Annotated in this window: 203 protein-coding genes, 2 tRNA genes and 1 pseudogene; 77 read left to right on the top strand and 129 right to left on the bottom strand. The window is 71.5% G+C overall.

Features of this window, described 5'->3' with window-relative positions; translation table 11 throughout:
* Positions 1-195 precede the first annotated feature (195 nt).
* The 10 genes from AC1DE0_RS03140 to AC1DE0_RS03095 form a co-directional block, all read right to left on the bottom strand.
* A complete protein-coding gene (locus AC1DE0_RS03140) occupies positions 196-2,349 on the bottom strand; it encodes an ATP-binding protein (protein ID WP_478097013.1) in 2,154 nt (717 codons plus the stop codon).
* Complete coding sequence (locus tag AC1DE0_RS03135; protein WP_478097011.1) at positions 2,346-3,794, bottom strand: glycosyltransferase family 2 protein; 1,449 nt, start codon at positions 3,792-3,794, stop codon at positions 2,346-2,348. Before AC1DE0_RS03135 ends, AC1DE0_RS03140 begins: the two co-directional genes overlap by 4 nt.
* Entirely contained in the window at positions 3,791-4,849 is a 1,059-nt protein-coding gene (locus tag AC1DE0_RS03130) for a HEAT repeat domain-containing protein (protein ID WP_478097009.1), read from the bottom strand. The genes AC1DE0_RS03135 and AC1DE0_RS03130 overlap by 4 nt, the downstream gene beginning before the upstream one ends.
* A gap of 73 nt (positions 4,850-4,922) precedes the next feature.
* Entirely contained in the window at positions 4,923-5,324 is a 402-nt protein-coding gene (locus AC1DE0_RS03125) for a response regulator transcription factor (protein WP_478097007.1), read from the bottom strand.
* Positions 5,325-5,447: 123 nt separating this feature from the next.
* Positions 5,448-7,595, bottom strand: a complete 2,148-nt coding sequence (rho, locus tag AC1DE0_RS03120) for a transcription termination factor Rho (protein WP_478097750.1) — start codon at positions 7,593-7,595, stop codon at positions 5,448-5,450.
* Positions 7,596-7,865: 270 nt separating this feature from the next.
* The gene (locus AC1DE0_RS03115) at positions 7,866-8,852 is read right to left on the bottom strand and encodes a homoserine kinase (RefSeq protein ID WP_478097005.1); all 987 of its coding nucleotides are present in this window, start codon (positions 8,850-8,852) and stop codon (positions 7,866-7,868) included.
* Between the two features lie 4 nt (positions 8,853-8,856).
* A complete protein-coding gene (gene thrC / locus AC1DE0_RS03110) occupies positions 8,857-9,951 on the bottom strand; it encodes a threonine synthase (protein WP_478097003.1) in 1,095 nt (364 codons plus the stop codon).
* Positions 9,951-11,267, bottom strand: coding sequence for a homoserine dehydrogenase (locus AC1DE0_RS03105; protein WP_478097001.1), 1,317 nt, complete (start codon positions 11,265-11,267; stop codon positions 9,951-9,953). The genes thrC and AC1DE0_RS03105 overlap by 1 nt, the downstream gene beginning before the upstream one ends.
* Before the next feature lie 84 nt (positions 11,268-11,351).
* Complete coding sequence (gene lysA, locus AC1DE0_RS03100; RefSeq protein WP_478096999.1) at positions 11,352-12,770, bottom strand: diaminopimelate decarboxylase; 1,419 nt, start codon at positions 12,768-12,770, stop codon at positions 11,352-11,354.
* 2 nt (positions 12,771-12,772) lie between these two features.
* A complete protein-coding gene (locus AC1DE0_RS03095; protein WP_478096996.1) occupies positions 12,773-13,567 on the bottom strand; it encodes a DALR anticodon-binding domain-containing protein in 795 nt (264 codons plus the stop codon).
* 192 nt (positions 13,568-13,759) lie between these two features.
* Between AC1DE0_RS03095 and AC1DE0_RS03090 the strand changes: the two genes are divergently transcribed.
* Together AC1DE0_RS03090 and AC1DE0_RS03085 are read left to right on the top strand one after the other, a co-directional pair.
* Positions 13,760-13,831 (top strand) — tRNA-Arg (locus AC1DE0_RS03090).
* A gap of 109 nt (positions 13,832-13,940) precedes the next feature.
* On the top strand, positions 13,941-14,603 hold the full coding sequence (locus tag AC1DE0_RS03085) for an ASCH domain-containing protein (protein WP_478096994.1): 663 nt from the start codon (positions 13,941-13,943) through the stop codon (positions 14,601-14,603).
* Between the two features lie 46 nt (positions 14,604-14,649).
* Here the strand turns inward: AC1DE0_RS03085 and AC1DE0_RS03080 are convergent.
* The 4 genes and pseudogenes from AC1DE0_RS03080 to AC1DE0_RS03065 form a co-directional block, all read right to left on the bottom strand.
* Positions 14,650-15,288: pseudogene (locus AC1DE0_RS03080) on the bottom strand (sensor histidine kinase); the annotation flags it as partial.
* A 691-nt stretch (positions 15,289-15,979) separates the two neighbouring features.
* On the bottom strand, positions 15,980-16,699 hold the full coding sequence (locus AC1DE0_RS03075; RefSeq protein ID WP_478096992.1) for a response regulator: 720 nt from the start codon (positions 16,697-16,699) through the stop codon (positions 15,980-15,982).
* Between the two features lie 308 nt (positions 16,700-17,007).
* Positions 17,008-18,045 carry a hemolysin family protein gene (locus AC1DE0_RS03070; protein ID WP_478096990.1) on the bottom strand — a complete coding sequence of 346 codons (1,038 nt, stop codon included), beginning with the start codon at positions 18,043-18,045 and terminating at the stop codon, positions 17,008-17,010.
* Positions 18,042-19,463 carry a hemolysin family protein gene (locus AC1DE0_RS03065; protein ID WP_478096988.1) on the bottom strand — a complete coding sequence of 474 codons (1,422 nt, stop codon included), beginning with the start codon at positions 19,461-19,463 and terminating at the stop codon, positions 18,042-18,044. Before AC1DE0_RS03065 ends, AC1DE0_RS03070 begins: the two co-directional genes overlap by 4 nt.
* A gap of 227 nt (positions 19,464-19,690) precedes the next feature.
* Between AC1DE0_RS03065 and AC1DE0_RS03060 the strand changes: the two genes are divergently transcribed.
* The 5 genes from AC1DE0_RS03060 (at position 19,691) to AC1DE0_RS03040 (ending at position 26,938) form a co-directional block, all read left to right on the top strand.
* Positions 19,691-20,791, top strand: coding sequence for an ABC transporter ATP-binding protein (locus AC1DE0_RS03060; protein ID WP_478096986.1), 1,101 nt, complete (start codon positions 19,691-19,693; stop codon positions 20,789-20,791).
* Entirely contained in the window at positions 20,788-21,588 is an 801-nt protein-coding gene (locus AC1DE0_RS03055) for an ABC transporter permease (RefSeq protein WP_478096982.1), read from the top strand. Before AC1DE0_RS03060 ends, AC1DE0_RS03055 begins: the two co-directional genes overlap by 4 nt.
* 180 nt (positions 21,589-21,768) lie before the next feature.
* Positions 21,769-25,719 (top strand): multifunctional oxoglutarate decarboxylase/oxoglutarate dehydrogenase thiamine pyrophosphate-binding subunit/dihydrolipoyllysine-residue succinyltransferase subunit, encoded by a 3,951-nt coding sequence (locus AC1DE0_RS03050; RefSeq protein ID WP_478096980.1) that lies wholly within the window; start codon positions 21,769-21,771, stop codon positions 25,717-25,719.
* A 166-nt stretch (positions 25,720-25,885) separates the two neighbouring features.
* Positions 25,886-26,062: a DUF6104 family protein gene (locus tag AC1DE0_RS03045; protein ID WP_478096978.1), complete on the top strand. Its 177-nt coding sequence runs from the start codon at positions 25,886-25,888 to the stop codon at positions 26,060-26,062.
* Between the two features lie 3 nt (positions 26,063-26,065).
* Positions 26,066-26,938 (top strand): GDSL-type esterase/lipase family protein, encoded by an 873-nt coding sequence (locus AC1DE0_RS03040; RefSeq protein WP_478096976.1) that lies wholly within the window; start codon positions 26,066-26,068, stop codon positions 26,936-26,938.
* Here the strand turns inward: AC1DE0_RS03040 and AC1DE0_RS03035 are convergent.
* On the bottom strand, positions 26,931-27,353 hold the full coding sequence (locus tag AC1DE0_RS03035; RefSeq protein ID WP_478096974.1) for a hypothetical protein: 423 nt from the start codon (positions 27,351-27,353) through the stop codon (positions 26,931-26,933). The genes AC1DE0_RS03040 and AC1DE0_RS03035 overlap by 8 nt on opposite strands.
* Positions 27,354-27,706: 353 nt before the next feature.
* Between AC1DE0_RS03035 and AC1DE0_RS03030 the strand changes: the two genes are divergently transcribed.
* Positions 27,707-27,955 (top strand): WhiB family transcriptional regulator, encoded by a 249-nt coding sequence (locus AC1DE0_RS03030; RefSeq protein ID WP_045188353.1) that lies wholly within the window; start codon positions 27,707-27,709, stop codon positions 27,953-27,955.
* Positions 27,956-28,041: 86 nt separating this feature from the next.
* Here AC1DE0_RS03030 and AC1DE0_RS03025 read toward each other — a convergent pair whose 3' ends face one another.
* Together AC1DE0_RS03025 and AC1DE0_RS03020 are read right to left on the bottom strand one after the other, a co-directional pair.
* A complete protein-coding gene (locus AC1DE0_RS03025; RefSeq protein WP_478096971.1) occupies positions 28,042-29,529 on the bottom strand; it encodes a sensor histidine kinase in 1,488 nt (495 codons plus the stop codon).
* A 96-nt stretch (positions 29,530-29,625) separates the two neighbouring features.
* Positions 29,626-34,785, bottom strand: a complete 5,160-nt coding sequence (locus AC1DE0_RS03020) for an NAD-glutamate dehydrogenase (protein ID WP_478096969.1) — start codon at positions 34,783-34,785, stop codon at positions 29,626-29,628.
* A 190-nt stretch (positions 34,786-34,975) separates the two neighbouring features.
* Here AC1DE0_RS03020 and AC1DE0_RS03015 point away from each other — a divergent pair, with 190 nt between their 5' ends.
* The 3 genes from AC1DE0_RS03015 to AC1DE0_RS03005 all read left to right on the top strand — a co-directional run bounded on the left by AC1DE0_RS03015 (position 34,976) and on the right by AC1DE0_RS03005 (position 36,307).
* Positions 34,976-35,254, top strand: coding sequence for a hypothetical protein (locus AC1DE0_RS03015; RefSeq protein ID WP_478096967.1), 279 nt, complete (start codon positions 34,976-34,978; stop codon positions 35,252-35,254).
* The gene (locus AC1DE0_RS03010) at positions 35,251-35,742 is read left to right on the top strand and encodes a hypothetical protein (protein ID WP_478096965.1); all 492 of its coding nucleotides are present in this window, start codon (positions 35,251-35,253) and stop codon (positions 35,740-35,742) included. Before AC1DE0_RS03015 ends, AC1DE0_RS03010 begins: the two co-directional genes overlap by 4 nt.
* Before the next feature lie 67 nt (positions 35,743-35,809).
* A complete protein-coding gene (locus AC1DE0_RS03005) occupies positions 35,810-36,307 on the top strand; it encodes a DUF2505 domain-containing protein (RefSeq protein WP_478096963.1) in 498 nt (165 codons plus the stop codon).
* A gap of 133 nt (positions 36,308-36,440) precedes the next feature.
* Here AC1DE0_RS03005 and pruA read toward each other — a convergent pair whose 3' ends face one another.
* From pruA to AC1DE0_RS02965, 8 genes are all read right to left on the bottom strand, one after another.
* Positions 36,441-38,069 carry an L-glutamate gamma-semialdehyde dehydrogenase gene (pruA, locus tag AC1DE0_RS03000; protein ID WP_478096961.1) on the bottom strand — a complete coding sequence of 543 codons (1,629 nt, stop codon included), beginning with the start codon at positions 38,067-38,069 and terminating at the stop codon, positions 36,441-36,443.
* Positions 38,070-38,176: 107 nt separating this feature from the next.
* Complete coding sequence (locus AC1DE0_RS02995; RefSeq protein WP_478096959.1) at positions 38,177-38,578, bottom strand: DUF4870 domain-containing protein; 402 nt, start codon at positions 38,576-38,578, stop codon at positions 38,177-38,179.
* A gap of 95 nt (positions 38,579-38,673) precedes the next feature.
* Positions 38,674-39,387, bottom strand: coding sequence for an SGNH/GDSL hydrolase family protein (locus tag AC1DE0_RS02990; protein WP_478096957.1), 714 nt, complete (start codon positions 39,385-39,387; stop codon positions 38,674-38,676).
* Between the two features lie 59 nt (positions 39,388-39,446).
* Complete coding sequence (locus tag AC1DE0_RS02985) at positions 39,447-40,430, bottom strand: alpha/beta hydrolase (protein WP_478096955.1); 984 nt, start codon at positions 40,428-40,430, stop codon at positions 39,447-39,449.
* 52 nt (positions 40,431-40,482) lie between these two features.
* Positions 40,483-41,091, bottom strand: a complete 609-nt coding sequence (locus tag AC1DE0_RS02980; protein WP_478096953.1) for a TetR/AcrR family transcriptional regulator — start codon at positions 41,089-41,091, stop codon at positions 40,483-40,485.
* Between the two features lie 51 nt (positions 41,092-41,142).
* Positions 41,143-41,655 (bottom strand): NUDIX hydrolase, encoded by a 513-nt coding sequence (locus AC1DE0_RS02975; RefSeq protein WP_478096951.1) that lies wholly within the window; start codon positions 41,653-41,655, stop codon positions 41,143-41,145.
* A gap of 9 nt (positions 41,656-41,664) precedes the next feature.
* Positions 41,665-42,105 (bottom strand): DUF6912 family protein, encoded by a 441-nt coding sequence (locus AC1DE0_RS02970; RefSeq protein ID WP_478096948.1) that lies wholly within the window; start codon positions 42,103-42,105, stop codon positions 41,665-41,667.
* Positions 42,105-43,526, bottom strand: coding sequence for a WS/DGAT/MGAT family O-acyltransferase (locus AC1DE0_RS02965; RefSeq protein ID WP_478096946.1), 1,422 nt, complete (start codon positions 43,524-43,526; stop codon positions 42,105-42,107). The genes AC1DE0_RS02970 and AC1DE0_RS02965 overlap by 1 nt, the downstream gene beginning before the upstream one ends.
* 40 nt (positions 43,527-43,566) lie before the next feature.
* Here AC1DE0_RS02965 and AC1DE0_RS02960 point away from each other — a divergent pair, with 40 nt between their 5' ends.
* A complete protein-coding gene (locus AC1DE0_RS02960) occupies positions 43,567-43,953 on the top strand; it encodes a cupredoxin domain-containing protein (RefSeq protein WP_478096944.1) in 387 nt (128 codons plus the stop codon).
* Positions 43,954-43,981: 28 nt separating this feature from the next.
* Positions 43,982-45,316: a hypothetical protein gene (locus tag AC1DE0_RS02955; RefSeq protein WP_478096942.1), complete on the top strand. Its 1,335-nt coding sequence runs from the start codon at positions 43,982-43,984 to the stop codon at positions 45,314-45,316.
* A gap of 6 nt (positions 45,317-45,322) precedes the next feature.
* Here the strand turns inward: AC1DE0_RS02955 and AC1DE0_RS02950 are convergent, their stop codons facing one another.
* Both AC1DE0_RS02950 and AC1DE0_RS02945 read right to left on the bottom strand, forming a co-directional pair.
* Positions 45,323-46,810 carry a CpaE/TadZ family protein gene (locus AC1DE0_RS02950; protein ID WP_478096940.1) on the bottom strand — a complete coding sequence of 496 codons (1,488 nt, stop codon included), beginning with the start codon at positions 46,808-46,810 and terminating at the stop codon, positions 45,323-45,325.
* A complete protein-coding gene (locus AC1DE0_RS02945) occupies positions 46,807-47,469 on the bottom strand; it encodes a CpaB family protein (protein WP_478096938.1) in 663 nt (220 codons plus the stop codon). Before AC1DE0_RS02945 ends, AC1DE0_RS02950 begins: the two co-directional genes overlap by 4 nt.
* A gap of 195 nt (positions 47,470-47,664) precedes the next feature.
* Here AC1DE0_RS02945 and AC1DE0_RS02940 point away from each other — a divergent pair, with 195 nt between their 5' ends.
* Complete coding sequence (locus AC1DE0_RS02940; protein WP_478096936.1) at positions 47,665-47,892, top strand: helix-turn-helix domain-containing protein; 228 nt, start codon at positions 47,665-47,667, stop codon at positions 47,890-47,892.
* Positions 47,893-47,957: 65 nt separating this feature from the next.
* On the opposite strand, the gene AC1DE0_RS02935 is transcribed toward AC1DE0_RS02940, so the two are convergent.
* A complete protein-coding gene (locus tag AC1DE0_RS02935; protein ID WP_478096934.1) occupies positions 47,958-48,506 on the bottom strand; it encodes a hypothetical protein in 549 nt (182 codons plus the stop codon).
* Positions 48,507-48,606: 100 nt separating this feature from the next.
* On the opposite strand from AC1DE0_RS02935, the gene AC1DE0_RS02930 reads away from it, so the two are divergent.
* Together AC1DE0_RS02930 and AC1DE0_RS02925 are read left to right on the top strand one after the other, a co-directional pair.
* Positions 48,607-49,749, top strand: coding sequence for a LysM peptidoglycan-binding domain-containing protein (locus AC1DE0_RS02930; protein ID WP_478096932.1), 1,143 nt, complete (start codon positions 48,607-48,609; stop codon positions 49,747-49,749).
* Complete coding sequence (locus AC1DE0_RS02925) at positions 49,746-50,345, top strand: Rv3235 family protein (protein WP_478096930.1); 600 nt, start codon at positions 49,746-49,748, stop codon at positions 50,343-50,345. The genes AC1DE0_RS02930 and AC1DE0_RS02925 overlap by 4 nt, the downstream gene beginning before the upstream one ends.
* A gap of 153 nt (positions 50,346-50,498) precedes the next feature.
* On the opposite strand, the gene secA is transcribed toward AC1DE0_RS02925, so the two are convergent.
* From secA to AC1DE0_RS02880, 9 genes are all read right to left on the bottom strand, one after another.
* A complete protein-coding gene (gene secA, locus AC1DE0_RS02920; protein WP_478096928.1) occupies positions 50,499-53,330 on the bottom strand; it encodes a preprotein translocase subunit SecA in 2,832 nt (943 codons plus the stop codon).
* A 166-nt stretch (positions 53,331-53,496) separates the two neighbouring features.
* Positions 53,497-54,699, bottom strand: a complete 1,203-nt coding sequence (locus tag AC1DE0_RS02915; protein ID WP_478096926.1) for a winged helix-turn-helix domain-containing protein — start codon at positions 54,697-54,699, stop codon at positions 53,497-53,499.
* 15 nt (positions 54,700-54,714) lie between these two features.
* Positions 54,715-55,401, bottom strand: a complete 687-nt coding sequence (locus AC1DE0_RS02910; RefSeq protein WP_478096924.1) for a response regulator — start codon at positions 55,399-55,401, stop codon at positions 54,715-54,717.
* A gap of 138 nt (positions 55,402-55,539) precedes the next feature.
* Positions 55,540-56,181, bottom strand: a complete 642-nt coding sequence (gene hpf / locus AC1DE0_RS02905) for a ribosome hibernation-promoting factor, HPF/YfiA family (protein ID WP_478096922.1) — start codon at positions 56,179-56,181, stop codon at positions 55,540-55,542.
* A 282-nt stretch (positions 56,182-56,463) separates the two neighbouring features.
* Complete coding sequence (locus tag AC1DE0_RS02900; RefSeq protein WP_478096920.1) at positions 56,464-57,453, bottom strand: ComF family protein; 990 nt, start codon at positions 57,451-57,453, stop codon at positions 56,464-56,466.
* Positions 57,454-57,595: 142 nt separating this feature from the next.
* Positions 57,596-59,389: an LpqB family beta-propeller domain-containing protein gene (locus AC1DE0_RS02895; RefSeq protein ID WP_478096918.1), complete on the bottom strand. Its 1,794-nt coding sequence runs from the start codon at positions 59,387-59,389 to the stop codon at positions 57,596-57,598.
* Positions 59,386-61,095: an MtrAB system histidine kinase MtrB gene (gene mtrB / locus AC1DE0_RS02890; RefSeq protein WP_478096916.1), complete on the bottom strand. Its 1,710-nt coding sequence runs from the start codon at positions 61,093-61,095 to the stop codon at positions 59,386-59,388. Before mtrB ends, AC1DE0_RS02895 begins: the two co-directional genes overlap by 4 nt.
* A 1-nt stretch (position 61,096) precedes the next feature.
* Positions 61,097-61,774 (bottom strand): MtrAB system response regulator MtrA, encoded by a 678-nt coding sequence (gene mtrA, locus AC1DE0_RS02885; RefSeq protein WP_478096914.1) that lies wholly within the window; start codon positions 61,772-61,774, stop codon positions 61,097-61,099.
* Positions 61,775-61,903: 129 nt separating this feature from the next.
* Entirely contained in the window at positions 61,904-62,452 is a 549-nt protein-coding gene (locus AC1DE0_RS02880; protein WP_478096912.1) for a hypothetical protein, read from the bottom strand.
* A gap of 158 nt (positions 62,453-62,610) precedes the next feature.
* Between AC1DE0_RS02880 and AC1DE0_RS02875 the strand changes: the two genes are divergently transcribed.
* Entirely contained in the window at positions 62,611-64,149 is a 1,539-nt protein-coding gene (locus tag AC1DE0_RS02875) for a hypothetical protein (protein WP_478096910.1), read from the top strand.
* A gap of 88 nt (positions 64,150-64,237) precedes the next feature.
* Here AC1DE0_RS02875 and ahcY read toward each other — a convergent pair whose 3' ends face one another.
* The 7 genes from ahcY to AC1DE0_RS02840 form a co-directional block, all read right to left on the bottom strand.
* Entirely contained in the window at positions 64,238-65,674 is a 1,437-nt protein-coding gene (gene ahcY, locus AC1DE0_RS02870; protein WP_478096908.1) for an adenosylhomocysteinase, read from the bottom strand.
* Positions 65,675-65,822: 148 nt separating this feature from the next.
* Entirely contained in the window at positions 65,823-66,764 is a 942-nt protein-coding gene (locus AC1DE0_RS02865; protein ID WP_478096906.1) for a DUF808 domain-containing protein, read from the bottom strand.
* A 42-nt stretch (positions 66,765-66,806) separates the two neighbouring features.
* Positions 66,807-68,210, bottom strand: a complete 1,404-nt coding sequence (locus AC1DE0_RS02860) for a mycothione reductase (protein ID WP_478096904.1) — start codon at positions 68,208-68,210, stop codon at positions 66,807-66,809.
* Between the two features lie 34 nt (positions 68,211-68,244).
* Positions 68,245-69,384, bottom strand: coding sequence for an SIS domain-containing protein (locus AC1DE0_RS02855; protein ID WP_478096902.1), 1,140 nt, complete (start codon positions 69,382-69,384; stop codon positions 68,245-68,247).
* A 14-nt stretch (positions 69,385-69,398) separates the two neighbouring features.
* The gene (locus tag AC1DE0_RS02850; protein ID WP_478096900.1) at positions 69,399-69,605 is read right to left on the bottom strand and encodes a Trm112 family protein; all 207 of its coding nucleotides are present in this window, start codon (positions 69,603-69,605) and stop codon (positions 69,399-69,401) included.
* Positions 69,602-71,137: a phosphomannomutase/phosphoglucomutase gene (locus AC1DE0_RS02845; RefSeq protein ID WP_478096897.1), complete on the bottom strand. Its 1,536-nt coding sequence runs from the start codon at positions 71,135-71,137 to the stop codon at positions 69,602-69,604. Before AC1DE0_RS02845 ends, AC1DE0_RS02850 begins: the two co-directional genes overlap by 4 nt.
* Before the next feature lie 8 nt (positions 71,138-71,145).
* Complete coding sequence (locus AC1DE0_RS02840; protein WP_478096894.1) at positions 71,146-71,538, bottom strand: DUF3499 domain-containing protein; 393 nt, start codon at positions 71,536-71,538, stop codon at positions 71,146-71,148.
* A gap of 100 nt (positions 71,539-71,638) precedes the next feature.
* Between AC1DE0_RS02840 and AC1DE0_RS02835 the strand changes: the two genes are divergently transcribed.
* Positions 71,639-72,073 (top strand): metallopeptidase family protein, encoded by a 435-nt coding sequence (locus AC1DE0_RS02835; protein ID WP_478096892.1) that lies wholly within the window; start codon positions 71,639-71,641, stop codon positions 72,071-72,073.
* An 88-nt stretch (positions 72,074-72,161) separates the two neighbouring features.
* Here AC1DE0_RS02835 and AC1DE0_RS02830 read toward each other — a convergent pair whose 3' ends face one another.
* The 3 genes from AC1DE0_RS02830 to AC1DE0_RS02820 form a co-directional block, all read right to left on the bottom strand.
* Positions 72,162-73,625, bottom strand: a complete 1,464-nt coding sequence (locus AC1DE0_RS02830) for a DUF5719 family protein (protein ID WP_478096890.1) — start codon at positions 73,623-73,625, stop codon at positions 72,162-72,164.
* Positions 73,622-76,816, bottom strand: coding sequence for a glycosyltransferase family 2 protein (locus AC1DE0_RS02825; protein ID WP_478096888.1), 3,195 nt, complete (start codon positions 76,814-76,816; stop codon positions 73,622-73,624). Before AC1DE0_RS02825 ends, AC1DE0_RS02830 begins: the two co-directional genes overlap by 4 nt.
* A 121-nt stretch (positions 76,817-76,937) precedes the next feature.
* Complete coding sequence (locus AC1DE0_RS02820; RefSeq protein ID WP_442291882.1) at positions 76,938-77,204, bottom strand: WhiB family transcriptional regulator; 267 nt, start codon at positions 77,202-77,204, stop codon at positions 76,938-76,940.
* Between the two features lie 244 nt (positions 77,205-77,448).
* On the opposite strand from AC1DE0_RS02820, the gene cofD reads away from it, so the two are divergent.
* Both cofD and AC1DE0_RS02810 read left to right on the top strand, forming a co-directional pair.
* Entirely contained in the window at positions 77,449-78,495 is a 1,047-nt protein-coding gene (gene cofD, locus AC1DE0_RS02815; protein WP_478096885.1) for a 2-phospho-L-lactate transferase, read from the top strand.
* Complete coding sequence (locus AC1DE0_RS02810) at positions 78,492-79,550, top strand: coenzyme F420-0:L-glutamate ligase (RefSeq protein ID WP_478096883.1); 1,059 nt, start codon at positions 78,492-78,494, stop codon at positions 79,548-79,550. The genes cofD and AC1DE0_RS02810 overlap by 4 nt, the downstream gene beginning before the upstream one ends.
* Before the next feature lie 36 nt (positions 79,551-79,586).
* On the opposite strand, the gene AC1DE0_RS02805 is transcribed toward AC1DE0_RS02810, so the two are convergent.
* Positions 79,587-80,558: a zinc-binding dehydrogenase gene (locus AC1DE0_RS02805; RefSeq protein ID WP_478096881.1), complete on the bottom strand. Its 972-nt coding sequence runs from the start codon at positions 80,556-80,558 to the stop codon at positions 79,587-79,589.
* Between the two features lie 51 nt (positions 80,559-80,609).
* Between AC1DE0_RS02805 and AC1DE0_RS02800 the strand changes: the two genes are divergently transcribed.
* The 3 genes from AC1DE0_RS02800 to AC1DE0_RS02790 are packed head-to-tail and all read left to right on the top strand — an operon-like array spanning position 80,610 to position 82,719.
* Positions 80,610-81,284, top strand: a complete 675-nt coding sequence (locus AC1DE0_RS02800; protein WP_478096879.1) for a biotin transporter BioY — start codon at positions 80,610-80,612, stop codon at positions 81,282-81,284.
* 44 nt (positions 81,285-81,328) lie between these two features.
* The gene (locus AC1DE0_RS02795; protein WP_478096877.1) at positions 81,329-82,039 is read left to right on the top strand and encodes an energy-coupling factor ABC transporter ATP-binding protein; all 711 of its coding nucleotides are present in this window, start codon (positions 81,329-81,331) and stop codon (positions 82,037-82,039) included.
* The gene (locus AC1DE0_RS02790; protein WP_478096875.1) at positions 82,036-82,719 is read left to right on the top strand and encodes a CbiQ family ECF transporter T component; all 684 of its coding nucleotides are present in this window, start codon (positions 82,036-82,038) and stop codon (positions 82,717-82,719) included. Before AC1DE0_RS02795 ends, AC1DE0_RS02790 begins: the two co-directional genes overlap by 4 nt.
* Before the next feature lie 33 nt (positions 82,720-82,752).
* Here the strand turns inward: AC1DE0_RS02790 and AC1DE0_RS02785 are convergent, their stop codons facing one another.
* The 3 genes from AC1DE0_RS02785 to AC1DE0_RS02775 all read right to left on the bottom strand — a co-directional run bounded on the left by AC1DE0_RS02785 (position 82,753) and on the right by AC1DE0_RS02775 (position 86,714).
* Positions 82,753-83,937 carry an NAD(P)-dependent malic enzyme gene (locus tag AC1DE0_RS02785; protein WP_478096873.1) on the bottom strand — a complete coding sequence of 395 codons (1,185 nt, stop codon included), beginning with the start codon at positions 83,935-83,937 and terminating at the stop codon, positions 82,753-82,755.
* 174 nt (positions 83,938-84,111) lie between these two features.
* The gene (locus AC1DE0_RS02780; RefSeq protein WP_478096871.1) at positions 84,112-85,407 is read right to left on the bottom strand and encodes an HD-GYP domain-containing protein; all 1,296 of its coding nucleotides are present in this window, start codon (positions 85,405-85,407) and stop codon (positions 84,112-84,114) included.
* Positions 85,404-86,714 carry an HD-GYP domain-containing protein gene (locus tag AC1DE0_RS02775; RefSeq protein ID WP_478096868.1) on the bottom strand — a complete coding sequence of 437 codons (1,311 nt, stop codon included), beginning with the start codon at positions 86,712-86,714 and terminating at the stop codon, positions 85,404-85,406. The genes AC1DE0_RS02780 and AC1DE0_RS02775 overlap by 4 nt, the downstream gene beginning before the upstream one ends.
* Before the next feature lie 458 nt (positions 86,715-87,172).
* Between AC1DE0_RS02775 and AC1DE0_RS02770 the strand changes: the two genes are divergently transcribed.
* Entirely contained in the window at positions 87,173-87,247 is a 75-nt protein-coding gene (locus AC1DE0_RS02770) for a 50S ribosomal protein bL37 (protein ID WP_369791897.1), read from the top strand.
* A 135-nt stretch (positions 87,248-87,382) separates the two neighbouring features.
* On the opposite strand, the gene rsrA is transcribed toward AC1DE0_RS02770, so the two are convergent.
* Genes rsrA through AC1DE0_RS02750 form a run of 4 tightly spaced genes read right to left on the bottom strand, consistent with a single transcriptional unit; the run spans position 87,383 to position 90,022 of the window.
* Positions 87,383-87,670, bottom strand: coding sequence for a mycothiol system anti-sigma-R factor (gene rsrA, locus AC1DE0_RS02765; RefSeq protein WP_478096866.1), 288 nt, complete (start codon positions 87,668-87,670; stop codon positions 87,383-87,385).
* Positions 87,667-88,521 carry a sigma-70 family RNA polymerase sigma factor gene (locus AC1DE0_RS02760; RefSeq protein ID WP_478096864.1) on the bottom strand — a complete coding sequence of 285 codons (855 nt, stop codon included), beginning with the start codon at positions 88,519-88,521 and terminating at the stop codon, positions 87,667-87,669. Before AC1DE0_RS02760 ends, rsrA begins: the two co-directional genes overlap by 4 nt.
* A gap of 17 nt (positions 88,522-88,538) precedes the next feature.
* Complete coding sequence (locus AC1DE0_RS02755; RefSeq protein WP_478096862.1) at positions 88,539-89,180, bottom strand: alpha/beta hydrolase family protein; 642 nt, start codon at positions 89,178-89,180, stop codon at positions 88,539-88,541.
* On the bottom strand, positions 89,177-90,022 hold the full coding sequence (locus AC1DE0_RS02750) for an SOS response-associated peptidase (protein ID WP_478096860.1): 846 nt from the start codon (positions 90,020-90,022) through the stop codon (positions 89,177-89,179). Before AC1DE0_RS02750 ends, AC1DE0_RS02755 begins: the two co-directional genes overlap by 4 nt.
* Before the next feature lie 142 nt (positions 90,023-90,164).
* On the opposite strand from AC1DE0_RS02750, the gene AC1DE0_RS02745 reads away from it, so the two are divergent.
* The 5 genes from AC1DE0_RS02745 to AC1DE0_RS02725 all read left to right on the top strand — a co-directional run bounded on the left by AC1DE0_RS02745 (position 90,165) and on the right by AC1DE0_RS02725 (position 94,653).
* Entirely contained in the window at positions 90,165-90,695 is a 531-nt protein-coding gene (locus AC1DE0_RS02745) for a DoxX family protein (RefSeq protein WP_478096858.1), read from the top strand.
* Position 90,696: 1 nt separating this feature from the next.
* Entirely contained in the window at positions 90,697-92,097 is a 1,401-nt protein-coding gene (gene aroA / locus AC1DE0_RS02740; RefSeq protein WP_478096856.1) for a 3-phosphoshikimate 1-carboxyvinyltransferase, read from the top strand.
* Positions 92,094-93,137 (top strand): ribosome small subunit-dependent GTPase A, encoded by a 1,044-nt coding sequence (gene rsgA / locus AC1DE0_RS02735; protein WP_478096853.1) that lies wholly within the window; start codon positions 92,094-92,096, stop codon positions 93,135-93,137. Before aroA ends, rsgA begins: the two co-directional genes overlap by 4 nt.
* A 114-nt stretch (positions 93,138-93,251) precedes the next feature.
* Positions 93,252-94,043 (top strand): histidinol-phosphatase, encoded by a 792-nt coding sequence (gene hisN / locus AC1DE0_RS02730; protein WP_478096851.1) that lies wholly within the window; start codon positions 93,252-93,254, stop codon positions 94,041-94,043.
* Positions 94,044-94,086: 43 nt separating this feature from the next.
* Positions 94,087-94,653, top strand: a complete 567-nt coding sequence (locus tag AC1DE0_RS02725) for an N-acetyltransferase family protein (RefSeq protein ID WP_478096849.1) — start codon at positions 94,087-94,089, stop codon at positions 94,651-94,653.
* Between the two features lie 85 nt (positions 94,654-94,738).
* Here AC1DE0_RS02725 and AC1DE0_RS02720 read toward each other — a convergent pair whose 3' ends face one another.
* Both AC1DE0_RS02720 and AC1DE0_RS02715 read right to left on the bottom strand, forming a co-directional pair.
* Positions 94,739-96,127 (bottom strand): M16 family metallopeptidase, encoded by a 1,389-nt coding sequence (locus AC1DE0_RS02720; RefSeq protein ID WP_478096847.1) that lies wholly within the window; start codon positions 96,125-96,127, stop codon positions 94,739-94,741.
* Entirely contained in the window at positions 96,124-97,455 is a 1,332-nt protein-coding gene (locus AC1DE0_RS02715) for a M16 family metallopeptidase (RefSeq protein WP_478096845.1), read from the bottom strand. Before AC1DE0_RS02715 ends, AC1DE0_RS02720 begins: the two co-directional genes overlap by 4 nt.
* Positions 97,456-97,625: 170 nt before the next feature.
* Between AC1DE0_RS02715 and AC1DE0_RS02710 the strand changes: the two genes are divergently transcribed.
* Together AC1DE0_RS02710 and AC1DE0_RS02705 are read left to right on the top strand one after the other, a co-directional pair.
* A complete protein-coding gene (locus tag AC1DE0_RS02710) occupies positions 97,626-98,141 on the top strand; it encodes an LppU/SCO3897 family protein (protein WP_478096843.1) in 516 nt (171 codons plus the stop codon).
* 143 nt (positions 98,142-98,284) lie between these two features.
* Complete coding sequence (locus AC1DE0_RS02705; RefSeq protein ID WP_478096841.1) at positions 98,285-99,988, top strand: aminotransferase class V-fold PLP-dependent enzyme; 1,704 nt, start codon at positions 98,285-98,287, stop codon at positions 99,986-99,988.
* Positions 99,989-100,000: 12 nt separating this feature from the next.
* On the opposite strand, the gene AC1DE0_RS02700 is transcribed toward AC1DE0_RS02705, so the two are convergent.
* From AC1DE0_RS02700 to AC1DE0_RS02670, 7 genes are all read right to left on the bottom strand, one after another.
* The gene (locus tag AC1DE0_RS02700) at positions 100,001-100,720 is read right to left on the bottom strand and encodes a Crp/Fnr family transcriptional regulator (RefSeq protein ID WP_478096839.1); all 720 of its coding nucleotides are present in this window, start codon (positions 100,718-100,720) and stop codon (positions 100,001-100,003) included.
* Positions 100,721-101,072: 352 nt separating this feature from the next.
* Positions 101,073-102,707, bottom strand: a complete 1,635-nt coding sequence (locus tag AC1DE0_RS02695; RefSeq protein ID WP_478096837.1) for a peptide ligase PGM1-related protein — start codon at positions 102,705-102,707, stop codon at positions 101,073-101,075.
* Positions 102,704-103,867, bottom strand: coding sequence for a response regulator (locus tag AC1DE0_RS02690; protein ID WP_478096835.1), 1,164 nt, complete (start codon positions 103,865-103,867; stop codon positions 102,704-102,706). The genes AC1DE0_RS02695 and AC1DE0_RS02690 overlap by 4 nt, the downstream gene beginning before the upstream one ends.
* 2 nt (positions 103,868-103,869) lie before the next feature.
* Positions 103,870-104,265 (bottom strand): response regulator, encoded by a 396-nt coding sequence (locus AC1DE0_RS02685; RefSeq protein ID WP_478096832.1) that lies wholly within the window; start codon positions 104,263-104,265, stop codon positions 103,870-103,872.
* Positions 104,262-106,967, bottom strand: a complete 2,706-nt coding sequence (locus tag AC1DE0_RS02680; protein ID WP_478096831.1) for a GAF domain-containing protein — start codon at positions 106,965-106,967, stop codon at positions 104,262-104,264. The genes AC1DE0_RS02685 and AC1DE0_RS02680 overlap by 4 nt, the downstream gene beginning before the upstream one ends.
* Positions 106,968-107,203: 236 nt before the next feature.
* A tRNA-Met gene (locus tag AC1DE0_RS02675) sits at positions 107,204-107,277 on the bottom strand.
* A 144-nt stretch (positions 107,278-107,421) separates the two neighbouring features.
* Entirely contained in the window at positions 107,422-110,436 is a 3,015-nt protein-coding gene (locus AC1DE0_RS02670) for a UPF0182 family membrane protein (protein ID WP_478096830.1), read from the bottom strand.
* Positions 110,437-110,724: 288 nt separating this feature from the next.
* Between AC1DE0_RS02670 and AC1DE0_RS02665 the strand changes: the two genes are divergently transcribed.
* Positions 110,725-111,255, top strand: coding sequence for a PPA1309 family protein (locus AC1DE0_RS02665; protein WP_478096829.1), 531 nt, complete (start codon positions 110,725-110,727; stop codon positions 111,253-111,255).
* Between the two features lie 33 nt (positions 111,256-111,288).
* Here the strand turns inward: AC1DE0_RS02665 and AC1DE0_RS02660 are convergent, their stop codons facing one another.
* Positions 111,289-112,428: a YlbL family protein gene (locus tag AC1DE0_RS02660; RefSeq protein ID WP_478096827.1), complete on the bottom strand. Its 1,140-nt coding sequence runs from the start codon at positions 112,426-112,428 to the stop codon at positions 111,289-111,291.
* Complete coding sequence (locus AC1DE0_RS02655; protein WP_478096825.1) at positions 112,425-112,871, bottom strand: molybdenum cofactor biosynthesis protein MoaE; 447 nt, start codon at positions 112,869-112,871, stop codon at positions 112,425-112,427. Before AC1DE0_RS02655 ends, AC1DE0_RS02660 begins: the two co-directional genes overlap by 4 nt.
* A gap of 152 nt (positions 112,872-113,023) precedes the next feature.
* Between AC1DE0_RS02655 and AC1DE0_RS02650 the strand changes: the two genes are divergently transcribed.
* Together AC1DE0_RS02650 and AC1DE0_RS02645 are read left to right on the top strand one after the other, a co-directional pair.
* Positions 113,024-114,790 carry a zinc-dependent metalloprotease gene (locus AC1DE0_RS02650; RefSeq protein ID WP_478096823.1) on the top strand — a complete coding sequence of 589 codons (1,767 nt, stop codon included), beginning with the start codon at positions 113,024-113,026 and terminating at the stop codon, positions 114,788-114,790.
* Entirely contained in the window at positions 114,787-115,425 is a 639-nt protein-coding gene (locus tag AC1DE0_RS02645) for an NUDIX hydrolase (RefSeq protein ID WP_478096821.1), read from the top strand. Before AC1DE0_RS02650 ends, AC1DE0_RS02645 begins: the two co-directional genes overlap by 4 nt.
* Before the next feature lie 374 nt (positions 115,426-115,799).
* Here the strand turns inward: AC1DE0_RS02645 and AC1DE0_RS02640 are convergent, their stop codons facing one another.
* On the bottom strand, positions 115,800-116,351 hold the full coding sequence (locus tag AC1DE0_RS02640; protein ID WP_478096819.1) for a M48 metallopeptidase family protein: 552 nt from the start codon (positions 116,349-116,351) through the stop codon (positions 115,800-115,802).
* A gap of 189 nt (positions 116,352-116,540) precedes the next feature.
* Between AC1DE0_RS02640 and AC1DE0_RS02635 the strand changes: the two genes are divergently transcribed.
* From AC1DE0_RS02635 to AC1DE0_RS02625, 3 genes are all read left to right on the top strand, one after another.
* Positions 116,541-116,702, top strand: a complete 162-nt coding sequence (locus AC1DE0_RS02635; RefSeq protein WP_020143053.1) for a DUF5679 domain-containing protein — start codon at positions 116,541-116,543, stop codon at positions 116,700-116,702.
* Between the two features lie 262 nt (positions 116,703-116,964).
* Positions 116,965-117,936 (top strand): hypothetical protein, encoded by a 972-nt coding sequence (locus tag AC1DE0_RS02630; RefSeq protein ID WP_478096817.1) that lies wholly within the window; start codon positions 116,965-116,967, stop codon positions 117,934-117,936.
* 177 nt (positions 117,937-118,113) lie between these two features.
* Positions 118,114-119,445 (top strand): ABC1 kinase family protein, encoded by a 1,332-nt coding sequence (locus tag AC1DE0_RS02625; RefSeq protein ID WP_478096815.1) that lies wholly within the window; start codon positions 118,114-118,116, stop codon positions 119,443-119,445.
* Positions 119,446-119,466: 21 nt separating this feature from the next.
* Here AC1DE0_RS02625 and AC1DE0_RS02620 read toward each other — a convergent pair whose 3' ends face one another.
* From AC1DE0_RS02620 to ppk2, 6 genes are all read right to left on the bottom strand, one after another.
* Positions 119,467-119,661 (bottom strand): hypothetical protein, encoded by a 195-nt coding sequence (locus tag AC1DE0_RS02620; protein ID WP_478096813.1) that lies wholly within the window; start codon positions 119,659-119,661, stop codon positions 119,467-119,469.
* Between the two features lie 214 nt (positions 119,662-119,875).
* Positions 119,876-120,010 carry a hypothetical protein gene (locus AC1DE0_RS02615; protein ID WP_442291919.1) on the bottom strand — a complete coding sequence of 45 codons (135 nt, stop codon included), beginning with the start codon at positions 120,008-120,010 and terminating at the stop codon, positions 119,876-119,878.
* 74 nt (positions 120,011-120,084) lie between these two features.
* Positions 120,085-120,372, bottom strand: coding sequence for a WhiB family transcriptional regulator (locus AC1DE0_RS02610; RefSeq protein ID WP_386050389.1), 288 nt, complete (start codon positions 120,370-120,372; stop codon positions 120,085-120,087).
* Between the two features lie 300 nt (positions 120,373-120,672).
* A complete protein-coding gene (locus AC1DE0_RS02605; protein WP_478096810.1) occupies positions 120,673-120,930 on the bottom strand; it encodes a hypothetical protein in 258 nt (85 codons plus the stop codon).
* Positions 120,931-121,073: 143 nt separating this feature from the next.
* A complete protein-coding gene (locus tag AC1DE0_RS02600) occupies positions 121,074-123,188 on the bottom strand; it encodes an ATP-dependent DNA helicase UvrD2 (RefSeq protein ID WP_478097748.1) in 2,115 nt (704 codons plus the stop codon).
* Between the two features lie 20 nt (positions 123,189-123,208).
* Positions 123,209-124,048, bottom strand: a complete 840-nt coding sequence (ppk2, locus tag AC1DE0_RS02595; RefSeq protein ID WP_478096808.1) for a polyphosphate kinase 2 — start codon at positions 124,046-124,048, stop codon at positions 123,209-123,211.
* A 94-nt stretch (positions 124,049-124,142) separates the two neighbouring features.
* Here ppk2 and AC1DE0_RS02590 point away from each other — a divergent pair, with 94 nt between their 5' ends.
* Positions 124,143-124,412 carry a mycoredoxin gene (locus AC1DE0_RS02590; RefSeq protein ID WP_478096806.1) on the top strand — a complete coding sequence of 90 codons (270 nt, stop codon included), beginning with the start codon at positions 124,143-124,145 and terminating at the stop codon, positions 124,410-124,412.
* Positions 124,413-124,428: 16 nt separating this feature from the next.
* Here the strand turns inward: AC1DE0_RS02590 and nudC are convergent, their stop codons facing one another.
* Positions 124,429-125,466 carry an NAD(+) diphosphatase gene (nudC, locus tag AC1DE0_RS02585; RefSeq protein WP_478096804.1) on the bottom strand — a complete coding sequence of 346 codons (1,038 nt, stop codon included), beginning with the start codon at positions 125,464-125,466 and terminating at the stop codon, positions 124,429-124,431.
* Positions 125,467-125,563: 97 nt separating this feature from the next.
* On the opposite strand from nudC, the gene AC1DE0_RS02580 reads away from it, so the two are divergent.
* On the top strand, positions 125,564-127,174 hold the full coding sequence (locus AC1DE0_RS02580) for a phosphotransferase (RefSeq protein WP_478096802.1): 1,611 nt from the start codon (positions 125,564-125,566) through the stop codon (positions 127,172-127,174).
* A gap of 55 nt (positions 127,175-127,229) precedes the next feature.
* Here AC1DE0_RS02580 and AC1DE0_RS02575 read toward each other — a convergent pair whose 3' ends face one another.
* The 4 genes from AC1DE0_RS02575 to AC1DE0_RS02560 form a co-directional block, all read right to left on the bottom strand.
* On the bottom strand, positions 127,230-130,670 hold the full coding sequence (locus tag AC1DE0_RS02575) for an ATP-dependent helicase (protein ID WP_478096800.1): 3,441 nt from the start codon (positions 130,668-130,670) through the stop codon (positions 127,230-127,232).
* Positions 130,667-133,924 (bottom strand): ATP-dependent helicase, encoded by a 3,258-nt coding sequence (locus AC1DE0_RS02570; protein ID WP_478096798.1) that lies wholly within the window; start codon positions 133,922-133,924, stop codon positions 130,667-130,669. The genes AC1DE0_RS02575 and AC1DE0_RS02570 overlap by 4 nt, the downstream gene beginning before the upstream one ends.
* A gap of 106 nt (positions 133,925-134,030) precedes the next feature.
* On the bottom strand, positions 134,031-136,307 hold the full coding sequence (gene katG / locus AC1DE0_RS02565) for a catalase/peroxidase HPI (protein ID WP_478096796.1): 2,277 nt from the start codon (positions 136,305-136,307) through the stop codon (positions 134,031-134,033).
* Positions 136,308-136,337: 30 nt separating this feature from the next.
* Positions 136,338-136,766, bottom strand: coding sequence for a Fur family transcriptional regulator (locus tag AC1DE0_RS02560; protein WP_478096794.1), 429 nt, complete (start codon positions 136,764-136,766; stop codon positions 136,338-136,340).
* Between the two features lie 166 nt (positions 136,767-136,932).
* Here AC1DE0_RS02560 and AC1DE0_RS02555 point away from each other — a divergent pair, with 166 nt between their 5' ends.
* Positions 136,933-138,246, top strand: coding sequence for an FUSC family protein (locus AC1DE0_RS02555; RefSeq protein WP_478096792.1), 1,314 nt, complete (start codon positions 136,933-136,935; stop codon positions 138,244-138,246).
* A 28-nt stretch (positions 138,247-138,274) separates the two neighbouring features.
* Here AC1DE0_RS02555 and AC1DE0_RS02550 read toward each other — a convergent pair whose 3' ends face one another.
* Positions 138,275-138,997 carry an MGMT family protein gene (locus tag AC1DE0_RS02550; RefSeq protein ID WP_478096790.1) on the bottom strand — a complete coding sequence of 241 codons (723 nt, stop codon included), beginning with the start codon at positions 138,995-138,997 and terminating at the stop codon, positions 138,275-138,277.
* A 43-nt stretch (positions 138,998-139,040) separates the two neighbouring features.
* The gene (gene moeB, locus AC1DE0_RS02545) at positions 139,041-140,219 is read right to left on the bottom strand and encodes a molybdopterin-synthase adenylyltransferase MoeB (protein WP_478096788.1); all 1,179 of its coding nucleotides are present in this window, start codon (positions 140,217-140,219) and stop codon (positions 139,041-139,043) included.
* Positions 140,220-140,321: 102 nt separating this feature from the next.
* Here moeB and AC1DE0_RS02540 point away from each other — a divergent pair, with 102 nt between their 5' ends.
* The 4 genes from AC1DE0_RS02540 (at position 140,322) to AC1DE0_RS02525 (ending at position 142,216) form a co-directional block, all read left to right on the top strand.
* Positions 140,322-141,035, top strand: coding sequence for a TetR/AcrR family transcriptional regulator (locus AC1DE0_RS02540; protein WP_478096786.1), 714 nt, complete (start codon positions 140,322-140,324; stop codon positions 141,033-141,035).
* 56 nt (positions 141,036-141,091) lie between these two features.
* Positions 141,092-141,313, top strand: a complete 222-nt coding sequence (locus AC1DE0_RS02535; protein ID WP_478096784.1) for a DUF3107 domain-containing protein — start codon at positions 141,092-141,094, stop codon at positions 141,311-141,313.
* Positions 141,314-141,551: 238 nt separating this feature from the next.
* The gene (locus AC1DE0_RS02530) at positions 141,552-141,824 is read left to right on the top strand and encodes a GlsB/YeaQ/YmgE family stress response membrane protein (protein WP_386050416.1); all 273 of its coding nucleotides are present in this window, start codon (positions 141,552-141,554) and stop codon (positions 141,822-141,824) included.
* 128 nt (positions 141,825-141,952) lie between these two features.
* Complete coding sequence (locus AC1DE0_RS02525; protein ID WP_478096782.1) at positions 141,953-142,216, top strand: GlsB/YeaQ/YmgE family stress response membrane protein; 264 nt, start codon at positions 141,953-141,955, stop codon at positions 142,214-142,216.
* 92 nt (positions 142,217-142,308) lie between these two features.
* Here the strand turns inward: AC1DE0_RS02525 and AC1DE0_RS02520 are convergent, their stop codons facing one another.
* On the bottom strand, positions 142,309-143,001 hold the full coding sequence (locus AC1DE0_RS02520; RefSeq protein ID WP_478096780.1) for a ferritin-like fold-containing protein: 693 nt from the start codon (positions 142,999-143,001) through the stop codon (positions 142,309-142,311).
* 240 nt (positions 143,002-143,241) lie between these two features.
* Here AC1DE0_RS02520 and AC1DE0_RS02515 point away from each other — a divergent pair, with 240 nt between their 5' ends.
* The 4 genes from AC1DE0_RS02515 (at position 143,242) to AC1DE0_RS02500 (ending at position 148,168) form a co-directional block, all read left to right on the top strand.
* On the top strand, positions 143,242-145,065 hold the full coding sequence (locus AC1DE0_RS02515; protein ID WP_478096778.1) for a DEAD/DEAH box helicase: 1,824 nt from the start codon (positions 143,242-143,244) through the stop codon (positions 145,063-145,065).
* Positions 145,066-145,388: 323 nt separating this feature from the next.
* The gene (locus AC1DE0_RS02510) at positions 145,389-145,649 is read left to right on the top strand and encodes a hypothetical protein (protein WP_478096776.1); all 261 of its coding nucleotides are present in this window, start codon (positions 145,389-145,391) and stop codon (positions 145,647-145,649) included.
* Positions 145,650-145,728: 79 nt separating this feature from the next.
* Complete coding sequence (gene glmS, locus AC1DE0_RS02505; protein WP_478096774.1) at positions 145,729-147,549, top strand: glutamine--fructose-6-phosphate transaminase (isomerizing); 1,821 nt, start codon at positions 145,729-145,731, stop codon at positions 147,547-147,549.
* 67 nt (positions 147,550-147,616) lie between these two features.
* The gene (locus AC1DE0_RS02500) at positions 147,617-148,168 is read left to right on the top strand and encodes a pyridoxamine 5'-phosphate oxidase family protein (RefSeq protein WP_478096771.1); all 552 of its coding nucleotides are present in this window, start codon (positions 147,617-147,619) and stop codon (positions 148,166-148,168) included.
* Positions 148,169-148,263: 95 nt separating this feature from the next.
* Here AC1DE0_RS02500 and AC1DE0_RS02495 read toward each other — a convergent pair whose 3' ends face one another.
* The 8 genes from AC1DE0_RS02495 to AC1DE0_RS02460 form a co-directional block, all read right to left on the bottom strand.
* Entirely contained in the window at positions 148,264-149,316 is a 1,053-nt protein-coding gene (locus AC1DE0_RS02495; protein WP_478096769.1) for an NAD(P)-dependent alcohol dehydrogenase, read from the bottom strand.
* A gap of 97 nt (positions 149,317-149,413) precedes the next feature.
* Positions 149,414-150,286 (bottom strand): ParA family protein, encoded by an 873-nt coding sequence (locus AC1DE0_RS02490; protein WP_478096767.1) that lies wholly within the window; start codon positions 150,284-150,286, stop codon positions 149,414-149,416.
* A 26-nt stretch (positions 150,287-150,312) separates the two neighbouring features.
* Positions 150,313-150,984: a maleylpyruvate isomerase N-terminal domain-containing protein gene (locus tag AC1DE0_RS02485; protein ID WP_478096765.1), complete on the bottom strand. Its 672-nt coding sequence runs from the start codon at positions 150,982-150,984 to the stop codon at positions 150,313-150,315.
* Positions 150,977-151,891, bottom strand: a complete 915-nt coding sequence (locus AC1DE0_RS02480; RefSeq protein WP_478096763.1) for a RecB family exonuclease — start codon at positions 151,889-151,891, stop codon at positions 150,977-150,979. The genes AC1DE0_RS02485 and AC1DE0_RS02480 overlap by 8 nt, the downstream gene beginning before the upstream one ends.
* A gap of 100 nt (positions 151,892-151,991) precedes the next feature.
* Positions 151,992-152,606 (bottom strand): MarC family protein, encoded by a 615-nt coding sequence (locus AC1DE0_RS02475; RefSeq protein ID WP_478096761.1) that lies wholly within the window; start codon positions 152,604-152,606, stop codon positions 151,992-151,994.
* On the bottom strand, positions 152,603-153,481 hold the full coding sequence (locus AC1DE0_RS02470) for a PHP domain-containing protein (RefSeq protein WP_478096759.1): 879 nt from the start codon (positions 153,479-153,481) through the stop codon (positions 152,603-152,605). The genes AC1DE0_RS02475 and AC1DE0_RS02470 overlap by 4 nt, the downstream gene beginning before the upstream one ends.
* A 106-nt stretch (positions 153,482-153,587) precedes the next feature.
* Positions 153,588-154,130 (bottom strand): MaoC family dehydratase, encoded by a 543-nt coding sequence (locus AC1DE0_RS02465; protein WP_478096757.1) that lies wholly within the window; start codon positions 154,128-154,130, stop codon positions 153,588-153,590.
* Positions 154,131-154,225: 95 nt separating this feature from the next.
* The gene (locus AC1DE0_RS02460) at positions 154,226-155,851 is read right to left on the bottom strand and encodes a threonine/serine exporter family protein (protein WP_478096755.1); all 1,626 of its coding nucleotides are present in this window, start codon (positions 155,849-155,851) and stop codon (positions 154,226-154,228) included.
* 188 nt (positions 155,852-156,039) lie between these two features.
* Between AC1DE0_RS02460 and AC1DE0_RS02455 the strand changes: the two genes are divergently transcribed.
* The gene (locus tag AC1DE0_RS02455; RefSeq protein ID WP_478096753.1) at positions 156,040-157,584 is read left to right on the top strand and encodes an aminopeptidase P family protein; all 1,545 of its coding nucleotides are present in this window, start codon (positions 156,040-156,042) and stop codon (positions 157,582-157,584) included.
* A gap of 93 nt (positions 157,585-157,677) precedes the next feature.
* Here AC1DE0_RS02455 and AC1DE0_RS02450 read toward each other — a convergent pair whose 3' ends face one another.
* The 5 genes from AC1DE0_RS02450 to AC1DE0_RS02430 all read right to left on the bottom strand — a co-directional run bounded on the left by AC1DE0_RS02450 (position 157,678) and on the right by AC1DE0_RS02430 (position 165,307).
* A complete protein-coding gene (locus tag AC1DE0_RS02450) occupies positions 157,678-158,943 on the bottom strand; it encodes a hypothetical protein (protein WP_478096751.1) in 1,266 nt (421 codons plus the stop codon).
* Between the two features lie 90 nt (positions 158,944-159,033).
* Positions 159,034-159,657 (bottom strand): YflT domain-containing protein, encoded by a 624-nt coding sequence (locus AC1DE0_RS02445; RefSeq protein ID WP_478096749.1) that lies wholly within the window; start codon positions 159,655-159,657, stop codon positions 159,034-159,036.
* A 40-nt stretch (positions 159,658-159,697) separates the two neighbouring features.
* Entirely contained in the window at positions 159,698-160,897 is a 1,200-nt protein-coding gene (locus tag AC1DE0_RS02440; protein WP_478096747.1) for an acyl-CoA dehydrogenase family protein, read from the bottom strand.
* A 132-nt stretch (positions 160,898-161,029) separates the two neighbouring features.
* On the bottom strand, positions 161,030-161,905 hold the full coding sequence (locus AC1DE0_RS02435; protein ID WP_478096745.1) for a caspase family protein: 876 nt from the start codon (positions 161,903-161,905) through the stop codon (positions 161,030-161,032).
* 60 nt (positions 161,906-161,965) lie between these two features.
* On the bottom strand, positions 161,966-165,307 hold the full coding sequence (locus AC1DE0_RS02430; RefSeq protein ID WP_478096743.1) for a CHAT domain-containing protein: 3,342 nt from the start codon (positions 165,305-165,307) through the stop codon (positions 161,966-161,968).
* A gap of 296 nt (positions 165,308-165,603) precedes the next feature.
* On the opposite strand from AC1DE0_RS02430, the gene AC1DE0_RS02425 reads away from it, so the two are divergent.
* Complete coding sequence (locus AC1DE0_RS02425) at positions 165,604-166,512, top strand: serine protein kinase RIO (RefSeq protein WP_478096741.1); 909 nt, start codon at positions 165,604-165,606, stop codon at positions 166,510-166,512.
* 88 nt (positions 166,513-166,600) lie between these two features.
* On the opposite strand, the gene AC1DE0_RS02420 is transcribed toward AC1DE0_RS02425, so the two are convergent.
* The 3 genes from AC1DE0_RS02420 to AC1DE0_RS02410 form a co-directional block, all read right to left on the bottom strand.
* Positions 166,601-167,281 (bottom strand): nitroreductase family protein, encoded by a 681-nt coding sequence (locus AC1DE0_RS02420; protein WP_478096739.1) that lies wholly within the window; start codon positions 167,279-167,281, stop codon positions 166,601-166,603.
* Between the two features lie 226 nt (positions 167,282-167,507).
* The gene (gene proS / locus AC1DE0_RS02415; protein ID WP_478096737.1) at positions 167,508-168,917 is read right to left on the bottom strand and encodes a proline--tRNA ligase; all 1,410 of its coding nucleotides are present in this window, start codon (positions 168,915-168,917) and stop codon (positions 167,508-167,510) included.
* 27 nt (positions 168,918-168,944) lie between these two features.
* Positions 168,945-169,841 carry an extensin family protein gene (locus AC1DE0_RS02410; protein WP_478096735.1) on the bottom strand — a complete coding sequence of 299 codons (897 nt, stop codon included), beginning with the start codon at positions 169,839-169,841 and terminating at the stop codon, positions 168,945-168,947.
* 182 nt (positions 169,842-170,023) lie between these two features.
* Between AC1DE0_RS02410 and AC1DE0_RS02405 the strand changes: the two genes are divergently transcribed.
* The 3 genes from AC1DE0_RS02405 (at position 170,024) to AC1DE0_RS02395 (ending at position 170,700) form a co-directional block, all read left to right on the top strand.
* A complete protein-coding gene (locus AC1DE0_RS02405; RefSeq protein WP_478096733.1) occupies positions 170,024-170,206 on the top strand; it encodes a hypothetical protein in 183 nt (60 codons plus the stop codon).
* A gap of 44 nt (positions 170,207-170,250) precedes the next feature.
* A complete protein-coding gene (locus AC1DE0_RS02400; RefSeq protein WP_478096731.1) occupies positions 170,251-170,487 on the top strand; it encodes a hypothetical protein in 237 nt (78 codons plus the stop codon).
* 69 nt (positions 170,488-170,556) lie between these two features.
* Positions 170,557-170,700 carry a hypothetical protein gene (locus tag AC1DE0_RS02395; protein WP_478096729.1) on the top strand — a complete coding sequence of 48 codons (144 nt, stop codon included), beginning with the start codon at positions 170,557-170,559 and terminating at the stop codon, positions 170,698-170,700.
* Positions 170,701-170,720: 20 nt separating this feature from the next.
* Here AC1DE0_RS02395 and AC1DE0_RS02390 read toward each other — a convergent pair whose 3' ends face one another.
* Together AC1DE0_RS02390 and AC1DE0_RS02385 are read right to left on the bottom strand one after the other, a co-directional pair.
* Entirely contained in the window at positions 170,721-171,635 is a 915-nt protein-coding gene (locus tag AC1DE0_RS02390; RefSeq protein WP_478096727.1) for an HpcH/HpaI aldolase/citrate lyase family protein, read from the bottom strand.
* Complete coding sequence (locus AC1DE0_RS02385; protein ID WP_478096725.1) at positions 171,604-172,677, bottom strand: HpcH/HpaI aldolase/citrate lyase family protein; 1,074 nt, start codon at positions 172,675-172,677, stop codon at positions 171,604-171,606. The genes AC1DE0_RS02390 and AC1DE0_RS02385 overlap by 32 nt, the downstream gene beginning before the upstream one ends.
* Before the next feature lie 89 nt (positions 172,678-172,766).
* On the opposite strand from AC1DE0_RS02385, the gene AC1DE0_RS02380 reads away from it, so the two are divergent.
* The 4 genes from AC1DE0_RS02380 to AC1DE0_RS02365 all read left to right on the top strand — a co-directional run bounded on the left by AC1DE0_RS02380 (position 172,767) and on the right by AC1DE0_RS02365 (position 176,581).
* Positions 172,767-173,441, top strand: a complete 675-nt coding sequence (locus tag AC1DE0_RS02380; RefSeq protein WP_478096723.1) for a hypothetical protein — start codon at positions 172,767-172,769, stop codon at positions 173,439-173,441.
* Between the two features lie 17 nt (positions 173,442-173,458).
* Positions 173,459-174,766: a magnesium transporter MgtE N-terminal domain-containing protein gene (locus AC1DE0_RS02375; protein ID WP_478096721.1), complete on the top strand. Its 1,308-nt coding sequence runs from the start codon at positions 173,459-173,461 to the stop codon at positions 174,764-174,766.
* Complete coding sequence (locus AC1DE0_RS02370) at positions 174,763-175,320, top strand: DUF1003 domain-containing protein (protein ID WP_478096719.1); 558 nt, start codon at positions 174,763-174,765, stop codon at positions 175,318-175,320. Before AC1DE0_RS02375 ends, AC1DE0_RS02370 begins: the two co-directional genes overlap by 4 nt.
* Positions 175,321-175,438: 118 nt before the next feature.
* The gene (locus tag AC1DE0_RS02365) at positions 175,439-176,581 is read left to right on the top strand and encodes an Mrp/NBP35 family ATP-binding protein (RefSeq protein WP_478096717.1); all 1,143 of its coding nucleotides are present in this window, start codon (positions 175,439-175,441) and stop codon (positions 176,579-176,581) included.
* A gap of 307 nt (positions 176,582-176,888) precedes the next feature.
* On the opposite strand, the gene AC1DE0_RS02360 is transcribed toward AC1DE0_RS02365, so the two are convergent.
* The 7 genes from AC1DE0_RS02360 to AC1DE0_RS02330 form a co-directional block, all read right to left on the bottom strand.
* Complete coding sequence (locus AC1DE0_RS02360; RefSeq protein ID WP_478096715.1) at positions 176,889-178,736, bottom strand: ABC transporter ATP-binding protein; 1,848 nt, start codon at positions 178,734-178,736, stop codon at positions 176,889-176,891.
* Positions 178,733-180,541: an ABC transporter ATP-binding protein gene (locus AC1DE0_RS02355; RefSeq protein WP_478096713.1), complete on the bottom strand. Its 1,809-nt coding sequence runs from the start codon at positions 180,539-180,541 to the stop codon at positions 178,733-178,735. The genes AC1DE0_RS02360 and AC1DE0_RS02355 overlap by 4 nt, the downstream gene beginning before the upstream one ends.
* A gap of 102 nt (positions 180,542-180,643) precedes the next feature.
* The gene (tatB, locus tag AC1DE0_RS02350; protein WP_478096711.1) at positions 180,644-180,997 is read right to left on the bottom strand and encodes a Sec-independent protein translocase protein TatB; all 354 of its coding nucleotides are present in this window, start codon (positions 180,995-180,997) and stop codon (positions 180,644-180,646) included.
* A 56-nt stretch (positions 180,998-181,053) separates the two neighbouring features.
* Complete coding sequence (locus tag AC1DE0_RS02345; RefSeq protein WP_478096707.1) at positions 181,054-182,793, bottom strand: S1C family serine protease; 1,740 nt, start codon at positions 182,791-182,793, stop codon at positions 181,054-181,056.
* A complete protein-coding gene (locus AC1DE0_RS02340) occupies positions 182,790-183,467 on the bottom strand; it encodes a hypothetical protein (protein ID WP_478096704.1) in 678 nt (225 codons plus the stop codon). Before AC1DE0_RS02340 ends, AC1DE0_RS02345 begins: the two co-directional genes overlap by 4 nt.
* Before the next feature lie 19 nt (positions 183,468-183,486).
* The gene (gene sigE, locus AC1DE0_RS02335) at positions 183,487-184,146 is read right to left on the bottom strand and encodes an RNA polymerase sigma factor SigE (RefSeq protein WP_478096702.1); all 660 of its coding nucleotides are present in this window, start codon (positions 184,144-184,146) and stop codon (positions 183,487-183,489) included.
* 143 nt (positions 184,147-184,289) lie between these two features.
* Positions 184,290-184,748, bottom strand: a complete 459-nt coding sequence (locus tag AC1DE0_RS02330; protein WP_478096700.1) for a hypothetical protein — start codon at positions 184,746-184,748, stop codon at positions 184,290-184,292.
* A 72-nt stretch (positions 184,749-184,820) separates the two neighbouring features.
* On the opposite strand from AC1DE0_RS02330, the gene AC1DE0_RS02325 reads away from it, so the two are divergent.
* Positions 184,821-185,444 carry an O-methyltransferase gene (locus AC1DE0_RS02325; protein ID WP_478096698.1) on the top strand — a complete coding sequence of 208 codons (624 nt, stop codon included), beginning with the start codon at positions 184,821-184,823 and terminating at the stop codon, positions 185,442-185,444.
* Positions 185,445-185,561: 117 nt separating this feature from the next.
* Here AC1DE0_RS02325 and AC1DE0_RS02320 read toward each other — a convergent pair whose 3' ends face one another.
* The gene (locus AC1DE0_RS02320; protein ID WP_013493416.1) at positions 185,562-185,735 is read right to left on the bottom strand and encodes a DUF3117 domain-containing protein; all 174 of its coding nucleotides are present in this window, start codon (positions 185,733-185,735) and stop codon (positions 185,562-185,564) included.
* Between the two features lie 152 nt (positions 185,736-185,887).
* On the opposite strand from AC1DE0_RS02320, the gene AC1DE0_RS02315 reads away from it, so the two are divergent.
* Positions 185,888-186,721 carry an enoyl-CoA hydratase/isomerase family protein gene (locus AC1DE0_RS02315; protein ID WP_478096696.1) on the top strand — a complete coding sequence of 278 codons (834 nt, stop codon included), beginning with the start codon at positions 185,888-185,890 and terminating at the stop codon, positions 186,719-186,721.
* Positions 186,722-186,743: 22 nt separating this feature from the next.
* Here AC1DE0_RS02315 and AC1DE0_RS02310 read toward each other — a convergent pair whose 3' ends face one another.
* Genes AC1DE0_RS02310 through dapE form a run of 4 tightly spaced genes read right to left on the bottom strand, consistent with a single transcriptional unit; the run spans position 186,744 to position 190,349 of the window.
* Positions 186,744-187,961, bottom strand: a complete 1,218-nt coding sequence (locus AC1DE0_RS02310) for a hypothetical protein (protein ID WP_478096694.1) — start codon at positions 187,959-187,961, stop codon at positions 186,744-186,746.
* Positions 187,958-188,449 (bottom strand): cell division protein DivIVA, encoded by a 492-nt coding sequence (locus AC1DE0_RS02305; protein WP_478096692.1) that lies wholly within the window; start codon positions 188,447-188,449, stop codon positions 187,958-187,960. The genes AC1DE0_RS02310 and AC1DE0_RS02305 overlap by 4 nt, the downstream gene beginning before the upstream one ends.
* Positions 188,446-189,219, bottom strand: a complete 774-nt coding sequence (locus tag AC1DE0_RS02300; protein WP_478096690.1) for an LOG family protein — start codon at positions 189,217-189,219, stop codon at positions 188,446-188,448. The genes AC1DE0_RS02305 and AC1DE0_RS02300 overlap by 4 nt, the downstream gene beginning before the upstream one ends.
* Positions 189,220-189,242: 23 nt before the next feature.
* Positions 189,243-190,349 carry a succinyl-diaminopimelate desuccinylase gene (gene dapE / locus AC1DE0_RS02295; protein ID WP_478096688.1) on the bottom strand — a complete coding sequence of 369 codons (1,107 nt, stop codon included), beginning with the start codon at positions 190,347-190,349 and terminating at the stop codon, positions 189,243-189,245.
* 97 nt (positions 190,350-190,446) lie between these two features.
* Here dapE and dapD point away from each other — a divergent pair, with 97 nt between their 5' ends.
* Both dapD and AC1DE0_RS02285 read left to right on the top strand, forming a co-directional pair.
* Positions 190,447-191,379 carry a 2,3,4,5-tetrahydropyridine-2,6-dicarboxylate N-succinyltransferase gene (gene dapD / locus AC1DE0_RS02290; RefSeq protein WP_478096686.1) on the top strand — a complete coding sequence of 311 codons (933 nt, stop codon included), beginning with the start codon at positions 190,447-190,449 and terminating at the stop codon, positions 191,377-191,379.
* Between the two features lie 62 nt (positions 191,380-191,441).
* Positions 191,442-192,332, top strand: coding sequence for a hypothetical protein (locus AC1DE0_RS02285; protein WP_478096684.1), 891 nt, complete (start codon positions 191,442-191,444; stop codon positions 192,330-192,332).
* Between the two features lie 61 nt (positions 192,333-192,393).
* Here AC1DE0_RS02285 and AC1DE0_RS02280 read toward each other — a convergent pair whose 3' ends face one another.
* From AC1DE0_RS02280 to fdxA, 4 genes are all read right to left on the bottom strand, one after another.
* Positions 192,394-192,744 (bottom strand): hypothetical protein, encoded by a 351-nt coding sequence (locus AC1DE0_RS02280; RefSeq protein WP_478096682.1) that lies wholly within the window; start codon positions 192,742-192,744, stop codon positions 192,394-192,396.
* Between the two features lie 91 nt (positions 192,745-192,835).
* Complete coding sequence (locus AC1DE0_RS02275; protein WP_478096680.1) at positions 192,836-194,116, bottom strand: citrate synthase; 1,281 nt, start codon at positions 194,114-194,116, stop codon at positions 192,836-192,838.
* 144 nt (positions 194,117-194,260) lie between these two features.
* Positions 194,261-195,394 carry a succinyldiaminopimelate transaminase gene (gene dapC / locus AC1DE0_RS02270; protein ID WP_478096678.1) on the bottom strand — a complete coding sequence of 378 codons (1,134 nt, stop codon included), beginning with the start codon at positions 195,392-195,394 and terminating at the stop codon, positions 194,261-194,263.
* Positions 195,391-195,717, bottom strand: coding sequence for a ferredoxin (gene fdxA, locus AC1DE0_RS02265; protein WP_020143133.1), 327 nt, complete (start codon positions 195,715-195,717; stop codon positions 195,391-195,393). Before fdxA ends, dapC begins: the two co-directional genes overlap by 4 nt.
* A 62-nt stretch (positions 195,718-195,779) precedes the next feature.
* Between fdxA and AC1DE0_RS02260 the strand changes: the two genes are divergently transcribed.
* Positions 195,780-196,889, top strand: a complete 1,110-nt coding sequence (locus tag AC1DE0_RS02260; protein ID WP_478096676.1) for a GNAT family N-acetyltransferase — start codon at positions 195,780-195,782, stop codon at positions 196,887-196,889.
* 7 nt (positions 196,890-196,896) lie between these two features.
* On the opposite strand, the gene AC1DE0_RS02255 is transcribed toward AC1DE0_RS02260, so the two are convergent.
* The 5 genes from AC1DE0_RS02255 to AC1DE0_RS02235 form a co-directional block, all read right to left on the bottom strand.
* Positions 196,897-198,633 (bottom strand): VanW family protein, encoded by a 1,737-nt coding sequence (locus tag AC1DE0_RS02255; RefSeq protein WP_478096674.1) that lies wholly within the window; start codon positions 198,631-198,633, stop codon positions 196,897-196,899.
* Between the two features lie 198 nt (positions 198,634-198,831).
* Positions 198,832-199,764, bottom strand: coding sequence for an N-acetyl-1-D-myo-inositol-2-amino-2-deoxy-alpha-D-glucopyranoside deacetylase (gene mshB, locus AC1DE0_RS02250; protein ID WP_478096672.1), 933 nt, complete (start codon positions 199,762-199,764; stop codon positions 198,832-198,834).
* A gap of 38 nt (positions 199,765-199,802) precedes the next feature.
* On the bottom strand, positions 199,803-201,560 hold the full coding sequence (locus AC1DE0_RS02245) for an ABC transporter substrate-binding protein (RefSeq protein ID WP_478096670.1): 1,758 nt from the start codon (positions 201,558-201,560) through the stop codon (positions 199,803-199,805).
* A 25-nt stretch (positions 201,561-201,585) separates the two neighbouring features.
* On the bottom strand, positions 201,586-203,484 hold the full coding sequence (gene typA / locus AC1DE0_RS02240) for a translational GTPase TypA (protein WP_478096668.1): 1,899 nt from the start codon (positions 203,482-203,484) through the stop codon (positions 201,586-201,588).
* Positions 203,485-203,572: 88 nt separating this feature from the next.
* Complete coding sequence (locus AC1DE0_RS02235; protein ID WP_478096666.1) at positions 203,573-204,022, bottom strand: (deoxy)nucleoside triphosphate pyrophosphohydrolase; 450 nt, start codon at positions 204,020-204,022, stop codon at positions 203,573-203,575.
* Between the two features lie 97 nt (positions 204,023-204,119).
* Between AC1DE0_RS02235 and AC1DE0_RS02230 the strand changes: the two genes are divergently transcribed.
* The 9 genes from AC1DE0_RS02230 to AC1DE0_RS02190 all read left to right on the top strand — a co-directional run bounded on the left by AC1DE0_RS02230 (position 204,120) and on the right by AC1DE0_RS02190 (position 214,540).
* Positions 204,120-204,428 carry a 4a-hydroxytetrahydrobiopterin dehydratase gene (locus tag AC1DE0_RS02230; RefSeq protein ID WP_478096664.1) on the top strand — a complete coding sequence of 103 codons (309 nt, stop codon included), beginning with the start codon at positions 204,120-204,122 and terminating at the stop codon, positions 204,426-204,428.
* Positions 204,429-204,596: 168 nt separating this feature from the next.
* Complete coding sequence (locus AC1DE0_RS02225) at positions 204,597-206,129, top strand: hemolysin family protein (protein ID WP_478096661.1); 1,533 nt, start codon at positions 204,597-204,599, stop codon at positions 206,127-206,129.
* Complete coding sequence (locus AC1DE0_RS02220) at positions 206,126-207,151, top strand: hemolysin family protein (protein WP_478096658.1); 1,026 nt, start codon at positions 206,126-206,128, stop codon at positions 207,149-207,151. Before AC1DE0_RS02225 ends, AC1DE0_RS02220 begins: the two co-directional genes overlap by 4 nt.
* 284 nt (positions 207,152-207,435) lie before the next feature.
* Positions 207,436-208,428: an ABC transporter permease gene (locus AC1DE0_RS02215; protein ID WP_478096656.1), complete on the top strand. Its 993-nt coding sequence runs from the start codon at positions 207,436-207,438 to the stop codon at positions 208,426-208,428.
* A 51-nt stretch (positions 208,429-208,479) separates the two neighbouring features.
* Positions 208,480-210,261: an ABC transporter substrate-binding protein gene (locus tag AC1DE0_RS02210; protein ID WP_478096654.1), complete on the top strand. Its 1,782-nt coding sequence runs from the start codon at positions 208,480-208,482 to the stop codon at positions 210,259-210,261.
* Between the two features lie 128 nt (positions 210,262-210,389).
* Positions 210,390-211,391 (top strand): ABC transporter permease, encoded by a 1,002-nt coding sequence (locus tag AC1DE0_RS02205; protein ID WP_478096652.1) that lies wholly within the window; start codon positions 210,390-210,392, stop codon positions 211,389-211,391.
* Positions 211,388-212,566 carry an ABC transporter ATP-binding protein gene (locus tag AC1DE0_RS02200; protein WP_478096649.1) on the top strand — a complete coding sequence of 393 codons (1,179 nt, stop codon included), beginning with the start codon at positions 211,388-211,390 and terminating at the stop codon, positions 212,564-212,566. The genes AC1DE0_RS02205 and AC1DE0_RS02200 overlap by 4 nt, the downstream gene beginning before the upstream one ends.
* Before the next feature lie 28 nt (positions 212,567-212,594).
* Positions 212,595-213,755 carry an ABC transporter ATP-binding protein gene (locus AC1DE0_RS02195; protein ID WP_478096647.1) on the top strand — a complete coding sequence of 387 codons (1,161 nt, stop codon included), beginning with the start codon at positions 212,595-212,597 and terminating at the stop codon, positions 213,753-213,755.
* Between the two features lie 65 nt (positions 213,756-213,820).
* On the top strand, positions 213,821-214,540 hold the full coding sequence (locus tag AC1DE0_RS02190) for a DsbA family oxidoreductase (RefSeq protein ID WP_478096645.1): 720 nt from the start codon (positions 213,821-213,823) through the stop codon (positions 214,538-214,540).
* Positions 214,541-214,552: 12 nt separating this feature from the next.
* Here AC1DE0_RS02190 and AC1DE0_RS02185 read toward each other — a convergent pair whose 3' ends face one another.
* Positions 214,553-215,227 (bottom strand): winged helix-turn-helix transcriptional regulator, encoded by a 675-nt coding sequence (locus AC1DE0_RS02185; RefSeq protein ID WP_478096643.1) that lies wholly within the window; start codon positions 215,225-215,227, stop codon positions 214,553-214,555.
* A gap of 207 nt (positions 215,228-215,434) precedes the next feature.
* Here AC1DE0_RS02185 and AC1DE0_RS02180 point away from each other — a divergent pair, with 207 nt between their 5' ends.
* Positions 215,435-216,274 carry a class I SAM-dependent methyltransferase gene (locus AC1DE0_RS02180; protein WP_478096641.1) on the top strand — a complete coding sequence of 280 codons (840 nt, stop codon included), beginning with the start codon at positions 215,435-215,437 and terminating at the stop codon, positions 216,272-216,274.
* 33 nt (positions 216,275-216,307) lie between these two features.
* Here AC1DE0_RS02180 and AC1DE0_RS02175 read toward each other — a convergent pair whose 3' ends face one another.
* From AC1DE0_RS02175 to AC1DE0_RS02160, 4 genes are read right to left on the bottom strand one after another with little or no spacing between them, the layout of a single operon-like run.
* Positions 216,308-217,126 (bottom strand): ABC transporter permease, encoded by an 819-nt coding sequence (locus tag AC1DE0_RS02175; RefSeq protein WP_478096639.1) that lies wholly within the window; start codon positions 217,124-217,126, stop codon positions 216,308-216,310.
* 40 nt (positions 217,127-217,166) lie between these two features.
* On the bottom strand, positions 217,167-217,979 hold the full coding sequence (locus AC1DE0_RS02170; protein ID WP_478096637.1) for an ABC transporter permease: 813 nt from the start codon (positions 217,977-217,979) through the stop codon (positions 217,167-217,169).
* 28 nt (positions 217,980-218,007) lie between these two features.
* The gene (locus tag AC1DE0_RS02165) at positions 218,008-219,240 is read right to left on the bottom strand and encodes an ABC transporter substrate-binding protein (protein WP_478096635.1); all 1,233 of its coding nucleotides are present in this window, start codon (positions 219,238-219,240) and stop codon (positions 218,008-218,010) included.
* A complete protein-coding gene (locus AC1DE0_RS02160) occupies positions 219,237-220,352 on the bottom strand; it encodes an ABC transporter ATP-binding protein (protein ID WP_478096633.1) in 1,116 nt (371 codons plus the stop codon). The genes AC1DE0_RS02165 and AC1DE0_RS02160 overlap by 4 nt, the downstream gene beginning before the upstream one ends.
* Before the next feature lie 119 nt (positions 220,353-220,471).
* Between AC1DE0_RS02160 and AC1DE0_RS02155 the strand changes: the two genes are divergently transcribed.
* Positions 220,472-221,224, top strand: coding sequence for a FadR/GntR family transcriptional regulator (locus AC1DE0_RS02155; RefSeq protein ID WP_478096631.1), 753 nt, complete (start codon positions 220,472-220,474; stop codon positions 221,222-221,224).
* A 5-nt stretch (positions 221,225-221,229) separates the two neighbouring features.
* Positions 221,230-221,961, top strand: coding sequence for a cache domain-containing protein (locus tag AC1DE0_RS02150; RefSeq protein WP_478096629.1), 732 nt, complete (start codon positions 221,230-221,232; stop codon positions 221,959-221,961).
* A gap of 34 nt (positions 221,962-221,995) precedes the next feature.
* Here the strand turns inward: AC1DE0_RS02150 and AC1DE0_RS02145 are convergent, their stop codons facing one another.
* Both AC1DE0_RS02145 and AC1DE0_RS02140 read right to left on the bottom strand, forming a co-directional pair.
* Positions 221,996-222,847, bottom strand: a complete 852-nt coding sequence (locus AC1DE0_RS02145) for a hypothetical protein (RefSeq protein ID WP_478096627.1) — start codon at positions 222,845-222,847, stop codon at positions 221,996-221,998.
* Positions 222,848-222,853: 6 nt separating this feature from the next.
* Positions 222,854-223,450, bottom strand: coding sequence for a hypothetical protein (locus AC1DE0_RS02140; RefSeq protein ID WP_478096625.1), 597 nt, complete (start codon positions 223,448-223,450; stop codon positions 222,854-222,856).
* 124 nt (positions 223,451-223,574) lie between these two features.
* Here AC1DE0_RS02140 and AC1DE0_RS02135 point away from each other — a divergent pair, with 124 nt between their 5' ends.
* Entirely contained in the window at positions 223,575-224,330 is a 756-nt protein-coding gene (locus tag AC1DE0_RS02135; protein ID WP_478096623.1) for a DUF5995 family protein, read from the top strand.
* Between the two features lie 89 nt (positions 224,331-224,419).
* Complete coding sequence (locus AC1DE0_RS02130; protein ID WP_478096621.1) at positions 224,420-225,298, top strand: alpha/beta fold hydrolase; 879 nt, start codon at positions 224,420-224,422, stop codon at positions 225,296-225,298.
* Positions 225,299-225,319: 21 nt separating this feature from the next.
* Here the strand turns inward: AC1DE0_RS02130 and AC1DE0_RS02125 are convergent, their stop codons facing one another.
* A complete protein-coding gene (locus AC1DE0_RS02125; RefSeq protein WP_478096619.1) occupies positions 225,320-226,453 on the bottom strand; it encodes an ROK family transcriptional regulator in 1,134 nt (377 codons plus the stop codon).
* A gap of 87 nt (positions 226,454-226,540) precedes the next feature.
* Between AC1DE0_RS02125 and AC1DE0_RS02120 the strand changes: the two genes are divergently transcribed.
* Positions 226,541-227,842, top strand: a complete 1,302-nt coding sequence (locus AC1DE0_RS02120; RefSeq protein ID WP_478096617.1) for a DUF1479 domain-containing protein — start codon at positions 226,541-226,543, stop codon at positions 227,840-227,842.
* Between the two features lie 48 nt (positions 227,843-227,890).
* Here the strand turns inward: AC1DE0_RS02120 and AC1DE0_RS02115 are convergent, their stop codons facing one another.
* A complete protein-coding gene (locus AC1DE0_RS02115) occupies positions 227,891-228,250 on the bottom strand; it encodes an ArsC/Spx/MgsR family protein (protein ID WP_478096615.1) in 360 nt (119 codons plus the stop codon).
* Positions 228,251-228,367 lie beyond the last annotated feature (117 nt).

The raw sequence follows: 228,367 nt of genomic DNA, 5'->3' as shown, positions 1-228,367 counted from the left end.
CGTCGCTCGCCACCCTGGTGGGTCGCTCGACCGTGAACCGGTCCAAAGGAAGAGTGTGCCAGAGAGGCGCACCTCCTCCCAAACGCGCCGGAGGGGCCCGGCATTCCCGAGGACCCGGGCCGGCGCAGGGGGCGCGCGAGCCCGGCGCAGGGGGCGCGCGAGCCGGGCGCTCCTACCCCGGGCCTACACCGTGCCTTACACCGGGACGCTGGCCGGCTGGGCCACCGGGAGCACGACCTGCATCGTCGAACCCTCGCCCTCGACGGACGCGATGACGAGCTCGCCACCGTGCCCCTCGACGATGGCCCGGACGATCGCGAGGCCCAGCCCGGTGCCCGGGATCGCGGCGGCCGTGGCGTTGCCCGCGCGGAAGAACCGTTCGGACAGGCGGGCCAGGTCGGCGGCCGGGATGCCGATGCCGGTGTCGTGGACGGAGATGATGGTCGAGCCGCCGGAGCGCTCTGCGGTGAGCACGACCTCGCCGCCCTCGGGCGTGAACTTCACGGCGTTGGAGCCGAGGTTGATGAGGGCGCGCTCGACCTGGCCCCGATCGACCTTCACGATGAGGTCGTCGGGGACCGCTGGGCAGATCAACTGCACTCCGGAGGCGGCCGCGACCGGCTCCATCGTCTCGGTGACGGTGCGCAGCAGGTCACGGACGGCGACCTCCTCGGCGATCGCCTGGAGGCCGCTGATCTCGATCTTGTTGAGCACGAGGAGGTCCTCGATGAGGCCGCGCAGCCGGGTGGCGTTGCGTCCGATGATGTCGAGGGCGACGTGCTGGCCGTCGGACACCTCGCCGAAGTCGCCGTCCACGAGCAGCTCGAGGTAGCCGCTGATGGAGGTGAGCGGGGTGCGCAGCTCGTGGCTGACCGTGGCCATGAAGTCGGTCTTCTGACGGTCGAGTTCGGTGAGCCGCTGGACCTGCTCGTCCTGCATCTGCGACAGGCGCAGCGAGACGATCGACTGGGCGGCGATGGCCGCGCACTGCTGCGCGGCCTGGATCTCGTGCCGGTGCCACCGCCTCGGCGCGTTGACCATGAGCACCGCCATGATGCCGAGGCCGCGGCCGCCGGTGCCGACGGGAAGCATGAGCAGCGAGAGGGCCCCCGTGGCCCGGTGGAAGGCGCGGACGCGCTCGTCGGAGTACGCCTTGTGCGCGAGCAGGTCGCCCAGGTCGAAGAAGCCGGCGTCGCGTCGCAGCTCGTCGTTGACGGCCCCCACCTGCTGCGCGAGCGAGCGCGGCAGCGGCGGCAGGTCGGGCAGGTCGTCGGTGTGCCACTGGAGGCGGTCGCCGATGGACTGTCCGGTATCGGCGAGCGTGTAGAGCAGCACGCGGTCGGCACCGAGGCCGGCGCCGAGCCTGGAGGTGACGCGCTGCAGCGCGTCGCGCACGTCGGCCGCCCCGCGAGCCCCTCGGCCGACGTCGAGCACGAGCTCCTGCATCTCGAGCACTGCCGCCTGCTGGTCGACGAGGCGGGCGTTGGCACGGGTGAGGTCGTTGAAGTCGCGGGCCAGCATGCGCACCTCGAGGGCCCCCTCCTCCTGGTTGGCCATCGCGATGACGTCCTCCTCGGCCTGCCGCCGCACGACCTCGCGCAGCCGGGCCAGGGGGCGGCCGACGGCGCGGTCCATCCCGAAGCCGGCCGCGACGAGCACGATGAGCACGAGGGAGGCTGCGGCGATGATGACGCCCGACGTGATGCCGGTGGCCTCGCGGGAGTCGACCCTGGCGGCGTTGCGGTGGTCTCGGATCGTGTCGCCGAGCGTTGCGCTGGCCTTGGTGAAGCGTGCGTATGCCGCCTCGACGCGGGCGCGCGCGGCCGTGTCGACCGCGGGTGCCGGGGCTGAAGGCGGTGCGGGAGGTGACGTGGCACCGGGCGAGCCGGTGGGGGGCGGACCGGACGGCGCACGCGCCGGGACCCCGGCGAGCGAGGCACGCGCGGACGCGAACCACTCGGCCACGGTCGCCCGCTGGTCGGCGACGAGCGTGGCGAAGGCCGCCCGGTCGGTGGCCGAGAGCTCAGTGCTCTGCGTGCCTTGCTCGACCCGGGCGAGGTGCTGCTCGATGACCGGCTGGAGCGACAGGGGGTCGATGGGCGCTGGAGCACCGACGACGGCCTCGCGCCACGCGCCTTCCGCGCGGGTCATGTCGAGCAGCACGCTGTTGTTGGCCTCGGACGCGGGCCCGAGCGCCAGCGTGAGCGCGCGCACGGCGGCGCTCTGGGAGTGGATCGTCGCGAGGGCCACGACGGCGCCGACGGGGACGAGGACGACCAGGATCCCGATGAGCACGCGGATCTGGCTGCCCACCGACCGCCTCGAGACGGCCGGCAGGCCGCCGCTCATGCGGCGTCCTCGTCGAAGCCGGTGCGGGTCATGACGCCCCAGACGTGCTTCTTGCCGCGCAGGCTCGACCACCAACCCTCGAGACGCCACCAGACGGTCAGCTGCCGATAGCCGATGTTCTCGAGCACCGAGGCGGCGACGGTTTGCCAGATCGCCCGCCACCGGTCGTGCTTGTGGAAGGCCCATTCGTCGACGACCATCGCCGAGAGGGTCACGAGGACGGCATACCCGTAGGCGAGGACGAGGAAGAGGATCGCGAAGGGCACGTTGACGACGCCGAGCAGCAGGGCCAACGGCACGATGAGGATGCCGAAGAGCTCGAGCAGCGGGGCGATGAGCTCGAAGAGCCAGTAATAGGGCAGGGCGAGCGCGCCGATGCGGCCGTACTTCGGCCGGAAGAGCATGCTCCGGTAGACCCACAACGTCTCCCAAAGGCCCCGGTGCCAGCGGCGTCGCTGGTTGCGCAGCACCGTGGCCGTGACCGGGACCTCGGTCCACGACACCGGCTCGGGCACGAACTCGACCCTGTAGTCGCGACCCTGGTCGCGCATGCGCTTGTGGATGCGCATGACGAGCTCGAAGTCCTCGCCGATGCTGTGGGGGTCGAGGCCGCCGACCTCGACGACGACGTCGCGACGGAAGAGCCCGAAGGCGCCGCTGATGAGGATCAGGCCTCCGAGACGCGACCAGCCGGTGCGGCCGAGCAGGAAGGCCCGGAGGTACTCGACGAGCTGGATGCGCGGGATCCAGGTCTGCGGCATCTCGACGCGCACGATGCGCCCCGAGACCACGCGACTGCCGTTGACCGGACGGATCGCGCCGCCCGTGGCGACCATGCGGGTCGGGTCGTCGGCAAAGGGACGCGTGACGTGCAGCAGGCCGTCGGGCTCGAGGATCGAGTCGCCGTCGATCATGGCGACGAGTGGCTCGCTCGCGGCGTTGATCGCGACGTTGATCGCCTCGGACCGGCCGGAGTTCTCCTTGCGCACGACAACGAGCCGGGTGCGGCCGTCGCGCGGCACCCAGATGCCGAGGACCTTCGCGCGGATCGGCACCTCGGTGGGCAGCTCGCGCGGCACCTGGACGAGGTCGAACGCCTCCTCGAGACGCGCGAAGGTCTGGTCGGCACTGCCGTCGTCGACGACGACGACCTCGTGCCGGGGGTAGCGCAACGTGAGGAACGACTTGACGGCCGTGACGATGCCAGCCTCCTCGTTGTAGGCCGGCACGAGCAGCGAGACGCCCGGTGCCATCCCGGCGCCCTGCCAGGTGAGCGCCGTGGCCCGCCGCCGCTGCTGCGCACGGAACTCGAGGTAGGCGAGCCCGATGAGCAGGAGCAACGAGGAGTTGATGAGGACGAAGTAGATGATGATCGGGACGCTCGAGACGTCCATGACCCACACGACGAAGCAGCGCAGCCCCTCCACGAAGCCCTGCCAGCTCATGCGGCCGCCTTCTGCAGGCTCACCATGAGTCGCGCCGTGCGCACGGCAGGGTCGTCCTCGTGGCCCGCGAGGGCGTCGCTGCCGTCGGGTCCGAGCGCGAGGAGCGCCATCGCGGCGAGCTCGGCCAGGCGCGGGTCGGGGTCGTCGAGCAGGGTCGACAGGGTCGGGATCGCGGCGTCCTCGCCCAGCTCGCCGAGAGCCTGCACACAAGCCCGGCGCAGCGACAGCGGGTCGTCCGCGGCCGTGTGGCGGGCCAGGACGGCGGCGTCCTCGCCGCGGCCGAGTCGGCCGATGGCGACGGCTGCGGTCTCGCGGACCGTGAGGTCGGCGTCGTGGTCGAGCAGGTTGCGCAGCTCGGGGAGACCACGCGTGAAGCTGCGCTCGCCGCTGAGGTGGGCCGCGACCATCCGCGTGCGGGCGTTGTCGTCGCCCATGCCCTCGCGCAGCACCTCGGAGATGCCGACACCCATCGACTGGAGGGCCTCGGCAGCGGTGGCGGCCGGCAGCCCACGGTCGGGGATGCCGATGGCGGCCAGCACGGCGCCGGCCGCGCTCGGGTCGCCGATGAGGCCCAAGGCGTACGCCGCACTGTTGCGGACCTCGACCGACTCGTCGCGCAGGGCCTCGACCAGCTGCGGGACGGTGTGGTCGGCTCGCGCCAGGCCCAGCAGCTGGGCGGCCCGGGCCCGTCGGACAGAGGACCGGTGGCCCAGGTCGTCGACGGCCGCCTCGACGGCCCCGTGGACCTCGAGCACGTGCACGAGCTGGTCGCCGGGGCCCCCACGGATCTTCGTCAGGAGCTCGACGATGTTGCGGTCGAGGACCGTGCGGGTGACCCCGGTGGCCCAGGTCAGCTGCTCTGCCGCGGACCCGTCGTCGTCCTCGCCCGAGGCCACGGTGATCAGCGGCCCGCGAAGCGGTGACAGCAGCATCTGGTCACGCTGGTTGCGACTGTGACGCTTCGCCCGCACTGCGACCACTGCGAGGACGAGGAGCAGACAGCCGCCGAGCACGGCGCTCGTCGCGCCGAGGAGCAGGGCTCCGCCGATGATCACGACATGGTGCCCGTCGCCGCGCCGGTCACCGCACGAGCCTTCACGCCGGTCGTCACAGGAGCCCTTCCGGTCGTCATCTGGCCCGGGCGAGCATGCCGTTGACCCGGTGCAGGAGCTCGCGCGGGCTGAACGGCTTGATGACGTAGTCGTCGGCCCCGACGGCGAAGCCGGTGTCGACGTCGGAGTCACGGGACTTGGCGCTGAGCAGCAGGACGGGCACCGACGCGTTGTCGCTCTCACGGATCTTGCGCAGCACGTCGATGCCCGACAGGCCAGGCATCATGACGTCGAGCACGGCCAGCTGCGGCGGGTTGGCAGCGAACGCCTCCCACGCGCTGATGCCGTCGGGAACCGCCTCGACGGCATACCCGGCCTGGGTCAGCTTGAACTCGACGAGGTCGCGGATGTCGGCGTCATCGTCGGCCACGAGGACACGGACGGGGCTGGCATCGAGGTCGCCGGCAGGCGCAGACATGTCACTCCATGGAGAGATTCGAGTGTGAAGCACCATTTTAGGAACAAATCACCCGAATGGGCCACGAAACGCCGAAGGGGAGCGGTGCCGTGAGGCACCACTCCCCTTCGTGCGGGAGCTTCGTCAGGACTCGTCGAGCTTCGAGCCGCTCGTCTGCTGCACCTGCGTGAGGAACTCGTAGTTCGTGCGCGTCTTCTTGAGGCGGTCGATGAGCAGCTCGATCGCCTGCTGCGCGTCGAGGCCCCCGAGGACCCGGCGCAGCTTCCACATGATCTTCAACTCCTCGCTCGCGAGCAGGATCTCCTCGCGGCGGGTGCCCGAGCTGTTGATGTCGACCGCCGGGAAGATCCGGCGGTTGGCCAGGTCGCGGCTCAGGCGCAGCTCCATGTTGCCGGTGCCCTTGAACTCCTCGAAGATCACCTCGTCCATCTTCGAGCCCGTCTCGACGAGAGCGGTCGCGAGGATGGTCAGGGAGCCGCCGTTCTCGATGTTGCGCGCGGCGCCGAAGAACTTCTTCGGCGGGTAGAGCGCAGCCGAGTCGACACCGCCGGACAGGATGCGTCCGCTCGCCGGCGCGGCGAGGTTGTAGGCACGACCGAGCTTGGTGATCGAGTCGAGCAGCACGACGACGTCGTGGCCGAGCTCGACGAGACGCTTGGCGCGCTCGATGGCGAGCTCGGCGACCGTCGTGTGGTCCTCGGCGGGCCGGTCGAAGGTCGAGGAGATGACCTCGCCCTTGACGGCGCGCTGCATGTCGGTGACCTCCTCGGGACGCTCGTCGACGAGGACGACCATGAGGTGGCACTCGGGGTTGTTCGTCGTGATCGCGTTAGCGAGGGTCTGCATGATCATCGTCTTGCCGGCCTTGGCCGGGGCGACGATGAGGCCACGCTGGCCCTTGCCGATCGGGGCGACGAGGTCGATGATGCGCGTCGTCAGGACGTTCGGCTCGGTCTCGAGGCGCAGGCGCTGCTGCGGGTAGAGCGGCGTCAGCTTGCCGAACTCGACCCGCTTGGCGGCCTCCTCGGGCGTCGTGCCGTTGACGGTGTCGAGGCGCACGAGGGCGTTGAACTTCTGGCGCCCGACGTTGCCCGACGGCTGCTCGCCGTCTCGCAGCGCCTTGACCGCACCGGTGACGGCGTCACCCTTGCGCAGGCCGTTCTTCTTGACCATGCCGAGCGGCACGTAGACGTCGTTCGGGCCGGCGAGGTAGCCGGACGTGCGCACGAAGGCGTAGTTGTCGAGCACGTCGAGAATGCCGCCGACCGGCACGAGGACGTCGTCGTCACCCACCTGGATGTCGGTGTCGTTCCAGTCCTGGCCGCCCTCACGACCACGGCCCCGCTTGCGGTCGCGGCTGCGCTGGCGGTTGCGGCTGCGCCGGCTGCCGCCGTCGTCGTCGAAGTGCGACTGCTGCTGGCCGCGGGTGTCGCCCTGGCGGCCGTCGTGCTGGCGGTCGCCCTGGTCCTGCTGACGGGTGTCCTGCTGACGGCTGTCCTGCTGACGGCTGTCCTGCTGACGGCCGTCCTGCTGACGGCCGTCCTGCTGACGGCCGTCCTGCTGGCGCGCCTGCTGACGGTCGCCGCGGTCGTTCTGGCGGTCCGACTGCTGGCCCCGGTCGTTCTGGCGGTCCGACTGCTGGCCCCGGTCGTTCTGGCGCTCCGAGCGGCCGCCCTGCTGACGGTCGGACTGCTGACGGTCGGACTGCTGACGGTCGGACTGCTGACGGTCGGACTGCTGGCGAGCCGAACGGTCGTCGCGGCGGTCGGACTGGCGCTCCTGCTGACCGCGACTGCGCTGACGGTTGCCGCCATCGGAGCCACCGTCGCCATCGCCGGTGGGCGCGGTGTGGGTCGTGTCCGCGGTCCCGGCGACGTCGTCACGCGAGTCGCGCGCGCCCCGCGAGGGCCGCTCGGCGCCCTTGGTGTCGGCCGTCTCGGACGAGGCGGCCGCAGCCCGCTCGCCCGTGGCGCCGGTCTGGTCGGAGGCTCCCTCGGAGGAGCCCGCCTTCTCGACGCTCTTCTCGGCCTGCTCGGTGCCTCCCGAGCCCGCCGGGCGGCTGGCGCGGCGCGACGTGCGGGCCGGAGCGGCACCGTCGGACGTCTCGCTCTTCGCCGGCGCCGACGCGGGAGCCGGGGTCGAGGCGGCGGGGGCGGACGAACCGCCCGCCTGCCGGGCCTTGATGGCCTCGACGAGGTCGCTCTTGCGCATCTTCGTCGTTCCGGTGATGCCCATCGACGACGCGACGCCCTTGAGCTCGTCCAGCTTCATGGCCGACAGGCCGGACACCGGACGGGTGGTTGTTTCTGACACGAAGGATCCTTCCCCCTCGTTTGCGGCCCGGGAGGTCCAGCGGGCCGGAGTTGGACCAGGTGACCTGGCCGTCTGAGATCCACTTCGGCGCAGAACGCGCCCAGAGGCAGGTGACTTCGCCTCAATGTGGGGGTGATGCACCGTCCTGCGAATGTCGCGGCTGTGGTGCGCGCCCAGAATACCACCCGGGTGCCTCCGCGCCGGGGCGGATCGCTCCTGTGTCGACGCTCAGCAGGCCCTGACCCGCGCACCACGGGGCGGCACGCCCGGGGTGAGCCGCTCCCAGTGCGCCGCCAGACGACCCGCCTGGACGGTCGAAGCCGCCTCGTGTGTGGTGAGGACGAGCACGCTGGGGCCCGCCCCCGAGACCACGGCCGCGTGACCCTGCGAGCGCAGCAGGTCCACGAGCTCCATCGTGTCGGGGTAGGAGGGTCGCCGGGCCTCCTGGTGCAGCCAGTCACGCGTCGCCGCGTGCAGGTGGGACGGGTCCGCCGTGAGCGCGTGCACGAGCAGGGCGGCCCGCCCGGCGCCGGCAGCGGCTGCCGCGAGCGGAACCGTCGCGGGCAGGACGGCGCGTGCCGTGCGGGTGGCCAGCTGCGTCTCGGGGACGAACACCACGACCTCGACGTGGGGGTGCGGTTCGATGCGGGCCGTCACGGTGCGTTCGCCGTGGTCGTGACCGCTGTCGTCGGGCATCCAGCTCACCGTGAGTCCGCCGAGGGCGCTGGCCGACGCGTTGTCGGGGTGCCCCTCGAGCTCGCTCGACAGGTGCGTCGCCAGCCCGAGGTCGACGGGCACGTCTTCGCCGCTGCCCGGCCAGGCGGCATACGGCTCGGGGGTCGAGGGTGCCATGCCGAGCGAGAGTGCTTGTGCGGCAACGACCCCGGCGACGATGGCGGTTGCCGATGATCCGAGACCGCGACTGTGGGGCACGCCGTTCGTGGCGACGATGCGCAATCCCCCTGGAGGACGCACCCCCAGGGACTCCCAGGTGTGCTGCATCGTCGCGTGCACCAGGTGCCGCTCGTCGGTGGGCACGTCGGCAGCGCCCTCGCCGGTGACCTCGATGACGAGACCGAACTCGTCGGAGGTCGTCACGACGTAGTCGTCCCAGAGACCGAGGGCCAGCCCGATGGAGTCGAAGCCGGGGCCGAGATTGGCGCTGCTCGCCGGCACGCGGACGTGCACGGACCGCCCGGCGGGCACTCGGCTCACGCGGTCAGCCCTCGAGACCGAGCGCCTGAGCGGCGCTGAAGGCGTCGACGCTGACGCGTGTGGGCACGACGTCGCTGCCGTCGGCGGTGCGCAGCGCCCACTGGGGGTCCTTGAGGCCGTGGCCGGTCACGGTGCAGACGATGCGTGCACCGGTCGGCACGAGGCCGGCTGCGTGGCTCGCGAGCAGACCCGCCACCGAGGCGGCCGAGCCGGGCTCGACGAAGACCCCCTCCTGCGAAGACAGGTAGCGGTGCGCGTCGAGGATCTGCGCGTCGGTGACGGCCTCGATGCGGCCACCCGACTCGTCGCGGGCGGCGACCGCCTGCTCCCACGACGCGGGGTTGCCGATGCGGATCGCGGTCGCGATGGTCTCGGGGTGGTCGACGGGGTGCCCGAGGACGATGGGCGCAGCCCCTGCAGCTTGGAAGCCCCACATCATCGGCAGGTGCGTCGCGGGCCCGGCAGGCGCGTCGGTGACCGGCGAGGCGAGGTACTCGCGGTAGCCACGCCAGTACGCGGTGATATTGCCGGCGTTGCCGACCGGCAGGCAGTGGATGTCGGGGGCGTCACCGAGGGCGTCGACGACCTCGAACGAGGCGGTCTTCTGGCCCTCGATGCGAGCTGGGTTGACCGAGTTGACCAGCTCGACCGGGTAGGCCTCGGCGAGCTTGCGCGCCAGCGTCAGGCAGTCGTCGAAGTTGCCGTCGACCTGCAGCAGGGTCGCGCCGTGCGCGATGGCCTGGCTCAGCTTGCCCATCGCGATCTTGCCGTCGGGCACGAGCACGCCGCACGTCATGCCGGCCTTCGTCGCGTACGCCGCCGCCGAAGCCGACGTGTTGCCCGTGCTGGCGCAGATGACCGCGCGCGCACCCTTGGCGGCGGCGACGCTGATGGCCGTCGTCATGCCGCGGTCCTTGAAGGAGCCGGTGGGGTTGAGGCCTTCGTACTTCAGGTGCACCTCGGCGCCGACACGCTCGGACAGCTTCTCGGCGTGGATGAGGGGCGTGCCGCCCTCGTGCAGCGTGACGACGGGCGCGCCTTCTAGCATCGGCAGGCGGTCGGCGTACTCGCGGATGACTCCGCGCCACTGGTGGGCCATCACGAACCTTCCACGCGCATGACGGAGTTGACGCCACGGACGACGTCGAGCGTGCGCAGGCGCTCGACCGTCGACGAGAGGGCCGCGTCGGTGGCGGTGTGGGTCACGATGATGAGGTTGGCCCGCGCGGACTCGCCGTCGGCGGCCGCGACGAGCTGCTGCCGCACGGTCTCGATGGAGACGTCGTGGTCGGCGAACGCCGCGGCGACCTGCGCGAGGACGCCGGAGCGGTCCTCGACGTCGAGGCTGATGTGGTACCTGGTCTCGGCGTCGCCCATGGCGAGGACAGGCAGGTCGGCATAGCTCGACTCCCCCGGACCGAGGCCACCCCCGACGCGGTGGCGCGCGACGGCGACGAGGTCACCGAGCACGGCGGAGGCGGTGGGGTCGCCACCGGCGCCCTTGCCGTAGAACATGAGCTCGCCGGCCGCGTCCGCCTCGACGAAGACGGCGTTGAACGCCTCGCGGACTCCGGCGAGCGGGTGCGAGCGCGGGATCATCGCCGGGTGCACGCGTACGCTCACGCCTCGCTCACTGCGCTCGCAGATCGCGAGCAGCTTGACGACAGCGTCCATCTCGCGCGCCGCGGCGACATCGGACGCCGACACCTCGGTGATGCCCTCACGGTAGACGTCGGTGCCCGAGACGCGCGTGTGGAAGGCGAGGGAGGCGAGGATCGCCGCCTTCGCGGCGGCGTCGAAGCCCTCGACGTCGGCGGTCGGGTCGGCCTCCGCGTAGCCCAGCGCCTGGGCCTGCTCGACGGCGTCGGAGAAGCCTGCGCCGGTCGTGTCCATCTTGTCGAGGACGTAGTTCGTCGTGCCGTTGACGATGCCGAGGACCTTGCGCACCTCGTCGCCCGCGAGCGACTCGCGCAGCGGCCGCAGCAGCGGGATCGCCCCGGCGACGGCGGCCTCGTAGTAGAGGTCGACGCCCTTCTCGGCGGCCGCGGTGTAGAGAGCAGGTCCGTCCTCCGCGAGCAGTGCCTTGTTGGCCGTGACGACGGACGCGCCGTGGTCCATGGCACGCAGGATGAGCGAGCGGGCCGGCTCGATGCCACCGATCACCTCGACCACGACGTCGGCGCGCGTGACGAGGTCGTCGGCGTCGGTCGTGAAGAGCGACGGGTCGACCCCGAGCTCCGAGCGGTCGCGCCCGGCGCGGCGCACCGCGATGCCGACGATCTCGAGCGGGGCACCGACCCGGGCCGCCATGTCGTCGGCGTGCTCGGTGAGCAGGCGGGCCACGGCTCCACCCACGACACCCGCTCCGAGCAGGGCGACGCGCAACGGCCGGGGGTCACTCACTGCACTGTCCACGGTGCGAATCCTGCCGTCTGTCCGGGATCTGGACGCCCATTGTTTCGCGATCCGGACATGCGCGACGCAGGATCTGCAGATCCATCAGACGTCGAGCGCGAGCAGGTCGTCGACGGTCTCGCGTCGCACGATGACGCGAGCCACCCCGTCGCGCACCGCGACGACGGGTGGCCGAGGGGTGTGGTTGTACTGGCTTGACAGCGACCTGCAGTAGGCCCCGGTGCCGGGCACCGCGACGAGGTCACCGGCCGTCACGTCGGCGGGAAGGAACTCGTCCTTGACGACGATGTCTCCACTCTCGCAGTGCTTTCCGACGACGCGGGCGAGCACCGGGTCGGCCGTGGAGGCGCGGTTCGCGAGCGTGCACGAGTAGTTGGCGTCGTAGAGGGCGGTGCGCACGTTGTCGCTCATGCCGCCGTCGACCGAGACGTAGACGCGCTGGGCCCCTCCGTCGAGGTCGACCGGCTTGACGGTGCCCACCTCGTACAGCGTGAACGTGCTGGGCCCGGCGATCGCGCGGCCCGGCTCGACCGAGATGCGCGGCACCGCGACTCCGTCGGCCCGGCACTCGCGCTCGATGATCTCGGCCATGCCGGCAGCGAGGTTCTTCGGCGGCAACGGGTCGTGTTCGGTCGTGTACGCGATGCCGAACCCGCCGCCGAGGTCGAGCTCGGGCAGCTCGGTGCCGAGCTCGCGGGCGATCTGCGTGTGCAGGCCGACGATGCGCCGCGCCGAGACCTCGAAGCCCGACGTGTCGAAGATCTGCGAGCCGATGTGGCTGTGCAGTCCGAGCAGCCGCAGCGACTCGGGCCGGGCCAGGATGCGGCGCGCGGCCTCGAACGCGTGGCCGCCCGAGAGCGACAGCCCGAACTTCTGGTCCTCGTGGGCCGTGGCGATGAACTCGTGCGTGTGGGCTTCGACCCCCACGGTGACGCGGATGAGGACAGGCGCGACGACTCCCAGCTCGGTGGCGACCGCGGCCACGCGGTCGATCTCGTCGAAGGAGTCGACGACGATGCGCCCGACGCCGTACTCGAGGGCCGCGCGGATCTCGGCGACGCTCTTGTTGTTGCCGTGCAAGCCGATCCGCTCACCGTGCACCCCGGCGCGGACCGCCACCGCCAGCTCGCCACCGGTGCACACGTCGAGGCTCAGGCCCTCGTCGCGGATCCATCGCGCGACCTCGGTGCAGAGGAAGGCCTTGCCGGCGTAGAACACGTCGGCTCCACCGGACAGGCTGTCGAAGACCTCGGCATACGTCTGCTTGAAATCCCTTGCGCGCGAACGGAAGTCGTCCTCGTCGATGATGTATGCCGGCGTGCCGAACTCACGTGCGAGCTCGGCCACGCTCACCCCGCCGACGGTGAGGGCTCCGTCGGCGCCACGTCCGACGGAGGTCGCCCAGAGTGAGGGGACGAGGGCGTTGACGTCGACGGGKGTCTGGAKCCACKCGGGGCCGCGATAGCCCTCGGCGTGCAGCGCTCCTGCTTCGTGTGCGCGCATGCCTACATCCTCTCGGGGGCCGACGCGCCCAGGCGCGCGAGTCCATTGCGCAAGACGACGCGGACGGCGTCGGCGAGCAGCAGCCGCGCGGCGTGGACGGCCCGCACCGGCTCGTCCACGACAGCCGGCCGCAGGGGGTGGTCCCAGCCGCCGACGAGGTCGGCCAGGTCGGAGAGGGCGCGCCGCTGCTGCGCCACGTCGCCCGAGTGGGTGTCCAGCCGTTGCGGGAGGTCGGCGAGCGCCACGAGGAGGTGCCGCTCGATCACGTGGGTGAGCCGTTCGACCCGTGCCGACTCGCGCCGCTCGACACCGGCGGCCTCGGCGTTGCGGATGAGACGACAGAGCCGCGCATGGGCCAGCTGCGCCGCGAGGAGGGGGTCGCCGGCCGCCCGGCTTCCGGGCACCTCCGCGGGGACGGGCGCGACGGCTCCCCCGCCGAGGGCGTACTCGTTCTGGTGCTCGAGCACGTGCGCGACGATCGCCGACCGCGCGGCCTCCTCGAGCGTCACTGCGATGAGGCCGCTCGGCGCGACCTCGACTGCGGCCACGGGCTTCTGGAGGGTGAGGCCCTGCGCGAGGACGCGCGCGAGGTCACGAGCGCCGATGCCGAGACTCGGCGCCCAGCGCTGAGCCACGGGAGTCACCCAGTCGGCCACCACCCCGGCCGCACGGGTGTCGGTGGGGCGGAAGATGGCGCCGCCGGGGGCCCCGGAGGCGGCCCCACCGGGCAGCTCGCCGCTGCGCGCGGCCTCCGCGGCGACCTGCTCGAGGAGGGCGCGCAGCTGCTCCGGCGTCATGGCGGCGAGTCTACGAGGAGCGCTCGGGGCGGCAGTCGGAGCACCGCCTCGGGCAGCGCCTCGCACCCACCGCGTATGCCGGCACGACCGTCTGCGTGGCCCCGCAGTACCGGGGCACCCCGGCGGATGGGGGTGCATTCCGCGATCGGCCGCCCCGGCTGCTAATCTCACCGGGCGCACGAAAGTGCGCACGCCCCCGTAGCTCAGGGGATAGAGCACCGCCCTCCGGAGGCGGGAGCGCAGGTTCGAATCCTGCCGGGGGCACGATACGACGAGAGGCTGACCTGAACGGCGCGGAGCGCCAGTTCAGGTCAGCCTCTCGTCGCTGTTGCCCCCGGCACCTTCCGAACCGGACCGGGTGCCACGATGGGGCGTGCTCATCTCCAAGCCTGTTGCAGAGGCCATTCGAGCGGGAGCCGTGACCCAGGCCTTCCGACGCTGGGACACCCCACGGGTGAAGGTCGGGGGCGTCCAGCTGACCCCCGCCGGCCTCGTCCGCTTCGACGCCGTGAGCCGGGTGCGCGACCCCGACAAGCTGACCGAGCGAGACGCACGCAAGGCCGGGGTGAAGGACCTCGCGACGCTGCAGAAGTTCCTGAGCCCCACGGCGCGCAAGCCCTCCGCGCGCGGCGGTCGCGGCGGCGACAAGGTCTATCGCATCCGCCTGAGCTGGGCCGGCGAGGACCCGCGAATCGCGTTGCGCGAGAACGTGCCCGACGACACGACTCTTCCGCAGATCGCGGCCCGGCTGGCTCGGCTGGATGCTCGACCGAGCGGTCCCTGGACCCGCGACATCCTCGAGTGGATCCGGGACAACCCCCGGGTGGTCTCCAAGGAGCTGGCTGCGCTCCGGGGGTGCGAGTTGCTCCCGATGAAGGTCGACATCCGCAAGCTCAAGGCGCTCGGGCTGACCATCAGCCACGAGGTCGGATACGAGATCTCGCCGCGCGGCGCGGCCTATCTCGACTGGGCCGACCGACCAGACCAGCCAGACCGGCCAGACCGGCCAGACCGGCCCGACCCGCTCGACCGCTGACCGCGCCCCGCCCGACCCAGGAGTCCGCGAACGCCCTGGGAACCGTGACGGTGAGCAGCGCTCCCCCGTCTGGCGGCCGTTCGAGGCCCAGGTCTCCCCCGAGGTCGCGCACCGTGTCTCTCAGCAGGTGCAGGCCGACGTGCCCCTGCCCGGAGCCCATGGGCGCACCTCGTGGTGCAAGACCCCTGGGGTCGCGCGGGCCGACGCCGTCGTCGCGGACGGTGACGACCACCTGGTGCCCGACGACCCTGGCGCGAAGGAGCACCGACGTGGCCTCGGCGTGCTTGACGACGTTGCGCAGCCCCTCGCGGATGGAGCGGTACACCACCTGGGCCATCGGCAGGCCGGACCGCGCTATGGCCGGGTCGAGGTCGACCTCGACGTCGAGGCCCGAGGACCGCGCCTGGTCCGCGAGCCACTCGACGGCGGGCACGAGGCCGCCCTCGGCGAGGTCGGCTGGGTAGATGTCGGTCATGAGCGATCGCAGGCCCTCGGCGTCGCGCTTGAGCCCCGTCGACAGCTCGCCGACGATCGTGCGGGCCCGGGTCGCGTCGGGCGGCAGGTCGTCGACGAGGGCGCCCATGAGGTAGCCGAAGCCGGCGAGGTTCTGCAGGACCCCGTCGTGCAGGTCGTCGGCGATGCGACGTCGTTCGAGGTCTGACGCGGACAGCGCGTGGCGCAGCATCCTGCTGCGGTCGGCCTCCCCGCGTTCGACGCGGCGCGCCAGGGACACGGCGAGCGGCAGCACCATCACGGCGAAGAGCAGCAGCGAGCCCAGGCCGACCACCGCCAGTCGTCCGAGCAGGGCCGACTCGTCCTCGTGCATCGGCTCGGCGGTCCAGTAGGACTCGAAGACGAGCGGGATGCCGTCGGCGTCGTGGAGTCCCGCATACACCTCGAGGAGCTCTCCGCTGGACCGCTCGTCGGCGTTCTCGGCCTTGGACAGGTCGGACACGTTGGAGGTCACGTTCTCGGAGCCGAAGAGCTCTGCAACGTCGGCGTCGAGCGCGAAGGTCTGCCCGATGAGCTGTTTCTCGTCGGACCACAGCACCTGGCCGTCCTCGGTCCAGATCTTGATGTGCACGATCGACCCGTCGCGCATCCGGCTCTGCAGCAGGTAGGCCAGGGTGGAGGTGGGGCCGGGGTCGCCGGCCCGTACGCGACGGTCGACCAGGGGCGCCACGACGTAGCGCGCCAGCCCCGAGCCACGCACGGTGGCGTCGCGAAGCGCGATCTGTGACGCGAGGGGCCGGGCCAGGAGCACGGTGCCGACCCCCACCAGCGCGAGCGCGGCGAACGTCCAGAGCAGGAAGCGGCGCAGCGCGGAGCGCGTCACCCCTCCCGCCGAGGGGTCGGCGGCGCGGAGCAGCGCCACGTCAACCAGTCCCTCGGAGGCTCACCATCCCCAGCCTGCTGGCCGTGACCACGGCCTCGAGCTGCGAGTGCGCCCCCAGCTTCGCGAGCACGCTCTTGATGTGCCCGCGGCTCGTGAGCACCGAGATGCCGAGGCTGCGCGCGATCTCGGTGGCGTCGCGCCCCTCGGCGAGCAGCCCGAGCACCTCCGCCTCGCGCGAGGTCAGGTCGACGGGGGGCAGCCCGCGGGCCGGCTGCGAGCCCACGAGCCCGCGCAGCAGCTTCGGGTGCACGTGGAAGCCGTCCCTGGCTGCGGTGTGGATCGCCGCGATGACGTCCTCCCACGAGCCGTCCTTGGGCAGCAGTGCACAGGCACCGGCATCCGCCGCGCGACTGAGCAGACCCTGGTCGAGGTGGGCGGTGAGGACGATGACGCGCAGGTCCGGTAGCCGCTTCGTCAGCTGGGCGGTGAGGTCGATGCCGTCGTCGTGGCCGAGCCGCACGTCCATCAGGACCGCGTCGGGCGCCTCGCGCTGCAGCAGCTCGAGGGCCGCCCCGGCCGTGTAGGCGACCCCGGCGCAGGTGAGGCCGGTCTCTCGGTCGACGGCGAAGGCCATCGCGTCAGCCACGGCGCGGTGGTCGTCGACGACCACCACCGTCAGCAGATGCTGCTGCGGCTCGACGTGCTCTTCGGCGTGCTCCAGGTGCCCCACGGGCAGGCCACGAACCATCTGATCCCCCATACGTTCGAGTGCGGGCCACCCCTCCCGTGCCGCAATTATCACAAGGCTCGGGCGGCGGGGCAGGGGTTTCCCCCCAAATCTTGGGGAGAGGTCCTGCCGACGATGGGTGTTGCCGGTGTCCGCGCCACGACGCACGCTTGGACATACCGGGTGCAGAGGGCCGCATCCGGCTGAGGACGTCCGTCACCCGGCGTCCCCTCCGACTCCCCGACGGTGACCCGGTCGTTTCCGCCCTCCCCGGACCGGCGTCATCACCACGGTGGCCGCGCGCCACCGGCTGACGCCCGCCGAGCCGCCCTCGGCGGGCGTCAGCGCTGCGTGGTGTCCGTGACCTCGCCGACGAGCTCCTCGAGGACGTCCTCGAGGAACAGGACTCCCGTCACCGCGGCGTCGGCGTCGATGACCCGCGCGAGGTGGGCGCCGGTCAGCTGCATGGTCGCGAGGACGTCCTCGATGTCGTCGCCGTCGCGCACCGTGGCCAGGCGGCGGATGCGCTTGGGCGGGATGGGCTGCTCGTGACGCTCGTCGTCGGCGTAGAGCACGTCCTTGAGGTGGATGTAGCCGGCGATCTCGCCGGCCGCGTCGCACACGGGGTAGCGCGAGAAACCCTGCTTGGCGACGAGCCGCTCGATGTCGGCCGGCGTCGCGCCGAGCTGGACCGTCGTCAGCGCGGTGATGCCCACGGCCACGTCGCGGGCCAGCTTGTCGGAGAACTCGAGGGTCTTGGCGACGAGCCCGTGGCGCTCCTCCTCGATGAGTCCCTCGCGGCGTGACTCACCGACGATGTGCGCGACCTCCTCGACGGTGAAGACCGACGTGATCTCGTCCTTCGGCTCGACCCTGAAGAGGCGGACGAGGGCCTTGGCGACGGTCTCCATCGCGTGCACGATCGGGCGCAGGGCGCGCGAGAGGAAGAAGAGCGGCGGCACGAGCACGAGCGCTGCGCGGTCGGGCCCGGCGATGGCGAGGTTCTTCGGGATCATCTCGCCGACGACGACGTGCAGGTAGCTGACGATGAGCAGGGCGATGGCCAGGGCGACCCCACCTGCCCAGGCCTCGGAGAGTCCCCAGGCGTGGAAGACGGGCTCGAACAGGTGGTGCAGCGCCGCCTCGGCGAGGGCACCGAGGCCCACGGAGCACACCGTGATGCCGAGCTGGGCCGTGGCGAGCATCGAGCCGAGGCGTTCGAGCGCGAGCAGGCACGCGACCGCCCGCTTGCTGCCGGCGTCAGCGAGCGGCTCGAGCGTCGACCGGCGTACGGCCATGGCGGCGAACTCGGCGCCGACGAAGAACGCGTTGCCGAGGAGGAGGAAGAGCGAGACGACGTAGACCCAGGGCCCGTTCACGACCGCTCCCCCTCGTCGCCCGAGGACGTATGCCGTTCACGCGGCCGGGCTCCGGCTGCTCGGTCGCGCTGCTCGTCGGCACCCCCGTGCCCGCCGTCGGCGTCGCCCGCGGCCGGCAGGGATTCGGGATCGGGAACGAAGCGGAGCCGGTCGACCCGGCGCCCCTCCATCCCGACGACGTTGATGCGCCACCCGGGCAGCCCGACGACGTCGCCGACGACGGGAACCCGGCCGAGCACGTGCATCACGTAGCCGCCCATCGTCTCGTAGGTGTGCCCGTCGGGCACGTCGGCGTCGAAGGCGTCGCGCACCTCGTCGGGGCGCCACAGCCCGGGAACCGTCCACGACCCGTCGATGAGCTCGCGGCCGCCCTGCCTGCTGCGGTCGTGCTCGTCGGAGACCTCGCCGACGATCTCCTCGACGACGTCCTCGAGGGTGACGATCCCGGACGTGCCGCCGTACTCGTCCACGACGACGGCCATCTGGAAGCCGCCCTCGCGCAGCTGCCGCAGCAGCGGGTCGAGCCGGATGGTCTCGGGCACGACGAGCCGCTCGGACATCAGGGCCGAGACCGGCACGTCCTTGCGGCGCTCGTGCGGCACAGCCATCGCCTTCTTGACGTGGACCACGCCGTCGACGTCGTCCCAGTCGTCGCCGAGCACGGGGAACCGCGAGTGGCCGGTGCGCCGCGACAGGCGCAGCACGTCGTCGGCGGACTCGTCTCGGTGGATGCCGGTGCAGCGCACCCGAGGCGTCATGACGTCGTCGGCGGTGCGCTCACCGAAGCCGAGCGAGCGGGTCAGCATGCGCGCGGTCGTGACGTCGAGGGTGCCGGCCTCGGCGGAGCGCTGCACGAGGCTCGCGAGCTCCTGCGGGGTGCGGGCGCCAGACAGCTCTTCCTGGGGCTCGATGCCGAGCGAGCGGAGGAAGCCGTTGGCCGACCCGTTGAGGACGACGATGAGCGGCTTGGCGACGGCAGCGAAGAACCGGACGGGCAGCGCCACCACCTTGGCGGTCGCGAGCGGCGCCGAGATGCCGAGGAACTGCGGCAGCAGCTCGCCGAAGACCATCGAGAAGACCGTGGCGAGCAGGAGGGCGAGCGCGCTCGAGACCGCCTCGACCGCCGCGTCCCCGAGGCCGAGGCCGGCGAGCGGGCCGGCGACGAGCACTCCGATCGAGGGCTGCGCGAGGTAGCCGACGACGAGGGTCGTGATGGTGATGCCGACCTGGGCGGCGGAGAGCTGGGTCGAGAGCTGCTTGAGCGACTGCAGCACGACGCGCGCGCGTGAGTCGCCCTCGTCGATGGCGCGCTGCACCGTCGGCCGGTCGAGCGCGACCAGCGAGAACTCGGCGGCCACGAAGACGGCCGTCCCGGCCGTCAGCAGCACGGCGCCGAGGACGAGCAGCCACTCGGTCACGGTCGCGCCACCAGCTGGGCCGGGACGGTGTGCACCTGGGCTCGGATGGACGTCATGGTGGGCCCACTATAGGGAGCCGGAGCGACGGCGCGACGACCCGAGCCCGCGGCCGTCAGGCACCGGACCGCCCCGGTCCGGGCGAGCCGGTCTGCCTGTGGCCGCTGTGCGCCGTGTGGTTGAGTTGGGCGCATCAGGGTGACTCGGCGGGGCGAGCGGAAGAGGGCACGGTGGCAGGCGCACGACCTGAGTTCGGCGGTCGCATCGAGGTGCGCGGCCTGACCAAGCGGTTCGGCTCGTTCACGGCGGTCGACCACCTCGACTTCGACGTGGAGCCGGGACGGGTCACCGGATTCCTCGGGCCCAACGGCAGCGGCAAGACGACGACGCTGCGCATGCTGCTCGGCCTCGTGCGGGCCAGCGCCGGCACCGCGACGATCGAAGGGCACCGCTACCGCGACATCCCCAACCCGCTCACCGTGGTCGGATCGGCCCTCGAGGCCACCAACTTCCATCCCGGCCGCACCGGGCGCAACCACCTGCGCGTGCAGGCCGCCGAAGCCGGCGTCCCCGACCGGCGCGTCGACGAGCTGCTCGAGCTCGTGGGCATCCCCGCGGCGGCCCGCAAGCGCGCCGGCGGCTACTCGATGGGGATGCGCCAGCGCCTCGGACTCGCGGCCGCGCTGCTCGGCGACCCCCGCGTCATCATCCTCGACGAGCCGGCCAACGGCCTCGACCCCGAGGGCATCCGCTGGCTGCGTGGCTTCCTGCGCCACCTCGCCGACGAGGGGCGCACCCTGCTCATCTCGAGCCACATGCTCTCGGAGGTCGAGCAGACGGTCGACGACGTCGTGATCATCGCCAACGGCAAGCGGGTCGCCCAGGGCACGGTCGCCGAGCTGCGGGGCAACCCCACGGCCTACGTCCGCACGTCCGACCCCGACCGGCTGGCCGAGGGGCTGCGCCGTCGCGGGCTCACGGTGACCGCCGCGGGCCCCGGACTCCGGGTCACCACCGAGGACCTCGCGACCGTCGGCGACGTCGCCCACGCGAGCGACGTCGCGATCCACGAGCTGCGGTCGGAGCAGACCCACCTCGAGGAGCTGTTCTTCAACCTCACCGAGAGCGAGGAGTTCCGCAACCGCAACCTGCTGACCGAGCCGGCAACGAGCACCGTGCCGGCCGCCGCGACGCCGGCCCGGATGCCGACCGACCTGCCTCCCCCGAGCGGGCCACCGATCGACCCGGCGCTGCTCGCCGAGCCCGGTCCGGCCGCCCGCACCGATCACGACTCCCGCCACGATGGCGGGCGAGACGGAGACGCACGATGACCGCCGTGCGCGCTGAGCTGCGCAAGTTCTTCACGACGCGCCTCTGGTGGGGCATGGCGATCGCCGTGCTGCTGAGCGGTGCCGCCTTCGCCGTGCTGTTCGCGTTCGTGTTCACCAGTGACGCGGTGCGGGGGCCCCAGGGTGCGGTCGCTCCCCGCACCGACGCCGCCATCGCCAAGACCGTCTTCACCGGCGGCCTGCAGGTCGGCTACCTGCTGACGCTCGCCATCGGGGTGCTGACCATCGGCTCCGAGTACCGCCACCAGACGGTCACCGCGACCTTCCTCGCCATCCCACGACGCGGACGGGTGATGGCCGCCAAGGTGGCCGCGCTCCTCGTGGTCGGCGCCTTCTACGGGGTGCTCTCGCTGGCCGGCGCGGTCGGCGCCGGGTCGCTGGTGCTCACCTCGAAGGGCATCGCACCCTTCGCCGACACGTCGATCTGGCGCACCCTCGCGCTGAGCCTGCTCGTGCTCGGCCTGTGGGCCCTCATCGGACTCGGCGCGGGCATCCTCATCCCCAACCAGATCGCGGCCCTGCTCATCTCGGTCGCCGTGGCCTGGATCGTCGAGCCGGTGCTGAGCCTGGTCCTCGCCCTCACCGACTGGGGCAAGAGCATCTCGCCGTACCTCCCGAGCCGGGCGACGAGCGCCATGGTCGAGGCGACGAGCGGCGGCTTCGACGGGCAGCCCATCCAGCAGCTCTCGTGGTGGGCGGGTGCGCTCGTACTCATCGCGTATGCCGTCGTCATGGCCGGTCTCGGCACGTGGCGCACGCTCCGCAGCGACATCACCTGAGCACCGTTCGAGCGCCGCGCCGGGTGTGCGGCGACGCCTCCAGTGTCAACGTGAGATTGCCCTCCCCGACGCCCAGGCTCGACATCCGAGCCCCCGTCGGGTATCAGGGCGTTCAGGGCTAGGCTTGACCCCTGTATACGCAACGTCGCTCCCAAGCCAAACGAAAGAGGCGCATTCGCCGTGTCCGATCAGTCCACGTCCGGTGACCCGATTGCAGCATTCGGGCCGAACGAATGGCTCGTCGACGAGCTCTACCAGCAGTTCCTGACCGACAAGTCGTCGGTCGACAAGGCCTGGTGGGGGTTCTTCGAGGACTACCGGCCGGGTGAGGCCGACACGAGCCCGACCACCGCCGCGGCACCGAGCCGCACGGCGACCGCGACGAAGCCCGAGCCCACGAGCGCCCCCGCGCCAGCAGCCCCGGCGGCCCCCGCGGCCCCCGCGGCCCCGGCAGCACCCTCGACGAACGGGTCGACGAACGGCAGCCCCGCCAAGGCGCCGGCGACCACCGAGGCCAAGGCCGCCGTCCAGCCCAAGGCCGCCGCTCAGCCCCCGGCCACCGCCGCGCCGAAGGCGGCCGCGGCCGCCCCTGCCGCCCGCACCGAGGTCAAGAGCGAGCCGAAGTCCGACCCCAAGAGCGAGCCCAAGGGCGAGCCGACCGCCGAGGCGCCGAAGCCGCGCGACATCCCGGCCGTCAAGGGCACCGGCCCGGTCAACGAGGACGTCGTGACGCCCCTGCGCGGCGCGCCCTCACGGGTCGTGTCCAACATGGAGGTCTCGCTGTCGGTGCCGACGGCGACGAGCGTGCGCGCCGTCCCGGCCAAGCTGCTCATCGACAACCGCGTCGTCATCAACAACCATTTGGCCCGCTCCCGCGGCGGCAAGGTCAGCTTCACCCACATCATCGGCTACGCCATGGTCAAGGCCCTGGCGATCATGCCCGAGATGAACAACGGCTTCACCGAGGTGAACGGCAAGCCCGCGCTCGTGCAGCCCGCGCACGTCAACTTCGGCCTGGCCATCGACCTGCAGAAGCCCGACGGCAGCCGCACCCTCGTGGTCCCGTCGGTCAAGTCGGCCGAGGAGATGGACTTCGTCCACTTCTGGACGGCCTACGAGGACATCGTGCGCAAGGCCCGCGCCAACAAGCTGACCGTCGAGGACTTCCAGGGCACGACGATCTCGCTGACCAACCCCGGCGGCATCGGCACCGTCCACTCGGTGCCGCGCCTCATGGCCGGGCAGGGCGCGATCATCGGCGTCGGCGCCCTCGACTACCCCGCCGAGTGGCAGGGTGCGAGCACCGAGACGCTCAACCGCAACGCCGTGAGCAAGATCCTGACGCTCACCTCGACCTACGACCACCGCATCATCCAGGGCGCCCAGAGCGGCGACTACCTGCGGATCATGCACGACCTGCTCCTCGGCAAGAACAACTTCTACGACGAGATCTTCGAGTCGCTGCGCCTGCCCTACGAGCCGGTGCGCTGGATCCAGGACATCGACAGCTCGCACGACGACGACATCAACAAGGTCGCCCGCGTCCAGGAGCTGATCCACGCCTACCGGGTGCGCGGTCACCTGATGGCCGACACCGACCCGCTCGAGTACAAGCAGCGCCGGCACCACGACCTCGACATCACCACGCACGGGCTGACGCTCTGGGACCTCGACCGCACGTTCGCCACCGGCGGCTTCGGCGGCTACCCATTCCTCAAGCTGCGCAAGATCCTCGGCATCCTGCGCGACTCGTACTGCCGCACCGTCGGCATCGAGTACATGCACATCCAGGACCCCGAGCAGCGCAAGTGGATCCAGGACAAGGTCGAGCGGCCCTACGAGAAGGCCAACCGCGACGAGCAGATGCGCATCATGCGCCGCCTCAACGCCGCCGAGGCCTTCGAGACGTTCCTGCAGACCAAGTTCGTCGGGCAGAAGCGCTTCTCGCTCGAGGGCGGCGAGTCGGTCATCGCCCTGCTCGACCGCGTCCTGTGCCGCGCCGCCAGCGAGAACCTCGACGAGGTGTGCATCGGCATGCCGCACCGCGGACGTCTCAACGTGCTCGCCAACATCGCGGGCAAGTCCTACGGCCAGATCTTCCGTGAGTTCGAGGGCACCCAGGACCCGAAGTCCGTCCAGGGCTCCGGCGACGTGAAGTACCACCTCGGCACCGAGGGCGAGTTCGTCTCCGAGGACGGCAGCAAGACGAAGGTCTACCTCGCCGCCAACCCCTCGCACCTCGAGGCGGTCAACCCGGTGCTCGAGGGCATCGTCCGGGCCAAGCAGGACCGCCTCAACCTCGCCGGCGAGTCGTTCACCGTGCTGCCCGTGCTGCTGCACGGTGACGCGGCGTTCGCCGGCCAGGGTGTCGTGGCCGAGACGCTCAACCTCTCGCAGCTGCGCGGCTACCGCACCGGCGGCACGATCCACGTCGTGATCAACAACCAGGTCGGCTTCACCACCTCGCCGAGCAGCTCGCGCTCGTCGGTCTACTCGACAGACGTGGCACGGATGATCCAGGCGCCGATCTTCCACGTGAACGGCGACGACCCCGAGGCGTGCGTGCGCGTGGCCGAGCTCGCCTACGAGTTCCGCCAGGAGTTCAACAAGGACGTCGTCGTCGACATGGTGTGCTACCGCCGCCGTGGTCACAACGAGGGCGACGACCCGTCGATGACGCAGCCGCTGATGTACAACCTCATCGAGGCCAAGCGTTCGGTGCGCAAGCTCTACACCGAGTCGCTCATCGGCCGCGGTGACATCAGCGTCGAGGACGCCGAGGCTGCGCTGCGCGACTACCAGCAGCAGCTCGAGCGCGTCTTCGTCGAGACCCGTGAGGCCAAGAAGGCCCAGGCGGCCGGCCCGGCCGCGAGCGACCACCGTGACTCCGACGCCCCCGACAACGCGGGCCTCGAGCGCCCGACGGCCCAGGTGCTCGACGACGAGGCCCCGGTCCGGTCGGCCACCGAGACCGGCGTCCCGGCCAGCGAGATCGTCCACATCGGCGAGACGTTCGCCAACCCGCCGCAGGGCTTCACGATCCACCCGAAGCTCAAGCAGCTGATGGACAAGCGCGCCCAGATGGTGCACGACGGCGGCATCGACTGGCCGATGGCCGAGCTGCTCGCCTTCGGCACGCTGCTCAAGGAGGGCACGCCGATCCGGCTCGCCGGCCAGGACAGCCGCCGAGGCACCTTCGTGCAGCGCCACGCGGTGCTCATCGACAAGGACACCGCGGAGGAGTGGACGCCGCTGCTCTACCTCGGCGAGGGGCAGGCCCGGTTCTGGGTCTACGACTCGCTGCTGTCCGAGTACGCCGCGATGGGCTTCGAGTACGGCTACTCCGTCGAGCGGCCCGATGCCCTCGTGCTGTGGGAGGCGCAGTTCGGCGACTTCGGCAACGGCGCGCAGACCATCGTCGACGAGTTCATCTCCAGCTCCGAGCAGAAGTGGGGCCAGCGCAGCTCGGTCGTGCTGCTGCTCCCGCACGGCTACGAGGGCCAGGGTCCCGACCACAGCTCGGCACGCATCGAGCGCTACCTGCAGCTCTGCGCCGAGAACAACATGACGGTGGCCTACCCGTCGACGGCCGCGAGCTACTTCCACCTGCTGCGCCGCCAGGCGTACGCCCGGCCCCGCACGCCGCTCGTCGTCTTCACGCCGAAGTCGATGCTCCGCAGCAAGGCGGCGGCCAGCGCGGTCGAGGCGTTCACCCAGGGCGGCTTCCAGCCGGTCCTGGCCGACCACGAGGGTGTCACCAAGGACGTCACCCGCGTCCTTCTCGCGAGCGGCAAGATCGTGCACGAGCTCGACGCCGAGCGTGAGAAGCGCGGCGACACCTCGACCGCGATCGTGCGCGTCGAGCAGCTCTACCCGATCCCCGAGCAGGAGATCGTCGACGCCGTCGCGAAGTACCCCGGCGCCGAGCTGGTCTGGGTCCAGGACGAGCCGCGCAACCAGGGTGCCTGGCCGCTCATGGCCCAGTGGCTGCACGAGGACCTCTGCGGCATGGGCGAGACCCGTCCGTGGCGCGTCGTCGCGCGCAAGGCCGCGGCGTCGCCGGCCACCGGCTCGTCGAAGAAGCATGCGCTCGAGCAGGCCGAGCTCATGGAGCGCGCGTTCGGTCGCTGACCGACGTCGCCCGAGCAGGCGACCTGACGGTGAGGGGCCCCGCCACCACGGCGGGGTCCCTCCGTCGTTCCCGGTCCACGCACCGCCCCGGTGGCCGCGCCACCCGTGGGCCCGCTCACCGGCCCGCCTCCGCCGGGGCACCGGCCACTCGCGATAACCTCCCAACGTGTACTTCACCGACAGGGGCATCGAGGAGCTGACGGCCCGTCGCGGCGAGGAGGAGGTCACCATCGAGTGGCTGGCCGAGCAGCTGCGCGCGTTCGTCGACCTCAACCCCGAGTTCGAAGTGCCCATCGAGCGACTCGCGACATGGCTCGCGCGGCTGGACGACGACGAGGACTGAGCAGTGAGAGACCGCAACACCGGGCCGCAGGCCACCCAGTCTCCCGAGGCCCCGCGGGAGCCCTACGGTGTGGGCCCCGCCTACCCCTCGTCCCACACCCGGTTCACCGACGACGCGCCGGGCAGGCATGCCGCCGCGCCCGCCACCGACGACACCGTGCGGTCCGAGCACCACGAGGTCACGTCCGCCTCCTCGACTCCGGCGCCTGCGTCACAGCCGGCCGCACCGCTCGTCGCCGACGACCCGTACTACACGCCGAGCGCCGAGTTCACCGTCGCCGAGGGGCTGCGCGACGTCGGCATGGTCTTCGTCGGCGCGTCGATGACGGCCGGCTACGGCGACCCCAAGGGCCTGGGCTGGGTCGGTCGTGTCGTGGCGCGCACCCAGCACCCGGAGCTCGACCTCACGGCATACAACCTCGGTGTCCGCGGCAACACCTCCGGCGACGTCGTGGCCCGCTGGGGCTCCGAGTGCCACCCGCGCTGGAAGGGCCGCAGCGAGCGGCGGCTCGTGCTGTCCGTGGGCACCAACGACGTGCTGTCCGGCATGACGATGGCCCGCTCCAGGCTCAACCTGGCCAACGTGCTCGACGAGGCCACCAACGCCGGCATCGGGGTGTTCGTGGTGGGGCTGACCCCGACCCTCGACGACGACCTCAACCGCCGCATCGAGTCCCTCGCGGAGGCCCAGGCCGACGTCTGCTCACGCCGCGGCATCACCTACGTCGACTGCTACCGGCCGCTCGCCACGCACGACCAGTGGATGGCCGACCTCGCGGCGAGCCCCGACCGGTCACACCCGGGCCAGGCCGGATACGGCCTCATCGCGTGGCTCGTGCTCCACAACGGCTGGAACGACTGGCTCTCGATCAGCTGACGACGTCCGAATCGTCCTCCGCGCCGTCCCCGTCGCGGCGGGCGGGGCTCGAGAGCGCGGCCACGATGCTCGCGACGGCGACGGCTGCGACGGCCACCGCGATGCCGTCGCGGTCTGACTCGTGCAGCGACCACGCGACGGGCAGCAGCAGGACGTTCCAGAGCACGGTGGGGGTCCGCGCCCACGGCGAGGCCCGGCCCCAGGCGCGGGCGAGGGCCAGCAGGGCCAGCCCGAAGACGAGGATGAGGGCACCGAACGTGGCCGCCCGGGTCAGGTCGTCTGTGGCGCCCGTCACCATCTCGTAGACGTAGAACCCCGCAAAGCCGAGCACGACCAGCGCCTCGACCAGGGTGAGCACGGCTGCGGCACGGTGGGATCGGCCCACCTGACGACTCGGCGTCATCGATTCGGTCACGGTGGCAGCCTAACGACAGGGGCCCGGCAGCCCGCCTCGGCTCCTCCCGGAGTCCGCTCGGGCCGCCCGAGGTCTGGAACTGGGAGCCGACTGCCGATAGACTCAATCCTTGGTGTGATCTGCGCCCACGGCGTTGAACACGGACACGGTTGCCGGTCACACTGGTTCATGGTCCACGACGCGTACGGAACAACTTCGTGCGCGTTTCCGTTGGTCAGGGGGTCATCCCCGATGACCACCCCCCGACACCATGACCAGGCTCCGACAACGACGCTGGCGCCCGAGGACATGCACCGCGACCGACAACCCGGGCGCAAGGTGCCGAACACGACACATGAAGGAGCACGATCCACATGGATTGGCGCGACCGCGCTGCCTGCTTGGATGCCGACCCCGAGCTGTTCTTCCCCATCGGGAACACCGGGCCAGCCATCCTGCAGATCGAGGAGGCGAAGGCCGTGTGCCGGACCTGTCCGGTCATCGACACGTGCCTCAAGTGGGCCCTTGAGTCCGGCCAGGACGCCGGCGTCTGGGGAGGCCTCTCCGAGGACGAGCGCCGCGCCCTGAAGCGTCGCAACGCACGGGCCCGCCGCGCTGGCTGAGCCCGCACGACCCCTCGTGCGCAAGCCCGGTGGCCGTCACGGTCGCCGGGCTTTTGGCTGCCCTGCGGGCACCACCTGACGCGGGCTCAGCTGATCGGGCGCAGGCTCGCCGTGAACCGAGCCCGCGTGCCGCGCGGTGTCACGGGCTCCCACGTGATGCGGCCCTGCAGGTCGCCGACGAGCGACTGCACGATCTGGGTGCCGAGCCCGGAGCCCGGACGCCGTTCGGGGTCGATGCCCTTGCCGTCGTCCTCGACCGACACCACGAGCATCGGCTGGCCCCGCTCGTCGGCGTGCCGCTCGATCGTGATGAGCACCTGTCCCCCGGCGTCGCCCAGACCGTGCTCGATGGAGTTCTGCACCAGCTCGCTCATGATCATGGCCAGTGACGTGGCGTCCTCGGCCCGCAGGCGACCGAACGACCCCTGCGTCACCGTGTGCACCGGAGCGCCGTTGGCCGAGACCTCGACGACGGCGTTGAGGCCGCGCTGCGCGATGCCGTCGAAGTCGACGGTCTCGTCGAAACCCTGGCTCAGCTGGTCATGGACCATGGCGATCGTGCCGACCCGCCGCTCCGCCTCGGCCAGGGCGGCCTTCGCCTCGCCGTCGGGAAGGCGCCGCGCCTGCAGGCGAAGCAGGGCGGCGACCGACTGCAGGTTGTTCTTCACCCGGTGGTGGATCTCGCGGATCGTCGCGTCCTTGGTCATCAGCTCGCGTTCGCGCCGGCGCAGCTCGCCGACGTCACGCATCAGCACGATCGCGCCGAAGCGCTGGCCCGCCTCGGTCAGCGGGATGGCCCGCATCGACACGGTGGTGCCCCCGGCCACGACCTCGGTGCGCCACGGCTGACGGCCCGTGACCACGAGCGGCAGCCCCTCGTCGACCGGGTAGGACTCGCGCACGTTGTCGGTGACGATCTGCGCCAGGCTCGCGCCCACGACCTCGCCGAGGTGCCCGAGCCGGTGCAGCGCCGAGACGGCGTTGGGGCTGGCGTAGGTGACGACGCCGTCGACGTCGAGACGGATGACCCCGTCGCCGACGCGTGGGGCACCACGTCGCAGGCCGGTCGGTGCGCCGCTGTGCGGGAACTCGCCTCCGGTCACCATGCGGCACAGGGCATCGGCCGTGGCCAGGTAGGTCAGCTCGAGGCGGCTGGGCGTGCGGGTGGTCCAGAGGTTCGTGTGGCGCGTCATCACGCCAACGACGTGCCCACCGCGGACGACGGGGATGTACTCCTCGCGCACGGACTGGTCGGGACCGGGGTCGTGCGGCACGACCACCTGGCGCACGCGCAGGATCCGCTGCTCGGCGGCCGCCTCGTCGAGCAGGTCGCGGGTGCGCCCCGGGTCGGCCACCCGACCCACCTGGTCCTCGACGAAGACGAGCTGGCCCGTGGTGGGTCGCACGTGCGCGACCGCCTCCCAGCGGTCACTCACCGAGCGGACCCAGAGCACGAGGTCGGCGAAGGAGAGATCGGCGACGAGTTGCCAGTCCCCCACGAGCAGCTGCAGCCACTCGACGTCGTGGTCGGGCAGGTCGGTCCGCCCGCGCAGGAGCTCGCTCAGGGTTGCCACGCCCCGAGCCTAGTGAGCCGGCCCTTCCCCCCGTCGAACGGGCGGCAAGGTCGGGAGCGGGGCAGGCGGCCGACCACGGGTCGGGCGGGGTGTGCGTCAGGAGCGGGCCGCGGCGACCACCTTCTTCGCCGCAGCCTTCTTGGTCGAGGAGGCCGCCTTCTTCGCAGCGGTCTTCGACGCCGGGGTCGCCGCTGCCTTCTTCGTGGCGGTGCTCTTCTTCGCCTGGGGCTTCTTCGCCTCGGCCTTCTTCGCGGGGGCCTTCTTCGCCTGAGCCTTCTTCGCCGGGGCCTTCTTGGCCGCCCCGTTGCTCGCGGGGCTCTTCTTCTCGGCGCGCGGCCGCGACGCGCTGACCTGCACCGGTGCAGGCTGGCCCGACGCGGCCGGCCTGGTCACCGTGCGAAGCGTGCGCAGGGCGACCGAGAGCGCGGCGATGCCGGCGTGGCTCATCCGCTCGATGCCACCGAGGGCAGCGCGCGCCCGCCCGAGAGCGTCGGCGTTGAGCTCGGACCACTCCGCGAGCCGGGCCTGGGCGTCACTGCGGGGGTTGCTCACCTCGAGCACCGAACGGGTCAGGCTCTCCAGCACCGCGTAGAGGTCGTCGCGCAGGGCCCCGCGGGCCATGGCGTCCCACCGGTCGTCGCGCGGGAGCATGGTGACCCGGGTCAGCATGGCGTCGATCGAGAACGTCTCGGACGTGAGGAAGTAGCACTGCACGACGTCCTCGAGCTTCTCGCCGGTGTCCTCGGCGATCTCGATGCAGTCGAGCAGGGAGTACGCGTCGAGCAGGCAGGCGGCCGAGAGCGCGAGCTCCTCCGGCACGCCCTTGCCCTCGAGCTCGCGGGCCCGGCGCTGCAGGCGGGTGCGCTCGCTGCCCTGGAGCAGCTCGCCGATGCGGCCGCTGAAGGCCCGGATGCCGGGGCGGAACCGGGCCACCTCCGCCGCGATGTCGAGCTCAGCGGGCCGCGACGAGAGGAACCAGCGCACGGAGCGGTCGACGAGCCGCCGGAACTCGAGGTAGAGCGCTGTCTGCGCAGCGGTGCTCACGACGTTGTCGGTGGCCTCGACACGGCGCACGAAGCCCGCCAGGTCGAAGATCTCGCGACAGACGACGTACGCGCGCGCCACCTGCTCGGGGGAGGCGCCGGTCTCCTCGCCCGCCCGGTAGGCGAACGTGATGCCACCACGGTTGACCATCGAGTTCGCGACGGCGTTCGTGATGATCTCGCGGCGCAGAGGGTGCTCGGCGATCTGCTCGGCGTACTTGGCGCGCAACGGCTTCGGGAAGTACTCGGCCAGCGTCGCCTCGAACCAGGGGTCGTCGGGCAGCGACGTCGCGATGAGCTGGTTCTTGAGGTAGAGCTTCGCGTAGGCGACGAGCACCGAGAACTCCGGCGAGGCGAGGCCCAGGCCGTCCTTCTGCCGGCGCGCGATCTCGGCGTCGCTCGGCAGGAACTCGAGGGAGCGGTCGAGGTCGCCCTTCTCCTCGAGGAACTGGATGAGTCGCTCGTGGACGCCGAGCATCGCGTGCTGCTGCGCCCGGGCGTTGCCGAGCAGCACGTTCTGCTCGTAGTTGTCGCGCAGCACGTGCTCGGCGACCTCGTCGGTCATCGAGGCCAGCAGCGTGTTGCGGCGCTTCATCGTCAGCTCGCCCGAGCGCGTCAGCTCGGTGAGCAGGATCTTGATGTTGACCTCGTGGTCGGAGGTGTCGACGCCGGCGCTGTTGTCGATGGCGTCGGTGTTGACGCGCACGCCGGCGAGCGCCGCCTCGATGCGGCCGAGCTGGCTCGCGCCGAGGTTGCCGCCCTCGCCGACGACCTTGCACCGAAGGTCGGCGCCGTTGACGCGGATCGCGTCGTTCGCGCGGTCGCCGATCTCGGAGTTGGTCTCGGCGGTCGCCTTCACGTAGGTGCCGATGCCGCCGTTCCACAGCAGGTCGACCGGGGCCAGCAGGATCGCCTTCATGAGGTCGGCCGGCGTCATCGACTTGGTGTTGGACCGCAGCCCGAGGGCGGCGACCATCTGCGGCGACACCGGGACCGACTTGGCCGAGCGGGGGAAGACCCCGCCGCCCTTGCTGATCAGCTTCTCGTCGTAGTCGGCCCACGACGAGCCCGGGAGGTCGAACATGCGGCGACGCTCGGCGTACGAGGTGGCGGCATCGGGGTCGGGGTCGACGAAGATGTGCCGGTGGTCGAAGGCCGCGACGAGGCGGATGTGCTCTGACAGCAGCATGCCGTTGCCGAAGACGTCGCCGCTCATGTCGCCGACGCCGACGACCGTGAACTCCTGGGACTGGGTGTCGAGTCCGAGCTCGCGGAAGTGTCGCTTGACCGACTCCCACGCGCCGCGGGCGGTGATGCCCATGCCCTTGTGGTCGTAGCCGGCCGAGCCGCCTGACGCGAACGCGTCGTCGAGCCAGTAGCCGTAGTCGGAGGAGAGCCCGTTGGCGATGTCGGAGAACTTCGCGGTGCCCTTGTCGGCGGCGACCACGAGGTAGGTGTCGTCCTCGTCGTGCCGGACGACGCGCTCGGGGGCGACCGCCCTGCCCGAGACGAGGTTGTCGGTGACGTCGAGCAGGCCCGAGATGAACAGCTTGTAGGAGGCGATGCCCTCGTCCATCCAGGCCGCGCGGTCGACGGTGGGGTCGGGCAGCTGCTTGGCGTAGAAGCCGCCCTTGCTGCCGGTCGGCACGATGACGGCGTTCTTCACCATCTGCGCCTTCACCAGCCCGAGGACCTCGGTGCGGAAGTCCTCGCGACGGTCGGACCAGCGCAGGCCGCCGCGGGCGACCTTGCCGAAGCGCAGGTGCACGCCCTCGACGCGGGGGCTGTAGACCCAGATCTCGAACATCGGTCGCGGCGCCGGCAGGTCGGGCACCTTCTTGGGGTTGAGCTTGAGCGACACGTAGGGCTTGTCGTGGCCGTGCTCGTCGGGCTGGTAGAAGTTCGTGCGCAGGCTCGCCTGGATCACGCCGAGCAGGGCCCGGACGATGCGGTCGTGGTCGAGGCTCGCGACGTCGTCGAGCGCCTCGCGCACCGCGGCCACGACGTGCCTCTCGCGGGCCGCGCGCTTGTCGTGGCCGGCCTCGGTGGCGGGGAAGGCGTCGGGGTGGAAGCGCGCCTCGAACAGCTCGACGAGACTGCGGGCGATGCCGGTGTTGGCCACGAGCGCCGACTCGACGTAGTCCTGCGAGAAGGTCGAGCCGGTCTGGCGGAGGTACTTCGCGACGGTGCGCAGGATGACGACCTGGCGCCAGGTCAGACCGGCCGCGAGCACGAGGGCGTTGAAGCCGTCGGACTCGGCGCGGCCGTCCCAGACGGCCCGGAAGGCCTCCTCGAACCGCACGCGGACGTCGTCGGCCAGGGCGGCGTCGCCGGCGCCCCACGTGCGGGCGTCGGCGCAGAGCCCGAAGTCGAAGATGTGCAGGGTGCGCCTGTCGGAACCGGGGATCTCGTACGGGCGCTCGTCGGTGACCTCGACCCCGAGGTGGGTGAAGAGGGGCAGCACCTGCGTCAGCGACAGGTCGGCGCGCCGGTAGAGCTTGAAGCGGCGCTCGCGCGGGTCGTCGGACGCCGGGTCGTCGTAGAGGTGCAACCCGGTGGTGCGGTCGCCGTCGCCGAGGGCGTCGATGCGGTCGAGGTCGGCGACCGCGGTCGCGACGTCGAAGTCCTCCTTGTACGCCTCGGGCAGCGCCTTGGCATAGGCCGCCATCGTGCGGGCGGCGCCGTCGAGCCCGCGCGCTTGGCCGAGAGCCTCGGAGAGGTCCTCGTCCCAGGTGCGGGTGGCGTCGATGACGCGCCGCTCCAGGGCCGCCTCGTCGATGTCGGGGATGTCGGCGCCGGCCGGCATACGCACGACGAAGTGCAGGCGCGCCAGGGTGGACTCGCTGACCCGGGTGGTGTTGTCGATGTTCTCGCCGTCGAAGGCCTCGAGCAGGAGCGACTCGATGCGAAGCCGGACCGTCGTGTTGTAGCGGTCACGCGGGAGGTAGACGAGGCACGACACGAAGCGGCCGAACTCGTCGCGCCGCAGGAAGAGCTTGGTCTTGCGGCGCTCCTGCAGGTGCAGGACGCTCGTCGCGATGTCGGCGAGCTGCGCCGGGCTGGTCTGGAACAGCTCGTCGCGCGGGTAGGTCTCGAGGATCTGGAGGATGTCCTTGCCCGAGTGGCTGTCAGCGCTGAGGCCCGTGAGGCGCAACACCTCCTGCGCGCGGACGTCGATCAGCGGGATGTCGTGGATCGTGTCGTTGTAGGCCGCCGACGCGTAGAGGCCGAGGAAGCGCTGCTCGCCGACACACTCGCCACGGGCGTCGAACTTCTTGATCGAGATGTAGTCGAGGTAGACGTCGCGGTGCACGGTGGCGCGCGAGTTGGCCTTGGTGATGATGAGGATGCTGGAGTCGCGCGCGGCCCGGCTGGCTGCGGGCGTCAACACGAGTCCCTGTGCGGCAGAGGGACGGTCGTAGCGGAGAAGACCGAGCCCGGTGCCGGGGACCTGGCGGGAGACGTCGTGGCCGTCCTCGTGCGAGAGGGAGTACTCGCGATAGCCGAGGAAGGTGAAGTTGTTGTGGGCGAGCCACTCGAGGAAGCGGCTCGCCTCGCGCGCGTGGTGGGGGTCAGTGCCGGGAGGCGTGGCCGAGCGCAGCTCGCTCGCGATGGTCAGGGCGTGCGCGCGCATCTTCGGCCAGTCCTCGACGGAGTCGCGGACGTTGTCGAGGACGTGGCGCAGCCGGGCCTCGACGTCGGGCAGCGCGTCGGCCGGGAGGCGGTCGATCTCGAGGTGCATCCACGACTCGCGGACGAGCCCGAGGGAGGAGGACTCCAGCGTGGTGGACCCGTCGGTGACGACCGACCTGAGCTCACCCGTGATGGTGCGCGACACGGTCATCTGGGGGTGCACGATGAGGTGCACGCCGCGGTCGAAACCGCCGAGGGCGGCCACGACGGAGTCGACGAGGAAGGGCATGTCGTCGACGACGACCTGCACGACCGTGTGGCCCGTCGACCAGCCCTCGTCGTCGGAGCTGGGGTTGAAGGCGCGCACGTTGAAGGTGCCCACCGGTCGGTCCTGCGCGAAGGCGCGGTGCTCGGAGGCGATCGTCGCGAGCTCGCGCGCGGGACGCGCCAGCAGGTCCTCCGTGGCCACGAGGCGGTAGTACGCGAGGAGGAACTCCTCGAACTCGGCGTGGGCGGTCCCACCGGACCTGCTCCGACCCCGTCGGCCGGGAGGCGCCACAGCCGCGGCAGCGGCCTTCATGACGTCGATTCGAGACTGTTCGAGTGACGCAGACATGCGGTTGTCGGATTCCTCACCGTGCGGCCGTGACGCGGCACGTCGCTGTGCCGCGCATCTCACGATGTGAGCCTATCCCCGTCGGGGGCCGGCCCGAACCACCCCCGGTGGAGAACTCGCGGGCTCCTCGGGGACCAGTCCCTAGAGTGGTGCCATGAGCGAGGGGAACCGCGGGCCGGGTGTCGCGGACCCGCCGACGCTGCGCGCCCTCACGACCTCCCGCGCCGCGGCGAGGTCGATGTCCGACGAGCTGCTCACCCACCTGCCCGACCTCGGCGACCTCCCCACCCAACGAGCGCTCGACGCGTGGGTCGAGCAGGCCGCCGACACGCTCCGAGCCCTGTCGGAGGCACTGGAGGAACGCCTGCTGGACCTCGGTTCCGTTGCGGCCCAAGACTCCTCGGACCGAGCACGGCACGGAGGCCACGGGTGAGCCCCTCACCCGGAGACCCCGGGTCGGCGTCTGCGCTGGGGGGCGCCCTGCGCACCCAGGCCGGCCGTCTCGCCGACCTCGTCGTCGAGCTCGACTCCGCCGCCACCCGGGTGGGTCGCACCGGTGCGGCCGACCCGACCGCGCGCGAGCGCGACCTCGTCACGCGGGCCGCCACCGAGCTCGACCGGGTCGGTGGGCTGCTCCAGTCGTGGACGACCACCGCGGTCGAGTCCGCTGCGGGGGTCCGGTCGCTCGAGCCCGCCCTCGCGCACAGCGACCTCGTCGTCGACGGGCAGCTCGTCGTCGAGCGCAGCGGCCCGAGCCGGGTGGAGCCGGCCCGGCGCCTCGCCGAGCGCGAGCGCCTCCAGGAGCTGCTCAACCGCGTCACGGCCGTCCGCTCACGCGAGCTGGCCCGGCTGCGTCGCGAGCTCGAGGTCTCGCAGGCGTCGCTCGCGGCGCTCTCCGACCGGGCGAGGTCCGGCAGCTGAGGGCCTCCCCGCCGCTCCCGTGAGCCGTGGCCGGGAGTGCGCGGCCCCGTGCAATAGCGTGTGCGCCATGAGGATCACCGAGACGATCACGTATGCCGCACCGCCCGAGACCGTCTACGCGATGGTGACCGACCAGGCCTTCCAGGAGCGCAAGTGCGTCGAGGCCGGAGCCCAGCGGCACGAGGCGGCCGTGAGCCCGGCGGGCGACGGCGCGCGCGTCGTCACCAAGCGCGACCTGCCCGCCGACGACCTCCCCGACTTCGCGAAGTCCATCGTCGGTCCGACCCTCTCCGTGACCGAGACCTACGAGTGGGCGGCCGCTGCCGGTGACGGCGCGCGCGCCGGCACCCTCACGGTCGAGGTCGCGGGGGCCCCCGTCGCGATGCGCTCGAAGATCCGCCTCGCGCCCACCGGGGGCGGCAGCCAGATCACCATCGACGGCGACCTCAAGGCGTCGATCCCGCTCTTCGGCGGCAAGGTCGAGAAGGCCGCCGCACCGGCCGTCATCGAGGCCATCCGCAGCGAGCAGCGCACGGGCACCGCCTGGCTCTCCGAGCGCGGCTGACCCGAGACCCCACCACGCGGCCCCACCCCGCCCACCACCCGACCGGGCCCACCACGACCGGGCCCGCCCCCGATGGGGACGGGCCCGACGGCATACCTGCTCGGACGCTCGTGACGTCGGCGGGCGGACCCGCTCAGCCCATGTGCGGGTAGGTGTGGTTGGTCGGCGGGACGAAGGTCTCCTTGATCGAGCGGACGCTGGTCCAGCGCAGCAGGTTCTGCGCGGCACCGGCCTTGTCGTTGGTGCCCGAGGCGCGGCCGCCACCGAACGGCTGCTGGCCGACGACGGCGCCGGTCGGCTTGTCGTTGACGTAGAAGTTGCCGGCGGCGAAGCGCAGGCGCTGCGTCGCGTCGGCGATGACACGGCGGTCCTGGGCGATGATCGAGCCAGTCAGTCCGTAGGGCGCGAACCGCTCCATCTGGTCGAGCACGGTGTCGTACTGCCCGTCGGGGAAGACGTGCACCGACAGGATCGGCCCGAAGTACTCGGTGCGGAACGACTCGTCGGCGGAGTCCTTGATCTCGAGGACGGTGGGACGCACGAAGTAGCCGACCGAGTCGTCGTAGGTGCCGCCGGCCACGACGTCGATGCCCTTGGTCGCGTGGGCGCGGTCGATGGCGTCCTTGTGCTTGGCGAACGCGCGGTCGTCGATGACGGCGCCCATGAAGTTCGACAGGTCGGTGACGTCGCCCTGGCTCAGGCCGTTCGTGATGTCGACGAGGTCGCCCTTGATCTGCTTCCACACCGATGCCGGCACGTAGGCGCGCGAGGCGGCCGAGCACTTCTGGCCCTGGAACTCGAAGGCGCCGCGGATCATCGCGGTGCGCAGCACGGCCGGGTCGGCGCTCGGGTGGGCGAGGATGAAGTCCTTGCCGCCGGTCTCGCCGACGAGGCGCGGGTAGGTGCGGTAGCGCTCGAGGTTGGTGCCCACCTCGTGCCACAGGTGCTTGAAGGTGGGCGTCGAGCCGGTGAAGTGGATGCCGGCGAGGTCCTCGTCGGCGAGAGCGGCCTTGCTGACGTTGATGCCGTCGCCCGTCACCAGGTTGATGACGCCCGGCGGCATGCCCGCCTCCTCGAGCAGCTCCATCGTCAGCTGCGCGGCCAGCTGCTGGGTGGGGCTCGGCTTCCAGACGACGGTGTTGCCCATGAGGGCCGGAGCGGTCGGCAGGTTGCCGGCGATCGCGGTGAAGTTGAACGGCGTGATCGCGTAGACGAAGCCCTCGAGCGAGCGGTAGTCGGAGCGGTTCCAGATGCCCTTGGCGTTGAGCGGCGGCTGCTGCTCGAGGATCTGCCGGGCGAAGTGGACGTTGATGCGCCAGAAGTCGATGAGCTCGCACGCGGCGTCGATCTCGGCCTGGTAGGCCGTCTTGCTCTGGCCGAGCATCGTCGCGGCGTTGAGGCGGGCACGCCACGGGCCCGAGAGCAGCTCGGCGGCCTTGAGCAGGATGGCGGCGCGGTCGTCGAACGACAGCTCGCGCCACATCGGGGCGGCGGCCTTGGCGGCATCGACCGCCGCCTGGCCCTCCTTGACCGTGGCGTTGCGCATCGTGCCGAGCACCTTGCGGTGTGCGTGCGGCTGGCGCACGGCGATCTTGCGGCCGGTCCCGGTGACGCGCTCCCCGTTGATCGTGTGGGGCAGGTCGCGCGGCGCTGACCCCAGCTCGGCGAGGGCGACCTCCAGCGCAGCTCGCTCGGGCGAGCCCGGGGCGTAGTCGAGCACCGGCTCGTTGGCCGGTGCGGGCACGTGGGTCACGGCGTCCATCAAGTTCTCCTGCGGGTTGGCGCGGTCGTCGCCCGGGCACGGGCGGTGGGGTGATCCCGCCTCGTGGGCGGAGCCACCCCATCGTTCCATGCTTGCGGGACGGCCCGTCAGCGCAGGATCGTGATCCCCCACGGGTAGTGGAAGACCTCACCGCGGTTCGCGGCCATCGCCGCGCGGATGTGGAACCACAGCGCGGCGACGACGGCGACGACCCAGACGATGATCGCGATGGGGATGAGGATCACGGTGAAGAACATGATCCAGCCGGCGATGATCGCCGCCCAGACCGCCAGGTTGAAGTTGAAGGAGCCCGCGGCGGCCTGCCGGACGAAAGCGCTGCGGTCCTTGTAGATGGCCCAGATGAGGAGCGGGCCGACGAAGCTGAGCCAGCCGACGGAGATGATGGCGGCGACGATGGCGGCGAGGTGCCCGAGGATCGCCCACGTGCGCTCGTCGCTGGTGGGCGTCGTCAGGTCCCGGCCGGATGGGTTGGGGATCGGTTGTGTCATGGGTCCATCGTGCCTGCGATGCGGCGTCGCGCGCTGCTGGGGACGGCCCTGATCCGACCCTGACCCGGCCCTGAGCGCGCCCTCATGGCGACCCCTCAGGCGCTGGCCCCCACCCCGTCCTCGACGACGAGCGAGCAGACGGCGCTGGCCGGGTCGTCGATGCCCAGTGTCGCGAGCAGGGTGAGCGTCATCTCGTGGTGCCCCCGCGCCCCCGGGTGGAAGGAGTCGTCGAGCCAGCCGGCCGGAGCGACGTCGTCGCCGACCGCCGTGGCCGCCTCGTGCCACGCGGAAGCGTGGTCGACCACGAGCACCCCGAGGTCGCGGGCGACCTCGCGCACGGCCTCCGCGTAGAGGGCGATGAGACGAGGGCTGCGGTCACCGTCCTGCAGCACGGGAGGCGGCGTCTGGAGCACGACGGTGGCGCCGACGTCGCGCGAGCGCTGCACGATCTGGTCGATGCGGAAGCGGAAGCCTCGCACGCCGTCCTCACCCGAGACGATGTCGTTGGTGCCGAACATGACGAAGACCACGTCGGGCGCGAAACGTCCTGCCCGCCAGTGGAACTCAGGCAGGAGGTCCTCAGCGGTGGCACCGGACACCCCGCTGTTGACGACGGTGTCGCCGCGCCGACCGAGCTCACCGCGTACGCGCTCGGCGAAGTGCTCGACGTAGGCGCGGTGCCCGTGCGTGTGCGTCACCCCCTGGGTGATGCTGTCGCCCAGGAAGACCCAGGTCACGGGCGGCCCGGAGAGGATCTCGCGAATTCGGTCGGCATCGCGGCGGGCGTACTCGTCGGCGGTGAAGTCCATTCGCGCAACGTAACAAGCGAGCCCGCCATCGCGACTCCCCCGGACCAGCACGTGGACGGTCAGGCGGCACCCGCGACCGTGTTGCCGGTCTCGGTGGTGAGCCCGCGAGGGAACGGGGTGGGCCTCTCGTCGCCGTGCAGCGAGGGCTCGACGGGCAGCCGGTCGACGAAGCGGGCCACCGCTCCCCCGACTGCGGCGTCGGCCAGGATGCGACGGTGGCCGAGTCCCGAGGTCGAGAGCAGCTCGGCGCCCGGCCACGACCGCACGAGGCGGGTCGACGGCTCGTGCGGCGTCTCCCGGTCGAGCAGGTCGTGGACGACGAGCAGCTCGGGGCGGTCCTGCCGGCCCAGGCTGTTCGCGATCCTCACGAGGTCGAGGTCGTCGACGGCGTAGCCGGTACGCCGTCGCGTGCGCTCCCCGAGCCGGCGCGCGGCGTGCGGCCCGAGCCCGAGCTCACGCCGGATCCTGTCGAGCAGGTCGGGTATGCCGCTCGGCGGAGCGACGAGCACGAGGCGCTCGGACGCCAGCCAGCCGTCGCGGATCGCCAGCAGGGCGGCGAGGGCGCCCATGGAGTGCGCGACCACGGCCCGGGCCGGACCGAAGCGAGCGGCAACGGCGTCGAGGGCCCTGCCGAGCTCGACGGCGTCGCTCGACCGGCGACCGTGGATCCCGGCATCGGACCTGCCGTGACTCGGGCCGTCGAACGCGACGACCTGCAGACCGCGGTCGAGCAAGGGGGCCACCAGCGGCACCATCTGCTCGAGGCTGCCGCCCCAGCCGTGCACGAGGTAGACGACCGGACCGGAGCCCCAGGACCATCCCCGGACCACGCGCCCCCGCAGCTCGACCTCGAAGGGTGCGCCGAGCAGCTCGCGCACCGTCTGCAGGGAGGTGTCGGCGGCGGGCGTCGAGGCCGGCAGCCGGAACCACACGGCCTCCGCGGCTCGCGCGGCGACGGCGGGCAGCGCCCTACTGACACCGCCGTAGCCGGCCCTGACGATAGACCGAACGATCGTGCTTTTGTCCGACGATGAAGCAGTCATGACGATGACCTGCCTTCTGGGTGGTGGGTGCGTGGGCCGCGGGTGCGGTCGATCAGACGTGGAGGGCGGCGCCGGCCGGCCGGGAGCTGTCGAGGAGGCGCTCGAACGCGCGCCGGGCCCGCGTCTCGGCCGAGGCGTCGCGCATGAGGCGACGGGCATGGTGGTGGGCGAGCACGATCCCCTCGAGCTCATAGGCGAACTGCTCGGGGTCGACGTCGTCGCGGAAGTGCCCCTCGCGCACGGCCGTGCCCACGATCAGGGTCACCGACTCGAGCTTGTCGCGTTCGGCCCGCACGAGCTCGTCTCGCACGGCACCGTCCTGGTCATCGAACTCGCTTGCGGCATCGACGAACACACAGCCACCTCCGAAGGCCGTGGACTGCCACGTGATCCATCGGTCGAAGAACTCGCGCAGCCGTGGTTCGCCGCGAGGCGTGGCCAGGGTCGGCCGCATCACGACGTCGACGAACTTCTCGCGCGCGTGCTGGAGCACCTCGACCTGCAGCGACTCCTTCGACGTGAAGTGGGCATAGAGCCCGCTCTTGCTCAGCTTCGTCGCCGCGGCGAGGGTGCCGATGGTGAGACCACCCAGGCCCACGAGCGAGGCGAGCTCAGTCGCCTCGTCGAGGACGGCGGCCTTGGTGCTCTCTCCCTTGCCCATGCACCAATAAAAGCACGATCGTTCGGTCCCGACAAGACCTCGAGCATCGCATCATGGCGCCGACAGCCAGCCCCGCAGGATCGAGGACCAGACCGCGACGCTGTCGGGCACGAGGCTGTCGGGCTCGTCGTCGATGCGCCCGACGAGCTCGGCGAGTGAGACCCACTCCCCCCACGAGACCTCCTCGGCCTGCCACCGGATGGGTCCGTGCCACGTCGTGACGTAGCGGAAGGCCCGGTAGCGGGATTTGGCATCGGCGTAGTCCACGGCCCCGAGGTCGACAAGTGGCACTCCTGCCACCCCGAGCTCCTCCTCCACCTCGCGGACCGCGCCCGCCGCGGGCTCCTCGCCAGCGAGCACGACCCCACCGGCCGCGAAGTCCAGCAGGCCGGGGTAGACGTCCTTCGTCACCGTGCGCCGGTGCAGGTAGACGCGCCCGAGCGCGTCGCGGACGACCACTGACGAGGCCGCGTGGCGAAGGTTGCGCGCCCGCATCAGCGATCGCGGCGCCGACCCGCTCACGCGACCCGAATCGTCGTAGAGGGCGACCTCCTCGTCGGCCACGTCGACCGCTCAGCCGAAGAAGGCGCGTACGTCGTCGAGCTCGGTGACGTCGTACCAGAGCAGCTCGTCTGCCTCCTCGTCGACACCGCCCGTCACCTCGTCGTCGACGTGGAACGACGCGACCCGCGACAGCTGCACCGGGGCGGTCAGCACCACCCTGGACACGGGCTCGCCGTCACGCGGGGCCACCGCGCCGGGGTCGACGTCGGCGGAGGCGACCACCCGCCGGTCCCGAGCCGATGACCGCAGCGCGGCGGCTGCCTCGACGGCGTCGCTGAAGGCGGCGTACTCGAGGTCCTCGACGTCGAGACCGGGCGCCGCGTGCTCGAGACCCGACGTGACGGCATACGCGACGCGGGGACTGCCCGGGCCGGCAGCCAACGAGCCGTCGGTCGACAGCTCCTCGAGGCCCTTGCGCCCCAGCGGCAGGTAGACACGGACGACGGGCATCAGCCTTCCCTCCCACTCGTGAGCTCGGCGAGCGACTCGACGATCGACTGCCCGAGCACGTCGACGTCGGGCATCGCGTCACGGTCTGCGTTCAGCCCGAAGTAGACCCCGCCGTTGTACGAGGTGATGCCGATCGACAGCGCCTGACCCTTCGCCAGAGGCGTCACCGGGTAGGTCGAGAGCATCTCGGCGTCGCCGGCATACAGCGGCTCCTGCGGACCGGGGACGTTGGTGATCATGACGTTGTAGAGGCGGCGCGACATCGCCGAGCCGAGTCGGGCACCGAGCGCGTGCAGGGTGGGCGGCGCGAAACCGGCGAGGTTGGCCAGCGACGTGGCCCCGACCGCCTGGCCGCCCTCCATCTGCTGGCGCATCGCGAACGCGATCTGGTGCAGGCGCATCGACGCGCCCGGCTCACCGACGGGCAGGTTCACGACGCACGCCATCACCTGGTTGGCGTACATGCCGGCCGGGTCGTCGCCGTAGATGCTGACCGGCACCATCGCGCGCACCACCGTGTGGGGGCTGACCGGCTCTCCGCGCCCGAGGAGCCACGCGCGGAAGCCGCCCGCGATCGTCGCGAGCACGACGTCGTTGATCGTCACGTCCTCCGCGTAGGCCCCGCGGGCGAGGCGCTTGCGCACCAGGCGGTAGTCGTCGAGGTCGGTGGCGACCATCACCCAGCGCCGCGCCGACCCGATCTCCGCGTTGAGCGGCGAGTACGGAGCAGGGCGGGCAGCGGTGCGCGCCACGGTCGAGAGCACCTGGCCGGCGGACTCGACGGCACGCAGGCCGACGTTGAGGGCGTCGTTGAGGCCGCCGCGCACGAGGTCGACCACCTGCGTGGGCCGCCGCACCGCGTCGACGACCGCCCCGGTGACGAGCTCGACAGAGGACGGGCCCCGCTCGGGCTCCCACGGCGGCGGGTCGTCGTCGAGGTCCTCCCCCTTGACGGCGTCGACGATGACGTGGGCGATGTCGAGGGCGTTGACGCCGTCGATGAGGGCGTGGTGCGTCTTCGTGACGATGGCGAACCGGCCGTCGTGCAGACCCTCGACGAGGTAGACCTCCCAGAGCGGCCGGGTGCGGTCGAGCTTGCGCGGCTGGACCCGGGCGACGAAGTCCTGCAGCTGCCGGTCGCTGCCCGGCCGCGGAAGCCCGGCTCGGCGCACGTGGTATCCCATGTCGAAGGCCTCGTCGTCGACCCACACCGGGTTGGCGATGCGCCCCGGCACGTCGCGGACCTTCTGCCGGAAGCGCGGGATCGCGCCGATTCGGCTCTCGATGATGCGCACGAGCTGGTCGTGGTCGAACCCGTCACGCGGGGGCTCGAAGACCATGACCGACCCGACGTGCATCGACGTGGTGGACTCCTCGAGGTAGAGGAACGACGCGTCGAGCGAGGTCAGGCGGTCAGACATGGTCACACTCTGCCAGAACGCCTTACGTAGGATCGTGGCCATGCCAGCGTTTCGTGCCCTCCCGTATGCCGTCTGCGTCCTCGCCCTCGCGGGCGTCGCCGCGTGCTCGTCGAGCAGCCCGTCCGACGGCTCCGGCGCACCGACCGGTGTGAGCGCGACCGGTTCGGTCAAGCGGCTCGAGGTGACGATCAAGGGCACCACCGTCACGCCGGCCCCGGCCCAGGTCGAGCTGCCCGTCGGGTCGAGGCTCGAGCTCGTCGTGACCTCCGACCACGACGACGAGCTGCACGCCCACGGCTTCGAGGTCGAGACCGAGATCAAGGCCGGGGTCCCGGCCACCCTGCGGCTCACCGCCAAGGAGCCCGGCTCCTACGCCGTCGAGACGCACGAGCCGGCCCTGACGCTGCTCACGGTCGCTGTCCGCTGACTTCGCGTTGGCTGCCACGCTGACCGCCATGGCTCCCTCCCTCTCCCTCCTCTCGCCGGCGCACGGCGTGGGCAGCCGCGGCGACCTTCCGCTCCCGTTCACCGCGCTCGTCGTCGCCGCGGTCGCCGCCCTGCTCATCTCGTTCGTCGCGATCAGCACCCTGTGGCGGGAGCCCCGCCTGCGGGCGAGCGACGGCATCCTCCTGCCACCCTCCGTCGCCGCGGTGCTCGACTCCCGGTGGCTGCGGGTCGCCGCGCGGGTGCTCGCCGCCCTCATCACGCTCTGGACGCTCGTGGCGCTCGCGTTCGGGCCGGACTCGGCGCGTAACCCCGTGCCCCAGGTGGTCTACGTGTGGCTGTGGGTCGGTCTCGCGTTCGCCTCGATGCTCCTGGGCCCGGTCTGGCGGGTCATCAACCCGATCCGGGCCCTGCACGCGGGCCTGCTCCGGCTCGCCCGGGTCTCGCCCGACCTCGCTGCGCTGCCCTACCGCTGGGGCCTGTGGCCGGCGGCCGTCGGGCTGGGCACCTTCACCTGGGTCGAGCTCGTCGCCGAGGGCAACACGTCGCTCGGCTTCCTCCGCGTGCTGGTCGGCGCCTTCTTCGCCCTGTCGCTGCTGGGCGCGGCCGTCTTCGGTCGCGCGTGGTTCGAGAAGGGCGACCCGTTCGAGGCCTGGTCACGGCTGCTCGGCCTGCTGTCCCCGCTCGGACGCCGTGACGACGGCCGGTGGGTGCTGCGCACCCCTCTGCACGGTGTGAACGGGCTTCGCGGCCAGCGAGGGCTCGTGCCCACGGTGGCCGTGATGCTCGGCGGGACGGCATACGACGGCTTCTCGGCCAACCTGTCGTGGGCCACGTTCGTGCAGACCTCCTCGCTGCCGTCCTCGCTCCTCAAGACGACGACACTGCTGGGGTTCTTCGCCCTCGTCGCCGTGACCCTCTGGCTCGCATCGGCGGTATCCGTACGGCTGGCCGGCGAGCCGCTGCGGCGCTCGTTCGCCTTCGCCAGCGACATCGCACCCTCGCTGATCCCCATCGCCGGGGGCTACCTCGTCGCCCACTACTGGTCGCTGTGGGTCTACCAGGGGCAGTACGCCTGGGTGCTGCTCACCGACCCCCTCGGCACGGGCGCCGACCTGCTCGGCACGGAAGGCCTCACGCCGAACGACGCGCTGATCCAGCCCACCCTGGTCGCCACGATCCAGGCGGTGAGCATCGTCGTCGGCCACCTGCTCGGCGTCCTCGCCGCCCACGAGCGGGCGATCACCGTGCTCGAGCGGCGGGCCGCCGTGATCGGGCAGGTGCCGCTCATGGTGGTGATGATCATCTACACGCTGGGCGGGCTCACGATCCTCTTCGCCCCCTGAGGAGCATCAGCCGACCGCGGCCGCGGCGCGCCGCCGGCCGCGGCTTCCTCGCCGCTCCCTGCGGTCCGAGCGACTGGCCTCGGGTGCCGTCCACGGCAGGATCGAGCTGAGGAGGTCCGCGACGGCGCGACGGACCGGCGACTCGGGCGCGTGCTCGACCAGCGAACGGCCGGCGAGGAGCGCTGCGTCGAGGGCGGCGGGGTCGTCGGGGACGAACCGCACCGACGAGAGTCCCGCGAACCGGAGCAGGGAGTCGGCGATGCGCGACTCGGGGCGTGACCCCACGGCCCCGGCCCGCACGCGGTTGACGACGGGCACCGGCGCGCCGGACGGCACGGTGCCGAGCTCCTGGAGGCCGCGGACGAAACGCTGCAGGCCCACCGGATCGGCCCCACCGACGGCCACGACGACGTCGGAGGCAGCCAGGGACGTCAGCGTCGCCTCGTTGCGGCGGGGCGCCGAGGTGTCGTAGCTCAGCTCTTCGTCGTCCTCGAGGCAGAAGCCGCAGTCGACGACGACCACCCCGACCAGCGACCTGGCGAGCTCGAGCACGCGCTCGAGCGCGGCGGAGCGCACCTCGGGCCAGCGCTCGGCCTTGGGCAGACCGGTGAGGACGCGCAGACCGGGCACGACCTCGGGAGCCACACGCGAGAGCATCGGCAGGTCGAGCAGACCCTGGTCGGCCGCGCGGCAGGCGGCCGCGATGCCCGGCGCCTCGTCGAGCAGACCGAGCGACTGCGCGACGCACCCGCCGTAGGTGTCGGCGTCGACGAGCAGCACGTCGACTCCGCGACTCGCGATCTCGGATGCGAGCGTCGTCGCGAGCACCGTGCGACCGGGCGCTCCCGTGGGGCCCCACACCGCCACCACGGGTGCCCGCTCGGGACCGCGGCGGCCGCCGCGGTCGGGGCCCTGGCTGGCGGTGCCCGGGGTGCCGTCGCCCGAGTGCTGCGAGGCCTCGCCCGTCGATGGGGCACCGGCCGGACGCCACCCGCCCGCGCCGTCGACGCCCGCCGTTCCGGCATCGGCGGTCACGGGTGTGCCCGCGGCGGTCGCCCCGATCGGGTCGCCACCACCGCCACCAGCGGCGTCGTCGGGTGCGGCGTCGAGCCCCGCGCCGCCGGTCAGGGCCGCCTCGAGGTCGTCGACGTCGTCGTTCTCGAGGCAGCGGGTCCAACGGTCGGGCCCCGCGTCGGCCGGGAGGGTGGTGCTGATGGCGAGCTGGCGCAGCCGGCGCTCGGCCTGCTCGTCGTCGGCGGGGTGCACGCCGATGACGCGGATCCGGTTGGCGCGCAGCCGGTCGACGACCGCGAGGTCCAGGCCGCGCAGGTCGGACGACACGACCGCGGTGTCGCCCAGGCCGGCCTCTGCGACCGAAAGGAGCTCGGACACGTCGGCGCAGCGCCGGCTCATCACGACGCCGCGGACGCCCTCGAGGGTCGTCGCGACCGCCGACTCCCAGTGGTGGCTGAGCGCCGTCAGGACCTCGGTCATGCCCCGCCGCCGGAGACCGCCCCGACCGATGGCACGAGGGTCAACTTGGACTCTGCATCGACTGCCTCGACGAGCGGTTGCACCTTGTCGGCGGGCACGTAGATCTGGACGGACGTCATCGACCCTGCGCCGAAGCCACCGCTGCTCGTCAGGACGTTGGCGACGGCCGCCGACTGCAGCACACGCTTGGTCGAGACCGACGCGTGGGCGCCGGACGACGTCGCCTTGGGTGTCACGAACACGTCGACGCGGCTTCCGCGGGTGAGTCCTGAGGTCGACATCGCGTCGGCACGCACCGTCACCCGCTGGACGTCCACCTCGTCGGCCGAGCCGACGGCGGAGACGGGCACCAGCTCGCCCGCCCGGACGTCACGGAGGATGAACGAGCCCGTCGGCGCCGGAGCATCGGCGCCGAGGTAGGCGTTCATGCCATCCGCCAGGCGGACGTCGGCCCGCACGAAGGACGCGGCCTCGACCGTGTCACCGGCCACGAGGTTGGTGGCCGCGACCCAGACCGGCACCCGGTCGTCGGCGCTCGCCACGGCCTTGGCGCCGAGCGTCGCGGCGAGGATGACGAGCAGCACGCCGACGACGAGGCGGCTGTCTCGCCACGACGGTCGTTGCAGTCGCTTGGCGCTCGGCCTGGCGAGCTCGGTCATGTGGGCCCCCTGTGGTCCGCTGTGGTCCGCTGTCGATGGCGACGCCGTGCGGGGATGGCCACCCCACGACACCGGGAACATCTTGCATCAGGTGGCGGCATACCGCTCGTCCGAGCCCACAGCTGTGGATGGCGGTCGGCGCCGCGGCCGTCACCCAACTACGATGAGGGCGTCCGACCCGGAGGAGGAGTCAACGTGGCCCAGCGGTTCCTGCAGCTCACCGAGGTGTCGGAGATCCTCAACATCTCCTCCGCCCAGGCCTACGCCCTGGTGCGTTCGGGCGAGCTGCCGGCCATCAAGATCGGTGGCCGGGGCCAGTGGCGCGTCGAGGCGACCGAGCTCGAGGGCTACATCCAGCGGATGTACGCCGAGACCAAGTCGTTCGTGCAGGCGCATCCGTTCGGCGGCAGCGGCGACGAGTGACCTCACGGCCCCGCAGGGCCGTGAGAGGCGCCCTCCTCCGCGGGTGGTGCGCGATCCCGTGCAGCTCAGTGGATCCGGCGCACCGACCCCAGTGACCAGAAGGGCACGAGCAGCCGGCCGGTGATGTTGGCGGCACGCCGCATCTCGTCGGGGGCGTGCTCGGCCAGCTCGAGGTGGTCGGCCCCCACGACATCGATCGTGCCGGTCACGGCACGACCGTCGACGTCAGCGAGCTCGACGACGGCACGGTCGCGACTCACGGCCCGGAGCGCCGCCCCCAACCCGAAGCGCTTGGCGACGACCGACGGCGTGCGGGCCCCGGGGGCCAGGCCGGTGATGCCGCGCACCGCGGCCAGGGCGACGAGGCAGGGGCGGTCGGGCGCGGTCTCCACCAGGGCCCAGTCCGGCCCCACGTCGGTCAGGCGACCGGTGATGACACGGCCCGGCAGACGCAGCCCCAGTGGGCTCGCCTCGACGTTGGCGAGCAGCCGGGTGTGCAGGTCGAGCAGGGCCCGCTCGCGGCGCGTGCGGTCGGCCACCTCCGCCTCGAGCTCGCGGCTCTCGTCGAGCGTCAGCTGGGCCGCGAGGTCGTCGAACAGTCGGTCCCAGCGCATGCCCTCACCCTCCCCTGTCGGACCGCTCTCGGCCACCGGACCGGTTTCTTGACCAACACCATACTTGACCAAACGCAAGCAAACTGCATTGAATGAGGTCATGCACAGGGGAAAGCACGCAGCAGCACAGGTCGACCGCGGTCTCGGGTCCGGGCGACGTGACATCTCCCTGCACCCGGCGCAGCGGCTCCCGCAGCCGCAGGTCGGCAGGGCCCACGGCCCGCTCTTCCGCGGTGTCGGTCTGGCCCTCATCGGCCTCGTCGTGTCCCTGATGGCCCTGCGGCTGCTGACGACCATTGCCACGCGTGGCACCGGGGCGCCGCCCGGGGCAGTTCGTCCCGACGACGTCCTGCTCGTCGTCCTGGCGTGGGTGGGTGCGGCCCTAGCGGCCTGGCTGACTCTCGGTTCGATCCTGGCTCTGGTCGCGACGCTTCCGGGCACCGCCGGCAGGCTCGCGGCCGCACTGGCCGAGCGCATCACACCGCTGGCGGCGCGCAAGGCGCTGACGCTGGTCCTCGGCGCCTCCGTCGGCTCGGTCGCCCTGCCGCCCGCACCGCTCTCCGTGGCCGGTTCGGGGCCGCTGCCCGTCAGTGCGGCCGAGGCCGTCACGACGACAGGCGGTCCCGCATTGGCCGATCTCGCACCCGGTTTCGTGCCCAGCCCCTCCCCCGGAGCTGCCGGCCCGCTCCTCGGTCCCGGCTTCACCCCGACGACCACGACCCCGACGACCACGACCTCGACGAGCACCACGCCGGCGAGCGCGACCCCGGCGGGCGTGCCCGACAGCGAGAGGAGGGCGCCCGCACCAGCCGGGCCGAACCGCCCGACCACGCCCCGGCGCGAGGCCCTCACGCCCGCCTTCGTCCCCACTCCCGCTGGGCCGAGCGGCGCTCACGACGACGAGGGCCCGGGCTACGTCCCGTCGGCACCTGTGCGCGTGCACGTCGCCGACCGCTCGCGCCTGCTGGCACCCCCGCCGAGGCCGACGGCCGGCACCCACGACGACGTCACCGTCCGTCGCGGCGACTCGCTGTGGACCGTCGCCGCCCGCCACCTCGGGCCGGGGGCCAGCGATGCACAGGTCGCTCGCGAGTGGCCGCGCTGGTATGCCGCCAACCGTGACGTGATCGGCGACGACCCCGACCTGATCGTGCCCGGCCAGCAGCTGCGGCCGCCCACTGCCCCGACACCGTCCGTCGACCGGACGGCGACCGTCTCGGCACAGCGAGGAGCCCACCGATGAGCAGCGCGTCCCGCACACCAGGCAGCACCCCTGACACCACCTCCGACAGCAGGTCCGAGAGCACCGCCGACGGCACCTCCCCCGACGCCGTCGCACCCGCCCCCGGAGGTTTCGTCGTGCGCCGCATCCCGCAGACCGCGCCCCGGGTCATCAGTGCCGACGAGGCCTGGCACGGCGAGCAGCCGTATGCCCAGGACGCCCTGGCCCTCGACTTCTTCGGCGCGCGAGACGACGAGGACTTCGGGCGCCAGCCGACCCACAGCAGCCTGCTTCCCGACCCGGCGCTCGTCGTGGGTCGCCTGGCGCAGGCCGTCATCGAGGTCGTGTCCGGCCAGCGGCCGGCACCCCAGCTGATCCGACACACGGCGCCCACCGTCTACTCGGTCATCGCGCGCCAGGCGATGGTGGCGGCCCGACGCCGGGCGCCGGGCCCACGGCGCGCGGCGGTGGTGCGACGCGTCCGGGTCTGCGAGCCCGCCGACGGCATCGTCGAGGCCTGCGCCGTCGTCGTGTCGCACGGGAGAGTCCGCGCCCTCGCGCTGCGGCTCGAAGGCCTCGACGGCCGCTGGCTCCTCACGGCGCTCACCATCGGGTGAACGCGCCAGGCCCGCGCCCGGTCAGGCCACCCGGCCCATCGAAAAAGCGATCCGTTCAGGTGGACGGATCGCTTTCTCGATGGGTTGTCGTCGTGGATGTGCCGGCCGAACGCTCGGTCGGAACGACGGAGCGGCCTCGGCCACGGCATACGGTCAGCGACGCTTGCGCTTGACCTTCTTGCCGCGACGGTCGGCCTGCCGCTCGACGGTCTGCTGGCCGCCCGACTCGACGGCGCGTCCGTCCTCGCCGGGGGCCGTGTAGCGGAGGGCACCTGAACGCTGCCCGTCGGTGTCGAGGTCGACGCCCGACACCCGGACGCCGGCGCCCGCACCGAAGGCGCGGCTGCCGTTCGTTCCGGCCGGCTCGTCGCCGTCGGACGCGGCACCGGTGGTGTCGTGGGGCACCGGGGAGGCTGCGAGGCCCCCGACGAGGTCGCCGACCGACATGGGAGCCGCGCCGACCGGGGCCGCGGGCGCCTCGGGCACCTGGACCTCCACCGAGAAGAGGTGCGAGACCGACTCCTCCTTGACCGCCTCCATCATCGCCTCGAAGAGCTGGAAGCCCTCGCGCTGGTACTCGATGAGCGGATCACGCTGGGCCATCGCGCGCAGGCCGATGCCCTCCTGCAGGTAGTCCATCTCGTAGAGGTGCTCGCGCCACTTGCGGTCGAGCACCGAAAGGACGACCCTGCGCTCGACCTCACGCATGGTCTCCGAGCCGAGGGTCTCCTCGCGCTCGTCGTACGCGTGGTGGGCGTCGGACATCAGCTGCTCGCGCAGCAGCTCGGCCGTGACGGCCTGGCGGCCACCCGCCATGTCCTCGACCTCCTCGATGGACAGCGACACCGGGAAGACCTGGCGCATGGCTTCCCACAGCTTCTCGAGGTCCCAGTCGGCGGCGAAGCCCTCGGCCGTGGCCGCGTCGACGTAGGAGTTGACGACGTCGTTGACGAAGAGCCGCAGCTGCTCGTGGAGGTCCTCTCCCTCGAGCACGGCGCGCCGCTCGTCGTAGATGACCTGGCGCTGACGGTTCATCACGTCGTCGTACTTGAGGACGTTCTTGCGGATCTCGTAGTTCTGGGCCTCGACCGCGCCCTGAGCCTTCTGGATCGAGTTCGTGACCATCTTCGACTCGATCGGCACGTCGTCCTCCATGCCGGCGGTCTGCATGAAGCGGTCGACGAGGCCGGCGTTGAACAGACGCATGAGGTCGTCGTTGAGCGAGAGGTAGAAGCGGGACTCGCCCGGGTCGCCCTGACGGCCGGAACGGCCACGCAGCTGGTTGTCGATGCGGCGCGACTCGTGACGCTCGGTGCCCAGGACGTAGAGACCACCGAGCTCGGTGACCTCCTCGTGCTCGGCGGCGACGTCGCTCTCGGCCTCGGCGAGGGCCTGGTCCCAGGCGGCTTCGTAGTCCTCCGGCGTCTCGTGAGGGTCGAGACCACGCTTCTTCAGCTCAGCCACGGCACGGAACTCCGAGTTGCCACCGAGCATGATGTCGGTGCCTCGACCGGCCATGTTCGTCGCGACGGTGACGGCGCCCTTGCGGCCGGCGTCGGCGACGATCGCCGCCTCGCGCTCGTGCTGCTTGGCGTTGAGCACCTCGTGCTTGATCCCGCGCTTCTTCAGCTGCTGGGAGAGGTACTCGCTCTTCTCGACCGACACGGTGCCGACGAGAACGGGCTGGCCGACCGCGTGCTTCTCCGCGATGTCGTCGACGACGGCGTCGTACTTGGCGACCTCGGTCCGGTAGACGAGGTCGGGCTGGTCCTTGCGGATCATCGGCCGGTTGGTCGGGATGGGGATGACGCCGAGCTTGTAGATGGAGTTGAGCTCGGCCGCCTCGGTCTGGGCCGTGCCCGTCATGCCGGAGAGCTTGTCGTACATGCGGAAGTAGTTCTGCAGGGTGATCGTGGCGAGCGTCTGGTTCTCGTTCTTGATCTCGACGCCCTCCTTCGCCTCGATGGCCTGGTGCATGCCCTCGTTGTAGCGACGGCCTGGCAGCATGCGGCCCGTGTGCTCGTCGACGATGAGGATCTCGCCGTTCATGACGACGTAGTCCTTGTCCTTCTTGAACAGCTCCTTGGCCTTGATGGAGTTGTTGAGGTAGCCGATGAGCGGCGTGTTGACGGTGTCGTAGAGGTTGTCGATGCCGAGCAGGTCCTCGACGCGGGCGATGCCCGACTCGAGCACGCCGACGGTGCGCTTCTTCTCGTCGACCTCGTAGTCGCCTCGGCCGTCCTCGCCGCGGTTGAGTCGCGCTGCGATGCGGGCGAACTCGACGTACCACTTCGTCGCCAGGTCGGCCGGGCCGGAGATGATGAGCGGCGTGCGGGCCTCGTCGATGAGGATGGAGTCGACCTCGTCGACGATGCAGAAGTTGTGGCCGCGCTGGACGAGCTCGGACGGGTCCCACGCCATGTTGTCGCGCAGGTAGTCGAAGCCGAACTCGTTGTTGGTGCCGTAGGTGATGTCCTTGGCGTACTCGGCGCGACGCTGCTCGGGCGTCATCTGGCTCAGGATGCAGCCGGTCTCCATGCCGAGGGCACGGTGCACACGGCCCATGAGCTCGGACTGGTACTCGGCCAGGAAGTCGTTGACGGTGATGACGTGCACGCCCTTGCCCGAGAGCGCGTTGAGGTAGCTGGGCAGGGTCGCGACGAGGGTCTTGCCCTCACCGGTCTTCATCTCGGCGACGTTGCCCTGGTGCAGCGCGGCGCCACCCATGAGCTGCACGTCGAAGTGGCGCTTGCCCAACGTGCGCTTGCTCGCCTCACGGACGGCGGCGAAGGCCTCCGGCAGGAGCATGTCGAGGGTCTCGCCCTTGTCGAGGCGCTCGCGGAAACCCTTGGTCTCGTCGCGCAGCTCTTCGTCGGTGAGCTTCTCGAAGTCGGCCTCGAGGGCGTTGACCTGCTTGGCGATGCCCTGGAGCTTCTTCAGGGTCCGGCCTTCGCCGGCGCGAAGCAGCTTCTCGATGACGGCCATCTGGTGATCTCACTCCCGACTGAACGTGTGGACTCGCCCGGTGGGCGGGCTCCATCGCCCGTGATGGGTCACGGGACCCGCCTAGGCTAGCCGCCTTCCCGACGGAACGACCAACGCACCGGCCCACGCTCGGGTTCCGCGTCTGCGGCGGAGGACCGGTGAACGCTCAGGCGGCCGCGAGATCGATGCGCGAGAGCCCCAGCCACGCGGCCATCGACTCGAGGTTGGCCACGAGCGCGGGCCGCGCCTCCGGAGGTGCACCGGGCTCCCAGGTGACCCGGTGGCAGCGCAGCACGCCGGCCGCACGGTCGGCCTTGAGGTCGCAGCGTGCCACCAACGCGTCTCCGAAGAGGAACGGCAGCACGTAGTAGCCGTGCACCCGCTTGTGGGCCGGCGTGTAGATCTCGATGCGGTAGTGGAAGTCCCACAGGGCGAGGATGCGTTCGCGCTGCCAGACCAGGGAGTCGAACGGGCTGAGCAGCGCCTCGGCGTGGACCCGCCGGGGCAGGCGGGCGTCGGCGTGCAACCAGGCCGGCTTCCACCCGGGCACCGTGACCGGCACCAGCTCGCCGTCGGAGACGAGCTTCTCGATCGCCGGGCGGGCCTCCTCGCGCCGGATGCGGAAGTAGTCGGCCAGGCACAGCTCGGTGCCGACGCCGTGCGCCCGCGCGGCGATGCGCACCAGCTCCACGAAGCGTTCGGGGTCGGCCGGCTGTCCGGGGCGTTCGGTCCACGCGGCGCGCAGGACCGGTGGGGCCGTGGCCTCGAGGGCGGCGTAGCGCCGCTCGAAGGCGGTGGTGCGCCCTGCGGAGCTGATGCGACCCGCCCAGAAGAGGTACTCGAGAGCCTGCTTGACCTCGGACCAGTTCCACCCCCAGTTGCCGCTGCTGCGGGGCTGGTCGTGCGCCAGCGCCACCTCGACCTCGCGCGCCGTCATCGGGCCGCGCGCCTCGACCTCGGCCTGCACGACGTCGACGAACCCGGGCCGCTCCTGCAGGATGCGGCGCATGCCACCCCACGCCTTCTCGGCGGCGGCGCGCATGCGGAAGTCGAGCAGCGGCCAGGTCGACGGGGGGACGAGACTCGCCTCGTGGGCCCAGTACTCGACGAGCCGGCGGGGTGCCCGGTCGCGCGCCCGGTCGAGCAGGGCCGTGTCGTAGGGGCCGAGCCGGGCGAACAGGGGGAGGTACTGGCTGCGCGCCACGACGTTGACGCTGTCGATCTGGATGACCCCGACGCGGTCGATGACCCGCTGGACGTGTCGCATCGTCGCCGTGAAGGGCGCCGGGCGTGGGTCGAGGAAGCCCTGGGCCGCGATGGCGACGCGGCGCGCCTGGGCCCGCGTCATCGCACGGGTGGCCACGGTCATGCGGTCACCCGCCGCTCACTCCCCGGGGTCGATGAGCCGCTGGCGGACGGCATACATGGCCGCCTCCATGCGCGAGTGCATCTGGAGCTTGTCGAGGATGTTGCGGATGTGGTTGCGCACGGTGTTCTCGGAGATGAACAGCTCGCCGGCGATCTCGCGGTTGAGCTTGCCGCGCGCGACGAGCTTGAGGATCTCGAGCTCGCGGTCGGTCAGCCGGGGCAGCTCGAGCCCGGGGGTGGGCGCGGGGACGGTCTCACGCTGGCTGATCTGCGCGAACTCGAGCAGCAGCTTGGAGGCCATCAGGGGTGACAGCAGGGACTGGCCGTGGAAGACGCCGCGTATGCCGGCCGCCACCTCCTCGGGAGGGACGTCCTTGAGCAGGTAGCCGTTGGCGCCGGCCCGGACCGCCTCGAAGAGGTTCGCCTCGTCGTCGGAGCTCGTCAGCATCAGGATGCGGGCGGACGGCACCCGCTGCTTGATGACGCGGCACGCGTCGATGCCGCCGCGCTTGGGCATGCCGACGTCCATGACGATGACGTCGGGAAGCTTCTCCTCTGCCTGGTCGACAGCCTCGACGCCGTCGGCCGCCTCTCCGACGATCTCGATGCCGTCCTCGGTCGCGAGCACGGTCTGCAGCCCACGTCGGTAGAGCGCGTGGTCGTCGACGATGAGGACGCGGATGACGTCAGGCGGCGGGTTCACGCGGCCAGTTTGTCAAAGACTGCCGACACCGCGCTCGGCGAGGTGCGAGCGCGACGACGGGTGCGCCCGCGAGGGCGGGAACGGACGGGTCGAGGCGCCCCGCGGGGACGCCTCGACCCGGTGCCGGCCAGCGGCTGCTCAGCCGGTGGCCGCGACGTCGACGTCGGTCTCGAGGTGCAGCACCCCGTAGCTCCACCCGCGTCGCCGGTAGACCACGCTCGGGCGGTCGGTGTCGGCGTCGTGGAAGAGGAAGAAGTCGTGGCCCACGAGCTCCATCTGGTTGACGGCGTCCTCGAGCGACATGGGGGCCGCGGTGTGGATCTTCTCGCGCACCTCGATGGGCGAGTTGCCGAGGGCGCCGAAGCGCTCCAAGTCGTCGACCCCGCCGCCGGCAGCACTGTCGGCCTCGGCGGGACGCGAGCCGTTGGCTGCTGCGTCGATGCGCGCGGTCGCCTGTGCGACCGACTCGGGGATCCGTCGTCCGCGGCTGACCCGCCGCTTGTCGTGCACCCGCCTGAGGCGTTCCATGAGCTTGTCCACGGCCGCGTCGAGGGCGGCGTACTTGTCGTCGAGACAAGCCTCCGCCCTGATCACGGGTCCCTTTGCGTGGCAGGTGATCTCGACCTTCTCGGACCCGCGGGCAACTCGCTCGTGGGTGACGACGACGTCGACACGGTGCACCTTGGGGGCGAGCGCCTGGACCTTGGCCAGTCGTTCGTCGAGCTGCTCACGGAATCGGTCGGGGATCTGGACGTGGCGTCCAGTGACGACGATCTCCACAGTTCCTCCTTGATCGCGCACGTCTTCTTCGTGCGCCGCAGTGAGAGTGGTCCGGGCCTCTGGTCACCTAGGACAGGCCCGCGGTCAACGCGGCACCACCTCTTCCGGTCGATCACGTCCCGAGGAGTCGACCGGAAGGCCGCTCCCATGGGGACGGGGGTCCATGCCCCGACACTACTTGGGCCTCGCGTCCACTGGGAAGGCATCCGGCGGAACCTGCTGGAACATCACATTCCGCCTTCTCGCACAGGCGCTCGGCACCTCGCCACGGGCACCCCGGAGTCACCCGCGAGTCCGCTGCGTGGCCGCCATGGCGGCCCCCACGACCGGTCCCGCGCCCGCCTCCCGCAGGGCTCTCGCAGCCTCGGCGAGAGTGGCTCCCGTCGTCACCACGTCGTCGACCAGCAGACACCTTCGATGGCGAACGACGTTGTGCCACAAGGGCTTCACGGTCAACGCCTCCTTCAGGTTGCCGCGACGTGCTGCCGTGCCGAGTCCCGACTGGTCCTCGACGCGGCGCACGTGCCGGAGGGCCGGGGCGACCCGGAGGACGAGCCCGGCGCCGGCACCGGAGCCACGTCGAGGGTCGGCCCCGTCGGGCCCGCCGACGACGGCGACCGCCGCTCGACAGAGGTCGACGATCGGCGTGTCGCCGCGCTGACGCTCGGCGCGCCGCGACGACGGGGCGGGCACCACGAGCACGGTCCCGTCGACCCACCCGACGCCCTCGAGAGCACCCGCGATCGACGCTGCCAACACCGGCTCGAGCACGCACACGAGGTCGCGCCGGCCACCGTCCTTCCAGGCCGAGATGACGGCGCGGAGGGGGTCGGCGTAGATGCCCCAGGCATGCACCGGCGGCATCGCGCCCGGCGCGCGGTGCGGCACCACCCACGGGGCACCACCGACCCGCGCCGGCCCCGTCTCGAACGACACCGGTGGTTCCACCGGGCCGGGCCCCCGGGCCGGGGTGCCCTCGACACCAGCAGGGGCCGTACGCGTACGTCCCCTCGGTGGGTCTGCGCGGACTGAGCGGGCTGAGGAGACCCCGGGCGCCGAGGGGGCGGCGAAGGCGAGCGCAGCCAGGGCACGGGCGCAGCGCACACACCACTCCTCGCCCGCGCGACGACACCCGCCGCACTCACGGGGCAGCACCAGGTCGAGCAGCTCGCTCCCCCGCACCACGGCGACCTGCTGCGCGAGCAGGTCACGAGCCCGCCGGGCCCACCCCTCTGCGCCGTGGCCGGTCACCTGCCCCACTCCCGTCGACACCGTTCGGTCATGGAGCCAGCCAAGCGGCTCCAGCCGGGTGTGGGCTCCCCCGTCGCCGCCCTGGGGACAAGAATTAGCCCCGCCAAGGGGGTGTGGAGGAGCCCGGCTCGTACGCGGTTCGGGCGGTGGTTCGGGACTCGGCTCAGCCGCCGGGAACGAGCACGTCGCTGCCCTGCTCGATCGGCGGCCAGTTGGACCCCGCTCGCGCGAGCACTCGGTTGTCGCTCGTGACGATGATGATGCCGCGAGGCCCCCCGACCGACGTGATGGTCACAGCGCCGGGGACGGCGTTGAGGCGCCCGACCTCCCGGCGAGTGCCGTCGACACCGGATCCGATCGTGGCGAGCCAGGGCCGCATCGGGTCGCCCGACTTGACCTGTCCGAGGAGCGCATAGCTGGTCGGGTCCAGCCAGGTCACGTCCTGGATGCGGGTGAGGGACTGGGCCTGCCGCAACGGCGCGATCAGTGACTGCGGCTCGCCGTTCGACGCCCGGACGACACCGCTGAGCCCGACCTGCTCGTCGATGCCGTTGCGGTCGGTCGTGACGAGCAGCAGGCGCGTGCCGTCGGCCGACATTGACAGCGAGGTGATCCGTCGGTCCTTGAGCCAGGGCGTGGCGATTGCCTTCGGCGTCGCCTTCGGGTCGCTCGACACCGCGTCGAGCACGTAGACACGGTCGGCGCCCGAGTCGTCCACTCCTGCGATCCAGAGGTAGCCCGGCTGGTCGTACACCGGGCGGATCAACGCCGTCGCGAAGGGTGGCACCGCCCGTGTCGGGTCGGTCGACCGCCAGATCGAGAGGTCGTTGCGGTCACCCGACACGGCGGCCACCTGTCGGCCGTCGGCGGACAGCGCGAGGTTGCGCCATGTGTCGGGGATGCGCCGGAGGTCGCCGTCCTTGGGCTTGAGGTCCGGACGCTTCGCCGCCTGGGTGTCAGGGACGTACCGCGGGTCGAAGCGCCGGATCGTGTCACCTCGTCGCAGCAGCGCCGTGTCGAGCGGGGCCTGCGACGCGACTTCGTAGCCGAGCTCGCTCGGCGAGCCCACCGAGGTGACCCCCCCGGGCAGCTCGAGCGGTGTGTTGTCGACCGACAGGGAGACCGAGCCCACCGTCGCGACCTGGCTCAGTGTCTTGGTCAGCTGCGCCCACATCGCAGCCCGTGCCGCGGGGTCGGCCGAGAGGGCTTGGCTGCTCAGGTTGACCTGCGCCCGCCCGTTGGACACGGGCACGGCGTTGACGGCGAGGCTCGTGCCGGCCGGGACCCCGGTGGTGACGGCGCCGGCCAGGTGCGGCGGCAGCGTGCTCAGCTGGGCCCGCGCCAGAGTGGTGGCGAGACGCGGCCCGTTCGGGAACCAGCGGGAGTCGGGGACCAGGGTGCGCCCGGTCGGGCTCACGTAGTAGATGAAGCGGTTGGCGAAGAGGCGGTTGAACTGGTCATTGTCGAGCCACAGCCCGAAGCCGCTGGTGGGCAGCTCGATCCGCCACTCGCCTCCGACCTTGGCCAGACCGAGCACGAGTCGCTCGCGCACCCCGGGCGGCTGCTCGACGTAGCGGCCGTCGGGGGTCAGCCGGGCCAGCACCTCGGCCGTGACCTCGACGGAGTCCTCGTCGACCTGCCGCAGGGCGAGGTCGCCGTCGTAGACGATCACGTCGGCGTTGGACCAGCGCCACAGGTCGACCGACTGGGGCGCCAGGAAGCTCTTGCCCGTGGCGTGGGTCTCGTCGGCGTCCTCTCCCGCCCGGAGGAAGCCGCGCACGACGGCTTCCTGGCTGGCGCCCGCGGCGGGGCCGACCGCGACCACGCGCACCGGCTCGTTGACGACGTCGCCGAGCACCCTTCCCTCGATCACCGGGCCCGTGGTCGGCAGACCGCCACACCCCGCGAGGAGGCTGGCGGCCGCCACGATCAGGGCGACCAGCAGGCGGCGTCTCACGGGGAGCGCTCCACGGTGATGCGTCTCAGGCGGAGCGTGTCGTCGTCGGCCCCGTCGGAGGCCGTCGCCCGGGCGGCACGGGCTGCCTCGGCCGCGAGCGGGCTCAGTGGCAGGGGCGAGCTCGTGATCGTCGCGTCGGCCATGCGCGGCAGGGTGAGCCGGAAGCAGGAGCCCTCGCCGCGTGCACCCCACGCCTCGAGCCGGCCGGCGTGCAGGCGGGCATCCTCCAGCGCGATGGCAAGGCCCAGGCCCGTGCCGCCGGTCGTGCGGGCCCGAGCCGGGTCGGCCCGCCAGAAGCGGGTGAAGACGAGTGCCGCCTCGCCGGGTCGCAGGCCCACCCCGTGGTCACGGACGGTCACGGCGACGGCAGTGTCGTTGAAGCCTATCGTCACCTCCACAGGCTTGGACTCACCGTGCTCGATGGCGTTGGAGACGAGGTTGCGCAGGATGCGCTCGATGCGGCGCGAGTCCATGTCAGCGATGACGGGTGCGGCCGGGGTGTTGACCACGAGCCGGGTGCCCTTGCGAGCGGCGAGGGTGCGGTGGGCGTCGACGGCCCGCTCGACACACGCTCGCAGGTCGCTCGCCTCGACCTCGAGCACCGCGGCACCGGCGTCGAAGCGGGAGATCTCGAGCAGGTCGCTCAGCAGGGACTCGAAGCGGTCGAGCTCGCCGCGCAGCAGCTCGGCCGAACGGGCCACGGTCGGCTCGAAGTCGCCGCGCGAGTCGTGGATGAGGTCGCCGGCCATGCGGATGGTCGTCAGCGGGGTGCGCAGCTCGTGGGAGACGTCGGAGACGAACCGCTGCTGGACGCGCGAGAGGTTCTCCAGCTGGGCGATCTGCTGCTGGATAGAGGCGGCCATGCCGTTGAACGAGGTGCCGAGGCGCGCGAGGTCGTCCTCGCCCTTGGCCCGCATGCGCTCGTTGAGGTTGCCCTCGGCGAACCGCTCGGCCACGGCGGCGGCGCGTCGGACCGGGTCGGCCACGAGGCGCGTGACGACGAACGCGATCGCCCCGATCAGCACGATGAGGGCGAATCCCCCGACGAGGAAGGTGTTGCCGATCGAGCTGATGATCTCGCGCTCGCGGTCCATCGGGTAGATGAAGTAGAGGCCGTAGTTGCCGGCGACGGGAAGCACGACCGTCTGGCCGACGATGACGGCCGAGATGCTGTCGTTGCCCTCGTTGATGGTCGCGACCTGCAGGTGCTGGCGGTCGGTGTGCGACGCGACCTGCCGGCGCAGCTCGTCGGGGATGAAGCGCAGGCCGACGCTGCCGCTCTCGATCGACCTGACGTTGAAGGGCGACGTGTTGTCGTCGGAGCGGGTCAACACGACGTAACGGGTCTCGTTGCCGGCGTCGCGCCGGTAGGAGTTGACCAGGGTCGTCGCGAACTGCGTCAGCTTCGCCTCGGTGTCGGTCTGGTCGGTCGAGTCGAACTTGTCCTGGGCGTCCTGCGCGTCACGCAGGCTGTCCTCCGCCGCGATGCGCTGGCGGCTGTCGACGAGGTTCTGCGCGATGGAGCCGTAGAGGTAGGTGCCGACCGCGGTGAGGACGAGGATGCCCAGCAGCATCGTCACGACGACGACGCGGAAGCCGAGGGACGCCCGCCAGAGGTGCAGGATTCGCTGCCACCAACCGCGCAGCGTCGAACCGGCCCGCGAGGCCAGGCCTGCGAGTCCGCTGGTGGCCTGCCCCTCACTCATCTCAGGAGGGACCGGCCTTGTATCCGACGCCGCGGACGGTCACGACGATCTCGGGGCGCTCGGGGTCGTGCTCGATCTTGGAGCGCAGCCTCTGGACGTGCACGTTGACCAGGCGTGTGTCGCCGGCATGGCGGTAGCCCCACACCTGCTCGAGCAGCACTTCACGGGTGAACACCTGCCAGGGCTTGCGCGCCAGTGCGACGAGCAGGTCGAACTCGAGCGGCGTCAGCGACAGCGCCTGGCCGTCACGCTTCACGGAGTGGCCGGCAACGTCGATGTCGAGGTCGCCGATCGACAGCTTCTCGGGAGCCGGCTCGTCACCGCGACGCAGGCGAGCGCGTACGCGTGCGATGAGCTCCTGCGGCTTGAAGGGCTTGACGACATAGTCGTCGGCCCCGGACTCGAGACCCACGACGACGTCGACGGTGTCGGTGCGGGCCGTGAGCATGACGATGGGTACGCCGCTCTCGGCGCGGATGCGCCGGCACACCTCCATGCCGTCGAGCCCCGGGAGCATGACGTCGAGGAGCACGAGGTCGGCCCGCGACTCGCGGAAGGCGCCCACGGCCTCGGAGCCGTCGGCCACGTGGGTGACCTCGAGCCCCTCGTTGCGCAGCACGATCCCGAGCATCTCGGCGAGCGCGAGGTCGTCGTCGACGACCAGAACGCGTCCCTTCACGACACACTCCTTCCCGGGTCCGTGGACCACGGCCCCGTATGTCCTGACCAAATCATCACACACGCACGGCGACGGCCCGGCGCAATCTGGTGCGCGCCCGGCTGCGTCACTGCTGGTTCACCCCACGGCTCAGCCCTGCGTGATGTACCACTTCCCGGCGATCTTGACCGCCTTGAAGGTCGAGACGACGTCGGCGGCGAGCGCAGGCTCGGTGGTGACGCTCTCGAAGCTGGCGCTGTTGCCGTTGATCGTGGCCCCGTTGATCTGCAGGCCCTGGAAGGCCGCGCCCAGCTCCTTGATCTGGTCGAGCATCGGCGTGATCGACGAGCCGCAGGCGGCCGCGGCACCCGGGATGCTCGTGATGGCCTTGCCGCCCGCTGCCATGAGCGAGCACACGGCGGTGCCGTCGCCGGCCACCATGGACCCGAGCCACGAGGTCATCGCCGCCTCCGGCGTGGACTGGTCGATGGGGGGCCGGGTCGCGGAGGCGGTCGCCGTGCTCGAGTCGTCTGCCGTGCCGGTCGACATCGAGTCGGTGGGCGTGGTCGCGGTCGACGAGGAACCGGTCGAGGAACCGATCGGGGAGGCGGGGGCAGCCCCCTGGTCGGGCGACTTCGAGCAGCCGGCGAGCGTGACGGACAGCGCCAGTGCGAGCGCACCGGGGAGGAGCTTGTTCATGGAGGGTCCCTGCGATCCAGGTGGTCGGTGAGTCTGGCAATCCTCCCACGCGGGCATCGGAACGGCCCGCCGTCGAGGTCGCCCCGACGCCGCACCAATCCACCCAAAACGCCCCGATCACGCGTGCGAGCGGGGATGATCGGGCGGTGACGAGCGACATGAGGGAACTCGCCCCGACGACCGCCGCGACCGACACGACCGAGGCGACGGACGCGACGGACGCGACGGACGCGGCCGCGAGGACCGAGCCGACCACCGTTCCGGCCGTTGTCGTCGGCGACTCCACTCCGGAGACCGGCCGTCGGTCCGTGCTCCCCCTGCTGCTGCGCCAGCTCCTCCCGGGTCTCGTCGTCTTCTTCACCGTGCTGCGCATGGTGAAGCCCGTCGACGACCCCGACACCTTCTGGCACATCGCGGCCGGAGACCGCCTGCGCGAGACGTGGACGTTCAGCGGTCCCGACCCGTGGAGCACGATGTCGACGCAGCCCTGGCGACTGCACGAGTGGCTCCCCGAGCTGGTCATGAGCTGGGCCCAGCAGACCTTCGGCCTCGCCGGGGTCTCGTGGCTGCTCCCCGCAGGCGCTGCGGCGGTCGTCCTGTGCTTCTGGGTGGTCGTCCGCCGGCAGGCGCCCTTGCTCGTCGCCACGATCGTTCTCGTCGTCGCGACCGTGGCCCTGAGCGGCAGCCTCTCGCTTCGCCCCCACCTCGTGTCGTTCGCCCTCGCCGCGGTCACCACGGGCGCGTGGCTGGCGACGCGTCGCGACCTCAGGCCGCGCTGGTGGCTCGTGCCGCTCACGTGGGTCTGGGCCTGCAGCCACGGCATGTGGTTCGTCGGTGTCGCGATCGGGCTCGTCGCCCTGGTCGGCTTCTTCCTCGACGGGACGGTGCGCGGCCGGGCTTGGCTGCGACTGGCCCTCGTGCCTCTCGCGTCGCTCGCCGTCGCCGCACTCACACCCGTCGGCCCTGAGCTGCTCGTGGCGCCGTTCACCGTGCGCGAGTACGCGAAGTTCGTGACCGAGTGGCGATCCCCCTCTCTGACAGATGCTGCCTTCATCGCCTTTCTCGTCGTGGCGGCGCTCACCCTGCTGATCTGGTCCCGGGAGAGGCGGCGCACTCCCTGGACCGAGATCCTGCTCGTGGGCCTCGCCATCGGCTTCGCCCTGCTCTACGTGCGCACGATCGCCGTCGGCGGCGCCATCATCGCGCCGATGGCCGCCATGGCGATCGCGCGCGTCGTCCGGCTCCCCCGCGAGCCGATCGCCCGACGCGAGGTCGCCCTGACGCTCGGGCTGTCGGCGGCGGCCCTCGCGGTCGCCGGCCTGCTGGCACCGTCGCGTGGCGCCCAGCCCGCGTGGGGTCCCAACGACCTGGACCGCCCGATCGCCGCTCTGCCCGCCGGCACCGTGCTGTGCAACGACTACGGCAGCGGCGGCTGGCTCATCTGGAAGCACCCGAACGTGCGTCCCGCCATCGACGGGCGGACCGAGATCTACGCCGTGAAGCACGTCGAGGCCTACATGACCTTCCAGAACGCGGCACCGGGCTGGGACGCCTACCTCCAGCGGACCGGTTGCCGCTGGGCCCTCGTCCCGTCGGACCTGCCCGTTGCCGAGGCCCTCGTCCGCCAGGCCCACTGGACGGTGGCCGCCCGCGGCTCGACCTACCTGCTGCTCCGGTCCTCTGCCGCGTCGGGCTGAGGTCACCCGAGACGGACGTATGCCGTCCCCCTCGCGAGGGGGACGGCATACGTTCTCGGGGGGGCGGGCTCAGCCCGTCCGGGTCGGCTCAGTAGCGGTAGTGCTCCGGCTTGTACGGGCCGGCGACGTCGACGCCGAGGTACTCGGCCTGGCCCTTGGTCAGCTCGGTGAGCCGGACGCCGAGGGCGTCGAGGTGCAGGCGCGCGACCTTCTCGTCGAGGTGCTTCGGCAGGGTGTAGACCTGCTTGGCGTACTCGCCGGGCTTGGTGAAGAGCTCGATCTGGGCGATCGTCTGGTTCGAGAACGAGTTGCTCATGACGAAGCTCGGGTGGCCGGTGGCGTTGCCGAGGTTCATCAGGCGGCCCTCGGAGAGGACGATGATCGAGCTGCCCGAGGTGAACGTCCACTCGTGGACCTGAGGTTTGATCTCGGTCTTCTGGATGCCGGGGACCCGGCCGAGGCCGGCCATGTCGATCTCGTTGTCGAAGTGGCCGATGTTGGCGACGATCGCCTTGTTCTTCATCTTCGTCATGTGGTCGGCCGTGATGACGTCGTAGCAGCCGGTCGTCGTGATGAAGATGTCGGCGCTGTCGACGACGTCGTCGAGTCGGGCGACCTGGAAGCCCTCCATCGCCGCCTGCAGTGCGCAGATGGGGTCGATCTCGGTGACGATGACGCGCGCGCCCTGGCCGCGGAGCGACTCGGCGCAGCCCTTGCCCACGTCGCCGTAGCCGGCCACGACGGCGACCTTGCCACCGATGAGGACATCGGTCGCGCGGTTCAGCCCGTCGATGAGCGAGTGACGGCAGCCGTAGGTGTTGTCGAACTTGCTCTTGGTCACGGCGTCGTTGACGTTGATGGCCGGGAAGAGCAGCTCGCCGGCCTCGGCCAGCTGGTAGAGGCGGTGGACGCCGGTCGTGGTCTCCTCGGTGACGCCCTTGATGCCGCCGGCGACCGTGGTCCACTTCTGCGGGTCGGTGGCCATCGTCTGGCGTACGAGCTCCTTGAAGACGCCGAACTCCTCGGAGTCGTCCTCGGTGGTAGCGGGCACCTGCCCGGCCTTCTCCCACTCGAGGCCCTTGTGGACGAGCATCGTGGCGTCGCCACCGTCGTCGAGGATCATGTTCGGGCCCTCACCGCCGGGCCAGGTGAGGATCTGGTCGGTGCACCACCAGTACTCGGGAAGCGTCTCGCCCTTCCAGGCGAAGACGGGGACGCCCTGCAGGTCGTCCGCCGAGCCCTTCGGCCCGACGACGACCGCGGCCGCGGCCTCGTCCTGCGTCGAGTAGATGTTGCACGAGGCCCAGCGGACCTCGGCGCCGAGCGCGGTGAGCGTCTCGATGAGGACGGCCGTCTGGACGGTCATGTGCAGCGAGCCGGCGATGCGCGCGCCCTTGAGGGGCTGGGCGGCGGCGTACTCCTCACGGATGGCCATGAGGCCGGGCATCTCGTGCTCGGCGAGGCGGAGCTGGTGTCGGCCGGCCTCGGCGAGGCCCAGGTCGGCAACCTTGTAGTCGAAGGACATGAGTGATCGTTTCCTTTGATGGTCGGTCTGCTGACCCGGCGCGCCCCTCTGGGCTCATCTGGCGGGTCATCACCCACGCCGGCAGTCCACGAGTCTAGCGGCGACGTCGCGTCGACTCGAATGCTGTCGAACCCTGCTGACGCTCGGGTCAGTGGGCCGAGGCCGTCTCGTCGGCCTTCTTGCGCCGGGGCGCCACGTGCAGCAACGCGACGACGACCGCACCCACGACGAGGCCGATGAAGGCCGAGGCGAGCGTGTTGACGAGCCAGGCCAGGACGCCGCCGATACCGGCGACCCCGGCGACGCCCTCCTCGAGGTGGTGCACGAAGTCGTGGAGCGGGTGCCAGCCGAGCTCGTCGACACCGACGAGCAGGATGTGCCCACCGACCCAGAGCATGGCCGCGATGCCGACCGTGGACAGCACCGACAGCAGCTTCGGCATGCCCTTGACGAGCCCGCGACCGATGCGCTGCGAGCCGCCCGAGTCGCGCTCGGCGAGGTGGAGGCCGACATCGTCCATCTTGACGATGAGCCCGACGACGCCGTAGACGAGCGCGGTGATCAGCAGCGCGACGATGACGAGGATGATCAGGCGCGACAGGAACGGCTCGGTGTCGACCTCGTTGAGCGCGATGACCATGATCTCGGCCGACAGGATGAAGTCGGTGCGGATGGCGCCCGCGACGACGGCCGACTCGTCGACCTCACCCGCCTCGGCCTCCTCCTCGTGGTGGCCCGAGACGAGCTCCCACACCTTCTCGGCGCCCTCGTAGGCGAGGTAGGCGCCACCGACCATGAGGATCGGCGTGAGCAGCCACGGCAGGAACTGGCTGAGCAGCATGATCACCGGGAGGATGATGAGCAGCTTGTTGCGCAGCGAGCCGAGCGCGATCTTCTTGATGATCGGCAGCTCGCGCTCGGGCGCCAGTCCCTGGACGTAGCGGGGCGTGACCGCGGTGTCGTCGACGACGACACCGGTGGCCTTGACGCTGGCCTTCGCCGCGGCCGCCCCCACGTCGTCGACCGACGCCGCTGCGAGCTTGACCAGTGCCGCGATGTCGTCGAGTAGGGCTACGAGTCCGCCTGCCATGGCGTCATCCTAGGGTGGTCTGGGAAACGGCTGGGAACGTGCTCAGGCCGTCCTGTCGAGCCGGAGGCCGAGCAGGGCGTTCTCCACGACCTCGGCGAGCGCCGGGTGGATCCAGTACTGGCCGCGGGCGAGGTCGTCGACGGGTGTTCCGAGTGCGAGCGCCTGGATGATGGGCTGGATCAGCGACGTCGCGTGCGGGCCCATCAGGTGTGCGCCGAGCAGGCAGCCGGTGGTCGGGTCGGCGACGAGCTTGCACACGCTCGAACGGTCCTCCATGGCCCAGCCGTATGCCGTGTCGCCGTACGCCTGCACGTAGGTGACGTGTGTGCGGCCCTGCTCGACGCACTCCTGCTCCGTGAGCCCGACCGTGGCGATCTGCGGGTGGCTGAAGATTCCGGACGGGACGTGGTCGTGCGGGAGCCGCTGGGGGTCGTCGGGGTGGACGAGGTTGTGGGCGATGACCCTCGCCTCGGCGTTGGCGACGTGCTTGAGCTGGAACGGCGAGCTGACGTCGCCGAGGGCCCACACGCCGGGCGCGCTCGTGCGGCCGTACGCGTCGACGTCGATGCGTCCGTCGTCGAGGACGGTGAGGCCGCCGGCTTCGGCGCCGAGCCCGGCGGTGTTGGGTTGGCGCCCGGTGGCGACGAGCAGCAGGTCGGCGTCGACGACCGCGGAGCTGTCGAGGTGCAACCGCACCCCCGCTCCACCGTCACCGCGTCCGACGGCCACGACGTTCGTCGTGGTGCGCACGTCCCACTGCTCTCGAGCGAGTTCGGTGAAGCGCTGGGAGATGTCGGTGTCGAGGTGGCGCAGCAGCTGGGAGCCGCGCGCCACGATCGTCACGTGCACCCCGAAGGAGGCGAAGACGTGCGCCATCTCGGCGGCGATGAAGCCACCACCGATGATGGCTAGTCGCCGCGGCAGCTCGTCGATGCGCATGATCGTGTCGGACGTGTGGACGAGGGTCCCGAGGTCGAGGCCAGACTCGGCGACGACGTCGGGCACGAGCGGGTGGGCGCCCGCCGCGACGACGACCTGGTCGGCAGTAATCGTCTCCCGGCGTCCGTCGGACAGCTCGACCGTGAGCGTGCGGTCGCCCGTGAAGGTCGCGTGACCGAGGAAGGCCGTGGTGTACGGCCCCTCCTGCCGGTAGCGGCGGCCGCCCTCGGAGATCGGGTCGATGCGTCCGAAGATCCGGTCACGCACGTCGGCCCAGCGCACTCCGTCGAGTGTCGCGTCGACGCCGTAGCGGGCGGCCTCGCGCACGGTCGTGGCCACCTCGGCCGCGTAGACGAACATCTTCGTGGGGATGCAGCCGACGTTGAGGCAGGTGCCGCCGAAGGTGCCGCCCTCGATGACGGCCACCCGCTTGTCGTCGAAGTCGGGCGTCACGAGGGAGTTGCCGGAGCCGCTGCCGATGATGGCCAGGTCGAAGTGCTGGGTCACCGGGGCAGGATACGTTCCGGGGTCGTGCTGCCCGTCAGGCGCCTCGGGCTCCCCGCAGCAGGCGTACGTGCGGTGACGTGGCCGGGTCGAAGCCGAAGCCGAGCGCGAGGTAGGTGGCGGCGAAGTCGGTGAGGGCGACGTGGTGCGCCAGGCGCAGGAGGGGGTCGGGGGCGTCGGCGTCGAGCAGCGACACGCGTACGCCGGCGTCCTCCGCCACCGAGACCACCGTGTCCGCGAGCCGCGGGCCGTCACCGCCCGACGTGTCGCGCAGCATGATCAGGCGCAGCGGGGGCCGGGTCGGTCCGTCGAGGAAGGGGTCGGCGAAGATGTCGTCGGTGCCACCTCCGCCGGACTGGCCGGGCGCGAGGGGGCCGTCGAAGCAGGCCACGATCTGGCTGGCCGCGTCGGGCAGGCAGCCGTGGGCGACCGGCACCCTGCCGGTGCGTCCGAACATCGAGGCGGCGCGCCGCGCCGTCACGTCGCCGAAGGGCCCTTCACCGAGCACGATCGGCGTCGACTCGGAGAGCTCGGTCGCCAGCACCTTGGCCGGGTTGACGAACGACTCGGACCCGGGCCGGGCGTCCGTGGCGACGCGGTCGAGCACGTCGGCGAGCTCGCTCAGCGTCTCGGCACTGCACGACGCGATCCCCATCGCGTCGGCTGCCAGAAGTGCCGGGGTGGCCTGCGCCCACATCGACGTGCGGGACGACGATCCGACGACCGGGATCGGGACGTGGACGCCGTGCGCCCTCGCGCTGACGTCGGCGAGCGGTGAGGCGTCAGCGCCGACGGTCACGAGGAAGGCTCCGCGCCGGGCGGCCTCGGCCGCGAGGGCCAGGGTGCCTGCGGCACTGCCGGACTGCGACACCGCGATGACGACGTCGAGCGCACCGACCCAGCCGGGCAGCGACCCGGACGAGCAGCTCTGGACGGGCAGGGCTGCGGCCCCGTGCGAGACGGCTTCGAAGAGGTCGGCGACGGCGACGGAACCCCCGGCGGCCGCGATGACGACTCCGCGCGGCTCGATGTCACGCAGCCGGTCGAGGCCGGCCTCGCCGGCGGCAGCCATGGTGCGCCTCACCTGTGCACCGGACCCGGCCAACGCGCGCAGCGTCTCGCTGCGGTCGAGCGCGGTCAGTGCGCCCTCGTCGTCGAGGCGGGCTTCGTCGAACACCGCGCCCACCGGACTCAGCCGTCGGTGCGGCGGGCGAGGTCGACGAGGAGGACGGGCACGCCGCCCTCGACGGGATAGGCGAGGTGGCAGGCATCGCAGCGAAGCTCGGCGACGTCGGTGCCACCGGAGGCGGCGGCCACGTCGGTCACCTCGCCCTTGCACTGCGGGCAGCGGATGATCCCGCGCAGCCACGGCTCGATGGTCTGGTGGCTCTGGCTCACGAAGCGTCTCCTGCGTCCTGGCTGGTGGAGCTGGTGGTGGAGCTGGTGGTGAAGCTGTTGGTCGTGGGGGTGGTGGACGCGGCCCGGTCGTTCCCGGTGGCGTCCGAACGGATCAGGGCGAGCAGCTCGTCACGCACGCCCTGCATCGTCTCACGGTCGGCAGCCTCGACGTTGAGACGCAGCAGCGGCTCGGTGTTGGAGGCACGCACGTTGAACCACCACGTCGGCGCCTCCCCCTCGGGGCTGGTCACCGTGAGGCCGTCGAGCTCGTCGGTGCCGGCGCCGCGCACGTGCGCCCACGCCCGCACCTGCTCGACGACGGCGGCCTGGTCGGTGACCGTGGAGTTGATCTCGCCCGACGCGACGTAGCGCTCGAACTCGGCACAGATGGCCGAGAGAGGGTCTTGCTGCTCGCCCAGGGCCGACAGCACGTGGAGGGCGGCCAGCATCCCGGTGTCGGCGAACCAGAAGTCGCGGAAGTAGTAGTGCGCGGAGTGCTCGCCACCGAACACCGCTCCGGCCCGGGCCATCTCGGCCTTGATGAAGGAGTGACCCACACGCGTTCGCACCGGAGTCGCGTCGGCCTCGAGCACCACCTCGCGCACCGCAGCGCTCGAGATGACGTTGTGCACGATCGCCACGTCGGTGTCGCCGGCGGCGCGGGCCCGAGCGATCTCGCGCACCGCCACGAGCCCCGTGACCGCGCTCGGCGAGACGGGCTCCCCGTCGGCGTCGACGACGAAGCAGCGGTCGGCGTCACCGTCGAAGGCCAGGCCGAGGTCGGCGCCGTGCTCACGCACAGCCGCCTGCAGGTCGACGAGATTGGCAGGGTCGAGCGGGTTGGCCTCGTGGTTCGGGAAGGTGCCGTCGAGCTCGAAGTAGAGGGGGACGACCTCGAGGGGCAGCTCGGGCAGTCCGGCGCTCGTGCCCAGCACGGCAGGCACGGTGTGACCGCCCATCCCGTTGCCGGCGTCGACGACGACCTTGAGGGGCCGCGAGCCGGAGAGGTCGACCAGGCCCCGGAGGAAGGCCGCGTAGTCGCCGAGCAGGTCTCGCGTGATCACCGCGCCGGGACCGCCCACCGGCTGCGCCAGTCCCGAGCCGCCGTCGAGCATCCACTGGGCGAGGTCGCGGATCTCGGCGAGGCCGGAGTCCTGACCGACAGGGCGCGCCGCCGAGCGACAGAGCTTGATGCCGTTGTACTGCGCCGGGTTGTGGCTCGCGGTGAACATCGCGCCGGGCAGGTCGAGGGCGCCGCTCGCGTAGTAGAGGCCGTCGGTCGAGCAGAGACCGATCATCGTCACGTCGACGCCGCGCGAGGTCACCCCGGCCGCGAAGGCTGCCGACAGCTCGGGCGAGCTCGGCCGCATGTCGTGGCCGATGACGATGCCGGCGGACCCGTCGGGCACGGCGACCACCTCAGCGAAAGCGGCTCCGAGCGCCTGTGCGACTGCCGGTGACAGCTGGTCGGGCACGGTTCCGCGTACGTCGTAGGCCTTGACGAAGTCTGCGAGGCGAGGCACGCCGAACACCCTAGTGGTCAGGAGTCCCTGAGGATGCGCAGGTGCCCTCGACGGCCGGACTCGACGGCGCCCGGGCCGGCCTCGGCGTCGGCCTGCCCCCGGGACGTGGTGCGGGCATCACTGCCGCGCGGGGTGCGCGGACGGCCGGCCTCGCGCACCGCGTCGGCGAGGGCGAGCAGGTCGTCGGCCGCGAGCACGGGCTCGGGGAACTCGCCGCCCACGCGGACGACCTCCCAGCCTCGGGGAGCGGTCATGCGCTCGGCGTGCTCGAGGCACAGGTCGTACGTGTGTGGCTCGGCGTAGGTCGCGAGCGGACCGACCACGACGGCCCGGTCGGCGTAGGCGTAGGTCAGGGTCGCGACGGCCGGGCGAGCGCATCCCGTCTTCGAGCAACCACGTGTCAGACCCACGATCCGGGACTCTAGCCCGCGCCCACGCCGAGGACGAATCACCACGCCGTCCGAGCTGCTCCGGACGTGCCGTCGGTCGCCCCCGATCTAGAGTGGAGGCGTGGACACCGTCTCGCCCCGTACGCCCGCGCGACGCCGCCGGCGCGACCGGCACGGACGCGGCCAGAGGGGGCCGCTGGCGTGGCCTCCGGTGCCGGCCATGACGTCGCGGCGCGACGAGTTCGACGACTTCGTGCTCGACGCGGCGGCGCGGCTGGAGGCGACCTGCGGTCGTGCCTTCCCGGCCGTGGAGTTCGCGGTGGAGGACGTCCCACGCGGTCCGGCGCCCTGGGACCACCGCGAGGTGCCGCTCGGGCGGCTCTACCCGGCGACCAGCGCCCGCCCTGCACGCATCGTCGTCTACCGCCGCCCCGTCGAGACCAGGGTGAGCGACCGGCGCGATGTCGCCGCGCTCGTCGCCGACATCGTCACCGAGCAGGTCGCCGGGCTCCTCGGGGTCTCCCCCGAAGAGCTCGACCCCGGTTTCGGCGAGTAACGCAGCCGACCGCACGAGCCCGGCGCTGCTGAAGTCGCACTCCCGGTGAGCGGCGCCCGTTGACCTCGGCGACCAGTTGATCGGTGGGTCAGTTGCGGACCTGGCGAACGGGCACCGACAACGCCCGCACCGGGGCGTCGACGAGCGGTGCCACCGAGTAGTACGGCACCCCGGCGTCCTGGCCGGCCACCGACACAGCCGCCCGCACGGTCCCGCTGACCGGCGCGACCCACACGGCAGTGACGTCGCCGGCGTCGACCACGGCAGTCGAGTCGGGCGCGACCATCACGGTCGACACCTTCGAGGCACCACTTCCACCCAGGCGCACCGAGACGGTGCTCGGGGCCGAACCTGCCGTGAGCAGAAGGCGTTTCGTGGCTCCGTCGAGTCCCGGCAAGAGCACTCCGGCGACACCTCGGACGGGGGGCGTCGCGGGTGTCCACGCGAAGTCGCCCATCTGGTCGCCGGTCTTGCCTCGGCGCTCGGCCCAGGCGGCGGCCACCAGTGGCTGGTCGGAGCGGATGCCCAGACCMGACGCCGACGACGCCACCACGGGCACGTCGACGGTCGACCCCGCCGGCACGCGGACCGCGCGGAGTCCAGCGGGCTGCTCGACCCCCTTCGCGCCGAGCAGACGCACCTGGGCGAGTGCCTCGGTGTCACCGGGGTTGGCCAGCCGCAGCCAGACGTGGTCGGCAGCGTCGATGCCCGGAACGACGAGGTCGGTGCCGGGGGCGGCCGCCCGGATGGAGTCGTCGATGCCGCGACCGGTGGCTCCGGAGATCCACTGGTCGTCGAGAACCGCTGACACGACTCCTCCGGTGGCGACGACGTGCACGACCGGGCTGACCTCGTCGGGCGCGACGGCGTCGATCGAGAGGACCTGCCTGGACAGGGGTGGGATGGCGACGCTGCGGTCGGCGGCTCCCTCGACGCGACCCGAACGGCCCAGCACGTCGATCGACACGGACACGGCATTCGCGCCAGGGTTGCTGACGATGACGCGCTCGGTGCGGGACGGACCCGCACCGCCACCCACCAGCCAGACGTCCGACGAGGGCAGCTGGCAGGGCGTCACCGTGAGGCCCCTGTCGTCATCGCCCGAGTGGCGCCAGACCTGGGTGGCGACGAGTCCGGGTGCGAGGGCGCCGCCCGCCGCGGCGATGACCACCTCGGGCGTCGAGACGTCAGCCGTGGCAAGGCTGCCCGCCGAAGAGGTCTGCGCGAGGCCCGTCGACGACGTGCCGCGCGACAGCCGGACGGAGCCGCTGCCTCCAGCGGGCGTCCCGGCCACCGCACCGGCCTCCGGCGCGGCAGCGGCCACCGAGACCGTGCCGGCGACGTCACGCAGCCCGACAGCCCCGAGACGCTGCTGGCCGGGGCACACGAGGGAGGCCTGGTCGACGAGCACGCTGGAGGACTCGGGCAGGCCGGCACGTTCGCCGGCGGTCGCGAGACCCACCGAGCCGCCGATGCGGGTGGCGCCGACCGCCAGCGCGGCGGCGACGACCGTGACCGAGGCGACCCGGACGATGCCGGCCGTGTTGCTCATGAGCGCCTCCTCGAACGGCGGTTGCCGAAGGGCAGGGCAAGGAAGACCACGAGACCGACGAGTAGGGCCTGACCCAGGCGCCACCAGGGCTGGGCCGCGGCGAGGTCGACGACCAGGTCACCGGAGGTCGGGGGGACGGCATACGTGGGCTGGACCGTTCCCGGCAGCGGGTCGAGGCGACGGCCGTCGAAGGTCACGACGGCCTGTGCCGACCACTCGGACGGCTCGGCCAGCACGAGCAGCCGTCGGCCCGAGCCCGCCGGAATCGTGGTCTCGACGGCGGCGTGCGGACCCGTGGTGGGCACGACCTGGAGCAGGGTGCCGTCGGCGTCGACGAGCCGCGCCCGGGACGGCGCTGTGGCCACCGAGGTTCCGTCGTTTCCGCGGAGCGGCTGGACCTTCCAGAGGATGCCCCGCTCGCTCGCTCCCAGCCGGCTGAGCCCCGCCGATGCGTCGAGACGTCGCGTCAGGGGCGAGTCGCTCGTCGCTCCGACCTGCACGAAGCCGATGCCCAGTCGGGCCAGGGTGGTGGAGTCGAGTGAGTTGGCCCCGCGGCCACCCACGATGTTCGCAACCGCGTCGACGAGTGGTGCGTCGTCGGCGTCGGGGGCCCGGTCGAGATCGCGAAGGACCTCACCCGGCTCCTGCCCGGCCAGCACGAAGTCGACGACCTCGTCGGACGGCCGGAGCACGAGCAGCCGGTTGCCGAGCGGGCCGCTGCCCTGGTCGACKGCCACGGCCGGCAGGGTCGCCTGGCCGACGGACAGCGTGCGCCCGAGGCCGTCGTAGGCCTGCAGGCCGGCGGCGGCGGCGACCGGAAGGACAGCGAGGGCAGCCGCCGCGACGGAGGCCGCGAAACCCCACCGGCGGCCGGGGCGCCGGAGGGAGGCGAGAACCGGGCGGCTCCCGGCCAGCAGGCCGACGAGCAGCCCGGCCAGCCACAGCTGGACCCCTAGGCCTGCCCACAGGTGGGCCGGACCCGACTCGCCCACCCCGGTCTCGGCCGAGCCGAGCACGACTCGCTGGGAGGCGAGGGCCCCGGCCAGGCCGAGCAGGCCCACGAGCGAACCGGCCCCCAGACCGACAGACTCGGCTCGGCTGCGACCGCGGACGCCGAAGCCGAGCAGGCCCAGGACCACGAGCGGCGCCCCGAGCCAGACGGCGGCGCCGGCACTGCCGGGCTCTCCGAGCACCAGGGCCAGGACCCCCCAGGGACCTTGGTCGCCGGTGGTCGAGACGAGGCCGGGCCCCGACAGCAGCAGTCGCCAGTCCTCGACGAAGCGAGCGGCCCAGGGGCCCAGCAGGGCGGCCGGGACAAGGAGGAGCACGAGCGCGCGGGCCCGTCGCAGGCCTGGCCCGAGGACCAGCAGCACCAGAGCGGCCACGGCGGACAGGCCGAGCAACGGGGGCGCGAAGGCGCCGAGCACCGCGGTAGCGAGCGCCGTGGCGAAGGTGGCCGTGAACGTGCCGTCGCGGCGGGCCGCCAGGGCGAAGCCGGCGAGCACGAAGGGCAGGAGCACGTGCACCACGGCGATGCTGACGCGGCCCTGCGAGATGCCGGCGGCCGCGACACCGGCCGTGCCCCAGGCGAGGGCGCCGAGCCCGCGGGCAGCCCGGGCTGGCGTGACGACGCGAGCGGCGAGGTAGGCGGACCACGCCGCGAGCACGGGAGCGAGGAAGAGGAGCCACGCGATGGTCACCCCGGCGCTCGACCTGCTCTCGGCGACACCGGGCACCCGCTCGGCGAGCCAGGTCAGCAGCGACAGGACGGCCAGGTGCGGGCCCGAGTCGGCCCCGGTGCCGAGGCCGGCACCGTGCCAGGCGTCGCGGAAGGCGTGCCACAGGCCCGCGGCACCGGTCGTGACCGGCCGGAGCTCACCACCGGCGACTCCCGTGTTGGTCGGCGAGAGGGCCCCGGTGCGGATCGCGTCGCGCCAGGCCACCACCGTGGTGACGAGCACGGCCGCGACGGCGAGGAACCCGGGATGGCTCACGATGCGGCGCGGAAGCGAGGCGGGAAGGTGGTCGAGCGACTCGGACTCGTCGGCCACGGGACCGGTCTCGGTGGTGGCGGCCGCCTCGCGGCGGGCCCGTGCGCGCTCGGGGGTGATGGCGTCCTGGATGTGGTCGACCGTCGTGCGGGCGGCCACGCCGGGCGGCACGAACAGTGTGCCGAGGTGGTCACGGCGCAGTCGCTTGGTGCGGCGCCCGCGCCAGCGCGCGGCCAGCGTGGCGAAGGGGTGGAGCAGGGCCGAGACGTCGGTCAGCTCACGCCAGGCCTGCCTCGGTTGCTTCGCCACCAGCAGGGTGAGCGAGGCGACGAGGGCCGACAGAGCCATCCAGAGCGCGAGGAAGGGTGCCGCGAACGGCGAGCAGCGGGCAAGCGTGACCTGGCGGGCCGCGCGGCGGCCGCGACGCTCGAGCTCCCTGGGCCGGGCCCCGCCCGGACGGTCGCCGTCGAGACCGGCGGAGGCGTCGCGCACGACGGCTGCGGGCACGACGACGACGCGGTGGCCGGCGAGCTGGGCGCGCCAGCCGAAGTCGAGGTCGGCGCCGTGCTCGACGAACGCGGGGTCGAACCCGCCGAGGTCGTCGAACGCGGAGCGCCGCACGAGCATGCCGCTCGTGCTCACCGCGAGCACGTCGGCGCGGTGGTCGTACTGGCCCTGGTCGGCCTCGCCGCGAGCGGGAGACGCGAGGCGCCGCCCGGTGCGGGTGATCTGGATGCCCATCTCGACGAGTCGCCGGGGGTCCTCCCAGCTGACGATCTTGGGGCCTGCCACTCCGACGGACTTCGAGCCGAGCCCGGCCTGGAGCAGCTGTGCGAGGGCATTCGCGCGGGGAACGGTGTCGTCGTGCAGCACCCAGACCCAGCTCGACGACGCGTCGTCGCCGACGGGCAGTCGGGCGATGCCGCGCTCGATGGCGCGGCCGATCGGCACTCGAGAGTCGAGCGGGAGCACCTCGACCGAGCGGATCCTCGCCCGCACGCCCTGGTGGGCCGTGGCGATGGCTCTCGAGGTGTCGGTGCTCGCGACGTCGACGATCACGAGCCGCGCTGGCGGCAGTGTCTGACCGGCAAGGCCGTCGAGACACTGCGCCAGCCACGCAGCCCCGTTGTGCACGACGACGATCGCATCAACCGTCGCGTTCGGTCGCTGCCCGGTGGAGGGAGGGGCAGACAGCGACACGGACGACACACTCCCCGCGCCTGCGGGGGTGCTTCGGTCGGTGGTGAGCTCGTCGGGCACAGCGGCTACCTTCACCCGGACACCAGCGCGAACGGCTCGGTGCCGGGCTCGTACCTCACGATCAGACCGCGCGCTTCTTCAGCTTGCGGCGCTCCCGCTCGGACAGCCCACCCCAGATGCCGAATCGCTCGTCATTGGACAGGGCGTACTCGAGGCACTCCGAACGCACCTCGCAACCCACGCAGACCTTCTTGGCCTCGCGCGTGGAGCCGCCCTTCTCCGGGAAGAACGCCTCCGGGTCGGTCTGGGCGCAGAGCGAGCGCTCCTGCCAGGAGAGCTCACCCTCCTGCTCGCCCGTCTCCGACCAAACCACCATCAGCTCGTGCATGACCCCTCCTCGACCCTGACTGCACTTTGTGTCAGCACATGCTGTACCCGCCACCAGCGGTTTTCGGCAGGAATGGGGGAACTGACCCTTTCCTCCCAGGAACTCCGGAGCCAACGAATACAACAATGAAATTACATGCGTGTCATACGCCCCACGTCAAGCCCGTTAGTGATATTTGCTGCCGGAAATGTCCGTGGTCACCCCGCACGACCTGACGGGGAGGGCCTGCTGAGAGGATCGATGCATGCGCATCACCGCCCTGGCCGGAGGAGTCGGCGGCGCCCGGTTCCTCCGGGGCCTGCTCCACCACGCCCGACGGTCCTACCCACTGGGCCCCGACTCCGATCAGGCCGGTCAGGCCGATCGGCTCGACCCGCTCGAGCTGACGGTCATCGGCAACACCGGCGACGACATCACCCTCTTCGGCCTGCGGGTGTGCCCCGACATCGACACGCTGCTCTACACGCTGGGCGGCGGCATCCACGAGGGGCAGGGCTGGGGCCGAGCCGACGAGACGCACAGCCTCGCGGGTGAGCTGGCCGCGCTGGGGGCCGAGCCCCAGTGGTTCACCCTGGGCGACAAGGACTTCGCCACCCACGTCTACCGCTCGCAGCTGCTGGGCCGAGGTATGCCGCTGAGCGCCGTCACCGAGCGGCTCTCGGCGCGCTGGGGCCTGGGCGAGCTCGGGGTCACGCTGCTGCCCATGACCGACACTCCCGTCGAGACCCACGTCGTCGTCCGCGCCGACGGTGCCGACGGCCCCGAGGGCGACGACGAGCAGCGCGCGATCCACTTCCAGGAGTGGTGGGTGCGGCACCGGGCCGAGCTGCCGGCCGAACGGTTCGTCGTCGCCGGTCTCGACCGTGCGACACCCGCACCCGGCGTGCTGGAGGCCATCCGCGAGGCCGACGTGGTGATCCTGCCGCCCAGCAACCCCGTCGTCTCCATCGGGATCATCCTCGGGGTTCCGGGGGTGCGCGACGCCCTGCGAGGCACCCGGGCCCCGGTCGTCGGCGTCTCTCCGCTCGTGGGCGGGCGCCCGGTGCGCGGGCACGCGGACGTGTGCCTGCGCGCCATCGGCGTCGACGAGACGAGCGCCGGGGTGGCCGGGCTCTACTCCGACTTCCTCGACGGCTGGCTCGTCGACGAGGACGACCCGATGCCCGAGAGGCGCGGGCTGCAGGTGCTGCGGCGCCCGCTGCTGATGAGCTCGGTCGACGCGGCCGCCGACATGGCGGGCGCGGCGCTCGACCTCGCGATGCGTCTGCGCGCGGAGCGGGCCGACGCGTGAGCGGTCCGATCACGATCACCCCGCTCACCGGCATACCCGAGGTGCGCGAGGGCGACGACCTCGTCGACGTGCTCCAGGTGGGCCTCGACCATGCGCGTGTCTCGCTCGCCGACGGCGACGTGCTCGTCGTGTCGAGCAAGATCGCGAGCAAAGCGCTCGGCCTCGTCACCCACGACCCCGACAAGGACCGCGTCGTGCACGGTGAGACCGAGTACGTCGTCGCGGAACGAGCCGTCGGCGACCGCGTCACCCGCATCGTGCGGGCCAAGGCGGGCCCGATCATGGCGGCGGCCGGCGTCGACGGGTCCAACACGGGCGCTCGGGGTGGCTGGCTGTTGCTCCCCCACGATCCCGACGCGGTCTGCGAGCGGCTGCACGAGGGCCTCCTCGAGAGGCATGGCGTACGCGTGGGCATCGTCCTCAGCGACACGGCCGGCCGCCCCTGGCGGGTCGGGCAGGTCGACTTCGCCCTGGGCGCCCACGGGCTGGTGGTGCTCGACGACCTCCGAGGTGGCACCGACGCCGACGGCAAGCCGCTCGAGGTGACGGCACGGGCCCTGGCCGACGAGATCGCGGCCGCGGCCGACCTCGCCAAGGGCAAGGTGTCGGCGGTGCCTGCGGCGCTGCTCCGGGGTCTGCCGGGGGTCCTGGTGCCGGAGCCGCTCGGGTCTCACCCGCGCGGGCGCGACCTCGTGCGCACGGGTCCCGGCGACTGGTTCGGCTACGGCCGGGTCGAGGCGGTGCGCGCGGCCCTCGGCGTCGAACCCGGCAGTGCCGACGCCACGGCGGTGGGCATCGCGCCGACGGGCACCGACACGCGGATCGACGCCGTGGGTCGGGCCGTGCGCGTGGCGCTGCACGGCGTGCCGTCTGCCACGGCCGACGTCGGCCCGCGCACGGTGACGCTGGGCGCCGACACGGCATACGAGCTCGGGCAGCTCGTGTCTCGCCTGAGCACCGCCCTGTGGTGCGAGTGGCTGGCAGGCACTCCCGGCCACCCCTCACCCGACGGGCTCTCGGTCGAGGTGCACGTGTCGGGGGCCCAGCCCGGCTGACCCCGTGACATGCCGCACCACTCGTCGGTGCGGGCATCAGCCGACGGTGAAGACGACCTTGCCGAAGACGTCGCCCTCGACCATCCGCGCGAACCCGTCGCGGGCGTCGGCGAGCGGCAGCACCGAGTCGACGGCGGGCTCGATGCCCCGCTGCTCGACGAGCCGGGCGAGCTGGCCCAGCTCCTCGCGCGTTCCCATCGTCGACCCGACGACACGGAGCTGCTTGAAGAAGATCTTCGTCAGCTCGGCCTTGGCCGGGGCGTCACCGGAGGTGGCGCCCGAGATCACGACGGTGCCACCCGGGCGCAGGCTGTTGATCGAGTGGCTCCACGTCGCCGCCCCCACGGTCTCCATGACGGCGTCGACGCGGTCGGGCAGGCGTTCACCCGAGGCGAAGACGCGGTCGGCGCCGATCGCGAGCGCCCGCTCGCCCCTGGCCTCGTCTCGCGACGTCACCCACATGCGGTAGCCGGCGGCCGCACCGAGCTGGACGAGCGCCGTGGCGACGCCGCCACCGGCTCCCTGCACCAGCACGGTGCCGCCCGGCTGCACCCCTGAGTTCGTGAAGAGCATCCGGTAGGCCGTGAGCCAGGCCGTCGAGAGGCAGGCCGCAGTCTGCCACGACATCGACCCGGGCTTGGGGACGACGTTGCCGGCCGGCACGAGCACCTTCTCGGCGAGGGTGCCGTCGTGTAGCTCCGACAGGAGCGTGCGCCGTGGGTCCAGCGTCTCGTCGCCTCGCCAGCCCTCGGAGGGGACGACGGCGTGAACGATGACCTCGTTGCCGTCGGGGTCGATGCCGGCACCGTCGCAGCCCAGCACCATCGGCAGCCGGTCCGGGGCCAGGCCGACGCCCTTGAGCGACCACACGTCGTGGTGGTTGAGGGCGGCAGCGCGGAGGTCGACGACGACCCAGCCCGGCCGCGCCTCGGGGTCGGGCCGTTCGCCGACGACGAGGCCGGAGAGGGGGTCTGACGTGGACTGACTGGCGGCGTAGGCAGCGAGCATTCCAGCACCTTAGTGACCGGGGCACCCGTCGGGCCCCGGTAGGGTCCTGCCGTGACCGACGACACCCGGGTGACCGCCTCCATCGCTGCGCCGGCCGACCCGACGGGCGACGCTGTAGCGAGCCCGCGGCGAGGCGTCGATGCCCAGTCCGTGGCCCTCGTGGCCGTGTTCACGGCGCTGCTGGTCGCCGCCGCCGTCGTGCCGGGCATCCCGCTCGGCGGTTTCGGTGTGCCGATCACCCTCCAGACCCTCGCCGTCGTGCTCACGGGTCTCGTCCTGGGCCCGGTCCGCGGCGCCCTGGCCGTGCTGCTCTACCTGCTGCTCGGCTTCGTGGGCCTGCCGGTCTTCAGCCGGGGCCAGTCGGGGCTGCAGGTGCTCAGCGGCCCCACGGCCGGCTACCTCGTCTCGTTCGTCGTCGCGGCGGCCGTCGTCGGGTTCGCCGCACAGGTCGTGGTCCGGCGCACCCGTCGCGCCCTCTGGATGCCACTGCTCGTCGCCGCGTCCTTCGCCACGAGCATCGTCGTCGTGCACGTGCTCGGCGTGCTCGGCCTGATGCTCAACCTCCGGCTGCCGCTCGCCGCAGCGATCTCCGCCGACCTGCCGTTCCTGCCGGGCGACCTCGTCAAGGACGTCGTCGCGGTGCTGGCCGCCGTGGCCGTGCATCGCGCCTTCCCCGACGTCCTCGTGCGGCCACGTCACCGGATGACCGGGGCGGCTCGTCGTTGAGCACGCCGTGACGCAGGGCACGACCCGTGGATGAGGCACCGCCGGTGGCCTCCGTCCGCCTCGACGCGGCCACCGTGCAGGTGCCGCTCGACGACGCCCCCGGCCACCGAACCCGCACGATCCTCGGCCCTGTCGACCTGGCTCTCGACCAGCGCCGGGTCAGCGTCATCGGCGCCAACGGCTCGGGCAAGTCCACCCTGCTGCGCCTCCTCAACGGGCTCGTGTCGCCGACGTCGGGAACCGTCACGGTCGACGGCCTCGACACCGTGCGTCAGGGAGCCCGGGTCCGCCGTCGCGTCGCCTTCGCCTTCACCGACCCGCTCTCGCAGCTCGTCATGCCGACCGGACGGGAGGACGTCGAGCTGTCCCTGCGACGCCGCCACCGGTCGCGCGGTGAGCGCCGGCAGGCGGCGCGCGAGGTGCTGGAACGGTTCGGCCTGTGCCATCTCGCCGACCAGAGCGTCTACGACCTGTCGGGCGGCGAGCGCCAGCTGATGGCCCTCGCCGTCGTGCTCGCCACGGACCCCACGCTGCTCGTGCTCGACGAGCCGACGACCCTGCTCGACCGACGCAACACGCGTCGTCTGCGCGAGCTGCTCGACACCCTGCCGCAGACGGTCGTGATCGCCACCCACGACCTGGATCTCGCGCTGGCTGCCGAACGCACCCTCGTGGTGGATGCGGGACGCGTGGTGTTCGACGGGGCGCCCGCCGCCGCCGTCGAGCTCTACCGGTCGCTGGTCGACGACCAGTGACCGCGCCCGGCCTGTTCACCGCCCACGTCCCCGGCACCTCGTTCGTGCACCGGATGCCGTTGTGGTCCAAGCTCGCCGGGGTCCTGCTCGTCGGGGCGTCACCGTGGCTGGCGCGGTCGACGTGGCCGCTCGCCGCCGTCTCGGTCGTGCTCGTGCTCGTGATCGCCTCCTCCCGCTTGCCGGCCCGTCGGCTGGCACGGTCGATGCGGGGGCTCGTGCCCCTGCTCGTCGTTCTGCTCGCGTTCCAGTGGTGGTCGACCGACCTGGCGTATGCCGTCCGCGTCGTCCTCGGGATCGCCAACGCCTTTGTGGCGGCGGGCATCCTCACGGCCACGACGCCGGTCACCGACCTGCTCGAGGGGACAGCGCGCGCCGCCCGCCCGTTCCGTCGCCTCGTCGACCCTGAGGTCGTCGCGCTGACGCTGGGCATCGTGGTCCGCTCGGTGCCATGGGTGGCCGGGTCGTTCTCGAGCGTGCGGCAGTCCGCCCGCGCCCGGGGCCTCGACCGCAACCCCCGGGCCGTGGTCGTGCCGACGGTGGTGCACGTGGTCGCGTTCGCCCGTTCCACTGGCGAGGCCCTGGCCGCACGAGGTCTCGTCGACCCGGACGAGGACGACCGCCCGCGCCGGGGCGCGGGCGGTGCCGGGCTGTCCGAGCACTACGGCTGCGCCGGCCACTGACGGGCAGTGGCCGGCCGGCATCGACGCCCGGCGTCAGGCCGTCGTGGGACGACCTCGGTCGGGCACGAGCGCCGACACTGCAGCCGCCACGGCTGGGGCGACGCGCTCGTCGAACACGCTCGGCACGACGCAGTCGGCCGTCGGGTTCTCGACCAGGCCCGCGATCGCACCTGCGGCGGCCAGCTTCATCTCCTCGGTGACACGGCGGGCCCCTGAGTCGAGCGCACCACGGAAGATGCCGGGAAACGCCAGCACGTTGTTGATCTGGTTCGGGAAGTCCGACCGCCCGGTGGCGACCACCTCGGCGAAGCGCGCCGCCACGACCGGGTGCACCTCGGGGTCGGGGTTGGCGAGCGCGAAGATGACGGCCCGGGGTGCCATCCGGAGGAGGTCGCGCTCGGCCACCGTGCCTCCCGAGACGCCGATGAGCACGTCTGCGCCGGACAGCGCGTCACCGATGCCTCCGGTGACACCGCGGGGGTTGGTCACCTGACGCAGCTCCTCCTTGTGCGGGGCGAGGTCGTCGCGGTCGGGACCCAGCACTCCCCGCGAGTCGACGACGACGACGTCGTGCACGCCCGCACCCAGGAGGATCTTGCTCACGGCGACTCCGGCCGCGCCGGCGCCCGACACGACGACGGTGAGGTCGGCGAGGTCCTTCTCGACGACCTGGACGGCGTTGAGCAGGGCCGCCAGGGCGACGATCGCCGTCCCGTGCTGGTCGTCGTGGAAGACGGGGATGTCGAGCTGCTCCTGCAGACGGCTCTCGATCTCGAAGCACCGGGGCGCGGAGATGTCCTCGAGGTTGATGCCGCCGTAGGTGGGTGCGATGCGGGCGACCGCGTCGACGATCTCGTCCACCGTGCCGGTCTGCATGCAGACCGGCACGGCGTCGACGTCGGCGAAGTGCTTGAAGAGCACCGCCTTGCCCTCCATGACGGGCATCGCCGCGAGCGGGCCGACGTCGCCCAGGCCGAGCACGGCCGTGCCGTCGCTGACGACCGCGACGGTGTTGCGCCGGGAGGTGTACACCGCGGCCAGAGCCGGCTCGGCCGCGATGGCCAGGGACACCTGGGCCACACCCGGCGTGTAGAGGAGGGAGAGGTCGGTTGCGTCGCGCAGCTGCGACGTGGCGTGTACCCCGAGCTTGCCGCCCTCGTGGACGCGGAAGACCGGGTCGCTCGGGTCGAAGAGCTGGCTGGTGGGCAACGCACTCATGCTGGAACACCTCGTTCGCATGGAGAAGAAGAGGGCAGGCGCCCTCACTGGTGGAACAGTGCCGGGGGTCTGGCCTGCAGGGGTTCGTTCTCGCGACGGGGGTTGCCCGAAGCCGTCAGTCTGGCACGGCGGGAGGCCTCGGCCCAGAGCGCGGCGCCCGGTGTGACCGCAGTCTCAGCCGGCCTGGACGCCGCTGTCGATCGACTTGAGCAGCGCGTCGACGACTCGCGGGTCGTACTCGTAGCCGAGCCCGAGGTAGATGCGCTCCACGGCCGCGTCGCGTGCCCGTGCGCTGCGGGCTCCGGCCGTGAGGTCCTCGTAGGCGTTGACCACCTTGACGATGCGGCTCGTCATTGGAATCTCCTCGCCGAGCTCGCGCACCTGGCGGTACGGGGTCGTCTGGTGCTCGAGGATCTTGGCCACGCCGTCGAAGACGCCCGTCTCGCGCACGATCGCCACGGTGTCGGCCTCGATGCGACGCTGGTCCGCCGGCGCGGCGAGCACCGTCGCACCACCCGGGATCGGCTCGACCAACGCCACCTGGCCGATGTCGTGCAGCAGTGCGGCGTACTCGAGGTCGAGCAGCTCACGCTCGGACAGGCCGAGCTCGCGGCCCACCCGCACCGAGAGGGCTGCGACGCGCTCCGAATGGCCTGCCGGGGTGTAGCCGGCCGCGTCGGTGAGACGGGACAGGGTGCGGATGCTCTGGAGGTAGGTGGCTCGGATGCTGACGTAGCGGCGGAACGCGAAGAGCGTGAGCACCAGCGGCATCAGGAAGAGGGGCAGGGCCACGACGCCGAGCGGTCGGGCGGAGAGGGCCACGAGGACGCCGGTCACCGCCACTGCCATCGACAGCGCGAACGACGACTGGAACTCCTCGACGAAGGTGCGCCTCAGGCTGACGGCGGCCGACAGGACCCGCATGACCGAGGTGAAGAGTGCGTCGGTGACGAGGGCGAGCATGCAGATGCCGAGCAGGAGGAGCGCGTGCTGCCACGGCACCGGGGTCTTGTCGGCGGCGGGCGTTGCGGGGTCCTGCCCGAGCACGGCGACGCGGTAGACCAGCGTGGCCACGAGGATCGCGACGAAGCGGCCCGTCGTCTCCACGATGCTCGTCTCTCGACCGGCGACGACGCGCACCGTCGCTCCGAGTGCCATCGACACGGCCGTCACCGACAGCACGAAGGCCGGGCCGTAGGGCAACTGCTCGCCGGCCGGCATCTCGGTGGTCAGGGCGAGCCCGAACGCAGCGGCCATGGCGATGGGCGCCCCGCCGCGGAAGCCGGGTGCGGAGAGGTGGAACCACTCCCCCAGCACGATCGCCAGCGCGAATGTGGCGACCGCGGCGAAGGTGGCCTGGTCTCGCAGCGGGGGCACGTCGCCGCTGCGGATCGTCACGACCAGTGAGACGACCAGACCGAGCAGGCCCAGGACTGCGGCGACCGGCTCACGCCTCAGCGTGCCCGTCATGGCGCCACCCCCGTGGGTGTCCTGGCCGGCACACCGTGCTTGTCCAGCGCGACGATGGCGGCCGCCACGACCTCGGGGTCGAAACGGCCGGGGTCGCCCTGGAGCTGCCGGGCGACGTCGGCGATGGCCGCCCGGCCGCTGGTCGCCGGGTCGAGGAACGCGCGCTCGACCGCTGCGACGACGGCGACGATGCGCGCGGCGACCGGGATCGCGTCGCCCGCAATGCCGTCGGGCCGCCCGCTGCCGTCGAAGCGCTCGTGCTGGTGGCGGATGCCAGACCGCGCGTCCTCGAGGAAGTCGATGCCCTCGATCATCCGGGCGCCCATGACGCAGTGCCGGTCCAGGACTCTTCGCTCGGCCGTCGTCAGCGAGTCCGCCGGGCGGCGCAGCAGCCGGGTGGCGACGCCGAGGTGGCCGATCTCGTGCAGGGTCGCGGCGTACCGCACCGTGCCGATCTGGCCCGGGGGCAGCCCGAGCTCTTCGGCCACCCACTCGGCGAGGGCGGCCACCCGCTGGCTCCGCTCGACTGCCGTCGGCTCCTTCGTGCCGAGGGCGGTCACCAGCGTGTCGATCGTCCGTTCGTGCGAGCGCATCTCCTCGCCGTACTGGACGAACGCCCATCTCGCAGCCAGGAGCGGCGCCATGATGAGCAGCGCGCTGAAGGCTCCCAGCTCTGCGGGGAACCACAGGATCACGAAGAGCAGCCCGATGATGCCGTAGCCGATGTAGGCGACACCGGACCCGGTGAGCACGCGCCGCAGCTGGACTCCGAACGGGACGCCTTGGTCGAGGTGAATCACGCCGGAGAGGAGCACGGCGTTCACGAGGCAGGCCACGACGTCTGCGGCGAGCAGCGGCCACCCGACCCTGGCGGCGAGGTCACTCGTGTGCATGCCCAGCATGCCGTCGCCCTCGACTCCGCCGAGCAGCGCATACGTCAGGGCACCGGCTGCCCCGAGCAGGCCGCTCATGGCCGCGTTGAACATCGTTGCCGACCACCGTCGCTGGTCGCGGTCGATGAGCATGGACACAGATCCCACGACCCAGGCACCGAAGACGCCCGAGATCGCGGCCGAGGCCACGAGGATGATCGACAGGAACGAGAAGCTGATCTTCAAACCCACGTCGAGCTCTCGGATCTGAAAGCTGACGATGCCCATCAGACAGAGCAGCAGGAGCGGCCACAGCTCGGGCCGAGGCAGCCTCATCCACGCCAGGATCCCGGTCGCCAGGGAGAGCGCCAGAACGCCCCCGAGGTATGCGGGTAACCACCGTGACCGGACGGTCACGACGGTCGTCTTGCTCACGTCGTCCACGGTAGCGCGACGGCACCGGGCCCCTCAGGCCCCGGTGCCGTCTCGAGAAGGGTGGTTGGACTCAGCCGCCCCAGCCCCAGACACTGGACAGTGAGAGGAGGGCGCGAGTGGCGTAGTCGTTTGAGGCGAGTGCTGACAGCAGGGCAGCGAACATGTTGGGGGGCTCCTTGACTTCAAAAGGTGTTCCGGATGCGTGCGCCATGGAGGGGCGTTGCTGCGGCAGCACAGAACAACTGAGGTTTCCCTCGGTAGGCAGCGTCCCAGAATCGGCAGGCGCACGTAAGGGATCCGATCGCCGTCGACCGGATCCATACCAAGATTTTACCGTTGAAGGGCCAACCAGGTGGGCGAATCGTCCCCCAATTGGGCCGCTCAGTCCGGTTGTGGAAGAATCGGGGCTTCGTGCCCGTACGGGGACGAGACCGCAGCAGCACCAAGGAGAGCCGACGATGAGCAAGCGCGCCCGCAAGCGCCGCTCCCGCAAGGGCAACGCCGCCAACCACGGCCGCAAGCCCAACGCCTGAGCCGCAGACGCCAAAGGCCCGCACCCGATCAGATCGGGGCGGGCCTTCGTCGTGTCTGCGCTGGCCGGTTCAGGCCGGGCAAAGCGTAGGGGTCACGTCGCGCCCGCGCGGCCGGACGAGACGCGAGCGCCTGGCTCAGCCGCGTTCGACCTGGATCACGGTCAGGGAGATGCGCGACATGATCGTCATGCGCAGCGCCTCCGGCGCCTGCTCGCACTCACAGGAGCGCTTGATGAGCGACTTGAGGGTGGTGTCGAGGTCGTACTCCTTGAGGCACGGGCCGCACTCGTCGAGGTGCGCCTGGATCTTGGCGCACTCCTCGGGACCCAGCTCGCCGTCGAGGTACTCGTAGACCCGCAGCAGCGCTTCGGAGCAGTCCGTGCGCGTCTCGTTGCCGGGCGCGCCCGCCGTGTGCTCGTTCATGACCGGCTTCCTTCCGTGCCGTCGCCCGGGGCACCGGCGGTGCCGGCTGCGACGAAACCGCGGTCGGCGGCATACGCCGAGAGGAGCTCGCGCAGCTGGCGCCTCCCCCGGTGCAGGCGGCTCATCACGGTGCCGATGGGCGTGTCCATGATCTCGGCGATCTCCTTGTAGGAGTAGCCCTCGACGTCGGCGAAGTAGACCGCGAGGCGGAACTCCTCCGGGATCGACTGGAGAGCGCGCTTGACGTCGCTGTCGGGCAGGTGGTCGAGCGCCTCCGCCTCTGCCGAGCGCAGTCCGGAGGACGTGTGCGACTCGGCGCGCGCGAGCTGGTAGTCCTCGATCTCGGCCGAGTCGGACTCGAGGGGCTGGCGCTGCTTCTTGCGGTAGCTGTTGATGTACGTGTTGGTGAGGATGCGGTACATCCACGCCTTGAGGTTGGTGCCCGGTCGGTACTGGTGGAACGCGGCGTACGCCTTCGCGAACGTCTCCTGGACGAGGTCCTCGGCGTCGCTGGGGTTGCGTGTCGTGCGCAGTGCGGCGCTGTAGAGCTGGTCGAGCAGGGGCATCGCCTCGCGCTCGAAGCGGGCGCGACGGTCGGGCTCGTTCTCGGCCGCGACGTCGACGCTCGCGTCGGCCGCCTGCTGGGCAGCCGCCTCGTCGACGGGCGCGCCGGCTGCGGCCACACCCGGGTCGGCCAGCCGCAGGGCGGCGCTGGGGTCGGTGTTCTTGTCCTTTGCCATCGCGGTCCAGCCTAGTCCGGCGGGCTGGACGTTCCGGCCGTGCTCCACGGGCTGGCCGTGCCAGGGCAGCACGGAGGCGTCGTCGGGTGCGCGGGTGCGGCTCGTGACCATGCCTGCTGCAACGACACCTAGCCGGGCAGCATTCCCGCGATCGAGGTGAGGGCCCGGGTCAGGGCACTGCGAGAGCCCTTCGGGTAGCTGTGGGCACCCGGGACCTCGAGCAGGCTCGTGCCCGCGGGCAGGTGGGGGCGCAGCTCGTCGGGGGTGCCGAAGGTGTCGTGTGTGCCTTGCACGACCCAGGACGGGTCGGGCGCCAGGGCGAGCTCGTGGGCCCGCAGCTTGTCGGGCTGGCCCGGCAGGTGCAGGGGAAAGCTCAGCAGCAGTCCTGCGTCGGCCTCGAGCGGACCCGCGGTGCGACAGGCGACGCGGGCCCCGGCGCTGCGGCCACCGACGACGAGCGGTCGGGGCAGCTTCCCGCGACCGCTGAGCAGCGCCTCGACGATCGGCACCCAGGCGGCGTCGAGCGTGGGCGGCCGTCCGGCGACCTTGCGGCCGGCGACGAGCCAGGGCTGCTCCACGAGCACGACGGCCCAGCCGGCGCCGAGGAGCACCTCGCGGGCGATGGCGAGGTCGATCGCGCCCAGGCCCCCTCCAGCGCCGTGGCCGAGCACCGCGGTTCCGCGTGGGCGCACGGGGCGCTGGACGTGCGCGCGGCCGGGACCGCCGGGGGTCTCGATCTCGCGCACCGTGGCCTTCGTCGGGCCGCTCACGCTCCGATCACCTCGCCCGTCATGGGGTCGACGACCCCCTCGAGCTCGGATGCCGCGACCGGCGAGGTGAGGGTGGGCCCGTTGTTGGCGGTGGCACCCACGGCCCGGCTCACGGGGTGGGCCTCGAAGCGGCCCGGGTCGGCGAACTCGAGCACGCCCTGGACGTAGCCGGGGTCCTTCTCGTCGGGGTCGAGCCACTGCTCCCACTGCCCGCGCTCGAGGACGAGAGGCTGCCGGTCGTGGATGCGGTCCATACCCGGGTCGGCTGCCGTCGTGATGATGGTGAACGTCGTGAGCCACGCACCGGGGTCGCCGTCGGGCAGCTCCTTGTCGCGCCAGAACTCGTAGAGGCCGGCGAACGCGACGGGCGCCCGGTCGGCGCGGTGGATGAAGAACGGCTGCTTGCGCGGCTTGCCCTTCGCGTCGACGGCCGTCGGCGAGACCTGCCACTCGTACCAGCCCTCGGCCGGGACGATGCACCGGCGAGAGAGGGCGGCCTTGGCGAAGGCACCCTTGCCGAGCACCGACTCAGCGCGCGCGTTGGTCATGCGCAGCCCCATCTTCACGTCCTTGGACCACGCCGGCACGAGGCCCCACGTGAGAAGGCGGAGCTGTCGGGTCGGCTCGGAGTCCTCGCCGGGACCTTCGCTGCCACGGGGTCGCCGGGTCAGCACGACGGGCGCCTGCTTCGAGGGCGCCATGTTCCAGTCGGGCTCGCCGGCAGGCGGGCTCTGGGGGTTCTTGAGCACGCTGCGAGCGGGCTCGGCCATGTGGTCCTCGTCGACGTCGAAGGCCTCGATGAGCTCGTCGGGCCGCGCGCTCGCGGCATACCTCCCGCACATGCGGGACAGCGTATGCCGGGTGACCGGCGCCCGCGGGTGGGCGCGGGCTCCGGGGCCGTGGGTATGTCGATACCGTAGGTGTCCACAGGTCCACCATGGCCACGGCGCGGGTTCGCGCCGCCGGCCGGAGGAGGAGTTCCGCATGATCGTCCGCCGTCTCGCCCGTCCGCTTCTCGCATCCGTCTTCGTCGCCGCCGGCGTCGAGGCGCTGCGCCATCCGGCCGCACGCACCGACCAAGCAGCACACCTGCTGCAGAAGGTGCCCGGGCAGGTGCCGGGGGCTGAGGTCGCGGCGAAGGACCCCGACCTCTTCGTGCGGGTCAACGGCGCGGCCCTGCTGGGCGGCGGGGTGCTCCTCGCGACCGGTCGCCTTCCGCGTCTCGCCTCCACCGTGCTCGCGGCCTCCGTGGTGCCGACGACGGCGATCGAGCACGCGTTCTGGGAGGAGACCGACCCGACCCGCAAGGCCCAGAGCCGCAGCCTGTTCCTCAAGAACGTCGGTCTGCTCGGTGGCCTGCTCCTTGCCGCCGTCGACACCGAGGGCAAGCCTGGCCTCGCCTGGCGCGCCCAGCACGCCACGAAGACCACGCGCCGCGAGGCGCGGCACGCCAGGAACACCGCCAAGCGCGAGGCTCGCCTCCTCGCCCATCGAGCACAGGACGTCGTGAGCTGAGTTGAGTCCCGCTGATCCATCGCCCCAGTCCCCCTCCCCGACCGGTGCCGCGTCCGGCGGCACCCTGACGGCCGAGCCGGACTGGGCGGCTCCGCTCGCCCCCGGTCCTCTCGACGCGACGGTGGTGCTGCCGGGCAGCAAGTCCCTCACCAACCGTTACCTCGTGCTGGCCGCGCTGGCCGGCGACCGCTCACGCCTCCGTGCGCCGCTGCGCTCGCGCGACACGCTGCTCATGGCGGACGCGCTGCGCTCGCTGGGAGTCCGCATCGACGACGTGGCACCCGAGGGCGAGTCGCCGGCGGGCACGCCCGGGGCCGTTCCCGACTGGCTGGTGACACCACCCGAGACCCTGACCGGCGGCGTCACGGTCGACTGCGGCCTCGCCGGAACCGTCATGCGCTTCCTGCCAGCGGTCGCGGCCCTCGCCGACGGCCCGGTGCGCCTCGACGGCGACCCCCAGGCCCGGGTGCGGCCGATGGGTCCGGTCATCGCCGCTCTGCGCGCTCTGGGTGCCGACGTCGACGACGACGGTGGCTGCCTCCCCTTGACGGTCCACGGGCGCGGGCGTGTCGCCGGCGGCTCCGTCACCATGGACGCCTCGGCGTCGTCGCAGTTCATCTCCGCGTTGCTGCTCGCCGGCGCCCGCTACGACGACGGCGTCACCGTGCACCACGACGGCAAACCGGTGCCGAGCGAGCCGCACATCCTCATGACCGTCGAGACGCTGCGCGACGCCGGCGCCATCGTCGACGACAGCGAGACCAACACGTGGCGGGTGGAGCCCTCCGAGATCAACGCGCTCGACGTCTCGGTGGAGCCCGACCTCTCCAACGCCGGCCCGTTCATCGCCGCCGCCCTCGTCGCCGGTGGCACGGTGCGTGTTCCCGGCTGGCCGCAGCACACGACCCAGGCCGGCGACCTGCTCCGCGAGATCCTCGACACAATGGGGGCCGACGTCCGGCTCGACCGGGCCGGGCTCACCGTCGTGGGCACCGGCGAGCTGGTCGGGATCGACATCGACCTGCACGACGCGGCCGAGCTGACGCCCACCGTGGCTGCCCTGGCAGCCCTGGCCTCGACCCCGACCTGGATCCGCGGGGTCGCCCACATCCGCGGGCACGAGACCGACCGCCTCGCGGCGCTCACCACCGAGCTCGGCGCCCTAGGATCGCGGGTCACCGAGACCGAGGACGGCCTGCGCATCGCCCCGTCGACCCTGCACGGCGGACGCTTCCGCAGCTACCACGACCACCGCATGGCCACGGCCGGCGCCATCATCGGCCTGCGAGTCCCGGCCGTCCAGGTCGAGGACATCGGCACCACCCGCAAGACGCTGCCCGACTTCGTGGGCCTCTGGCACGGCATGCTCGACGGCTCGGCATCCGTGGTGCTTCCTCGATGAGCTGGCGGGACCTCGACGAGGGGGACATCAGGGTCCGCCCCAGCCGCAAGGGATCGAGGCCCCGCACCAAGGAGCGGCCGGCACACGCCGACGCCGTGATCGCCATGGTCATCGGGGTCGACCGTGGCCGCTACACCTGCCTGGTGCCGAAGGGCGCCCTCGGCAAGAAGGAGCCCGAGCGGGTCGTCACCGCCATGAAGGCGCGCGAGATCGGGCGCACCCGCGTCGTGGTCGGCGACGACGTCGCGCTCGTCGGCGACCTCGCCGGCGGACCCGATGCGCTGGCCCGGATCGTCCGCATCGAGGAGCGCCGGTCGGTCCTGCGCCGCACGGCTGACGACACCGACCCCTACGAGCGCATCATCGTGGCCAACGCCGACCAGCTCGTCATCGTCACCGCGCTCGCCGACCCCGAGCCCCGGCCCCGCATGGTCGACCGGTGCCTCGTCGCCGCCTACGACGCCGACCTCGAGCCGCTGCTCGCCCTGACCAAGGCCGACCTCGTCGACCCGGCCCCGTTCCTCGCCAACTACGCACCGCTCGAGGTCGAGCACGTCGTCACGTCGCGCACCGCCGACGACTTCACCGGCCTCGAGGACCTGCGGGCGCGCTTGTCCGGCAAGGTCTCCGTGCTCGTCGGGCACTCCGGCGTCGGCAAGAGCACGCTGGTCAACGGTCTGGTGCCCGGTGCCCTCCGGGCCACCGGCGTCGTCAACGACACGACGGGCCGCGGCCGGCACACCTCGACCAACGCGGTGGCGCTGCGCCTCCGCGGTGCCGACGGGGCCGACGACGGGTGGGTCATCGACACTCCCGGGATCCGGTCCTTCGGTCTGGCCCACATCGACGTCAACCGCATCATCGACCACTTCCCCGACCTCGCCGCCGGCACCGACGAGTGCCCACGCGGCTGCACCCACGACGAGGAGGAGTGCGCCCTAGACGCCTGGGTCGCCGGCGGCCACGCCGGTGCTGCCGGGCCGTCGCGACTCGCATCACTGCGTCGGCTCCTCTCGAGCCGGTCGGGCGAGGAGCACTGAGCCGCAGCGGCATACGGCCTCTGGGTGTGTGCGACCGTTGAGGATCCGTGCAGGCGCGCCCGGATGCCGGGTGCTCCCCGCCCACGTGCCGGGTGATGCCGCTAGGTTGACCCGGTGACCTCCTACGACGACGACCTCCGTCTGGCCCACGTCCTCGCGGATGCCGTCGAGCGGGTGACCATCGGCCGCTTCCGGGCCGCCGACCTCGTCGTCGAGGACAAGCCCGACCTGACGCCGGTGACCGACGCCGACCGGGCCGCCGAGGAGCTCGTGCGCTCCCAGCTCAAGCGCACCCGGCCACGCGACGCCGTCGAGGGCGAGGAGTTCGAGACCACGGGGCACGGCCCGCGCCGCTGGATCATCGACCCCATCGACGGCACGAAGAACTTCGTGAGAGGCGTGCCCGTCTGGGCCACGTTGATCGGCCTCGTCGTCGACAACGAACCGGTCCTCGGGCTCGTGGCGGCGCCCGCTCTCCAGAGGCGCTGGTGGGCGGCGACCGGGTCCGGTGCGTGGACCGGACGATCGCTCTCGTCGGCCCGACGGATCTCGGTCTCGAAGGTCGGCAGGCTCGGAGACGCGTCGCTGTCCTACTCCTCGCTCGCGGGGTGGCGGGTGCGCGGTCGCCGCGACGACTTCCTCGACCTCATGGACGACTGCTGGCGCACCCGCGCCTACGGCGACTTCTGGTCCTACATGCTCGTCGCCGAGGGGGCGGCCGACATCGCGGCCGAGCCCGAGCTCGCCGTGCACGACATGGCGGCGCTCGTGGCCATCGTCGAGGAGGCCGGCGGCCGGTTCACCGGGCTCGACGGCCGGGACGGCTGCTGGAGCGGCAACGCCCTGGCGACGAACGGACTGCTGCACGACGAGGTGCTGAGCCGCATCGGGATGCCCTCAGAATGAGCTGCCTGACGACGGGTTGTTCACTGCGACAGCTGCTTTCGACATGACCAGCTCGCAGGGCCTGGGCACCACCGCCTCCGTGCGACCGGCCGGCGCGGAGGACGTGCCGACTCTCGCCGCGGTGGCGGCCGCCACGTTCGTGCTGGCCTGCCCTCCCTCGATGTCGGCCGAGCGCGTCCAGGCCTTCGTCTCGGAGGTCCTCTCGCCCGAGCGCTTCACCGCGTACCTCGCCGATCCCGACCGCCACGTCCTGCTCGCCGAACGCCCGGGCGCCGCCCTCGGCTACGCCATGCTCGTGGCCGGCGAGCCGGGCGACGACGACGTCCGCGCGGCGATCCGCCACCGGCCCACCGTCGAGCTGTCGAAGATCTACGTCCTGCCCGAGGCGCACGGCTCGGGCGCCGCGGCACTGCTCATGGAGCGCGGCCTCGACTGGGCCCGGGGTGCCGGAGCCGCCGGAGTCTGGCTCGGTGTCAACCAGCAGAACGAGCGGGCCCAGCGCTTCTACGCCAAGAGCGGCTTCGAGCGCGTGGGCACCAAGCGCTTCCTCGTCGGCGGCGTCCACGAGGACGACTACGTGATGGAGCGGCTCCTCGCCCACCAGCACTGACCGAACGCCGCGTTCGGCGTCGAACGCCGTGTTCCAACGGCGCGTTCGAGACCGAACGCCGCGTTCGGTGGGTTGTGGCGGTGGGTCAGGCGTCCTGGATCACGGTGACGTCGCCGAGGCCCAGCGCCCGCAGCGCCTCGAGGTGCTCCGACGCGTCACCGACGATCACGATGGTCCAGCCCGTGCCGGGTGCGCCGGCGCCGATGCCGGCCGCCGCAGCGAACCGGGCGTATGCCGCGTCGACACGAGCGCGGTCGACCGTGGCGAGGTCGTGCAGGTTCGCTGTCGTGAACTCTGTGGTGCGACCGTCGAGGGCCATGCCGACGGCCTCGTCGGCAATGGTGTCGGCAGTGGCGTAGCGTCCGGGCGCCGTCTTCGCGATGAAATCGACGCCGGAACGGACTTCCTTGTCGCTGAAGCCTTTTCGACCGCTCTCGAGGATCTCCACGAGCAGCTGGAGTGACTCCGCCGTCGAGTCGGCGCGCACCGAACCGGAGGTGAGGAACACTCCCCCACGCCGACGTGGGCGGAAGCTCGACCGGATGCCGTAGGTGTAGCCCTTCTCCTCGCGCAGCACGGCGTCGACCCGCGCGTTCGGGGACCCGCCGAGCACGAAGCCGAGCACCGGGTAGGGCGCCCAGCCGCCCTCGACCGACCGGTCGGGACCGGGCGCACCGATGACGAACTCGGTCTGCACCGACCCCGGACGCGAGACGAGCACGATGCGACCGCGGTCGGCGGCGAGTGCGGCTGCGTGGTCGAGGTGCCGCGCGCGGTCCGACGGCCCTTTCTGCCAGCCCCCTAGCGCCGACTCGACGAGCGCGGGGACGTCGATGCCGTCGAGGTCTCCGGCGACGACGGCCGTGACTCCCGCTGCGACGACGTGCTTCTCGTGGAAAGCCGCGACATCGTCGCGGGTGATCGCCTGGACGGTCTCAGGCGTGCCGCCCGTGGGTCGCGACGACCGGTCGTCGGCAGCGTAGAACGTGCGCACGAACTCCAGGCCCGCGCGGTGAGCGGCGACCGAGCGCTCCTGCTCGATCTCCGCGAGGCGGGTGCGCACCTGGCGCGCCACCTCGGCCTGTGGGAACACCGGTTCGGTGAGGATCTGCCGCAGCAGGTCGAGCGCCGGCTCGAGGTTGCCCTTGACGACGTCCAGGTCGATCGACAGGCCCGCGTCGGCCATGCCGGCTCCGAAGCTCACGCCCTTGCGCTCGAGCAGGCGCGCGAACTCCTCGGCCGTGTGGTTGGCGGTGCCCTCGTCGAGCGTTCGGGCCATGATCGAGGCCACGCCCTCGCGTTCGCGGGGCTCGTCTCGGAGCGACACCGGCAGCCCGAGCCGAACGGACAGGACGTACTGTCCCGGCACGTCGTAGGTGACGAGTCTCAGGCCGTTGGGCAGGTCGTGCGTGAGCCCCTCGGGGAAGTCCCACGGCTCGGGCGGGGCCACCACGGGGCGGGCGACGGCGGTCATGCGGCCTCCTCCGAGTCCTTGGTGGTGTTCTCGTCCTCAGGCTCCTCGACGGGCAGCCCCGGGTCTGCGAGATAGCGCACGACCGCACGTGAACGGGGGTCGAGCCACTCCTGCGCGGCGGACCGCGCCTGCTCGGCCGTCACCGCGCGGATGCGCTCGACGAACGTGTTGACGTATGCCGGGTCGCCCGTCAGCAGCGCGTGGTGGCTGATGTGGTCGGCGCGCTCCTCGATGCTCGCGAGCGCGCTGAGCCAGGAACGCTCGGTGTCGGCGATGACGGACTCGAGCTCGGCGGCGTCCGGCCCCTCGGCGATGAAGCGCGAGATCTCCTCGCAGACCGCCGCTTCGACCTGCTCGACGTCAGCACCGGCGGAGACGTCGACGGTGATGGTGCCGAGACCGACCCCGTCGACGAGACCCATGGTCCAGCCGCCGACGGCGACGGCGGTCTCGTCGGTGCGCACGAGGCGCCGCACCAGGCGCGAGCTGGCCAGCCCGCCGAGCACGTCGACGGCGACCTGGCAGGCCAGATAGTCCGGTGTCGTGTCGACCGGCAGCCGGAAGCACACGTAGATGCGGTCGTTGGGCACGTCGCCCACGCGGTCGAGGCGTACGGGCTCGGACAGCGGGGGCAGCTGCTGGAGGCGTTCGCGCGCATGCAGCTCGATCGCCGGGAGCGGACCGAAGTACTTGTCGGCCGCGGCGAAGCCGTCCTCCGGCGTCACGTCACCGACGAGCGTGAGCACGGTGTTGTTGGGCCCGTAGTGAGCCCGGTAGAACGCGTGGACGTCCTCGAGCGTGGCCGCGTCGAGGTCCTCCATCGAGCCGATCGTGGGGTGGTGGTACGGGTGGCCCTCGGGAAAGGCCGTCGCGTAGATGTCGATGAGCGCCTTGCCGTAGGGCACGTTGTCGTAGCGCTGGCGCTTCTCCTCCTTGACGACGTCTCGCTGGTTGTCCAGGTTCTCCTGCGTCACGGCGTCCAGCAGGTGGCCGTGACGGTCGGCCTCGAGCCACAGCGCGAGCTCCATCGCGCCCGTCGGCACCGTCTCGAAGTAGTTGGTCCGGTCGAACCACGTGGTCGCGTTGAGCCGGGCACCTTCGTCCATGAGGGCCGAGAAGTGCTCGCCCGAGGCGACGTTCCGGCTGCCCTGGAACATGAGGTGCTCGAAGAGGTGGGCAAAACCGGTGCGGCCCGGGCTCTCGTGGCGGCTGCCGACGCCCACCCAGAGGTTCACCGCGACGTTGGGCACCGTGTGGTCCTCGCTGACGATGACCCGCAGGCCGTTGGCCAGCGTCCGCTCGACGAGGGGGTAGGAGATCGCTGTCACGGGCTCGACCCTATGCGACAACTTTGCGAAGTTGTTATCGCTCCGGAGAGCGAGCGGGCACTACGCGCATCGGCGACCCGGCACAATCTGCTGGCGCGACCGCACCACGCGTCGCGGCGTATTGAGGCCATCACAGGGGTCACAACTTTCTCCACGAGGAGCGTTCCACCATGCCCGAGCAGCCCACCACCGACCCGTCGCCGACGACGCCCGACATGACGCCCGCCACGCCGGAGTCGACGCCCGCCACGCCGGAGTCGACGCCCGCCACGCCGGCAGCGACGGAGACGACGCCCGCCACCCCGGCGTCCCCCGTGCCGCCGGCGGCGGTGGCCCCCGCCACCACGGGGTCGGCATCCAAGCGCAAGAAGATCCTCTCGGCGATCGGCACCGTGGCCGTGGTGCTCCTCGCCAAGTTCGGCCTCGGCTACATGCTCTCGGACAAGCCGGCCGCCGACACCCTGTCGATCGGCCAGTGCGTGCAGCGCGGCGACGACGACTCGATCACCGCCGTCGACTGCGGCGACAAGGGCGCCGACTTCAAGGTCGTCTTCATCAAGAAGGACACGCTCGAGTCGTCCGCCGACCAGACCTGCTCGCCGTACGAGGCCACGACGATGACCTTCTTCGAGTCCGAGAAGGGCGAGACGATCGGCAACACGATCTGCCTCGGCGCAGTGCGCTGACGCCACCAGCTCCGGCCGACGACGCCCCTGCCCACGCCCCCGCCGACCGTGGTCGGCAGGGGCGTCGTCGTACCCGGACGCTGGTGGATTAATCAACAGTTATGGTTTGAACAGATAGCATCACTTTGCGCTATGGTTTGAGCATGGCTGACCTCAGCGACCGCGACGACCTGCTCGCCACGATCCGGGCGAGCGTCATCGGCGACGACCACGTCATGTACGGCCCCTACGGTCCGCGCCGGGTGACGTACGCCGACTACACGGCGTCCGGCAGGGCGCTCGGGTTCATCGAGGACTTCATCCGCGACGAGGTGCTCCCCCGCTACGCCAACACGCACACCGAGAGCTCGGGCACCGGGCTCCAGACGACGCGGCTGCGCGAGGACGCCCGGCGCACCATCCGCGACGCCGTCGGCGGCGACGACGAGACCGTCGTCGTCTTCGCCGGCTCGGGCTGCACCGGAGCGATCGACAAGCTCGTCGGCATCCTGGGCCTGAGGGTGCCCTCGAACTTCGAGGACCGCTGGCACGCAAGCGATCTCGTGCCGGCCGACGAACGACCGGTGATCTTCATCGGGCCCTACGAGCACCACTCCAACGAGGTCATGTGGCGTGAGTGCGTCGCCGACGTCGTCGTCATCCCGCAGGACCTCGACGGCCACGTCGACCTCACCGTGCTGCGCGAGCGGTTGACGGCGTACGCCCACCGCCCGCTGTTGATCGGATCCTTCTCCGCGGCGAGCAACGTCACCGGCATCGTCACCGACACCGACGCCATCTCGACACTGCTGCACGAGCACGGCGCCCTCGCGTTCTGGGACTACGCCGCCGCGGCGCCGTACGTCGACATCGAGATGTACGGCCGCGGCGGGCGGGGGGTCGCCCACCCGAACGCGTACAAGGACGCCGTCTTCCTCAGCCCTCACAAGTTCATCGGCGGCCCGAGCACCCCTGGCGTCCTCGTCGTGCGCCGTGAGCTCATGACCAACCGCGTGCCCGACGTGCCGGGCGGCGGAACCGTCAGCTACGTCAACCCCGCCGCCCACGACTACGTCGCCGACCCCGCGCACCGCGAGGAGGGCGGCACTCCCGCCATCATCGAGGCGATCCGGGCCGGGCTCGTCTTCAAGCTCAAGCAGGCGGTCGGTGTCGAGACGATCCGGGCCCACGAGGACCGCTTCCTCCAGCGTGCCGTGCAGGCCTGGCAGGCGGAGCCCTCCGTCGAGATCCTGGGCAACCTTGCAGCAGAACGACTCTCGATCGTGTCGTTCGTCGTCCATGCCCAGGGCGAGCGCTACCTCCACCACAACTTCGTCGTGGCCGTGCTCAACGACCTCTTCGGCATCCAGGCTCGCGGTGGCTGCTCGTGCGCGGGGCCCTATGGCCACTACCTGCTCGGCATCGACCTCGAGCGGTCGCACGAGTTCGAGCGCGAGATCGGCCGGGGCTGCGAGGGCATCAAGCCCGGCTGGGTGCGGGTCAACTTCAACTACTTCATCTCCGACGTGGTCGCCGACTACGTCATCGACGCGGTGCGCCTCGTGGCCCGCGACGGCTGGCGCCTCCTCGGCGACTACGACTTCGAGCCGGCGACCGGCCTGTGGAGACACCGCAACGGCCCCGTTGAGCCGCCCCTGCGCCTCGACGAGATCGGCTTCGGCGACGGACGCCTCACCTACCCCGCCCAGCTCGAGCGGGCCGGAGAGGAGGCGCTGGCGGGCTATCTCGACGAGGCCCGCGCGATCCTCGGGTGGGCCGAGCCGCAGCGCTGTGACGAGGCCCACGTGAACGTCGACTTCGACCACCTGCGGTGGTTCGAGCTGCCGGTGTCCAGCGTGTCCCGCTGACGGGCGGCGGCGTCACCGAGGACGTAGGCCGTCCGGCCTGTTTTCTCTGGGTTCGACCGGCTCGAGACCCTCGGCGTGCCGCAGGGCGCTCACGTCGAGGATGTGGACCCGGCCGCGGTCGAGGTCGATCGTGCCGCTGCCCTCGAGGCGCCGCAGGACCCGGTTGGCCGTCGGGCGGGTGACCCCGGCGAGCTCGGCGAGCACGGTCTGGTTCAGGGTCACGGTGACCGTCTGGTCCTGTCGAGCCGGCGAGGAGTAGTGCCCACTGAGCGAGAGCAGCACCCGGACGACGCGCTGCTCGGCAGGCTCGTGCAGGGCCTGCATCAAGGCGTCGGTCAGGCGCGTCACCCGCGCGGCGAGCAGGCGCAGGAGCAGGCGGTTCACCTCCGGGTGGGCCGCGCAGAGCTGCTCGAAGTCGGCGAACCTGAGGCTCAGGGTGACGGTCGGCTCGAGGGCCTCGATGGTCGCGGTGCGCCGACGTTCCCGTCGGATCATGGCGATCTCCCCGAAGGCCTGGCCGGGCCCGATCACGGCATACGCGTGGACGTCACCGTCCGGGGACGCACGGCGAGCCACCATCCGCCCTCCCACGACGAAGTGGACGGCGTCGGCAGGGTCTCCCTCGGTGCAGATCACCTCTCCGACGGCGTACGTGTGCTGGCTCATCCGGGCGAGCACGGCCTGGCGCTCAGCCGGGGGCAGCTCGGCGAGGAGTCCGATCGGTCGAGTCATCGCCGGACCAGGGGCGCGGTCACGACCCGCTCCCCCGCGCTGTGTCGCCGTGGGCACAGACAGGCGCGTCCGCCGGCGAGATGGTGCTGCGTGAAGGCAGAAACAGTTCGTTCCGGAGTGAATTCTCCACAGACGAAAGGCATTCCGATGACCACCTCAGTGACGCAGCGGAGGTCCCACGCAGACCTGGCGCACCACCATCCCCGAGTTGCCCGGTCGCGCCACGGGGGCTGGGCCTGGGAGTGCAGCTGCGGTGGCGCATCGGCCCGAGCCGGCAGGGCGCGACTCACGTGGCACCAGGCCTTCGTCGGAGCACTCATCCACTCCGGCTCGATCGCCCCCTGAGAGCTCATCACGGACCCTCGCCGAGGCGTCCCGGAAGGGGCACCGGGAGCGGTACTGGAAGGGGCGCCAGAGACGCGCGCGCCTCGGCGAGCAACGCCGACTCCGCCCGGTCGAACACATCCTGGGCGGAGTCTGGCGTGTCCCCGATCGCCGTCATCCCGACCTGCCCGCACTCGGTGATCGAGCTGATCATGTGGAAGACGACCCCCGACTGGCGGGACTGGTCGAAGTGCAGACCGGTTCGGGCGATGAGGTCGAAGAGGTCCTCCACCCGGAGGCCCTTCAGCGCGGGGTCCTCCAGGTGGTCGGTGGCGACGAGGTGGCGCACCTCGCCGGCCGGTGTGCGGAAGAGGCCTTCCTCGTGCAGGTAGGTGCCGTCGGTGAGGAACTGGAGCGTCAGGAACGGGTGCGTGGTCCCTCCCCTGCGCAGGTTCACCTCGATCGCGTGGGCCTCCCAGCGGGAGCCGTGCCGCACGACCACGAAGTCGAGGGCGAACCGGCCAAGGACGCCCTTGTCGGCGAGCACCCGGCCCACCTTCTCGGCCTCGCGCGTGATCGTGGTCGCGTATGCCGGGTCGGCGGGGAAGCGCGCCCCGAGGTACATCTGTCCGGTCGGTCCGCCGAGCACCTGGTCGTGGGTCGACAGGATCTCGAGCTCGCCTACCGGGGTGACTCGCATCTGGACGCTCGGGCTGCGGACCTCGTCGCCCACGACACGCTCCTCGAGGATGCCTCCCCGCTCGTCGAGCCGGCGCAGGTACGTCTCGGCCTCGACGTGCGCGTCCTCGAGCTGCATGGCGCCGACGCGTTCTGCGACGGCCGTCCGGAGCCCGTCGTTCTCCGCCCCGTCGTGGTGGTCCGCCGGCAGGTCGCGCAGGTCGACCAGCGCGTTGCCGGAGCCCGACGCCCCCTCGTTGAGCTTGACCATCGCCCACTGCGCCGCCGGGCGGGCCCGACGCAGGGCGAGGGCGGCCTCCAGCAGGTCGTCCGACGTGTGCAGGTCCTCTGCGCCGAACGGGAACTCGACGCCGGACTCTGCGAAGACCCGGCGGCAGCCGCTCTTCGTGCCCAACGGGAACAGGCGTGGGTCGGCGGCATACATGGGGATGCCGAGCAGGAGCGCGAGGTCACGCTCCTGCGTCGTGCTGTTGTAGGGGATGAGGTGGGAGCGCCCGATGTCGGGGACGAGCGAGGCGATGCGCGCGAGCACCCGGGGCCGTGCCAGCAGCTTGTCCGTGAGGGGGGCGGGCGACGAGTCGCCGACCGACACCAGCGACAGTCGGGAACGTGCGTGGCTCGGAATGACCCCGGGCAGGAGTGAGAGGTAGTACTCGATGATCGCCTCGTCGATGGGCATCGACGAGACGTACACCAGGCGAAGTCGAGGCTGACGCAGCAGGAGCAGCATGAACAGGAACCGCTCCTCCATGGCCTGGTTCAGCGCACCCGACCAGTGGCCGATCCGGTCGACGCTCATGGACGGTACGACGACGACCGACTCGGTGGGGTCGTCGTGTCGAAACAGCCTCCAGACGTCGGCGAGCCGCCCCTGGAGGTCGTCGTAGAGCCGTCCCCGGTCGTCCTCGGACAGGCTCGCCAGGCCGTCCGCGGCAAAGGCGTCGGGTGTTCGGTCGTGCGTCACGGTGCCTCCTGCGTCTCGGTGTCGTCGGACAGACCCAGGACCTCATGGACCTCGAGGGGACGCGCGATGCCGCGCAGCTCGAGCGGTCCGAGAGACCGTGTCTCGAACCGTCCGTCCAGTCCCGCACGGACGCGGGGACTGATGAGCACCTGACGCGCCGCTGCCGTCGCGCACAGGCGCGCTGCCACGTTGGTCACCGTGCCGATCGCGGCGTAGTCCCAGCGCCCCTCGAAGCCGACTCGGCCCAGCGTCGCGTACCCCTGGGCGATCCCGACCCCGAAGCCGAGGTCGTGCCCTCGTCGACGCCAGGACTCCGCGAGATCGTCGACGCGGTCACGCATGGCCAGCGCCATCCGGACGGCGCGCTCGGGGGCGTCGGGGCACGGTGGCGGGTCGTTGAAGAACACCATGAGCCCGTCTCCGGCGAAGTGCTCCAGCGTGCCCTCGTAGGCGAACACGAGCTCGCCCAGGGCAGCGTGGTAGTCACGCAGGACCGAGGTCGTCTCCTCCGGTTCGGCGGTCTCGGCGAAGGCGGTGAACCCGCGCAGGTCGGTGAAGACTGTCGTGATGTCGCGACGGTGGCTCTCGAGGAAGGACTCGTCACCGGACTCGACGATGAGCCCGGCGATCTGGGGTGAGAGGAAGCGCCGCAGCCGGTTGAGTCGTTGCAGGTCCTCGACCTGCGCCTCGACCCGCGACTCCAGCTCCGTGTTCCACCGCTCGAGCGCCGCCGCCTGTTCGAGGACCGTGGCGTGCAGGCGCTTGACCCGTGCGAGCGACCGGACGCGCGCCACCAGCTCGGCCTGGTCGAAGGGCTTCGTGATGAAGTCGTCCGCGCCCACCTCCAGCGCACGAAGCCGCTCCTGGGTGCCGCTCGCGGTCACCATCACGACAGGGAGCATCGCGGTGCGACGGTCTGCCTTGATCCGGGCGCACGTCTCGTAGCCGTCCATCTCCGGCATCAGCACGTCGAGGAGGACCACGTCGACGTCGGTCTCCGTCAGCGCGTGCAGGGCCGCTGCCCCGGACGGTTCCGACCTGACGATGAAGCCACGGGGCTCGAGCACCGCGTGCATGAGCTTGCGGTTCTGCTCCAGGTCGTCCACGACGAGGACCGACACCCCGGTGAGGGGCGCGACGGTCGGCGCGAGCGAGGCCATCGTCATCCCTCGACCGCGTCGTTCCGGCGCGGTAGGTGCCGGCGCACCTGCGCGGCGAACTCACGGACGCTGATCGGCTTCTCGAGGTAGCCGGAGAAGCCGGAGTCCAGGACGCGTTCGCGGTCGTGACGCATCGCGAACGCGGTCAGTGCGACGACCGGAATGTGTGCCGTCGGTCCGTGCTGGCGGATCAGCTCGAGGGCGGCATACCCGTCGATGCCGGGCAGCTGGAGGTCCATCAGGATGACGTCCGGCAGAGCGGCGCGCGACTGCTCCACCCCTTCCTCACCCGTCGTCGCGACGACCACCGAGAACCCGGCGTACTCGAGGACGTCGCGGGCGAGCTTGAGGTTGCGGGCGTTGTCCTCCACGAGCAGGACGACCGGCAAGCGGCTCACGGCTCCTCACCCCCGCTCTGGCCGTCGAGGTGCGCCGAGGCCACGGCCGCGAGGCGACGGGCGAGACCCGGGAGGTCGAGACCGGCCTTCTCCGCCACGAAGGCAATGCGACCCTCGAGGCGCGACCGGTCTTGTGGGGTCAAGGATTTCGCGGTGAGAACCACGATGGGTGGACCGTCCGAGTCGCGGTCGGGGCGCAGCTCGTCGATGACGGCGAAGCCGTCCACCTGGGGCATGAGCAGGTCCATCACGACGACGGACGGCGACACGGCGCGGACGACGTCCGCCGCCTGCTGGCCGCCGGTGCACGTGTGGACGGTCCAGCCGAGGGGCTCCAGGGTGCTGCGCACGAGCTTGAGGGCGAGCGGGTCGTCGTCGACGACGACGACGCTGAGCCGGTCAGGGTCGACCGGCACGCCCGCGACGCCCTGCGGCAGCAGACGGGTGACGGCTCGCAGGAGGTGTTCCCCCCGCACCGGCTTCACGAGGTACTCGGTGGCACCGAGAGCGAAGCCGCGGCCGCGCTCGGGCTCGACGCTGACAATGACCACCGGCACGTCCGCCGTCGCAGGGTCAGACTTCAGCTCGGCCAGCACGTCCCACCCGTTCATTCCCGGGAGGTGGATGTCGAGGATGACGGCGACGGCGTCGTGCGCACGGACCAGCTCGAGTCCCCGCTCGCCGGTCGGGGCGGCAACGGCCCGGAGGCCGGCGGCGCGCAGGTGGAGCTCGACGAGCTCGGCCGAACGCGGGTCGTCCTCGATGACGACGACCGTCGGGCCGGTGCCGGCCGGGTTCTCCTCCAGCCAGGGGTCCTGCTCCGTGTCCCGTGCGCGGTCGGGCTGCGGGATGACGACCCCGAAGGTGCTGCCCTTGCCGGGGGTGCTCGTCAACCATAGGCGGCCGCCGTGCAGCTCGATGATCCGACGGCTCAACGTGAGGCCGAGACCGGTGCCCTCGACCGTGGAGGCCGTGCGCTCACCCTGCTGGAACGAGTCGAAGATCCGCTCCTGGTCGCTCGGGTCGATGCCGATCCCCGTGTCGGACACGGTCACCTCCAGGTCACGGCCGTCCCGCCAGGCGCGCACCTCGACGGTCCCGCCGTCAGGCGTGAACTTGACGGCGTTGCTCAGCAGGTTGAGGAGGACCTGCTTGAGGCGCAGCTCGTCGGCCGTCACCGGCCCGAGCGGTTGGGCGTCCAGGACGAGGTCGATGGAGTGCAGGGCGGCCCGCTCGCGCACGAGGGAGAGCGCCTGGGTGACGACGTCGTCCATCGGGAACGTCGTGAGGTCAAGCTCCATCCGGCCGGCCTCGATCTTCGACAGGTCGAGGATGTCGGCGAGGAGGGCGAGCAGGTGCCGCCCCGCGGAGTGGATGTCCTGGAGGTAGTCCTCCTGACGTTCGTTCAGCTCGCCGAACATGCGCTCGAGGAGCACCTCGGAGAAGCCGATGACGGCGTTGAGCGGGGTCCGCAGCTCGTGGGACATGCTCGCGAGGAACTCGGACTTGTGCCGGCTCGCGTCGGCGAGCTCGACGCTCTGCTGCTCGAGCTGCTGGTAGAGGCGCGCGTTGGTCAGCGCGACGGCCGACTGGCTCGCGAACGCCTCGAGGAGCTCGCAGGTCTCTGCGGTGAAAGCGCCCGTCGACTTGCGGCGCACGACCAGTGCACCGACCACGCGGTCCGGGCGCATCAGCGGGATCGCGACCAGCGAGCGCCACCCTGCCGAGCGAAGGACCTCCAGGTGCGGGTCGAGTGGAGTCGGCTCCTCGCCGAGGTCGGGGATCTGGAGCACCGTGCGGTCCCGAGCCGCGCGGCCCACCCAGGTGTGGTCGATGTGGATCCTCGCCCCCCGCAGAGCATCGACGACGTCTGGGCTGGTTCCATAGACCGTGCGCACGCCGAACAGCCCGGTGGCCTCGTCGAACTCCATCAGCGAGCCGCCGTCCGTTCCCGACAGCTCGACGGCGTGCGAGACGATGGTCCTCAGCACCTCGTCGGGCACGAGCGTCGAGCTGATGGCCTGGCCCACCTCGGCGAGCGCCTCCAGCTGGTCCACCTTGCGCGCGAGCTCGGCTGAACGGCTCTCCAGTGCCGCGACGAGCTCCACGTGCCGCACGGCGAGCGCCGCCTGCCCGGCGAAGGTGGTGAGCAGGGTCGTGTCGCTGTCGTCGAACGGGGCCACCTCGTTGCGCCAGACGTTGAGGGAGCCGACCACCTGGTCCCCGACGATCATCGGCGCACCCATGATCGAGCGGAAGCCACCCACCCGCTGGTAGTCGCTGCGGCCGTACTCCGGGTCGGCGAGGACGTCGTCGATCTGCTGGACCGTCCGGTCGAGCGTGACCCGTCCGACGAGCGTCCGTCGGTCCCGGGCGATGGGGTGCTGCGCCGCGAAGTCGAGGTAGGCGGGCGTGAGCCCGCTCGAGCGCCCCAGGACGTAGGAGTCGCCCTGGACGAGGAAGATCTGGGCCACGTCGGCGTCGAGCAGCCGCCTGGCGGTCTCGACGATCGCTCCGAACACGTCGTCCCGGCTGCCGGCCCCCGACGCGCCGCGGGTGAGCACGTTCAGGATGTCGGTGGTCGCGCGCAGCTGCTGCTCGACCTCCGCCAGTCGTCCCGGCTCGCGTGCACGTGCGCTGTCGGAGCTGCGGGCGCGGTCAGAGCCGGCCTCGTCGTCGCCGGGCTGCCCGAACTCTGCCATCGAGTCCCCCATCACGCGATGCATCAAGCTGCAGTCGTGGGTCGTCCCGTAGCAGTCTGCTCCTGCCGGGTTTGCGCGGCGAGGAAACCCAGAGATCCGCACCTTTTGTGGGGATTCCTGGTGCCGTTGCCCGACCCGTCGTGCGCTGGCCGGTCGTGGACGGTGGTCCGAGGTCCTGGAAACACACGAAGGCCCCCACACTGTGGGGGCCTTCGTTGCCGCGCGATGCGCTGTAGTAGCGGGGGCAGGATTTGAACCTGCGACCTCCGGGTTATGAGCCCGGCGAGCTACCGAGCTGCTCCACCCCGCGTCGGCAAGAGCAACGTTACGCGAAACCTCCCGCAGGACCAAATCGAGGTGGCACGTCAGCCACGAGATCGCGTCATTTCCGCGAAACGACCTGCGGCAGCACGCGATTCGCGTGCTGCCGCAGGTCGTTCCGATCGTGCAGGCGTCAGGGGGCCGTGGGCGGTGTCGACTTGGGCGATGCGTCGACGGCGCGCTTGAGGGCGTCCTTGAGCTTGGTCTGCGCCTGGCCGTAGGCAGCGAAGTCGCCACGCTTGAGCGCAGCCTCGCCCTCGGCGTACGCGGCCTCTGCGTCGCTGAGCGCCTTGGTCAGCGCCGGGGCGTTCGGGGTGCCTGCCTGCGACGTCGCGGTGCCCGTCGGGGTCTGCGACGGCTTGCCGGTGCTCCCGGGCGTCGGCGTCGAGGTCGGCGGGGTGCCGGTCCCGTTGTCGCCGGCCTGCACACCCGAGCCACCGAAGAGGTCGTTCAGCGCGGCGTCCAGCGAACCGGCCCAGGCGATCTTGTCGCCGAAGGCGACGGCGACAGCGGAGAGACGGGGGTAGGTGCCCGAGCCGCTCGAGCGGGCCTGGACGTAGATCGGCTGCACGTAGAGCAGGCCGCCCCCGACAGGCAGCGTGAGCTGGTTGCCGAAGATGACGCTGGCGCCGCTCGACGACGTCGTCGAGATGAACTGGGCGAGGGTCAGCTGCCGGCCCAAGGAGGCGTCGTTGGAGGTGACCGCCGAGGTGCGCATGTCGTTGAACACCTGGCCCGGCCCGTTGACGGAGCCGCCGGTCGTCTCGAGCAACCGCATCGTGCCGTAGCTCCCAGCCTTTTTGCCGGTCTGCGACCCCGCGTCGCCGTCGACGGCCAGGAACCCGGAGAGGACGTTGCGGTCACCGGTCGGCATGAACGTCGAGGTCAGCGAGAAGGCCGGGCGGGCCTGGTCGGGCATGGCGAGCGAGAGGTAGTACGGCGGCTGGAGGAAGTCCGACTGGGTCGGGTCGTCGGGGACCCGCCAGAAGTTCTGGCCGCCGTAGAACGAGGACGCGTCGGTGTCGTGGTACTTCTGCAGCAGCGTGCGCTGCACCTTGAAGAGGTCCTCCGGGTAGCGCAGGTGCTGCATGAGCGAGCCCTTGATGTCGGAGATCGGCTTCACCGAGTCGGGGAAGATCGACATCCACGCCTTGAGGACGGGGTCCTTGTCGTCCCACTGGTAGAGCGTGACGGTGCCGTCGTAGGCGTCGACCGTGGCCTTGACCGAGTTGCGAACGTAGTTGACCTGGCCGGCCTGCACGGCCCGCACGGAGTTGCGCGTGCTGGTCACGGCGTCCTCCGTCGCGGTGTCGAGCGTCGTCATCTCGGAGTACGGGTAGTTCGCCGACGTGGTGTAGCCGTCGAGCACCCAGAGCACCCGGCCGTCCACCACCGTCGGGTACGCGTTGCCGTCGAGCGTCAGCCACGGCGCCACCCGCTGGACGCGGTCGCGCGGCGTGCGGTGGTCGAGGATGCGCGAGTCGTTGTTCACGGCGTTGGAGAGCAGGAAGTTGATCTCGCGGTACTTCACGGCGTACGCGAGGCGCTTGAGCCCGTCGAGCGCGACGCCACCCGTGCCGGCATACGTCGTGTTGATCTGCCCGGTGCCGCCGGGGTCGGGGTAGTCGAACTCCTGCTTGTCGCCACCGACGATGGAGTACTCGGGCGAGCTCTCACCGAAGTAGATGCGAGGCTCGTACGTGCCCAGCGCCCCCTGCGTGCCGATCTGCGACTCGATGAAGGTCGGACGCCCGTCGTCCTCGCGCGTGTTGCCCTTGGCCGCGACGAGGCCGTAGCCGTGCGTGTAGACGGTGTGGTCGTTGAGCCAGTTGCGCTGCCCCTCGGGGACACCGCTCAGGTCGAGCTCGCGGGCGGCGATGACGGTGTCCTGGGACTTTCCGTTGAGCTGGTAGCGGTCGACGTCCAGCACGTCGGCGAACTGGTAGTAGCCCTTGCTGGCCTCGAGCTGCTTGAAGGTGGGGCTCACGACGTTGGGGTCGATGAGCCGGATACCGGGCACGGTGGCCGCGTCGTCACGCAGCGCGTTCCGCTCGGCCACGGTCTTCGTGTCGTAGGGCTTGACCTCGATCGTGTTGAAGCCGTACGCCGCCCGGGTCGCGTCGATGTTGCGCTGGATGTAGGGCACCTCCAGCGACTTCTCGGAGGGGCGCACCTTGAGCGACTGGACGAGGGCCGGGTAGATGCCGCCGACCGCGACCACGATGACGGCCAGGACGGCGACGCCGACGAGCGGCAGGCGCCAGGAGCGCGTCCAGATGGTCGTCAGGAACATGATGGCGCACATCACCGCGGCGACGGCGAGGATGCCCTTGGTCGGGATGATCGCGTGCGACTCGGTGTACTGGATGCCGGTGATCTTGGTCGACTCGGCGGTCGCCAGGTTGTAGCGGTCGACCCAGAAGGCGACTGCCCGCACCAGCACGAGGGCTGCCGCGATGGCGGAGAGGTGTACGCGTGCCGCGTGCGTCGACCGCATCTTGTTGCCGGCGACGATGCCGCCGTAGAGGTAGTGCGTGAACGCGGCGGTGATGAAACCGATGACGAGGATCATCGTCAGGAAGGCCACCACGAAGTTGATCCACGGCAGGTCGAAGACGAAGAAGCTGATGTCGAGCCTGAACTCGGGATCCTGGGTGCCGAACGGGTTGCTGTTGCGCCACAGCAGGAAGGTGTCCCACTGGGTGGCGGCAGACAGCCCGGCGAACAGCCCGACGGCGAGCGGCGCGGCGACGGTGGCCGTGCGGCGCATCGGCTCGACGAGCTGGCGGTAGTGCTCCATCGCCTGCGTCTCGGGCGACGGAGCGTAGATCGGCCTGCTGCGGAAGGCGACGTGGATGCTCGACCACACCATGGCGGCAGTCAGGAGCCCGCCGACGATGCCGAGCAGCAGCTTGGTGAGCAACTGGGTGGTGAACACGCTCGAGAAGTGGACCGACTGGTACCACAGCACCTCGGTCCAGAACTGCGCGGCGATAGCGATGACCACCAGCACGGCGGCAGCCACCACCAGGGCGGTGACGAGCGGGCGTCGGGTCGGCGGCAGGACCGCCGTCTCGCCGCGCCGGTGCGCGCCGGAGTCGTCGTCGTCGAAGTTGCCCGGCGGAGGGCCGAAGTTGCTGTCGCTCACGTGGCGTGCCTTGGGTGCGAGGGCGGGCAGGTGGTCGGGCGGAACCCGGTGGCAGCCACCTCGGGCCGCCTGCGGCAACCATAACCCGCGCGCGCTCCGGCCCAGCGGGGCGATACCGCACCGTGACCCGTCCTACGACCACCGGAGGCCTGCGCACCCGGCTCTCCAGGCGGCCGAGCCCTGCCTATGCCGCACGGTGGCGGGCGTCGGAGGCGTGGCAGACGCACCACAGGCCGCCCCGGGGCACACGGCGATCGGTGCCCCTGCGGCATACGGCAGCATGGGGGCGTGAACCCGCAGCCCGTCATCGACCCCCTCGCCATCGCCGCCCTCGACACGGAGCGCCACGTCGCGGCCGCAGGCTGGGACCAGCCGGCCCGTCTCTTCGCCCTGGTGCGCACCGCGGACCTGCTCGAGCGCGAGCCCCAGCTGCGCGACCAGATGGGTCCGGCCGACCTGGCCGAGGGCGCCCTGACCGCGGTCGAGCAGGAAGGGCTCCCGACGACGAGCTCCCTCGAGACCCTGCTGGGGCGGCTCGCGTGGCCCGACGAGGTCAACGGCTGCGCCTTCGCCATCGAGCGCATGGTCGTGCCGCCCGAGGCCGAACGCGACCTGCCCACGAGCGGCGACGAGGCCGTCGACCACCTCGCCGCCCACCCCGACCGCAAGGACGTGCGGCTCGTCGTCGCGGTGCTGCGCGACGGGTCGTCGATCTGCCTGCTGCGCCAGCGCGACCACGACTCCGACGACGCGGTGGCGACCGGCAAGGACATCGCGCCCGGCCTCGTCGAGGCGCTCAGGGCGACCTTCGAGGACTGACCGGGACGGCCGGCAGCCTCCTCCCCCGCGCGGTCAGCAGCGCGGCAGCGAGCCCGTCTGTCCCTTGGCGACGGCCTCGACCGCGGTGCGGGCGGTGTCGAAGGTGCCGACCTTGAAGACGTCGAGCCCGTCGGGCACGTGCCCGACCACCTCGTCGCAGTTGTCGGCCGGTGCGAGGAAGACCTGGGCGCCGTCGGCACGGGCGCCGGCGAGCTTCTGGCGGATGCCCCCGATCGGGCCCACCTTGCCCTCGTCGTCGATGGTGCCGGTGCCGGCGATCTGGTGTCCGGCCGCGAGCGGACCGGGCGTCAGCTTGTCGTAGATGCCGAGTGAGAACATCAGCCCGGCAGACGGGCCCCCGATGGCGCCTGCGTGGATCTTCACGGTGGCCGGGAAGTCGTGGTCGAGACCCAGCAGCACCCCGAGCGCCGTGCGGCCCTCCTGGCCCGCGATGGTCGGCACCTCGAGCTTCTGCTCCTTGCCGCCACGCGTGATCGTCAGCGAGACGGTGTCGCCCGGCCGGGACTTCTGCAGGGTGTCGCGGACGGCCTGGGTCGTGGTGATCGGCTCGCCGCCGATCGCGGTGATGCGGTCGCCGACCTTGAGGAGGTCCTTGGCCTTGGACGAGTCGGTGAGACCGGCGACGGCGATGTGGGTCGGGACGTCCTTCCCGATGGCGCGCAGCGCCACGGCGGTCGCCTCCTCCTGGGAGCCCTCCATCTGGATGGCGTTCTCCTCGGCGACCTGCTCCTTGCTGACCTGCGGGTCGAAGATGTCATCGACCGGAAAGACGTCGCGCGCGGGGTCGATCCAGGCCTGCAGCACGTCCCAGGCGTCGACCGGGTAGCCGGGGCCACCTTCGACGCGGACGGTGGTGAAGCGCAGCGCGCCGTCGGTCGGGTAGGTGGGGAGGCCGGTGACCGAGATGATCGGCGTGTTCTTGCCGTCGCCGGTGGAGCTGAGGGTGTTCTGCGTCGGGCCCGGGCTCATGACGGCATACGGCAGGTTGACGACCGACCCGACCACGACGACCACGAGGAAGAGGAAGAAGGACGCGAGCACGGCCTTGTTGCCGCGGGTCAGGGTGCCACGGCCCTCGCCGTCGAGCAGCTCGGCGCGCGTGGGCAGCTCGGCGCCGGGAGCCTGCTCGGGGATGCGCTTGATCGTCTTCACGGCAGGCCCACCCACTCGTCGGCGCCGTCGGCGAACTGCTGGTGCTTCCAGATCGGGATCGTGGCCTTGAACTCGTCGATGAGCTGGCGGCACACGTCGAAGGCCTCGCCGCGGTGCTCTGCGCTCACTCCGACGACGACGGCGATGTCGCCGACCTCGAGGTGCCCGACCCGGTGCACGACGGCGATGCGGACGGCGCGCCCGTCAGCGGCGAGGCGCTCGGCGAGCTCGCGCGCGGTGTCGGCAGCCTGCGGGTGCGCGGAGTAGTCGAGGTGCGTCACGGCGCGGTCGCTCTCGCGAGCCGCGTCGTCGGAGTGGCCGTCGTGGTCTCGCACTGTCCCGACGAACAGGCAGACGCCGCCGGCCCGGGGGGACGAGACACTCGCGAGCACCTCGTCGACCGACAGGGGCGTCTCACGGATCTCGGCAAGGGTGACCGTCACGCGGGCAATCGTATGCCGCCGAGGAGACCACTCCCGCCGCCGAGCCCGTCGGGCGTCGCCCGACCGGGGAACCAACGAGGTCGATCCGTGGTTGTCTTGGGTGTACGGCCGAGTGGCCGGCACGACACCATTTCGAGTGGGGATGAGCAGGCATGGCCGACGACCGCGGCGACGACAACCGCAGCGACCGGGACGACGATCTCCCGGAGATCCCGGACGACCGGGACGCGCAGCAGCGAGGTCCCGACCGGGCACCCGGCGAGTCCCCCTTCGGACTGCCCTTGAACAGGCCCGCGTCAGGCGGTGCGGGCGCCGGCGGCACGGGAGCCGGCGACATCCTCCCCGACCTCGGCGGGATGGACCCCGCCGACCTGGGCGCGATGCTCGAGAAGGTGCTCGGCGAAGCGGCGGAGAACCCCGACCTCGCCGAGGCCATGCGCTCGATGGGCGTCGACCCCCGTGACCCCGCGACCCAGGCCGCCATGCGGGCGCAGCTCGGCACTTTCATGGCCGCTCAGCAGTCGCCCACCGGCTCGCGTGACCTCGCCACGGAGGTGGCCCGTCGGCACGTGCTCACCGTCGATGGCAACGACGTCCACGACGACGCGGCCTCGCGAGCGGTGCACGACGCCGTCGCCGTAGCGACCCTGTGGCTCGACGAGCAGACCACCCTCGACGCCCCCGCCTGGCGCGCGACCGGGCTGAGCAGGGCGGAGTGGGTCGACGCGACGATGCCCCGGTGGTTCGAGCTCATCGAGCCGGTGTCCGACGGCGTGACGGCCGCCACCTCCGATGCCATGCGCAAGCAGATCGGCGAGCTCGGCCCGGAAGCCTTCGGCGAGGCGCTCCCGGAGGGGCTGCCCGCCGGCTTCGACCCGCAGCAGATGGTCGAGCAGTGGGCGCCGATGCTCGGCAACCTCAGCCGCCAGATGTTCGCCGCCCAGCTGGGCCAGGCCGTCGGCACTCTGGCGACCGAGGTCGTGAGCGGCACCGAGGTCGGGCTCCCCCTCACCGAGCCGGGGCTGGTCGCCCTGCTGCCGGGCAACGTCGCCCAGCTGGCCGAGTCACTCGAGCTCGACGTCGCGCAGGTCCGGCTCTACCTCGCCGTGCGCGAGGCGGCGCGGGTGCGCCTCTTCTCAGAAGTCTCCTGGCTCGGCCCGCAGCTGCTCTCGGCCGTGTCCGACTACGCCCGCAACATCACCATCGACACCGAGGCCATCGAGTCGGCGCTCTCGACGATCGACCCCTCCGACCCGGACGCCCTGCGCTCCGCCCTGCAGGGCAACCTCTTCCGACCCCAGCCCACGGCCGCGCAGCGCACGGCCCTCGGCCGGCTCGAGACGCTGCTCGCCCTGGCGGAGGGCTGGGTCGACCACGTCACCGACAAGGCGACCGGTCGTCACCTCCCGCAGTCGGCGGCGCTCGCCGAGACCATCCGCAGGCGTCGGGTGGGCGGCGCCGCCCAGAAGACGTTCGCCGGGCTCGTCGGCCTCGAGCTGCGCCCTCGTCGCCTCCGCGACGCCGCGAACCTCTGGGCCGCGCTGGAGAGCGCCGGCGGTCAGAGCCTGCGTGACGGCCGCTGGGCCCACCCCGACCTCGCGCCCACGTCGGCCGACCTCGACGACCCCATCGGTTTCGTGGAGCGCGCCACGGGCGACGGCACGGCCGAGGGACAGCCGACCGACCGAGGCCTCCCCGAGGGCCTGGACGACGGTCTGGGCGACGCGTTCGGTGAGGACCTCGACTCGGTGCTCAAGGGGATCCTGGACGAGGCCGACCGCGAACGCCGCGGCGAGCCGTCGGCAGGGCCCGACGCCGAATCCGAGACCTCACCGGGCGACTCCGGTGAGCCGGACGAGCCCCGCGAGCCGGACGAGCCCCGCGAGCCGGGAGACCCGCAGCAGGGCGAGAGCCGGTGACCGGAGCGGCTTCCGGCCTGCCGCCGACCGCCGCCACCACCGAAGGAGCAGCTGAGGCGACGTCCATCGCCTCGGCTCATCCAGCGTGGCGCCGCCTGCATGCCGACGCGCTGTCGCGGCTCGAGGCCTGGGTCGCACCCGACGACGAGCAGGAGCAGCTCCGCCTGACCTACCTCGCCCACCTGCGCGCGCATCCCGAGGCCGTGAGCAAGGCCGGCCCCCCGGCCCACCTCACGGGCAGCGTCATCGTGCTCGACGAGACGGGCGAGTCGGCGCTGCTCACCCTGCACCGGCGGGCCAGGCAGTGGTTCCAGTTCGGTGGTCACTTCGAACCGAGCGACGAGTCCGTCTGGCAGGCAGCAACGCGTGAGGCCCGCGAGGAGTCCGGCATCGCCGACGTGACGGCCCTGCCCGAGATCGTGCAGCTGGACCGGCACGTGCTCGTGGGCGACTTCGGCCGCTGCCGGGAGCACCTCGACATCAGGTTCGCCGCCGTCACGCCCCGGTCGGCCGCCGCGGCGGTGAGCACCGAGTCCATCGACGTGCGCTGGTGGCCGGTGGATGCCCTGCCCGAGGGCACCCGCGCCGAGCTGGGTCCGCTCGTGCGCGCAGCCACCCGTGTCATCGGCTGCTGAGCAGGTCCGAAACCGGCACACAGCGACCTTTTCGGGTGCCGACACGTTCCCCGCCATGTGATCTGCGTCATGCTCTCTCGTCACACGAGCCACATGCGCCACACCGCGCAGGCGCCGGGCCGGCTCTCCAGCGTGCATCGGTACGCCGTGCCGGTCACCGCTCAGGGGCGTCCGAAGGAGGCGCCTCGTGTCCGGACGGGCGCCGTGCGGGGAGTGCGCGCCACGGGGTGCGAGCGCGGAATCCCCGCGACTGTCAGACGTCGGTCGGGGCGTGCCGGGAGCAGGTCGAACGGACACCCCCGCGGGTGAGGCAGGACCCGCCGAACGCACGAGGGCCCGCCGGACGGCATACGGCCTCGGCAGGGGCGGCGCGGTCAGTCGTCGCTGAGGTCGAGGCCGGCAGCGGCGGACACGCCCTGGAGGTAGCCACGCGCGCGCTCCAGACGCGGGTAGCCCCGCAGCAGCTCCCAGAACTGGGGGCCGTGGCCCGGCTGGAGCAGGTGCGCCAGCTCGTGCAGGAGGACGTAGTCGACGACCCACCCCGGCATGCCACGGAGCTTGTCGGACAAGCGGATCGAGCCCTCGGCAGGTGTGCACGAACCCCAGCGGGAGTTCTGGTTGCCGACCCACCGCACGCTCGACGGAACGGCGCGGCCACCGAGGTGCTCGCGGGACAGCTCGAGGGCCCGCTGCTCGAGGTCACCGTCGCTGCGCTGCCGGCGCTGCTCGGAGGCCGCGACGCGGGCGACCATGGTGCGCACCCACTCCCCCTCCTCGGCCTGGCTCATGCGCGCGGGGACGAGGACGACGAGCCGCCCCTCCTGCCGGTAGGCGGACACGGTGCGGCGACGCTTGGCGCTGCGGCGGACCTCGACGGTGACACCGTCGACCACGGTGTGCACCACCTCGCGCCGCGTCGTCGCCATGAGGGCAGGGTAAGCCCGCCGACCGACAACGGCGCGGAGCACGGCACCGACACGTCCGCGCCCGCACGGCATACCCCATTCCGGGAGGCCACGCCAAGCGGGGATGAGCATGATTTCGTGCTCAGCGTGCTCTAGGGTTGAACGAGTCGAGGCGCCCGTCGGATGGGCGCCGTCAACAAGGAGACACCAATGGCTGACGAGACCTACAAGGGCGAGTTCTACTGCGTGAAGTGCAAGGAGAAGCGCGAGGCCGAGGGCAAGGTTGTCGTGTCCGACAACGGTCGCCGCATGGCCAAGGGCCAGTGCCCCGTCTGTGGCACGAACCTCAACCGCATCCTGGGCAAGGCCTGACCAGGTCACGCCGGCGTCGCTGACGCCGCAGATCGAGGGGGCGGGACCACACGGTCCCGCCCCCTCGTGCGTGCCCGTGCGAGAGCGACCCTCCCAAGACCCCGTACGCCCCATCTGGAGCCGTATGCCGCCGCGAGCGTGCGCGTGGAGGCGCCCCGACCTCGAGCCGCCTGTGGACGGCCACGACGGCGACCCGCGAACGGCTGCGAGCCTGACGACCGAGGGTGGTGCCGCAGGCGGCGTCACCGGGTCAGGAGGTCCCATGTCTGCTGCCGTGCCGTCTCACCCGCGCGTCCCCGTGTGGCTGCGCCCCCTGACCCGCCGGCGGGACGAGGTGCAGTTCGGGGTGCTCCCAGGAGGCCCGGTCGTGAGGGGCATCAGCGAGACCGAGGCCGACCTGCTCGCGCGCCTCGACGGGGCCCTCCCCCTCGCCTCGACCTACCGGGTGGCGGCCGATGCCGGCGTGCCGCCAGAGCGGTGGCAGGCGCTGCTCGAGCTCGCGCACGACCTGGCGATCCTCGCCGACCGCGAGAGCGACGACCCTCCGCCTGACGGCGCGGTGCCTGCACGCGTCGTCGTCGACGGCTCCGGGAGCCTGGCCGCCGAGATCGCCGCGGCTCTCGCGAAGACCCACCTCACCGTCGTCCACCGGCGCGCCGCTCTCGACCGCGCCGTTTCGGCCCCCGACCGTCCCCGCCCGGACCTCGTCATCCTGATCGGGTCACCGGTTGTCGACCCGCGTCGCGGCGACCTCTGGCTGCGACACGGCATACCGCACCTGCCGGTCGCACCCGCCGGGCCGCGCACGGTGGTGGGGCCCCTCGTCGACGCCTCCCCCGGCGGGCCATGCCTCTGGTGCCTCGACCGGCACCGGGCCGACCGCGACGAGGCCTGGCCCACGGTGATGAGCCAGGCCACCCCTCCCCGGCAGCTGACCCTCGCCGGCCCGCCCGAGGGGACGCACGACGCCCTCCGGCCGGGGCTCACCGAGATCGTCGTCGGCACGGTCACCCTCCTCGTCACCGGCCTGCTCGAGGGGCACCCGCCGCCCCCCGGTGTCTCGGTCGAGGTGAGCCTGCCCTGGCCGCGCATGGACCACCGCCGCTGGCCCGCGCACCCGCTCTGCCCGGCGCACCCGGCGCCACTCGGCTCGCGCGACCGCGCGGCACGACCGTCGGCTGTCGCCACAGGGCTGACCCGCCAGTCCGGCGAGGTGCTGCGCCCGGGCGCCTAGGCCGACGCGTGCGCCGTGACACACCAACGCGTACGCCGCCACCCACCGGACCCGCATGCGGCCACGCACGACATAGAGTCGGGGGCGGGAGCGGGCCGACTGCGCCACGCCCCGAACGCCAGCCGGCGCCCTCGCCCACCGAGGCCCACGCCGTGGAGTCGCCCGAGGAGGTGTGCCGTGACCGACCTGCCGCGCAAGGCCGTCGTGCGCTCGGCCAAGCTCGCCTCGGTGCCACTCGGTTTCGCGGGACGCACGGCGCTCGGCATCGGCAAGCGCCTCGGCGGCAGGCCCGCCGAGCTCGTCGCCGCCGAGCTGCAGGCGCGCACCGCCCAGCAGCTGTTCCAGGTGCTCGGCGAGCTCAAGGGCGGGGCGATGAAGTTCGGGCAGGCTCTCTCGATCTTCGAGGCCGCCCTCCCCGAGGATCTCGCGGTGCACTACCGGGCCACCCTGACCAAGCTGCAGGACAGCGCGCCACCGATGCCGACCACCTCCGTGCACGGCGTCATGCGCACCGCGTTCGGCACCCGGTGGCGCAGCCGGTTCGAGTCCTTCGACGACCACCCCGTTGCCTCCGCGTCGATAGGGCAGGTGCACCGCGCCGTCTGGAAGGACGGCCGCGACGTGGCGGTCAAGATCCAGTACCCCGGAGCCGGGCCGGCGCTGATGAGCGACATCCGCCAGATCAGCCGGGTCGCGAAGGTGGCCGCCGGCTGGGTGCCGGGTATCGAGCTCGGCCCCATCCTCGACGAGCTGCGCGACCGCATGGCGGAGGAGCTCGACTACCGCCTCGAGGCCGACTCGCAGGCGACCTTTGCGGCGGCCTTCGACGGCGACCCTGACTTCGCCGTGCCGCACGTCGTCGAGGGCCGTGAGCACGTCATCGTGTCCGAGTGGCTCGAGGGACTGCCCCTGTCGCGCATCATCGCCGAGGGCACCCAGGAGCAGCGTGACACGGCGTCCCAGCTGTACCTGCGCTTCCTGCTTGCCGGCCCGGCGAGGGCAGGTCTGCTCCACGCCGACCCGCACCCCGGCAACTTCCGCATGACGCCCGACGGGCGGCTCGGCATCATCGACTTCGGGGCCGTCAACCGCCTCCCCGAGGGCATGCCGCCCGAGATCGGGCCGCTGCTGACGACGGGCCTCGAGGGCAGCGCCGAGGACGTGCTCGACGGGCTTCGCGAGATCGGCTTCGTCAAGAGCGGCATCGACCTCGACCCTGAGCGGCTGCTCGACTACCTCGAGCCGTTCATGGCGCCCTTCCGCACCGACACGTTCGCCTTCAGCCGCGAGTGGCTCCGGGGAGTGTTCGCGCACATCAACGATCCCCGGCAGCCCAACTACGCCGTCGCCTACAAGCTCAACCTGCCGCCCGAGTACCTGCTGATCCACCGGGTCTGGGGTGGGGGCATCGGGGTGCTGAGCCAGCTCGGCGGCACCGTGCACGGCCGCTCACTCGTCGACGAGCTGCTTCCGGGGGCCGACCTGCCGCCCGTGGGCGAGACGGGCTGAGGAGTCGTCACGACCGGGTCGTCACCACCAGTCGGGGTCGAGCTTGCTCTCGATCGAGCGGAGGTTGTCGCGGCTGCAGCGCTCGCAGGTCCACGTGGTGCGTCCGCGCTCGGTGCCGCGGCTCCAGGTGAGCCGGGCCATGGCCTGCTCATCGGTGGGCGGGGTCGTGCCGCAGCTCGAGCAGACGAGCACCGGGACGATCTCTGAGGTGTCCATGGGTTCTCCCTTCGCCTCACCGCCAGTATCCGCCGACGGGGCAGGCTCTCGTGGCGCCACGCGAGAGTCGTGCGCAGCCGTGCGTGCGCCGACGCGGCCCGTCACGTGCGCGAGGACGGCTCCCGGACATGAGGAACCGCGGGTGACGTGCGCGTCACCCGCGGCTTGCTCACTCGATTCAGTTGTCCTGCAACGCGCTCGACGGCGCGGTCGTTCACTTCTCGCTGTGGCGTCGACTGGCGCGGATCTCCTGTGCGATCAGCCGGGCGCTGCGACGGATGCCGCTGCGGTCCTGGCGCTGACTGCGCTGGTTGATCCGGTCGCGAGCCAGCATTTCGAGCTGGTTCATGACGATCTCCTGGTCTGTGAAAAAGATTGGTGTTCAAGGTGTTTGACGGCCGAGTCATGCGTCTTCACGCCGGCTCAGGCAGCCACGGGGTGCTTGCGCGGACGGCCGCGCGGCCTCTTGCGAGCCACGACCGCGCCCTGGACGAGCAACTGCCCGCCCCAGACGCCCCACGGCTCCTGACGCTCGAGAGCGCCGGCGAGGCACTGGGTCCGTGCGGGGCAGAGCCCGCAGAGGGTCTTGGCGAACTCGACGTCCTCCGGTCTCTCGGCGAACCAGAGCTCGGCGTCGTAGTCGCGGCACGGGATGGTCTCGCCGACCTGCTCGGCCTCTGTCCTCATGTCAATCAGTTCGCTCAGCTGCATCGTTCTCACCTCCGTCTCCGGGGCCCCGGTTCCCGGGCGCCCCTGCTCACTCGTCTCTGTCTTGGTCCGAAGGCCGGCACCGACGGTGCGCGACTCGGTCCTGCTGCTCGGCATCCGAGGAGTCATCTCTTGTGTCCCTGCTCTGTCCGGCGCCCGGTGGGGCGTTGATGCGGTGTCGGTTACTGCGGTGTGGGGCGGCAATCGGGTCAGGCGGCTGCTGGAGCTGCCCGGGGAAACACGAAGGCCGCGGACCCGGTGATGTCGGGTTCGCGGCCTGGAGGTGAGGCTTCTGGGTCTGTGTCAGACCGGTGGCCTCCCAGAGCGGGAGCGAACGACATCGATGGTCTTGTAGGCGGGGGCGAACGTGAGGCCGAGGACCGAGACGTCTCCCGTGATCGGAGCGCGGAGATCGGCGACGCGGCCGCCCATGACGGCGGCGACGGACACAGTGGTCCCCTGGGCCTCGAACGTGGAGTCCGCAAGACGGATCTGGCCGGCGCGCGGACGCACGGAAAGGACGCAGGTTGCTGCGTTCATCGTCATCGTGGTGATGTCCATGGGCCGACCCTCCTATCTGCTTCTCGCGGGCCCCAGCCGGCTACCTGAGCCACTGGGCTTGACGTCCTAAAGGGTACGCGTGCCCGTTGCGGACGAACAACTGATTTAACGAAGTTTTCGAGACAATTTTTCGTGCGGTGCCGTCAGCCGGCGGATTCCTTTGCAGCAGAACGACTTTCGAGCAACTCTTGCGGGTCTGCACCGCCCAGGATCGCCAGCACGTCGCTGCCGTACTGCTCCAGCTTGCGCGCGCCGACCCCACTGATCGTCGACAGGCCCCCCTCGTCGGAGGGCGCCTCCTCCGCGATCGCGGTGAGCGTCGCGTCGGTGAAGACGACGTATGCCGGCACGCTGGCGTCGCGGGCGACCGCGAGCCGCCAGGTGCGCAGGCGCTCGAAGGTCGCCTCGTCGTAGGTGGGCGGGCAGTCGTCGCAGCGACCGACCTTGCGCTGGGCGGCCGAGACGAGCTCGGCCCCGCAGCCGCGGCAGTGCGCGAGCCGCGCGACCTTCGGAGCGGACCTCTTGGAGCCACCCGACTTGGCCTCGCTGCGTGCACCCTGCCCCAGGATGCCGGCAGCCGGGGCGAGGAACCGCGAGACGCGGCGGGTGGCGCGAGCGCCAGGGGTGCGGGCGCCGGACCACGAGAGGAAAAGCTGCTTGCGGGCCCGCGTCAGGCCTACGTAGAGCAGTCGACGCTCCTCCTCGATGGCGTCGGGGCCCTCGGCCATCGAGATCGGCATGAGGCCGTCGGAGGCGCCCACGAGGAACACGGAGTCCCACTCGAGGCCCTTGGCGGCGTGGAGACTCGCGAGGGTGACGCCCTGGACGGCGGGCGCGTGCTGCTCGGCCGCACGCCGTTCGAGCTCGGCGACCAGCTCGGGCAGGCGCGCCTCGGGTGCTGCCGCCGCCATGTCGTCGGCGAGCGTCGCCAGGGCGGTCAGCGACTCCCACCGCTCACGGGTGGCGCCACCGCCGGAGGGCGGCTCGTGCGACCAGCCGGCGCCGGTGATGACGTCGCGTGCGATCTCTCCGAGCGGCTTCGCGCCGTCGTCGCTGCGGGCGGCGCCGCGCAGCAGGAGGACGGCGTCGCGCACCTCCTTGCGCGCGAAGAACCGGTCGCCGCCGCGCACGAGGTAGGGCACGCCCACGTCGGTGAGCGCCGACTCGAACGCCTCGGACTGCGCGTTGGTGCGGAAGAGCACCGCGATCTCGCCGGCCGGGTGACCCGAGCCGACGAGCGCACGGATGCGCTCGGCCACGCCGCTCGCCTCGGCGGGGTCGTCGGGGTAGGACGTGAGCTGCGGGTCGGGCCCCGGCTCACCCTGCGCCAGCAGTCGCACCGAACCCTCGCGGGCGGCCTGCGTGCCCGACGCGACGATCGTGTTGGCCAGCCCCACGATCTGCGGGGTGGAGCGGTAGTTGCGCACCAGCCGGACGACCTGCGCCTTGGGGAACCGCTTCGAGAATCCCACGAGGTGCTTGGGGCTGGCGCCGGTGAAGGAGTAGATCGTCTGGGCCGGGTCGCCGACGACGCAGAGGTCGCTGCGCTCGCCGAGCCACTGGTCGAGCAGCCGCTGCTGGAGGTCGTTGACGTCCTGGTACTCGTCGACGACGAACTGGCGGTACTGGCCTCGCACGGTGCGGGCGATGTCCTCGCGCTCGTCGAGGATGCCGACGGTGAGCAGCAGGACGTCCTCGAAGTCGATGACCCCGCGGCGCTGCTTGACGTCCTCGTAGGCCTCGAAGAGGCGGGCCATGGCCGTGAGGTCGAGACCCGGGGGCTCACGGCGCTGCTCACGCGCGCGGGCCGCATACGACTGGGGAGTCAGCAGGTTGACCTTGGCCCACTCCACCTCGGCGGCGAGGTCGCGGATCGTCGTGCGGTCGAACTGCATGCGCAACCGGCTCGCGGCCTCGGCTACGGCCGGCGCCTTGTGGCTCATCACCTCGGGGGCGGCACCGCCGATCGCCTGGGGCCAGAAGAAGTGCAGCTGGCGCAGCGCCGCCGCGTGGAACGTGCGCGCCTGCACCCCCTGCACCCCGAGCCCGCGCAGGCGGGTGCGCATCTCGCCGGCGGCGCGCGCCGTGAAGGTCAGCGCGAGCACCCGCTGCGGCTGCTGCGCACCGGAGTGGACGGCATACGCGATGCGGTGGGTGATGGCACGCGTCTTGCCCGTGCCCGCGCCCGCGAGGATGCACAGGGGCCCGGGTGGGGCGAGGGCGACCTCTCGCTGCTCGGGGTCGAGCCCCTCGAGGATCTGGTCGGCGGTGGCGGAGGTCAGGAGTGATCACCCTTCGCGATGGCGAGCGCCCGGGCGGCGTGGTCGGGCACGTAGTTCTGGTTCTCCTGGGGCGGGCGCTCGTAGCCACGCGGCGCGGGCCGGTCGGGAACGGCCGGCACGTCGGGGGTCATCGCGACGTGCGGGATCGAGCCCAGGAGGTGGTGCATGACGTTGACGCGCGAGCGTCGCTTGTCTTCGGACTCGACGACGTGCCACGGCGCCCACGCGGTGCTCGTGGCCGCCATCATGCGGTCCTTGGCCTCGGAGTAGTCCTCCCACCGGGTGATCGACTCGAGGTCCATCGGGGAGAGCTTCCACTGGCGCATGGGGTCCTTGGCGCGGGAGCGGAAGCGCCGCTCCTGCTCGACGTCGGAGACGCTGAACCAGTACTTGCGCAGGATGATGCCGTCGTCGACGAGCATCCGCTCGAAGACCGGCGCCTGCTCGAGGAACCGGGCGTACTGCTCGTCGGTGCAGAAGCCCATGACTCGCTCGACGCCGGCCCGGTTGTACCAGGACCGGTCGAACAGGACGATCTCGCCCGCCGCGGGCAGGTGGGCGATGTAGCGCTGGAAGTACCACTGGGTCTTCTCGCGGTCGGTGGGCGCCGGCAGGGCCGCGATGCGCGCGACGCGGGGGCTGAGGTACTCGGTGATGCGCTTGATCGCCGAACCCTTGCCCGCGGCGTCACGCCCCTCGAAGACGACGACGACGCGCTGGCCCGTGGCCCGCACCCACTCCTGGAACTCGACGAGCCCGGCCTGCAGTCGCCGCACCTCCGCGTCGTAGACGGCGAGGTCCATCTTGCGGGGTCGCTTTGCGCCGTGCCGGGCCATGGGGTCATCCTTGCATCGAGGGACGACGTCCGCGGGAGCCGTCCCCAACCACCCCGGCCACGCAGGCCGCCACCAGCACGACGAATGGGAACCGATGCCCGAGCTCAGCCAGGTCACGCCCACCGAGGGCTCGATCACGATGTTCACCACGACGTGGTGCGGCTACTGCACGCGGCTCAAGGGCCAGCTGTCGCGCGAGGGTGTCCCGTTCACCGAGATCGACCTCGAGGCGAACCCCGAGCACGTCGACTTCGTGGAGCAGGTGAACGCCGGCAACCGCACGGTGCCCACGGTCGTCTTCCCCGACGGCACCGCCGCGACCAACCCGTCGCTCGCCGAGGTCAAGCAGCGCCTCGCCGGCTAGTCATCCGCGCGGGCCGTCACCACCGACGGCTCCCGCCCTCGACGACAGACTCGACCGTCGAGCCGAGCCAGCGCTCGATGATCCGCTTCGCGATCGAGATGCCGCTCGGGGTCCGGATGGCATCGCTGCGCAGCAGGTCGCGGTACTCCTCCCGCGTGACCCACCGCGCCTCGGCCATCTCGACCGGGTCGATGGTCAGGTCGGTCTCCCGGGTCGTCGCCGCGAACCCGATCATCACCGACGAGGGGAACGGCCACGGCTGGTTGCCGAGGTAGCGGGCAGAGTCGATCGTGACCCCGACCTCCTCGGCGACCTCGCGGGCGACGGCCGCCTCGAACGACTCCCCCGGCTCGACGAAGCCGGCCAGTACGGAGAACCGGCCTTCCGGCCAGTGCGCCCCGCGGCCCAGCAGCAGCCGGTCGTCGGGGTCGACGACCGACATGATGACCGCGGGGTCGGTGCGCGGGTAGTGCTCGCTGCCGTCGCGCTCGCACCGTCGCACCCAGCCGGCCTCCACCGGCTCGGTCGGTGCCCCGCAGCGTGGGCAGAAGGGATGGGTGGCGTGCCAGTGTGCGAGAGCGAGAGCGGTCGTGAAGACACCGGCGTCACGCGGTCCGAGCGCCTCCCCCGCCTGCCGCAGCGTGAGCCAGCCATGCGCCTCGGTGTCGCGGCCGCTGGACGACGTCCCGTCGGAGGCGTCTTCCGCCGGCTCGTCCGACCCCACGACGCCGACGTATGCCGTGCCGGCGCCGTCGCGCCCGAGGTGGAGCGCCAGCCGGGTGCGGTCGGCGGCCTCGGGGGCCCTGAGGACGAGTCCGAGCGTGCCGTCGCCGGCGGCCCCGTCGCCAGTGGTTCCCTCGCTGGGGGTGCCGCGGCCGGCGGACCCGTCGAAGGCAGCCACCCGCATGCGGTCGCCCCGGACCTCGGCGACGCGCGTTGCGGGATCGTCGAGCAGCTCGCCGATGACGTCGGGTCGTCGGCGTTCGAGGGCCACCCGGTCGAGCGAGCTGCGTGAGAGTGCCAGATCCGTCAGGGTCGCGTCGGTCAGGGCCACGCCGCCCACCCTAGGACGGCTTCCGGCCCGCAGGTGAGCGACCCTGCCCGGGCGCTGCCTCCCACGCTCGGCGGCTCGTTCGACTTACCGTGGACGCGTGACCCGCAGCCCCCTCTTCCTCGCCGCCCTGGCGAGCTCGGCCGTCCCCGGCCTCGACCCGGTCACGGTGGAGGGCACTGCGACCCGGCCCGGCGACCTCTTCGAGATCGCCTACGTCCAGGACAGCCAGGACCGTCGCTGGGTGGTCAAGTGCCCGGCGACGCCGGCAGCCGGAGCCATGCTCGACGACATCGCGGCCCTCTCGGGCCTGCTCGGGCGTCGGCTCGACGTGGCGATGCCGATGGTGCGCGGCTTCGCGCCCGTGCCCGAGGGGCGTGCGGCCGTGTACCTGCGCGTGCCCGGCAGGCCACTGGACCTCGGGGGACTGCAGCCGGGGCAGCTCGCGGCCGAGGTCGGCCGCACCCTCGCGCACATCCACAACGTCGAGCACCTGCTCTTCGAGGAGGCCGGGCGTCCGACCTACGACGCCGAGGCGCACCGGCGACGACAGCTCTCCGAGCTCGACCGTGCGGCGGCCACCGGCCACGTGCCCACCGGACTGCTCACGCGGTGGGAGCACGCCCTCGAGGACGTGTCACTGTGGCGATTTGCGCCCTGCGCGGTCCACGGGACCTTCATCGGGGCCAACGTCCTCGCGTCGTTCGACGACGAGGACGACTCGTCCACCGGTCGCGTGCGCGGCGTCCTCGCGTGGGAGGAGAGCCGCATCGGCGACCCCGCCGACGACTTCGCCGGGCTCACCCGGGTCGCGTCGCCCGAGACGCTCGACGCCGTGCTCGAGGCCTACTCGCAGTCACGGGTGGAGCGCCCCGACGTGCACCTCGTGCGGCGTGCCCGCCTCGCCGCCGAGATGGCGCCGCTGCGAGCCCTGCTCCACGCACTCGCCTCGGGTCGGCTCGAGGTCGTCGAGCGCACGGCCGATGAGCTCCGGGCGCTGGACGCGCAGGTCGAGGCCGACGACCGCCGCCACGCACAGGAGGATGCCGACCGCAGCGAGCGCACCCGTGCGGCGCGCGAGCGCGCCGAGGCGGTGCTCGACCCCCACGACCCGGAACGCCCCGAGCCGGCCTGGGACGCCACGCAGCCGCACACGCCGTTCCCGATGCTCGGCGAGACCCAGGCCATCTCCATGACCGACCTGCCGCACCAGGATGGCTCGAACGACCAAGCCGTCCCTGACGCCCCGCAGGAGCCGGAGCCTCACGAGCCGGCGTGGGACGCCACCCAGCCGCACACGCCCTTCCCGACACCCGGGGTGACCCAGGCCATCACGACCACCGACCTGCTCGGTGACACCGACGCCACCCCCGACCCCACCTCCGACCCCGCGCCCGACCCCGCGCTCGATGCCGGGCTCCATGAGGGAGCCGACGGTGTCCCCGAGGCCCGGGGCACGTCTGCCGCAGGCCAGCCCCGGCCGGGCGGTGAACGTCACCAGCCCACCGTCGCCACTGCATCGCACGGGCCGACGTCGGGGCCCGAGGAGTCGCAACCGGTGCCGTTGGTCGCGCCGCACGCCGGTGACTCGCCGTTCGAGATCGACGAGGTGGAGGCGCTGCCCGACGGGGTGGGCGACCTGCACGAGGGCGCGTCGGACTTCGTCCCGGTCGCGCACCCGTCCCGACCGCGCGACGGCCGCCGCGCCTGATCGCGCCTGATCGCGGCCGATCCGCGGCCGATCCGCGGCCAAGGCTCGCGGCCGGTCAGGCCGGAAGAGTGCGCAGCAGCTTGACGAGGTCGGCTTCACTCGGGACCTCGGGTCGTACGGAGACGCCTTCGGCCGCGTAGTAGAACGCCGCGTCCACCTCGCCGGGGTCTACGCCACGCAGCCGGGCGAAGGCGACGGCATACGCGGCGAGCTGCAGCGTGCGCACGCGGGCGTCCTGACCCGTTGGACGTGCGCCGGTCTTCCAGTCGACGACGGTCCAGCCACCGTCGTCGCGGGCGAAGACGGCGTCGATGCGACCGCGCACGGCGATGCCGTCGATGATCGTCTCGATGGACAGCTCGATCTCGTCGGGCACGCGGTCGGCCCACTCGCTCGCCAGGAAGTGCTCCTTCATGACATCGAGGTCGGTGTCGTCGGAGGCGCCCTCGTCGGCGCTGCCGGGCAGGTCGAGCAGGTCGACCATGGCAGCCCGGGAGTAGTGCTCCTCTATCCATGCGTGGAAGGCGGTGCCCTGGCGGGCAGCGACGGCGGGAGCGCTGGGCATGGGACGACGCAGGTTCATCGCGAACGCCTCGACGTCGCGTGCCAGCGAGACCACGGCGGAGGCCGACAGGTGGCGGGGCACGTCGACGACGGGCTCACCGCGCGAGCGCCGCGCGGCCCGCTCGGCGAGGAGCAGCCGCAGGTCATCGAGGCGTGGGTCGGCCGGCGGCGCGTCGCCTGATCGCACGGCCTCGGCCAGGCGGGCGACGACGCCCACGAGGGCGGCGCGGCGGTGGGCCATCGGGTCGTGGGGCCAGATCGCCGACACCGGGTCGACGAGGTAGGGGTTGCTCGGCGCGACGGCGCGGCCCTTGGAGTCCTCGACGGGGTCGGGTGCCGGGTGCCACACCTGCTGCGTGACCGCGTCGCCCAGGGCGTCGCGGATCTCGAGGAGGAAGCGGCTGGGCACCGAGAGGGTCTTCTTCGTCGCGCCCCAGACGTGCGTGGTGAGCAGCACCTCGTTGCGGGCGCGCGTCACCGCGACGTAGGCCAGTCGGCGCTCCTCGGCCACGGCGTGCCGACCGCCGGCCAGGGCGAACTCCTCGACGGCCACTCCGAGCTGTTTGCGGTCGGGGATGCTGCGCCAGTCGAGGTGCGGGAGTCCGTCACGGTCGCCACGCAGCTCGTAGGGCAGCGAGTCGAGCCCGACGAGCCACCCCTTGTCCTTGGGGGTGCCCGAGCAGGCGTACTCGGGTGGATCGGAGTCGTCGACGAGCGACACCGAGGTGGACGAGTGGTCGGGGAACGCGCCCTCGACGAGCGCGGGGACCGCGACGACGTCCCACTCGAGGCCCTTGGAGGCATGGACCGTGAGCACCTGGACCGCGTCGGCATCGGATTCGGTGTGGCCGGCGTCGAGACCGCGCTCCTGCTCCCGGGCGGCCTCGAGCCACGCGAGGAACCCGCTCAGGGTGGGCCGGTCGGCGCTCGTCGCGTAGCGCGCCGCCACGTCGGCAAAGGCGTCGAGGTGCACGCGGGCCGTCGACGCGGTGTGCTCGTGGCGGGCCAGCACCTCGATGTCGAGACCGAGGGCGACCTCGGCCTCGGCCACGAGGTCGACGAGCGGCAGAGCCGTGAGCCGCCGGAGCCGGCGCACGACCGCTGACAGGCCGTGCAGGCGGCGCATGGCCTCTGCACTGATGCGGGCTCCATCGCGGGCGACCCAGCCGGGACGAGGCAGCTCGTCGAGCGCCTCGACGAGTGTGGCCGTGTCGGCGCTGTCGGTGGCGAGGTCGCTCCCCCGGCGGTCGTCGTCGGACCGCGCGCTGTCGGATGACTCACCGTCGGACGGCTCATTGTCGGAGGGCTCGCTGACGGACCGCTCGCTGCCGTCGACCGGCCCGTCGGTGGCCGGGGCACGTCCCGAAGCGCCGGGATCGGCAGGCCGACCGTGCAGGTCACGGGCCCACGCCCAGAGGCCGGCGAGGTCGGCGGCGCCGAGACGCACGACGGGACCGGTGAGCAGCCGCATGAGCTGGTCGCCGCGGGTGGGGTCCTGGACGACCCAGAGCGCGGCGACGAGATCGCTCACCTCGGGCGTCACGAGCAGGCCGCCGAGGCCCACCACCTCGACCGGCAGGTCTGCCGCCCGGAGCGCTTCGATGACGAGCGGGAAGGACGAGCGGCGTCGGCACAGCACGGCCGCGGACCGGCCGGTGCGCCGGCCGCTCGGCGAGCGCCACCGCTCGGCCACCCACGCGGCGACGTGCGCCGCCTCGGCCTCGGCGGACTCGAGCCGGTCGATGGTGACCGTGCCCGGCCCGGCGCCCGGTCGAGCGGTGAGCGGCTGCACGTGCGCCGTTGCCAGGGGCGCGGCGGTGACGTTGGCGGCAGCGAGGATGAGCTCGTCGTTGCGCCAGCTCGTCGACAGCGGAAGCACGTCGGCGGGGCCCTCCGGCCCGGCGAACTCGGACGGGAACCGCAACAGCGTGGTCGCGCTCGCGCCGCGCCAGCCGTAGATCGACTGGTTGGGATCGCCGACGGCGGTCAGGGCGACGGACGGGTCGTGGAAGAGGGTGCGCAGCAGGGTCAGCTGGGCCTCTGAGGTGTCCTGGAACTCGTCGAGGAGCACTGCCGTGAAGCGGTCACGCTCGATCTTGCCCACCTGCGGCATGGTCGACGCGAGACGCGCCGCGAGGGCGATCTGGTCGGCGAAGTCGAGCGACTCGCGTGATCGCTTGAGCTCGAGGAAGGCCTCGACGATCGGCACCACGAGCCGGCGCTCGCGCAGGACGCCGAGGACCTCCTTGGCAGGCGACAGGCTGCCCCTGCCGTCACCGTCGGGCAGCGCGTCGAGACGCGCCAGCACGTCGTCGAGGTGCGCCGTCACCTCGGCGGGGGTGCGCACGTGCTCGGCCATCTCAGCCGCGAGGGACATGACGGCGTCGATGATGTTGCCCTCGGACCGGGTCATGCCGTCCATCGGGCCGTCCCACCGAGACACGGACTCGGCGGCGAGCTGCCACGCGCCCGCCTCGGTGAGCACTCGGAACTCCGGCTCGATGCCGACCCGGAGGGCGTGCTCACGCACGAGCCGGCCGGCATACGAGTGGTAGGTGGAGACGGTCGGCGTGCCGCCGAGCACCTCCGCTCCGGTGCCGTCGTCGGCGGGCGGGGTCCAGAGGCCGGCCCGCTCGAGGCCGCGGAGGCGCTTTCCGATGCGGGCCGAGAGCTCGGCCGCAGCCTTGCGCGTGAAGGTGAGCCCGAGCACCTGGTCGGGCGTGACGAGGTCGTTGGCGACGAGCCAGACGACGCGGGCGGCCATGGTCTCCGTCTTGCCCGAGCCGGCACCGGCGACGACGAGAAGCGGGCCGGGACCGGCCTCGATGACCGCCGCCTGCTCTGGTGTGGGTGGCGGCAGCTCGAGGGCGACGGCGATGTCGCGCGAGGAATGGCGCACTGACGTCGTCGTGCGGTCGAGGGTCTCGGTCACAGGGCATCACCCTCCGGCTGGACCGGGCAGGAGGACTTCACCGGGCAGGTGCGACAGGTGCTCTGGGAGGCGGTGAAGGTCGCGGCTCCCATGCCCTCGGCAGTGGCCTCGACCAAGGCCCGGGCCCACGTCGGGTCGGTCACGCTCGTCACAGCCTCCTGGGTCATCACCGACGGTTGCAGGCCCGAGAGGCCGCCCTTGCCGATGAAGACGAGGGCCGCCCCGGCGCTGTGCTGGCCGAGCTCGGAGAAGCCCCCCTCCTCGACGGCGACCTGGTAGGCGCCGAGCTGCCCGTGCTCGGCGAGCTCGGCCTTGGTCGGCTTGCTGGTGCCGGTCTTGAGGTCGACGATGCGCAGGCCGCCGTCGCGGTCGCGCTCGATGCGGTCGACCCGACCACCGACGACGGCGCGGCCGACCTGCACGCGGAACGGCGTCTCGACCCCGACCCGCTCTCGCTCGCGTTCGGCGACATCGCGGTAGGCGACGAACCTCGCGACCATGTCGTGCGCCTCGCTTCGGGTGCGGTCTGTGACCCAGCCCGGTGGCAGCCCGAGCCGGCCCCAGCGGTCGTCCACCTCGGCGTCGAGCACCTCACGGGTCGCGTCGGGCTGCTCGGCGACGATGTCGTGGACGAACGTGCCCACCGATGCCGCGCCCAGCTGCACGCCCTCGCCACCCACGGCCGTGAGGAACCAGCGCAGCCCACACTCGTTGAAGTAGGTGACCTTGGAGGGCGAGACGTGCACCGCCTCATCGGCCGGCCGCACCGTGTTGTCGCTCGTCACGTCGCGCAGGGCCCACCAGGTCGCCGGGTCGGCCCCTCGCACGCCCTCACGCGCGGCGACGGCGAGCAGGGCGAGGGCGCGCTCGGCCACGGCCGGGTCGGGGCTGGTGACCTCGCGACGCAGCTCGCCGACGAGGCCCGGGAGGGTCATCGTGCGACCCACCTCGCTGTGCGCACGCACCTCGTCGGCGAGGCGGGTGCGGGCCGGAGGGTCGACGAGGTCGAGGTAGACCGACGGCTGCTCGTCCTCGTTGCCGACGGCGGTCACGAGCAGCCGCTCGGTGGCACGGGTGACGGCGACGAGGAAGAGGCGCGTCTCGTCGTAGCGCACGGCGGCCTGGGCCGCGCGGAAGCCGACCGGCCGCTGCGCGACGACGTCGACGAGGTCTTCGGAGCCGAGCACCGAGCCGCGCAGGCGCAGGTCGGGCCACACACCTTCCTGCACCCCGGCGACGACGACGATGCGCCACTGACGGCCGGCCGCCGTCTGCGGGGTGACGAGCGAGACCCGGCCACCAGACTGCCCGCCGACGAGCAGGGTGTCGCCGGGGACGTCCTGGCCCTGGATGTGCTCGAGGAACGTGTCGGGCCCCGCGGTCGGCAGCCGGTCGACGAAGGCGCCGGCTGCATCGAACAGGGCGAGCACGGCGTCGAGGTCACGGTCGGCTCGCTCCCCCGTCGAGCCGCCGGCGAGGGCCGCTCGGCGCCATCCTTCCGCGACGGCGGCGCCCTGCCAGATCGCCCAGAGCACCGACTCGGCGTTGACACCGGCGACCCAACGCCCCTCGTCGCCGATGCGCGCCGCTGCGGCGCCGGCAGCGAGGGCGGCAGCCACTCGTGCGGCGGGGCGGGCGACCTCACCGAGAAGGGCTGCCCGCGGGGCGTCGAGGAGCAGCTGCGCGAGAAGCTCGTCGCTCGAGCGTCCTCCGCCCGAGGACAGCTCGTCGTGACGGAGCCGGCGGCGCAGGCGACGCAGTCCGACGGTGTCGGCGCCTCCGATCGGCGAGAGCACGAGGTCGGCGGCACGCACCGGGTCGATGGCATGCTGCTCACCCCGGTGCTCGCCACGGGCGACCTCGAGGCTCTCGGCGAGGAGGTGCAACAGGGGGCGGACCGCGCTCTCGTCGCGCACCGGGGTCTCGGCGCTGCCTGCCTGCACCGGCACACCTGCCTGCCCGAGCAGCCGCCGCATGGTGTCGGCGCGGGCCGAGCCGCGCACGACGACGGCCATGTCGGTCCACGGCACGCCCTCGACGAGATGCGCCCGGCGCAACCGCGTGGCGACGTGGGCGGTCTCCTGGGCGGCCGACCGGAGGAGCGCCACCTCGACGCTGCCCCGCTCGGGGTCGGACGTGGACGGTGCCAGTCGACGTTGCTCGCCGCCACCGAGCGCCCCGATGCGCCGCGACACCCTGTCGGCGACCGCGGTGAGCGCCGGCCCGAGCCGGTGGCTGCGGTCGAGCACGACCGTCTCGGTGCCGCGGTGAGCGGTGCGACCCGGCGGCACGTCGGGCTCGATGAAGTCGAGCAGCGTCGGCTCGTCACCCACGGCATACGGGCTGCGCCCAAGATCGCCGAGATCGTTCCACCCGCTCGCCAGGAACCTGGGGTCGGCACCGCGGAAGGCCTGGACCGCGACGTCGGGGTCGCCGAGCAGCACGATGCGTGGGCCGCCGCGCGCCACGACACCCAGCAGCCGGGCGGCGGCGGACGTCAGCTCCTGGGCGTCGTCGACGACGACGAGGCCCACGCGCTCGTGCAGCCGGTCGAGGGCGGACGGGTCGTCTTCGAGCAGCTCGGCCGCGGCGGTGAGCACCCAGGCAGGGTCGTAGGACCCGTGCCGGCTGAACGAGGTGACCTGGTCGTACTCACGGAGCACCTGCGCGGCTGCCACCCACTCCGGGCGGTCGTGCTCGACACCGAGGCGGGCCAGGTCGTCGGGCCCGAGGCCGTGCTCGACGGTGCGCATGAGCAGGTCGCGCAGCTCGTTGCGGAAGCCGCGCGTGCGTAGGGCGTCGCCCAGCGCCGCGGGCCAGGTGGGGCCGGGCACCTCGCCGGACGCGTGCCCTGCCAGCAGGTCTCGCAGGATGACGTCCTGCTCGGGCCCGTTGAGCAGACGCGGCGCGGGCTGGCCGTGCAAGGCCGCTTCGGCGCGGAGGATGCCGAACCCGAACGCTTGCCACGTGCGGGCGAGCGACTCGGTGGAGGTGCCATCGAGACGGGCCGTGACCTGCTGGCGCAGGCCCGCGGCCGCGCTGCGGCTGGAGGTCAGCATCAGGCACGCGTCGGCCCGCAGACCGTGCCGGCGCACCCCGTCGACGACGAGCTCGACGGCGAGGGTCGACTTGCCGGAGCCGGGCCCACCGAGCACGCGGAGCACGCGCGCTCCGGAGTCGAGTGCCGCCTGCTGTCGCTCGTCGAGCCGCACCGCCGCCGACACCAGGGCGGGAGCTCGACGAAGGATGACCACCCGCAGATTCCATCATGGGCCGCCGACAGGGTCACGGGACCCCGCGAGGACGCCGCAGGGCCCGGACGGCATACGCCCGGGCCCTGCGTGTCAGTGCGTCAGGACGTCACGTCAAGTCGAAGCGGTCCGCCTCCATGACCTTCGTCCAGGCGGCGACGAAGTCGCGGACGAACTTCTCCTTGGCGTCGTCGCTGGCGTAGACCTCGGCCAGGGCGCGCAGCTGCGAGTTCGAGCCGAAGATGAGGTCGACGGCGGTGGCCGTCCACTTCAGGTCACCGCTGGCGACATCGGTGATCTCGTAGACGTTCTCCTCCGCGACCGACGCCTTCCACTGCGTGCCGGAGGCGAGCAGGTTTCTGAAGAAGTCGTTCGTGAGCACGCCGGGACGGTCCGTGAACACACCGTGGGCCGTGCCGCCGACGTTGTTGCCGAGCGCCCGGAGGCCGCCGACGAGGACGGTCATCTCGGGGACCGTGAGGCCGAGCATGTACGCCCGGTCCAGGAGCAGCGCCTCCGGCTGCAGCTTCACACCGGGACGGAGGTAGTTGCGGAAACCGTCGGCACGCGGCTCGAGCACGGCGAAGGAGTCGACGTCGGTCTGCTCCTGCGTCGCATCGGTGCGGCCGGCGTGGAACGGAACGGTCACCTCGACTCCCGCATCCTTCGCGGCCCTCTCGACTGCCGCGGAGCCCGCGAGCACGATGAGGTCCGCGAGCGAGACCTGGGCTCCGCCGGACTCGTTGAACTCCTTCTGGATGCCCTCGAGCGTGTCGAGGACCTGGGCCAGCTGGTCGGGCTGGTTGACGGTCCAGCTGCGCTGGGGCTCGAGACGGATGCGTGCACCGTTCGCGCCGCCGCGCTTGTCGGTGGAGCGGAAGGTCGCAGCCGACGCCCACGCGGTGGAGACGAGCTGGGAGACCGACAGGCCGGAGCCGAGGACCTTCTCCTTGAGGGCCGCGACATCGGTGTCGCCGACGGTCTCACCCTCGACGGCCGGCACGGGGTCCTGCCACAGCTGCGTCTCGGGAACCCATGGGCCGAGGAAGCGCGAGACGGGGCCCATGTCACGGTGGAGCAGCTTGTACCAGGCCTTGGCGAAGGCCAGGGCGAACTCGTCGGGGTTGTCCTTGAAGCGCCGCGAGATCTTCTCGTACGCCGGGTCGACCCGGAGCGCGAGGTCGCTCGTCAGCATGGTGGGCCGGCGCTTCGGCGAGTCGGGCGTGGGACCGGGGATGACCGCCTCGGCGTCCTTCGCGACCCACTGGTGGGCACCAGCGGGGCTCTTCTCCAGCTCCCACTCGTGGGCGAAGAGGAACTCGAAGTAGTCGTTGCTCCACTGCACCGGGGTGCGCGTCCACGTCACCTCGAGGCCGGAGGTGATGGCGTCGGCACCCTTGCCCGACGCGTACTCGCTCTTCCAGCCCAGACCCTGCTGCTCGAGGGGCGCACCCTCGGGCTCGGGGCCGACGAGGTCGGGATCGCCCGCGCCGTGGGTCTTGCCGAAGGTGTGGCCGCCGGCGATGAGGGCGACCGTCTCCTCGTCGTCCATCGCCATGCGAGCGAAGGTCTCGCGGATGTCGCGCGCCGAGGCGAGCGGGTCGGGGTTGCCGTTGGGGCCCTCGGGGTTGACGTAGATGAGGCCCATCTGGACGGCGCCCAGAACGTCGTCGAGCTGCCGCTCACCGGTGTAGCGCTCGTCGCCGAGCCAGGTGTCCTCCGGGCCCCAGAAGATCTCCTCGGGCTCCCAGACGTCCTCGCGGCCGAAGCCGAAGCCGAAGGTCTTGAAGCCCATGTCCTCGAGGGCGACGTTGCCGGCCAGGACGAGAAGGTCGGCCCACGAGATCTTCTGACCGTACTTCTGCTTGACCGGCCACAGGAGGCGGCGGGCCTTGTCGAGGTTGCCGTTGTCGGGCCAGCTGTTGAGCGGGGCGAAGCGCTGGCCGCCATCGCCGGCGCCGCCGCGACCGTCGTGGATGCGGTAGGTGCCGGCCGCGTGCCAGCTCAAGCGGATGAAGAGGCCGCCGTAGTGCCCGAAGTCGGCCGGCCACCAGTCCTGCGAGTCATGGAGCACGTGGACGATGTCCTGCTTGAGCGCGTCGAGGTCGAGCTTGGCGAACTCGGCCGCGTAGTCGAAGTCCGCACCGAGGGGGTTGCCCTTGGGCGAGTGTGCGCGCAGCACAGACAGGTCGAGGGAGTCGGGCCACCAGTCCTTGATGCCGTGGGGCCGGCCGCCGGTCTTGGGCGTCGGCGAGTCGAGCGCCGGGTTCTCGCTCTCGCTGCCTCGAGCGGTGGCCGAGTCGTGCATGACCGGGCAGCCGCCCTCGGCCTTGCGGTCCACCCCCTGCGGGCTCTCGGGCGTGACGTCGTTGGGGCTGTCGGTCATGAGTGGGTCCTTCCGGGCATCGTTGTCACTTCAGGCAATACGGGCGGTCGAACAGTCAGGGCAGGTGCCCCAGTAGGTCACCTCGGCTTGGTCGATGACGAAGCCGTGGTCTTCGGATGCGGTGAGGCACGGGGTGTGGCCGACCGCGCAGTCGACGTCGGCGATGGCTCCGCAGGAGCGGCACACGACGTGGTGGTGGTTGTCGCCGACGCGCACCTCGTAGCGCGCGACCGAGCCGGCGGGCTGGATGCGACGCAGCAGGCCGGCGTCGGTGAGGGCGCGCAGCACGTCGTAGACGGCCTGGTGCGAGATGTCGCCCGCGGACTCGCGGACCCGGCGGATCACCGAGTCGGTGTCGGCGTGGGGGTGGTCGCGCAGCACCTCGAGGATCGCGACGCGCTGGCGGGTCACGCGCAGGCTCGAGTCGCGCAGCAGCGCTTCGACGTCGGTCCGGGGCATGACCGGAGTCTTTCGGGTTTTCTTGAACAAATCAAGTCTTTGGAGTGACGTCCTGCTGACGCTGCGGCGCTCGACGCCGCCCCTCTCCTCGTACGATGCGCAGGGGGCGACGCGCGGGACCGGCCCGCCCAGTCGCGAGACCACATCGCACATCCGGGGGCTGCGCATGGCACCAGAGAACGGCAGTCGGGAGTCCCCGTCGCGCCGCCTCGTCGCCTGGGCCTGGCCGAGCCACCCCGCGACGTGGCGGGAGCTGCCGGAGCGCCTCCGACCCACGCTCGGAACGGTGTTCCGGCTCACGGCGGCAGCGGTGGCCGCCTACGTGCTCTCCCAGGTCGTCACTCCCGGAACCCCCGACCTGACCGGCCCCCTCACGGCACTGCTCGTCGTGCAGGCCTCGGCCTTCTCGACGATCAAGATGGGCGCCGTCCGGGTCGGTGCGGTTCTCTCGGGCATCCTCGTCGCCACCCTCCTGTCGACCTGGATCGGCCTGACGTGGTGGAGCCTCGGCGCCGCCATCGCCGCGTCCCTGCTGCTGGCGAAGGTGCTGCGCCTCGGCGAGCAGGCGCTGGAGACACCCATCAGCGCCATGCTGATCCTCGGGGTGAGCAACCACGACATCGCCTCCGAGACCCGGATCGTCAACACCCTCATCGGTGCCGCCGTCGGGGTGGCCTTCAACGTCGTCTACCCGCCGGCCATGCCGATCGGTCAGGCGAGACAGGCCCTGCTGCGCGTGGTCGAGGCAGCAGCCGCCGCGCTCGACCATGCCGCCGAAGCCCTCGAGGCGGGCCCGGTCAGCCGCGAACAGGTCGCGGGCTGGATCGACCGGGTCCGTTCCGCGAACCGCGAGGTCGCCCGGGCCACGGAGACGATCAGCCACCTGAGGGAGAGCCGCCGCTTCAACCCGCGGGCCCTGGGCACGGTCGACGTCGAGCCCGTCCTGGCCTCGGCACTCGACACCTTCGAGCAGTGCCTCCTCGCCATCCGCGCGCTCTTCACCGTGCTGCTCGCCGAGCTGCCACCCGAGAGCGCACCAGAAGATCCCTACGGTGACGAGCTGCGCTCGGCGTTCGCGGTCGTCCTGCACGACACCGCCGACTGCCTGCGCGCCTTCGGGGGCTTCGTCGTCGCCGAGTCGGAGGGGCGCGAGCAGGACACCGAGCAGGCACTGGCGGAGAGCCTCGACATCCTTCGCGAGACCCAGGCCATCCTCACCGAGCTGATCCTCGTGCGGGCCAGGGAGGACACCTCGTCCTGGCTGCTGCGCGGCTCCATCCTGGCCGCGGTCGAGCAGGTGCTGGCACGGCTCGACCTCGAGGACCGGGCCCGCGTGCACCAACAGTGGAAGGAGGAGCAGCAGCGTCGTCCGCTGGCGCACCTGCCCCGGATCGTCCACGACGCCCTTCCCCACCCGGACCGCCCCTACCCCCGCGGGCTGCGACCGGGCCGGCGGCGCGAGCGACCCGGCCGGCGATGACTCGGGCCGGGCGGGTCCGGCCTGCGCTCTACTCGTCGGACGCGACGAGCTCGACCTCGAAACCCTCGCCGCTCTCGAGGTAGGCGGCGTAGTGCTTCGGGCCGCCGGCGTACGGGTGCCTGTCGGCGAACATCAGGCTCCAGCCTCCGTCACCACAGGCGTCGACCAACGCGTCGACCTCGTCGCGTGAACCGCCATGGAAGGCAAGGTGGTTCAGGCCCGCGCGCGTGCGCTCGTGGCGGCCCGCCACGACGTCGGGGCCGGCCTCGAGCACGAGGTAGAGCGACCCGAGCTCCCACGCCTGGCCGTGCCCCCAGTCGTCGCCGAGGTGGTAGCCGAGACGACCGAGCAGCCACCCCCACTCGCGGCCGGCTGCGGCGATGTCGTCGACCCAGATCTCCACGTGGTGGAGGCCACCACGGGTGCCCGGCGCGCCGGCCGCTCCCCCGAAGTCCCACCGCGCCCTGTCCATGTCGGCGCGTCCGCCATCGACGAGGCCCCGCACCATCGGCGTGCCCTCGGCCCGCCAGTGCTCGACCGCCTCGCTCTCGAGGCCCTGCGGCGGCCGGCCGTCGGAGCGGATGACGCGCCACCAGGGCACGTCGGAGCCGTAGCGGCTCATGACGGTGCCCACCGTCCGGGGGCCCATGCCCCCAAGGCGTTTCGCGATGTCGCCGTAGGCGAGCACGCGCCCCTCGGGGATCGTCGCGACGAGGTCGAGCACGCGCTCGGCGTGGTCCTCCAGCGGCACGGGCGTCCTCTCGCTGTCGGTGCAGATGGCGTACGCGGGTGGCTCAGTACTCCGGTTGGCTCGGGTCGATCTCCCGCAGGTACGCGAGTATGCCGCCCTCGACGTTGGCGACGTCGGTCAGCCCCGCACGCAGCGCGAGCCGGGTCGCCTCTGCAGAGCGTGCGCCCACCTTGCAGTGAATGAGCACCCTTCTGCCGGAAGGCAGCTCGTCGAACGCCTCACCCGAACGGAAGCGGTCGAGGTGGATCGGGACAGCGCCGGGGATGCTCGCGATGGCGCGCTCCTCGTCGCCGCGGACGTCGACCAGCAGTGGCGGGTCGGTCGCGTCGAGCTCGGCTGCCATCTCTCGCACGGTGACGGTCGGCAGGTCGCCCTCGTCGGGCTCGGCGGCGCCCGGCACACCACAGAACTCGACGTAGTCGATGAGCTCGGTGACCGTGGGCGTCTCACCACACACCGGGCACTCGGGATCGGCGCGGACGGTCAGCGTGTCCCACGTCTGGCGGAGCGCGTCGTGCACCATGAGCCGTCCGACGAGTGGCTCACCGATGCCGAGGAGCAGCTTGATCGCCTCGGTCGACTGGACCGACCCGATGGCAGCGCACAGGACGCCGAGCACGCCGCCCTCGGCGCAGCTGGGCACCGACCCCGGGGGCGGCGGGTCGGGGAAGACGCAGCGGTAGCAGGGCCCGTGGCCGGCCCACCAAACCGACACCTGGCCGTCGAAGCGCAGGATCGAGCCCCACACGTGCGGCTTGCCGAGCATGACGCAGGCGTCGTTGACGAGGTAGCGCGTCGGGAAGTTGTCGGTGCCGTCGACGACGAGGTCGTAGCCGGCGATGATCTCGAGCGCGTTGGAGGAGTCGAGGGCCACGTCGTGACGCACGACCGTGACGTGCGGGTTGACGCGGTGGACGGCGGCCTCGGCCGACTCGGTCTTGGGCCGACCGATGTCGGCGTCGGAGTGGATGACCTGGCGGTGGAGGTTGGTGAGGTCGACGACGTCGGCGTCGACGACGCCGATCGTGCCCACGCCGGCGGCCGCGAGGTAGAGCAGGGCAGGCGAACCCAGACCCCCCGCGCCGACCACGAGCACCCGCGCCGCCGACAGGCGCTCCTGGCCATCCCGACCCACATCGGGGAGGAGGACGTGCCGCGCATACCTCGTCGTCTCCGCCCTGGACAGCGGCCGACCCGTCTTGACCAGCGGATCCGTCGACATGCCATCACCGTACTGCTCGGTATGGTGAGACGGACACGGTCGTCCGCCTCGGCGGTCGGCGAGCAGGCACCAGTGACACGCAGAGATGCGAAGAGGATCCGCATGGCAGATGAGATGACCCCACCGGGCCGCGGCCAGCGGCTTCCCCGATCGGAGCGGCGTGCCCAGCTGCTCGATGCTGCGCTCGGGGTGTTCGTCGAGAACGGCTACCACGCAGCAGCGATGGACGACATCGCCGCGCGCGCCGGGGTCTCCAAGCCGGTGCTCTACCAGCACTTCCCGGGCAAGCTCGAGCTCTACCTGGCACTCATCGACCAGCACACCGGCGAGCTCGAGCAGCTGGTCCGCGACGCCCTGACACTGCCCGACAACAAGGCTCGCATCAACACGATGACCCGCGCCTACTTCGACTTCGTCGGCCAGGAGGGCGCGGCGTTCAGGCTCATCTTCGAGTCCGACCTCGCCAACGAGCCCGAGGTGCGCAGGCGCCTCGACCAGATCGACCTCACGTGCGCAGAGGCGATGGCCGAGATCATCCGCAGCGAGACGTCGATGGGCCAGGAGGAGGCGGTCCTCGTCGGCGTGGCCTTCGTCGGGCTGGCCCAGACGTCTGCGCGCCACTGGCTGACGCACGAGGCGAACCTCTCCCGCGAGACGGCGGTGCGCATCACCGCAGCCCTCATCCGCCGCGGCTTCGGCGCCTTCCCCGCCGTCGGCAAGTCCGAGGCGAAGTCCGAGTCGAAGTCCGAGGCCAGGTCCGACAGCGACAGGCCGAGCGGCTCGGCCCGGGAATCCGTCGGCACCACGGCTGGTTAAGGTGACGACGGGACGCGGTCGACCGCGTCCACACGAACTGAGAAAGCAGGTTTGACGTGGAGGTCCGCATCGGCGTGCAGAACGTGGCACGCGAGATCACCTTCGAGACGACGCAGTCGACCGACGAGATCTTCTCCGCCGTCAAGGCGGCGCTGGGATCCGACGTGCTCGAGCTGACCGACGACAAGGGCGGACGCATCATCGTCCCGTCCGCGTCGATCGGCTACGTCACGACCGGGGCAGAGAAGAAGGCAGGCGTGGGCTTCGGCGCCCACTGACTGGACAGCGCTTCACGAGCAGCACACTTCCCCAAGGGAACCGGTCCCGCACCGGCCGTGCCGAGGCCGCCGACCGCACGGTCGGCGGCCTTCTGCGTCCGTCCTCGATGCTCGTCCTTCAGATGCCGGCTGCGCGTGGGACATCCCGACGACCGGGGTAAGGGGTTGGATGAGAGTGAGCCGGGCCCACCGGTCGCCGTCGCCCGCGTGCCGGGCACCGAAGGAGGAACGCGAAGTCATGATCGGAACCATCCTGATGGCCCTCGTCGCGGGAGCGATCGTGGGGCCGCTCGCCCGGCTCGTCCTGCCGGGCAAGCAGAACATGGGTGTCCTGCTCACCGTTATCCTCGGGGCCCTCGGGTCCCTCATCGGCGCCTTCATCTACTACAAGGCGACGGGTGTCAGTGACACCAAGGGGATCGACTGGATCTCGGGCCTGATCGGCGTCGTCGTGGCGGCCGCGCTCATCGTCGGCTACGGAATGGTCACGGGCAACCGCCAGACGCGCTGAAGCGCAAATGTGACAGCCACATCCACCACTCCAGCACCAAGCAGTGAGACATTGAGGTCGTTGCACGAATCGTCCGCAACCCGCGGACCAGTGGGTCACCACCTGGTGGCCAGAAGGAGCTGTGACACATGATCGGCACCATCATCGGAGCAATCGTCGTCGGCGCCATCATCGGCGCACTCGGACGGCTCATCCTGCCCGGCAAGCAGAACATCTCGATCGTCGTGACGATCCTCATCGGCATCGTCGCCAACGTCATCGTGACGCTCGTCGTGCGGCAGCTCGGCTACTCCAACCAGTCCGGCATCGCCTGGATCCCGCTCATCCTCGGCGCCATCGTCGCGGCGATCCTGATCGTCGTCTACGGCCGCATGAGCCACAAGTCGGTCTGACCCGCCTCGGCACGACGAAGGGGCCCGACCGCATTGGTCGGGCCCCTTCGTCATGCGCCCACCCGAGACCTGACAGGTCGGCATACGCCCCTCTAGGCCGAGAGGCCGAGGCTCCCCATGCGCCGCGAGTGCTCGTCGGTGAGCCGGGCGAACATGCGACCGAGCTCGGCGAGGTCTGCGCCGGCGCGCCCGGGCGCCCCCACGAGGATGCTCGCCAGCGCGTCACGCTCGACGCCCACCCGCTGCGCCTGCGTGATCGCCTCGCCGACGAGCCGCCGGCCCCAGAGCGCAAGACGCCCCGCGAGCCGAGGGTCGGCGGCGATCGCCTCGCGCACGACCGTCACCGCGAACTCCGCCTGGCCGGTGTCTTCGAGGACGCTCACGACGAGCGAGCGGGTGTCCTCGTCGACGTAGCGCGAGATCTCGCGGTAGAAGTCCTGGGCGATGCCCTCACCCACGTACGCCTTGACGAGCCCTTCCAGCCAGTCGGAGGCGCTCGTGCGCTCGTGGAACGCGTCGACCGCCGGCACGAACGGCTCCATCGCCGTCTCGGGCTCGACGCCGAGCGACTGCAGGCGCTCGGTGAGGATCGAGTAGTTCCTCAGCTCGTGCGCGGCCAGGGTCGCCAGCGCCGACTTGTGGCGCAGGGTCGGAGCCAGCTCGGCGTCCTTCGCGAGCTGGCTGAAGGCGCGCAGCTCGCCGTAGGCCAGGGCGCCCAGCAGGTCGGTGACCGCCGCGAGGTAGCCGGGCTCGTCTGTGCGTTCGGGCGTGGCGTCGTCACTCATGCGCCCAATGTAGTGATTGGTTTCCGGCCTTTTGCCCGCGTGCCGGTAGAGTGAGCGGGACAACTCGGTGCCCGGTCGGCCCGATGGTTTGCCCAGATGGTGCTCGCGGACTCCCCGCGCACCGGTGGAGCCCGCCCAGATGCGAGAGCCACCCGCCGTCCCTGACAGTCTCCGATCGGCCCGTCACGCGCCACTGAGCTCCCGCCTCGCCGGGGTGCTCGTGCCGATCGAGAGATGCCCATGACCCAGCCCCACGAGACCCCCGCCGACGCGGAGGTCACCACGGACGCGCCCGAGACGCTCGCGGACGCCTCCCCCGAGACCACGGCCGAGGTCCTCGCCGAGGCCCCCGCCGAGCCCATCGCGCCGGCGCCGTCGTTCGCGGACTTCGACGTCCACCCTGAGATCGTGGCCGCCCTGGCCGAGGCCGGGATCACCACCCCGTTCCCGATCCAGGCGATGACCCTCCCCGTGGCCCTCTCCGGCCACGACATCATCGGCCAGGCCAAGACCGGCACCGGCAAGACCCTCGGCTTCGGCGTGCCGATCCTCAACCGCGTCGTCGCCCCCGGCGACGAGGGCTTCGACGCCCTGACGCGCCCCGGCAAGCCGCAGGCCCTGGCCGTGGCCCCCACCCGCGAGCTCGCCGTGCAGGTGGCCGGCGACCTCGAGCGGGCCGGCAGGAGGCGCGGCATCCGCGTGCTCACCGTCTACGGCGGCCGCGCGTACGAGCCGCAGATCGAGGCCCTCAAGACCGGTGTCGAGGTCGTCGTCGGCACGCCCGGACGCCTCATCGACCTGGCCAAGCAGGGCCACCTCGACCTCTCACAGGCTCGCACCGTCGTGCTCGACGAGGCCGACGAGATGCTCGACCTCGGCTTCCTGCCCGACGTCGAGACGCTCATGTCGCTGACGCCCGGGTCGCGCCAGACGATGCTCTTCTCGGCCACGATGCCGGGCGCCATCGTCGCGCTCGCGCGCCGCTACATGTCCCAGCCGACGCACATCCGCGCGATGGGCGACGAGAACGAGAACGCCCACACCGTCAAGGCGGTCGAGCAGTTCGTCTACCGCGCGCACGCCATGGACAAGGTCGAGATGCTCTCGCGCATGCTCCAGGCCAAGGACCGCGGCCTCACCATCATCTTCAGCCGCACGAAGCGCACCGCAGCCAAGGTCGCCGACGAACTCGTCGAGCGCGGCTTCGCGGCCGCCGCGATCCACGGCGACCTCGGCCAGGGCGCCCGCGAGCAGGCGCTCCGCGCGTTCCGCAACGGCAAGGTCGACATCCTCGTCGCCACCGACGTCGCGGCCCGCGGCATCGACGTAGAGAACGTCACGCACGTCATCAACTACCAGTGCCCCGAGGACGAGAAGACCTACCTGCACCGCATCGGCCGCACGGCCCGCGCCGGCAACACCGGTGTCGCGGTGACCTTCGTCGACTGGGACGACCTGCACCGCTGGGCGCTGATCAACAAGACGCTCGACCTCGGCATCCCCGAGCCGCAGGAGACGTACTCGAGCTCCGACCACCTCTACTCCGACCTCGACATCCCGACCGACGCGAAGGGCCACCTGCGCAAGTCGCAGCAGCGGCTCGCCGGCCTCGACGCCGAGGAGATCGAGGACCTCGGCGAGACCGGCAAGCGCCACGGGCGAGGCTCGGGCTCAGGCTCTGGCCGCGGTGGCGAACGCGGTGGCGAACGCGGCGGTGACCGTGGCGGGCGTCGCGGCGACCGTGGCGACCGTGGCGGCTCACGCTCCGACGATCGCGACGAGCGAGCGGGCTCCGCCGACGAGGCGGCAGGTGGTGCGTCGGAGGCCGGCGAGAGCCGCCCGCGCCGCAGCCGCAACCGTCGGCGTACGCGTGGCGCTGGTGCCGCTGCCGCCGGTGCTGCCGGCTCCGAATCCACCGAGTCTTCCGCCGCCCCCACGGGCGGTCCGGACGAGTCGGCGTCGGGCGAGGGCCAGTCGCGCCCGCCGCGCCGGCGCCGCCGCCGCGGTGGCTCGGGCCGCTCGGGCGAGACCGCATCGGCCACCGCCGATGCCGGCACCGACTGACGAAGCCCGGACCCGCTGACCGAGGGCCGCGTCCACCACCTGGTGGACGCGGCCTTCGTCGCACCCGGACCCCTTTCGACTCACCCACCCCCGTCGGAAACGGAGCACTCGACCGCCCCTCACCATCGAGTGCCCATTTCCCCACGCCGGCGCCGCGTCGGAAACTGAGCACTCGAGCCCCACCATCGAGTGCCCATTTCCCAACGCCGGCGCCGCGTCGGAGACTGAGCACTCGATGAGTGGGTTCGCCGCACCCACGGCATTTCTGCCCGAATCCGGGCAGATTCTTGGCATTCAGCCGTGCGATGCCTCATGATCCAGGGGTGCCCGACCCCGATCTCGTCGCCCATGTGGCCACCTCGACCGGTCTCTCGGAAGGCGAGGCCGCTCGCGTCGTCGGCGACGTCCTCGCCCACTACCGCGAGCCCGTCGAGGACTACGTGCGCCGACGGCACGCGAGGCTGCAGCTGCACGGCGCCCGAAACCCGGACATCTACCGCACCATCGCGGCAGAGCTCGGCGACCGGCTCGTCGCCGCTCCGGAGCTGAGCGAGCGGCAGCTGCGCCGGATCATCTACGGCTGACCCCCGCCTCGCGACCACGTGCCCCGAGGGGCAGCCCACGGCATACGCCACCCCCCCACCCCGACCCAGGAGGTCACCCATGTGCGGCATCGTCGGATACGTCGGGCGCCAGCCCGCTGCCCCGATCCTCATCGAGGGCCTCACGCGGCTCGAGTACCGCGGCTACGACTCCGCCGGCATCAGTGTCGCCGGGCCTCACGGACAGACCGTCGTGCGACGGGTCGGACGCGTGCGAGAGCTCGAGGCCGCACTGCCGAAGCGCCTCGCCGGGAGCGTCGGCATCGGCCACACCCGCTGGGCCACCCACGGGCCGGCGACCGAGGCCAACGCCCACCCGCACTCGAACGCGGACGGACGGGTGACGGTCGTGCACAACGGGATCATCGACAACGCCGCCGCACTGCGCGACCGGCTCTCACGTGACGGCGTGACCTTCACCTCCGACACCGACACCGAGGTGCTCGCGCACCTCGTCGGGCGCTCCACCGCCCCCGAGCTGGAGGACCGCGTTCTCGAGGCGCTCGACCAGGTCGTCGGCACGTACGCGGTCGCCGTCCTCGACGCGCAGTCCCCCGACCGCCTGGTGGTCGCCCGCAACGGCTCGCCGCTCATCATCGGGGTCGGCGAGCGAGAGATGTTCGTGGCTTCCGACGTCGCCGCGCTTGTGCGGCACACGTCGTCCGTCGTCCACCTCGATGACGGCGAGCTGGCGGTCGTCACGTCACGCGGCTACCGCACCTTCACCCGAGAGACGGCCGACACCGGACGCGAGCCGACGACGATCGAGGTCAGCGACGAGGACGTCGAGTTGGGCGGTCACGGCCACTACATGGCCAAGGAGATGGCCGAGCAGCCCGAGACGGTGGCCCGCATGCTGCGCGGGCGCCTCGACACGCGCTTCGGCACCGCCCGCCTCGACGGGCTCAACCTCACTCCTCGCGAGCTGCGGGCCTTCCGACGGGTCAAGATCCTCGGCTGCGGATCGGCGTACTACGTGGGCGAGCTCGGCGCCCTCATGATCGAAGAGCTGGCGCGCATGCCCGCGCACGCCGAGGCAGCCAGCGAGTTCCGCTACCGCAATCCGATCATCGAGCCCGACACGCTCTACGTGGCCGTCAGCCAGTCGGGCGAGACGGCCGACACGGCGTTCGCGGTGCGGGAGATCAAGCGCAAGGGCGGACAGGTCGTCGGCCTCGTCAACGTCGTGGGCTCGACGATCGCCCGAGAGTGCGACGGCGGCGTCTACCTGCACGCCGGGCCCGAGATCGCCGTCGCCTCGACCAAGGCACTGACCCAGATGGGCGTCGGCTTCGCCCTGCTCGCCCTGCTGCTCGGCCGGGTGCGTGACCTGTCGGTGGCCGACGGCCAGCGCATCATCGCCGGCCTCGAGCGGCTGCCCGCCGACATCGCGCAGGTGCTCGGCCAGGAGGAGGAGATCGCAGAGATCGCCCGCGAGCTCTCTGGCGCGGAGAGCCTCTTCTTCATCGGTCGGGTGCGCGGTTTTCCCGTGGCCCGCGAGGGTGCCCAGAAGTTCAAGGAGATCTCCTACCGGCACGCGGAGGCCTACCAGACGAGCGAGCTCAAGCACGGGCCCCTCGCCCTCATCGAGCCCTCGCGCCCGACCGTCGCGGTCATCCCGGAGGACGACCTGACCTCGCGCAACCTGGCTGCGGCCGAGCAGGTGATGGCCCGCGGTGGACGGGTCGTCGCGGTCACGCACGCCGGGCTGGACCTCGGCGAGGTGGGCGCGCGCCGCATCGACGTGCCGCGCAACGAGGTGGAGCTCGATCCGATCCTGCTCATGATCCCCATGCAGCTGTTGGCGTACCACGCAGCGGTCGCCCTGGGGCTCGACATCGACAAGCCCCGTAATCTGGCCAAGTCGGTCACTGTCGAGTGATGGCCCGAGTGACGGCCCGAGTGACGGCCCGAGTAAGTGGGCCGCGCAGGGCTTCAGTGAGGAGTGCATGGTGAAGCTGCACGAGCGCATCGACGGTCGGCTGCGGGAGTTCATCGAGGCCCAGCACGTCTTCTTCGTCGCGACGGCCCCGCTCGCGCCCGACGGGCACGTCAACGTCTCGCCGAAGGGCCTGGACGGCACCTTCGTGGTGCTCGACGAGCAGACCGTCGCCTACCTCGACCTCACGGGAAGCGGTGCCGAGACGATCGCCCACCTGCGCGACAACGGCCGCATCACGCTGATGTTCTGCGCTTTCGAGGGACCTCCCAACATCGTCCGTCTGCATGGGACGGGTCGTCATGTAGGACTCGATGACCCCGAGTTCGCCTCGTACCATGGTCTTTTCGCCCAACTACCGGGCACTCGGGGCGTCGTGGTCGTGGACGTCGAGCGCGTGTCGGACTCTTGCGGGTATGCCGTGCCGCTGATGAGCCACGAGGGTGACCGCGACCTCTTGACGAGGTGGGCCGACAACCGCGGCGAAGAGGGCCTGACGGCCTACCGGGCGACGAAGAACGCCACCTCGATCGACGGGCTGCCCGCCCTCGACCCGTCCTGACACGCGCACACACACATCGAGAAAGACGCGACACCCCGGGACCAGGTCCCGGGGTGTCGTGCGCTTCTCGGCGTCCGGCGGCGCCGGACTGTCGGTCAGGCGCTGACGCCGATCGTCGAGGTGTCGATGACGAAGCGGTAGCGCACGTCACCGGCCACCACGCGCTCGTAGGCCTCGTCGACCTGGTCGGCGGAGATCGTCTCGATCGTCGCGCCGATGCCGTGCTCGGCGCAGAAGTCGAGCATCTCCTGGGTGGCCGGGATGCCGCCGATGTTCGAGCCGGCCACGACGCGGCTGCCACCGACGACGGCACCGGGTGCGAACTCGTAGTTGCTCGTGGGCAGCCCGACGTTCGCGATGACGCCGAGCGGACGGAGCAGGCCGATGTACGTCTGCATCGGCAGGTCGGCGCTCACCGTGTTGATGATGAGGTCGAAGCTGCCCTTGAGCTCGCGCAGGACCCCGGGTTCCGAGGTCGCGTGGTAGGCCGACGCACCCAGGGCCGCACCGTCGTCCTTCTTGGCGTCGGTGCGAGACAGGACGCTCACCTCGGCGCCGAGGGCGGCGGCGAGCTTGACGGCCATGTGGCCGAGGCCGCCGAAGCCGATGACGGCGACCTTCTTGCCGGGGCCGGCACCCCAGCGCTTGAGCGGCGACCACACGGTGATGCCGGCGCAGAGCAGCGGGGCCGCGACGTCGAGGTCGATGCCGTCGGGGATCTTCACGGCGAACCGCTCGGAGACGACGACCTGCTGGGCATAGCCGCCCTTGGTCTCCTCGCCGTCGTAGCCACGGCCGTTGTAGGTCATGACGGCGCCCTTGGCGCAGAACTGCTCCTCGCCGTTCTTGCAGAACTCGCAGTCGCCGCACGAGTCGACCATGCAGCCGACGCCGACACGGTCGCCGACCTTGTGCCGCGTCACGCCGTCACCGACGGCCGAGACCACTCCGGCGATCTCGTGGCCGGGGACCATGGGGAAGATCGCGCTCCCCCACTCCTCGCGAACCTGGTGGATGTCGCTGTGGCAGATGCCGGCGAACTTGATGTCGATGAGCACGTCGTCGTCACGCAGGTCGCGGTGCTCGACGGTGCGCGCCTCGAAGGCGGCTCCGGCGCTCGGCGCGACCAGTGCAGGCGTGGAAGTCAAAAGAGGGTCTCCTTCGTGGTGGGTTGGCGACACTCTCTGGTCCAGCACCACCGGGCCACCGTTCATTCCCGCCGCTTCAGCGACTGGGGTCGAGCCGTCAGAGCCTCGCGAGCAGCGAGGCGGCCACGTCGCGGTAGGCCTGGGCACCCTTCGACGAGGCCGCGGTCGACAGGATCGAGCGGCCAACAGCGGGCGCCTCGGCGAACCGCACGGTCTTGGGGATGGGCGGGTCGAGCACGGGAAGGTCGTAGCGTTCGCCCACGTCGGCGAGCACCTCGCGGGCGTGGTTGCTGCGTCCGTCGAAGAGGGTCGGCAGGATGCCCCACACCTGGAGGTCGCGGTTGAGGATCTTCTGCACGTCGGCGACCGTGTCGAGCAGCTGCCCCACCCCGCGGTGGCTGAGCATCTCGCAGGGCATCGGGATGATGAGCGCGTCGGCGGCGGTGAGGGCGTTGAGCGTCAGCACCCCGAGGCTGGGTGAGCAGTCGAGGATGACGACGTCGTATGCCGTCTCGGCACCTTCGAGGGCCGAGCGCAGCACGTACTCGCGGCCGGGCCGCGGGAGGAGCATCGCCTCGGCCCCTGCAAGGTCGATGGTGGACGGGACGAGGTCGACGCCCTCGTCACACGCGACGACGACGTCGACCAGCTCCGCGGACCCGGTCAGCACGTCGTGCACCGAGAGCTCCACGGTGTCGGGGTCGACGCCGAGCGAGAAGGTGAGACATGCCTGCGGGTCCAGGTCGACGAGCAGCACCCGTTTGCCGTGCGCGGCGAGCGCGGCCCCGATGCTGGCGACGGACGTCGTCTTGGCGACGCCGCCCTTCTGGTTCGCGAGGGCGATGGTCGTGGCACCGGCGCCCCCCGAGCCCGGCGAGGCGTGGGGAGAGGAGCCGGCACCCCGTGTGCTTCCGCGGGCACCTCGCCTCGCGGCCGTGGTCGGGTCGCTCTTGCCGGTCGGGGGCGCCATGCGGCCCAGTGTGTCAGGACGTCGGGTCAGAACGCGGAGATCGTCCGCGGGGCGCGCTCGGCACGTGACAGAGCCGACACGACCGCACCCTGCCCGTGCCTGCGGACGGCCAGTCGGGTCAACAGGGCCAGGACGGGCGCCAGCACCTCGTCGGGCAGTCGCGGGTAGTCGATGCCCAGGCTCGCAGCGACGTCCTCGCCGTGCACGACGACCTCCATCATGCGACCGGTGAGGAAGTCGTCGCGCCGCAGCGCCCAGCCGGCCCACGGGATGAGGACCGCCCGCTCGGCCGGCTGCGCGGCAAGGAGCTCGGGCAGGGCGGACCGCGCCTCCGCCACCCTGGCCAGCACGGCGTCTCGGCCGGCGACCGCCTGCGCATCGCCGCCCGCGCGGATCGAGACGTTGACGTCGTCGTCGACAGCGGCCTGCACCCACGCGGACCGCTGGTAGTGCTCGTCGAGCGTGATCGCCTCGGGCCAGGGCTCGGCGCGGATCAGGTCGACGGCGATCACCGGCTGGCTCGCCAGGTGCGCGACGAGCCCGCCGACGCTCCACTCGGGGAGCGCGCTCGGCGCATCCCACGCGGCGGCGACGTCGTCGCGCGCCACGATGGCGGCGACGTGGTCGACCGCGGCGAGGAAGGCCACGCGCAGGTCGCGCCCTCCCGAGATGTCCGCGGTCCGGTCGGACTCAGGCATCGTCGCGCTCATCCGGTGCCGGTGCCGGTGCCGGTGCCGGTGCCGGTGCTGCGTCGTAGCCGGCCGGCTCGAGACCAGCCCAGTCGGACTTCTCGGGGCCGACCTGCTGGCCCTCGGGGCAGTGGGCCCGGAAGTCGCACCACGAGCAGATGGCCGAGGTGCGAGGGGCGAAGCGGGTCGACTCGACGCCGACCTCCCTGAACTCGGCATCGGCCCTGCGTAGGTCGGAGGCGATCGACTCGGCCTCGGCGACCTTGCGCGAGAGGGACTCGTCGGTGTGCTCGTGCACCGCGACCGTGCCGGACGGGACGTGGTGCAGCTCGACGCGACGGCAGGGCCGGCGGAACATGCGCGCCGAGGCGACGGCATACAGGGCGAGCGGCAGGGAGGTGCGTGCGTCGTCGTCGGTGGGCACCTGCCGGCCGGTCTTGTAGTCGACGACGACGAGCTCGCCGTCGCGGTCGTCGAGCCGGTCGATGCGGCCGGTGATAGCCACCTCGTCGGTCTTGAGCGACACGCTGCGCTCGATGCCGACCGGCTGATTGTCGCGGTCGCTGCGCCGCAGGTAGTCGGTGACGGCGTCACGCACGCGCAGGCGCCAGGCTGCCGACTGCTCGGGGTCTCGGAAGCCGACGTCGATCCACGAGGTGCGCACCAGCTCGGCGACCCCCGCCGGTGTGCGCTGGGAGACCGGGAGGTCCCAGAAGTCACGCAGCACGTTGTGGGTGGCGATGCCCACCGAGGTGTGCGCGCGCTGCGAGCGGGCCTGCGGCCGTGGTCGGTCGAGGTACTGCATGCGGTAGCGGCGCGGGCAGTCGAGATAGGCGAGAAGGCGGGACGGTGACCCGGAGTACAGCGGCGTGGGCATGCCGGCAAAGGTCGTCTGCTCAGCGGCTCCGGTCGTCACGCCGCCACCCTACGGCCAGGCGCCGACACGACGCGGGAGCCGTGCACACGCGCCCGGTCCGGGCCATCGGTCTGCGACAACGGCGCCGATCGGGTGCCGGTCAGCCCTCACCGTTGACGAAGGCGCGCACCGAGTCGGCCACCATCTGCACCGCGATGGCCGACAGCAACAGTCCTGCGATGCGGGTCAGCAGCATCGTGCCGCTCTCGCGGAGCAGGCCGCGCACCTGGCCGGCGAAGCGGAGCACGAGGTAGACGACCAGCATGGCTGCCACGAGCGCCGCACCGACGGCGACGTACTCCCCCGCCGTGTCGGAGCGCTGGACGGCGAGCATCGTCGCAACGATCGCGCCCGGCCCTGCGAGCAGCGGCGTGCCGAGTGGCACGAGTGCGACGTTCACCCCGGCGTCGGCCAGTGAGTCGGACTCCTTGCCGGTGAGCAGCTCGAGGGCGACGAGCAGGAGCAGGAGCCCGCCGGCACCCTGGAGCGCGGCGATCGAGATGTGGAGGTAGCCGAGGATGCCGCGACCGAACAGTGCGAACATGCCGATGACGAAAACGGCCACGAGTGAGGCGCGTCGGGCAGCGACATTGCGCTGGACCTTGGTGAGCGACCCGGTCAGTGCCAGGAAGATCGGCACGGCCCCGGGTGGGTCGAGGATCACGACGAGCGTGATGAAGGTGCTGGTGAAGATGGTCAGGTCGAACAGGTTCACGGCCGCACCACCTCGGTGACCCCGCTCGACGCGGCCTCGATCGCGTCGAGCACCTCAGGGGCCGTGGTGTTCTCGGCGAGGCGGTTGCGCTTGCCCTCTCCGTGGTAGTCGCTCGACCCCGTCAGCACGAGCCCCAGCCGATCGGCGAGCGCCGTGGCCCGCTCGACCTCCGCAGGCCCGTGGTCGCGGTGGTAGGCCTCGAGCCCGACGAGACCGGCGGCACACATCCTCTCGACGAGGGCCTCGTCGAGGCCACCGGAGCGCGTGCGCGTGAACGGGTGGGCGACGACGGGCACACCGCCCGCCGCGCGGACGAGCTCGACCGCGCGCACGGGGTCGGGAGCGTAGTGGCCGACGTAGTAGGGAGAGTCGTCGCCGAGCCACTCGCGAAACGCGTCGTCGCGGTGGCGGATCGTGCCATTCGCGATGAGGGCGTCGGCGATGTGCGGCCGACCCGCCGTGGCGCCGGGTGCGACCTGGGCCTCCACCTCGGCGTACGTCAGGGGTATGCCGTCGGCGGCCATCAGCTCGACCATGCGCTGCAGGCGGGTGGACCGTGAGTCACGGGCTCGGGCGAGCTCGTGCGCGAGTGGCTGGTCGTCTGGGTCGGTGAGGTAGCCGAGCAGGTGGATCGAGGAGTAGCGCCAGGCACAGGAGATCTCGATCCCCCGCACGAGCGCGACGCCGTGGCGCCGGGCGGCAGCCGCCGCGTCGTCCCAGCCGGCGACGGTGTCGTGGTCGGTGATCGCGAGGACGTCGACGCCGGCCGCTGCAGCAGCCGCCACGAGCTCGTCCGGCGTCTCCGTCCCGTCGCTGACGGAGGAGTGCGCATGTAGGTCGATGACCGGCCCCGCTCCTGCCCCTGTCGACGTCACGCCCCAAGACTATTGCCGCGTGCCACCCACCTCCGCCGCCGCCGCTCCGCGCGATCTGCCGCATGACCAGAGGTAGCCAGACCGTCCGGGGAGGGACGGGCCGGGGTCAGGCCTGCGAGGCCGGGTCGGGCCCGGGCCAGTTGCGGTCTGGGACGGGCGTCGGTCGGCCGGGCTGCTCCCCACCGCGGGCCTCGAGGTAGCTCTCCTTGGGCACCATCACCTTGCGCCGGAAGATGCAGACCACGGTGCCGTCCTGCTTGTAGCCGATCGTCTCGACGTGCACGACGCCGCGGTCGTCCTTCGAGGTCGACTCCCACTTGTCGAGCACGCGCGTCTCGCCGTAGAGGGTGTCGCCGTGGAACGTCGGCGCGACGTGGCGCAGCGACTCGATCTCGAGGTTGGCGATGGCCTTGCCGCTGACGTCGGGCACCGACATGCCGAGCAGGATCGAGTAGACGTAGTTGCCGACGACGACGTTCTGGCCGAACTGCGTCGTCTCCGCCGCGAAATGCGTGTCGAGGTGCAGCGGGTGGTGGTTCATCGTCAGCAGGCAGAAGAGGTGGTCGTCGTACTCCGTGACGGTCTTGCCGGGCCAGTGCTTGTAGACCGCCCCGACCTCGAACTCCTCGTAGCTGCGTCCGAACTGCATCCCAACTCCTCCGACCGACGACACGCGAAAGGCCAACGGCTCCCAGCCTGCCGGAGCACACGGCATACGACCACGGGCGTATGCCGTGTGCTTGCTCACGGTCGCTGCGTGGCCTCCGCGTCCGGTTCGACGGACGTCGGTGAGTCGGGGGAATCGGTGGACCCGGTGGGCTCGGCCGGCTCGTCTCGCTCGACAGCGGACACGACGCCGAGCTCGCCCGTGTCGGACAGGACGGGCGCCGAGGAGAGGCTCCCGTCGGGCACGGGGTCGGCGGTCAGGGTCGCGCCGGCGGCGGGACGGGGCCGCACGCCCTGGGAGCGCGCCACGAGCAGGCCGGCGAAGTAGGTGCCGAGCGACACCCCTGCCGCGAGCCCGAGTCCGAGCCCGAACGCCTGCACGAGAGTGGGGACGCCGACGGCGAACCCGTTGCCGTCGGGGTTGGTGACCAGCTGCGAGATGCCTTCGTAGGCCATGCGACCCGGGAGCAGCGGCACGATCGCCGCTGTGGTGACGGCGAGCGCCGAGATGGTCAGCCGCTTGGCGACCAGCCGTGACGCGAAACCCACCACGAGGGCTGCCATCGCCGACCCGGTGACGGCGCCGAGCTGGAGCGCCCGCTCACCGACCGCAAGGATCGCCCACCCGAGCCCACCCGCGACGCCGGCGACCGCGACGGCGCGGCCGCTCGCGTACGACATGACGGCGAAGGCGACGGAGATGACGACGGCGCACACGACCTGCACCGCCACGTTGTCGGTGAGCAGGGTCTGCGAGCTGATCGCGATGGGGTAGTCGAGGCGCTTGCCCAGCGAGAGCACGATCGAGATGCCGACGGCGATGCCGAGCGAGAGCACGACGACCTCGAAAGCGCGCGCACCGGCCGTGACGTAGTAGCCCTCGAGGGCGTCCTCGGCCGCGCCCACGACCGAGAGCCCCGACAGCAGGAGCACGATGCCGGACGCCACGACGAGCGACGGGGAGACGTCGCCGAAGAACGTGACGCCGTTCGACTGCGCGACGACGACGAGGGTGGCGACGGCCGTCGGGATGGCGGCCGCGACGATCTGGGCGAAGAACGCGGCGACGCCGGCACCCGTGAGCCAGTTCAGCACCCGCCCCACGATCGTGGCGGTGATGAAGCTGAGCGCCACGATGAAGACGCCGGCGCCGACGAGCGCGGCCGCACCGGCCGCCAGCGCACCGCCGGCGACGGCCACGAGCCAGCGACGGTAGGGGTGCGGGGCCGTGATCACCCCGTCGAACCGCACGCGAGCCTCCTCGACGGGCACGGGATCCTGAGACAGGTCGACGATGAGCCCACGCAGCCGCTCGAGCCGGGTGTAGTCCTGGACGCGGAACCGCACGATGCGCAGCACCGTGATCGGGTCGGCGTTCGGGCCACGGTGGTAGGAGACCGACACGGACGTGTAGGTGACGTCGACGTGCACCGAGGAGAGGCCGTACGCCCTGGTCAGCGTGAGCACGGTCGCCGTGACGTCGGCCGCGGCAGCGCCCGTCGCGACCATGGCGACGCCGGCCCGCATCGCGAGGTCGATGACGGCGAGAGCCGTGTGCGAGTCGACGCCGTCGGGAGTGGTCCAGATCGGGATCTCGTCGGTCGGTGGCCCGCTCGGTCTCATCGCCCGCCGCGTGCTCGCGCGCAGCGAGGGAAGCGGGCGGTGCGAGGTGGTCGGCCGGGACGTTCGCTCGGTGGGGGCCACCCCCAGACTGTATGCCGCGGGCCCTCGGGCCCAGGTACCCCGCAGGGGTGTCCCGGAGCCTCCCGAGAGCCTCCCAAGAGCCTCGTAGAAGCCCCGCAGGAGCCCCGTCCGGAGCCTGACGCGGGACGACGCACCCCCGGGAAACCCGGTTCGGCGAGCACACCGCTTCGTGACACCATGGCCCGGTGATGAGTGAAGAGCAGAAGACCTCTCCGAGCCGCAAGCGCCCGACGACCGACGAGTTCCGGGCGTTCGTCGCCACCAGCTGGGCACCCCGCAGCACCGGGGTGACCCCTCGGGCCGAGGTCGCCGACCACGCAGCCCGACGCCGCGAGGCCGTCAGCGCGGCCTTCCCCGGTGAGCGCGTCGTCGTGCCGGCCGGCGGGCTCAAGGTCCGCAGCAACGACACCGACTACGTCTTCCGCCCGCACAGCGCCTTCGCGCACCTCACCGGCCTCGGCAGCGACCGCGAGCCCGACGCCGTGCTGGTGCTCGAGCCGCGCCACGGTGAGGGAGACGACACCGGAGCCCTCGGCCACGAGGCCGTGCTCTACTTCCGTCCCCTCGCCGACCGCGACACCGAGGAGTTCTTCGGCGACTCCCGCTACGGCGAGTTCTGGGTCGGCGCCCGCCCGACCCTCGCAGACATCGAGGCGGAGCTCGGCGTGACCGCGCGTCACATCGACGAGTTCTCCGACGCGGTCGGCAAGGACGCCGGCGAGGTCACCGTCCGCGTCGTGCGTGACGCCGATGCCGAGGTCGCCGCCCGCGTCGACCGGGCCCGAGCCGCCGTCGCCGAGACGCAGGACGCCACCGAGGCAGAGACCCGGGCCGACCGCCAGCGCGAGGCCGACGAGCAGCTCGCCCACTTCCTCTCGACGCTGCGCCTCGTCAAGGACGAGTGGGAGGTCGAGCAGATGCGCGACGCCGTCGACGGCACCCACAAGGGCTTCGACGCCGTCATCGCCGACCTGCCCGAGGCCGTGCGTCGCGGGCGCGGTGAGCGCTGGGTCGAGGGCGTCTTCGGCCTTCACGCCCGCCACCACGGCAACGGCGTCGGCTACGACTCGATCTGCGCGAGCGGTGACCACGCCAACACGCTGCACTGGATCAAGAACACCGGCGACGTCAAGGACGGCGACCTGCTGCTCCTCGACGCCGGCGTCGAGGTCGACTCGCTCTTCACCGCCGACATCACCCGCACCCTGCCCGTGAGCGGCACGTTCACCGACGCGCAGCGCCGCATCTACGACGCCGTGTACGCCGCCCAGGAGGCGGGCATCGCCGCCTGCAAGCCGGGCAACAAGTTCAGCGACGTCCATGCCGCCGCGATCCGCGTCATCGCGGAGCACCTGCACGAGTGGGGGCTGCTGCCCGAGGGCGTCGACGTCGAAGGCACCCTTGACGCTGACCACGGCCAGTACCACCGCCGCTGGATGGTGCACGGCACGAGCCACCACCTCGGCCTCGACGTGCACGACTGTGCGCTCGCCACCCGCGAGGAGTACTCCGACGCCGAGCTGAAGCCCGGCATGGTCCTCACCGTCGAGCCGGGGCTCTACTTCAAGGCCGACGACGAACTGGTGCCCGACGAGTTCCGCGGCAACGGCGTGCGCATCGAGGACGACATCCTCATCACCGACGACGGCTGCGAGAACCTCTCTGCCGCGATGCCGCGCACCAGCGCCGACGTCGAGGCCTGGATCGCCGGCATCTGGGCCGCGCGGGCCTGATCTCCCCGATTCCCCTCACCGAACGCGGCGTTCGGTCTCGAACTCAGCGGTAGAACACCGCTTTCGAGACCGAACGCCGCGTTCGGTCTGTCTCTAGCGGGGCATCGGGGTCGGCGGGGTGGGCTGGACGCCGCCGCCGGGTGAGCCCGGGACCTCGGTCGCCACTCCCGGTGCCGGCACGGGAAGTGGCGGCACCGGAGCGACGGAGCCGACCGAGCCGTCCGACGACCCCGAGCCGTCCGACGACACCGAGCCGTCCGACGACACCGAGCCGTCCGACGACACCGAGCCGTCCGACGACACCGAGCCGTCCGACGACACCGAGCCGTTCGGGTCCGGCCCGGGGATCGGTGGACTCCACTGCGCGATGAGCGCGACCAGCCCACCGGCGTCCTGGCTCTCGAGGTTCGAGCCCAGCACCGCAGGGTCGCAGTCGGGGTCGACGTTGACCTGGACGCTCGGCCCGACGGCATACCGGAGCACGAGGCTGAACCGGTGGTCGGACGCCTTGCCCGAGCCCTGGCACGTCTGGCCCGTCGGCCCGGTGGGGAGCGCCCGCAGGGCTGCCACCACCTCGGCCGAGCGGCCGGCATCGAGGGCGGTGGCGTGCGTCGTGCCGTCGACGCCCTGGCGGCAGACGAGCACGGTCGGACCACCGTCGGGCGCGAGCAGCCGGTCGTCGCCGAGCCGCCCCCATGACCGCACGTGGCACGACTCGTCGGCCACCGTCGGGCGGCGGGTGGTGCCGAAGGTCTGGTCGAGGGCGATGCCGAGGGGCGCCCCCGAGACGAAGTCGCCGTTCGTCGTGGCCGAGCAGGCGTTGGCGTCGGCCTTGGCAGCAACCCATACGATCGCGTCGCCGTAGGCGGCACCGACCAGGTATGCCGTCTCGTTGCCGGCCATGGCCGTGCACGCCCGGGGCCGCAGGTCGGACCGGGGCGCCCAGGTCATCGTCTCGACGACAGTGGAGCGCTGCCGCTCGGTCGCGACCGTGCGCTTCTTCAGCGGGAACGGGGCCGTGAGCGGCGTGGTCGACATGATGTCCATGACGGGGTAGGCGCAGACGACCAGCGACACCGGGGGCCGTTGCGGCAGCAGGCGCGCCGCACCGTCGACGCCCTGCGGCTTCTCGGGCACGGTCATGCCCTCCGGCTGTTTCAGGGATGCCGGGCACTGGAGCGCTCCGTCGGGCGCGACCGGCTGCGTCGTCACCGGGCGCACGTCCGCTTTCGGCTGGGCGCCGGGGTCCTCGTAGGTGGTGCTGCCGCAGGCCGCGAGCGCGAGCGCGACGACCGGAGCGAGCGCCACGGCCGCGAGAGTCGGGCGCCCGGCATACGGGAGGGGTCTGCGAGCCGACATCGCGTGCTCCTTCGTCGGGATCCGTCACCCGGTAGGACACACGAGCGCGCCGGTTCGTTGCAAAGGCGAGCCGTGCGGCCGCTCGGTGTGTCAGCCGGCAGGCGGCGGGGCCGCGTCGTCCGAACGGGTCGGTGCGCTGGGCGCCACGCTGGGGTCACCCGTCGTGCCCGGCTGCGGCGCCACGGGTGCGATGCCGATGCTCGACTGCCCGCCGACGTCGATGCCGGCCTTGGCGAGGATCTCGCGCCCCTGTTGCGCCACCTTGTGCTCGGCGAAGACCTCGTAGCGGGTAGCCACGACCTGGCTCACCGACGAGAAGTCCCGCGCGCCACGCGTGAAGGCGTAGCCGACGAGCGACCAGATGAGGCCGAACACCGCGCCGTAGAGGGCGGTCGAGAGCAGCAGGGTGAGGGCACTGGTGGGCCTCGAGAAGAGCGAGAGGATGAGCCCGACGAAGAGGCCCAGCCAGACGCCCGAGAGCAGTCCTCCGAGCGCGACACGACCCCACGTCAGCCGGGCGGTCACCCGCTCCAGCTGCTTGAGGTCGGTGCCGACGATGAGGCAGTTCTGGACGGGGAACTGGTTGTCGGACAACGTGTCGACGGCCTTCTGGGCGTCTTCGTACTTCTCGAAGACGCCCAGCGACATGGGGTACTCCAAGGACAGCGTCGCGAATCCCTGGCGTCCCCCCGGACCCTTCGGTTGCAGGCTCATGTCCCCATCCTCGCACCCGGTGAGCCGGGTATCGGGTTCGTCAGACCTTGAGCTTGTAGTCCTCGACGAGCCGACGGCCGATGATCATCCGCTGGATGTCGGCAGTGCCCTCACCGATGAGCAGCATCGGGGCCTCGCGGTAGAGGCGCTCGATCTCGTACTCCTTGGAGTAGCCGTAGCCACCGTGGATGCGGAAGCTGTCCTCGACGACCTGCGAGCAGTACTCGGACGCAAGGTACTTCGCCATGCCGGCCTCGAGGTCGTTGCGTTGGCCCGAGTCCTTCTTGCGCGCGGCCTTGACCATCATCTCGTGCGCGGCCTCGACCTTGACGGCCATGTCGGCGAGGCGGAAGAGCACGGCCTGGTGGTCGACGATCTTCTTGCCGAACGTCTCACGCTGCTGCGCGTAGGACACCCCGAGCTCGAAAGCCCTTCTCGCGACGCCGCATCCGCGGGCGGCGACGTTGACGCGGCCCACCTCGACGCCGTCCATCATCTGGTAGAAGCCCTTGCCCGGCTCGCCGCCGAGGATCTGCGCGTCGGTGGTGCGGTGCCCCTCGAAGACGAGCTCGGTCGTGTCGACGCCCTTGTAGCCCATCTTGTCGATCTTGCCGGGCACCGTGACGCCCTGGGCGGTCTCGCCGAAGCCCGACTCCTTCTCGATGAGGAAGGTCGTCATGTTCTTGTAGACCGAGTCGGCGCCGGTGTCGGTCTTGACGAGCACCGCCACGAGGTTGGCCGAGCCACCGTTGGTGAGCCACATCTTCTGGCCGTTGATGGTCCAGTCGCCGTCGTCGCCCTTGACGGCCTTCGTCTTGATGGCAGACACGTCCGAGCCGCAGCCGGGCTCGCTCATCGAGAAGGCGCCGCGGATCTCGCCGGTCGCCATCTTCGGCAGGTAACGCTGCTTCTGCTCCTCGGTGCCGTGCTGGAGCACCATGTAGGCGACGATGAAGTGCGTGTTGATGATGCCGCTGACGCTCATCCAGCCACGCGCGATCTCCTCGACGCAGAGGGCGTACGTCAGCAGCGACTCGCCGAGACCGCCGTACTCCTCGGGGATCATCAGGCCGAAGATCCCCATCTCCTTCATGCCGTCCACGATGGCCTGGGGGTACTCGTCCTTGTGCTCGAGCTCCGTGGCCACGGGGATGATCTGCTCCTCGACGAACTCACGCACGAGCTTGACGAGCTCGTGCTGCTCCTCGGTGAGGCCTTCGGTCTGCTGGAGTCGGGACATGCGGGGATCGCCACCTTGCGAGTGCGTCGGGCTGGGACAACTGCGACCGAGTATGCCGCCGCGCCGCGTGCCCGGTCAGCGCGCTCGCGTGTGAGTACCGACACCTGTGTCGTGGGTCACCGGCAGTCCCTCCTACCAGAGCTGGCCGAAGCCGACCTTCTTCGACTTGACCGGGCCCTCGAGGGTCGAGCGCTGGCTGAAGTCGCCGGCCTTGAGCCCCGCGGTGACCGTCCGCAGGAGCTCGGTGCGCGTCGCCCCGGGCACGTCCCTCATGGCTTTGAGGAAGAGGTACGTGAAAGCACCGTTGGAGCGACCGTCGAACGTCGCGTCGGATGCCGTCTGGTCGGGTTTGCAGGCGGCGAACAGCACGGGCTTGCTGGCTGTGCCGCGACTTCTCGTCAGCTCGACGAGGGCCTTGCGGTCGACGGTGCGCACCGGGACGACGGCCCGCAGCGCGCGGGTCTGCTCGAGGCCCCGCCGGGTCGGCGCGGGGAGGAACCGCGGCTTGCGGCCGAGGAGCTGGGCCTGCATGACCTCGTCGAGGTCCTTGAGCCCCGTGCCGCTGTGGCACGTGTCGAGGAGCACCTCGAGCAGCACCCCGGACGGCACCCGCGCGAAGAGGTCGCGCAGCTCGTCGTCGACGATGACCGTGTCGCGGTCCCACTGGTCGCCCTTCTGGCGGATGTCGTAGCAGGCAAAGGCCTCGTCGAGGCCGTCGGGCTCGTCGTCGCCGCCCGGCTCGTTCGGCACCTGGGTGCCGTGGCTGGAGATGGTGAAGACGAGGTGGTCGCCTGCCTTGGCCGTCGTCACGAGCTGAGTCAGGTTCGCCATCACGGCCTTCTTCGTCGCAGCCGCGTCGGTGAGCACGGTGGTCGACCTGGCGGTGAAGCCCAGTGGCCGCAACGCCTTCGCGATGTCGTTGGCGTCGTTGGCGCAGCCGGCGAGCCAGCTCGTCTGCGGCAGCGACGCGAACTCGTTGATCCCCACGCACAGAGCCCTGCGTGCCATGGTCGTTCCTTCCTTCTCCTGAGCCCACAACGGGTGGGATCGACTGGGGCGTATGCCGTCTCAGACGGTTTCGAGGACGGCGTCGGGTCTCGCGTAGACGACGTAGGCGAGCCAGGTCGGGTCGCCGGCGTCGCGTGCGGCCTCGCGGGCGACGGCGCTGGCGCGTGACATCTGGGTGCCCTTGAGCAGCTCGTCGTAGAGCGTCTCGACGAAGACCCTCGCCGGCTCCTCCCGGACCGACCACAGGCACGAGACGAAGGCCGAGGCCCCCGCGTCGAGGAACGCCTTCGCGAAACCGCCGACGGTGGTGAGCAGCTCGCCCGAGCGGCCCGTCTGGCAGGCGTTGAGCACGACGAGCGGACCGGCGACGTCAGGGTGGGTCCAGTCGACGTTCTGCTTGACGTCGTTGGAGCTGAGGTACTGCTCGTGCACGGTGGCGCCGCGCTTCTGTCCGCGCAGCAGGACCTTGGCATCGGCGATGTCGTCGGAGCGCGCGGCTCCGTGGCCGGAGAAGTGCAGCAGGTCGAAACCACCGCCGCGCAGCAGACGCTCGACGCCGTCCGGGGTCGCGGTCACCGGCTTCGCCCCGAACCGCTCCTTGAGGTAGCCGGCCTCGGCGACCCCGACGTCGTTCTTGAACATCGGGTTCGCGTAGACGGGACAGATCGAGCGGGCCCGACCCGGACGCACCCGCATGCGCTGCGGAGGGAAGCTGCCGAGCTGCCACCGCACCAGACCCCCGGAGGCGAGGAAGCGCGGCGTCGTGCCCCGCTTGCCGCGCGGTGGCTTGAGGTGCACGAGCTCCCACGGAACAGAGGGCTCGTCGGTGTAGACGATGAGGTCGTGCACCCGGTCTCGGTGCTCCCAGAGGTAGGCCTGCAGGTCCTCCGGGAAGAACTGGTCGAAGAGCAGCGTGCCCGTGTTCTGCAGCTGCGACATCCTCTGACGCGCAGTGAGATCCGGGTCCTTGATGACTTGCTCGACCTCCGCGATGCGTTGCTGCACGAAGTCGTCCGACCCAATGACGGGCGCCGACTCGAACACGCGGGCGGGTTCGCCCGGCACGAGCCGGACCGCATAGCTGTAGACCCGCTCGCCCGTGACGCGGCGGCTCTCGACGATGTCGAGACACGGCACACCCTGGAGCTCGGGGGCATCGACCCCGGTGTGGACGACCGCCGTCACCGGCACCGCGGCGAGCAGCGTCGCACCCGCGGCAGCGGCCTCGAGTGACAGCGTGGCGACGATCACGCTGCCCTGCCGGAGCACGACGGTGACCCGCACCGGCCCGACGGCGAGGGCACGCACACGGAACGTGAGCTCGGCGGCGACGCCGTCGACCGACGAGAGCGCGAAGAGCTTGGGTTCGGGCTCCAGCACCTGACCGTTGTCCTTGGCGTAGACCTGCACGCTCACGGCCTGCGTCGCATCGACGTGGACCGACTCGGCGACGTGCACCGTGCCGGCGGTGGGCGTGAGAGCCGCTCGGGAGAGGCGGACCCGCACGGTGAACTCGGACCCGGGTGTCACCGTCGACGGCATCTCGGCGGCGAGTTCGGCAGGAGTGTCGTGAGCGGGGCCGGGTGCTGGTGCGGGCTCGGTCGCCGGAGGCGGTGGAGGGGCCGGCGGTGGCGCGGCGGGCGGCGGCAGGACGACTTCCGGTGGAGGGACGGCCATCGAGGGCGGCGGCGGGGGCTCGGCTCCCGCTCCCACCGGCTCGGCCGCCTCGGGGAGCTCGAGCCCCCGGTCGTCGGGTGGCAGCGCCGCCGTCATCCAGTCCGGCAGGTGCGACTCGTCGTCGGATGCCCCGAGGCCGAGCGGCAGCCATTGCGAGATCTGACCGATCACCCGCAGCTGCGCGAAGTAGTTGACGTGGTGGACGACATCGTTGGTGCCGAGCGCGCACACCTCGCGCACGTGAGGTCCGGCGACACTGCCGATCGTCGTCATCGAGTCCGTGTCGACGACGAGGTCGTTGCGCCCCTTGAAGAGCCCGTCGACGAAGCCCTCGGCCAGCCGGATCGCGAGCTCCCGGGGGAACTCCGGCGGGTTGTGGTGGTCGTCGAAGAGCGACACGTGGAAGTCGGAGGTCACGACGTACCAGCTCGGCTCGTCGCGCCGCCGCGCGGGCCGCACGGCGTCGAGGGCGGTCACGAAGGCCCCTCCCGGGCGCATCGCGGCCAGGCCCGGTACGCCGTCGTCGCCGGCCGCGCTCGAGGCGAGGAGCTTCACCAGCGCCCCGATGCCGCGCACCACGCCACCGACGATCGCGCTGAACGGGGCGCCGCCAGGCACGAGCGCGAGACCGCCGGCGGTCACCATGAGGAGGTTCGTGTAGAGGTCGACGAGGTCGTGCCAGCGCTCGGGGTCGGCCAGGTGCGTGCCGGCGTTCGTCGCTGCGACGAGAACGACGGAGCCCACCGTGGCACGCAGGCCCGAGGCCGGGAGCACCGACTCGACGAACGACCGCGTCACGAGGCCCCCGCGGCTGTGGGTGATGACGTCGATGACGAGCTCGCCCTCGAACGGCTCGAGGAGGGCCAGCAGGTCACGGGCGTTGCGGGTGGGATCGACGCTGAGCGTGCGGTGGTCGAAGCCGAGAACGGCGTCGTATGCCGACACGAGCGTGTCGACGAACCCCTCGGCCCCCGGCGTCACCGCGAGTGCCCCGAAGGCGCCGACCGTCGAGGAGAAGGTGCCGTGCACGAGCAGCAGCACCCTCGCGGGGTAGTCGGTGGGGAGCCCCACCGCTCCGATCGAGTCGACCGGCTTCCACGCGTCGAGCGACCCCCCGGTCACGTGGACGAGCCCCGTGCGGACGCCAGACTCGAGATGCCCGACGACCTCGTCGACGACGGCCGGGACGGCGAAACGCAGGACGACGGCCTGCAGCGCACCGTGCACCAGGTCGCCGAGCAGTCCACGGTCGGCACGGTGGGTCGCTCCCGCCCGAGCACCGTCGCGGGTCACCGGGCGCGACGGTGGCTGCGGCTGCACCGGCAGAACGAAGGAGACCGTGCGCCCGCCGGGGTCGAGCGACCGCGTCCGCGGCCCGTTGCCGCCGCGAACCGGCAGGTGCCACGAGTAGACACCGTCGCGTTCGAGCAGCACGACGGCGTCGTCCCCGGCAGGGACGTCGACGTCGACGTGCACGGTGCCGCGCCGGTTCGGGGCGGCGGGCGCGTCGAGGTCGCGACCGCGACGGGGGGCCAGGTCGATGCGGTCGACCACGACGAAGTCGGTGTCGCCGAGGAGGCCCACCAGCGCAGCTCTTTCGGCCGCTCGTGGGCCGGGAAGCGGAAGGTCGCGGTCCGCGCGGTCGGAAGCATCGGCGGCGGACACGTCGTAGCCGCGAGGGGCGCGCACGCGCACCGCTCCCCCACCGAAGGACGCGGACGGCATACCTGGGCTCCCTCCCTGATGCTCCTCCTGCTCACACCGTAGAGGCGGAAGAGGAGCCTGGTGATACAACGCGGGAACGCGTGGGCATCGGTAGCGCTCCCCACTCCGCGCCCACCGCGGCAACAGATCCACGGTTGAACCCACCGGCCAAAAAATCGGTTGCACGCCGTGCGCCGCTGCGCCAGTCTCTACCCGAGCGCTGCGGCACACTGCCGCGCACCAGGACCCAAGGAGGGTGACATGTCCATCACGGCCACGGGCACGCCTGCCCACACCCCTTCTCCCTTGGAGTTCTCTTGTCATTCAACGCTTTTCACGAAGACGAACACGAGGTCTTCGACGCCCGCCTGACTGGCAGGCGGCTCGCCGACCTCGACGTCGAAAACTTCGCGTACGACTCGCTGCCCGACGCCCCGCCGGAGGGCGAGCGGTGGTCGAGCTGGGACGGTGCGACGCACGGCCCCAAGCCGCGCCCCGACTGGGTCATCACCGACCTCGGCGCGGTCGAGACCGACCTCGGCGTGCTGAAGACCGGCAAGGAGGCCGACGTCCACCTGGTGCGCAGGTGGGTGCCCGGCTCCCCCGACCGCGACGTCATCATGGCCGGCAAGCGCTACCGGTCGAGCAAGAACCGCCTCTTCCACCGAGACTCGGGCTATCTCGAGGGGCGGCGCGTGCGCAAGTCGCGCGAGACGCGGGCCATCCGGACCCGCACCTCGTTCGGCAAGGAGCTGATCAGCGGACTCTGGGCCTTCGCCGAGTTCGAGACGCTGGTCAGGCTGTGGCACGAGGGGTTGCCCGTGCCCTACCCGGTGCAGATGTCCGACGACGAGATGCTGATGGAGTTCATCGGCTCTCCCGACGGGCGGGCCGCCCCACGGCTCGCCCAGACGAGGCCCGACCCGGCCCTGCTGCCGGTGCTGTTCGAACAGCTGCGCGAGGCGATGCTCCGGCTCGCCGAGCTCGGGTGGGCGCACGGTGACCTCTCGCCCTACAACGTGCTGCTCGACGGCGAGGGCGACGACTCGCGCCTGGTCCTCATCGACTGGCCGCAGGTCGTCGACGTCATCGGCAACCCACACGGGCCCGAGTTCCTCGAACGTGACGCGCACAACATGTGTGACTGGTTCACTCGTCGTGGGTATGCGGTCGACGAGGGCCTGCTCTTCGGTGACCTCATCGCCGCGGCGACGTCCCGCTGGTGAGCACCAGAAGGGCTCGGACGTGATGGAGACCACCCGTTCGTGGGGTGGTCTCCATCCACGTGCGGCTGCGGCGCCGGTCGGTCGCGCCTCAGTCGCCGAGGAAGTCGGCGGTGTGCCCGAACTTCCCCGAGTGCACGAAGGCCTCGAGCGGCAGCCGCGAGCGCGGCAGCCGCGCCCGCGTGCGCACCCACTCGGGCATCTCGGCGTCGCCGTCCGGCCCGGCGGGCAGGCCGAGCGCGATGCCCGTGGTCACGGCCCAGTGCGCCGGAACCGCGAAGACCTCCGCGGCCGCCCCGTGGTCGAAGCCGCCGAACTGACGCACCTGCAGCCCCATCGAGCGGGCCTGCACCGTGATGTGGGCGACCGCCTGGCCGAGGTCGAACATCGCGTAGTCGCTGTAGGCGATCTCGTGGTCCTCGTCGGTCGCCACCTGGTGCAGGGTCAGGATGATGGCCGAGGCCGACGGCGCCCAGACCTGGTTGGCTGACGACAGCAGCTCGACCATGGCGGCGTGGGTGTCGTCTCCACGCAGACCGACGATGAAGCCCCAGGGCTGGGAGTTGCCGGCCGAGGGTGACCAGCGCGCCGCCTCGAGGATGGCCCGGAGCGCGTCCGCGGACAGGGTGTGGGAGCGGTCGTAGACGAGGACGCTCTCGCGGTCGCGCAGCAGCGGCGTCAGTGTCTCCGGCTGCGCCGTCGGTCCCGGGGGCGCATGCCGTCCGCCCGGCACCGTCATGTCACTCACCTTGCGCTCACCGTCCTCACGCACTCCTCAACGATGCCTCAGCGGCGTCTCTTCCCGGCCCCTCCTGTGGCCAGCGCCACCCCCCAATCCCCCACCCCGGTGCGCCCCCTCACCACTCGAGAGAACACTCCGTCACCTTCACACCCGAGCCGCGCGCACGTGGCCCGCCGACCGACGGACCGCCACGAGACGGCATACGGGTGCGTGCAGGGGCACGAGCGCGGGGTTCGTGGCGGTCCGCCGGCCGCTGTCAGTACGCGCGGCCGACGACCGCGAGCACGCCCTCGTCGTCCTCGGACTCGGGCACGGACCCGTCAGGCATCGTCAGGCATCGGACCGTCACAGCGGACTCGGCGAGGGTGGCCTCGCCCTCGGTCCCGAGCGTCGACCACGGGATCGTCGCCCAGCCGGTGCGGGCTGCCTCGGCCGCCTCACCGAGACTCGAGACCGCGGAGGTGTTGGCCTGCTGATGGGCCAGCGCGCCGGCATACAGCGTCTCGTGGTCCTCGTCGAGGGCACCCGTCACGGTGTCGACGACCCCTGCGATCGGCACGGCCGTCTTGCCACCGGCCACGCGTCGGGCGACCGTGACGCTGCCCTCGGCGAGGTCGCGGGGACCGACCTCGACGCGAACCGGGATGCCCTTGAGCTCCGCGTCGACCGCCCGTCGCCCGAAGGGGGTGTCGACGCGGGCGTCGAGCTCGGCCCGCACCCCTCGGGCGAGCAGGTCGGAGACGAGCTGCTCGGCCGCCGCGACGACGCCCTCGCCGTCCTTGACGACCATGACCAACGCCTGGATCGGCGCCAGCCGCGGCGGCAAGCGAAGGCCGGCGTCGTCGCCGTGGCACATGATCAGCCCACCGAGCATCCTGGTCGAGGTGCCCCACGACGTCGTCCAGCAGGTCTCCTGGCGCGACTGCTGGGAGAGGTAGGTGATGTCGAACGCCCTGGCGAAGTTCTGCCCGAGCTCGTGGCTGGTGCCCATCTGCAATGCCTTGCCGTCGCGCATCATCGCTTCCAGCGCAAGGGTGTTCGTGGCCCCGGCGAAGCGCTCACGAGCGGTCTTGCGGCCGAGCACCACTGGCATCGCCAGTATTTCGCGCATGAAGGCGGCGTAGACGTCGGCGTGGATGCGCCTCGCGTACGCCCGAGCGTCCTGCTCGGTCGCGTGGGCCGTGTGACCCTCCTGCCAGAGGAACTCACTGGTGCGCAGGAACACTCGCGGCCGCAGCTCCCAGCGCACGACGTTCGCCCACTGGTTGAGCAGCAGGGGCAGGTCACGGTAGCTCTGGGTCCACTTCGCCATGTACTCGCCGATGACCGTCTCGGACGTCGGGCGCACGACGACCTTCTCCTCGAGCTCCTTGCCGCCGGCGTGCGTCACGACGGCGAGCTCGGGGCTGAAGCCCTCGACGTGCTCGGCCTCGCGGGTGAGGTAGGACTCGGGGATGAAGAGCGGGAAGTAGGCGTTCTTGGCGCCGGCCTCCTTGATGCGCCGGTCCATGTCGGCCTGCATGCGCTCCCAGATCGCGTAGCCGTACGGTCGGATGACCATGGTGCCGCGCACCGGCCCGTTGTCGGCCAGCTCCGCCTTGGCGACGACGTCCTGGTACCAGCGGGGGAAGTCCTCTGACTGAGGAGTGAGCACGGTCTTGGGCATGGGGCCGATCCTACGGACGGCACCAAATCAGGCGTGCTCCATCGTCGCCACCATGAAGGCCTGCCACGCCTCACGCGAGTCGGCGAGCTCACCCAGGCCACCGGCCTGCTCGAGGATGCGGGTCGTGGCGTCCCTCGTGACGTCGTCGAGGTCGCCGGTCGTCTCGACGTCGGTGCGGCCCCAGACATGGCGGCACATCGCCTGCACTGCCTGCACCTGCGCGTTGGACCGACGGATCAGCCGCGGCAGCTCCGGGCCGAACCGGCCGACGTCGACGTGGATGTGGTTCGCGTGGGCGTCGTCGAAGAGGTAGGTCAGCACGTCGGCGAACTCGTGGTGCAGGCCGGCCGCGGTGCGCCAGTAGAGGGACAGCCGCCGGCGGAGCTCGGCAGGTGGGGCGTCGCGCCACTGGTCGTGGCGCAGGGAGGTCAGGTCGCGGCCTCCGGCCCGCAGCCGAGCGATGTCGATCGCCTCGCCTGAGCTGTGCCATGACGTCGACGACCCGCGCACCCAGGCGCCGTACGAACGGATCTCGTCGGGAACCTGACCGACGTGCTTCCGGTGGAGGGCGAGCCACTGGTCGAGCCGGGCGCCGAAGGGCTCGGTCACGTAGTACGTCGCTGGCCGGCCCGTGACCTCGTACGCGTGAGCCGCGGTCCCGATGCGGCGTCGCGCCTCGAGGTCGCGGAAGTCCACAGGCCGCGGGTCGATCCGCAGCTCGGGCGGGGTCGGCTCGTTGAAACCGGGGAGCGCCGGGAGGGAGGGGAAACCGGGACCGCGCGAGACGGCATACGCCCCACCGGCGGCCACGGCCCCGACCGCTCCGAGCGCCAGGAGTCGGCGGCGCGTCATCCCCGACCGGGTCGCCGGAGCGTCCGGGTCGGGCGGGGTCGCCTGTCCGCGCTCCGTCGTGTCGGGCTCCATGACTGCTCCAACGTCCGACGGCACGCGTCCTATCCCGCCACGGAACCGCAACGTGCGGCCGGCCCTCCGACCGGCACGAACGCGCTGCCCGTCCGGGCGGGCGACAGGGACGGAGAACCATGGCCAGGTGTGCGCAGTGCGGCAAGCAGGTGGGTGGGCTGGGCGGCGTGAAGGGTGGCCTCGTGACGACCGCGACCGGCCGTCGGTTGTGCCGCCCGTGCAACGACCGCCTCCTCGCAACGGCGGCTGGCATCATCGCAGCAGGGCCCGACGCCTCGACGAGCGAGCAGCTGGGGTCGGGCATCCTGGCCGCAGGCTGGCTCGTACGGGTCCGCGCAGCCCGCCGCCGAGGTCGAGGCGACTGAGCAGGCTCCCGCGCGCCAGCGTGCGCGAGGCCGACGCTCCCTCCATGTCGACTGCAACGACGCCGCGACGTCGCACGGTGTTGCGGGCCGCTCTCGGCATCGGATCCGCGGCAGCACTGGCTGGGGTCACCGGCTGCGCTGACGCACCTGACGGGGCGACGTTGTCGGACGGCGTGCTCGACCCGCGCCACAGCCCCGACCGGCCTCGGTGGCGGCTCGCGGTCCCCGCCGGCAGGCCCGCGCGCGGACTCGTCGTCGCGCTCCACGGAGCCGGAGGGTGACCGCGTCCCGGCCAGAGGACTTCGACTCCATCCCGGCCCGAACGTGGCAAGCTCCTCGCCTTCGCCGTCGTGTCCGAGCGGGCACCGGCCCGTGACGGGAGCACTTCGCCGCTCGACCACCGGGTGCGCGTCGCGGGCACCGACCTCGCCTTCGTCTACGGCCCGGTCGACCCTGACGACCGCAGCCTGCTGCACGTGTCGTGCAGCACCTGACCGGCAGCCGTCCTCGTGTCTCAGGCCAGGGCGGCGATGGCGTCGGCGGTGGCGAGGACCTTCTGCGCCGTGTCGACGTGGAGGTTCTCGATGAGCCGGCCGTTGAGGGTGGCGACACCACGCCCCTCGGCCTGTGCGGCTTCGAACGCAGCGATGACGGCGCGGGCGTCGTCGACCTGTGCCTCGCTCGGCGCGAAGACCTCGTTGGCCGCCTCCACCTGCCCGGGGTGAATGAGGGTCTTGCCGTCGAACCCCCACTCCCGGCCCTGACGCGCCTCGGCGAGGAAGCCGTCGGCGTCCTTGACGTCGTTGAAGACACCGTCGACGACGGCGACACCCGCGGCCCGCGCGGCGAGCAGCGCCAGCTGCAGGCTGGTCGCGATGGCCGCACGCCCGGGGGCGAACGTCGCGCCGATCTCCTTGTAGAGGTCGTTGGTCCCGAGCACGAGGCAGGCGAGCCGGTCGGAGGCGCGCGCGATCTCCTCGGCGTGGAGCACGGCCACCGGGGTCTCGACCATCGCCCAGAGCCTGGTGTGGTCCGGGGCTCCGGCGGCCTCCATGGCGGCCACGAGCGCGCGCACCTCGTCGGCGGAGTTCACCTTCGGAACGACGATCGCGTCTGGCCCCGCGGCCGCCGCCGCGGCAAGGTCGGCGTCATGCCACTGCGAGCCGAGGCCGTTGACCCGGATCGTCAGCTCGCGTCGACCGTAGTCACCGGATCGCGCTGCGGCACAGGCGTTCTCACGCGCCGTGTCCTTGGCGTCGGGCGCGACGGCGTCCTCGAGGTCGAGGATCAGCGCGTCGACGGGGAGCGTCTTCGCCTTCTCGAGCGCGCGCTCGTTGGAGCTCGGCATGTAGAGCACCGAGCGACGAGGGCGGTATGCCGTCTGCTGCGTCACGAGGTCAGCCTTCCTGCGTGGCGGGCTCGGCGGCATACAGCTCGGCGAGCGCGGGGTCCGTCTTGGAGAGGCGCTCGGCGAGCTCGACGATGACGAGGCACTGCTTGAGGCTGGCGTCGTCCTCCATCTTCCCGTCGAGCATCACCGCGCCGGTGCCGTCGCCCATCGCGGCGACGACGCGGCGTGCGTGTGCGACGTCCTCGGCCGACGGGCTGAAGACGCGCTTGGCGATCTCGATCTGCACCGGGTGCAGCGACCACGTGCCGACACAGCCGAGCAGGAACGCGTTGCGGAACTGGTCCTCGCAGGCGACGACGTCCTGGATGTCGCCGAACGGGCCGTAGTACGGGTAGATGCCGTGCATCGCGCAGGCGTCGACCATGCGGGCGATCGTGTAGTGCCACAGGTCCTGCTGCGCCGTGGCGCGCGATCCCTGGATGTCACCGTCGACCGGGTCGGTGCGCACGAGGTAGCCGGGGTGGCCGCCGCCGACGCGGGTCGTCTTCATGCGGCGGTCTGCAGCGAGGTCGGCCGGGCCGAGCGAGAGGCCCTGCATGCGCGGTGAGGCGCCGCAGATCTCCTCCACGTTCACCATGCCGCGCGCCGTCTCGAGGATGGCGTGGACGAGGATCGGGCGGGTCAGGCCGGCCTTCGCCTCGAGCTGGGCCAGCAGCCGGTCGACGTAGTGGATGTCCTCGGCGCCCTGCACCTTCGGCACCATCACGACGTCGAGCTTGTCGCCGACCTCGGAGATCAGCGTCGTGAGGTCGTCGAGTGCCCACGGGCTGTCGAGGGCGTTGATGCGGGTCCAGAGCTGCGTGTTCTCGCCGAAGTCGGTGGCCTTCGCGATCTCGACGAACCCGGCGCGCGCGGCCTCCTTGCGGTCGGCCTTGACGGCGTCCTCGAGGTTGCCGAGCAGGACGTCGACGGTGCCGACGAGGTCTGGCACCTTGGCCGCCATCTTCGGGTTGCTCGGGTCGAAGAAGTGGATGACCCGGGACGGGCGGGGGGGCACCTGCGCCAGGGGCGTCGGTGCCCCCACCGCGAGCGGCCGGAAGAAGTCCTTGGCGCTGCGCATGGGCGCCAACGTAGCAACGGGCCCGAGACCCGCGTTATGACGACAGTCACGCCCGCCGCCGATGAGTCCGGCATCACTATGGTGGCGGTGTGACCGACCCTGCGACCGAGCCAGCAAGCCCGCCGGCGAACCAGCCCGCAGCCGGCCCCGTGGCCGGGCCGCGACCGGCCAACGCGTCGGCGCTGCTGGGCGAGGCCATGACGAAGTCCGGCCTGCTCTGGATCGAGGTGCCCGACGACCGCACCTGGCCGGCGTGGCACGTCTGGGACGACGGGGCCGCCCTCGTCGTCAGCGGCCCCGGGGAGCAACCGCTGCCGTGGCTGCCCAAGGAGGTCCGGGTCATGCTGCGCAGCAAGGACACCGGCGGCCGCCTGCTGACCGTGCGCGCCCACGTCCACGTGCTCGAGCCCGGCACCCCCGAGTGGCAGCGCGCCACCGAGCTGCTGCGCACCTCACGCCTCAACGCCGTCGACGACTCGGTGACCCGCTGGGCCGCCGAGTGCACAGTGACAGCGCTCGTCCCCTTCGACAGCCCGCTCGAGTCGCCGGGGGCGTATGCCGCCCACGACCACCGCGAGCCCCCGGCGCGCACCGCGGCGACCACCACCTCATGGCGCCCGTGGCACTGGGGTGGGCGCGGCGAGGAGAAGGCCGAGCGCAAGCGACAGCGTGATGAGAAGAAGGCCGCACGTCAGGCCGCCAAGGAGCGAGCAAAGCTGCGCAAGAAGCGCCAGCGACGTGGCGGCCGACGACGGGCCGGCTGAACCCCTAGCCTTGCCCCATGAGTGCGAGCACCCGAGTCTTCGTCGCACGCCTGACCGGGCTGAGCGTCTTCGACCCGCTCGGCGACCAGGTCGGTCGGGTGCGCGACGTCGTGGTGATGTTCTCGGCCAACCGGCCGGAGCCGCGCGTCATCGGCCTCGTCGTCGAGGTGCCGGGCCGCCGCCGGGTCTTCGTGCCGATGACCCGGGTGACCTCCATCGACGCCGGAGCCGTCATCACCACCGGACTCGTCAACATGCGGCGTTTCGAGCAGCGCACCAACGAGGTGCTCGTCGCCGCCGAGCTCTTCGACCGCACGGTCCGCGTCACGAAACCTGACGCGGTCGACGCGGGGTTCGCCGACGCGCTCGTCGAGGACATCGCCATCGAGCAGGGCCCCCGCCGCGACTGGCTGGGCACCCGCGTCTTCGTCCGACAGGCACCGACCGGCATCTCGCCCACGTCCAAGGCCATGTCGCGGCTGACCCGTCGACGCTCGGGCAAGACGATGCTCGTCGACATCCGCGACGTGGTCGGCCTGCACGAGCAGGCCGGCGCACAGAGCGCCGAGCGCCTCCTCGAGACCTACGACGACCTCAAGGTCGCCGACCTCGCCGAGGTCATCCACGACCTCAACCCCAAGCGTCGCGCCGAGGTGGCGGCCGCCCTCGACGACGAGCGGCTCGCCGACGTGCTCGAGGAGCTGCCCGAGGACGACCAGGTCGAGATCATCGCCGGCCTCGACACCGAGCGTGCCGCCGACGTGCTCGAGGCCATGGAGCCCGACGACGCGGCCGACCTGCTGGCCGACCTCCCCCCTGCCCAGGCCGAGCAGCTTCTCCAGCTCATGGAGCCCGACGAGGCGGCCCCGTTGCGACGGCTACTGTCCTACGACGAGAACACCGCCGGCGGCATGATGACCACCGAGCCGGTGGTGCTCGGTCCCGAGGCGACGATCGCCGAGGCGCTGGCGACCGTGCGCCGCGAGGAGCTCGCCCCCGCCCTGGCCTCGATGGTCTACGTCTGCCGGCCGCCGCTCGAGGCTCCGACCGGCCGCTACCTCGGGCTCGTCCACTTCCAGCGGCTGCTGCGCGAGCCGCCGCACGGCGCCGTCGGGTCGATCATCGACAAGGAGATCGAGCCGCTCGCCGCCAGTGCCTCGCTCGAGACCGTCACGCGCACGCTCGCTACCTACAACCTCGTCTCGCTGCCCGTCGTCGACAGCGACGGCCGGCTCATCGGCGCGGTCACGGTCGACGACGTGCTCGACCACATCCTCCCCGAGGACTGGCGTGAGGAGCGGCACGAGCTGGAGGTGCGCCCGTGAGCGAGCGCGCCGAACGTCGCCCGGGCACGCGCGCCGTGCGCGGCGACAAGCTCGACCAGCCGCAGGAGCAGCGGGCCCGCGTGCTCCCGCGGCTCACCTTCTCGCAGGAGGCGTTCGGCGTCCTGTCCGAGAGGTTCGCCCGCCTCATGGGCACGGCCGGCTTCCTCATCGGCATGACGGTGTTCGTCGCGGCCTGGATCCTGTGGAACGTGCTGGCGCCGGCTCGCCTGATCTTCGACGAGTTCCCGTTCATCTTCCTGACGCTGATGCTGAGCCTGCAGGCCTCGTACGCCGCCCCGCTCATCCTGCTCGCGCAGAACCGCCAGGCCGACCGCGACCGCGTCGCGCTCGAGCAGGACAGGGCGCGCGACGAGCGCAACCTCGCCGACACCGAGTTCCTCACCCGGGAGGTCGCCTCGCTCCGCCTGGCCCTGCGCGAGCAGGCGACGCGCGACTTCGTCCGCAGCGAGCTACGCGGCCTCCTCGACGAGCTCGAGGACCGCGCACTCATCCGCAACGCCGACGACGCCACTCCCCCGCGGCACACCGACTAGCGCACGGCCCCCGGCGTCCGGGACCGCTGCGGCGCCTCCTCGGAGGCGGGTCTCGGTGTGTTGCGGTAGACAGCGGCCGTGGTCGGGAGGCTCGGCACCGCGGCATACGATGGAGGACATGTCTGTCCCTGCGCTGCCCAGCCGTGACGCCATGCTCACGGCGCTGTCGAAGGTCAACGACCCCGAGATCCGCAAGCCGATCACCGAGCTCGGCATGGTCAAGTCGGTCGAGATCGACGACACCGGCAGGGTGGCGCTCGCGATCTTCCTCACGGTCTCCGGATGCCCCATGAAGGAGACGCTCACCAAGGACTCCAGCAACGCGCTGCTGGCCCTCGCGGGTGTGACCTCCGTCGAGGTCGAGCTCGACGTCATGAGCGACGAGCAGCGCGCCGAGCTGCGCTCGCAGCTGCGCGGTGGGGCTCCCGAGAAAGAGATCCCGTTCGCCAAGCCCAACAGCCTCACGCGGGTGTATGCCGTCGCCTCCGGCAAGGGTGGCGTCGGCAAGTCCTCGGTGACGGTGAACCTCGCGGCCGCGATGGCCGAGCAGGGCCTGCGGGTGGGCGTCGTCGACGCCGACGTCTACGGCTTCTCTGTGCCGCGCATGCTCGGTGTCGAGCAGCGCCCGACGCAGGTCGACGACATGATCCTGCCGCCGATCAGCCACGACGTGAAGGTCATCTCGATCGGCATGTTCGTGCCCGGCAACCAGCCGGTCGTCTGGCGCGGACCGATGCTGCACCGCGCCCTGCAGCAGTTCCTCGGCGACGTCTTCTGGGGCGACCTCGACGTGCTGCTGCTCGACCTCCCGCCCGGCACCGGTGACATCGCGATCTCCGTCGCGCAGCTCATCCCGACCGCCGAGATCCTCGTCGTGACGACGCCTCAGCAGGCGGCCGCAGAGGTGGCCGAGCGAGCCGGCTCGATCGCGCTGCAGACCCACCAGCGCGTGGCGGGCGTCATCGAGAACATGAGCTGGCTCGAGCTGCCCGACGGCACGCGCCAGGAGATCTTCGGCTCCGGTGGCGGCCAGGCCGTCGCCGACTCGCTCAGCAAGAGCATCGGCGCCCCGGTCGAACTGCTCGGCCAGATCCCGCTCGACACGCGACTGCGCGAAGGTGGCGACACCGGCACTCCCGTCGTGCTGGCCGAGCCCGACACCGCCGCCGCCGTGGCGCTGCGCGGCATCGCCCGCGGTCTCGGCGCCCGCGCCCGCGGTCTCGCTGGCCGCTCCCTCGGCCTCACCCCCGCCGGTCGCTGAGCCCCCTCCCCGTCCCGACGACGTAGGAAAACGAGCACTCGACGGTCAGCCCCCATCGAGTGCCCAGTTCCCGACGTAGAAATTTGAGCACTCGACGGTCAGCCCCCATCGAGTGCCCAGTTCCCGACGTAGGGACTTGAGCACTCGACTCCCAGGCCCGGTCGAGTGCCCAGTTCCCGACGTAGGGACTTGAGCTCTCAACTCCCGGCCCCATCGAGTGCCCAGTTCCCGACGTAGGGACTTGAGCACTCGACTCCCGGCCCCATCGAGTGCCCACTTCCCGACGTAGGGAAAATGAGCACTCGACTCAGGCGAGGGAGTCGACCCAGGCGCGGTGCAGGTCGGAGAACCGTCCCTCGCCGCCGTCGATGAGCTCCTGCGGTGCGCCGTCCTCGACGATGCGCCCGTGCTCCATGACGAGCACCCGGTCGGCGATCTCGACCGTCGAGAGCCGGTGCGCGATGACGATCGCGGTGCGGCCGGCGAGGATGGTGTGCAGGGCCTGCTGCACGAGCCGCTCGGACGGGATGTCGAGCGACGACGTGGCCTCGTCGAGGATGAGCACGGCCGGGTCGGCGAGGAAGGCGCGCGCGAAGGCGACGAGCTGCCGCTGGCCGGCGCTGAGCAGGCCACCTCGGTTGGAAACCTCGGTGGCGTAGCCCTCCGGGAGCGCGGTGATGAAGCCGTGCGCGCCGAGGGCGCGAGCCGCGCGCTCCACCTGCTCGTCGGTCGCGTCGGGTCGGCCGAAGCGGATGTTGTCGGCGACGGTGCCCGAGAAGAGGTAGTTCTCCTGGGTGACCATGACGACCGCCCGGTGGAGGTCGTCGGACCGCACGCTGCGCAGGTCGACGCCGTCGAGCAGCACGGCCCCACCGGTGGGGTCGTAGAAGCGCGTCGCGAGCTTGGCGACGGTCGTCTTGCCGGCGCCGGTGGTGCCGACGAGGGCGAGCGTCTGGCCGGCCGGGACGGTGAGGTCGAGGTCTGGCAGCACGGCCGTGCCGGCGACGTACTCGAACGCCACGTGGTCGAACCGCACCTCTCCGCGCACGTTCGCGAGTGCCGTCGGCGCGGTGGGTTCGGGCACGTCGGGAGTCTCCTCGAGCACCCCGGACAGCTTCTCCAGCGCCGCCGATGCGGACTGGAAGGTGTTGTAGAACTGCGAGATCTCCATCATCGGCTCGAAGAACTGACGCAGGTAGAGCAGGAACGCCGCGAGCACCCCGACGGTGACCTCCCCGTTGAAGGCGAGGTAGCCGCCGTAGAGCAGCACGATGGCGATGGTGACGTTGCCGATGAGGCGGATGCCGGGCATGAACCAGGCCACCAGTCGGAAGGCCCCCAGGTTGGCCTGGCGGTACTGGTCGTTGACGTCGTCGAAGATCTGCTGGTTGCGCGGCTCACGGCGGAACGCCTGCACCGCGCGGATGCCGTTCATCGACTCGACGAAGTGCACGATGACGAGGGCGACCTTCTCGCGGGTGGCACGGTAGCTGCGCGCCGACGCCTTGCGGAACCAGTTGGTGAGCCACGCCAGGAACGGGCCGCACAGCAGCGCCACGAGGCCGAGCTTGAGGTCGAGCACGAGCAGCAGCGCCGACGTGCCCACGAGGGTGAGCGCGGCGGTGACGAGCCCGTCGAAGCCGGTCTCGAGCATCTCGTAGATGGCGTCGACGTCGGAGGTCTGGCGCGAGATGACCCGACCGGAGGTGTAGCGGTCGTGGAACGCCGGGCTCAGGTGCTGGAAGTGCCGGAAGATCCGCCGCCGGATCGAGAGCAGGATGTCCTGACCGATGGTGCCGGAGCGGACGAGGAACAGGTTGCGGGCGACGGCCTGCGTGATCGTGGCGACCAGGACCAGGCCGACGACGAGCAGGAGCGGCTCGAGGTCGCCCGTCTCGCGGATCGGCGGGATGCCGACGTCGATGCCCTCCTTGACGAGGTAGGGGATCGAGAGGCGCGCAGCGTTCTCGACGACGACGACGACCATGAGCATCCACAGCGCCTTGCGCCAAGGTCGCAGCAGGTCGCGCAGGAGCCGCCGTGAGCGGGTGGCGAGACGCGCTGAGGTCTCGGCGGTCAGCTCGCCCTCGATCTCGTCGGCGGCGACGCCGCGCCAGCGCTGCGCCTCGTGGGCCGGCTGGGTGGGGGCGCTCATGCCGACACCTCCTCGGACGAGTCGCGAGGCGCGTCACAGGCGGAGTCGGGGTCGGAGACCGGGTCGGCGGCCAGCAGCTCGCGGTAGGCGGGAACCGTGTCGAGCAGCTCGCGGTGGGTGCCCACGTGCGTGATCGTGCCGTTCTGCAGCAGCGCTACCCGGTCGGCGAGCAGCACGGTCGAGGCCCGGTGGGCGACGATGAGCCCGGTCGTGTCGGAGAGCACCCGGGAGAGGGCCTCCTCGACGAGCTTCTCGGTGTGCACGTCGAGCGCGGAGAGCGTGTCGTCGAGGACGAGCACCGCAGGCCGTGAGAGGACCGCCCGAGCGAGGGCCAGCCGCTGGCGCTGCCCACCGGAGAGCGACATGCCCTGCTCGCCGATGCGCGTGTCGAGACCCCACGGCAGGTCGTGCACGAAGCCGGCCTGCGCGATCTCCAGAGCCGCGAGCACCTCGTCGTCGGGTGCGTCGGCGCGACCCAGCGTGACGTTCTCGCGGGCGCTCATGGAGAAGAGCGTCGGCTCCTCGAAAGCCGTGGCCACGAGGCTGCGCAGCTCGCCGAGCTCGAGGTCGCGCACGTCGACGTCGTCGATGGTGATGCGACCCCGGGTGACGTCGAACAGCCTGGGCACGAGGGCCGTCAGTGCCGTCTTGCCCGTGCCGGTGGCGCCGACCAGAGCGAGGGTCTCGCCCGGGGCGAGGTCGAGGTTCACGTCGCGCAGCACGAGCTGGTCGGGGGCGTCGGGGAAGGCGAAGTCGACGTGGTCGAACCTCAGGTGCCCACGGCGGGCCGCGGCCGGCAGCTCTCCCGAGACGATGTCAGGTGGCGTGTCGAAGATCTCGAGCACCCGAGCGGCCGCGGTCATCGCCTCCTGCGACATGGCGAGGATGACGCCGAGCGAGGAGACGGGCCAGACGAGCGAGAGCATCAGGGTGATGAAGGCGACGAGCTCGCCCGGTGTCAGCGCGCCGCGCCCGACGCCGATCGCCCCGAGGAGCAGGACGACGACGACGGCGAGGTTGGGGATGACCTCGAGGAAGGTCCAGAACTTGGCCGACAGCCGAACCTTGTCGATGCTCGTCGCGCGCAGCTCGAGAGCGGCGCGGTCGTAGCGCTCGGCGACGTGGTCGCTGCGGCCGAAGGACTTGATGACGCGGATGCCGACGGCCCCCTCCTCGGCCTGGGTCGCGAGGTCGCCCTGCTGGTCCTGGACCCGGCGCGACACGACGACGTAGGCCTTCTCGAAGCGCATCGAGAGCCAGATGATCGGCACGGCGACGGCGGCCACGACGAGTCCGAGCGGCCAGTACATCGTGAGCAGGACGACGGTGACGGCGACGAGCTGCAGCACGTTGACGACGAGGAAGAGCAGGCCGAACCCGCTGAAGCGTCGGATCGCCGAGAGGTCGGTCGTGGCGCGGGAGAGCAGCTGGCCCGACTGCCACCGGGAGTGGAAGCTCATCGGCAGGCTCTGGAGCCGTTCGTAGAGGTCGCGGCGCAGCTGGGTCTCGAGTCCGAGCACCGCGTTGGACTGCACCCATCGACGCACGAAGATCAGCACCGCCTCGAGCACGCCGAGGACCAGTGCGAGCAGGCCGAGCGGCAGCACCGGGGCGAGCTCGTGCCGGGTGATGGGCCCGTCGATGAGGGCCCGCGTGACGAGCGGGATCGCGATCGACAGCCCGACCCCGGCCAGGGACGCTGCGAACATCACGACGAGTGCCCACCGGTGCGGGCGCAGGTAGCCGCGCAGGCGCCAGAGCGCGTGGACGGAGGCGGGCGGGTGCGAGGCTGGTCGTTCAGGCATCAAGGGATGACGATATCCCCGACCACCGACAGTGATACCTCTGGGTCAGATCTTTTCGCGAGAGGCCTCCTCGACCCGCCACGTCAGACCTGGCGCAGGTCGTCAGGTCGCCTCGTTGTCCCAGGGCGTCGGCACCGTCGGATCGTGCCAGCGCGGGGCGCTGACCGGCTTGTCGACGACGGGATCGGGCTCGGTCTCCTCGGGCGGGGAGGACAGGGCGTCGCGCACGATCTTGCGCGGGTCGTACTGCCGCGGGTCGTAGGCCCGCCAGTCGACGTCGGAGAACTCCGGACCCATCTCGTCCTTGAGCTGCTGCTTGGCCCGGTCGGCCATCGTGCGGGCCTGCCGCACGAACTTGCCGAACTTGGCGGCGTACTCGGGCAGGCGCTCAGGCCCCAGGATGACGATGGCGAGCAGACCGAGCAGGAGCAGCTCCCACCCGTTGATGTCGAACACAGTCCCTCGCTTCCAGCGCGTCTCGGCTGCGCCATCCTATGTCGGCCGGCCGGGAGCTACTTCGCGGGCTCCGCCTCGAGCGTCATGCTCAGCTCGATCTCCTTGCCGCCGCGCTCGACCGTGAGCTTCACGGTGTCGCCGACGGCCCGCGCGCGGATCGCGACGATGAGCTGGTCGGGCGTGCGGATGCGCTTGCCCTCGAAGCCGACGACGACGTCGCCGCCCTTGACGCCGGCCTTGGCGGCGGGGCCGTCAGCGGTCACGGCGCCGGGCGTGGAGAGGACCTGGGCGCCGTCGCCGGAGAACGTGCGGTCGAGCGAGACGCCGATGATCGGGTGGGTCGCCTTGCCGGTGGCGATGAGCTGGTCGGCGGTGCGTCGCGCCTGGTCGCTGGGGATGGCGAAACCGAGCCCGATGCTTCCCCCCGTGGAGCCGCTCGTGCCCGGAACGCGGGCGATGGCGCTGTTGATGCCGATGACCTCGCCGCTCATGTCGAGCAGCGGACCGCCCGAGTTGCCGGGGTTGATGGCCGTGTCGGTCTGGATCGCGTTGATGAACGAGGACTCGGTGCCCTCACCCGCGCTGACCGGTCGGTTGAGCGCGCTCACGATGCCGGTGGTCACGGTCTGGTCGAGCCCGAGCGGCGCCCCGACGGCGATCACCTGGTCACCGACGACGACCTTGTCGGAGGGTCCGAGGCGCAGCGGCGTCAGGTCGGTGCGGGCGATCTTGAGGACGGCGAGGTCGTAGCTCGTGTCGCGCCCGACGATCGTGGCCTTCTGGGCGTCGCCGTTGCTGAGCACGACCTCGATGTCACCGTCGGGAGCCGCTGCGACGACGTGGTTGTTCGTCAGCACGTGTCCCTTGTTGTCGATGACGAAGCCGGACCCGGTGGCCGAACCCTCGCTGCCGCCGTCGACCTTGATGGTGACGACGCTGGGCAGCGCGACCGCGGCGATGTTGGCGACGGAGCCGGGCGGTCGCGCGGTGGCGCCGGGACCGGGCTCGGGCAAGGTCGAGGCGCCGGTGTTGATGCGGCCCTCGGCGAGCTGGCCCGCCACCCCGCCGACGACACCTGACAGCAGGCACAGGCCCGCCACGGCGGCCACGAGCCGGCCCCGGCGTCGACGTGCAGGAGGGGTGGGCTCGTCGGTGAGCAGGACACCGCCGCCGACCGGCGCGTCGGGCACGGTCGAGCCGTTGGCCAGGCCCTGGGGGCCTGCGCTTGCGTATGCCGTCGGGCCGCCTGCCGCCGCCGCGCCGAGACCTGCGCCCGCTGGGCCACCGGCAGGGCTGCCGGCGTCGGTCGTGGGACCTGACCTCGACTGGCTGTTCGCCGCGTCGGGCACCGGTGGGGCATACGCCGAGCGGTGCGCCTCCTCGGCGCGCGCGTCGGCGCGGTCGCTGCCCCAGGGACTGTCGGCCTTGGCGGGAACGCCGGCGCCCTCACCCGGGTGCTCGCCGCCGAAGACGTCGAACCAGGCGTCGTCGCCGCTGTCGTCGCGGGCGGGGGCGGCATCGCCCGCACCCGTGGGCGCAGCGGTCGAGCCACCGCTCGGGCCCGTGGCGACGGACGACACCTCAGGCGCGGGCGTGGATGCCGCCGACGCAGCCGGAGGGGCCGCGGGGATGGCGCGGGTGTCGTGCAGGTCGATGATGCCGGTCTGCTCGCGCTCGGGCGCGGGGGCCCAGGCGTTCGCGGAGCCCTCGCGGTCAGGTCGTGCAGGCTCACCGGGCTCGGGGGCCTGCGCGCCAGGGGTCGGCTCGCGGTCCGGTGTCGTCGACTCGTCGGTCATGGACCTGATTGTGTCGAACCGACGTCGGCACCACGCAAGAGGGCCGGTGCCTCGGAGGGCGTGGGCGCACGGTTGACGACCCGGGTCGTGACGACCCAGTAGGCGGCGCGCCCGCCGAGGTCGGTGCGCTGCGAGTCGCGCTTGGACACCCGGCTCACCGGCAGTGCGGTGCCACCGAGGTTCGAGGAGCTCGCCGGGTTGGCGCCGAAGTTCGCCGCGGGTCCATGCACCACGGCGGTGCGGGTGCCCGGGACCGGGGTGATGGCCAGGCCCCAGGCTGCGGCGACGGAGGCACCGGCTGCGATCGAGGCGACGACGGCGGCGCGCATCGGCGAGCGGTGCAGGGCCGGTGCCGTCGGGCGCACGGTGGGCACCGGGTCGTAGGACGGCGCGGACGGCATACGGAAGCCGAGGGGTGGCATCGGGACGCGCGGCGCGCTGGGCGCCGGCGCGGCCTGGGCGGGGACCGCCGAGGCGAGACCCATGAGCGAGGTGCGCAGGCTCATCGGCACGCCGGTGTCGGCGCGCAGGGACGCGACGATGCGCCGCTCCTGGTCCGCGGCGGCGCGGCACGTGGTGCAGCAGACGACGTGCTTGTCGTAGAGGTGCATGAGCGCGGGCGGGAGCGCGTGGTCGACGTAGGCGCGCACGTGCCCCTTGAGGTGCGGCGTCACGACATCACCCCCGACCCCATCAGCGCGTGCTCGCCGCGACTCGACGACCGGGAAGGCGCAGGCCGGCGCGGCCGGTGCGCGTGCCGGGCTTGGCGGGACGGGCCGCAGCGGCGACCTCGGGGGCGCGGTGGGCCAGCGCCTCACGCAGCTGGGCGCGGCCGCGATGGATGCGGGAGCGCACCGTGCCGAGCTTGACGCCGAGCGTCGCGCTGATCTCCTCGTAGGAGAGGCCCTCGATGTCGCAGAGCACGACGGCGGCCCGGAACTCGGGCGCGAGCGCGTCGAGCGCCCGCTGCACGTCGTCGTCGAAACGGGCGTCGTGGTAGGTCTGCTCGGGGCCCTTTTCGAAGCTCGGGATGCGACCCGCGGCGTCGTCGGGCAGCGCGTCGAAGCGGATGCGCTGCTTGCGCCGCATCTTGTCGAGGAAGACGTTCGTGGTGATGCGGTGCAGCCAGCCCTCGAACGTGCCGGGCTGGTAGGAGTGCAGGGACCGGAAGACGCGCACGAAGACGTCGTGCGTCAGGTCCTCGGCGTCGTGAGGGTTGCCCGTCAGGCGGTAGGCGAGGCGGTAGACGCGGGCCGAGTGCTGCTCCACGATCTCCTCCCAGGTGGGAGGCGTCCATGTCGAGTCGGCCTGCTCCCCGCGGGCGGGAGAGGTGGACGTCACGCTGGTGCTCACTGGAGAACGGGGCCTTTCACGGGGATGGTTCAACGACAAGAACGCCGCCGATGTTCGATTCGTTCCCGCTGATCGTCCCGAATCAGGCTGTCGGAGCGCCAGCCGGAACCTGTGGATCGGCTGTGGGGGCGTGTCAGGGACGGTCACGGTGACTGCTCGCTGCCGTCGTGCGGAGCGGCCTCGTGGTGGCGCCGGCCGTGGGTGCGGCGCTCCTCCTTCATCTCCGCCTCGAAGAGGTGGCGCCGGCCGCCGACGAGGTCGTCCCTGGCGAGCGCCTCGAGCCGCTTGAACGTCGCGTAGTAGCCGTCGTCGTACTCCTCGACGATCTGGAAGGTCCACCGGCCCTCGACGACGTTGCGCCCGACCAGCTCGGTCGAGATCGTGTCGGCGAGATCCGGGTGGCCCGCGTCGCGCAGCAGGTCCACGGCCTCGCCGAGCGCCAGGTCGGCCGTGCCCGTCAGTCGGTGGAACCCGTAGAGGTGCCCCCGGGCGTCCTCGACCACCTCGAGCGCCTCGGAGAGCTTGCCGAGTGCCTCGACCGTCGCGTCGTCGACCCCATCGGGACGACGGTGCTCGGTCGTGGGGCTGTCCGCTGCGTCCATGACCTGATCCTTACCCGATCAGGCCTGACAGGTGGCCGAAGCCGCACATCCGGTCACAGTAGGGTGACGGACATGAGCACCCAGAAGGTCGCAGCCTGGTCGCACGCCGAGGACTTCGTCGCCGCGAGCGAGCACGTCGACGAGGCCCGCCGCCGGGGTGAGGAGCTCGGCGCCGAGTCGGTCGGCAACGGCGTCGGCTCGGTGCTGCAGATGCTCGCGGCGGCGATCGGAGCCAAGGCGGTCATGGAGATCGGCACGGGCGCCGGCGCCTCCGGCCTGTGGCTGCTCGGCGGCATGCCGGCCGACGGCATCCTCACGACGATCGACCTCGACACCGAGCACCAGCGCGCGGCCCGCGAGGCGTTCGCGGCGGCCGGGATCGCCCATCAGCGCACCCGCGTCATCGCCGGCCGCGCCCTCGAGGTGCTTCCCCGCATGACCGACGCCGCCTACGACCTCGTCGTCGTCGACGCCGACAAGCACGAGTACCCCGACTACCTCGCCCAGGCCACGCGGCTGCTGCGTCCCGGCGGCACCCTCGTCATGACGTGGAGCGACAAGGAGTCCGACCCGGCCAACCGCGACGCCGAGACCCGCACGCTGCGTGACGTCGGCCGCAGCATCCGCGACCACGACCAGTTCGCCGTGTCGCTCCTGCCCGTCGGCGAGGGCCTGCTCGTCGCCGTCAAGCGCTAGATCACGTATGCCGCCCGGCAGGCCGGGCGGCATACGCCCCGGTCGAGGCGGGCCGGGACGCGAGACGGCCCCCGACCGGACTGGTCAGGGGCCGTCGAACCTGGATCAGGCGAAGGGTCAGTTGACGCCGTCACAACCCTGGATCGCGTCACGCAGAGCCGCAGCCTCGTCGGGGGTCATCTCGACGACGAGCCGGCCACCGCCCTCAAGGGGCATCCGCAGCACGATGCCGCGGCCCTCCTTGACGACCTCGAGCGGGCCATCGCCGGTCCTCGGCTTCATTGCTGCCATGGTTCCCCTTCCCTAGGAATCCTCGGTCTTTGGCCCCATTATTCCGTGTCTCGTTTGCGAGACCTAATCCGGGATGTGAGAGTCCGCACGTCAGGGCCCCAGGGAGCCCGCAACGCTTCCGTCCCGGGACGGATTGGGACAGAGTGACGCCCATGACCGAGACCGCCGACGACCGCCGCACCGACGAGACCCCCGGCTCCCCCGCCCCGCTGCTCGTCGAGGTCACCGACGGCATCGCCTGGCTGCGGCTCAACCGGGCCGACGCCATGAACAGCCTCGACAACGCGCTCAAGGACGCGCTCGTGTCGGCCCTGCGCGAGGTCGGCGACGACCCCGCGGTGCGCTGCGTCGTGCTGACCGGCACCGGCCGCGCGTTCTGCGTGGGCCAGGACCTCAAGGAGCACGTGCGCAGCCTCGGCGACCCGACCTCCACCCTCGCCACGACGGTGACCGACCACTACAACCCGATCGTCACGGCGCTCTCGACGATGAACAAGCCAGTCGTCGCCGCCCTCAACGGTGTGGCTGCCGGTGCCGGGCTCAGCTTCGCCCTCGCCTGCGACTTCCGCATCGCGTCGGACCGGGCCGGGCTCAACACCTCGTTCGCCGGCATCGCACTCTCGTGCGACTCGGGCGCCTCGTGGTCGCTCCCCCGTCTCGTCGGGCCGGCTCGCGCCAAGGAGCTGCTGCTGCTGCCGCGCACGGTCCCTGCCGACGAGGCGCTCGCGCTCGGCCTGGTGACGAAGGTCGTGCCGGCCGACGAGCTCGAGGCCGCGGTGGGCGAGCTCGCGCGTCAGCTCGCCGACGGACCGACCCTCGCCTACGGCTCGATCCGGCGGGCCGTCGCGTACTCGGCGAGCGCCGACCTGGCCGACGCCCTCGCGAACGAGGCCGAGCTGATGGCCCTCACCGGCGCGAGCAACGACCACCGTGCCGCTGTCGACGCGTTCCTCGCCAAGCAGGCCCCCACCTACACCGGCACCTGAGGTGTCCCGGGCGCCGCCCAGGTCACGGTGGGTAGTCGCCCGTGGGCGAGGGGACGTAGCGCCACAGCACGTCGGTCCACCAGTACTGGCCGGCGACGAAGACCACGAGGATCGGAACGAACCGCCACAGCAGGCGCCTCCACGTGTTGCCGCGCCGGTCGGCCCAGCCGGCGCCCAGCACGACGACGAGCAGCGGGAACAGGGGCAGCAGGTAGCGGAAGATGCTGGTGAACGGGTCGAGCGTCGCGATGAGGTAGAAGGTGTAGCCCAGCGTCCAGGTGCGCAGGTCGGCACCGAGGTTGCGCGCCCACGGTCCGAGGACCATGAGCAGGATGACGATGGGCCCGCCGACGAGCCAGGGCCCCCATGTCGGGTCCTGCACCCGGTCGATCCACGGCACGAACAGCTGGACCGTGTCGTAGCTGCGCCACGAGGCCATCGTGTCGGTGTAGGCCGAGCTCGACCCGGTGCGCCACCAGGCGATCGCCGGCCAGAGCAGGCCGGCCACACCGCAGCCGACGAGCGAGGCGAGCATGGACGCGTACGTCCCCGTCGTGATCGGCCGCTCGCGCCGCCTCCGCCACCGCATCACGACGACCACGAGGGTCACGAGACCCAACGGCACCGCGATGGGCCGTGACAGGCCGATGAGCAGGGCGACCGCCGTCGCGACCAGCCAGCGCTCCCGCGAGAGCGCGTAGAGGTAGCCGAGCAGCAGCAGCATCGCGAGCGACTCGGTGTAGGCGAGCTGGAGCGTCACCGAGGCCGGGAAGCTCGCCCAGAGCGCGACGACGAGGTATGCCGCCGGGTCGCCGATGCGCTCGCGGAGCAGCAGCCCCATGAGGACGGCGGCGCCGACGCCGCAGAGCAGCGCGATGGTCGAAGCGACGGTCGGGAAGCCGAGACCGGTGAGGGTCATGAACAGGCGCGACAGCAGCGGGAAGAGCGGGTAGAAGGCCCACGGGTTCTGCCCGACCCTGCCGGAGTCACCGACCGGCAGGACGTCGGGGTAGCCGCTGTCGGCGATGCGGCCGTACCACTCGCCGTCCCACAGGGCCGTGAACGAGAAGTAGGTGACCGGCACCCCCTCGCCGCCCGTCATGCTGCTCGGCACCTGGTGCGGCAGCACGAGCAGCAGGATCGTCGTCGACACGACACGGGCGAGGGCGTACGCAGCGAGCACCCACGCGATGAAGACGCGCCGTGAACCCAACGGGCGCAGCGGGTGGATCTGGGTCATGGGGTGCGTTCGTGACCGACCGACGGTGCGGACGGCGTACGTGCCTCGCCGTCGTCGACTTCCGGTGCATCGTGCTCGACGACGGGGTCCGGCGAGGGAGCGGCGACGCGACGTGCCCCGGGGTGGGGCCCCGGGTCGGTGCCGGGCTCGCGCTCGGGGCCCGGCTCGGGGTCGGACCCGTCATCGGTGGCGGCCTCAGCGGCAGCCGGGACGGGCTCACCGCGCAGCACGGCGATCTCCTCGTCCTTCTCGCGCAGCTCGCGACGCAGCCGGTCGACGACACCGTCGACCTGGCTCATGCGGTAGCCGCGCGCCCCGACGTCGAAGACGAGGTCGTCGAAGTCGGTGTCGGCGAGCGCCTCGTCGGGCAGCGGCTCGTGGCTCAGGCTCGAGCTCGCGCGCCCGAGGCCGCCGCCGGCGAGCCCCAGCAGGAGCGCCACGACGAGGCACAGCACGATGATCCCGACGAGGAGGATGAACCACTTCACGTGCGCGGCTCCTCGTAGGTGCGGATCAGCTTGACGGCCTCCTGCGGGTCGTCCGTGACGACGAGCCGGTCGAGGTCGGCCGGGCTGATCATGCCGTTGTCGAGCACCGTGGAACGCAGCCAGTCGAGCAGGCCCTGCCAGTAGTCCACGCCCATGAGCACCACGGGGAACTCGGTGACCTTGCGGGTCTGCGCCAACGTGAGCGCCTCGAAGAGCTCGTCGAGCGTGCCGAACCCGCCGGGCAGCACGATGAACCCGCGGGAGTACTTGAGGAACATGACCTTGCGGGCGAAGAAGTAGCGGAAGTTGATGCCGAGGTCGACGTACTCGTTGAGCCCGGTCTCGAAGGGCAGCTCGATGCCGAGCCCCACCGACGTGCCCTTCGCCTCGAACGCGCCCTTGTTGGCCGCCTCCATGGCGCCCGGGCCGCCGCCCGTGATGACGGCGTAGCCCTCCTCGACGAGCAGGCGCCCGACCTCGACACCGATGGCGTATGCCGGGTCGTCGGGTCGCGTGCGCGCGGAGCCGAACACGGCCACGGCCGGGCCGAGCTCCGACAGGGCGCCGAAGCCCTCGACGAACTCCGACTGGATGCGCATGACCCGCCATGGGTCGGCGTGAAGCCAGTCGGCGGGCTGATGGCCCTCGAGCAGGCGCTGGTCGGTCGTGGTCGGGGGCACCTTGTGACGGCGCAGGGTCACCGGGCCGGTCTGGCGGCGGTCCTCGCGCGGCTCCCCGGGGATGCGGGCGTCGGGCTGTTCGTCGGTCACACCGACAACCCTATGCGGCGCGCCTATGCGAGCCAGCGCAGCAGGGCGGCCTCGGCGTCGACGTACTGCTGCACCGGGCAGCGCTCGTCGTCCATGTGGGCCAGGTTGGGGTCTCCGGGCCCGTAGTTGACGGCGGGGATGCCGAGCGCCGAGAAGCGGGCGACGTCGGTCCAGCCCTCCTTGGCGCTCACCGGCACGCCGAGCGCGTCGATGAACGCCTTGGCGGCCGGCAGGAGCAGACCCGGGCGGGCGCCGTCGGCGGCGTCGGTCAGGTTGACGTCGAACCCGTCGAAGACCTGGCGCACGTGGGCCAGGGCCGCGTCGGTGTTCTTGTCGGGGGCGTAGCGGTAGTTGACGGTGATGACGCAGCGGTCGGGGATGACGTTGCCGGCGATGCCGCCCGTGATGCCCACGGCTTGGAGGGCCTCGTGGTAGTCGAGCCCGTCGACGGTGATCGTCTCGGCCTCGTAGGCGGACAGCCGGGCCAGCACCGCACCGGCGTCGTGGATCGCGTTGTGCCCCTTCCAGGGCCGAGCCGAGTGCGCGGCGATGCCCTTGGTCGTGATCTCGACCCGCAGCGTGCCCTTGCAACCGCCTTCGATGGCCCCGTTGGTCGGCTCGAGCAGCACGGCGAAGTCGCCGGAGAGCTGGTCGGGCGAGGTGTCGGCGAGACGGGCGAGACCGTTGAACTTCCCGTCGATCTCCTCGCACTCGTAGAAGAGGAAGGTGAGGTCGCGGGCCGGCTCGGTGACCTCGGCCGCGATGCGGAGCATGACGGCGACGCCGCCCTTCATGTCGACCGTGCCGCGGCCCCAGAGCACATCGTCGACCGTGCGGGTGGGCAGGTTGGGCACATCGGTCAGCGGCACCGTGTCGATGTGACCCGCGAGCACGACTCGCTCGTCGCGTCCGAGCGACGTGCGGGCCACGACGGTGTTGCCGTCGCGGGTCACCTCGAGGTGGGTGAGCGCACGCAGCGCCGCCTCGATGGCGTCGGCGAGCGCCTCCTCGTCCTGGCTCACGGACTCGATGTCGCAGATCGCCGCGGTGAGCGTCGTGACGTCGGCGCCGAGGTCGAGGACGGGGCCGGTCGCGGAGGTCGGGTCTGCGGGCAGCGGGGTCGACGGCATACGGGAAGGCTAGCGGCCACACCCTGCGCCGGGCTCTCGGAGTCCGCTCCGCGGGTGCGTGTGCCGACCCGGCACGCTGCCCCATATCCTTGCCGCCATGTCGGAGCGCAGCGCATGGGGTCACGGACTGACGACGATCACGGATGACGGGCAGGTGCTCGACACCTGGTTCCCGCAGCCGGCGCTGGGCACGGCACCCGCCGACGCGGTGGCTCCAGAGGCCCTCGAGGCCCTGACGGGCGCCGACGAGGCCCGACGGGTGAGCACCGAGGTGCGGCTCGTGGAGATCGACCTCGACGCGGCACCCGCCGACGCCCCTGACGCGTACCTGCGCCTGCACCTGCTCTCGCACTGCCTCGTGGCGCCCAACACGATCAACCTCGACGGCATCTTCGGGGCCCTGCCCAACATCGCGTGGACCAGCGCCGGCGCGTGCGCCGTCGAGGGCTTCGAGCAGACCCGGCTGCGCCTGCGCGCCCGCGGCCAGCAGGTCGCGGTCTACGGCGTCGACAAGTTCCCGCGGATGACCGACTTCGTGGTCCCCCAGGGCGTACGCATCGCCGACGCTGACCGCGTGCGCCTCGGCGCGCACCTCGCCGCCGGCACCACCGTGATGCACGAGGGCTTCTGCAACTTCAACGCCGGCACGCTCGGAACCTCGATGGTCGAGGGCCGCATCGTGCAGGGCGTCGTCGTCGGCGACGGCTCCGACATCGGCGCCGGCGCCTCGATCATGGGCACGCTCTCGGGTGGCGGCACGGAACGCGTGAGCATCGGTGAGCGTTGTCTGGTCGGAGCCAACGGAGGCATCGGCATCGCCCTCGGCGACGACTGCGTCGTCGAGGCCGGGCTCTACGTGACGGCGGGGACCAAGGTAACGCTTCCCGACGGGTCCGTGGTCAAGGCCAAGGAGCTGTCGGGATCGAGCAACATCCTGTTCATCCGCAACAGCGTCAGCGGTGCCGTCGAGGCCCGCGACCGCAAGGGGACGGGCATCACCCTGAACGCCGCCCTCCACGCCAACGACTGACCCGAACCGGAACCCCGACCCACCCACCGGTTCAGACCAGAGCCGGACCACCTGAGGACCCCATGCCGACGACCCGACCGGGCCCCACCCTCGCCGAATCCCGCGACCGCGGAGGTTCACGCGGGCGCGCCCCCGTGCGCCGTCGGCGACGCTGGGTGACCATGCTCGTCGTGCTGGCGCTCGTCGGGACCGGCGGCTGGTTCGGTGCCCGCTTCCTCATCTCCAGCGTGGTCAACCCGCAGTGCACCATCAAGGCGTCGGGCATGACCGAGACGTTCGACCCCGACCAGACGGCGAACGCCGCGCTCATCGCCGCCCTGTCGGTCAAGCGCCAGATGCCGCCGCGCGCCGCGACCATCGCGCTGACGACGGCCTTCCAGGAGTCGAAGATCCGCAACCTGCGCTACGGCGACCGTGACTCGGTGGGCCTCTTCCAGCAGCGGCCGAGCCAGGGCTGGGGCACCGAGTCGCAGATCCTCGACCCCGTCCACGCGACGAACGCGTTCTACGACGCCCTCGAGAAGTTCAGGGGCTACGAGACGGCCGACATCACCAAGATCGCCCAACGCGTGCAGAAGAGCGGCTTTCCCGAGGCCTACCGCGACCACGAGGGTCAGGGCCGCGTGCTCGCCTCGACGCTGACCGGCCACTCCCCCGCGGGGCTCACCTGCAGCCTCGACGCGGTCAAGCAGGCGGTCGCCCCCTCCCGCGTGGTCGGCGACCTGTCGCAGCAGATGGGCGTCACCTCCGCCCGCCCGGGCGGCGGCGGCGTGATCGTCAGCGCCGCGGACGCCACGACGGCCTGGGCCGTCGCGCACTGGGCGGTCGCGCGCGCCGAGATGTACGGCGTCACGTCCGTCTCGATCGGCGAGCGCACCTGGGACCGCGGCCACGGCGACGAGGGCTGGTCGGCGGGCACGGCTGGGACGACGGTCACCGTCAAGCTCGGCTGATCCCACCCGTTTGAGGTATACGCGCGGCAGGAACTGCGGCGCGCATACCTCAAAGCGGTGGTCAGCCGGTCGCCTTGTCGAGGTGCTGCAGAAGGTCGTGCGCCGCGAGCTCGACGTCCTTGTGCCGCCACTCCGACGCGCGGTAGACGCAGGCGATGAGCGCCGTGCGGTGCACCCGCCGCAGGTCGCCGTAGACGAACGCGTAGCGCGCCTTCGTCTCGTCGTTCGCGCCCTCGGTGAGCCCCAGGTGCCACGCGGCGTAGTCGTCCCACGAGTGCCGTTCGAGGTACGCGTTCTGGGCCTCGGCGTCGGGCTGCGACTGCCCCCAGTCGCTGTCGAGGACGTACTGCCGCTTGTCGATGAGCTCGCGGCACCGGGCGACCGCCGCGTCGTTGACGAGGTACTTGGCCATCGACCCATCATGCCGATGCCCCCGTCCCTTGCGGGGCGGGGGCATCGGGTGGATCTCGGTTCGGAACGGCCTCAGGCCGTTCTGGGGCCGCTCAGGCCGGGTAGCTGCGCTCGGCCTCGCCGGTGTAGATCTGGCGCGGGCGGCCGATCTTCGTCTCGGGGTCGTTCATCATCTCGCGCCACTGGGCGATCCAGCCCGGGAGGCGACCGATGGCGAAGAGCACCGTGAACATCTTCGACTCGAAGCCCATGGCCTTGTAGATGAGGCCGGTGTAGAAGTCGACGTTCGGATAGAGCTTGCGCTCGACGAAGTAGTCGTCGGCCAGGGCGATCTCCTCGAGGCCCTTGGCGATCTCGAGCAGCGGGTCGTTCTGGCCGAGCTTCTCGAGGATGTCATCGGCGGCCTTCTTGATGATGGCCGCACGCGGGTCGTAGTTCTTGTAGACGCGGTGCCCGAAGCCCATGAGGCGGACACCGTCCTCCTTGTTCTTGACCTTCTCCATGAACTTCTTCGGGTCGTCGCCCGACTCGTGCAGCTTGCCGAGCATCTCCAGCACGGCCTGGTTGGCGCCGCCGTGGAGCGGGCCCGACAGGGCGTGGATGCCGGCCGAGACCGAGTTGAAGAGGTTCGCGTGGGCCGAGCCGACGAGGCGCACCGTCGAGGTCGAGCAGTTCTGCTCGTGGTCGGCGTGCAAGATGAAGAGCAGGTCGAGCGCCTTGGCGACGGTCGGGTCGACCTCGTAGGGCTCGACCGGGTAGCCGAACGTCATCCGCAGGAAGTTCTCGACGAACGACAGCGAGTTGTCGGGGTACATGTACGGCTGGCCGACGCTCTTCTTGTGGGCCATCGCCGCGATGGTCGGCAGCTTCGCGAGGAGGCGGACCGTCGAGATCTCGACCTGCTCCTGGTCGAACGGGTCGAGGCTGTCCTGGTAGAACGTGCCGAGCGCCGAGACGGCCGAGCTGAGCACCGGCATCGGGTGGGCGTCACGCGGGAAGCCGTTGAAGAAGGCGCGGAGGTCCTCGTGCAGCATCGTGTGCCGGCGGATGGAGTCCTCGAAGCGCGTCAGCTCCTCGGGCGTCGGCAGCTCGCCGTAGATGAGCAGGTAGGCGACCTCGACGAACGTCGACTTCTCTGCCAGCTCGGCGATCGGGTAGCCGCGGTACCGCAGGATGCCCTCGTCGCCGTCGATGTAGGTGATCGCGCTCTTGCACGATGCGGTGTTGACGAAACCGACGTCGTAGGTGACGAGGCCGGTCTCCTTGAGCAGGGAGCCCACACCGAGCCCGTCGTTGCCCTGGACGGCGTCGACGCCCGGGAACGTGAGTTCCTTGTCTGCGACCTTGAGTGTCGCTTCCACTGCCTTCGTCACTGTTCCTCGCCTCCTGTCACTCCGGCCCAAAGACGCCGGACGTATCCGCGAGCGACGTTACCCCAGCGTGCTGGCGGCCGAGAACACAGGTCCATCCCCGGGCCACCGCACGCACACCCGCCGTGACGGGCGTGACGCACGGGGTCAGAGGCGTTCGCAGGCTGCCGCGATGCGCTCGTCGGTGGCAGTCAGGGCGATGCGCACGTGCTGGGCGCCGGCAGCGCCGTAGAAGGAGCCGGGAGCCACGAGGATGCCGCGGTCGGCAAAGTCGGAAACCGTTGTCCAGCAATCCTCTTCGCGGGTGGCCCACAGGTAGAGCCCGGCCTCGGAGTGGTCGACGCGCAGCCCCGCACGGGTGACCGCCGCGAGCAGCTGCTCACGCCTCCTGGCGTATGCCGCACGCTGCGACTGCACGTGGGCGTCGTCGCGCAGGGCGACCGCCATCGCGTGCTGCACGGGTGTGGGCATGATCATGCCGGCATGCTTGCGCACCTCGAGGATCGTGGTGACGATCGCGGGGTCACCGGCGACGAAGGCGGCCCGGTAGCCGGCGAGGTTGGACTGCTTCGAGAGGGAGTAGACGGCGAGGAGCCCCGTGTGGTCGCCGTCGCAGACGTCGGGATGCAGGATGCTCGGAGTCGCGGTGCCGGACTGGCCGTCGCGCCAGTCGAGCTCGGCGTAGCACTCGTCGCTCGCGACCACGACGCCGTGCTTTCGGGCCCAGTCGACGACCTTGCGCAGGTGGTCGACGCCGAGGACCTGGCCGTTGGGGTTGCCGGGACTGTTGAGCCACAGCAGCTTCGGCGTCGTGGACGCCGTGAGGGGGCCGAGGCTCGTCAGCGACTGCGCGACGACGCTCGTCGCGCCGGCGATGCGGGCGCCGATGTCGTAGGTCGGGTAGGCCACGGCCGGGATGCCGACGACGTCTCCGGCGCGAAGGCCGAGGAGAGTGGGCAGCCAGGCCACGAGCTCCTTGCTGCCGATGGTCGGGAGCACGCCGTCGGTCGTGAGGCCCGTGACGCCGCGCCGGCGCTGGAACCACTCGACGACGGCCTCACGCACGTCGGTGGTGCCGACGGTCAGCGGGTAGCCCGGGGCGTCGGCCGCCTCGGCCAGCGCACGGCGTACGACCTGGGGGGTGCCGTCGACCGGGGTGCCGACCGACAGGTCGACGATGCCCCCCGGATGCGCGACCGCTCGCGCCTTGTACGGCGCGAGCGAGTCCCAGGGAAAGTCAGGAAGGTCGAGCCCACGAACGGGCCCACCGGGAGTCGTCACTCGTCGTGTTCCTGCGGCGGCAGGGCCTCGATGAGCGGGTGGTCCTTGTCGATGACGCCGAGCTTCGCCGCGCCGCCGGGGCTGCCGAGGTCGTTGAAGAACTCGACGTTGGCGTTGTAGTAGTCGGCCCACTGCTCAGGCACGTCGTCCTCGTAGTAGATCGCCTCGACGGGGCACACGGGCTCGCAGGCGCCGCAGTCGACGCACTCGTCGGGGTGGATGTAGAGCGACCGCTTGCCCTCGTAGATGCAGTCGACCGGACACTCCTCGATGCAGGCACGGTCCTTCAGGTCGACGCAGGGCTGGGCGATGACGTAGGTCATGGGGAGCGGGACCTCCTGTGGAGCGTTCGGGAGCGGATGCTGCACCGCCTAGTATGCCGGACATGAACGGCGAGCCCACGCACGGCCCCACCGATGAGACCCACTCCGACACAGGCTCGGAGACCGGCTCGGAGCCGACGGCTCTCGGCAGCAGCGACACCCCCGGGCACCGCCTCAGCGCGGGCCTGGCGATCGGCAACCGCGTCGTCGTGCGCTACCGCCTCGAGGAGGGCGCGGAGGCTGCCGCGACCGACTTCGTCGGCGAGCTCGTCGCCCGTGACGCCGACTTCCTCATCGTCGACACGAAGACCGAGCGCGTGAAGCTGATCCGGGCCGACATCCTCGCCGCCAAGCCCGTTCCGCCGCCCGCGAGCCGTGCCGGGAGGCCGCACGAGCGGGTCTCGGCCGACGACCTCGAGAAGCTGATGGCGAAGGGATGGCAGCCGGTCGACCGCGGCGGCGTGGGCGACTGGGTGCTGCGTGCCTCCGACGGTTTCACCGGCCGCGCCAACTCGGCACTGGTCGTGGGCGACCCGTCCCTCCCGGTCGACAAGGCGATCGACTTCGCCGAGAAGTGGTACTCCGACCGAGGCCGGCCCGCGATCTTCCAGGTGCACGGCGACACCGGCTTCGACCCGGCCGATCAGCCCGCTGTCGCGGCCCTGCTCGAGCGCGGCTACGTGGTCGGCGGGGGCCGGGAGAGCTGGCAGCGCGTTCTCGTCATGACCGGCCCGTCCGCGGCGGTCCCACCGCTGACCGAGCAGTCGGCGCCCGTCACGGCGGACGCCGAGCTGCAGCTCGACTGGCTGACCACCTACGGCCAGCAGCGCTCCATCGTGCCGGGAGCCACCGAGGCGGTGCTCACCGGCAGCGACGGCCAGCTCTTCCTGTCGGTGCGCGACCCGGAGAGCACGGCGATCATCGGCCTCGCCCGCCTGGCGATCCACCCCGGCTGGGCCGGGATCTTCGGCCTCTGGGTGCACCCCGACCACCGGCGTACCGGCCTGGCCACGACCATCGTGTCGGCGGCGGCGATGGTGGCCCGCGAGAACAACATGCCGGCGATGTACATCCAGGTGTCGGGTGACAACGCCGCGGGCGTCGCGTTCTGGACGGACCTCGGCTTCACGGTGCACCACGAGTACACCTACCTCGCGAAGCCGTCCGCCTGACCGGCCGTCACGGCGGGGTGGCCGCCGGGTTGGTGCAGACGATGTGGTCCTCGGGGATGTAGTGCGTCCGGACGGACTCGCTCTTCACGAGCGTGGTCGTGGCGTGACGAAACCACTGGCGGGTGACCGTCACGTCGAAGCCCGGGTTGGGCTGCTGCGGGTAGCACTTGAGGCTGTTGATGCGAATCGTCTTGGCAGGCACGATGTTTCGCCGCGGACCCTTGACCGACTTGATGTCCCACGTCTTCGTGCTCCAGATGCGACCGTGGACGAAGCCGCCCTCGACCCAGGTCTGGAGGAGCATCCCGTAGGACGTGTCGTTCTTCCACCTGTTGTCGACGGTCGGCCAGTACACCGTCGCCTCGCGCCCCTCGGGGTAGCGGGGGATGAAGAAGGCGTGCGCGGTGAACTCCTGGATGTCGGCCCCGGCGAAGTAGGCCATGTTGTAGATGACCGTCGAGACCTGGCTGATGCCGCCGCCCGTGCCCCGCGTCAGCCGGCCGTTGATGATGACGGTGCCGTCGGCATACCCCTTGTCGGTGGTGCGCTCGCCGAGGATCCCGTTGAGGCTGAAGGTGCCTCCCGGGGGGACGTAGGTGCCGTTGATCCGCTTCGCCGCCACGACGAGGTTGCTGGTGCGGGTCGGGTCGTTGGTCGGGAAGGGGCTCTTGAAGTCGACGACGACCGTCGTCACGCCGGCCTTCTGGGCGTCCTGACTCGTGAACGGCGGACGAGCGACGGTGGCGCTCACGTCGACCGTGCGGTTCGTGCCCGAGATCGCCGCCACGACGCGCTTGCCGATGGCGTCCTCGTCGACGGCGAGCCCGTCGACCGAGGGCACCAGGCGGGGCTTGCCGTCGGCTGCCTCGAAGACCCAGCGGGCACTGCTCGCCGCGCGGGTGGTCGCCCGGACCTTCGTGGAGACCAGCCGCGTCAGCGCCGGCTGGTCGAAGGCCGGCTTGAGTCCGCCGGCGCCGTCGGGCACCACCGAGACCATGGAGGCGTACTCCGCCGGGGTGAGCACGGCCCGGGTGGTGCCGCTGACGAGCGTCAGGGGCCCTGACATCGCGGTGCTGCCGAACTGGTCGGCAACCTGCTGGACCGTCTCGGCGCTGACCTGCGGGTCGGTGTCGCGCACCGCCGCGGCCGCCTCGGTCGCGTCGGGGAAGGCCTTGCGCAGGGCGAGCTTCGTGGCCGCGATGTCGAGCGTGCGCCCGGGCACCGGCAGGTCGACGGCGACGGAACCACCGGGAAAGGTCACCCGGCCCTCGACGGGCGCCACGGCGACGCTGGGAGCGAGCCTCTCGAGATAGGCGGTCAGCCGGTCGTCGTCGCCGCTCGTGAGCAGGGGCGCCTCGACCGATCCGGTCAGCTTGTCCCACACCCGCCTCGGGTCGAGCGTGAATCCGGTGAGTCCGTCGAGGGATCGGTCGGCGTCGACGCTCAGGCCGGCCTCACTCGGCACGACCTCGACTGGGTCTGCGCGCCCGGGCACGGTGAGCGCGATGGGCGTTGCGAGCAGTGAGCGCGAGCCCTTGTCGATGGCGGCGCGTGCAGCCTCCGGCGTCATGCCGCCGATCTGGATGTCACCCACGGACACCGACGCCGGCACGTGCTCGGCCGACCAGGTGCAGAGCCCGACGTAGCCGCCCCCGAGCACGACGACCGCGACGAAGAGGCGAAGCGCGGTGGAGCTGCGGTCGCGGCGATGGTCACGGTTCGGCACGTACGGGTCGTCGGACATCGGCTCTCCGGTCGGCGGATCAAGGTGCCACGACCGTAGTGCCAGCGGCCCTGCTTTTCGGCGAGGCGCGTCCCGCGCGATCAAAAGTACGCGCAGTCACGCCGCCCGCGTGACGGGGTGTTCTCTCGATCGAACCCCAGCCAATCGAACGTACGCGCGCGCCCACGGCCCGCGTGACGGGGTGCTCTCTCGATCTGGCTAGGTGAGGAGGTCGGTGCCGTGCTGGCCGGTCGGTCGCCACGTGAGCGGGTCGACCTGGCGGAAACCTTCGCGCGCGGTCGTGCGCACGGCGATGAGGTTCGAGAGGGCGTGCACGTCGTCGCCCGCGACGAGCACCTGCGTGGCGTGGGCGCGCAGCGCGTCGTTCTTCACCGCCCGCGCGGCGTCGTCGTGCACGACGTGGCTGACGGCCCCGTCGTCGACGACCGAGGGCGGGAACGGGTGGTCGGCCGCGGGCACGACGAGCCGTGGGGCCCGCGGACCTCCCGCAGCCACGACTCCGCCGAGCTCGGGGTCATGCCACCACCCGTCGGTGGCCAGCAGCGCCGGGTCGGCGGCGGCCAGCCACGCGCGGTCCTCGCTCGCCCACCCGACCGGCGTCACGATCTCGTAGGTGCGCTCCGGCAGCTCCGAGGCCTCGAGCAGCTGGAGCGCGCGCCGGGTGACCCGGTGCGTCTGGATGTGGTCGGGATGCCCGTAGCCGCCGTGCTCGTCGTAGGTGACGACGACGTCGGGTCGGACCTGGCGCAGCACGTCGGCGACGAGGGCACCGGCCTCGTCGAGGTCGGCTCGTGCGAAGGCCTCTGCGCGGGCAGCCGCGGGCGAGCCGGCCATGCCCGAGTCGCGGTAGCGCGAGAGCCGCCCCGAAGACGCATCGGCCCCGAGGACGTGCATCGTCGCGCCGATGCGTGACAGGGCGCGCACCAGCTCGCCGTGCCGGTAGGCGCCCAGGCGGTCGGACAGATCGGCTTCCAGGTGCGCGAGCGACGGCGGGATGACCTCGCCCTCCTCGCCGAGCGTGCAGGTCAGCACGTGGACCTCGTCTCCGCGCGCCACGTGGTGGGCCATCGTGACGCCGCAGGTGAGCGTCTCGTCGTCCGGATGGGCGTGGACGAAGAGCAGGCGCGGCACGTGGTCCCTCTCGTTCAGGTCGGCTCGGTCGGCTTGCGTCAGCGCACGGACGCGGTGGCGAGGTCGACGATGCCACCCACGCTGTGGTCTTCGTAGGACCTGACGCCGGCGCCGTGGAGGTAGAGGGCCTTGGTGGCGGACAGGGCGATGTAGCCGACCTGGCCGCGGATGGTGCTGTCGGCCTGCTGCCACACCTTGGCCCGGGCGGCCGGGTCGGCCGTCGCGTCGGCCTTGTCGATGAGGGAGTTCAGGGGGTCGCTCGAGAAGTAGCCGACGTCCTGGCCGGGGCCGGACGAGTCGATGTTGATGCGCGAGTCGAAGAGCGCCGGCAGCACGCCACCTGCGGACGGCCAGTCGGGCGTCCACACCCCACGGAAGACGTCGTAGGAGTCGACCGACGTCGGCTTCTCGATCTCCTCGTAGTACTCCTCCGGGGCCACGCCCTTCAGATCGACATCGAAGCCCGCACGCTCCCACCCGGCGGCGAGAGCGGCGTACGCCTTGTCGGCGAGCACCGAGCGGGCGTAGACGACGCGGAGCTTGACCGGCAGCTTGACGCCGGCCTGCTGGAGCATCCGGCGGGCCGCCTCGGGGTCGCCCTCGACGCCGTTCGCCGAGGGCGGCCGGACCGAGTCGGGGTAGACCGTCGGCGACAGGATCGACCACGTCGGCGTGCCCGCGCCCTCGCCGCCGGTGGCCGCGACGTAGGTGGCCCGGTTGGTCGACGTCGCGAGCGCCTTGCGCACGGCGGKGTCGGCCATCGCCTTGCTGCGCATGTTGACGGCCAGGTAGTCGACGCTGCCCGTGAACGGGAACGTCAGCCGCGCCTGGAGGTCGGTGCCGGCCTGGTTGCGCAGCGTGGGGCTCGCCTGCACCCACGAGACGGCGTACGCGTCGTCGGCCTGCTGGTTGAGCAGCCGCTGGATGACCGTGGACTCACCGAGCCCGGAGGTCACCTGGATCTCGTCGGGGTACGCGTGCCGGATGGGGTCGGAGCGCGGGTCCCAGTGCTCGTTGCGCACGAAGGTGCCGCCCTTGCCGACGACCCACGGCGCCTTGAGGCGGTAGGGCCCGCTCGACATGACGGCATACGACGCCTTGTCGGTCTTCGTGTCGGACGACGCCTTGCGGGGGGCGAACTCGGGCAGCGCGACGATGTGCGGGAAGTCCGGCTCGGCGTCGCGCAGCTTGAAGGTGACCGTGCGGCCCCTGCACGAGACGGCGCGGTCGAAGTCGGCCTGGTGCGCGGTGTCCGAGGGCCCCGCGTAGACGGGCTTCTCGAGGCCCTCGGCGGTGACGTGCGTCGGCATGTCGAGCAGGTAGCTGGCGTAGTTGGTGCCCCCCACGTGGGTGCGCCGGTCGAAGGTGCGCGCGACGCCGTGGCGCACGTCGTCGCAGCTGATCGGCGAGCCGTCCTGCCACCTGAGGCCCTCGCGGAGGGTGAAGCTCCACGAGCGGGCGCCGTCGGACGGCGTGCCCGCGTCGGTCGCGAGGTCGCCCTGCACGTCGCGCTGGTGTGCCCCGGTGCCGTATGCCGTGAGGCCCCGGACGAACGTGCGCTGGGCGAAGAAGGCCTCGGGCCCGACGTACATCAGCTGCGGGTCCCACGTCGCGACGGTGCCTGCAACGAGCACCTGCAGGGTGCCGCCGGGCTGCCCGGCGGCCGACGCCGACGGGGCGGGCACGGCAGCGCTCTGCGCCGACGTGTCGCCCGCGGCGGTGCACGCCGCGGCGCCTGCTGCCAGGAGGGCAGCACCGACCCCGACGGCCAGCGACCGGCTCAGTCCGCCAACCACGCGCCCCACGACAGGCACGGGTCGGTCAGCCCTCGGCCTTCGCCGCCGAACGCGCGCGAGAAGCGGTGCGAGCGCGCTCGCCGGCGTCGAGGACGACCTTGCGGATGCGGACGGTCTCGGGCGTCACCTCGACGCACTCGTCCTCGCGGCAGAACTCGAGGCTCTGCTCGAGGCTGAGCTTGCGCGGGGGGACGATCTTCTCGAAGTTGTCGGAGGAGGAGGCGCGCACGTTGGTGAGCTTCTTCTCCTTGGTGATGTTGACGTCCATGTCGTCGGCGCGGGAGTTCTCGCCGACGATCATGCCCTCGTAGACCTCGGTCGTCGGGTCGACGAAGAGCGTGCCGCGCTCCTGGAGGTTGACCATGGCGTAGGAGGTGACGACGCCCTTGCGGTCCGAGACGAGCGAGCCGCTCGTGCGGGTCGTGATCGCGCCGAACCACGGCTCGTAGTCCTCGAAGACGTGGTGGGCGATGCCGGTGCCGCGCGTCTCGGTGAGGAACTCGGTGCGGAAGCCGATGAGGCCACGGCTGGGCACGAGGAACTCCATGCGGATCCAGCCGGTGCCGTGGTTGGTCATCTGCTCCATGCGGCCCTTGCGGGCGGCCATGATCTGCGTGATGGGGCCGAGGAACTCCTCGGGGGTGTCGATGGTGAGGCGCTCGACGGGCTCGTGGACCTTGCCGTCGACCTCGCGCGTGACGACCTGCGGCTTGCCGACGGTCAGCTCGTAGCCCTCGCGGCGCATCTGCTCGACGAGGATGGCGAGCGCGAGCTCGCCTCGGCCCTGCACCTCCCACGCGTCGGGACGCTCGGTGGCCAGGATGCGCAGCGACACGTTGCCGATGAGCTCCTTGTCGAGGCGGTCCTTGACCATGCGGGCGGTGACCTTCGAGCCGCGCACCTGCCCAACCATCGGGCTGGTGTTGGTGCCGATGGTCATCGAGATGGCCGGCTCGTCGACCGTGATGAGCGGCAGCGGGATCGGGTTCTCGGCGTCGGCGAGGGTCTCGCCGATGGTGATGTCGGGGATGCCGGCGACGGCGATGATGTCGCCCGGGCCGGCCTCCTCGGCGGGCTTGCGCTCGAGGGCCTCGGTCATGAGCAGCTCGGTGATCTTGACGCGCTGCTGGGAGCCGTCGTGACGGCACCACGTGACCTGCTGGCCCTTGCGGATCGTGCCGTTGTGGACGCGGAGCAGGGCGAGGCGGCCGAGGAAGTTGGACGCGTCGAGGTTGGTGACGTGGGCCTGGAGCGGGGCCTCGTCGTCGTAGGTCGGGGCGGGGATGGTCTCGAGGATCGTCTCGAAGAGGGCCTCGAGGTCCTCGCCCACGGGCAGGCCACCGTCGTCGGGGCGCTCCGTCGACGCGCGGCCGGCCTTGGCCGAGGCGTAGACGATCGGGAAGTCGATCTGCTCCTCGGTGGCGTCGAGGTCGAGGAAGAGCTCGTAGGCCTCGTCGACGACCTCGGCGATGCGCGAGTCGGGACGGTCGACCTTGTTGATGCAGAGGATGACCGGCATCTTCGCGGCCAGCGCCTTGCGCAGCACGAAGCGGGTCTGCGGCAGCGGGCCCTCGGACGCGTCGACGAGGAGCACGACACCGTCGACCATGGACAGCCCGCGCTCGACCTCGCCACCGAAGTCGGCGTGGCCGGGAGTGTCGATGATGTTGATCGTCACGCCGTCGGCGAGACCGCGGTCGGAGGCCGCCTTGCCCGTGTAGTGCACCGCGGTGTTCTTCGCGAGGATCGTGATGCCCTTCTCGCGCTCGAGGTCACCGGAGTCCATCGCGCGCTCGTCGACGTGCTGGTGCTCACCGAAGGCACCGGACTGCCAGAGCATCTTGTCGACGAGGGTGGTCTTGCCGTGGTCGACGTGGGCGACGATGGCGACGTTACGGATGTCCGCGCGGGTCTTCATGGGCATGAGGAACAGTCTCTCAGGGTTTGGGGGGTGGTCCGGACCACGGCTCGGGGTGGGACCGGTGGTGGTGCCAGCGGTGCGTGAGGGGACGTCAGGTCCTGCCGGGGCGGCCGAGAACGGCCTCTAGCTGCTCGACGATCGGCAGGTCGGCCGGCAGCCAGGCCACGGCGCGCAGGTCGTCGATCGCCAGCCACCGCAGCTCGTCGTGGTCCTCGATGGGAGCCGGGGTGCCCTCGACGACCTCGGCGAGCCAGACCAGCATCTCGTAGCGGTCGCCCAGTGGCCAGGTGCTGCCCGGCAGCGGCCCGGGCAGGTGCGCTCCGAGCTCCACGCGGACGCCGAGCTCCTCGAGAACCTCTCGGTGCAGGGCCGACAGCGGCGACTCGCCCTCGTCGACCTTGCCCCCGGGCAGCTCCCAGCCCCCGGCCAGCGCGGCGGGCTCGGTGCGTCGGGCGGAGAGCAGCCGGGTGGGCCGCACGAGGTCGTCGACGATGGCCGCCCCGACGACGAGGCGGACTGGCGGGCGGTCCGAGGTGCTCATGGCGACGTCGATGGTGCCACACGGAGGCATCGGATCGGTGCGCATCGGTGGGCCGCGACCCGGCCACTCGGCATACGTCCGGGGTTTACTGGGGGGCATGACACGACTGCTCACCGACGAGGAGATCGAGCGGCAGCTCGGCGACCTGCCCGGCTGGACGCGTGACGGCGACACGATCCGCGCCTCCTACGAGGCGCCGGACTTCCTCACCGGCATCTCCCTGGTGCAGGAGGTGGGCTCGGCCGCCGAGGCGATGGACCACCATCCCGACGTCGACATCCGGTGGCGCACCGTCAGCTTCGCGCTGTCGACGCACTCCGAGGGTGGCCTGACGCAGCTGGACGTCGAGCTGGCCCACCAGATCAGCCAGGAGGCCGCGCGCAAGGGAGCCACCGCCTCCGGCTGACGTCCTGAACGCAGGGCAGGGGGCACGCGGCCTCGTAACTTAGGATTGCCTCATGCGATCGCACTCACGCTCCGGCTCGCGCGCCGAGTCCCAGGAGGGTCATAGTCCCTGGCCGGACCCCGTCCGGCCGTCCCCGCCCCACCGCCTGCTCGTCCGGATGGTGATCGCATGAGCACCGCCCTCGGCATCGGCCTGGGCATCCTGCTGATCCTCGCCCTCACCGCGGCGACCGGCTACTTCGTGGCGCAGGAGTTCGCCTACGTCGCCGTCGACCGCAATGCCCTCCGGCAGCTCGCCGACGACGGCGACGCTGCTGCCCAGCGCGCCATGAAGGTCACCTCGCAGCTCTCCTTCACCCTGTCGGCCGCCCAGTTCGGCATCACCGTGACCGCGCTGCTCGTCGGCTACGTGTCCGAGCCCCTCGTGGGCGAGGGGATCGCCGAGCTGCTCGACCCGTCGATGTCGTATGCCGCTCGGCTCAGCCTGTCGGTCACCGCGGTCCTCGTCTTCTCCACGATCGTGCAGATGGTCTTCGGCGAGCTCGCCCCGAAGAACCTGGCGATCGCGCGCACCGTGCCCCTCGCCCGTGCCCTCAGCCGCTCGACCCTCGCCTACCTCAAGGTGTCGGGCCCGCTGGTGCGCCTCTTCGACCGCGCGTCGACGGCCCTGCTGCGCAAGGTGGGGATCGAGCCCGTCGAGGAGCTCGAGCACGGCGCCACCGCCGAGGACCTCACCCGCATCATCGACGAGTCCCACGCCGGTGGACTGCTCGACGACGACCTGTCCGACGTGCTCGAGGGCGGACTTCGGTTCCGCGAGCTCGACGCCGGCGACGTGATGACCCCCCGCGTACGCGTCACGACCGTTCGCGCCGACGCCTCGGTGTCGCAGCTGGTCGAGCTGCTCGACACCGGCTGGTCGCGCTTCCCGGTGACGGGCCGCGACGGCGACGACATCGTGGGAGTGGCCGGCATCGCCGAGGTGCTCTCGGTCGAGCCCGGGCAGCGGTCCACGACGACCGTGGGATCCATCGTCTCCGACCCGACGGTCGTGCCGACGAGCGCCCCGCTCCCCCGCGTGCTCGAGCAGATCCGCGCCGACCATCGGCAGCTGGCCGTCGTCGTCGACGAGCACGGCGGCTTCGCCGGTATCGTCACCTTCGAGGACATCGCCGAGGAGGTCGTCGGCGACATCCTCGACGAGGACGACGCCCCTCAGCCGGGCGTCGTCGAGGCCGGACCCGACACCTGGGTGGTGCCCGGTCACCTGCGTCTCGACGAGCTCGACACCGCCAGCGAGCTGACCCTACGCAGCAGCGACGAGTACTCCACGGTCAGCGGTCTCATGCTCGAGCACCTCGGTCGCACAGCGGTCGTCGGTGACGACGTCGTCGTGGAGGCGAGCCGCGAGGTCGTCACGGACCGCCACCGCGACCTCGACGAGTCAACCGGCACCGACGACGCCGACGACGCCGACAGCGACGACCCGGCCTCCGCCGCGAGCGGTGACGACGAGCCCCGCCACCTGCCCGTGTCGGTGCGCCTGACGGTCGAGACGGTCGAACGGCACGTGCCCTCCTCGGTGCGCGTCGAGGTGCTCGACCTCATGTCAGACCTCGAGGCCCTCGCCGCCGACGGCGACGATCCGGGTGATGCCGTGTGGCCCCCGGCCGCCGACGAGCGCACGGAGGCCGGCCGATGATCACCGCCCTGCTGGTCTCCGTGCTCCTGCTGGTGCTCAACGCCTTCTTCGTCGCGGCCGAGTTCGCCGTGGTCGCGAGCAAGCGGCACCGCCTCGAGACCCTCGCCGAGCGTGGCTCGGTCGCCGCGCGAGCCGCGGTGCGCGCCAACCGCGAGCTGTCGCTCATGCTCGCCGGAGCCCAGCTCGGCATCACCCTGTGCACGCTGGGGCTCGGCTCGCTCGCCAAGCCCGCGGTTGCCGAGCTGCTGACGCCCGTCTTCACCTTCGCGCGCCTCCCCGACGCGGCGGCATACGTCGTCTCCGTCGTGCTGGCCGTCGGCATCGTCGTCTTCCTGCACATGGTCGTGGGCGAGATGGCGCCCAAGTCGTGGGCCATCGCGCACCCGGAGCGGTCGGCGGTGCTGCTCGCACTGCCGTTCCGCGGCTTCGCGTGGGTGGCCCGCCCGGCCCTCAGCCTGCTCAACGCCATGGCCAACGGGTGCCTCCGGCTCGTGGGGGTCACGCCCCAGAACGAGCTCGGTCAGGTGCACGGCCCCAAGGAGCTCCAGCTGCTCATCGCGAGCTCCAAGGAGCACGGCATGCTCGCCGAGCCCGAGCACCGCGTGCTCGCCGGCGCGATCGACCTCGACACGACACCCCTGACCGAGGTCGTCGTGCCGATGGACCAGGCGATCGGGGTCCCGACCTCCGCCACCTGTGCCGAGGCCGAGGCCCTCTCGCGCGACACGGGCCGTTCCCGGCTGGTCGTGCGCGAGGGTGGTCGACCGGTCGGCCTCGCCCACGTGCGCGACATCGTCCGCGCGCCCGGGCAGGCCCCCGTCACGACGGTCACGTCACCGGCGCTGCACGTCGACCAGGGCCTCTCCCTGCTTGACACGGTGTCGCTGATGCGGGCCGCGCACGCCCAGCTCGTCATCGTCGACGGGCCCGCCGACCCCGTCGGCCTGGTGACGATGGAGGACCTCCTCGAGCGTGTGCTGGGCACCTTCGAGGACGAGACGGACCCGTCGGCCGAGTCCTAGCCGGACGCGTACGCGGACACACCGGGACACCGGGTCGGACACACCGGGACAGACCGGCGCCGGGACGCAGCACGTGTCCCGACGGCGGCAATCTTCCGGTCGCGCGGGCCAGATCGCCGGAAGATATCCTCCGCGTCACGATTCGGCCACGTCGGTTGCTGCCGGTGGCGCGCCGTTGAAAGATGGGGCGCGCGGTCATGGGGGACGGTAGGTTTCGGCTGCACATCAGCATGTTGGCGGCCGACCGGTCCCCGGCACCGATCACGACCCGGAGGTGACGGCACGTGAGCACTCCCCTGGAGACCGAGCCCGGGGCCGCGACTGCGGCACCAGAGCTGGTGCTCGTGGGCGAGAAGCGGATCGAGGGACGTTCGCTCGGCCAGATCGCCTGGGCGCGGCTCAAGCGAGACAAGGTCGCGCTCGGCGGCGGCTTCTTCGTCCTGTTCCTCATCCTGGTCGCCATCTTCGCCCCGCTCATCGTGGGCCTGCTCGGCCACGAGCCGAACGAGTTCCACCAGGAGCTCGTCGACCCCGACCTGCAGGTGCCGACGGCCCGCTTCGGCGGCGTCTCGTGGGACTTCCTCTTCGGTGTCGAGCCGGTCAACGGGCGTGACCTCTTCAGCCGCGTGCTCTACGGCTCGCAGATCTCGCTGCTCATCGCCTTCCTCGCCACCCTGCTGTCGGTGGTCATCGGCACGGCCATGGGTGTCATCGCCGGCTTCGTCGGGGGCGCCGTCGACGGCCTCATCAGCCGCCTGATGGACATCTTCCTGGCGTTCCCGCTCATCGTCTTCGCGCTCGCCCTCGTCGGTGTCATCCCCGACTCGGCCTTCGGCCTGCACGGCGACTCTCTCCGCATCGCGGTCATCGTCTTCATCATCGGGTTCTTCAACTGGCCCTACATCGGGCGCATCGTCCGCGGCCAGACACTGTCGCTGCGCGAGCGCGAGTTCGTCGACGCGGCCCGCAGCATGGGTGCTCGCACTCCCTACATCCTCGTCAAGGAGCTGCTGCCCAACCTCGTCGCGCCGATCCTCGTCTACGCGACCCTGCTCATCCCGAGCAACATCCTCTTCGAGGCGGCACTGTCCTACCTCGGAGTCGGCGTCCAGCCGCCCCGCGCGACGTGGGGAGGCATGCTCGCCGACGCGGCGCGCTGGTACCAGGTGGATCCCTGGTTCATGCTCCCGCCAGGCCTGGCCATCTTCGTGACGGTCCTCGCCTTCAACCTCTTCGGGGACGGCTTGCGTGACGCCCTCGACCCACGGTCTCGGTAACCTCCGCGACCCGCACTTCCGCTGTACTGAAAGCAAGGAGCGCAAACACAGATGAAGAACACACGCATCATGGCAGTCGCCGCGGCGGCCGCCCTGGCCCTGGGGCTGTCCGCCTGTGGCGGTGGCGCCAGCAACACGGGCACAGGCTCCGGCACTGGCGGCAGCGGTGGAGGCAGCTCTGCGCAACCCGCCGCCGATGCCGCGATCGGCAAGATCTTCAACGCCTCCGACAAGAAGGGCGGCACGCTCCGCTTCGGCATGGCGGGCGACTGGGACTCCGTGGACCCGGGCGACACCTACTACGGCCTGTCCTGGAACTTCCTGCGCAACTACGCGCGCACGCTCGTCGTCTTCAAGGCCGCTCCGGGGGCCGAGGGCGCCAAGCTCGTTCCCGACCTCGCCACCTCCCTCGGCAAGCCGAGCGACGGCAACAAGACGTGGACGTACACGCTGCGTGACGGCCTCAAGTACGAGGACGGCTCGCCGATCACGAGCAAGGACGTCAAGTACGGCGTGGCGCGCTCGCTCGACAAGGACACGTTCCCGAACGGCCCGACGTACTTTAACGACTTCCTGGCCGACGTGCCCGCCGGCTACTCGGTCTTCAAGGACAAGAACCTCGACAACCTCAAGTCGATCGAGACGCCCGACGACAAGACGATCGTCTTCAAGCTGAAGACGGCGTTCTCCGGCTTCGACTACTTCGCCCAGCTGCCCTCCACGGCCCCCGTGCCGCAGGCCAAGGACACCGGCACGAAGTACAAGGAGCACGTGATCTCGAGCGGCCCGTACAAGTTCTCGGTCTACCAGCAGGGCAAGCGCATCGAGCTCGAGCGCAACACCAACTACGACCCGGCGACCGACCCCGAGTCCGGCCGCAAGGCGCTGCCCGACAAGATCACCGTCGAGCTCGGCCTCAACGCACCCGACATCGACAACCGCCTCCAGAGCGGTGGTCTCGACGTCGACATCGCCGGCACCGGCGTCCAGGCGGAGTCGCAGGGCAAGATCCTCGCCGACCCGACCCTCAAGGCCAAGACCGACAACGCGTCGGCGGCCCGCACCTGGTTCTCGGTGCTCAACAGCGATGTCGCCCCGCTCGACAACATCGACTGCCGCAAGGCCGTCGTGCTCGCCTACGACAAGACCGGCTACCAGCGCGCCTACGGCGGCAAGACCGGCGGTGACATCGCCACGAGCCTGATGCCGCCGAACGTCCCGGGTCACCTGGACATGGACCTCTACAACTTCGCCAGCAAGCCGCAGGGCGACGTCGACGCCGCCAAGGCCGAGCTCGCGAAGTGTGGTCAGCCGAACGGTTTCGAGACGAACATCTCCTACCGCACCGAGCGTCCCAAGGAGAAGGCGACGGCCGAGTCGCTCCAGCAGTCGCTGGCCAAGGTCGGCATCAAGCTGACGATCAAGCCGTACCCGACCGCCGACTACACCAAGCTGTACGCCGGCAAGCCGGACTACGCGAAGGCCAACAAGCTCGGCATCATCGTCTACGGCTGGGGTGCTGACTGGCCCGACGGCTTCGGCTTCATGAGCCAGATCACCGACAGCCGCGTCATCCGCCCGTCCGGCAACACGAACCTCGGCATCAAGGTGCCTGCGGTCGACGCCGGCATCGACAAGGCGATGTTGGAGAACGACCAGACGAAGCGCGAGGAGATCTGGGGCACCGTCGACAAGTCGGTCATGGAGGCCGCTGCCGTCATCCCCGGTGTGTGGTCGAAGGGTCTGCTGTTCCGTCCCGACACGATCACGAACGTCTTCGTCAACGACGGCTTCACGATGTACGACTACGCCGCGATGGGCGTCAAGCAGTAACACGCTTTCTCGCACGTCACCGCACCACGCCCGACCCACCTGAAAGTAGGTGAAGGCGCAGACCCGGTGGCGGTGGGCTCACAGGAGTCCACCGCCACCGCGTCCGGCCGATCCCCTTGCTGACGTACATGATCCGGCGCATCCTCGGCGCCATCGTCCTGCTCTTCGTCGTGAGCGCGGTCACCTTCGCCATCTTCTTCCTCGTGCCGCGCATCGGCGGTGCGACCGCCGACGACCTGGCCTCGCGCTACGTCGGCAAGAGCGCGGGCCCGGCGCAGGTCCACGAGGCCGCCGTGCGCCTCGGATTCACCGACCCGATCTGGGTCCAGTACGGCCGGTTCGCCAAGGGGCTCGTGGCGGGCTCCGAGTACAACACCGGCGCCGGCATCGACCAGTGCCCGGCGCCGTGCCTCGGCTACTCCTTCATCACGCAGAACCCCGTGCTGCCCGACCTGCTCGACCGGCTGCCGGTGACCCTGTCCCTCGCGTCCGGAGCCGCGATCCTCTGGCTGTTCGGTGGCGTCGCCACCGGCGTCGTGTCCGCCCTGCGCCGCGGCACCGCGCTCGACCGCTCCGCCATGGGCGTTGCCCTCGCGGGCGTCTCGCTCCCGATCTTCTTCACCGGACTGCTGTCGCTGTCGATCTTCAGCTACGGCGTCGGGTGGACCGCCCAGGGAGGCAGCTACACGCCCCTGCAGGAGAACCCTGCCAAGTGGGCGTACGACCTGCTCCTGCCGTGGATCACCCTCTCCTTCCTCTACGCCGCCGCGTACGCCCGCCTGACCCGCGCGGGCATGCTCGAGACCATGAACGAGGACTACATCCGAACGGCCCGCGCCAAGGGCCTTCGCGAGCGCGACGTCGTGGTCAAGCACGGCCTCCGCGCGGCGCTGACGCCGATCCTCACGATCTTCGGTCTCGACCTCGGCCTGCTGCTCGGCGGCGCGATCCTCACCGAGACCACGTTCTCCCTCAACGGCATCGGCAAGTACGCCGTCGATGCCATCAACAACAACGACCTCCCCAAGGTGCTGGGTGTGACCCTCCTCGGTGCCACGTTCATCATCATGGCCAACCTGGTCGTGGACCTCCTGTACGCCGTCGTCGACCCGAGAGTGCGCACCGCATGAGCGAGCCCACGAAGCAGACCGCCCCGTCAGCCGACAGCTCGGCCGCCACGGCCGGCGAGGCCTCCCCCGCCGCCGAGAAGCAGGACCGCCGCCGCAGCCGGCGCGCCGGCACGACAGTCAGCTCCGACGGCATCGGCGGCCTGGGCGCCCCGGCGCCCGACGCCTTCCTGTCGGTGCGCGACCTCCGCGTCCACTTCCCCACCGACGACGGTGTCGTGAAGTCCGTCGACGGGCTCTCGTTCGACCTCGCCCGGGGCAAGACCCTCGGCATCGTGGGCGAGTCCGGCTCCGGCAAGAGCGTCACGAGCATGTCGATCATGGGCCTGCACAAGCCGAGCTCGGTGAAGATGACCGGCTCGATCCAGCTGGGCGGCGAGGAGCTCATCGGCGCGGGCAGCGAGAAGGTGCGGTCGCTGCGTGGCAAGCGCATGGCGATGATCTTCCAGGACCCGCTGTCGGCGATGCATCCCTTCTACACGGTGGGCCACCAGATCGTCGAGGCCTACAAGGTGCACCACCAGGTGAGCAACCAGGTCGCGCGCAAGCACGCGATCGACATGCTCGACCGCGTCGGCATCCCGCAGCCGAACACCCGCGTCGACGACTACCCGCACCAGTTCTCCGGGGGCATGCGTCAGCGCGCTATGATCGCGATGGCCCTGTCGTGCGACCCCGACCTGCTCATCGCCGACGAGCCGACGACGGCCCTCGACGTGACGGTCCAGGCCCAGATCCTCGACCTCATCCGCGACCTGCAGTCCGAGTTCAACTCGGCCGTCATCATCATCACGCACGACCTCGGGGTGGTCGCCGAGCTGTCCGACGACATCATGGTCATGTATGCCGGTCGCGGCGTCGAGTACAGCTCTGCCGACGCCGTCTTCCGTGAGCCGCAGCACCCCTACACGTGGGGGCTGCTCAGCTCGATGCCGCGCCTCGACCGCGAGCGCACCGAGCGGTTGCGCCCCATCAAGGGCTCTCCGCCGAGCCTGATCAACGTGCCGTCGGGCTGCCCGTTCCACCCGCGGTGCGCCTACGCCGACCGCACGGGCGGCCTGAGCCAGAGCCAGAGACCTCCTTTCGCCGAGGGGATCAAGGGGCACTACGCCGCCTGCCACCTCTCGCAGGAGGAGAAGAAGGCCATCTGGGAGAACGAGATCCGGCCCACGCTGTGACCGCATACACGAGCCCAGGAGGCCACCCGTGACCACCACGTCCGCTCCCGAGGGCACCCCGAAGACGTCGGGCGACGCCCTGCTCCAGGTCCGGGGCCTGACGAAGCACTTCCCGATCCGTCGCGGCCTGCTCCAGCGTCAGGTGGGCGCGGTCCAGGCCGTCGACGGCCTGACCTTCGACGTCGCCAGGGGCGAGACCCTCGCGCTCGTCGGCGAGTCCGGTTGTGGCAAGACGACGACCGGGCGCATGCTGACGCGCCTCATCGAGCCGACGGATGGGCAGCTGCTCCTCGAGGGCGAGGACATCACGCACTGGTCCACCGCGAAGCTGCGCCCGCTGCGTCGCGACGTGCAGATGATCTTCCAGGACCCTTACAGCTCGCTGAACCCCCGGCACACGGTCGGCACCATCATCGGAGCCCCCTACCGGCTGCAGGACATCAAGACCGAGAAGGGCATCAAGGCCACGGTCCAGGAGCTGCTCGAGGTCGTCGGCCTCAGCCCCGAGCACTACAACCGCTACCCGCACGAGTTCTCCGGCGGTCAGCGCCAGCGCATCGGCATCGCCCGGTCGCTCGCCCTCAAGCCGAAGCTCATCGTCGCCGACGAGCCCGTGTCGGCCCTCGACGTGTCGATCCAGGCGCAGGTCATCAACCTGCTCGAGGACCTGCAGGACGAGTTCGGCCTGACCTACGTCGTGATCGCGCACGACCTCTCCGTGGTGCGTCACATGTCCGACCGCGTGGCGGTCATGTACCTCGGCAAGCTCGTCGAGATCGCCGACCGTGACGAGCTCTACACCCGTCCGATGCACCCCTACACGACGGCCCTGATGTCGGCGGTGCCGATCCCCGACACCGAGCGCCGCAACCGCCGCGAGCGCATCCGGCTCGAGGGCGACGTGCCGAGCCCGGTCAACCCGCCGCCGGCGTGCCGGTTCCACACCCGCTGCTGGAAGGCCCAGGAGATCTGCAAGACCCAGGAACCGCCCTTGGTGCAGCTCGCGCCGGGCCATGCGGTCGCCTGCCACTTCCCCGAGAACGTCGACACCGTCGCCGGCGACTCGGGCAGGAGCAGCTCCCCTGCCGCGCCGGGCACCAAGCCGACCACGGACCCGGCTGCCGAGCCGACCACCGAGCCGGCCGTCGGCTCGGACACACTTCGCGACGGGACCGTCGACAACACGTGACGGAGGCCGCGGACACCGTCCCCGACGGCGGGAAGCAATCGCCGACGTCGGTGGTTGAAGATTCCATGAAGGTCGAGATCTGGTCTGACATCGCCTGCCCCTGGTGCTACATCGGCAAGCGCCGCTTCGAGAAGGCGCTCGCCACGTTCCCCCACCGCGACGACGTGGACGTTCAGTGGCGCAGCTACCAGCTCGACCCCACGCTCCCCGACCACCACGACGGCACCGAGCTCGACTACCTCGTCGACCGCAAGGGCATGTCACGTGACCAGGTCAGCCAGATGTTCGACCAGGTCACCGCCATCGCCGCCGACGAGGGGCTCGCCTACGACTTCGGCTCGGTCGTCGTCGCGAACAGCTTCGCCGGCCACGAGCTGCTGCACCTGGCCAAGGCCCGCGGCGTCGGCGACGCCGTCAAGGAGGCTCTCCTCTCGGCGCACTTCGAGCACGGCGAGGACATCGGCGATCGTGACGTGCTCGTGCGCATCGGCGTCGAGGCAGGCCTGGACTCCGACGAGATCGTGCGCGACCTCGAGAGCCACACGTGGCGCAAGGACGTCGTCGCCGACATCACGGCCGCGCAGCAGCTCGGCATCCGCGGCGTGCCCTTCTTCGTGCTCGACGAGAAGTACGGCGTCTCCGGCGCCCAGCCCACCGAGCTCTTCGCCCAGGCGCTCGAGCAGGCCTGGCGCGAGTCGCACCCCCTCGTCATGCTGCAGCCCGCGGCGAGCGGCGTCGCCGTCGACGCGACGGATGCGGCAGCCTGCGGTCCCGCCGGCTGCTGAGAGGCTCCTCCCTCAGGCGCTGGCTGCTGCCACGAACGGTGCCACGGGACTGAGCTGCAGCACCTCGTCGAGGCGCCGCGTCACCCGTGTCGGCCCCTCGAGCGTGACACGGCCCGAGCGCACGGTGACGGCCAGCGGCATACGGCCGAGCCAGACGGCATACAGCGACGCGACGTCCGAGCTGATGGTCACGTCGACGGGGAAGCCCGGGTCGGCCATGCAGACCGACGGGGTGCCGTGCTCGACGAGGATCCAGAAGCGGCGCGGGTCGTCCGCGAACCGCAGGTGCAGCACGTGCCGGTCTCCGTCGAGCCCCGACGTGTCCACGCGCGCGTGCATCCACCAGACGAGCAGCTGCGCGTCGAGTTCCTCGGGCTCCGGGTCGCCGAACATCCACTCGGCGCCCCACTGCGCCATGCCGAAGACGATCGGCTCGAGGGCCCGTCCTGAAGGTGACAGCACGTAGCGCGAGCCCGAGCGCTCGACGACGCCGAAGCGCTCGAGATGTCGCAGCCGCTTCGTCAGCAGCGTGCGTGACAGGCCGGGCAGTCCGCGAGCGAGGTCGTTGAAGCGCGTCGTGCCGGTCATCATGTCGCGCAGGATGAGGAGCGACCAGCGCTCCCCCACGACGTCGAGCGTGCGCGAGATCGGGCAGTACTGCCCGGCTCCGGGGTCGTGTCGTCCCATGCCCCACCTCCGGTCGTGCTGGACGAGCCGGTCGCCACCGGCCCCTCCGGGGCGCCCACCCCAGTATCGGTCCTGATCCTGGACCGCGTCAGTCCACAACGTGTACTAGGGCGCGCCGCCCGCGGGGCCGACTCTGGTCAGGACGGCACCGACGCCGTCCGGCTCTGGGGGAAGCACCGGGCCGACCACGATGGAGGGGAAGACCGCATGACAACGCACACCGTCACGTCCGAGGCAGCGGCAGCCGATGCAGCCCTGAAGGCCCGGCACGCAGCGATGTGGGCGCTCGGCGACTACCCGGCCGTGGCCAGGGAGGTCATCCCGGAGCTCGGCCGAGTCCTCGTCGAGGCGTGCCGCATCGCATCCGGGCAGGACGTCCTCGACGTCGCCGCCGGGTCGGGCAACGCGGCGATCCCCGCCGCACGGCAGGGGGCCCGGGTGACGGCGAGCGACCTCGCGGCCGAGCTGCTCGACGTGGGCCGGGGGCTCGCCGAGGCGGCCGGCGTGACCGTCACGTGGGAACGGGCCGACGCCGAGGCGTTGCCGTACGCCGACGCGTTCTTCGACGTCGTCATGTCTTGCGTGGGTGTGATGTTCGCGCCGCACCACGACCGTTCGTCGGCGGAGCTCGCGCGGGTCGCGAGGCCCGGCGGGACGATCGGGCTCGTGAGCTGGACGCCGGAGGGTTTCATCGGGCAGATGTTCGCCGCCATGAAGCCGTATGCCGCACCGCCGCCTCCCGGGGCCCAGCCCCCACCCCTGTGGGGCAGCGAGGCACACGTGCGCGAGCTGTTCGGTGACCGCGTCGAGTCGCTCACCGCCGAGAAGCGAATGGTCCCAGTGCCCTTCGCGAGCGGCGAGGAGTTCCGCGACTTCTTCAAGCGGACCTACGGCCCGACGATCGCCACCTATCGACTCATCGCCGACGACCCCGCCGAGGTCGCCGCCCTCGACGCCGTGCTGGCCGACCTCGGGACGGAGTCGCTCGCCGACGGCGGCCCGATGCAGTGGGAGTACCTGCTCGTCACCGCTCGCCGCGCGGCCTGACCGAACCTCGCACCGGCCCGTCCAAGGCGAACCTCAGAGGCGGCTCTCGGCGGCGTCCGCACCACCGAGACGCTGCGCAAGCCACACCGGCACGATCGAGAGCACGATGAGCACGACGGCGACGACGTTGACGACGGGCGCCTGGTTGGGCCGGAAGAGGTTGTTGAAGATCCAGATCGGCAGGGTCTGGCTCTCCGGCCCGGCCGTGAAGGTCGTCACCACGATCTCGTCGAAGCTGAGCGCGAAGGCGAGAAGGGCTCCGGCCAGCAGGCTCGAGCGCAGCAGCGGGAACGTCACACGCCGGAAGGTCGTGAACGGCCGGGCGCCGAGGTCGGCGGAGGCCTGCTCGAGCGACCCACCGAGCCGGCGCAGGCGTGCCGTGACGTTGTTGAAGACGATGACGATGCAGAAGGTCGCGTGGCCGACGATGATCGTGAACAGGCCGGCACCGACGCCGAACACCGGGCGCAGGACGTTCTGGATCACCGACTGGAGCGCGACCCCGGTGACGATGCCCGGCAGCGCGATCGGCAGCACGACGAGGATCGAGATGGCGTGCTTGCCGAAGAAGTCGTAGCGGCTCAGGGCCAGTGCGAGGAGGGTGCCGAGCACGATGGCGATCGACGTGGCGCCCAGGCCCGCCTGCACCGAGGTGAGCAGCGCATCGCGAGGACCCTGTGCCTGCAAGGCCGCTCGCCACCACTGCGTCGTGAAGCCGGGAGGCGGCCAACCGAAGGTGCGGTCGCTGTTGAACGAGTTGACCGCCACCACGACGAGCGGCACGTAGACGAAGGCGAGCACGAGGGTCGCGAACGCCGTCAGGGCCAGCGTCGCGCCGCGTCCGAGTCTCATCGGGAGCTCCTCGTCGAGGTGAAGCTGTCCATCGGCGGCCTCACAGGTTGTCGAGCGCGCCCGTGCGCCGCACGGCGAGCAGGTAGAGGACCATGATCGCGACCGAGGCCGTGCCCAGAGCGGCGGCGAAGGGCAGGTCGAGCGTGATGTTCTGCAGCACCGCGGTGCCGAGCACCTGGAGCTTGCCGCCGACGATCTGCACCGCGATGTAGTCGCCGAGCGAGAGCGAGAAGGTGAAGACCGACCCGGCGGCGATCGCCGGCAGCAGCGACGGCACGACGACCCGTCGGAAGGTCGTGGACGCCCGGCCCCCGAGGTCGGCGCTGGCCTCGAGGTGGCTCTCGGGGAGCCGCTCGAAGGCGGCATACACGGGCAGCACCATGTACGGCAGCCACAGGTAGGTCAGGGTGAGCACCACGGCCGCGAAGCCGTAGCCCGGCGTGGCCCCGAAGGTGCTGTCGAGCACGCCCTCGGGCTGCACCATGGTGCGCCACGCGTAGGCCTTGACGAGGTAGCTCGCCCAGAGCGGCACGAGCACCCCGGCGAGCAGGAGGCCCCGGAAGCGGCGCGGCGCCACCCGCGCCATGAAGAACGCGAAGGGCACGGCGATGGCCACGCACAGCACGGTCACGAAGACCGCGATGAGCAAGGTGCGCCCGATGATGCCGAGGTAGGTGCCGCTGAGCAGCTCGCGGAAGTTCTCGAGCGTGAAGGTGCGGACGACGAGGTTCGTGAACGGGTCGGTGCTCCAGAACGCCGTCGCGAAGATGACGGCGAGCGCCCCGAGGTAGGCGACGACGAGCCAGAGCATGGGTGGGCCGAGCAGGGCGGCCAGGCCTCTGCGTCGTCTCATCGTCGCCTCCTCGTTCGGTGCGGCTGGGTCAGCTGTTGCGGATCTCGGTCCAGGCCTTGGTCCAGGCCGCGTAGTCGGTGCACTTGACGTCGGTGCGACCGTCGAGGCACGCGCTGATCGGCGTGTTCCAGTAGTGGACCTTGGCGAAATACGCCTCGTCCTCGGCGTGGAAGACCTTGCAGTGGTTGGGATCTGCCGTCTCGGCGCACGCCTTCTTGTTGGCCGGCGCCTCGCCGAAGTACTCGGCGATCTGCGCGTTGACCTTCGGCGAGACGAGGTGGTCGATGAGCAGGTAGGCGCACGTCTTGTTCTTCGACTTCGCCGACACCATCCACGTGTCGGACCAGCCCGTCGAGCCCTCCTTGGGCAGCACCGCCGCGACCGGTGCCTTCTCGCCCTCGGCCGTGTTGGCGATGACCTGCCACGTGGTGCCGACGGTGGCGGTGCCGGTCTTGAAGGCCTGCACCTCCTTGAGGTAGTCCGACCAGTACTCGCTGATGTTGGCCTTCTGCGCCTTGAGCAGGTCGACGGCCGCCGCGAGTTGGGTCTCGTCGAGGGCGTACGGGTCCTTGATGCCGAGGTCGGGCTTGGTCGACATGAGGTAGAGCGCGGCGTCGGCGATGTAGATCGGCGAGTCGTACGCCGTGAGCTTGCCCTTCTGCGCCGCGCCGACCTGGTCGAAGACGGCACCCCACGAGTCGGGGGCGGGCTTGACCATGTCGGTGCGGTACATCAGCAGGTTGGCTCCGCGCCCGTGCGGGATGCCGTATGCCACCCCGTTGACGGAGTTCCACGGCTTCATCTTGAGCGCGTCGAAGATGGCGGCGTAGTTCTTGACGAGCGAGGTGTTGACGGGCTCGACGTCGCCGGCGGCGATCAGGCGCAGCGTCGCGTCGCCCGAGGCCGACACGGCGTCGTACTGGCCCGTGCGCATGAGCTGGACGGCCTCGTCCGACGTGCCGAAGGTCTTGATGTTGACCTTGCAGCCCGACGTCTTCTCGAAGTCGGTGACCCAGTCGACCTTCGGGTCGTTGCTGCCGTCCTCGACGTAGCCGGGCCACGCGAGGACGTTGACCTGGCCCTCGGGGGTGCCGAGCTTGTCGAGGGGTTTGAGGTCGGGCACCTGCATGCCCCCGGGGGCCGCGCTCCCACCGGGACTGCTGGGAGTGGAGCTGCCGCAACCGGCGAGGGCGAGGACGGCCACCGCCGCGACGGTCCCGATGAGGGACTTCCTTGACGTGCGCACGACGATCTCCTTCATGTGGTTGGTGCTTCGTTTGGTGAGGCGCCCTGCCCCTGCAGCTCGGGCGTGGGTGGGCCCGGCACGTCGATGACGTGCTCGGACCGCCATCGGAGGGCGACCCGGTCGCCGCGGCGCAGGGCTGCGCCGTCCGCCCGGCCTCCGGTGTTCTGCTCGAGGGCCGTCAGCCGGCCCCCCACGTCGAGGGCCACGACGTACCGCGTGACGGGTCCGCCGTAGACGACCTCCTCGAGAGAGCCCTCGGCCCTGAGGTGCCCGTCGTCGGCGCCTCCCACAACTGCCGGCACGACGAGGAGCTTCTCCGGTCGGATCGCGACGGAACCGGCGCGGCCCAGGATCGCGCGCGCCGCCTCCCCGGTGAGCAGGTTGGAGGTGCCGACGAAGCCCGCGACGAACGCCGACGCCGGGCTCTCGTAGACCTCGTGGGCCGTGCCGACCTGCTCGATGCGGCCGGCGTTGAAGACCGCGATGCGGTCGGAGAGGGTGAGGGCCTCCTCCTGGTCGTGGGTGACGAAGAGGAACGTGATGCCGACGTCGCGCTGGATCGCCTTGAGCTCGACCTGCATCTGCTCGCGCAGCTTGAGGTCGAGGGCGCCCAGGGGCTCGTCGAGCAGGAGCACGGTCGGCCGGTTGACGAGAGCCCGCGCGAGGGCGACGCGCTGGCGCTGGCCACCCGAGAGCTGCGAGGGGCGTCGCGGGCCGTGGTCTCCGAGGCGCACCTGCTCGAGCGCCTCCGCGACGCGGGTGCGCCGCTCCGCGCGGCCCACCTTCTTGACGAGCAGGCCGTACTCGACGTTCTCGGCCACGCTCATGTGCGGGAAGAGTGCGTAGTCCTGGAACACCGTGTTGACGTCACGCTCGTAGGGCTGACGCCGCGTGACGTCCGTGCCGGCGAGCTCGATGGCACCGGCCGTCGGCTCCTCGAAGCCGGCGATCATGCGCAGCACGGTCGTCTTGCCGGATCCGGAGGGCCCGAGCATCGAGAAGAACTCCCCCGAACGAACGTCGAGGTCGACGTCGTCGACGGCGACGACCGGAGGGCTGCCCGCGAACTCCTTGCGCAGCCCGCTCAGCCGGATGGCCGGCACACCGGGCGCCTGGTCGGCCGCCATGGTGACTCCTCGGGTCGTCGGGGCGCTCGTCGTCGAACGCACTTCTGCCTCTGGACGGAAAACGTATGGGTCCATATGTTTAAGCGCAAGCGGTGTGCCCAAACTGTTGCGGAGGCTCCATGGCGGATCGGTCGATGCCCCTCGGCCCGTATGCCGCCGTGTTCGCGCCGCTGCCCGCCGAGGGACGAGCCGAGGCGGTACGCCGTCGCCTGGGTGAGGCGATCGCGATGGGCCTGCTCCCCGACGGCAGCATGCTGCCCCCCGAGAGCGACCTCGCCGACCGTTTCGGCGTCGCCACCGTGACGGTGCGTGAGGCGCTCGGCACGCTGCGCGACGACGACCTCATCGTCACGCGCCGCGGACGGGGCGGCGGGTCCTTCGTCAAGGCACCCCACGACGGGGGGCGGGCCGCCCTGCTGGCCCGCCTGGCCCACGCGGGACTGGGCGAGCTGCGCGACCTGGCCGACCACTACTGCGCCATCAGCGGACACTGCGCGGCACTGGCCGCCGAGCGGTCCGATCCCGACGACATCGCACGTCTTCGGCGGCTCGCCACCGCACGTGCCGACCCGGACGAGCCCAGCGGCATACCTCGTCTGGAGGGCAGCTTCCACCTCGAGCTCGCCGCGACGGCCCAGTCGGCCCGGCTGACGCGTGAGGAGATGGTGCTCCAGCGCGAGATCGGACCCGTGCTGTGGCTGGCCGACGTCGAGCTCGCGGCCGCGACCGAGGCCGCTCACGACGCCATCGTCGAGGCGGTGGCCGCCGGCGATCCCAGCGCAGCGCGGGACCGCGCGGAGGAGCATGTCAGGCAGCTCTTCGACGCCGTGAAGGCGCTGCACCGCCTCACCCGATCGCGAAGGACCGAATGATAACCATGACGACCACCACGACCGACACCGACGTGGCCCGATGGGTCTCCGACTTCGGACAATGGGTCTTCGGCCAGCTCGACGACCTCGGGGACCTGCTCACCGGACCACTCTCCGGGGCGGCACCACGCCGCGCCGACCTCGACATCGAGGAGCGCTGCCGCGCGATGCTCGCCGACCCGCAGACACCGGTCGCCGGCGCTGGGGCCGTCATGGCGCCGGGCACGCTCGCAGACGCCCCCTACTGGCTCGAGTGGTGGACCACCGAGACCCGGGGAGGCTCCACGACCATCGCGAAGCTCGCCGCGGAGACCGACCCGCGTGCGGTCGGCTTCCGCGACTACACCGAGCTGCCTTGGTACGCAAAGCCATTCGAGTCCGGGCAGCGACAGGTCACGGGACCTTACGTCGACTACCTCTGCACCGACCAGTACACCCTGACGTTCACCCAGCCGTTCCTCGTCGACGGGGCGTTCGCGGGGGTGGTCGGGGTCGACGTGCTCGTTGCCTGGTTCGAGGAGCACCTCCTCGACGTCATGGGCTCGGTCGACCGCACCTGCGTCCTCGTCAACGGCTCCGGTCGCGTCGTGACGTCGTCCGACCCGACCTGGGTCACCGGCGACCTGCTGCGCGGGCTCCCCGTCGGGGCATGGCTGGCGGGCGAGACCGCCCCGCACGCGGACTGGACCGCCACGCACTGCACCGGGCTGCCGTTCCTCGTGCTGACGCCGCGCTGACGCCGCGCTGAGGCCTCGCCGGAGGTGGAGGGCGTCACGGAGCGCGCTCGCGCCGGGCCATGCGCACCCACAGTGCCACCGAGGCGGCGAGCGTGGCGGCGAGGCCCCCGACGAGCGGCCAGGTGAGCAGGCGGTCGGTGCGCAGGTCCGTGTGGGCGCGGGCCAGCGCGACGAGCACCAGGGTGAGCATCACGGTCTCGACCTCGACCATGAGCCGCAGGCGCACCCACCTCGGGTCCCTGGTGACGACGAGTCCGGCGCAGCCGAGGCAGAACACGGCCCCGACGACGCGACAGGTTAGGGGCGTGAGCAGCCACGGCCAGACCGGGATCACCGTGGCCGGCGCCACCTCCATGACGAGACCCGTGGCGAGGGCGAGGCCGGCGCCGGCGGCCACGACGGCGCGAGCGATCCGCCCGAGACGGAGCTCGGTGGAGCGGGGCGGCGACGCCGTGCGCTGGTTGGCGAACCATGCAGTGAGGACGAGCAGCGGCGCCGTGAAGTAGAGCACCGCCCACAGCCAGAAGGCGATGTGGCCGTGGTTGAAGCGGTCCCAGTGCAGCACCGTCGCGACGCCGAGCAGCCCCGCGAAGAGCGTCACGGCGACCAGCCCGGCGCTCACCCGGGCCCAGCGGCCCTCGCGCAGGACGCGGACGAAGAACCAGGCGCCGCCGAGGTAGGCCGAGGCCAGGACCATGGGGGTCAGCTCGGGGCGGATCGTCCACGCGAAGAGCCGCTCGGTGTCGGACGGGAAGCCGTAGAGGATGACGAAGGCGGTGACGAGGATCGGTACGAGCACGCCCGAGAGGACCCTCGTCGTCGGCAGCACGCGGTCGTCACGCTCCGACGTGGAGGCGGGGTCAGTCTCGAGCGGCCGGTGAGACATGGGTCGTCACGAGCCCACCCGGCCGATGGCGGCGAGCAGCGCGGCATAGGACGCGACGAGAGCGCGCCGCTCGGCCGCGAGGAGGGGGTCGTCGAGCGCACACCCCGCGCGCACCCAGCGGTCTGAGAGGTCCATCGCCTCGACCCGGTGCTCGGCGGCGGGCCTCATCAGGTCGGCCTCGGCGCCGTAGACGTACGCGTAGAGGTCGACGAGTGCACCGACCAGGTCGTCGGTCGTGACCGCCCCGTCGTGCTGGTGCTCGCGGTGGACCCGCCACCACTCGACCTCGAGGGTCGAGGCCCGGACCGGGTCGAGATCGAGGCCACCCGTGCTGACGACCAGCGCGTAGAAGTCGCGCATCAGCCCGCGTGCCCGATCGGGGTCGTTGTCGGGGAAGGGAGCCCATGCCTGGTTGGCACGCAGCACGAGCCAGGCGCCGCGAAGGGTGTCGCGACGGTTCATGCCGAACCCGGCGGCGACCATGCCGACCGACGCCCGGAGGAACCGTGCCCACTCGTGGCGGTAGTACGAGGCCCAGGCGTCGGTCTCGCGCTTGCCCACCTCGACCGCGTCGAAGGACCGCGGTCCGTGCCTGCGTCCCATCCGGCCTCCTCGACACTGGGCGACCTCCGTCGGCAGCGGCTGCCGGCGCACCGAATCCCCTGACGCCGTTCGACTCTCGTTCCAGACTAGGGACAGGAGCCGACCCGGGTGAGGAGAACGCGACATGACCCAGACGGGCCCGCGGGGCATCGGTGACGTCGTCGACCGGATGACCGGGCTGCTCGACGAGCTGCCGCCGCCTCTCGCGGCTCGTCGGGCCTTCCTCGCCACCTACCTGCGCACGACACAAGCGGTCGCGAAGGCCATCGACGACGCATCGTTCGAGGACCCGGCCTGGGTCGAGGCCTGGGACGTCGTCTTCGCGGACCTCTACCTCGACGCCCTCGAAGCCGACCTCTCACCCGACCAACGGGCACCCCGACCGTGGGCGCTCGCCTTTGCGGCGCCCGCCGAGCTGCCGGCGCTCCGCCAGGTGCTGCTCGGCATCAACGCGCACATCAACTACGACCTGCCCCAGGCCCTTCTCGCGGTCATCAGCGACGCGGACTTCGCCGACCCCGTGCTGCTGGACCGGCGACGCCGGGACCACGCGCGGATCGACGCCGTGCTCTCCGGCCGGGTCGCGGCTGAGGACGACGAGCTGTCGGAACAGTCCACCAAGCAGGCCCTCGACCGCCTGCTCACTCCGCTCAACCGTCGAGCGTCGGTGCGGTTCCTGCGAGAGGCCCGGAACAAGGTGTGGCACAACGCGATCGAGCTCCAGCGCGCCCGGCTCGAGGGCCCCGAGGCGTATGCCGTCCGGCTCGCAGAGCTCGAGCTGCTGAGTGCCGCGCGCATCGCCGACCTGCTGGCGCCGGGCCAGGTGCTCCTGCGTCTCGCCGTCGCCGGTTTCGGCGTCGTGCTGCCTCCGGCGGACTGAGCACCGCCGCGCCGTGCTCGATTCGGGTCATGCAGGCCGCCCGGCGGCGCTAACCTCGAAGAAGGGGTTCGCGGACGCGAGGGGGTGTCGTGAGCGTGCTACAGCCGCAGGTGATCTCGCTGCACGGGCATGCCCTGTCGTTCGTCGACAGCGGCGCCGGTGAGACGGTCCTTTTTGTCCACGGGCTGCTCGGGTCGCACTCGAGCTGGGGGCACCTGATCGAACGCCTGGACGACCGGCACCGTGTCGTCGTGCCCGACCTCTTCGGCCACGGCGCGTCGGCCAACACGAACGGCGACCACTCGCTCGCCACCCACGCTGCCACCCTGCGCGACCTCATCGACCGTCTGGGCATCGACCGGGTGACCCTTGTCGGACATTCCCTCGGCGGCGGCATTTCCCTCGAGTTCTGCTACCTCTTCCCGGAGCGCGTGGAGCGTCTCGTGCTCGTCGGCAGCGGCGGCCTCGGCAGGGAGGTCAACCCGGCCCTCCGGGCCGTGACCCTGCCCGGCGCCGAGTGGGTGCTGCCCGCCCTCGCCTCAGGGTGGGTCCGGGGCGGGGTCGAGACGATCGGCCGCACGATGGCCCGCGCGGGCTGGCGGGCGAGCCATGACATGCGCGCGGCCTGGGACGGCTTCGCCAGGCTGAGCGACGCCGAGAGCCGCCGGGCGTTCCTCACGACGACGCGGGCCGTGCTGGACGCCCGGGGCCAGACCGTGACGGCGCGCGAGTACCTGCCCGACCTCGTCGGCCTGCCGGTGCTCGTCATCTGGGGCACGAACGACATGGTCATTCCGTCGCGTCATGCCGAGCGGGCCAAGGAGGCCCTGCCGGGGTGCCGGCTCGAGCTGTTCGAGGGTGCCGGCCACTTCCCGCACCTCGACGACCCCGACCGGTTCTCCGACCTCGTGCGCGACTTCATCGCGACGACCGGCCCCGGTCCGGGCCTGACGGAGTCGGCGAGCTGACGGCGCCCGGCACCTTTGCGGTTAGGGCGTGCTCGGCTCCCGAGCGCCGAGCACGATGAGGTCACGCAGCTGCTCGAGCGCTGCCGAGCGGGCACCCGCGAGCGGCGGGCGCTCGACGACGCCGGCGGGGGCAACAGGCACCGGGCGCGGCAGCTCGGCAGCCTGACGGGACAGCTCGGCGAGGAAGGTCGCCTCGCGACCCCACGCTCCGCCCACGACGACGATCTCGGGGTCGGTGAGCGCGACGATCGCAGCGAGCACGCCGCAGACTGCTGCGCCGAGGGCGGCGAACGTCGCACCGTCGGCCGACCGGACGAGACCGACGTCGACCGCGGTGGAACCCGCTCGGCGCAGGCCCAGCTCAGCGAAGACCTCGGTCAACGGCATGGCCCGGCCGCCCGGGCCCGTCGTGACGAGGTGGGCGATCTCGCCGGCGAGGCCCGAGTGACCGCGCCGGACGTCACCGTCCGCGACGACGGCGCACCCGAGGCCTTCGTCGAGGTACAGGTAGACGAAGTCGCGTGAACCTGCGGCGCCGTCGTGTGCGGCCGACTGCTCGGCCCGCGCGGCCCAGTTGACGTCGTTGTCGACGAGAACCGGCCCGTCCACCGCTTCGGCGAGCAGGGACGCCGGATCGAGGTCGCCGACGAGGAACGGCGAGTCGGGGAGGTGGACGAGGCGCCCCGATGCGCGGTCGACGGGGTCGGCGGCACTGACGGCGGCCGTGCGTATCGTCGCGGCTCCGGGGAGGGTGGCCACCGCCGCGACTGCCCGACCCATCGCTCGTGCCACCCCGCCGGCATCGGCACCCCGGTCGAGCGCCTCCTCGGCCGAGCCGGTGACGTCGCCGAAGGCGTCCACGGTCTCAGCGACGACGCCCTGGGCGGTGATGCCGACGACGAGGGCAGCTCCGCACGCAGGCGAGAGCGTGAAGTACGAGCCGGCTCGGCCGCGTCCCTGGCTGCGCTCCCCCGTGTCGACGACGACGCCCGCCGGCTCCAACCGGCGGAACGCCTCGGAGATCGTCGGCTTGGAGATGCCCGTCCATGCGGCGACCTCGGCCCGGGTCAGCTTGCGACGCACCATCAGGGCGCGGAGGACGTGCTCGTCGGTGAGGGACCTCAGCAGCTCGAGGCTCGGTTTCGTGGACGACATGACCGCATTCTAGTTAGGACGCTTGCCTAAATGCTTGCGACACGCTACCGTGGTCATTCGTAAGGAGTCCTCACCAAAGGAAGAGCCATGACCGCAGCACCCGTCAGCCCGTCTGTCTCCGACATCTCCGGCCTCCCCCACTGGGAGAGCACCCCCGACGACCTTCCTCGCGCAGTCCGCGAGATCAAGCAGGCGATCCGCGAGCGCATCGAGGCGTCCGGCCGCACCGTCGAGGAGGTCTTCGCCGTCGTGGAGCACCGGGTCGCCGAGCAGGTCGCCGAGATCAGGGAGGCCAAGGAGCGCGGCGAGGACGTCTGGCCGGTCATCGACTACGCCGAGATCGCCGACGGCACCGTGACGCGCGAGCAGCTCGCGAAGCTGCAGCGGCGCGGCTGCCTCGTCGTCCGCGGCCACTTCCCTCGCGAGCAGGCGCTCCGGTGGGACTCCGGCATCGTCGACTATGTCGAGGGCAACGGGTTCTTCGACAGCTACCGGGGGCCCGGCGACGACTTCTTCGGCAGCGTCGGCTCCAAGCCCGAGATCTACCCCATCTACTGGTCGGCGGCCCAGATGGAGGCTCGTCAGAGCGAGCGCATGGCGACCGTCCAGTCCTTCCTCAACAGCCAGTGGAAGCACGAGTCGGACGGCGTCACCTGGTTCGACCCCAACCGTGACTCCCTCTACCCAGACCGCATCCGCCGGCGGCCGCCGGGTGCGGACTCGAACGGCCTCGGTGCGCACTGCGACCCCGGCACCCTCGACCTCTGGATGACCCGGGGCTACCAGCAGGCGTTCCGCCACCTCTTCGACGGCAACGTCGAGGCGTACGACCCGTGGGACGCAGCCCACCGCACCTCCGGCCCGCAGTACCCGGGCACGACGATGTGCTCGGCGTTCCGCACCTTCCAGGGCTGGACCGCCCTGTCCGACATGGCACACGACCAGGGCGTGCTGCACACCGTGCCGATCCCCGAGGCGATGGCCTACCTCATGCTGCGCCCGCTCCTCGACGACGTCGCCGACGACGACATGTGCGGCGTCACCACCAACCAGGTCTTCCCGGCCAGCGAGAAGTGGCACCCGCTGCTGCTCGAGGCGCTGAGCGGCATCCCCGACGTCCAGGCGGGCGACTCGGTCTGGTGGCACTGCGACATGATCCACAGCGTCGCGCCCGTGCAGGACCAGCAGGGTTGGGGCAACGTCATGTACGTCCCGGCCGCCCCGTGGTGCGAGCGCAACGAGAGGTATGCCGCCGAGGTGCGTGAGGCCTTCGTCAGCGGTTCCAGCCCGAGCGACTTCCCGGAGGAGCACTACGAGCGCAGCTGGCCCGACCGGTTCACGACGGCGCAGCTCAACGACACCGGTCGCCGTGGCCTGGGCCTCGTCTGACGAGTCCCCCTGTGTCGCCTACGGACTGACGGGTCCCGACGCCGCTGGTCAGTCCGCGAGGAAGGCGGCAACCCGGTCCCTGGGGCGGCCGATGATCGCCCGGTCACCCTTGACGAGGACGGGCCGCTGCATGAGCCGCGGGTGCTCGACGAGCACCTCGATGACCTGCTCGCGCGTCGCGACGTCGGCTTCGGTCAGGCCCAGCTCGGCGAAGTGGGGATCGCGCCGGACGAGGTCGCTCGGGGCGTCCTCGAGCTTGTCGAGCAGCTCACCGAGGGCGGCCGCGTCGAGCGGCCGGCGCAGGTAGTCGACGACCTCGGCGTGCACGTGCGCCTCGTCGATGCGCTCCATCGCCGCTCGAGAGGTCGAGCAGCGGTTGTTGTGCAGGATCGTCAGGTCGTCGCTCATGGGGCCGACCCTAGTGGGGCCCGCGCGCTCGCGCCCCGGCGGTCGAAGAGGTCGGCGCGGCTGTGTCCGAGCCCGGTCCGGGGGACACTGGGAGCAGGCGGTTCCGACGCCCACGGG

Source organism: Terrabacter sp. 05T424, from assembly GCF_056396225.1.
Note: the sequence above shows the minus strand (reverse complement) of the source record. Positions and strands in the feature narration are given on the sequence as shown.

Bases quoted from the DNA above. Each gene is read 5' to 3' on its own strand.
- AC1DE0_RS03140 (WP_478097013.1), bottom strand. From the start codon at position 2,349: ATGAGCGGCGGCCTGCCGGCCGTCTCGAGGCGGTCGGTGGGCAGCCAG.
- AC1DE0_RS03135 (WP_478097011.1), bottom strand. From the start codon at position 3,794: ATGAGCTGGCAGGGCTTCGTGGAGGGGCTGCGCTGCTTCGTCGTGTGG.
- AC1DE0_RS03125 (WP_478097007.1), bottom strand. From the start codon at position 5,324: ATGTCTGCGCCTGCCGGCGACCTCGATGCCAGCCCCGTCCGTGTCCTC.
- rho (WP_478097750.1), bottom strand. From the start codon at position 7,595: ATGAAGCTGGACGAGCTCAAGGGCGTCGCGTCGTCGATGGGCATCACC.
- thrC (WP_478097003.1), bottom strand. From the start codon at position 9,951: ATGGCCCACCAGTGGCGCGGAGTCATCCGCGAGTACGCCGACCGCCTG.
- AC1DE0_RS03095 (WP_478096996.1), bottom strand. From the start codon at position 13,567: ATGACGCCGGAGCAGCTGCGCGCCCTCCTCGAGCAGGTCGCCGCGGAG.
- AC1DE0_RS03075 (WP_478096992.1), bottom strand. From the start codon at position 16,699: ATGGGGGATCAGATGGTTCGTGGCCTGCCCGTGGGGCACCTGGAGCAC.
- AC1DE0_RS03055 (WP_478096982.1), top strand. From the start codon at position 20,788: ATGACCGCCGTGCGCGCTGAGCTGCGCAAGTTCTTCACGACGCGCCTC.
- AC1DE0_RS03030 (WP_045188353.1), top strand. From the start codon at position 27,707: ATGGATTGGCGCGACCGCGCTGCCTGCTTGGATGCCGACCCCGAGCTG.
- AC1DE0_RS03020 (WP_478096969.1), bottom strand. From the start codon at position 34,785: ATGAAGGCCGCTGCCGCGGCTGTGGCGCCTCCCGGCCGACGGGGTCGG.
- AC1DE0_RS03015 (WP_478096967.1), top strand. From the start codon at position 34,976: ATGAGCGAGGGGAACCGCGGGCCGGGTGTCGCGGACCCGCCGACGCTG.
- AC1DE0_RS03005 (WP_478096963.1), top strand. From the start codon at position 35,810: ATGAGGATCACCGAGACGATCACGTATGCCGCACCGCCCGAGACCGTC.
- pruA (WP_478096961.1), bottom strand. From the start codon at position 38,069: ATGGACGCCGTGACCCACGTGCCCGCACCGGCCAACGAGCCGGTGCTC.
- AC1DE0_RS02995 (WP_478096959.1), bottom strand. From the start codon at position 38,578: ATGACACAACCGATCCCCAACCCATCCGGCCGGGACCTGACGACGCCC.
- AC1DE0_RS02990 (WP_478096957.1), bottom strand. From the start codon at position 39,387: ATGGACTTCACCGCCGACGAGTACGCCCGCCGCGATGCCGACCGAATT.
- AC1DE0_RS02985 (WP_478096955.1), bottom strand. From the start codon at position 40,430: ATGACTGCTTCATCGTCGGACAAAAGCACGATCGTTCGGTCTATCGTC.
- AC1DE0_RS02980 (WP_478096953.1), bottom strand. From the start codon at position 41,091: ATGGGCAAGGGAGAGAGCACCAAGGCCGCCGTCCTCGACGAGGCGACT.
- AC1DE0_RS02970 (WP_478096948.1), bottom strand. From the start codon at position 42,105: ATGCCCGTCGTCCGTGTCTACCTGCCGCTGGGGCGCAAGGGCCTCGAG.
- AC1DE0_RS02965 (WP_478096946.1), bottom strand. From the start codon at position 43,526: ATGTCTGACCGCCTGACCTCGCTCGACGCGTCGTTCCTCTACCTCGAG.
- AC1DE0_RS02960 (WP_478096944.1), top strand. From the start codon at position 43,567: ATGCCAGCGTTTCGTGCCCTCCCGTATGCCGTCTGCGTCCTCGCCCTC.
- AC1DE0_RS02955 (WP_478096942.1), top strand. From the start codon at position 43,982: ATGGCTCCCTCCCTCTCCCTCCTCTCGCCGGCGCACGGCGTGGGCAGC.
- AC1DE0_RS02950 (WP_478096940.1), bottom strand. From the start codon at position 46,810: ATGACCGAGGTCCTGACGGCGCTCAGCCACCACTGGGAGTCGGCGGTC.
- AC1DE0_RS02945 (WP_478096938.1), bottom strand. From the start codon at position 47,469: ATGACCGAGCTCGCCAGGCCGAGCGCCAAGCGACTGCAACGACCGTCG.
- AC1DE0_RS02935 (WP_478096934.1), bottom strand. From the start codon at position 48,506: ATGCGCTGGGACCGACTGTTCGACGACCTCGCGGCCCAGCTGACGCTC.
- AC1DE0_RS02930 (WP_478096932.1), top strand. From the start codon at position 48,607: ATGCACAGGGGAAAGCACGCAGCAGCACAGGTCGACCGCGGTCTCGGG.
- AC1DE0_RS02925 (WP_478096930.1), top strand. From the start codon at position 49,746: ATGAGCAGCGCGTCCCGCACACCAGGCAGCACCCCTGACACCACCTCC.
- secA (WP_478096928.1), bottom strand. From the start codon at position 53,330: ATGGCCGTCATCGAGAAGCTGCTTCGCGCCGGCGAAGGCCGGACCCTG.
- AC1DE0_RS02915 (WP_478096926.1), bottom strand. From the start codon at position 54,699: ATGACCGTGGCCACCCGTGCGATGACGCGGGCCCAGGCGCGCCGCGTC.
- mtrB (WP_478096916.1), bottom strand. From the start codon at position 61,095: ATGAGTGAGGGGCAGGCCACCAGCGGACTCGCAGGCCTGGCCTCGCGG.
- AC1DE0_RS02880 (WP_478096912.1), bottom strand. From the start codon at position 62,452: ATGAACAAGCTCCTCCCCGGTGCGCTCGCACTGGCGCTGTCCGTCACG.
- AC1DE0_RS02875 (WP_478096910.1), top strand. From the start codon at position 62,611: ATGAGGGAACTCGCCCCGACGACCGCCGCGACCGACACGACCGAGGCG.
- ahcY (WP_478096908.1), bottom strand. From the start codon at position 65,674: ATGTCCTTCGACTACAAGGTTGCCGACCTGGGCCTCGCCGAGGCCGGC.
- AC1DE0_RS02865 (WP_478096906.1), bottom strand. From the start codon at position 66,764: ATGGCAGGCGGACTCGTAGCCCTACTCGACGACATCGCGGCACTGGTC.
- AC1DE0_RS02820 (WP_442291882.1), bottom strand. From the start codon at position 77,204: ATGCACGAGCTGATGGTGGTTTGGTCGGAGACGGGCGAGCAGGAGGGT.
- cofD (WP_478096885.1), top strand. From the start codon at position 77,449: ATGCGCATCACCGCCCTGGCCGGAGGAGTCGGCGGCGCCCGGTTCCTC.
- AC1DE0_RS02805 (WP_478096881.1), bottom strand. From the start codon at position 80,558: ATGCTCGCTGCCTACGCCGCCAGTCAGTCCACGTCAGACCCCCTCTCC.
- AC1DE0_RS02785 (WP_478096873.1), bottom strand. From the start codon at position 83,937: ATGAGTGCGTTGCCCACCAGCCAGCTCTTCGACCCGAGCGACCCGGTC.
- AC1DE0_RS02780 (WP_478096871.1), bottom strand. From the start codon at position 85,407: ATGACGGGCACGCTGAGGCGTGAGCCGGTCGCCGCAGTCCTGGGCCTG.
- rsrA (WP_478096866.1), bottom strand. From the start codon at position 87,670: ATGAACGAGCACACGGCGGGCGCGCCCGGCAACGAGACGCGCACGGAC.
- AC1DE0_RS02760 (WP_478096864.1), bottom strand. From the start codon at position 88,521: ATGGTCACGAGCCGCACCCGCGCACCCGACGACGCCTCCGTGCTGCCC.
- AC1DE0_RS02750 (WP_478096860.1), bottom strand. From the start codon at position 90,022: ATGTGCGGGAGGTATGCCGCGAGCGCGCGGCCCGACGAGCTCATCGAG.
- AC1DE0_RS02745 (WP_478096858.1), top strand. From the start codon at position 90,165: ATGATCGTCCGCCGTCTCGCCCGTCCGCTTCTCGCATCCGTCTTCGTC.
- rsgA (WP_478096853.1), top strand. From the start codon at position 92,094: ATGAGCTGGCGGGACCTCGACGAGGGGGACATCAGGGTCCGCCCCAGC.
- AC1DE0_RS02725 (WP_478096849.1), top strand. From the start codon at position 94,087: ATGACCAGCTCGCAGGGCCTGGGCACCACCGCCTCCGTGCGACCGGCC.
- AC1DE0_RS02720 (WP_478096847.1), bottom strand. From the start codon at position 96,127: ATGACCGCCGTCGCCCGCCCCGTGGTGGCCCCGCCCGAGCCGTGGGAC.
- AC1DE0_RS02710 (WP_478096843.1), top strand. From the start codon at position 97,626: ATGCCCGAGCAGCCCACCACCGACCCGTCGCCGACGACGCCCGACATG.
- AC1DE0_RS02705 (WP_478096841.1), top strand. From the start codon at position 98,285: ATGGCTGACCTCAGCGACCGCGACGACCTGCTCGCCACGATCCGGGCG.
- AC1DE0_RS02700 (WP_478096839.1), bottom strand. From the start codon at position 100,720: ATGACTCGACCGATCGGACTCCTCGCCGAGCTGCCCCCGGCTGAGCGC.
- AC1DE0_RS02690 (WP_478096835.1), bottom strand. From the start codon at position 103,867: ATGGCCTCGCTCGCGCCGACCGTCGCGCCCCTCACCGGGGTGTCGGTC.
- AC1DE0_RS02680 (WP_478096831.1), bottom strand. From the start codon at position 106,967: ATGGCAGAGTTCGGGCAGCCCGGCGACGACGAGGCCGGCTCTGACCGC.
- AC1DE0_RS02650 (WP_478096823.1), top strand. From the start codon at position 113,024: ATGGCCGACGACCGCGGCGACGACAACCGCAGCGACCGGGACGACGAT.
- AC1DE0_RS02640 (WP_478096819.1), bottom strand. From the start codon at position 116,351: ATGGCGACGACGCGGCGCGAGGTGGTGCACACCGTGGTCGACGGTGTC.
- AC1DE0_RS02635 (WP_020143053.1), top strand. From the start codon at position 116,541: ATGGCTGACGAGACCTACAAGGGCGAGTTCTACTGCGTGAAGTGCAAG.
- AC1DE0_RS02630 (WP_478096817.1), top strand. From the start codon at position 116,965: ATGTCTGCTGCCGTGCCGTCTCACCCGCGCGTCCCCGTGTGGCTGCGC.
- AC1DE0_RS02620 (WP_478096813.1), bottom strand. From the start codon at position 119,661: ATGGACACCTCAGAGATCGTCCCGGTGCTCGTCTGCTCGAGCTGCGGC.
- AC1DE0_RS02615 (WP_442291919.1), bottom strand. From the start codon at position 120,010: ATGAACCAGCTCGAAATGCTGGCTCGCGACCGGATCAACCAGCGCAGT.
- AC1DE0_RS02610 (WP_386050389.1), bottom strand. From the start codon at position 120,372: ATGCAGCTGAGCGAACTGATTGACATGAGGACAGAGGCCGAGCAGGTC.
- AC1DE0_RS02605 (WP_478096810.1), bottom strand. From the start codon at position 120,930: ATGGACATCACCACGATGACGATGAACGCAGCAACCTGCGTCCTTTCC.
- ppk2 (WP_478096808.1), bottom strand. From the start codon at position 124,048: ATGGCCCGGCACGGCGCAAAGCGACCCCGCAAGATGGACCTCGCCGTC.
- AC1DE0_RS02590 (WP_478096806.1), top strand. From the start codon at position 124,143: ATGCCCGAGCTCAGCCAGGTCACGCCCACCGAGGGCTCGATCACGATG.
- katG (WP_478096796.1), bottom strand. From the start codon at position 136,307: ATGACCGACAGCCCCAACGACGTCACGCCCGAGAGCCCGCAGGGGGTG.
- AC1DE0_RS02560 (WP_478096794.1), bottom strand. From the start codon at position 136,766: ATGCCCCGGACCGACGTCGAAGCGCTGCTGCGCGACTCGAGCCTGCGC.
- AC1DE0_RS02555 (WP_478096792.1), top strand. From the start codon at position 136,933: ATGGCACCAGAGAACGGCAGTCGGGAGTCCCCGTCGCGCCGCCTCGTC.
- moeB (WP_478096788.1), bottom strand. From the start codon at position 140,219: ATGTCGACGGATCCGCTGGTCAAGACGGGTCGGCCGCTGTCCAGGGCG.
- AC1DE0_RS02540 (WP_478096786.1), top strand. From the start codon at position 140,322: ATGGCAGATGAGATGACCCCACCGGGCCGCGGCCAGCGGCTTCCCCGA.
- AC1DE0_RS02530 (WP_386050416.1), top strand. From the start codon at position 141,552: ATGATCGGAACCATCCTGATGGCCCTCGTCGCGGGAGCGATCGTGGGG.
- AC1DE0_RS02525 (WP_478096782.1), top strand. From the start codon at position 141,953: ATGATCGGCACCATCATCGGAGCAATCGTCGTCGGCGCCATCATCGGC.
- AC1DE0_RS02520 (WP_478096780.1), bottom strand. From the start codon at position 143,001: ATGAGTGACGACGCCACGCCCGAACGCACAGACGAGCCCGGCTACCTC.
- AC1DE0_RS02515 (WP_478096778.1), top strand. From the start codon at position 143,242: ATGACCCAGCCCCACGAGACCCCCGCCGACGCGGAGGTCACCACGGAC.
- glmS (WP_478096774.1), top strand. From the start codon at position 145,729: ATGTGCGGCATCGTCGGATACGTCGGGCGCCAGCCCGCTGCCCCGATC.
- AC1DE0_RS02500 (WP_478096771.1), top strand. From the start codon at position 147,617: ATGGTGAAGCTGCACGAGCGCATCGACGGTCGGCTGCGGGAGTTCATC.
- AC1DE0_RS02490 (WP_478096767.1), bottom strand. From the start codon at position 150,286: ATGGCGCCCCCGACCGGCAAGAGCGACCCGACCACGGCCGCGAGGCGA.
- AC1DE0_RS02485 (WP_478096765.1), bottom strand. From the start codon at position 150,984: ATGCCTGAGTCCGACCGGACCGCGGACATCTCGGGAGGGCGCGACCTG.
- AC1DE0_RS02465 (WP_478096757.1), bottom strand. From the start codon at position 154,130: ATGCAGTTCGGACGCAGCTACGAGGAGTTCGAGGTCGGGGCGGTCTAC.
- AC1DE0_RS02455 (WP_478096753.1), top strand. From the start codon at position 156,040: ATGAGTGAAGAGCAGAAGACCTCTCCGAGCCGCAAGCGCCCGACGACC.
- AC1DE0_RS02450 (WP_478096751.1), bottom strand. From the start codon at position 158,943: ATGTCGGCTCGCAGACCCCTCCCGTATGCCGGGCGCCCGACTCTCGCG.
- AC1DE0_RS02445 (WP_478096749.1), bottom strand. From the start codon at position 159,657: ATGAGCCTGCAACCGAAGGGTCCGGGGGGACGCCAGGGATTCGCGACG.
- AC1DE0_RS02440 (WP_478096747.1), bottom strand. From the start codon at position 160,897: ATGTCCCGACTCCAGCAGACCGAAGGCCTCACCGAGGAGCAGCACGAG.
- AC1DE0_RS02435 (WP_478096745.1), bottom strand. From the start codon at position 161,905: ATGGCACGCAGGGCTCTGTGCGTGGGGATCAACGAGTTCGCGTCGCTG.
- AC1DE0_RS02430 (WP_478096743.1), bottom strand. From the start codon at position 165,307: ATGCCGTCCGCGTCCTTCGGTGGGGGAGCGGTGCGCGTGCGCGCCCCT.
- proS (WP_478096737.1), bottom strand. From the start codon at position 168,917: ATGCCCAAGACCGTGCTCACTCCTCAGTCAGAGGACTTCCCCCGCTGG.
- AC1DE0_RS02410 (WP_478096735.1), bottom strand. From the start codon at position 169,841: ATGGAGCCCGACACGACGGAGCGCGGACAGGCGACCCCGCCCGACCCG.
- AC1DE0_RS02400 (WP_478096731.1), top strand. From the start codon at position 170,251: ATGTCGACTGCAACGACGCCGCGACGTCGCACGGTGTTGCGGGCCGCT.
- AC1DE0_RS02390 (WP_478096727.1), bottom strand. From the start codon at position 171,635: ATGCCGCCGAGCCCGCCACGCAGGAAGGCTGACCTCGTGACGCAGCAG.
- AC1DE0_RS02385 (WP_478096725.1), bottom strand. From the start codon at position 172,677: ATGCGCAGCGCCAAGGACTTCTTCCGGCCGCTCGCGGTGGGGGCACCG.
- AC1DE0_RS02375 (WP_478096721.1), top strand. From the start codon at position 173,459: ATGAGTGCGAGCACCCGAGTCTTCGTCGCACGCCTGACCGGGCTGAGC.
- AC1DE0_RS02365 (WP_478096717.1), top strand. From the start codon at position 175,439: ATGTCTGTCCCTGCGCTGCCCAGCCGTGACGCCATGCTCACGGCGCTG.
- AC1DE0_RS02360 (WP_478096715.1), bottom strand. From the start codon at position 178,736: ATGAGCGCCCCCACCCAGCCGGCCCACGAGGCGCAGCGCTGGCGCGGC.
- AC1DE0_RS02355 (WP_478096713.1), bottom strand. From the start codon at position 180,541: ATGCCTGAACGACCAGCCTCGCACCCGCCCGCCTCCGTCCACGCGCTC.
- AC1DE0_RS02345 (WP_478096707.1), bottom strand. From the start codon at position 182,793: ATGACCGACGAGTCGACGACACCGGACCGCGAGCCGACCCCTGGCGCG.
- AC1DE0_RS02330 (WP_478096700.1), bottom strand. From the start codon at position 184,748: ATGGACGCAGCGGACAGCCCCACGACCGAGCACCGTCGTCCCGATGGG.
- AC1DE0_RS02325 (WP_478096698.1), top strand. From the start codon at position 184,821: ATGAGCACCCAGAAGGTCGCAGCCTGGTCGCACGCCGAGGACTTCGTC.
- AC1DE0_RS02320 (WP_013493416.1), bottom strand. From the start codon at position 185,735: ATGGCAGCAATGAAGCCGAGGACCGGCGATGGCCCGCTCGAGGTCGTC.
- AC1DE0_RS02315 (WP_478096696.1), top strand. From the start codon at position 185,888: ATGACCGAGACCGCCGACGACCGCCGCACCGACGAGACCCCCGGCTCC.
- AC1DE0_RS02310 (WP_478096694.1), bottom strand. From the start codon at position 187,961: ATGACCCAGATCCACCCGCTGCGCCCGTTGGGTTCACGGCGCGTCTTC.
- dapE (WP_478096688.1), bottom strand. From the start codon at position 190,349: ATGCCGTCGACCCCGCTGCCCGCAGACCCGACCTCCGCGACCGGCCCC.
- dapD (WP_478096686.1), top strand. From the start codon at position 190,447: ATGTCGGAGCGCAGCGCATGGGGTCACGGACTGACGACGATCACGGAT.
- AC1DE0_RS02285 (WP_478096684.1), top strand. From the start codon at position 191,442: ATGCCGACGACCCGACCGGGCCCCACCCTCGCCGAATCCCGCGACCGC.
- AC1DE0_RS02280 (WP_478096682.1), bottom strand. From the start codon at position 192,744: ATGGCCAAGTACCTCGTCAACGACGCGGCGGTCGCCCGGTGCCGCGAG.
- fdxA (WP_020143133.1), bottom strand. From the start codon at position 195,717: ATGACCTACGTCATCGCCCAGCCCTGCGTCGACCTGAAGGACCGTGCC.
- AC1DE0_RS02260 (WP_478096676.1), top strand. From the start codon at position 195,780: ATGAACGGCGAGCCCACGCACGGCCCCACCGATGAGACCCACTCCGAC.
- AC1DE0_RS02255 (WP_478096674.1), bottom strand. From the start codon at position 198,633: ATGTCCGACGACCCGTACGTGCCGAACCGTGACCATCGCCGCGACCGC.
- typA (WP_478096668.1), bottom strand. From the start codon at position 203,484: ATGCCCATGAAGACCCGCGCGGACATCCGTAACGTCGCCATCGTCGCC.
- AC1DE0_RS02235 (WP_478096666.1), bottom strand. From the start codon at position 204,022: ATGAGCACCTCGGACCGCCCGCCAGTCCGCCTCGTCGTCGGGGCGGCC.
- AC1DE0_RS02230 (WP_478096664.1), top strand. From the start codon at position 204,120: ATGACACGACTGCTCACCGACGAGGAGATCGAGCGGCAGCTCGGCGAC.
- AC1DE0_RS02225 (WP_478096661.1), top strand. From the start codon at position 204,597: ATGAGCACCGCCCTCGGCATCGGCCTGGGCATCCTGCTGATCCTCGCC.
- AC1DE0_RS02220 (WP_478096658.1), top strand. From the start codon at position 206,126: ATGATCACCGCCCTGCTGGTCTCCGTGCTCCTGCTGGTGCTCAACGCC.
- AC1DE0_RS02210 (WP_478096654.1), top strand. From the start codon at position 208,480: ATGAAGAACACACGCATCATGGCAGTCGCCGCGGCGGCCGCCCTGGCC.
- AC1DE0_RS02205 (WP_478096652.1), top strand. From the start codon at position 210,390: ATGATCCGGCGCATCCTCGGCGCCATCGTCCTGCTCTTCGTCGTGAGC.
- AC1DE0_RS02200 (WP_478096649.1), top strand. From the start codon at position 211,388: ATGAGCGAGCCCACGAAGCAGACCGCCCCGTCAGCCGACAGCTCGGCC.
- AC1DE0_RS02190 (WP_478096645.1), top strand. From the start codon at position 213,821: ATGAAGGTCGAGATCTGGTCTGACATCGCCTGCCCCTGGTGCTACATC.
- AC1DE0_RS02185 (WP_478096643.1), bottom strand. From the start codon at position 215,227: ATGGGACGACACGACCCCGGAGCCGGGCAGTACTGCCCGATCTCGCGC.
- AC1DE0_RS02180 (WP_478096641.1), top strand. From the start codon at position 215,435: ATGACAACGCACACCGTCACGTCCGAGGCAGCGGCAGCCGATGCAGCC.
- AC1DE0_RS02175 (WP_478096639.1), bottom strand. From the start codon at position 217,126: ATGAGACTCGGACGCGGCGCGACGCTGGCCCTGACGGCGTTCGCGACC.
- AC1DE0_RS02170 (WP_478096637.1), bottom strand. From the start codon at position 217,979: ATGAGACGACGCAGAGGCCTGGCCGCCCTGCTCGGCCCACCCATGCTC.
- AC1DE0_RS02165 (WP_478096635.1), bottom strand. From the start codon at position 219,240: ATGAAGGAGATCGTCGTGCGCACGTCAAGGAAGTCCCTCATCGGGACC.
- AC1DE0_RS02160 (WP_478096633.1), bottom strand. From the start codon at position 220,352: ATGGCGGCCGACCAGGCGCCCGGTGTGCCGGCCATCCGGCTGAGCGGG.
- AC1DE0_RS02155 (WP_478096631.1), top strand. From the start codon at position 220,472: ATGGCGGATCGGTCGATGCCCCTCGGCCCGTATGCCGCCGTGTTCGCG.
- AC1DE0_RS02150 (WP_478096629.1), top strand. From the start codon at position 221,230: ATGACGACCACCACGACCGACACCGACGTGGCCCGATGGGTCTCCGAC.
- AC1DE0_RS02145 (WP_478096627.1), bottom strand. From the start codon at position 222,847: ATGTCTCACCGGCCGCTCGAGACTGACCCCGCCTCCACGTCGGAGCGT.
- AC1DE0_RS02140 (WP_478096625.1), bottom strand. From the start codon at position 223,450: ATGGGACGCAGGCACGGACCGCGGTCCTTCGACGCGGTCGAGGTGGGC.
- AC1DE0_RS02135 (WP_478096623.1), top strand. From the start codon at position 223,575: ATGACCCAGACGGGCCCGCGGGGCATCGGTGACGTCGTCGACCGGATG.
- AC1DE0_RS02125 (WP_478096619.1), bottom strand. From the start codon at position 226,453: ATGTCGTCCACGAAACCGAGCCTCGAGCTGCTGAGGTCCCTCACCGAC.
- AC1DE0_RS02120 (WP_478096617.1), top strand. From the start codon at position 226,541: ATGACCGCAGCACCCGTCAGCCCGTCTGTCTCCGACATCTCCGGCCTC.
- AC1DE0_RS02115 (WP_478096615.1), bottom strand. From the start codon at position 228,250: ATGAGCGACGACCTGACGATCCTGCACAACAACCGCTGCTCGACCTCT.